Here is a 230,151-nt window from a genome sequence, read left to right on the forward strand (position 1 = left end):
AAGGACGTCGCCGCGTCCGGCGCGCAGGTCATCGCGCTGGAGGAGGTGACGGCGCAGGCGCTGCCGTCGTACCAGGATGCGCTCGCGAAGGCCTACCCCTACCACACGGTCCAGGGCACGGTCGGGCTGTGGAGCAAGTACCCGCTCTCCGGCACCCAGGCCGTCGACATCAAGCTGGGCTGGACGCGGGCGCTGCGCACGACCGTCGCGACGCCGCAGGGCAAGGTCGCGGTGTACGTCGCCCATATGCCGTCGGTGCGCGTGAAGCTCAACTCCGGGTTCACCGCCAGCCAGCGCGACAAGAGCGCGGACGCGCTCGGCGAGGCGATCGCCGACGAGCCGATCGAGAAGGTCGTCCTCCTCGGCGACCTGAACGGCACCATGAACGACCGCGCCCTGAACGGGGTCACCGCGCAGATGCGGTCCACGCAGGGCGCGGCGGGCAGCGGCTTCGGGTTCAGCTGGCCGGCCGCGTTCCCGATGGCGCGCATCGACCAGATCATGGTCAAGGGTGTGGAGCCGGTCACGTCGTGGACGCTGCCGGCGACCGGGAGCGACCATCTGCCGATCGCGGCGCGCGTGGACTTGTGACGTTCAGCGGTTCGCCGCTCGTCACGGCGCCTTAACCTCACGGAATAGTCGATGGGCGAGACTTTGTTCCGTACGTAAACTTACGTACCTACCTCCCCCTCGCTACCCGAAAGTTCCTTCATGCCCCTCGCCCTGCTCGCGCTCGCCGTGGGCGCCTTCGGCATCGGCACGACCGAGTTCGTCATCATGGGCCTGCTGCCCAATGTCGCCGACGACCTGCACATATCGATCCCGGATGCCGGACACCTCGTCTCCGCGTACGCGCTCGGTGTGGTCATCGGCGCGCCGCTGCTCGCCGCGGTCACCGCGCGGATGCCGCGCCGCCGCGTCCTCATCGGCCTGATGGCGCTGTTCGTCGTCGGCAACGCGGTCTCGGCGGCGGCCCCCGACTACCACTCGCTCATGCTCGCCCGCTTCGTGAGCGGGCTGCCGCACGGGGCGTTCTTCGGCGTCGGCGCGGTGGTGGCGACGTCCCTCGTCGCGCCGGAACGCAAGGCCCGCTCGGTCTCGCTCATGTTCCTCGGCCTGACCATCGCCAACGTCGTCGGCGTGCCCGCCGCGACGGCGATGGGGCAGCAGCTGGGCTGGCGCGCCACGTTCCTCGCGGTCAGCGCGATCGGGCTCGTCGCGATCGCGGCGCTGCTTGCGCTGGTCCCGGCGGACCACGGCCACGGCGAGACGGCCGCGGGTCTGCGAGGCGAACTGCGCGCCCTGAAGTCCCTCCCGGTCTGGCTCGCGCTCGGCACGACGGTCGCCGGCTTCGGCGCGCTCTTCGCCGCGTACAGCTACATCACGCCGATGCTCACCGACGCGGCGGGCTTCGCGGACGCGTCCGTGACCCTGCTGCTCGCGCTCTTCGGCCTCGGCGCCACCATCGGCAACCTCATGGGCGGCCGCCTCGCGGACCACTCCCTGCGCCGCACGCTGTTCGGCGGCCTGACCTCACTGGCCGTGGTCCTCGCCCTCTTCCCCCTCCTGATGCGTACGGAGTGGAGCGCGGCGCTCGCGGTCTTCCTCCTCGGCATGGCGGCGTTCACGACGGGCTCCCCGCTCCAGCTGATCGTGATGGAGAAGGCCTCCGCGGCCCCCTCCCTCGCCTCGTCCGCCAACCAGGCAGCCTTCAACCTGGCCAACGCCGGCGGCGCCTGGATCGGCGGCCTCACCCTCGCCGCCGGCTTCGCCGTAACCTCCCCGGCCCTCGCAGGCGCAGCCCTCGCCGTCCTCGGCGTGGCCGTCGCCTCGCTCGCGTACGCGGTGGACCGCGGCCGCGCCACGGCCACACCGGGTCGTTTGGTGGCCTCCCATGTCCCGACGGAGCAGGAGACGGTGCGGCGCTGACAGGCGCCGCCAACGGCGCGGCTGAGGGGCGGGACACAGGCGTGTGTCCCGCCCCTCAGTCATGTGCGGTGGTCAGTGCCGGTAGCCCAGGACCGTCATCATGCCCGCCTCCGAGTGGTACACGTTGTGGCAGTGGAGCATCCACAGGCCGGGGTTGTCCGCGTCGAAGTCGGCCGTCAGGGTGCGGTTCGGGAGGACGATCGCCGTGTCCTTGCGGGGGCCGTTCGGCAGGGAGAACGTGTGGCCGTGCAGGTGGACCGGGTGCCACATCGACGTCGAGTTGGCGAAGACCAGGCGGACCCGCTCGCCCGCGCGCACCGGGTAGCGCTCGTCCGGGTCGTACGGCTTCTTGTTGAACGCCCAGTCGTACTTGGCCATCCCGCCGGTCAGCCGGAGCCTGATCGTGCGGTCCGGCTTGCGGGAGGGGAGGGCCACCGAGTCGGCCGGGCGGAGCTTGTCCGCCGTGAGGAGGCGGCCGTCCAGTTCCTTGGGGCGTACGGACGGGGCCGGTGTCGAACCCGAGCCCGAGTCCGTGCGCAGTACCGCAAGGCCCGACGCCTTCTTGCCTTCCGCGAGCGCCGTCAGCGGGAACACCCCGTCGCCCGCCGTGACCAGCACGTCGTACCGCTCGCCCATCCCGAGCAGCAGCGCCTCCGTCTTCGCGTGCCGCACCGGGAAGCCGTCCGTGTGCGTCACCGTCATCTCGTGGCCGCCGAGCGCGACGCGGAACGCCGTGTCACCGCCCGCGTTGACGAACCGGATCCGGATTCGGTCGCCGGGGCGGGCCTTGAACGATGAAGGGGCCGCGGGCGTACGGCCGTTGACGAGGTAGTGCGGGTACTTCACGTCACCCGCGTCGCCGCCCAGGAGGTCGCTCTTCGCGCCCATCATCATGCGGGACGGCCCCTTCATCGAGGGGCCCTCCATCGAGGGTGCGGGGGACGACTCCCCGGAGTGCATCGACGTGCCCTCCATCCCCGGCATGTCGTGGCCGGAGTGGCCGCCGTCCGAACTGCCGGAGCCGTCCCCGTGGTCCATCCCCGAGCGCAGCTCCTTCAGCACCGCGTCCGGCGTCGAGCCGGCCACCCCGTCGACCCAGTCGTCGAGGACGACCACCCACTCCTTGTCGTAGGAGAGGGGTTCCCTCGGGTCCTCCACGATCAGTGGCGCGTACAGGCCGCGGTCCTGCTGCGTGCCCGAGTGCGGGTGGAACCAGTACGTGCCGGGGTGCGCGACCTTGAAGCGGTACGTGAAGTCGGCGCCGGGTGCCACGGACTTCTGGGTCAGGCCCGGTACGCCGTCCATGTCGTTGCGCAGCGCGATGCCGTGCCAGTGCATCGACGTGGGCTCGGGGAGGTGGTTGGCGAGGGTGAGGGCGAGGGTGTCGCCGGCCGTGACCCTGACCTCCTTGCCGGGCAGATCGCCGCCGTACGACCAGGACTTGACGGTGCGGCCGCCCAGGTCGAGCCGGGTCGCGGCGGCCGTGAGCCGGACCTCGCGGACCCGGCCGCCCCCAGAGCGCTTCCGTTCGGCGGCGGCGACTTCCTCGCCCGCCGGGTCGACGTAGCCGCCGCCGGATGCGGATCCGGACGCGCCGTGGCCGTTGTGGCCGGGCGAAGCGCCGGGGGAGCAGGCGGCCAGGGCTCCTGTGCCGGCGGCGGCGATCGCCGCCCCAAGCAAGGTGCGCCGGGCCGGGGCATGCGGAAGGGACTGCTTGCGCATGGGTGAGTACCTCAACTGTCGGTAACTGTCGGTGTTGATGGGTGTGGTGCGATTCAGGCGCGCGAAACCGTGCGCAGGCCTAAATGCGCAGCACCGACAGCCGGGAGAGGAGTCCTCGGGGAGGTGGCGGGTTGGGTCGCTGGGCGAAGGAGAGTCCGCGGGCGCGCGGTCCCGGAGCCGCCGCCACGAGCAGCGGGCGCAGCACCGCCGCCGTCAGCAACAGCAGCGTGAACGAGCCGAGCACCGCCAGGCATACGTTCAGCGGATCCATGCCGCCGTGGCCGGGGGAGTCGGGGCGCTCGTGAACCGTGGCGGCGGAGCCGTGCGGGGAACCGAGCTCGGCCATCGCGACGTGCGCGCTCCCCATCGGCATCGCCCCGTCGCGCCCCGCCGAATGCCCCGACGGATGCCCCGACGGATGCCCCGACGGATGCCCCAACGTATGCATCACCACGATCCCGAAGAGCAGCGCCGCGAACAGCAGCAACCGCTGCCACCGCCCCGTGCCGCTCCTCGTCCTCGCCATGCCCGCACCCTACCCCCTACCGGTATCCCGCGACGTGCGCCCTCCCCGCCCCGAGCCGATCATGAGCCCATGACGACAACGGACAATTCGGGGCACGGGGAATCGGTGGAATCGGTCGCGCCGGACGACGGCACCCGCCGGCAGTTCATTTCCTGGGTCACCCTCGGCCTGATGACCACGGCCTCCGTCGCCAGCCTGCGGCCCTCGCCCTCCATGGCGCTGTACGGACTCGCCGCGGTCTTCCTCTACCTGCTCCCGGCCGTCGTCTTCCTGCTGCCCACCGCCCTCGTCGGCGCCGAACTGGCCTCCGGCTGGACCGGCGGCATCTACCGCTGGGTCAGCGAGGCGCTCGGCAAGCCGCTCGGGTTCATCGCCGTGTGGTGCCAGTTCGCCATGACCATCGCGTACTACCCGAGCCTGCTCGCCTACGTGGCGTCCACCTTCGCGTACGTCATCCACCCGAGCCTCGCCGAGAACGGCCTGTACGTCGCGATCTGCATCGTCGTCCTGTACTGGGCCGGTGTGTACGTGAGTTCGCGCGGGACGAAGACCATCGCCGGCCTGTCGTCCCTCGGGCTCATCATCGGCACGCTCATCCCCGGCGTCGTGCTCGTCGTGCTCGGGATCGTCTTCCTCGGGCAGGGCAACCCGTCCGCCGCCCCCATGGACTCGAGCCACTGGCTGCCGCCGTGGACGGGCCTCGCCAGCCTCGTGCTCATCGTCAACAACTTCCTGTCCTACGCGGGCATGGAGATGAACGGTGTGCACGTGTCGTCGCTGCGCAGCCCGCGCGCCGAGTACCCGCGCTCGATCTTCCTCGCCACCGGACTCGTACTCCTGATCTTCATCCTGCCCGCCCTCGCGATCAGCTGGGTCATGCCCGCGAAGCAACTCAGCCTGACCGCAGGCCTTATGCAGGCGTTCCAGGCGTTCTTCGACCACTTCGGGGTCGGCTGGATGACGAGGATCGTCGGCGTGATGCTGGTGTGCGCGGCGCTCGGCGGCATGCTGACGTGGCTCGCGGGGCCGGCCAAGGGGCTCGTGCTGCTGTCCCGGCAGGAGGGGTATCTGCCGCCGGTCCTACAGAAGTTCAACAAGTACGGCGTGCCGCAGAACGTGATGATCGCCCAGGGCGTGCTCACGACGCTCATCGGCGTCCTCTACGCGTTCAGCGACAACGTCTCCAGCCAGTACTGGATGTTCTCCGTCATCACGATCCAGATCTATCTGGTCGCGTATCTGCTGATGTTCGTGGCCGTGGTGCGGCTGCGGCGCTCGCAGCCGGACGTGCCGCGCGGCTTCGTCGTCCCGGCCGTCACCGCCGTCGCGGGCATCGGGTTCGTGGCCTCGGTGCTCGCGCTCGTGATCGGCTTCGTACCGCCGGACCAGTACGACACCGGGCCGCTGTGGCGCTATCTGCTGATCGTCGGTGGCGGTCTGCTCGTCCTCGGCGTCGCGGCGCCGGTCGCGTTCCTCAAGTTCCGCAAGCCGAGCTGGATCCACCCGGACCACCGCGACCCGGCGATCGGCTCGGAGTCCTGAGCCCCGGCGGCGAGGTGAGCGCCCACCCGCCGCCGGGACGTCCTTCGGTCAGCGGCGGTACGAGTTCACGTAACCCGGAGCCGGCGAGCCGACCCCCGTCACGTCGTCATAGCCCCTGACTGCCTTCAGCGAGGCGTCCTTGCCGAGGCTGCGCACCGAGGTGAGCAGGCCCTCCGACGCGTCGTAGCTGTTCGCGAAGTCGACGCGCGCCACGGCGAGGTCCTTGCCCTTGGGCTGGTCCACCACGTCGTGGTACTTGGCCGAACCGTACCGGTCGTAGATCGCCGGGTTGGCGAAGCCGAGCGGCTTGCCGCCGCCGGTCTGCTGCGCGAGCGCCTGCACACCGGCGACCACGGGCGCGGCGAGCGAGGTGCCGCCGATGCGGTACTCGTCGTAGCCCTGCGTGCCGTCGGGCAGCGTCTGCGTCTGGCCCACCAGGAAGCCGGTGTTCGGGTCGGCGATGGCGGAGATGTCCGGGACGACGCGGTGCGTGCCGCCGTTCGCCTTCGCCAGCGCGTCCGGCACGACGCCCTTCTGGTAGTCGGGCTGGGCGACCGTCTTGCTGGTGCCGCCGCCCGCGCCCGAGTTGTACGCGCCCGGGAAGTCGGTCCAACTCTTGCCGTCCGCCGCCAAGTTGGACTTCAGCGTGCCCCAGCCGGTCTCCCACTGGTACTTGTCGCCCTTGCCGACGGCGAGCGAGGTGCCGCCGACCGCCGTCACCCACGCCGAGTTGGCGGGCGTGTCGACCTGCTTCGTACCCGTCGACGCGACGTTGTCGCCGTTGTCGCCGGAGGAGAAGTAGAAGCCGATGCCCTCGACGGCGCCCAGCTGGAACACCTGGTCGTACGCGGCGGCCAGCTCGGGGGTCTGGTTGGCCTCGATGTCGCCCCAGGAGTTGGAGACGATGTCGGCGAGGTGGTCGTCGACGACCTTGCCGAGCGAGTCGAGCAGATCGTCGTCGTAGCAGGAGGCCGCGCCCACGTACGTGATGTCGGCGGCCGGGGCCATCGCGTGCACGGCCTCGACGTCGAGGGTCTCCTCGCCGTACCAGCCGGCCGCGTCGCACTCCTCGGTCTTCGTGTACGTCTTCGGCAGCACCTGCTTCAACTGCCGTGTGTTGTACGGCGCGTCACCGTGCTTCTTCGCGTACGTCGCCGCGTCCTTGGCGATGGTCGGCGAGGCGTACGCGTCGGTGATCGCGACCTTCACACCCTTGCCGGTCGCCTTGCCGGCGCCGTACGCGGCGCGCAGCTGCTTGCCGGTGTAGCCCTTCGGGGCGTACGGGACCTTGGTGCCGTACGCGTCCGGGAGCGTGGTCGCGGTCTTGGATCCGTAGTACGTGGAGAACGGGCCCGCGTTGCGGAACACGGCGCTCGGCGGCGGCAGCTCGTCCTGCTTCGTCGCCTTGTGCGGGGCGCTGTCCAGGCCGGTCACCGTGAGCACGGCGCCGTCGAGGGATGCGGGCACGGAGGCGGCGCCGGACGGGGCGCGGTAGGTGTGCCCGCCCTTGGTGTAGTCGTGCAGCTGGGTGCCGAAGGCCTTCTCGATGGCGGCCACGTCGCCCGACACGGAGAGGTAGTGCGTGGTGGAGCCGGTCACGGTCAGGCCTGCGGACTTCAGCCAGGCCGTGACCTCGGATATCTGCTCTTTCGTCGCCCCGAAGCGGCTGCGCGCCTCCTTGGCGCTCAGATACTTCTGGTACTGCGCGGACGACGGGTCGGCCACGGACTTCGCGTACGAGGCGAGGCCCTTCGCGTCCCGGCCGGCGAGGTAGACGCGCGCGCCGACCTTGCCGCTGTCCGTGGTGTCGCCCTTGTCGGCGGCGCCGGTGGCCCACAGCGGCTTGGTGCCGGAGAGGGTGTCGCGGCTCGGCTGGGCGTGGGCGGGCGCGGCGAGGGCGAGGGCGCCGGCGAGCAGCGGAAGGGTGGCCGCGATGCTCAGGCCTGCCCGGGTGCGGCGTGTGCCGCGGTTGGATCTCATGTGGTCCCCCCTGGATAGAGGTGCTGGAGACGCCGAGGTGCATGTGTAATGCACACGAAGAAAAGCCCACTCTTGCCAACAACCGTTCACGCGGGGGAAATGAGACGATCAAGAAGACGTCAAGTCGGCTCAACTACGGTCGCGATAGGCCGATTTGGGCGCATCAGGGGGCGGTCCGCCGCCCGTCGTGCGGTGCCGCGTCGGCCGCCGGGTGGCACGGCCCGGAAGGCGGGCACTATGACCCTGGGGTGTTCGACAGGCACTATGAACACATCACCGGCCGGTCAGTGACGATCAAGGTCGGCAACGCGTCGGAAACGGTCGTGTGGTGGGATGTGACCAGGCCCTCTGGGCGGCGTGGGAGCAGCAGGCCTGACCAGCAAGGATGGGTGGAAGCGAGAGATGGACAAGCAGCAGGAATTCGTGCTCCGTACCCTTGAGGAGCGCGACATCCGGTTCGTACGTCTGTGGTTCACGGACGTGCTGGGCTTCCTCAAGTCGGTGGCCGTGGCTCCGGCCGAGCTGGAACAGGCGTTCGACGAGGGTATCGGCTTCGACGGCTCGGCGATCGAGGGCTTCGCCCGGGTCTACGAGTCCGACATGATCGCCAAGCCGGATCCGGGCACCTTCCAGGTCCTGCCGTGGCGGGCGGAGGCCCCCGGCACGGCGCGCATGTTCTGCGACATCCTGATGCCCGACGGCTCGCCGTCCTTCGCCGACCCGCGCTACGTCCTGAAGCGGGCCCTGGCCAAGACCTCGGACCTCGGCTTCACCTTCTACACCCACCCCGAGATCGAGTTCTTCCTGCTCAAGGACAAGCCGCTGGACGGCACCCGCCCGGTGCCCGCGGACACCTCCGGCTACTTCGACCACACCCCGCAGAACGTGGGCATGGACTTCCGCCGCCAGGCGATCACCATGCTCGAGTCGATGGGCATCTCGGTCGAGTTCAGCCACCACGAGGGTGCGCCGGGCCAGCAGGAGATCGATCTCCGCTACGCGGACGCGCTCTCCACGGCGGACAACATCATGACGTTCCGCCTGGTCATGAAGCAGGTGGCGCTGGAGCAGGGCGTCCAGGCCACCTTCATGCCGAAGCCGTTCTCGGAACACCCGGGCAGCGGCATGCACACGCACTTGTCGTTGTTCGAGGGCGACAGGAACGCCTTCTACGAGTCGGGCTCCGAGTACCAGCTCTCCAAGGTCGGCCGCTCCTTCATCGCGGGCCTGCTGAAGCACGCCGCCGAGATCTCCGCGGTCACCAACCAGTGGGTGAACTCCTACAAGCGCATCTGGGGCGGCTCGGAGCGCACGGCGGGCGCCGGCGGCGAGGCCCCGTCCTACATCTGCTGGGGCCACAACAACCGCTCGGCCCTCATCCGCGTACCGATGTACAAGCCCGGCAAGACGGGCTCGGCCCGCGTCGAGGTCCGCTCCATCGACTCGGGCGCGAACCCCTACCTCACCTACGCGGTCCTCCTCGCGGCCGGCCTCAAGGGCATCGAAGAGGGCTACGAACTCCCTCCGGGCGCCGACGACGACGTCTGGGCCCTCTCCGACGCGGAACGCCGCGCGATGGGCATCGAGCCGCTTCCCCAGAACCTCGGCGAGGCGATCACCCTGATGGAACGCTCAGAACTGGTCGCGGAAACCCTCGGCGAACACGTCTACGACTTCTTCCTCCGGAACAAGAAGCAGGAGTGGGAGGAGTACCGCAGCGAGGTCACGGCGTTCGAGCTGCGGAAGAACTTGCCGGTGCTGTAGGGCGCCGTACTGCACCACGACGAACGGGCCGGGGTTTCCCCCGGCCCGTTCGTTCTGCCTTGTCGGCCCGCTGTGTCAGGAGCGCTTGCAGAGGCGGTAGATGCCGTACGAGATGCCGAGGATGATGTCGACGACCGCCCACAGGGCGAGGACCAGGACCAGGCCGATGGCGGTGCCCACGTCGCCGGCGTCCTTGCAGGTCTGGGCGTCGAGGGTGCCGCAGTCGCCGGAACCGCCGCTGTTCGCGCCCGCGATCATCCACACCAGGAACAGGGCCTGGACCGCCAGGAAGAACCAGAGGAAGACGCGGCGCTTCTTCTTGGGCCGGTCGGCCGGGGCTTCCTGCTGCGGCGGGACCGGGGCCTGCGGCTGGGGGCGTGGTCGAACGTCCTGAGGTCGTGGCGGCTACAGGGTGTCCCGCAGCGGCACAGCGGAGCGTTTGCGGTATTCCTGGATGGCCCAGCCGTTGCCGTCCGGGTCCGTGAAGTGCATGAAGGTGCCGCCGTCGTCGGGGGCGTACTGGATCGGTTCCGAGACGTCGAGGCCGCGGGAGCGGAGCTCTTCGTGGGCCGCCTTGATGTCGGTGACGCACAGTTGCATGCCGTGGTACGTGCCGGGGGTCGCCGTGCCCGTGGGGCTCGGGATGCCGGAGGCGAGGGCGATCGAGCAGCCGGATCCCGGGGGCGTGAGCTGGACGATGCGGGCGCCCGGCATCACTTCGGCGTCGATGTCGCAGTGGAAGCCGACCTTGTCGACGTAGAAGGCCTTGGCGCGGTCGATGTCCGAGACCGGGATGGTGAGCACTTCCAGGGTCATGTCCATGGACGTAACGGTAGGGGTGAATTGTCGGTTCCGGCCCACCGGCGCCGGGTGGTCACTCGAATTGCCAGCGGGTCTGGGTGAACTCCTCGCCCTTGCCGAAGCCGAAGACCGTGCTCGGGGTGACTGAGAAGACGAGCGAGGGGCCTTCTTGGCCTTGGAATGCGCCGTCGGTGCGGACCTCGAAGTGCCAGGCCGGGCCGTATTTCTCCTCCCAGGCCTTGGCGAGGGCGTGCAGGCGTTCCGGCTCCGTGACTCGTGTCGCCGGACCCTCCACCACCACGTCGAAGCCCGCCGCCCAGGTGTTCGTGCCGGTGGTGAGGACGACGTGCGGGTTCTCGGCGAGGTTGAGTGACTTGCGTTCGTGCGCGCCGGTCGTGAAGTGGAGGGCTCCGTCCTGCCAGAGGGCGAGGAGGGGTGTGACGTGGGGGCGGCCGTCGGGGCGCACCGTGGAGATCCAGAAGAGTTCGGCGCCGGTCAGTAGCTTTTCGGCTGCCGCCCACGAGGTGGGTTCGGCGCCGGGGGAGCTGTAGCGCGGGTCGATCGACGTGTGCGGCGTGCCGGTGCGGGCGTCGTGCGGCATCGTGGGCGGTCCTCTCCGTGTACGGGGCCACTCGTACACGAGTGGGGACCTGCCGCGGTCGCACAACTCATCGGCGCAGCCCGGAGCGCAGTAGGCTCAAGGCCACCGTTGATCGAACAGGAGGCCGGGCAATGACGTCGGTGCCGCACGAAGGGGGAGGGTGGACGGGCGGCCGCAGAAGCAGCACCTTCACCCGGCTGCTGCGACTCGGCTTCACCGATCCGTCCACCGCCGAGCGACTGCTCGACGCCCCCGCCCTGTCCGCCGTGCGCTCCGACCCGCTGCTCCTGGACGCGCTCGGCGGCGCCGCCGACCCGGACCTGGCGCTCCTCGGCCTCGTCCGGCTGGTCGAGGCGCAGGAGGACGAGACGGCGCGGCGCGAGCTGCTCGACACGCTCGTCGCGGCGAAGCCGCTGCGCGACCGACTGCTCGGCGTGCTCGGCTCCTCCGAGGCGCTCGCCGACCACCTGGCCCGGCACTCCAAGGACTGGCGGGCCCTCGTCACGTACGAGTCGGGCGATCTGCACCCCGGCGTGGAGGAATTCGAGCAGGGGCTCGCCGAGGCCACCGACGAGGTGTCGCTGCGCGTCGCCTACCGGCGCTGCCTGCTGTCCATCGCCGCCCGCGACGTGTGCGGCACGACCGACATCACCGAGACCGCCGCCGAACTCGCCGACCTGGCGACGGCGACGCTGCGCGCGGCCCTCGCCATCGCCCGCGCGGCGTCTCCCGCCGACGCCACGCTGTGCCGGCTCTCCGTGATCGCGATGGGCAAGTGCGGTGGCCATGAGCTGAATTACGTATCCGATGTCGACGTCATCTTCGTCGGGGAGCCCGCCGACGGGGCCGCCGACGAGGGGAAGGCGATCCAGGCCGCCACCCGGCTCGCCTCGCACATGATGCGGATCTGCTCCGACACGACGGTCGAGGGCACCATCTGGCCCGTCGACGCCAATCTGCGGCCGGAAGGGCGCAACGGCCCGCTCGTACGCACCCTGTCCTCGCACCTCGCCTACTACCAGCGCTGGGCCAAGACCTGGGAGTTCCAGGCGCTGCTCAAGGCCCGCCCGGTCGCCGGCGACCTGGAACTCGGCGAGGAGTACGTCGCAGCCGTGTCGCCGATGGTGTGGCAGGTGTCCGAGCGGGACAACTTCGTGCCCGACGTGCAGAAGATGCGCAAGCGGGTCGTGGCCAACATCCCGCCGGGGGAGAAGGACCGGGAGCTGAAGCTCGGGCCCGGCGGTCTGCGCGACGTCGAATTCGCCGTCCAGCTGCTGCAGTTGGTGCACGGCCGCTCGGACTCCGCGCTGCGCAGCAGTACGACCCTGAAGGCGCTCGCCGCACTCGCCGACGGCGGATACGTGGGCCGGGTCGACGCCGTGCAGCTCGACGACGCCTACCGCTTCCTGCGCACCCTCGAACACCGCATCCAGCTCTACAAGTTGCGGCGCACCCACCTGGTGCCGGAGGACGATGCCGACCTGCGCCGCATCGGCCGCTCGATGGGCATGCGCACCGAACCCATCACGGACCTCAAGCGGGCCTGGCGGCGGCACACATCCGTCGTCCGCCGACTGCACGAGAAGCTGTTCTACCGGCCGCTGCTCGACGCCGTCGCCCAACTCGCCCCCGGCGAGACCAGGTTGCGCGCCGACGCCGCCCGCGAGCGCCTCGTCGCACTCGGCTACGCCGACCCGAGCGCCGCGATGCGCCACCTGGAGGCGCTGGCCTCCGGCGTCAGCCGCAAGGCCGCCATCCAGCGGACGCTGCTCCCGGTGCTGCTCGGCTGGTTCGCGGATTCGGCGGACCCCGACGCGGGGCTCCTCAACTTCCGCAACGTGTCGGACGCGTTGGGCAAGACGCCCTGGTATCTGCGGCTGCTGCGCGACGAGGGCGCGGCCGCCGAGAACCTGGCGCGGATCCTGTCCGCAGGGCGCCTCGCGCCCGACCTCCTCATGCGCGCCCCCGAATCGGTGGCGCTGCTCGGCGACGAGCGGGGCCTGGAGCCGCGCGGGCACGCCCAGTTGGAGCAGGAGGCGCTCGCGGCGGTGCGGCGCGCGGACACCGGTGAGCAGGCGGTCACCTCGGCGCGCGCGGTGCGCCGCCGCGAGCTGCTGCGCACGGCGGCCGCCGACATCATCGCCTCGTACGGCACCGAGGACACGCCCGCGGTCGCCGACCAGGGTGCCCTGGTGGACCAAGTGGGCTCCGCCGTATCGGACTTGACGGCCGCCACGCTCGCCGGGACGCTGCGCGCCGTGGTCCGCGACGGCTGGGGCGACACCCTGCCCACCCGCTTCGCCGTCATCGCCATGGGTCGCTTCGGCGGGCACGAGCTGAGCTACGGCTCCGACGCCGACGTGCTGTTCGTGCACGAACCCCGCGAGGGCGTCGACGACCACGAGGCCGCGCAGGCCGCCAACAAGGTCGTCTCCGAGATGCGCCGGCTCCTCGCCCTGCCGAGCGCCGATCCGCCGCTGCTCATCGACGCGGACCTGCGCCCCGAGGGCAAGTCGGGCCCGCTGGTGCGCACGCTCAAGTCCTACGAGGCGTACTACCGCCGCTGGTCCCTGGTCTGGGAGTCACAGGCGCTGCTGCGGGCCCAATACGTGGCCGGGGACGAGGAGTTGGGTCGGTCGTTCATCGACCTGATCGACCCGCTGCGCTACCCCGCCGAAGGCCTCGGCGACGACGCCGTACTGGAGATCCGCCGCCTCAAGGCCCGCATGGAGTCGGAGCGGATGCCGCGCGGCGCCGACCCCACGCTCCACACAAAACTGGGCCGCGGGGGCCTGTCCGACGTCGAATGGACGGTGCAGCTGCTCCAGCTGAGGCACGGCTGGGTGGAACCGGGTCTGCGGACGACCCGCACCCGCGAGGCCCTCGCCGCCGCGTGCGCCGCCGAACTGATCCCCACCGAGGACGCGGCGATCCTCGACGAGGCGTGGGTCCTTGCCGCGCGCGTGCGCAACGCGGTGATGCTGGTGCGGGGCAGGCCCGGCGACACGTTTCCCTCGGACGGGCGTGAACTCGGCGCGGTCGGGCGGTACTTGGGGTACGACCCCGGGCACGTCGGGGACATGCTCGACGACTATCGGCGTACGACGCGGCGGGCGCGGGCCGTGATGGAGGAGCGGTTCTACGGCGGGTGACGGTGCCGGGTGCCGGGCGCCGCGTGGCGGGGGCGTGGCGGGGCCGTGGTGGGGGCCTCGCGTAGCGCCTGCCCGGCGCCGGGGTGCCGCCTTGCCCACCCTGCCGCCCCTGGCGGCAGATTGCCCAAGGCGGCGGGGCCCAGTGGCGGAGCGGACGGCTCGGTTACGCCACCTTCGCCGACGTCGTCTCCGACAGCCACGGCAGACCCGAAGGCCCCCGGTGGGCGAGCGCCATCGCCGCGGCCGTCCGCTCGTCGTCGGGGGCATGCTTGCGCTGGAGCGCGCCGAAGGGGTGGGCGTCGTCGCCCGGAGCCGCCACCCTCGCGCCTGCCGCGCCCTTGCGTACCGCTGCCGTTGCCGTTGACCGTGCCATGAAACCGGCCCTCCGTCCGTACCGTCGAGGTCTGGACCTCCGACGATCCCCTCGGACGGGCCGCGACGGCAGATGCCATCGGTCGTGAACCCGCGGGACGAAGGTCCCGACGCCCTACGCGACCCCTACACGGGCCCTACGCGTCCAGCAGCACCCGGCACCGCGCCACGAACCCGGTGAGCGCCAGCTCGAACGCCGCGTCCGTGCGCCCCTCGAGTCCGGCGCCCAGGGCTCGTTCGAGCAACGGGGTCAGGCCCTCCTCCGTCGGCTCCCACATCGTGTCGGGCGCCGCCATGTCCAGCGCCGAACCGAGCACCATGTTGTCCAGGGCAATGATCACCGGCATCACGTCCGGCAGCGCGAACCCCGCGTCGAGCAGCAGCGCCACCGCCAGCTCGTACTGCGCGAGGACCCGGGGCGCCCGCACCGGGTGGGTCGTCAGGAGCGGGATCGCCTTGGGGTGCGCGGCGAACGCGGCACGGTAGGAGCGGGCCCACCCGGCGATCGCCTCGTCCCACGGGAGGCCCGAGGTCAGCGGCGTCTCGTCGATCGCGGAGCAGATCCGCTCGCGCAGCAGCTCCACGATGCCGTCGCGGCCCTCCACGTGGTGGTAGAGCGAACCCGCCTGCACGCCGAGCCTGCGCGCCACCTGCGGGACGCTGAACTCGCCGTTCTCGTCGACGATGCCGAGCGCCGCCGTGGTGATCCGCTCCCGGTCGAGGAGGGGTGTGCGCGGCCGCCCCATCCAGGTCCCTCCTCAGTGGCTCCACAAAATCGGGTCTTCCCGTATGCCCAACGGGAGGCTACATTGCGAAAACCGAAAGCCTTTAGATTTACGCCCGTCCGCCGCAGTGCGGGCCGTCCTCCAGAGGGGCTTCCTGCCGCATGCCCGTGACCTCCCCGAAGACGAAGACGCAAACGAAGACGAGGACGAAGACCGCACCGCCGAGCGCGCCGACCGGCCTTCGCACAGGCACCCTCGGCACCTCCGACATCGCGTTCTTCGTGATCTCCGCCGCCGCCCCGCTCACCGTCATGGCGGGCGTCGCGCCCATCGCCATCTCCCTCGGCGGCGTCGGAGCGCCCGCCGGATACCTGCTCGCCGGCATCACCCTCGCCGTCTTCGCCATCGGCTTCACCACGATGAGCCGCCACGTCACCGGCGGCGGCGCCTTCTACTCGTACATCGCGCAGGGCCTCGGCAAACCGGCCGGAATCGGGGCGGCGCTGCTCGCGATGGTCGGCTACAACGGCATGGAGATCGGCGTCTACGGGCTCCTCGGCTCGGCGACCCAGGACACCGTGCACTCCCTGTTCGGCGCGGACGTGCCCTGGCTGCCGGTCTCCCTCGTGGGCCTGGTCCTGATCTGGTACGGCGGCTTCCGCTCGATCGACTTCGGCGCCAAGCTCCTCGGCGTCCTGCTGGTCGCGGAGACGGGCATCCTGATCCTGCTCGCGGGCGGCGTGCTCCTCAAGGGCGGCGCGCACGGCCTGTCCCTGGCCTCCTTCGCGCCCGGCAACGTCCTCGTGCCCGGCACGGCCGCCGTCCTCGCCTTCGCGTTCGCCGCGTTCACCGGGTTCGAGTCGACCGTCATCTATCGGCGCGAGGCCCGCGACCCGGACCGCACCGTGCCCCGCGCCACGTACATCGCGGTCGCGTTCCTCGGCCTCTTCTACGCGTTCACCGTCTGGATCGCCATCCAGTCCTTCGGCGACGCGGCCGTCGTCAAGGCGGCCGGCAGCGACCCGGCGAACCTCTTCTTCACCGCGATCACCACGTTCGTCGGTGGCTGGGCGGCGGACCTGATGCACGTCTTCATCGTCACCAGCGTCATCGCCTCGCTCCTCGCCTTCCACAACGCGATCAACCGGTACGCCCTCGCCCTCGCCGACGAGGGCGTCCTGCCGCGCGCCGTCGCCCGCATCCACCCCAAGCACCGTTCCCCGTACGTCGCCGGGCTCGCGCAGACGGTGCTCGGCGCGGTCGTCGTGCTCGGCTTCTGGGCGGCCGGGGCGGACCCGTACGACCAGCTCCTCCTGTGGGTCAACACCCCTGGAATGCTGGGCCTGATGGCCCTTCAACTCCTCGCGGCGCTCGCGGTCCCGTTCTTCTTCCGACGGATCACGCACCAGGAGGGCGCGCTGCGGACGGTCGTCGCCCCGGTCGTCGCGACGCTGCTCCTGGCGGTGGCGATCGGGCTGGTCGCCACACACATCGACCTGTTCACGGGCGCGTCCCCCTTGGTCAACTGGATCCTCCTGGCAGTGGCCCCGGCAGTCTTCGTCCTGGGCCTGGCCCTGGCATGGCGTCTACGCCGCTCCCGCCCGGAGGTCTACGCCCGTTTCGGCAATTAGGGGCGCGGGGCTGTGTCGATTTGCGGCTCCGCCGCGGGGCGCAAACCCGGCCACAGCAAGAACCGCACTCGCCGACGCGACAGTAGTCGGCACCCGCAACAGCGCGACCAGAAACGGAGTCACCCGCACCATGCCATCCGCCGACCTCCTCCTCACCAACACCCACATCCGCACCCTCGACCCCACCCGGCCGGAGGCAACCGCCCTGGCCGTGGCCGGAGGCCGTATCGCGGCGGTCGGTGACACGGACGAACTCGTACGGGACTGGCAGGGCCCCGGCACCGAACGGCTCGACCTCGCCGGCGCCCACGTGATGCCCGGCCTCGTCGACTCCCACAGTCACCCCGTCTGGGGCCTGGAGATGGCGACCGGCGTCGATCTCAGCGGCGTACAGGACCTCGACGCACTCCGGGCCGCCCTGCGCACAGCAGACCGGCTCGGCGGGTGGGTCGTCGGGTGGGGGCTCGACCACAACGCCTTCGAGGGGCGGCCCATCCACCGCGAGCTGATCGAGGACGTGCTCGGCGGCGCGCCCGCCTTCCTGCGGCTGTACGACGGCCACTCCGCGCTGGTCAGCGGCGCCGCCCTGGACGCCGCCGGGATCACCGGGCCGCGGTCGTTCGACCAGCGGGCCGAGGTCGTCTGCGACGGCGAGGGGCGGCCCACCGGGTACCTCGTCGAGCACGCCGCCATGGACCTGGTGTACGAGGTCGCGCCCCGGGCCTCGGACCAGGACCGCCGCGCCGGACTCGTCGAGCTGCTGAGCACGATGGCCGCCACCGGCCTTACCGGAGCGCACGTCATGGACGGGTCTGGGCTCGACCTGCTCGCCGCCGTGGAGGAGGAGACGGATCTGCCGCTGCGGCTCACCGTCTCGCCCTGGTGCATGCCGGGGGTGGACGAGGCCGGGCTCGACGAGCTCGTCGAGTTGCAGAAGCGGGGTGGGCGGCGCTGGACGGTCGGCGGCGTCAAGTTCTTCATGGACGGCACCGTCGAGGGCGGCACCGCCTGGCTGGAGCACGCCGACTGCCACGGCCAGGGCACCGACGCGTTCTGGCCGGACCCGGCCGCGTACAGCGAGGCCGTACGTCACCTGCACGCGGCCGGTGTGCGCACCGCGACGCACGCCATCGGCGACGCCGCCGTCCGGCACGCCCTCGACACCATCGAGGCGCTCGGGGAGAGCGGCCGGGGCGCGCACCGGATCGAGCACATCGAGTCCGTGCCCGACGACACGATCCCGCGGTTCGCCGCGCTCGGCGTCGCCGCGTCGATGCAGCCGCCGCACACCGCGTACACGAAGGGCGACCACAGCGACGAGTGGTCCAAGCGGCTCGGCGACGCGCGCGCCGCCCGCGCCTGGCGCACCCGTGACCTGCGGGACGCGGGCGCCGTCCTCGCGCTCGGCTCGGACTGGCCGATCGCCCACTACGACGCCCGGAAGGTGCTCGCCATGGCGCGCGTGCCGGAGGGCGCGGCCGGGCCCGCACAGGGGCTCACCGGCCTCGAAGCGCTGGAGGGCGTCACCTCGCACGCGGCGATCGCCGCGGGTCGGGCGGCGGAAGGCGGCCGGATCGCGGTCGGCCTGCGCGCGGACCTCACCGTGCTCGGCCTCGACCCGGTCACCGCCCCCGCGGACGAGGTCGCCGAGGCCCCCGTCGTCCTCACCGTGACGGACGGCCGGATCACGCACCGGGGCGCCTGAGCCCAGAGGAACGGGGGCGCTCGACGCCCCCGTTCCCTACGCCTTGACCGGCACCAGTGGTGGTGCCACAAGACGCGGCAGCGCATACGGCAGCGCCCCGTACCAGGCCCGCGCCACCGCGAACCCGAACGCCAGGCACAGCACGCCGCCCACCGCGTCCAGCCAGAAGTGGTTCGCGGTCGCCACGATGACCACCAGGGTCAGCGCCGGGTACGCGAGCCCGAGGACCCGCACCCACGGCACCGAGGCGAGCGCGAAGATCGTCATGCCGCACCACAGCGACCAGCCGATGTGCATCGACGGCATCGCCGCGTACTGGTTCGACATGTTCTTCAGGTTGCCCGAGGCCATCGAGCCCCAGGTCTGGTGCACCGCGACGGTGTCGACGAAACCGCCGCCGCTCATCAGCCGCGGCGGCGCCAGCGGATAGAAGTAATAACCGACGAGGGCGACCGCCGTCGTCGCGAACAGCGCGAGACGGGTCGCCGCGTAGCGGCCGGGATGGCAGCGGAACAGCCACACCAGGACGCCCAGCGTGATGACGAAGTGCAGTGTCGCGTAGTAGTAGTTCATGCCGACGATGAGCCAACTCACCGAATTCGCGGCATGGTTGACTGCCTGCTCGACGGCGATACCGAGGCTGTGCTCGGCCCGCCAGATCCAGTCGGCATTGCGCAGCGCCTGTGCCTTCTGCTCCGGGACCGCGTTGCGGATCAGGGAGTACGTGTAGTAACTCACCGCGATCAGCAGGATCTCGAACCAGAGTCGCGGACGCCGCGGCGCCCGAAGGCGACGCCCCGCGCGGTCTTCCGCGATGGGTGACGGTGTGGCCCCTTTTCGGCCTTCACGTGTCGTCACGGTCGTTTCACCCATAGGCACAGAGTCTGCCAGATTCCGACCCCCCGACCGATCATCCCTTGGGCGGGTCACGGGCGCACCCGCTACGCCCTACGGACGAGGCCGAACCCCTACGGACACCGCTGCTGACGCGGCCGTGGACCCCCGCACCACCAGCTCCGGCATGAACACGAATTCGCTCGGCGGCGCGGGCGTGCCGCCCACCTCTTCGAGCAGCGTGTGCACCGCCGCCTGACCCATCGCGTGCACCGGCTTGCGGATCGTGGTCAGCGGCGGATCGGTGAACGCGATCAGCGGAGAGTCGTCGAAACCGACCACGGAGACGTCCTTCGGCACGTCCATGCCGCGCTCGCGCACCGCCCTGATCGCGCCGAGCGCCATCATGTCGCTCGCGCAGACCACCGCGGTGCAGCCCCGGTCGAGCAGCGCGGAGGTCGCGGCCTGCCCACCCTCCAGGGTGTAGAGGGAGTGCTGCACGAAGTCGTGCTCGATCTGGTCCTCGGGCAGGTCGAGCCGCTCCGCCATCGTGCGTACGAAGCCCTCGATCTTCCGCTGTACGGGGACGAAGCGGCGCGGACCCACGGCCAGGCCGATGCGGGTGTGGCCGAGCGAGAGCAGATGCGTCACAGCGAGCCGGGACGCGGCCCGGTCGTCCGGCGAGATGAAGGGCGCCGCGACCGCCGGCGCGTACCCGTCGACGAGTACGAAGGGGACACCCTGGCCGCGGAGACGTTCATAGCGCTGCGGGTCGGCGGTGGTGTCGGCGTGCAGCCCGGAGACGTAGATGATGCCGCTGACGTCGCGGTCGACGAGCATCTCCGTGAGCTCGTCCTCGGTGGAGCCGCCGGGGGTCTGGGTGGCCAGGACGGGCGTGTAACCCTGCCTGGTCAGGGCCTGCACCACGACCTGGGCGAGCGCGGGGAAGATCGGGTTCTCGAGTTCCGGGGTGATCAGTCCTACGAGGCCCGCGCTGCGCTGCTTGAGGCGCACGGGGCGCTCGTAGCCGAGCACGTCGAGGGCGGCGAGGACGGACTGGCGGGTGGCCGCGGCGACCCCCGCCTTCCCGTTGAGCACACGGCTGACGGTCGCTTCGCTGACCCCCGCCTGTGCTGCGATGTCGGCAAGGCGTGCGGTCACGGGACGCGACCTTACCCGTCACTCGCCGCATTGCCCACCGAACGGGAAGTACCGGGCGGGTAAGCCGGGTTGGGCCACCGCCACCCGGAACGGTGAACCGGACGAAGGGCAGGTCGCGGAGGGGTTGTCCGGCGGTAGTTTGTTCCGGCGAGCCGAGGGTCCTTCTGACGGGTCGGGCTGGATGCGGGTGGCCGCACACGTTCGGTGTCGGCGAGCGGGGCCCGGTGCGTGCCGGACCCCGCGACTCCGGCAAGATCCGTCGGAAGGGCCCTAGGGGGGCCCGCGCCGCTCCGTTTCCCCCGAGGGGCCTGCTCGTGAACGACAAGGTTCAGAGACCTGGGGCCGACGTCGGATGCACCGTCCTGGTGGTCGACGACAGTGCCGCCAGTCGGTATGCGCTGGGCGCCGTCCTGAGCCGGGCGGGTCATGTCGTCGTCCCGGTCGGCTCCGCTGGCGAGGCCCTCGTCGAGCTCGACGTGCGGCTGCGCGCGGGGGAGTTGCCCGATGTGGCGCTCGTGGACGTGGGCCTTCCCGACCTCAGCGGGTTCGAGCTGTGCCGCAGGGTCAAGGCGCTGCCCTCGCTCGCCGGGATCCCCGTCGTGCACTTCTCCGCCCGCCCCTCCGCGCCCGCGGACCGCTGCCGGGCGCTCGACGCGGGCGGCGAGGCGTATCTGACGGTGCCCGCCGAACCGGAGGAGATCCGCGCCGTGGTGCGTGCCGCGATCCGCGGGGCCCGCGAACTCACCGACACCCAGGCCCAGTTCGACCACCTCACGATGCTCTCCCGGGTCGTCCGCGACGTGCAGGGAGCCCGCGACCTCGCCGAACTCGCCCGGACGGCGGCCGCCGCGACGGCCCGGCTCACCGGGGGCGACGCCGCCGTGTTCGTCCTCGGGGACCGCGGCGCGGTGCACACGGGCCTGTGCCGGAGCGCGGCGGCGCCCGCAGGGCCCGACGCCGCGGCGCGCGAGCGGGCCGTCGAGCTGGTGCGGCGGATCAGCTGCAGGCCCGGCGGCGTGCGCACCACGCTGCGGCCCGGGGCCGCGTGGCCGCAGGCGTACTTCGGGCCCGGCGGCGCCCGGCTCACCCTCTCCCGCACCCGCGACGGCCGGCTCCCCGTGTGTCTGGCCACGCCCGACTTCACCGACCCGGACGGCAGGACGGGGCCGCTCGTCGCCCAGCTCGCCCGCGCCATCGCGCTCGCCGCGGAACCCCTCGTCATGTACGAGCAGGAGCGGCATGTCGCCCACACGCTGCAACACAACTTCCTGCCCGCCGTGTTGCCCGCCTTCGCCGGCCTGGAGGTCGGCTTCCGCTACGAGCCCGCCTCCCAGGAGGCCGAGATGGGCGGCGACTTCTACGCGGCGCTGCCCACCCCCGAGGGCGTGCTCGTCGGCGTCGGCGACGTCGTGGGGCACTCGCTCGACGCGGCCACGGTGATGGTCGAGCTCCGGCACGCGCTGCGCGCCTACTGCCTGGAGGACCCGCACCCCGACCGCTTGGCGACCCGCCTCGACCGGTTGCTCCAGCACTACCACCCGCAGCTCACCGCCACGCTGTGCCTCGCCCTCGTCGACCCCGCGACGGGCCGTACGAGGGTGGCCAACGCGGGGCACATCCCGCCGCTGATCGTGCCGGTCGGCGGCGCGGCCCGGTACGCGGACGCGGCGGGGCCGTTGCTCGGGATCGGCCTGCCGCATCCCGAACCCACCGTGCTCGACCTCGCCCCCGGTGCCCGCCTCCTCATGGTCACCGACGGCCTCATCGAGACCCGCGGCATCGATCTGTCCGTGTCCCTGGAGGAACTGCGCCGCGCCGCCACGGGTGCGCCTGCCGCGCCCGATGACCTGTGCGATGCGCTTCTCGCGCAGTTCGGGCGTGACAGGGCGGACGACATCGCGCTGTTGGCGGTGCGGCGGGTTTCGGGGTGAGCGGGTGGCGGGGTGGCGGGGTGGCCGGGTGTTGGGCGGTGCGGCGCGCTTCGCGGTGACGGGTGGGGCGGGTGCCGGGTGCCGGGTGCCGGGTGTTCGGCGGTGTGGCGTGCTTCGCGGTGAGCGGGTGGCGGATGTCGGGTGGTGCGGTGCGCTCCGGGGCGACCGGCGGTGCGGCGTGCTCCGTGGTGTCCGGCGGTGCGGTGCGGTCCGCGGTGTCCGGGTGTCGGGGTGTTCGGTGGTGCGGCGTGCTTCGTGGTGTTCGGCGGTGCGGTCCGCGGTGTCCGGCGGTGCGTCCGCTGGGCGGGACGTGATTGTGCGGTCGGGCGCTTCCGGGTGAAGGTTGGCGCCGACACGCGTGTGCGCACGCACCACGACACCTCGGAGGGCCCCATGCCGCAGATCACCGTCGACCACTCCGCGGACCTCGACGACCGCCTCGACCGGGCCGGGCTCGCCGCGGCCGTGCACCAGGCGGCCGTCGACATCGTGGCTGCGCGCATCCCCGCGTGCAAGACGCGGTTCCGCGAGGTCGGGACCACGGTGGTCGGGGACGGTCCCGCTTCCCTCGTGCACGTGGAGATCGCGCTGTTGGCGGGGCGTACGGAGGAGGCGAAGACGGCGCTCGCCGAGGCGGTTCTGGCGGCGCTTCCGGCGCACGTCAAGGAGCCGGCGGGCGTGCATCTCTCTGCCGAGGTGCGGGACTTGGACCCGACGTACCGCTCGGCCGTCGCCGACTGACGCGGCAGTTCCCCCTACGCCACGGGGCTCCGCCCCGGCCCCCGCGCCTCAAGCGCCGGCGGGGCTGATGGTGCGGAACCGGCGTTACGGGCCCGGGGTCTTGGCTGGACCCCGCGCCTTGAGCGCCGGCGGGGCTGAATGCGCCGAACCGGCGTTACGGCCTCGGGGCTCCGCCCCGGACCCCGCGGGCTCCCGTCCAAGAGCGGGGCTGGAAATACCCACCCGCCGCGGGGGGTCGCATTGTCCCGCCCGCGGGCAATCGCCCGGCCCCCCCGCCCATCTCCCACCCACCCGCCCCCTCCGGGGGCGTCGGCCCGACGGGGTGCCGCACCACGCCTTGGGCGATCCGGCGCCGGCCACGGCTCCCCACCCGTTGCGGTCGACGCCGCCCCGCCTTGGGTAACGCCAACCCCGACTCCCCACCCGTTGCGGTCGACGCCGCCCGCCTTGGGTAACGCCCACCACGGCTCCCCCCACTGCGGTCGACCGCACGCGCCATGGGTAATCTGCCGCCCGGCACGGCCCCCACCCGTTGCGGTCGGCCGCCACCGCCTTGGGCAATCCGCCGCAAGCACGGCTCCCCACCGATTACGGTCGACGCCCGCCGACTTGGGGTAACGCCAACCCTGGCTCCCCACCCGTGACGGTCGACCGCACCCGCCTTGGGTAATCCGCCGCCCGGCACGGCCCCCACCTGTTGCGGTCGGCCGCCACCGCCTTGGGCAATCCGCCGCAGGCACGGCTCCGCACCCGCTGCGGTCGAGGCCGTCCCGCCCTGGGCAATCCGCCGCAGGCACAGCTCCCCACCCGTCGCGGCCGACACCGCCCCCGCCTTGGGCAATCTGCCGCCTGGGGCGGCAGGGTGGGCAAGGCGGCACCCGGTGCCGCGTACCTCTTACGACGGGCCCCGCCCTGGCAGAGCGACCCGGCCCCGGGCGGCCGAAGCCCCCGGAGGGGGCGGGCGGGTGGGAGATGACCGGGCACCGGCGCAGCCGGACAAGGACCGATGCCGCGCGCCGAGCGCAGGGGCGCCCACCCCGGCAATGCCCCAAGACCCGGTGCCGCGCACCCCTTGCGACGGGCCCCGCCCCGGCACAGCGCCCGGGCCCCGGGCGGCCGAAGCCCCCGGAGGGGGCGGGCGGGTGGGAGATGAGCGGGCACCGGCACAGCCGGAAAGGGACCGGTGCCGCGCGCTGAGCACAAGGGCGCACCCCGGCAAAGCCCCAAGACCCGGTGCCGCGCACCCAGGACGGGAGGCGTCGACTACGGCACGGTGAGACCCCGGTGCCGCGTAATGGTGGGGACGACGTCGACCACGGCACGGTCAGACCCCGGTGCCGCGCACCCAGGACAGGAGGCGTCGACCACGGCACGGTCAGACCCCGGTGCCGCGCACCCAGGACGGACGACGCCGACCACGGCACGGTCAGACCCCGATGCCGCGCCGCGATGAGGTTGGGGCTCAGCCCGCCGCCGCGGGGACCCCGGGGGACGGCGCCAGTGCCGCGAGGCGGGTGATGAGGGCCGCGAAGGGTCCGTCCACCGGCTCGTCCGCGAGGATGTGGCGGAGGAGGCCCGCCATCTCCTCGTCGTACGCCGCGCTCACCGCGGCCAGCGCCGCGAAGTCGTGGACGAGCTGGAGCTGAAGCTCCGCCCGGGGGATACGGCGCCCGTCCAACCAGATCAGCGCCGTCGACTCGGCGAGCGAGATCCAGGAGCGGACGACGAGTTCGAGGCGCGCGGAGGGCGCCGCCACCCGCAGATGCGCGAGGATCTGGACGTACGCCGCCTGCCGGACGGAGTCGATCAGCGCGTTCGTCGCCGACGCGGTGCTCATTGAGCAGGCTCCGCCCGCGGGGACGGCAGGACCACCCCGCATCAGCGCGGAGAACCCCGGCCCGTGCTCGTCCACGAAGTCGAAGTAGCGCCCCATCACGCGCAGCAGCCGCGCCCCGAGCGGCCCCTCCTGCGGCTCCTCGAACCGCTCGGCCAGATCCTGCGCCGCCCGCCTCAACGCGGCCTCGTACAGGCTGAGTTTGCCCGGGAAGTAGTGGTAGACCAGCGGCCGCGAAATGCCCGCGGCGGCCGCTATCTCGTCGATGGAGACCTCGTCGGGGGAGCGGTTGCTGAACAGTTCGAGTGCGACCCCGATCAACTGTTGCCGCCGCTCCTCGACTCCCATCCTGCGCCGCACCCCGGTAGTCATGCCGAACACTCTACCGAGCGATTCCGGCCTGCCAACCGCCCCCCGGTCACCGCCCCCGCCCTCCCGCACTAGAGGTCGAGAACCAGACGCTCGCCCCGGGCCCGCGAAACGCAGATCAGCATCGAGTCCGCGCGCTCGGCATCCGTGAGCAACTCGTCGCGATGCTCGATCTCCCCTTCCAGGACGCGCTGTTGGCACGTTCCGCAGAAGCCCTGCTCGCAGGAGTACGCGATCGCGGGCACCGCCGAGCGGATCGCCGCGAGCACCGTCGTGTCGGCGGAGACGTCCACCACTTTGCCGCTGCGCCGCAGCTCGACCTCGAACGGGCCGTTGCCCTCGGCCGAATTGCGTGGCGTGAACCGTTCGCTGTGCAGCGTGCAGTGCTCGGGGAGGGCGGCTTCCACCGCCGCCATCAGGCCCTCGGGTCCGCAGCAGTACACGGCCGTGCCGGGCGCGGTGTCCGCGAGCGCGGCGGCGAGGTCGGGCCGCCCGTCCTCGTCCTCCGCCACGACCGTGACCCGGCCCGCGACCTCGCCGCCCAGCTTCTCCACGTCCTCCACGAACGGCATCGAGGCCCGCGACCTGCCCCCGTACAGCAGCCTCCAGTCGGCGCCCCGCGCCGCGGCCTCCCGCAGCATCGGCAGGATCGGGGTGATGCCGATGCCGCCCGCGACGAACACGTACGCGGGCGCCTCCGCGTCGAGCGGGAAGCGGTTGCGCGGCCCGCGCACCTCGACCTCCATGCCGTCCCGCACCTGCTCGTGCACCTCGCTCGACCCGCCGCGCCCGCCCTCGTCCGCCGGGACGATCCGCGTGGCGACGGTGTACGACGACGTGTCCTCGGGATCGCCGCACAGCGAGTACTGCCGTACGAGCCCGGAGGGGAGCACGAGGTCGAGGTGTGCGCCCGGTCGCCATACGGGCAAGTCACGTCCCTCCAGGCGGAGTTGTACGACGCCCTCGGCGATCTCTTCGTGTCGCGTGACGAGCAGGTTCAGCGCGCGGGCCCGCGGCCGTCCCGACGTCGGCTCCTCCAGCGCGGGCAGCGGCCACAGGGGCGAGCGCTGCACGCGCCGCCGCATGGCCCGGCGCACGACGTACGCGGCTCCGGCGACGACCACGGCCTTGCGCAGCGTACGGCCGTTCATCGGGCGGCTCCCTGTCGTGCGGCCTCCCGGGCCTCGGCCGCGGTCGCGGCGGGTGACGAGGCGAGATAGGCGACGGCCTGCTCGGTGTCGCCCTCCTGGTCGGGGTGGTAACTCCGGCTCAAATAGCGGGGGATGGACCGCGCCATGGCCCCGGGCGTCGGCAGCACCCCCCGCTTGCCGCTGCGGTAGAAGTCCTTCCAGGTGGCCTTGCCGTCGAGCAGCGTCGGGTCGTTCTCCATGAAGAACCGCGCGCCGCGCTGCCACAGGAAGACGAGCGCGGTGAAGGCGGTGGCCCAGGTGCGCACCCGGCGCCGGTAGCTGCCGTCGAGGTGCTCGAACAGCTCGAAGGCCACCGCCCGGTGCTCGACCTCCTCCGCGCCGTGCCAGCGCAGCAGGTCCAGCATCGTGGGGTCGGCGCCGCGCCGGTCCAGCTCCTCGGCGTTCAGTACCCAGTTGCCGAGGAACGCCGTGTAGTGCTCGATCGCCGCGATCAGCGCGACCCGCTCCATCAGCCACCACTGCCGCGCCTTGCCAGGCGGCAGCGTCCGGTCGCCCAGCAACTTCTCGAAGAACCAGTCGACTTGGGCGGTGTACGGCGTCGGGTCGAGCCCCTGCTCCCGCAGATGCGGCAGCACCTCGTCGTGCGCCTGCGAGTGCATGGCCTCCTGGCCGATGAACCCGATGACGTCCTCACGCAGCCGCTCGTCCGTGATGTACGGCAGCACCTGCTTGTAGACGTGCACGAACCAGCGTTCGCCTGCCGGCAGCAGGAGGTGCAGGACGTTGATGGTGTGCGTGCTGAACGGGTCGTCCGGCAACCAGTGCAACGGGGTCCTGTCCCAGGCGAACGACACCTGGCGTGCCTTCAACGGGACGCGCGTATTAGACATGGCGTCAATGTACTGACGGGTAGGGCGAGTGGACACCCCTCGTGCGCGACTTTCTTTACGTGATCGTCAGCAAGCGACGCTGCCTCCGGGGCAGAGCCCCACGACGTGAGCTACCTCAAGGGCTGAACCTTGGCCCCCCGAGCCGTCCGCCCCGACAACGACACGTCCGCGCCCCGCGCAACCCGCACCGCCAGCATCCGCCCGGAGGCCGACCGCCCGGACGCGGACACCGAGTTCACCCCCGCACTGCCCGCGGCAACCAGGTACCACGCCCCCTCCCGCGACTTCCACCGCACACCCGCAAGCACCTGCGGATCACGCGACCCGCACGCGGGTGACGACTGCGACTTCGCCGCGACGACCGCCGCGTCCGCCCCCGGCGCCCGGAACAGCGCGAGGGTGCGCGGCCCGCCGCCCCGCCACGTGTCGGCCCGCGTGCACCACCACTCGGCCGTCCCGTTCGACTCCGGCAGGGCCTGGCGCGCGTACGCCCAGGAGTTGACCGAGCGCACCCCGTGCGAGCGCGCCGCCGCGAGCGAGCACGCGGTCGTCGCCCAGTCCGCGGGCCGCGCCTCGCGGGGCTCGGCGGGGCTGCCGGACGTGAGGTGCGCGGGGACGAGCTCGCCGAGGTCGGTGGTGAGCCGGGTGCCGGTCGAGTCGGTGAGTGCGAGCGCGTTCCACGACGTGCAGGACGTCGCGAGCGCCGGGCTCGGGAACGGCGCCGTCACGCCGTCCTTCGTACGCGACAGGGCCCGCGCCCCCGCGGACGGCTTCAGGAGGTCGCGGGTGGCGGCCCCGGCCACCCAAGGGGCGGTCAGATAGCGGACGTTGCCGTCGGCCCGGTCCATCACCACGGCGCTCGACTGCGCGTCCGCCGCCCCGTCGACCCGCGCGAAGTCGAGCGCGGCGCCGCTCGTGCCGTTCTTCGGCTCGGCGTAGCGCACGATGCGCAACCCGTCGTAGAACAGCACCACACGGGCCTGGTCGAGCTCGCCCGCGTACAGCAGCTGCGGCGGTCCGGGCGGTGCGCCCGCCGGGGTGCCCGGTGTCGCCGAGACCTTCACGGAGCCGCCGGGCCGCGCCCACACGGCGAGCGCCCGGCGCAGCAGCTCCTTGTCCCCGGTGAGCGAGCCGCGCGCGGGCCACACCGAGAAGTCGGTGCGGGCCGACGTCTTCCACGTGTCCGGCGCGACCTTGTGCAGCTTGGCCGGGTTCAGGGCCGCCTGGCCCGCCGGGTTCTTCGCGTACGGCGGGGCCGCCGCGCCGTCCGGGGCCCAGCCCTCGCCCGGCAGCCCGAGCAGCGCCCCGCACACGAGGGTCGCCGCGACCGCCGCGATCGCCGCCTTCAGGTGCTGGCGGCGCCGCATCAGATCGGTGGGCCGCGCGTGCAGGGAGCACGGGTCGAACTCGGGGGACTCCAGGAGCTCCGTGCAGAACCCGGCGTCGGCCGCGAGGCCGCGCGCCTCGGCGAGGGCCGCGGCAGCGTCCTCCTGCGTGCAACCCGCCTCGGTGAGGACCGCGCGGACGGCGGCGTCGTCGAGACGCTCCAGGCCGCGCAGCACATACGCCGCGCGGGCGGGGCCGCTCAGCGCGGAAAGCTGCTGATCCAGGGCGAGTTCATCGGCGCCGCCCGACTTCGGGAACAGCCTGAGACCCCACACCTGCGGCAGCAGCGGCGGCAGTTGCGCCCGCTTGGGCCAGGCCGTGCGCCGCAGCGGCAGCCCGGCCTCAAGGGCGCTGCGCAGCACCTTCAGGCGTACGTAGGCGAAGCCGGGGTCGCCGGTGCGGCCCGCGGAGTCGCGCTGGGCCGGGATCGGCGCGGGCGCGTCCGCGGTGCGGCCGCGGGGGAGGGCCCGCTGGACGACCGAGTGGGCGGTCAGCACGCGGCGGTTGCGGCCGAGGCCCGGCGGCAGCACGAGGTAGGCGAGCCGTACCAGTCGTGGGTAGTGCTCGACCAGGGCGGCCTCGGCCTGCTCGACGTCGATGACGGCGGCCGGCGCTGCGGACGGGGGCGTTGATTGCTGCTGCACCTTTGACTGCACGTTCAGCTGAACGAGCGAATCGTGGGATGGTCACAGCCGTCACTCCCTGCACGGGCCTATTCGGACACGACCAGCGCCTTCGCGTAGTTCGCCATCGACCGCTGGTATCGGGGCAGATGGGGCGCCAGCGCGCCGAGCACCAGGGCGAGGCCCTCCCTGTCGCGGCCGAGACTCGACAGGCACAGGGCCAGGCACGCCCGCACCGCGTCGTCCAACTCGTCGCCAGGAGCGGTCAATTCCGGTTCGAGCAGCGCGACGCCCTCCTCCGGACGCCCCATGTTCCGCAGTGAGCTGGCCAGTTGAATCCTCGTACGGCGGCCCCGGTAGCCGCTCAGGCCGAGGCGCAGCGCCTCCTGGTACAGCGGGACCGCCTTGTCGGAGTGGCCGGTCGAGTCGAAGGCCGAGGCCCGCTCGAACGGGGCGACGGGACTGTCGGCCGGCAGCTCCGCGACGAGCCCGTCGATGAGCGCGCGGAACTCGCCCGCGCCGGCCTCGTCGTAGGTGTCGATCGTCGCCCACGCGGCCGCGATCCGCTCTTCCCAGTCACTGCTCTCGGTGCTCACCGGGGCACTCTCACACAGCGGCGCCCCGGTGTCACCGGAGTTACGTGGATCGGATCAGCTCAGCTTCCACCCGCTGAACTCCACCGTGCCCCGCGTCCCGTTCCCGCCGTTCGTCGCGCTCATGAACATGCCCACGTCCTGCGTGGCCGCGGGCTTCGGCGCCGGCACGGTCGCGACCGTCCGCCACGTGGCGCCGTCGTCCGTCGAGCACTCCCCGGTGTACGAGTCGCCCGCCCGGGACAGCCGCAGCAGCACCGGCGCCTTGATCCCGGTGATCCGCTTGTACGTGTCGAGGGTGCCGTCCCCGTTGCTGTCGTAGGAGAGGACTACGCCGTTGGCGGGCGTGACCGACAGGTTCGCGAAGCCCAAGGCCCCCGAGCCGCCGATCGAGTTGCTCACCATGATCCCGGCGCGCGCCCACGGGCCCGTCACCTCTTGCGTGTCCACCCGCACCACGGCCGACGAACCGTCCCTGAACGCGTTCGCGCGGTACAGCGCGCCGAACTCCGCGGTGCCCTTCCACAGGTCGGCGCCGCCGCCGTCGATCGCGAACCGCTCGTCGAGCTGCCCGAAGACCGCCGCGTTGTTGCTGTACGTACGCCAGATGTCGGCCGGCGGCCCGGCCTCGAACAGCGTGCCCTTGTGGACGTGGGTGACCCGCTTCTCGCCGGCCGGACCGTACTGGACCTCGATCGTGTACGGGAGCGGGCGCAGCGGCTTGTCGAGCGGGGTGCCGGGCGCGCTCGCCTGCCAGGTCACCGTGCCCTCTCCGGCCGGTGCCACGCCTGGCAGGGATGTGGAGCCCGTGGGTTCGGCGTCGATGCCCTTGAGCTCGAAGTCGACGCGGCCCGTCGCACGCAGCCCGTTGACATTGCGGAACGTGGCCACCACGCGCGCGTGCCCGCCCGGCGGGAAGGCGGACGGCTCGGCGGCGACCGTCACGGAGCCCTGGTACGGGGCGCGCGCGAGGACGTCACGGACCTGCGACGCCGTCCGGTACGGATCTCCGTACGCCCGCAGCGGATAGTCCTTGCGCTCGCGCGTCCACGGCTCCTCGAACGCGAACCAGTCGACCTTCGCGGGCTCCCGGCCCGCGGCCAGCGCGTCGGACAGCTCGTCGAGCCACTTCTGCCAGCGCGGCAGATAGAAGTCGGCGATCAGGCCCTGCCAGTCGCGGTTGGCGTACTCGTGGAGATTGCCCGGATCGGACGTGGCCCGGTCGCCCCACACCGTGATCAGCGCCTTCGCGCAGCGCTCGAACTCGGCGCGCTCGGCGTCGTTCGTGGCGAGGTTGCGGGCGTCCTGGACCCAAGGGCCGAGCAGGAACGCCGAGTTGGTGCCCGTCACGTGGTCCGAGAGCCGCATCAGCTTCAGCCACAGCGTCGACAGCGCCTTGAAGGTGGCGCGGTCCTTGTCCGCGTACGCCGCCTTCAGCTGCGGCAGGAGCTGGCGGCTGCGGTGCGCGAGGGCCTGCCGCGTCACGTCCACCAGGTCGTACTTGTAGGCCGCGCTGCCCCGCAACTTCCCGCCCACACCGAGGAGTCCGGCGAGCGCCGCGTCGAAGCGGCCCGGGTCGTAGGTGAGGGCGCGTGGCGCGAAGTAGGAGGCGCGGTCGGCCGAGAGGTCGGGACGGGCCGCGAAGAGCGATTCGTGCGGGTCCGAGCGCTCGACCGCCTTGTGCTGGTACGCCGTGTCGTGGAGTGCCTGCCAGGCGGCGCGGGCGCTCTTGTCGCGGCGCCCGTAGCGGAAGTCGGCGTACGAGGCGAACCAGTCCGCCCGGTCCAACTTCCCGTCCATCCAGGCGAGTTCGGACCACAGCTCGAACGCCGCCGGGTCCCGGTCGGTGCCCTCCGGCATGTACGCCGTACCGGCCAGCGCGCTGTTCGCCTTGTCGCGCCACGCGAAGAACTTCTGCTCCCAGATGTGCGCGCGGGCCCCGATCGTCGTACGGCCACCGAAGTTGGGGATCGTGCCGAACGTGTACGGGGTGCCGCCCCAGTCCTTCTCGCGGTCCGTGACGGAGGTGAACCGGTCGGACACCCCGTCCACGATCAGCATCTTCTTCTTGTCGATCGCGTCGATCAGCTCGGGCAGCGGGTTCGCCTCCCACCCGAGGATCACCCACGTCGCCCCCGGCCGGTTCTTCTGGAGCGCCGCCTCGACACCGCGCGCCGCGTCCGGGACCGGCACATCACCCGCCGTGCCGCCCTCGTGCAGCAGGTCCATCTTGAAGGCGCCGATCTCACCGAACAGGTCCTTCTGGTGCCCGTAGAACGACTCCGCCACCTGGGCGAAGGACGCGGTGCGCGGGTCGAGCCAGTCGGGGCGCTCGAAGCCGTGCCACACCCCTTGAGGCACGACGTGCGCGTCCCCGCCGTTGCGCGCCACGAACTCCTTCGGCACGTGCCCGTAGTAGCCGGGCATCACCGGTCTCATGCCGAGCGCGCGCAGCCGGTCGACGATTCTTCGCCCCAACTCGGCCCGCCGCTCGATGAGTTCGGGCGAGAGCGGACCACCGTACGAGGAGAGGTTCTGCAGCAGCCACCACGGCTGGTGGGACGGGGCGGGCAGCCAGGACCGCGCCTCCTCGTCGCTGTAGCCGAAGTCCTTCAGGACGCGGTGGTAGACGGCCTCCATGCCCGCGATGACCAGCACCTCGTTGCAGCCGTGCAGCGCGAGGATGTCGATCTCGCGCTCCCAGTACGACCAGTCGGCGAAGGGTGCCGTATAGCCGTCGTTGGTGTCGTTGAGCGCGAAGCGGTGGGGGAGCGGGGTGCTGCGCTCCAGCGTTTTCGAGGGGGCCGGGAGGCGGTCCGGCAGGTCGAGCTGGGAGCCGTTCCAGGCGATGTGCGCCCCGCACTCGTACTTCAGAAAACAGTGGACCCCGGCGAGCAGCGTCGCCGGGGTCGTCGCGTACACCGTGATGCGGCCCTGCGTCCCGGTCACCCGGAAACGGTCCTCCGTGCCGCTCGCGGCCATCAGTCTGAGACGGAACTGGTCCGCGTGGTGCGGCAGTTGACGGTTGAGTGTCGCGCGCGCCTCAGCCGTATCAAGAACGGGCACCTTCCCCGCGGCAGTCGGCCGCGGAGCCGCCTGGGCGGCCGGGGCACCGGCCCCCAGGGCCGTGCCGAGGCCGATGGCGGCCGTCGTGCCGAGAACAGTGCGTCGCGATGGTGCGGACATACGTGTACCCCCCTTGCGTCGCGGTTGGTGCGGCGCACGGTAGCAACGGAACGTACGGGACAGGAGAACGCAATGAGGAAGATGCTGGTGGCGGCGGCCGTACTGCTCGCGGCCGCGACCGGATGCGGCGCGGGCGGCTCCGACGGGGCCCCGAAGGGCGACACGCCGAAGATCCCCCGTACGGCCTCCGGAAGCCTGGAACACCTGGCGAAGGAGGCGGGCTGCCGCCCCGACATCCAGACCGACGCGGCCGACATCCGGCAGGCCAACTGCGGTGCGGGAGGCGGCCGTTACATCCTCGCCACCTTCACCACCGACAAGGGCCAGGCCCAGTGGTTCGACCAGGCCAACGACTACGGCGGCGTCTACCTCGTCGGACCCAAGTGGATCGCGGTCGGCGGCGCCGCACAGCTCACGAAGCTGCGCGGCCGGCTCGGCGGGACCCTGGAGAAGCCCGCCTCGCACCACACGGGGAGTAGTGGTGGTGGGGGTCACGAGGCGGGGTAGCTCTCCGGGTACGAGGGTCGCCGCTGAACCGGCCGCGCAGCGGCCGGGGTGGGGCGATCGCTCAGGTGCAGCGATCGCCCTTGTTGATGCAGTCCACGACCTTCTGCATGGTCGCGTCGTCGAAGACGTTGATGAAGTCGTCATGATCCGTGATCGGCTTGTGCAGCTGCTCGGGGAAGCCGTCCACGGCGAACGGGTTCTTCACCTGTCCGTTCTCGATGGTCGGCGTCTGCACGTCGTACACCAGGCGCATCTTCAGCTGCGGGATGGCCTTGAAATTCTGCGGGCAGTTGCCGGCCTGGTCGGCGAATGCCACGTGAGTGCGATGGTTGGCACTGTCGATGTTCTGCCCGTCCCAGCAGCTCTGGAACGCGAAGCTGCGCACCACCTTGCTGCCGTCGGGGCACAGCGGGTACTTGTCCGTCAGCTGGCGGTCCTCGAAGCCGGTGCAGCTCCAGTGCGCGTTCGCGTTCGCCGTTCCGTTGGTGAACGCCTTGGCGTCACCGGTGATGATGCGCAGGAACTTCGGCATCGCGACGACGTCGCTCTGCGGGCTCCCGGCGAACTTGATGCTCGCCTTCTGGGCCTGGAGGACCTTGCCGACGTTGCCTTCCTTGCCGCCGCCGTCCTTGTCGGCGTCGAAGTCCTCCGTGCCGTCCTGAAGGCGCAGCACCGGCCAGTAGTACGTCGACTTGTCGCCCTGGTTCTGGCAGGTGGTGTCGGCGTTCGCCAGGTCGTCGTTGCTGGAGAAGGCGTCGTTGTCCTGGTTGCCCACGTAGTCGTGCAGGTGGTGTGCGCCGTTGGTCACGCCGGGCGCCACGATGATGTTGTCGGTGTTGAACTTCTTGTTGTCGTTCACGCCGCAGCGGGTCGTGAAGGTGCCGGTGGAGGCGTTGTCGCCGTTCTGGGGCTTCTGGACGTTGGGCTGGACTTTGGTGATGTCGGCGAAGTCGGCGGCCAAGGGGCCGTTGCCGGCCTGTCCGCCGTTGCCCTGCTGTTGGTCGTCGCCTCCCTGGTCACCTCCGGCCTGGTCACCGCCGCCCTGGTCCGAGCCGTCGCCCTGCCCGTCCGGGGGCTGCTGTTCGCCCTCCTGGGGCTGGGCCGTGCACTCGGCCATGTCGTTCATGCCGTCGGGGGCCTGTCCGCCGCGGCGCTCCATCTCCAGGCGGATGCGCTCGAGGATGGCGCCCCGGTTCTTCTTCAGCGGTTCCATGATGCTGTTCTGTACGAACCGCGGGTCCCGCGCGGCCGCGTCCCGCGTCGTGGAGAGCCGCTTGTAGGCCTGCGTGATCTGGGTGTCCAGGGTGGCGAGTTCACCGTCGACCTTGTCGCGGGCGCCGCCCGGTACGTCGGACAGCTGTGCGCCGACGTCCGGACAGTCGATGGTGGCCACTTGTTGCGTCTGCTGTGTCTGTTGCGTCCCGCTGCCCGCGTCCTGCCCGTCGGCCGAGTTCTCGTGGGCCGACGCGTACACGTTGACCGCGACCAGCCCACCTCCGCCCAGGAGCAGTGCGGCCGACGCGATGGTCATGCGCGTCGCCAGCGTTGAGCGCCGTTTCCGTGAGGTGCGTCCCATGGGACTACGTACGCAACGGGGGCCGACCCTGTTCAATCGGCCCCCGGAATTCACCTCAACTGCCGGTGGGTGGCGTGTACTTGTAGCCGACGCGGCGCACCGTACGGATGGTGTCCCGGTGCTCGGCACCCAGCTTCCGGCGCAGCCGGGCGACGTGGACGTCGACGGTGCGGCCGTCGCCCACATGCCCGTATCCCCACACGGTGTGGACGAGGGTGTCGCGGGTGTGCACGCGGTGCGGGTGCCCGACGAGATGGGCGAGCAGCTCGAACTCCAGGTAGGTGAGGTCGAGTTGGCGGCCCGCGACGTGCACCGTGCGGCAGGCGGTGTCGACGGAGATGAGCGGGTCGGTCAGCAGGGCAGAAGCCATGGTCAACTCTTTTCGCGCGAGAGGACGTCGGGGAGCGGGACGTACGTCATGCGCGCGGGCCGAAGGCCGGGGCGGCCGGGGCAACGGCTTTAGAGGGCCCGCGCGTTCCTCACGCGGCGACACACACGGTCGAAGTCGTGGTGCTGGCGGGACGGCCAGAACGGCTCGAGGTCGTGCCGACGACCCCACGAGCTGCTGTTCCGGTAAAGACTGGCCATGCCCTCATTGAAACAGATGCGTCACGCGAACGAGAGGGCGCCCACACAATGTGGACACCCTCCCGAAGCGGATGGCCGGATTCGGACCCGGCCGGCGCCGTCAGACCTGGCCGGCCTTGTCGAGCGCGGTGCAGCAGGTGTCGACGAGCAGCCGCGTCACGACGTACGGGTCGACGTTGGCGTTCGGGCGGCGGTCCTCGATGTAGCCCTTGCGGTCCCGCTCGACCTGCCAGGGGATGCGGACCGAGGCGCCGCGGTCGGAGACGCCGTACTTGTACTCGTCCCACGGGGCGGTCTCGTGCAGACCGGTGAGGCGGTCGTCGATGCCGGCGCCGTAGTTCTTCACGTGGTCGAGTGGCTTGGAGCCCTCGCCGAGCGATTCGCACGCGGTGATGATCGCGTCGTAGCCCTCGCGCATCGCCTTCGTGGAGAAGTTGGTGTGCGCACCCGCGCCGTTCCAGTCGCCCTTGACCGGCTTGGGGTCGAGGGTCGCGGAGACGTTGAAGTCCTCGGCGGTGCGGTAGAGCAGCCAGCGGGCGATCCACAGCTCGTCGGAGACCTGGAGCGGACCCACGGGGCCGACCTGGAACTCCCACTGGCCGGGCATGACCTCGGCGTTGATGCCGGAGATGGCGAGACCGGCGTCCAGGCAGTGCTCGAGGTGCTTCTCGACGATGTCACGGCCGAAGATCTCGTCCGCGCCGACGCCGCAGTAGTAGCCGCCCTGCGCGGCGGGGAAGCCGCCGACCGGGAAGCCGAGCGGGCGGTCGCCCTCGAAGAAGGTGTACTCCTGCTCGATGCCGAAGATCGGCTCCTGCGAGCCGAACTTCTCCTCGACCTCGGCGAGTGCGGCACGCGTGTTGGAGTAGTGCGGCGTCATGTCGATGTTCAGGACCTCGCACATGACGAGGATGTCGTCGCCGCCGCGGATCGGGTCCGGGTACTGGGCGACGGGGCGGAGCACGAGGTCGGAGGCGTGGCCCTCGGCCTGGTTGGTGGAGGAGCCGTCGAAGCCCCAGACCGGAAGCGTGTCCAGGCCCTGCGGCTGACCCCCGATTATCTTGGTCTTCGAACGGAGCTTGGCCGTCGGCTGGGTGCCGTCGATCCAGATGTACTCAGCCTTGAAGGTCACGGGGCCACTTCCTCATTCACGCGGGTCTCGAACTGCCGGGAACTCTGTCACCAGGGGGTTTCTCGGCCGTTGCTCGTTTGTGAACCCCGTGTTACCTGAGCGGTGCGGGGCGGGAAGTGGCCCGGGGCCCTGTATGCGATGTGCCGCCTGCGGTGGGTGGGGCTAGCGCCGCGTCATCGCCTCGCGCACCGACTCCTCGCTGCGGCCCACGACCGCCGTGCCGTCCTCGGCCGTGATGATCGGGCGCTGGATCAGCTTCGGGTGGGCGGCGAGCGCCTCGATCCACTGCTCACGGCTGTCCGCGTCGCGCGCCCAGCCCTTCAGGCCGACCTCCTTCGCGTCGGCCTCCTGGGTGCGGGTGATGTCCCACGGCTCGAGGCCGAGCCGGCCGAGCACGGCGCGGATCTCGTCGGGCGTCGGCACGTCCTCCAGGTAGCGGCGCACCGTGTAGTCGGCGCCCTCCGCGTCGAGCAGGGTGAGCGCGCTGCGGCACTTCGAGCAGGCCGGGTTGATCCAGATCTCCATGGGGTCAACGGTACGCGAGTGAAGCCGTGCGTCGACCCTCAACTGGGCTCTGGCCAGCGGCTTTTGTCAGTGGTCGGCGGTAGAATAGAAGCAGTGTTCGAGGGCTACGGGGGCTCTCGGACGTTCGCGACAGGAGGATGCCTGTGCCCGCTGCCGCCGCTCCGCTGCTGTTCGATCTGCCGTACACACCACTCGCGAAGAGGCCGCTCCCCGCGGGGCGCCCCCGCGACTGGTACATCACCCACAACCGCCGCCTGAAGGCCATGCGCCTGGCGATAGCCCTGCTCGACTCCGGCGTCTACCTCCCCAACCAGGCCCACAACCGCAGGATCCGCGCCACGGCCGAACACGTCGGCATCCACCCGCCATCGGACACGACGTGCCACATGGTGCGGGCGCTGATGCGTTACAGCCGGTGACCCTTTTTAGCCCCGCAGGGGGCACCTCCCAGCGTTAGCTGGGGGAGATTGAGGCGCGGGGTTCGGGGCAGAGCCCCGCGACCTCGGCCTCGTCGCCGCCTGCGCTCACATCGACGCCAACTCCTTCTCCAACGGCGTACGAAACCGCGGCGTGACCCGCGTCCCACCCAGCCACGACGCGAGGCGCGCCGCCTCCGCGGCAACCGCCTGTTCAGCGGCCCGCCCACCCGACGCATCCAACAACCGCCACACCACTTCGCCACCCGCACCCTGCCCCCACCCACCCACGATCCGCCCGCCCCACCACACCGTGGGCCCGATGTTCCCGCTGCCGTCGAAGAGCGCGGGGCGCAGCTCCGGTGGGCAGTACCAGTCGCGCTCCTGCCACCCCATCGACGTAGGGTCGAGGCCCGGCAGCAGCGCCGCCCAAGGCTCCAAGTCACCATCAGGAGCGTCTACTTGGTCCGCCAGCACGTACCCCGTGCCACCGCCGTCCAGGGACACCGTCACCGCCCCCACCGCGGCCAGCGCCTTACGTACATCGGTGACCTTCCACCCCGTCCACCACTTGAGGTCCCCCTCCGTGGCGGGCCCGCACACCCCCAGCCACAGCCGGAGCAGCTCCGCCTGCGCCTCGGCGACCGGCAGCTCCGGATGCGGCGGCGCGACCGCCCACCGGAACTGCGTCGAGGTCCACGAGCCGAGCGGCCGGCCCCGTACGACCCGCCCCTCCACCCCGAGCACCCGCATGAGCCGCGACGACACGGTCTGCTCGGCCTCGTAGCTCTTGCCCCTGCCGTACGTGAACTGCTCCCTCAACCGCGGCTCGTCCGCCGCGAGTTCGGTCACCGTCGCCTCCCCGCGCCGCTCGAGCGCGGCCAGCGCCGACGCCTCCACCTCCGCCAGCCACTCGGGCGTGAGGCGCCCGTCGCTGCCGCCCGCGATGTCCTTGAGCAGTCCGGCCCGCGCCTTCGCCGCCACCGCGAGCCCGGTCGACGCGTGCACCGTCGCCGCCAGCTCCGCCGGGAACGTGAACACCGTGTGCCGCATCCCGTGCATCCGCACCAGGCTGCGGTCCTCGTACAGCGCCCGCTCGACGTCGGCGACCGTCCCGGAAGGCTCCGCGAGCCGCGCCCCCACCGCCAGATACACGGTCGCCGGATCCGTGCCGTGCAGCGCCACGAGCGAGCGCGCGATGTCCTCGGCGCGGTCCGCACGCGCCGAGGGGGCGAGGCGGTGCGCGCGGGCGAGCCGCACGCGCCGCTCGTCGTCACCGATGTGCCGCACGGTCCCTGTGCTCTTCGTGTTCATGCGGCACATCCTGCCTGCCGCGGTGCCGCGAAGGTCACCTGTTTGCCCCCCTTGGCATGCGCCCCGACCCTGCCCCAACGTTGACTGAGGCAACCTGCAGTGGTGGTCGAGCGGAGGAGTCGGCGATGGCGGACGTACGACGAGGCGCACGAGGCTCACGAGGCGTACGGGCGGTGGGCGCGGCCCTGTGCGTGGCGGCCCTGACCGTGGCCGCGGCCGGCTGCTCCGACGACGGCGATGGCCCTTCCAGCGCCGCGTCGAAGGCCGCCTCCGCCGCCTCCTCGGCCGCGTCCAGGGGTGCGGACGTGGTGGCGTCGGCGACCGCGGAGGCGCAGCAGAAGTTCAACGACTTCAAGGACGGCGTCGACGCCAAGGGCGACGTGAAGCTCGGCGACGTGAAATCCGACGGCGACCGCACCACGGTCCCGGTCACCGTCAGCAACGGCGCGTCGGACACCAAGTCGTACGTCGTCCAGGTCGGCTTCAGGAACGGCGACGACAAGCTGGTGGACACCGTCGTGCTCAACGTGAACGATGTGCAGGGCGGCGACTCCAAGGACGCGACCGCCCGCAGCACCCACTCCCTCGACGGTGACATCACCGCCGAGGTCTCCCGCGCCCTGCGTCATTGACCGAAGGGGCGCCCGCCATGAGCAGCCCCGCCGAACGCGCCGACCAGGGCAGACGGGCCCGCAAGCACAGCCCCCGCTCCTCGCACGGCCCGTGGATCCCGTCCGCCGACCGCCCCGACCCCGTCGTCACCCTGGAACGGCAGGGCGCCGACCGGCTCCGCGACCTGCTGCCCATCCGCTACGGGCGGATGGCGGCGAGCCCGTTCGCCTTCCTGCGCGGCGCCGCCGCCGTGATGACCGACGACCTCGCGGCGACACCCCACACGGGCCTCACCGTCCAACTCTGCGGCGACGCCCACCTGTTGAACTTCGGCCTGTTCGCCGCGCCGGACCGCGCCCTGCTCTTCGACCTCAACGACTTCGACGAGACGTACCCGGGCCCCTTCGAATGGGACGTCAAACGCCTCGCCGCCTCCATAGCCGTCGCCGCCCGCGACAACGGCCACTCCGACAAGCACGCCCACCTCGCCGCCCTCGGCTCCGTCACCGCGTACCGCACCAATATGCGCCGCCTGGCCCCGCTCGGTGAGCTCGCCGTCTGGTACGAGCGCATCGACGCCCATGCGCTGCTCCCGCTCATCCGCTCCGGACGCCACCGCCGCCGCGCCGAGCACACCCTCGCCCAGGCCACCCGCCGTACCAGCCTGCACGCCCTCGGCAAGCTCACCGAGACCACCCCCGAAGGCCGCCGCCGCATCGCGTACGACCCGCCGCTCCTCGAGCCGGCCGGGGTCTCCGACGCCGCGGCCGTCCGCAAAATGTTCGGCGACTACCGCTCCACGCTCGCCGAGGAACGCCGCAGGCTGCTCGACCGCTACCGCTTCGTCGACGCGGCCCGCAAGGTCGTCGGCGTCGGCAGCGTCGGCACCCGCTGCTTCATCGTGCTGCTCGCCGGACGCGACGCGGACGACCCGCTGTTCCTCCAGATCAAGGAGGCCACCCGGTCCGTCATCGAGGACCACATCCCGAACCACGGCCCGTACATCCATCCAGGCCACCGCGTCGTGTCGGGACAGCGCCTCCTCCAGGCGGCGGGCGACATCTTCCTCGGCTGGATGACGGGACCGCAGGGCCGCTCCTTCTACTGGCGTCAACTGCGCGACATGAAGGGCTCCGCCGACGTCAACGTCATGCCGCCCGACGAACTCCTCGCCTACGCCCGGCTGTGCGGCGCCGCCCTCGCCCGGGCGCACGCCCGCTCCGGAGACCGCGTCGCCCTCGCGGCCTACCTCGGCGGCAAGGACGTCTTCGACCGTGCGGTCGCCGCGTTCGCGATGCATTACGCCGAGCAGACCGACCGGGACCACGCGGTGCTGCGGTCCGCGATTTCGGCGGGAGTGTTGACGGCGGCGCCCGGCGCCTGACGGCCGCCCGCCCCCCCCCGTATCCGTAGCCGCAGGCCCGTCGGGAGTTTAGGGTCAATACTGTGCCGTCACCGATCAGTGCCGACCGTACCCACGACAGCTTCAACATCGTCGCAGTTGCCGCGTCCGCGGGTGGCATCCATGCCCTTGTCACCGTTCTCGGCGGGCTCGGGGCCGACCTGCCCGTGCCGGTCCTCGTCGTCCAGCACATGGACCCGCACCACCGCACCGTGCTCGCGGAGATCCTCGACCGCCGCACCGGCCTGCACGTCAAACTCGCCGAAGAGGGCGAGCAGGCTCGGCCCGGCACCGTCCACATCGCGCCGCCCAACCGTCACCTCCTCGTGGACCGGGACGGCACCCTCGGCCTCTCCCTGGGGGACCGGGTGCACTTCCTGCGGCCGTCCGCCGACCCGCTCTTCGAATCCGTCGCCGACGCCTACGGGGCCCGTGCCGTCGCCGTCGTCCTGAGCGGCACGGGCAACGACGGCGCCAAGGGCGTGGACGCCGTGAAGGCGCGGGGCGGTACCGTGATCGCGCAGGACCCGGAGACCGCGGAGTTCAGGGGCATGCCGGAGGCGGCGGTGGGTACGGGGGCGGCGGACTTCGTGCTACCTCTGGAGGAAATCTCCGCGGCGATCCGCGGACTCGTCGACATCAAGAGGCAGTAGGTAGGACGGACCATGAGCGAGGCGCCGCGCGACGCGGAGACCGACGAGGAACTGGAGGAACTGCTCCGGTTCCTGCGGGACGCCCGCGGCTTCGACTTCACCGGATACAAGCGCACTTCCCTGGGGCGCCGCATCCGCAAGCGGATGAGCGACGTGGGCATCGACTCGTACGCCGACTACCGCGACCAGTTGGAGACGAACGCCGACGAGTTCAGCGCCCTCTTCAACACCATCCTGATCAACGTCACGTCCATCTTCCGGGACGCGGACGCCTGGACGTATCTGCAGCACGAGGTGGTCCCCGAGCTCCTGGCCCAGCTCGGCCCGGAGGAGGAGATCCGGGTGTGGAGCGCGGGCTGCTCCAGCGGCGAGGAGGCGTACTCCCTCGCGATCATGTTCGCGGAGGCGCTCGGCCTTGAGGAGGCCCTCAACCGCGTCAAGATCTACGGTACGGACGTCGACGACGAGGCGCTGCGCGACGCCCGCTCGGGCCTCTACCCGGCCAAGTCCCTGGAGTCGCTCAGCGCCGAACTGCGCGAGAGGTACTTCGAGCAGAACGGCTCGCAGTTCAGCTTCCGCTCCGATCTGCGCCGCCGTGTCATCTTCGGCCGCCACGACATCACCCGTGACGCCCCCATCTCCCGCCTCGACCTGCTGGTCTGCCGCAACGCCCTGATGTATTTCAACGTCGAGGCGCAGACGCAGATCGTCGACCGGTTCCACTTCGCGCTGCGCGAGGGCGGCTTCCTCTTCCTCGGCAAGGCCGAGATGCTGCTCAACGACGCGGACCGGTTCGACGTCATCAGCATGCGCCAGCGCATCTTCCGCCGCCGCCCGGGCGGAGCGACGACGACCTACCAGCCGGCCCCGGTGAAGCTGCGCGGCAGCCAGCCCGGGGAGACGCAGAGCCTGGCCCGCAACCGCCAGCTGCGCGACCTGGTCCTCGACGCCTCGCCCGGCGCCGCCCTCGCCGTGGACCCCGAGGGCATCGTCGTCCTCATCAACAACCACGCGCGCGTGCAGTTCGCCCTCACCACGAACGACATCGGCCGCCCCTTCCGGGACCTCGAGATCTCCTACCGGCCCGTCGAGCTGCGTTCACTGATCGACCAGGCCACGCACGAGCGCCGCACGCTGCGGGTCAACGGGGCGCAGCGCCGGGTCGGCGAGGACGTCCAGTACTTCGACATCGTCGTCCAGCCGCTGATCGGCGTCGGGGGAGTACCGGCGGCCACCCACATCTCGTTCACCGACGTGACCGTGGCCACCCAGCTCAAGGCCGAGGTCAAGCGCGTACGTGAGGACCTGGAGACGGCCTACGAGGAACTCCAGTCCACGAACGAGGAGTTGGAGACGACCAACGAGGAGCTCCAGTCCTCCATCGAGGAGCTGGAGACGACCAACGAGGAACTCCAGTCCACGAACGAGGAGTTGGAGACCACCAACGAGGAACTCCAGTCCGGCAACGAGGAACTGGAGACGATGAACGAGGAAATGCGGATCCGCAGCGACGAGCTCGACGAGACCCGCGCCTTCCTGGAAGGGGTCCTCACCTCCATCGCGGCCGCCATCGTCGTCCTCGACAAGAGCCTCAGGGTCAAGAGCTGGAACCGGGGCGCGAGCGACCTGTGGGGGCTGCGCCAGGACGAGGCGGTGGAAGAGCCCTTCTTCGACCTCGACTTCGGGCTGCCCACCCGGCCGCTGCGGGAGGCCGTGGAGGAGTGCATCAGGACCAGCAGCCGCGGCGAGCCGGTGATGATCGCCGCCGTGAACCGCCTCGGCCGCAGCATCAACTGCACCGTGAACTGCAGCCCGTTCGGCGGGCACCACGGCGGCGTCGTGCTGCTGATGGAGGAGGACGGCCGGAGCAACGGAGCCTCCTGATCCGTTCCCTGGGCGTACGCTGAGGGCATGACCCTCGGGGGGAGCTCGGCGGAACAGGCGGCAGCCGTTTGGCAGCGAGCGGCCCGCGCTTGTGAACGCGCCGACCGCGAGCTGAGCCTTGCCCGCAGGTATGCGAACTTGGCCGAGGAGAGCGGCGGCGACCTCCATGCCCGCCTGGCGCACATCCACCGGACGAGCGCGAGGCGGCACGAGGTGGCCGCGGAGCTCCTGGAATCCCATGCCCGACGTGCCGCCAGCTGGGCGGCCACGGGAGGGCGGCCCCCGCTGTTCATGACGGGGGTCGCGGAGGCCTGCGGGACCGAGAGTGCCGCGATCACCCTCGTCGACCTCGAGCGGAACCAGATCGCGACCGCCTCGTCGGACGGCCCCTCGCGCGCCGCGCAGGACCTGGAGTACATCCTCGGCGAGGGGCCGGCGCGTGATGCGGTGCAAGGCCGCTGCGCGGTCGTCGCCTCGGGGGACGTGCTGACGGACCGCTGGCCAGGGTACGGTCCCGCGGCCGAGGGGCTCGGAATCGGCCATGTCCTCGCCGTTCCCCTGCGGTCCGCCGACAGCTGCATCGGCGCTCTGGCCGCCTTCGGTGTGCGCGCGGACGCCACGTCCACCGCGACCATCACACAGGTCGCAGATTCTCTGACCCGCAACGTTTTCCTGGGCGCGGATGCGGTACCCGGCCTGTTCGGAGGAATCGACTACCGCGCCGAGGTCCACCAGGCCGCGGGCATGGTGGCCGTCCAGCTCGGCTGTCGCATACCGGACGCGCTGGAACTGGTCAAAGCACGCGCCTTCGGGGACAGTCGTCCCATCGGCGACGTCGCTCAGGATATCGTCCAGGGACGACTCCAACTCGGCTGAGAGGTCTCCACCGTGACACTGCGAGAGCAGGAAGTCGCCGCGGTATTTGCCGAGTTGACGGGCGGAGCTGCTCGCGACCCCCTTGACACACAGACCCTGCTGGCCACCCTCGCCGAAGGGGGCAGGCGACTGTTCCATGCGCGCGGGGCTCTGGTGGCGTACGTGCCCGGCGGCCGCACGCCCCTCCTCACCGACGGCACGGATCCCTCGCTCGGCGCCCTCGCGGCCGATGCCGCCCGCTGGGGGGAGGGCGCGGGCTACGACGCCCGTACGACGGGCTGTGCCCTCGTGGACGTCGATGTGACCACGCACTCCGCGCAGCTGCGCTGGCCGCGCTGGTCCGTCCGGGCCCAGGCTCTCGGCTTCGGCCGGGCGACCGCGCTTCCGCTGCACGGCAGGGACGAGGAGATCGGCGCACTGGTGCTGTTCACCGCGGCGGACAAGCCGCTGGACGAGGAGGCCCTCGCTCTGGTCCGGCTCTTCGCCGAGGTCGCGGGGCACACCCTCACGCTGCAGCGCGAACTGAACGAAACCCAGGTCCTCGCGGGCCAGTTGGAGCACGCGCTGTCCAGCCGGGTCGTCGTGGAGCAGGCCAAGGGCATCCTGGCCGCCCGGCACGGACTGTCACTGGACGAGGCGTTCTCCGGCCTGCGGGGCTACGCGCGCTCCCACCGGCGCAAGCTGGCCGACGTGGCCCGCGAGGTCACCGAGGGCCGACTGCCCGAACTCCTCGCCCAGTGACCGACGCCTAAGCCGACGCCGGCGCCTCTGCCTTCGACTGGCTCTTCTGCAGCATCTCGCGCAGCGCCTCCTCGTCGTCGTTGCTCAGCGAGGTCTGCACCAGCTGACCGCCGTACGTGGCGATCTCGGGCACGACCTTGTCCTTGGCGGCCTGCTTGACGAGGACGAACAGCGCGGCGGCGCCGGGCTTCAGGTTCTGGCTGAGTTCCTTCATGAAGTTGTCGTTGATCCCGGTGTCCGTGACGGCCCCGCCGGCGGCTCCTGCCGCGGCGCCCACGGCGGCCCCCAGGAACGGCACGAGGAAGAGCATGCCGATGACGCTCCCCCACAGCGCGCCGCCCGTGGCGCCCATCGTGGTGTGGTTCACGGCCTGGTGCAGCTTGATCTTCCCGTCGGACTCCCGACGCTCGACGACGACGATGTCCTCGAGTTCGACGAGGTGCTCCTTGGACATCTCCAGAAGCCGGTTGCGGACCTGGTCGGCGGTGGCGAGGTCGTTATAGGCGACGACGAACAGATTGCTCATGACGGCACTCCTCCGAGGCTTGTCAGCGTGTGCGACTTGCCCGAGTTTAAGGCGTTTACCCGTTTCCCGCCCGGCGAGCTTCCCCCCACCCCCGACATGACCCACCCCCCCGAAACGCCCGAGGGCCCGGCCTCCCTGATGGGGAAGACCGGGCCCTCGACGACGAGCGCGTCCGGGGTTACGGGACGGCTTAGATGTCGAAGTACAGCTCGAACTCGTGCGGGTGCGGGCGCAGCTGGATCGGGGCGATCTCGTTCGTGCGCTTGTAGTCGATCCACGTCTCGATCAGGTCGGACGTGAAGACGCCGCCGGCCTGCAGGTACTCGTTGTCCGCCTCCAGGGCGTCGAGGACCGCGGGGAGCGAGGTCGGGACCTGCTGGACGTTGGCGTGCTCCTCGGGAGCCAGCTCGTACAGGTCCTTGTCGATCGGCTCGGCCGGCTCGATCTTGTTCTTGACGCCGTCGAGGCCGGCCATCAGGAGCGCCGAGAAGGCGAGGTACGGGTTCGAGGACGGGTCCGGCGCGCGGAACTCGACGCGCTTGGCCTTCGGGTTCGAGCCCGTGATCGGGATACGCATGGCCGCGGAGCGGTTGCGCTGCGAGTAGACCATGTTGACCGGCGCCTCGAAGCCCGGGACCAGGCGGTGGTACGAGTTCACCGTCGGGTTCGTGAAGGCGAGGAGGGACGGGGCGTGCTTGAGGATGCCGCCGATGTAGTAGCGCGCCATGTCCGAGAGGCCCGCGTAGCCCTGCTCGTCGTAGAAGAGCGGGGAACCGCCCTGCCACAGCGACTGGTGGACGTGCATGCCCGAGCCGTTGTCACCGAAGATCGGCTTCGGCATGAAGGTCGCGGTCTTGTTGTTGCGCCACGCGACGTTCTTCACGATGTACTTGAAGAGCATCAGGTCGTCGGCCGCGGCGAGCAGCGTGTTGAACTTGTAGTTGATCTCGGCCTGGCCGGCGGTGCCGACCTCGTGGTGCTGGCGCTCGACCTGCAGGCCGTTCTTGTCCAGCTCCAGGGAGATCTCGGCGCGCAGGTCGGCGAAGTGGTCGACCGGCGGGGCCGGGAAGTAACCGCCCTTGTAACGGACCTTGTAGCCGCGGTTGTTCTCGACGGCGCCGGTGTTCCAGGCGCCCGCCTCGGAGTCGATCTCGTAGAGCGAGCGGTTCGCGGAGGTCTCGAAGCGGACCGAGTCGAAGACGTAGAACTCGGCCTCGGGGCCGAAGTACGCCGTGTCGGCGATGCCGGTGGAGGCGAGGTACGCCTCGGCCTTCTTCGCCACGTTGCGCGGGTCACGGGAGTACTGCTCGCCCGTGATCGGGTCGTGGATGAAGAAGTTGACGTTCAGCGTCTTGTCGCGGCGGAAGGGGTCCACGCGGGCGGTGGAGAGGTCCGCGCGCAGCGCCATGTCGGACTCGTGGATGGCCTGGAAGCCGCGGATGGAGGAGCCGTCGAAGGCGAGCTCCTCGTCCGGGTCGAACGCCGCAGCCGGCACCGTGAAGTGCTGCATCACACCCGGCAGGTCGCAGAAGCGGACGTCGACGAACTTGACGTCCTCGTCCGCGAGGAACTTCTTGGCGTCATCGGCGTTCTGGAACATCCAACTCCTCCTACTCCCACCCGGGGAGGGGCGGGGTTGCAGCTCTTGGCAGCTCGATCGCGCGACCAGTGCGGTGGCACACGCTGGGACCCGACCATAGGCAGACGTGATTTCTCAAGCATGACCCATTTGTTTCGCCCAAGTTAACCGGAGCAGGGGTCGGGACCGCATCAGGAGAGCGGCGCAGTACCGTTGACGCGTGGACAACAGGGAAGCAATGGGATCGTGGCTGTCCGGGCCTCGTGAGGCCATGGAACAGGCGGGTGCCGACTTCGGCTACCGCGGTGAACAGCTCGGCCTGCCCGAGCACGGACCCGGCTCCATCGCGCGCCCCGGCCGCCGCATCGGAGCCCTCGTCGTCGACTGGGCGCTGTGCATGCTGATCGCATACGGCCTGGTCACGCACGGCTACAACCAGGCGACGGGGAACTGGGCGCTGCTCATCTTCTTCGCACTCAGCGTGCTCACGGTCGGCACCATCGGCTGCACGCCCGGGAAGCGCCTCTTCGGTCTGCGGGTCGTCTCGGAGGCCGGCGGGCGCATCGGAATCGGCCGGGTGCTGGCCCGCTCGGTGCTGCTGTGCGTCGCCATCCCGGCGCTGATCTGGGACCGCGACGGCCGCGGCCTGCACGACCGCGTCGCGAAGGCGGTGCAGGTCCGCAGTTAGGGGCGCGGGGAACTGCGCGAACGGGGCCACAGCGACACGCGAGCCGCACCGCGATCGGCACAGGCACCAGCCCACGCGGAAACGTAGGAGAGGCGGGCCGGAACCATCAGGTTCCGGCCCGCCTCGTTCGCGTAGAAGCAGCGGAGCGTGTCAGCGGGCCCGGCCGCCGCCGCCCTTGGGCATCTTCATCCCCTTGGGCATCGGACCCTTCGGCAGCGGCATGTTCGACATGAGGTCGCCCATCGCCTTCAGCCGGTCGTTGGTCGCGGTCACCTGGGGGCCTGTCAGTACGCGCGGCAGCTTGAGCATCGTCGTACGGAGCTTCTTCAGCGGAACCGTTCCCTCGGGTCCCTGGCTCGTGCCCACCACGAAGTCGTGGACCGGGACGTCGGAGACGATGCGGGCCATCTTCTTCTTCTCGGCCGCGAGGAGCGACTTCACCCGGTTCGGGTTGCCCTCCGCGACGAGCACGATGCCGGCCTTGCCGACCGCGCGGTGCACCACGTCCTGGCTGCGGTTCATGGCGACCGCGGGGGTCGTCGTCCAACCACGTCCGATGTTGTCGAGCACGGCCGCGGCCGCGCCGGGCTGTCCCTCCATCTGCCCGAAGGCGGCCTTCTCGGCTCGGCGCCCGAAGATGATCGCCATCGCGAGGAAAGCGAGCAGGAGGCCGAGAATTCCGAGGTAGATGGGGTGACCGATCAAGAAGCCGATCGCGAGGAGGACACCGAAGGTGACGATTCCCACACCCGCGAGAACGAGACCGATCTTGGTGTCGACCCTGCGGGTCATCTTGTAGGTCTGAGCGATCTGCTTGAGCCGCCCGGTGTTAGCAGCGTCCGCTGCAGTTTCCTTCCTCGCCATGTCTTGAAGTCTACGTGGCCGGTGAAGCGGGTAGAACCCGCGTCGGCCCCCGAGATCTCTCAGCCCCGGGCCGCGACGGCCTCCAGGACGCGCTGCGCCTCGACACGGTCCTTGGCGCGGCGGCGGTCCTCCAGGACCGAGGTCCAGGCATTGCGGCGAGCGGTGCGCTGGCCGCTGCTCATGAGCAGCGACTCGACGGCGCGCAGTGCGTCGGTGACGGTCGGGATGGCGGTGGCGCGGACGGGCGCGGCCTGCATGGTTGAGGTCCCCCCTCGAAGGGTGATCACGGCTGTGGCACGGGATGTACGGGGCGTGATTCCAGAGTCACTGATTGGTGTTACCAGGGCGTGACCGGACGGTCAAACACCAATGAAGCCTTGACGCTCGCGCCGCAAACGCAGACGCGGCCCTGACGGTGCCCCCAGCTGCGGGGATCGTCAGGACCGCGTCATACCGGCCACTACCGATCAGTAGCCTCTTGTGCCTGAATTCACACGGCTTGCGAGGCCGTGTACGAGCCTCCCCGCTGCGGAGCAGCTGATTGACGCTGCTCCTTGGCCATCTGGAACAGCCGGCCCGCGCGGTACGAGGAACGGACCAGCGGGCCCGACATGACGCCGGAGAAACCGATCTGCTCGGCCTCGTCCTTCAGCTCCACGAACTCCTGCGGCTTGACCCAGCGCTCCACGGGGTGGTGCCGCACGGAGGGGCGCAGGTACTGCGTGATGGTGACCAGCTCGCAGCCGGCGTCGTGCAGCTGGCGCAGCGCCTCGCTGATCTCCTCGCGGGTCTCGCCCATGCCGAGGATCAGGTTCGACTTGGTGACCAGGCCGAAGTCGCGGGCCTCGGTGATGACCTTCAGCGAACGGTCGTAGCGGAAGCCCGGACGGATCCGCTTGAAGATCCGCGGGACCGTCTCGACGTTGTGCGCGAAGACCTCGGGGCGGGAGGAGAAGACCTCGGCCAGCTGCTCCGGGTTCGCGTTGAAGTCGGGGGCGAGGAGCTCGACCTTGGTGCGGCCGTCGGCGCGGTTGGTGGTCTGGCGGTGGATCTGCCGGACCGTTTCCGCGTACAGCCAGGCGCCGCCGTCCTCCAGGTCGTCGCGGGCGACGCCGGTGATCGTGGCGTAGTTCAGGTCCATCGTGACGACGGACTCGCCGACGCGGCGCGGCTCGTCACGGTCGAGCGGCTCGGGCTTGCCGGTGTCGATCTGACAGAAGTCGCAGCGCCGGGTGCACTGGTCACCGCCGATGAGGAAGGTGGCCTCGCGGTCCTCCCAGCACTCGTAGATGTTGGGGCAGCCCGCCTCCTGGCAGACCGTGTGCAGGCCCTCGGACTTCACGAGGTTCTGCATCTTCGTGTATTCGGGACCCATTTTCGCCCGGGTCTTGATCCACTCGGGCTTGCGCTCGATGGGGGTCTGAGCGTTACGGACCTCCAGGCGCAGCATCTTGCGTCCGTCGGGTGCGACTGCGGACACGACCGGCTCCCTAAAGCTTTGATTCCTCGGCGTACATCAGGGTACGCCCGTGATGTTCATGGCCCTTACGGGTGGCCAACCGGCGGCCTGCGGGGTGCATTCCCCGTATGGACCAGACCGAGGCCTTGTGCGGGCTAGACCGAGGCCTTCTCGACGGCGCGCGGCTCGAGGTGCGCGTTCCCCAGGACGTCCTGCAGATGCCTCTCGGCGATCGGCAGCACCTCGTCCATCGTGACCTCGCGCCCGAGCTCGTACGAGAGGGAGGTGACGCCCGCGTCGCGGATGCCGCAGGGGATGATCTTGTCGAAGTTCGACGTGTCCGGATTCACGTTCAGCGCGAAGCCGTGCATCGTGACGCCCTTGGCGACGCGGATGCCCATGGCGCAGATCTTGCGGTCCTCGTGCCGCTGGCCCGCATTCGAGGGCGCGTACTCGGGGCCGACGAGGCGGTGGTCGAACTCCTCGTCCTCGCTGCTGAGCCGCGGATTGAAGTCCAGGGACAGGCCGCCGTGCTCGCTGAGGGTCGTGCGCTCCTCGATCGGGTCGCCGAGCACCCAGACGCCCGCGCGGCCCTCGACCCGGGCAGCCTCGATGCCGAACTCGGCGCAGACCGCGATCATCGCGTCCTCCAGGCGGCGCAGATGCGCGACCACGTCCACGGGGCGCGGAAGTTTCTGGATCGGGTAGCCGACGAGCTGACCCGGGCCGTGCCAGGTGATCTTGCCGCCGCGGTCCACGTCGATGACCGGAGTGCCGTCGAGCGGGCGCTCCTCGGGGGCGGTGCGACGGCCGGCCGTGTAGACGGGCGGGTGCTCCAGGAGCAGACAGGTGTCGGGCACCTCGTCGGCGAAGCGAGCGGCGTGCACACGGCGCTGCTCGTCCCAGGCGACCTGGTAATCGACCATGTCCGCACCGAATCCCATGCGGACGAACCGGAACTCACTCACGGCAAGTGCCTCCCTAAGAACCTTCACCGTGCATATAACGCGCCCGGAGCAACTGTACGGCTCCCGGATTACGGCTCAGCCGTCCACCCCTCGCGCGGTTTGTCACACGATCGGATGAAGGAGGGGTTCGGCTCGGCTGATTGGGGGACGCCGTGTGCGCTCCGTGATAATTTCAGCGCCGTCCGTGAGCGGGAGCCGGTCACGGCGCACGCCGTTCCATGAGGGAGCAGCGACTAAAGGGGGGCACTCAATGGCCCCCCTTTACCGCTTCCAAGGGCCCGGAAGGCAAACGCACAGCATGACGGAACGACCTCCGCAGCGCACCCCGAACCGCCAGCTCGCCGCGCTCATCGCGGAGGCCGGTTTCTCCAACGCGGGCCTCGCGCGCCGCGTGGACCAGCTAGGGCTCGAACACGGGCTTGACCTGCGCTACGACAAGACATCCGTGACCCGGTGGCTGCGCGGACAGCAGCCCAGAGGGACGACACCCGCGCTCATCGCCGAGGTGTTCACACGCCGCCTCGGCCGCCGCCTCTCCGCACAGGACCTCGGGCTCGACGCGTGTGCGCCCGTGTACGCGGGTCTGGAGTTCGCGGCATCGCCCGAGGAGGCCGTCGACATCGTCAGCGGTCTGTGGCGCAAGGACTCCGGCAGCCACGCCGAACTCCGCAAGATCGCGTTCACCCCGGCGGGGCTCGTCGTGCCCAGCCGCGACTGGCTGATCGGTCGCGCCGACGACCGGGTGGCCCACGGTGAGCAGTTGCAGCGGGTGCCGGTGCAGGGGCGGCCCGGCGTGGCGCTGGAGGCGGTGGGCGCCGCCGTGCCGAGGCAGCGGGGGCAGACCGATCGCGGGCCCGGGCACCGGGTGACGAGCGGGGACATCGCGGCGCTGCGCTCCGTGGGCGAGCTGTTCCGCGCGCTCGACCACGCGTACGGGGGCGGGCACGCGCGGCAGGCCCTCGTGCGGTACCTGGAGCACGAGGCCGAGCCGATGCTGCGCGGGGCGTACGGGGAGCAGCACGGGCGGCGGCTGTTCTGCGCCGTCGCCGATCTGACCCGGCTCGCGGGCTGGACCTCGTACGACATCGCGGCGCACGGTCTTGCCCAGCGGTACTTCGTGCAGGCGCTGCGGCTCTCGCAGGCCGCGGGGGACCGGATGTACGGGTCGTACGTGCTGGTCACCATGAGCCGGCAGGCCGTCTACCTCGGGCACGGGCGGGAGGCGGTGCAGCTCGCGCGGGTGGCGCAGCAGGGCGTGGGGGCTTCGGCGCCGCCCGCGGTGCAGGCGCTGCTGCACGCCGTGGAGGCGCGCGGGCACGGGGTGCTCGGCGAGGTGCGGGCGTGCACGGCGTCGCTGGTGCGGGCCGAGCGGGCGCTCGGGGCGGTGCGGCCGGGGGACGAGGTGCCGCCGTGGGCGCGGTTCTTCGACGAGGCGCAGTTGGCGGACGAGTTCGGGCACTGTCACAGGGACCTGCAGCAGTACCGGGCCGCGGCGCAGCATGCGGAGCGGTCGCTGCAGTTGCGGGCGCCGGGGTTCGCGCGCAGCCGGCTCTTCTGCCGGGTGGTGCTGGCGTCGGCGCGGCTGGGTCTCGGCGAGCTGGACTCGGCGTGCGCGCTCGGGGCGGAGGCGGCGTCGGCCGCGGCGGACATGCGGTCGGTGCGGGCGCATGAGTATGTGCGGGAGTTCGAGAGGCGGTTGGAGCCGTATCGCGATGCGGGGCCCGTCCGGGGGTATCGGGAGAGGGTTGCGGCGTTGGGGTGAGGTTGGTGGGGGTGGTCCGGGGGTCGGGGTCTGCTGCGCGGCGTCGGGGTCGGGGGCGTGGCCGGGTCACCCCCGGAGGGTGGGGGCGCCCGCCCCCGGAGTTGGGCCACGGAGGCGGGCGCGGTATGAGGGGTCAGGCGGCGTTGGGGATCGGGGGTGCGTTGGGGGCGGGGATGCCCAGGTCCGTCAGGAGCGCGTGGGTCGCTCGGCGGGCCGAGTGGAGGGCGCCCTGCACCGTGCCGGCGTCCCGGTGGTCCCCGCACACGTACAGGCCGTCGAGGAGGCGGACCGGGCGGCGCGGGTCGTGCGGGGGCGGCATCGCCGGTACGGCGTGGGGGTCGTGGTGCACGGCCAGGGTTTCCCAGTCGGCGGTCGACGTGCCGTAGAGGGCGCCGAGTTGGGTGCGGAGTTCGCGGTCCGTGGGAGGTGGGCCGAGGACCGTCGAGGAGACGAGGGCGCGGCCCGCCGGGGCTCTCGTGGGGTCCACCTGGCTGATCACCGACGTATGCGCGACCGGGCCGAGCCGGTCCGCGTCGAGCAGCAGCGCGGGTTCGGCGAGTGGCGGCTCGGGCACGGCGTGGTGCACGACCGTGACCTCGTGGAAGGCGGGGACGCGCAGGCCGGGGAGGAGTTCGGCGGCGTCGTGCGCGCCGGTTGCCAACACCACGGCGCGGCAAGGGAGTTGGCCGAGTTCGGTCGTCGTGACCGAGGTCGTGGCGACCGCCGTGGCCCGTACGCCGGTGTGGACCGTGCCGGGCGGCAGGCCCGCCGCGAGCAGCTCCGGCAGCGCGTCGGCGCCGCCCTCCGGCACGGCGAGCCGGCCCGCCGCGTACGCGTGCAGGGCGAGGTCGGCGCACCGGCTGGAGGTGCGGAGGTCCGGGTCGCAGAGCAGGGCCGAGAGCAGGGGGCGTACGAAACCGTGGAGGGTCGGGGGTGGCAGGCCTCGGGTCAAGAGGGCTTGGGCGGTGGGGAGTTCGGGGCGGGCGAGGAGGCGGGACGGCTCGGTCGCCGCGAGCCGGGACAGGGATGCGCCCAGGCGCGCGTGGTCGAGCGGGCTGCCGATGGTGGGGCGCGTGCCGCGCGGACTCCGGGGGGCGCTCGCCAAGGCGCGTGCCGTGTTGAGTGCGCCCCTTGTGCGCCGGGGGCCGGTGGGTTCGCCCGCCCGGTGGCGCAGCCCGCCGCTGTGTACGAGCGCGCCGGGGGAGAAGCGGCGCAGGGCGAGGGGAGCGAGGGCGGGGTTGCGGCGCAGTTCGGGGTACGAGGTGCACAGCGGCCGGCCGGTCCGGTCGAGGCGGAACCCGTCGACCTTCTCGGTGGACATGCGGCCGCCGATGCCCGTGGCGGCCTCCAGGACCAGCGGGCGCAGGCCCGCCCTGGCCAGGTGCCGTGCCGCCGCGAGTCCCGCGACCCCGGCGCCCACGACGACGATGGCTCCCGAGCTTTCGTCTGCAGGATCGAGCACGGCGTGCCTCCGGCGGGTCGGGTGGCTGGCGTCCGGGGGCTCATGCCCTCAACGCGCCCTCGGGATACCTGAGTTCGGGGACCAGGGAACTCGAGCGTAGGCGCGGCGCACGCGCCGGGCAGTCGCGCGTGGGGGCGGCACGGGGGCACGACGGTCGCACGCCCCTGCGCCCCCGTGCGCGACGCGTCCCGCGGCCGTACGACACGTCTCCCGCGGGCCGGTCACCGGACGGTCCCCGCCGTCAGTCACCCGCCGCCAAATGCCGCAACCCGCGGATCGCCAAAGATGCCGGGGAGTTCGGGCCTGAGGTGGGGGCGTTCGTCGTGGACCAGAGTTCCAGGGCCACTCGGATCGCGTCGGTCGCCGCGGCTGCGGTCAGGCGGGTTTCCAGGGGGTCCGCATCGGGGCCCGCGAGGTGGGTCACCACCGGGAGGAGCTTCTCCTCCGACTCCTGGTTGACCCGGTACCAAACGGCGCGCAGCGCCGGGTCGTCCTGGGCCGCGCGCAGCAGCGTCCGGGTGCCCTGAAGCGCCTCCTCCGCCGCCTCGTCCGGAGGCGAGAGCGTCGCCGCCGCGGCCGATTCGAGGGCCTGCGGCAGCGGCGTGCCCGGCTCCGTCGCGGCCAGCAGCTCGCGCCAGCGGTCGCCGCCGGACGCGAGCAGCGGGCCCACCGCGTCCTGCTTGTTGCGGAAGTAGCGGTAGAAGGTGCGCAGCGCGACTCCGGCGCCGCGCGCGATCTCCTCGGCCGTGGTGCCGTCGGGGCCCTTCTCGGTGAACAGCTCCATCGCCGCGCGGGCGATGTCGAGCTGGGTCGCCGCTTTGCGGCGTTCGGTCAGTGAGGGCTGCGCAGGCGACGGAGAGGGCGTTCTGGGCTCGTTCACCCGACGAAGCGTAACCGCATCGGGAATTAACTGGCACGAAACGCCGTTATGGCAAAACGTGCCACCGAAGCGTACGGTGGCCGGCGTGCGAGGACGCACACAGGAACGCAAGGAGTCGTCATGAACCGCCCCAACCGCCCCAACAACCTGAAGCACCTGACTCGTTACGAAGGGCGTCGTGCGCTGGTCACCGGTGGCGGATCCGGCATCGGTCAGGCCACCGTGCTGCGCATGCTGGCGGAGGGTGGCCGGGTCGTCGCGGCCGATGTCAGCGAGGCCGGTCTCGAGGACACCGTCACCAAGGCCGGCGCCGACGCCGAGCGCCTCACCACCGTCGTCGTGAACATCGCCGACGAGGCGTCCGTGCGCGACGCCGTGGCCGGGGCCGTGCAGGCGCTGGGCGGCCTCGACGTACTCGTCAACGCCGCCGGTATCCTGCGCTCCTCGCACACCGAGAAGACCACGCTCGCCGAGTTCAACCAGGTGCTCGCGGTCAATCTCACCGGCACCTTCCTCATGATCCGCGAGGCGATACCGGCGCTGCTCCGGGGCGAGGGCCCCGCCGTCGTCAACTTCAGCTCCACGTCCGCGATGTTCGCCCACCCGTACATGGCGGCGTACGCGGCGAGCAAGGGCGGCATCCAGTCCATGACGCACGCGCTGGCCGCCGAGTACAGCAAGCAGGGCATCCGGTTCACCGCCGTGCAGCCCGGCTCCATCGCGTCCGGCATGACCGACGGTTCCGGCGAGAGCAGGCAGAGCCAGGGCCCCGGCCTGCCCGAGGACACCGACTGGAGCCTCTTCGCGAAGCTGTCGCCCTCACTGGGTGCGGGCTTCGCCGGGCCCGAGTCCGTGGCCGGCGTCGTCGCGATGCTCGCCTCCGATGACGGGAAGTTCATCACCGGTACGGAGATCCGTATCGATGGCGGCACCCACTACTGAGCCGTCGCACGGATGGGCCGCGATACGGATGAGTCGCGATACGGATGGGCCGCTATACGGAGACGCGGAAGCGGTGCCGGTACGCCGTCGGTGTCGTGTCGAGCTGTCGGCGGAACGCCCGCACCAGCGTGTCCGTCGTGCCGAAACCGCAGGTGGAGGCGATGCGGTCGAGTGTGTCGTCGGACGATTCGAGTCGCTGGCGGGCCCGCTCGACGCGCGCCGACTCGACGTACGCGCTCGGTGTCGTGCCCAGTTCGGACTTGAAGATCCGGGTGAGCTGGCGCTCGCTGACGTGGGCGTGCCCGGCCAGGTCCGCGACGGTGAGCGGCTCTCCGAGATGCCGGGTGATGTGCTGACGCAGGTCCTCCACGCGCCGCGTCGTGGAGGCCTGTGCCAGCGGCACGCTGAACTGGCTCTGGCCGCTCGGCCGCTTCAGATACATCACCAGCTGCCGCGCCACCCGCAGCGCCGTCGGCTCGCCGAGGTCGTCGGCGACCAGGGCGAGGGACAGGTCGAGGCAGGAGCTGATGCCGGCCCCGGTCCAGATGTCCCCCTCGCGGATGAAGATCGGGTCGGGGTCGACGTCGATCTCCGGGTGCTCATCGGCGAGTTGGCGCGCGGTCGACCAGTGGGTGGTGGCGCGCCTGCCGTCGAGCAGCCCGGCCGCCGCGAGCAGATGCGCCCCGACGCAGACGGACGCGACCCGGCGGGCCCGCCCTGCGAGCGTGCGCACCCGGTCGACCACCGCGGGCTCCGCAAGGGCGCGCACCCCGCGCTCGGGGTCGGCCTCGACCGAGCCGGGCACGAGGAGGGTGTCGATGCTCAGGCGGGCCGCGTCGTCGAAGGTGACGTCGGGCAGGACGCGTACGCCCGCGGAGGTGGTGACCGGGTCCAGGGTCTCGGCGGCGAGCAGGACCCGGTAGGTGGCGTCCCCCTCGCGGCGTACCAGCGCGAACACCTCGGGCGGGCCCGTGACGTCGAGTGTGTCGACGCCTTCGAAGAGCACGATGACGACGAGTCGTTCGGTGGCGCTCCCGCCGCTCACGGTGGGCCCCTCTCCCTGGCTGTGTCCGAATCTGCATGTTAGCCGTCATTGCCGACATGGCGGCGCCGCTCGTAGCGTTTCAGGCATGCCAACAACGACTCTGCGCACCCTCAACGGCCTCGACGAGACGCCCGCCTCGCTCGCCGACGCGACGCTGATCCTGGTCGACTACCAGAACACCTACACCCGCGGCGTGATGGAGCTGGAGGGCTGGCGGACCGCCCTCGACAACGCCGTCGAACTCCTCGCCCGGGCCCGCGCGGCGGGCTCGACGATCGTCCACGTCCAGCACGACGGCGGCGAGGGCTCCGCGTACGACATCCGCGCCGAGATCGGGGAGATCCACCCGGACGTGGCGCCCGTCGAGGGCGAGGCCGTGGTGGTCAAGCCGGCCCCGGACTCCTTCGTCGGCACCGACCTGGGCGAGCGCGTCGACGCCGCGGGCCACAAGGACGTCATCGTGATCGGGTTCATGTCGCACATGTGCGTGCAGTTCACCGCGCAGGGCGCGTTCCTGCGCGGCAACCGGCCCACCGTGGTCGCCGACGCCTGCGCCACGCGGCCCCTGACCTCGGTCGGCGGTGTCGAGGTGCCTGCCGAGCAGCTGCACCTCGGGGCGATGGCGACGATCACCGACCTGTACGGAGTCGTCGTCCCGACCGGGAAGTCGCTGAGCTGACCTCCGCACGACCAGGAGACAGGCCCTAGGAAGAGACCAGCGCCCCCGTGTCCACCGCCGTCGTCGCCGACGCCGCCCGCTGCGCGTCGGACGACACCTCGTCCGCCGTCAGCACGTAGCCCGTCCCGTCGTCCGTCGTGGACCGGGCGAACACCACTCCGTACACCTCGCCGTCCGTGTCGAGGAGCGGGCCGCCGGAGTTGCCGGGCAGGACCGTGGAGCGGATCGAGTAGATGTCGCGCGTGACGTTTCCGGAGCCGTAGATGTCCTGGCCCGCCGCCTTGATCGTGTCGTCGACGGTGGCGGCCTGGAGGTCGAGGCCGCCGTCCTGCGGATAGCCCGCGACCACGGCGGCGTCGCCGCGCCCGGCCGAGTCGTCGAAGCGGAGGGACGGGGCGTCGAGCCCGGGAACGTAGAGGACCGCCACGTCCTTGTCGGGGTCGAAGAGGACGACCTTCGCCTCGTACGCGTGGCCCGTGCCGCCCACCCGCACCGTCGGGTCGTCGATGCCCGCGACCACGTGCGCGTTGGTCATGACGTGCTCGGAGCTGTACACGAAGCCGCTGCCCTCGCGGCCCTGGGTGCCGGACGCGCCCTGCACCTTGACGCTGCTGCGCTGGGCCGCGCCGGTCGCCTTCGCCGTCACGTTGTCCCCGGACGGCTTGGCCACCTTGGCGGGCGGCTCGCTCGCGAACGGGTCGAAGACCTGCGGGAAGCCCGCCGAGGTGAGCGCCCCTGTGGCCTGCGAGAACCAGGACGGGGTCGTCGACGGCATGGAGTGCTGCACCGCGCCGAGCACCGAGGAGTTCCGGATCGCCTGGTTGAGGACCGTGGAGGACGAGGCGACGAGGACGCTGCCCGCCACCCACGCCACCACCAGGACGGCCACCGCGGTCGCCGCGCCACCGCCCACCCCGTCGGCCACGCGCAGCGGGCCCGGCGCGTGCGACATCCCGCCGCGCACCCGAGCCGCGAGTAGCCCGGCGAGCCCGTGCCCGGCGACCGCCGGTACGAGCACCGTGAGGACGGCGACGATCGTGGCCGAAGTGGTGCCCGGCGTGACCGTCTCCATCAGGAACGGCAGCAGCCAGACGCCGACGGCCGCACCGCCCACGAACCCGGCCAGCGAGACGCAGCCCGCGAGCAGTCCGCGCCGGTAGCCGGACACGGCGTAGGCGAGGGCCACCACGAGCAGCAGCACGTCGAGTATGTGGAGGTCCATACCGGTAAGAAACGCCCGGGTGCCCCCGATGGTTCCACCACCTGGCCCACTGTGGCTGACCGCACAGGCCGCGCCGGGCCCAGGGTGGGAGGCGTGCACCTCGTACGGAGAAAGTTGCGCTGGCTGCCCGGAGCCCTGGCCCTCGGGCTCCTTCTGCTGTGTGCCGCGGCGGTCGACCGGCCAGGGCCCGAGCGCTTCGCGGCCACGGCCCGCGGCGAGCTGCCGGCCTCCGCCGCGGTGTCGGCGAAGCGGGTCGCGCCCGTGGGCAGCCGCATGGGCGGCCGGGTACCGGCGGAGCGCCCCCGGATCGTGCCGCGCTCGCGCTGGCTCGCGGGAGCCGAGGCGTACCACCGCGACCCGGTCCGCTACGGCGACCGCGTCAAGGCCGTCTTCCTGCACCACACCGACTCGCCGAACGACTACGACTGCGCGGACTCGCCGCGCATCATCCGCTACCTGTACGCGGGCCAGGCGGGCAGCGGCGCCTCGGGCGGCAAGGAGTGGGACGACATCGGCTACAACTTCCTCGTCGACCGCTGCGGCACCGTCTACGAGGGGCGCGCGGGCGGCACAGGCCGGCCCGTTGTCGGCGCCCACACGCAGGGCTTCAACCGGGACACGGCGGGCATCGCCGCGATCGGCACGTTCACCGAGGGCACCCCGGTGCCGAAGGCGATGACCGACGCGATCGCCGCCGTCTCCGCCTGGAAGCTGGGCCTCTCCGGGATCGACCCGCGCTCGCACGTGCGCCTGGTGTCCAGCAACGACCTGGCCCGCTTCAGGACGGGCACGGCCCACAAGTTCTTCGCGGTCTCCGGGCACCGCGACGGCTACGAGACGTTCTGCCCCGGCCTCGCCCTGATGGGGAAGCTGCCCGAGATCAGGGAGCGGGCCGCGGCGCTGCAAAAACGGCGCTAGCGCCCCGGCTCCAGCCCGGCCCGGCCCTACGCGGGCTTGAGCGTGCCGCCGCCCTCCAGCTGGTACTTCTTCCCGTGCAGGTCCGGGCTCGACGCCTTGTCGTACGTCACCGTGTGACCGTTGCCCACGATCACGTCGGAGACCTTCGCCCCGTCGGCCAGCTTCAGGCCCTTCAGCGCCGAGTCCCCGGACACGGACCACTGCGTCCTGGGGCCGAGCGTCAGCGACGCCGCTCCCACGATCTTGCCGTCCAGGTCGGTGGAGCCTGTCAGGTCGAGGGTGGCGGAGGAGCCCTTCGTCACGGCCACGCTGCCCTTCAGCTTTTCGCCGTTCGCACGGAACGTCGCCGTGCCCTTGTCCGTGACCCGCAGCAGCTTGCCGTCCTTCGTCTTCACGTCGGCGCCACCGCTCAACTCGATGTCGGCGTCGGCCTGTTGGACCGCGAAGATGTCACCGTCGGAGGCCTGGACCGCCCCGCCGGTCATCCGGTACGAGGTGTCGCCGTCGCCGCGCAGCACCACACCGCCCGCCGCCGCGGACGCCCGGACGTCCTTCAGGGACAGCGAACCCCCGGCCTCCACGGTGAACGCCTCCGAGTTGGCCAGGTCGAACAGCGTCTGCGACAAGGAGACGTCGCCCGCCGTCTGCACGCCCGGCGACCCGCAGCCCGCCGAGGTCATCGTGCCGCCGGACACCGTGACCTTCCCGCCGCCGGGCCCCACGGCCACCGGCGCCGCCTGCGCGGCCGCCGTGTCGATCTCCACGTACGTCAGGCCGAGGGTGCCACCGTGCGCGGCCGCCACGCCGTGCGCGGAGGCGCCGTGCGTCCTGATGCCGCCCGAGCTGAGCGTGGCCTTCGCGTCCTTGCCCGCGGCGAACACCCCGATCGAGCCCTTGTCCTGGGTGGACATCCGGCCGCCGGACATCGTGAGCGTCCCCCCGTCGCGGGCGAGCGCGGCCGCGTTGAGGCCGTGCCCGTCGGACGCGGTGAGGGACGAGGTGCCGCCATGCTTGATGATCTTCGCGTCGCGCGTCGTCAGCTTCCCGGAACCGGACACGAGCAGCGCGGACTCGTCGCGCTCCGTCGTCTTGAACTCCTTGTGCGACTTCGCCTTCACGGTCTTGTCGTCGACCGTGTACGCGGCCTTCGCGCGCGGCTTCGCGTCCGGGCCCTTGTCGTCGGCCGGCCGGTCCGTCACACAGCGGGCGCCGCTCGCCGTCGCGGCGGGTGAGGCCGTGGGCGGCGGATTGGTCGCCCCGTCGTCGTCGGAACAGGCGGACAACGTGGAGACGGCGAGCGGCAGCAGCAGTACGGAGGCGGTGACCGCGGTTCGGCGGTGTCCCTGGCGGCGCGGGAGTCCCGGGTTCTTCATGCGCCTACGTTCACACCTCACGCCTCGCGAGGCACGTCCGGGGTCCGCGTGGCGCCGGGAGCGGACACGAGAGGGGCGAAGACGAGCAGCGTCAGGTCGTCCCTGACCGATCCCGCGAACCGGATGACGTCCCGCCACACCGCGTCCGTGAGCCCGGCCGGATCCTCGCCCGCGAACTGCGGAAGCCGGTCGGCGAGCGGATAGAAGTCCCCGACCCGGTTCCGCGCCTCCGTCACCCCGTCCGTCGGGGCGATCAGCCGGTCCCCGGGCCGCAGTTCGACCGTGAGGCGCTCGGGCGGCGCGACCTCCGCGAGGCCGAGACCGAGCGGCGCCCCCGACGGCACGTCCAGCTCGGTCACCCGCCCGTCGCGCAGCAGCAGTGGATGCGGGTGGCCGCAGCTGATGACGTGCACGACGGGCGCCTCGCCGGGGGAGGGGTCGGGGAATTCGAGCAGCACCGCCGTCGCGAACAGCTCCGCGTGCTCGTCCTCCGCCGTGTCCACCACGAGCCGCCGGTCGAGACGCGCCGCCACGCCCTCCAGGTCCGGCTGGTCGAGCACCGCCTCCCGGAACGCGCCGAGCAGCCCCGCGACCGTGCCCACTGCCGACAGACCGTGCCCCTGTACGTCGCCGACGACAGCGCGCACGCCGGTCGGGCCCTTGCGCACGTCGAAGAGGTCGCCGCCGACCAGGGCGCCGCGGTGCGCAGCCCGGTACAGGCCCGCGCAGCACACGGCGCCGACCCGCTCGGGCAGTGGCGGCAGCACCGCGAACTGGGCGGCCTCCGCGACCGTGCGCACCGTGACCAGCTGCTCGTCCCTGCGCCTGCGGACCAGGGCGATCGCCGTGCTGAGCACGGCGACGAGACCCACCGTCAGTACGTCACTGTCGCCGGGGCGCCCGAAGCCGGTGCGAGGCAGTTCGAGGAGCAGGAGGACGAAGCCGCCGTACAGGGCCGTGGCCACGGGACCGTACGACAGTGCGGCGAGCGGGGGGATGGCCGCGAGCGGGAACGCGAGCTCGAACCGGTATCCCGTTGGGGCCTGAAGCGCGTACAGGACCACGAGCAGAGCGATCGGCAGCCACCGCAACCAGCGCGGCGGCGGCGCACCGCGCAGCCAGGCGCGCTCCGCCTCGTCCCTGCGGCGCGCCACGGGCCAGGTCATGCCGGCTTCGGCTCCCTTCGCGACGGACGTTCCACCTCACCCTGCTACGAGTCGGGGCCCGTCGCACGCCGTGACCGCGCCGTGACTGCGCCGCGCCGGGCGGGCTACAGGGGCTGTCCCATCAGCACGTCGTCCACGTACGACCCGTCGAGCAGGAACTCCCCGGGCAGCACGCCCTCGATGACGAAGCCCTCCGCCTCGTAGAGCTTCCGGGCCGGGGTGTTGTGGCCGAGGACGCGCAGCGTGATCCGGCGCGCGCCCTGCCGCCGTGCCAGCTCGATCGCGCCCCGCACCAGGGCCCGGCCGGCGCCGCGCCCGCGGGCCGCGTCGGCGACAGCGAGCCCCATGATCTGCCGTACGTGCGCGTTCGCCTCCAGGGGCGTGGGGAGGCCGAGGCGGATGTAGCCGACGAGCACGCCGTCGAGCTCGGCGACGAGGTGGTCGCGTGGGCCGAAACGCTCGTTGAAGAACGGCGAAGGGGCCGGGTCGAGAGCCGTCACCGCGTGCAGATGCGACCAGGTGTCCCGGTCGAGGCGGTCGAGCGCGGGCGCGTCCTCGGGGACGGCGAAACGTATGTGGGCCACGGAGTCCTCGGGGGCTGACATGCGGCCGACTGTACGACGGGCAGGATGGGTCCCATGACACGTTTCGCGGTGGCGGGCGCATCCGGACTGACCGGCTCGGCCCTGGTGCGGTCCCTGACGGACGACGGGCACGACGTGGTGCGCCTGGTGCGGCGCGCCCCACGGGCGGCGGACGAGGCCCGCTGGGATCCGAAGGAGGGTTACGTCGACACGTCCCGGCTCGCCGGCTGCGAGGCGATCGTCAACCTCGCGGGGGCGGGGGTCGGCGACCATCGGTGGACGGCCGCGTACAAGCGGGAGATCCGCGACAGCCGGGTCCTCGGTACGCAGACGCTCGCGCGGGCAGCGGCCGGGCTGGACACGCCGCCGCGGGTCTTCCTCAATGGCAGCGCGGTCGGCTACTACGGCGACACGGGCAGCCGCACGGTCGACGAGACGGCTCCGGCGGGCGACGGTTTCCTGCCCTCGCTGTGCGTCGAGTGGGAGGCGGCGGCCGCGCCCGCGCACCAGGTGGGCATCCGTACGGTGTTCGCCCGCACCGGTCTTGTCGTCGCGCGGGGCGGTGGGGCCTGGGGCAAGCTCTTCCCGCTGTTCAAGGCGGGGCTCGGTGGGCGGATGGGGGACGGTCGGCAGTACTGGTCGTACATCGCGCTCGACGATCATGTGGCGGCGCTGCGGCACCTTTTGGATGCGGGTGACGTGGCCGGTCCGGTGAACCTGACGGCGCCGCAGCCGGCGACGAACCGGGAGGTGACGGAGGCGATGGGGCGGGTTCTGCGGAGGCCTGCGGTGCTGCCGGTTCCGTCCTTCGCGCTCCGGGTGGTCCTCGGGGAGATGGCGGGTGACGTTCTTGGGTCCACCCGGGCCGTGCCCACGCGGTTGCTGGAATCCGGTTTCGAGTTCGCCCACCCCGGAGTGGACCAGGCGATCCACGCGGCGTGAGCCGGACGGGGCCCCTACGCCCCGGGGCTCCGCCCCGGACCCCGCGCCTCAAACGCCGGCGGGGCTGGATTTGCCCCGCCCACCTCCCACCACCCGCCCCCTCCGGGGGCGTCGGCGCCACGGTGCCGCGCAACGGAAACGGGTGGCCCCGGCCCCGGCGCGGATGTCAGCCGAAGCGGGCCGTCAGGCGGGGGTACGTACGGGCCATCACCCCGTCGTCCTCGAAGTCCAGAGGCGTGCCCTCCGGCTCCGGGGGCGCGGGGGCGAGGCCCAGGTCCGGTGCGACCACCCCGGTCAGCTGCTCGTACGCCTCGTCCGCCGCGAAGCCGATCTCCTCGCCGTCCCCGTCGACCTCCTCGTCGAAGTCGTCCAGGAGTTCCGCCAGCGAATCCGGATCGTGCAGCGCCCCCTCGAACATCTCCCGGCCCTGGCCGATCAGCCAGCACCGGAAGTAGTCGAAGGCGTCGTCGCTCGCCCCGTCCAGCAGGACCCACGCCGCGCCCCATAGGTCCCATCGGTACGCCCGGTTGTACCGGGACTCGAAGTGCCGGGCGAAGTCGAGCACGAAATCCGGATCGGACCGCAGCAGCCGTTCGACGAGCAGCTCGGCGTGGTCCTCGGGGTCGCCACCCGCGGCCTCACGCGTACTGTCCACGATCTCCCAGAACTCGGTCTCGTCCATCACGGGACCAGCATCGGCCCTGTACCGATGGGGCGCACGCCGAGCGCGGGAGCTGCTCCACTTCGTTATGCATGCACATGCCCACGGCACGCCCGCGACGCCCCCGCGCGGCGTGGCACCCGTCAGCCGTACCACTCCCGCATCCGCCGCGCGGCCAGCGCGAACCGCTCCCGCAGCGCCGCCGGAGCCACCACCTCCGCCTCCGGCCCGAGCGCCATGAGCTGCGTGTACGCCACGTCCTCCGACTCGACCGGCAGGGTCACCGTCACCCGCCCCTCCGCGTCCGCGTCCCCCGCCGACTCCAGCGCCTCGCGCGCGGACGCCGGATCGGTGGCGTACGGCAGTTGACGTACCCCCGAGGGCGTGAGCCGGACGACGACCTCCGACCGCAGCAGTGCCCGCGCGAACTGCGCCGCCCGCTCCTCCCAGAACGCGGGCAGGTCGAACGCGTCCTCCCCCTCGACCCTCGCGAACCGCTCCTCGCCCGGCTCCACCGCCGTGAACCGGTCGACCCGGTACACCCGGAAGGCGTCCGCCCCGCGCACCGCCGCCGCCAGGTACCAGACGCCCGCCTTGAGCACGAGCCCGTACGGCTCCAACTCCCGCTCCACGTCCTCCGACTGCCCCAGTGAAGTGCGGCGGTAGCGGACTCGCACCACTCGGTCCTCCCACACCGCCTCCGCGATCGCGGGCAGCAGCTCGGGCGTCTGCGGCTCCTGGAACCAGCCAGGCGCGTCCAGATGGAAGCGCTGCGCCGCCGTCCGCGGCGCGTCCCGCAAGGAGGGCAGCAGGGCCGCCGACACCTTCAGGTGCGCCGCTGACGCCGCGTCCTCCAGGCCCATCTCGCGCAGCGCTCCCGGCACCCCCGACAGGAACAGCGCCTCCGCCTCGCCGCGCGCGAGCCCCGTGAGCCGCGTCCGGTACCCGCCGATCAGCCGGTACCCGCCGGCCCGCCCACGGTCCGCGTACACCGGAACCCCGGCCTCCGACAACGCCTGCGCGTCCCGCGTCACCGTCCGCTCGGACACCTCGAGCTCGCGCGCCAGCTCGGCCGCGGTCATGGACGGCCGGGACTGGAGCAACAGCACCATCTTGATCAGGCGGGCAGCACGCATACGGCCATCATGAACCGCCCCACTGACAACGGGACCCGCTCAAGCGGCGAAGCGCATCACCGAGAACGCCGCGCCCTGCGGGTCCGCGAGCATCGCGAACCGGCCGGGCTCGATCGTCGTCGGCTGCACCAGGACCTGCCCCGACAGCTCCACGCAGCGCTCCGCCACGGCGTCCGGATCGTCCACGGCCACGTACAGGTTCCAGTACGAGGGCACCTCGGGAGGGAACTCACCGGTCGACATATCGACCATGCCGCCGAACGCCTCGTCGGCGACGGTCCAGTTCGTGTAGGCGCCGTTCCGCTCGGTGCCCCAGCCGAGCACCGACTGGTAGAAGTCGACGGAGCCCGCGCCGTCCCGGGTGAGCAGCTCGAACCAGCAGAAGCTGCTCGGCACGTTCACCGCCTGGAAACCGGCGTGCTCCTGCGGCTCCCACAGGCCGAACACGGCGCCCGCCCGGTCCTGACAGACCGCGAGCCTGCCCTCTTCGGGGACGCCGATCGGGCCGGAGACGACCCGGCCGCCGTTGCCGCTCACGCGCGCGGTGACCGCGTCGATGCCGCTGGACTGGAAGTACGGCAGCCAGGCGGCGGGCTGTCCGGGGCGCAGCACCGGGCCGACCCCGGCCACCTTCGGTCCGTCCGGGCTGTCGAGCGCGAACGTGCCGTGGCCGCCGACCGTGGGGTCGTCGGACGAGCGCGTACGCCAGCCGAACAGGGCCTCGTAGAAGTACCGGGCCGCCTCCGGGTCGGTGCTCGACAGGTCCGCCCAGCAGGGAGCGGAGGGGGTCTTGGAGATCTTCACGGAACAGCGCCTCCCGCGGACGGCCTTCGCCACGACGCGTCCATTCACGCACGCGTGCCCCGTCCCGGCAATCGGGACGGGGCACGCACAGCCCGTGCTTCGAAGAAGCAGGCGGAGAACTACAGGCCGTAGCGCTCGCGCGCCTCCTTCACGGCCGTCGCCTTGACCTCGCCGCGGCGGGCGAGCTGGGCGAGGGACGCGACGACGATCGACTCGGCGTCGACGCCGAAGTGGCGGCGGGCGTCCTCACGGGTGTCCGAGAGGCCGAAGCCGTCGGCGCCCAGCGAGGTGTAGTCCTGCTCGACCCACTGCGCGATCTGGTCGGGGACCTGGCGCATGTAGTCGGACACGGCCAGGACCGGGCCCTCGGCGCCGGCAAGCGCCTGGCGGACGAACGGCACCCGCTCCTCGCCGTTCAGCAGCGCCTCGTCGGCCTCCAGGGCGTCGCGGCGCAGCTCGGTCCAGGACGTCGCGGACCACACGTCGGCGGCCACGCCCCAGTCCTCGGCGAGCAGCTGCTGCGCCTTGAGCGTCCAGTGGATCGCCGTACCGGAACCGATGAGGTTGATGCGCGGGGCGTTCGCGGCCGCCACGTCCACACCCGCGGTCTCCGCCGTGTTGAAGCGGTAGAGGCCCTTGATGATGGCCTCGTCGAGACCCTCCACGGCCGGCTTCGCGGGCTGCGGCATCGGCTCGTTGTAGACCGTCAGGTAGTAGAAGACGTCCTGGTCCTCACCCGGCTTGGCCTCGCCGTACATGCGGCGCAGGCCCTCCTTCATGATGACCGCGATCTCGTAGGCGAACGCCGGGTCGTAGGAGAGAGCCGCCGGGTTGGTGGCCGCGATCATCGGCGAGTGGCCGTCCGCGTGCTGCAGACCCTCACCGGTGAGCGTGGTGCGGCCGGCCGTGGCGCCGACGACGAAGCCGCGGCCCATCTGGTCGGCGAGCTGCCAGAACTGGTCGCCCGTGCGCTGCCAGCCGAACATCGAGTAGAAGATGTACAGCGGGATCATCTGCTCGCCGTGCGTCGAGTACGACGTGGCGGCGGCGATGAAGTCCGCGAGCGAACCGGCCTCGTTGATCCCCTCGTTGAGGATCTGGCCGGACTCGGACTCCTTGTAGTACATGAGCTGGTCGCGGTCGACCGGGTCGTACGTCTGGCCCTTGGGCGAGTACAGACCGAGCGACGGGAACAGCGACTCCATGCCGAAGGTGCGCGCCTCGTCGGGGATGATCGGCACCCAGCGCTTGCCGGACGTCTTGTCCCGTACGAGGTCCTTGAGGAGCCGTACGAGCGCCATCGTCGAGGCGACGGTCTGCGTGCCGGAGCCCTTGTCGAACGACGCGAACGCCTTGTCCGCGGGCGCGGGCAGCGGCGCGAGCGGCTGCGTACGGCGGGCCGGGGCGGGACCGCCGAGGGCGGCGCGACGCTCGGCGAGGTAGCGCAGCTCGGGGGAGCCCTCCGCGGGACGGGCGTACGGGACGACGCCGTCCTCGAAGAGGCTGTCCGGGATCGGCAGGTCAAGGAGGTCACGCATCCCCTTGAACTCGTCGATCGTCAGCTTCTTCATCTGGTGGTTGGCGTTCTTGGACTCGAAGCCCTTGCCGAGCGTGAAGCCCTTCACCGTCTGGGTGAGGATCACGGTCGGCTTGCCCTTGTGCTCGACGGCCGCCTTGTACGCCGCGTACACCTTGCGGGGCTCGTGGCCGCCGCGGGAGGTGTGGAAGCACTCGGAGATCTTGTCGTCGGACAGGACCTTGGCGAGCTCGATGAGCGCCGGGTCGGTGCCGAAGAAGTTCTCGCGGATGTAGGCGACGTCGCGCGTCTGGTACGTCTGGAACTGGGCGTCCGGGACCTCGCGCAGGCGGCGAAGCAGGGCGCCGGTGGTGTCGAGCTGGAAGAGCTCGTCCCAGGCGTTGCCCCACATGGATTTGATGACGTTCCAGCCGGAGCCGAGGAACTGGGCCTCGAGCTCCTGCACCACGCGGAAGTTCGGGCGGACCGGGCCGTCCAGGCGCTGCAGGTTGCAGTTGATGACGAAGGTCAGGTTGTCCAGACCCTCGCGGGCGGCGAGCGTGAGCGCCGAGGTCGACTCGGGCTCGTCCATCTCGCCGTCGCCGAGGAACGCCCAGACGTGCGAGTTCGAGGTGTCCTTGATGTTGCGCGCCGTCAGGTAGCGGTTGAACCGCGCCTGGTAGACGGCCGACAGCGGGCCGAGGCCCATGGACACCGTCGGGAACTCCCACAGCCAGGGAAGACGACGGGGGTGCGGGTACGACGGCAGGCCGTTGCCGCCGGCCTCGCGGCGGAAGTTGTCGAGCTGCTGCTCGGACAGACGGCCGTCGAGGAACGCGCGGGCGTAGATGCCGGGGGAGGCGTGGCCCTGGATGTAGAGCTGGTCGCCCGAGCCGTCGCCCTCCTTGCCGCGGAAGAAGTGGTTGAAGCCGGTCTCGTACAGCCAGGCGGCCGAGGCGAAGGTGGCGATGTGGCCGCCGACGCCGTGCTTCGAGCCACGGGTCACCATCGCGGCCGCGTTCCAGCGGTTGTACGCGGTGATCTTGGCTTCCATCTCCTCGTCGCCGGGGAACTCCGGCTCGGCGGCGGTGGGGATGGAGTTGACGTAGTCCGTCTCAAGAAGCTTCGGCAGCGCCAGGCCGCCCGCCTCGGCGCCTTCCAGGGTGCGCCGCATCAGGTACGCGGCACGGTGTGGCCCGGCCGCCTTGGTGACGGCGTCCAGGGAGGCCCGCCATTCGGCGGTCTCCTCGGGGTCACGGTCCGGGAGCTGGTCGAGCTCGCTCGGCTGGATGCGCATGGGGTCGGTCATAGTCGCCGCACGCCTTCCTGAGTCGAAGGGGGTGGGGTGGGGGTGCCCTTTGTCTTTGGCAGGACAGGGCGAGGTCCCGGTACGGAGTCGTTATGCGACGCCGTCGCGTGGCCCGTCGGCGACTGTAACTCCCTGATCGATGATCGATCAAAGGATTCACCCGCAAAATCTCTTCAGATCGAGAAAGTCGGCACAGAGTGTCGGCGGTTTTTCTTGATCAGGGCACGGAGTGCCTGGTCAGAGAAGCGGACGGTGACCCCTCATGCGCGGGGCGCACATCCCAGTACGTGGGCCTTGACCAAGGCCGCGATCTCCGGGTCCCGCCGCCGGAACGCGGCTACCAGATCGGCGTGCTCCTCCGCGTACGACTGCTGCACCGTGCCCAGCCAGCGGATGGACAGCGCGGTGAAGACCTCGATGCCGAGCCCCTCCCAGGTGTGGAACAGCACGGAGTTGTCCGCGGCCCGCACCAGCTCCCGGTGGAAGGCGACCGTGTGCCGCACCTGGGCGGTCCCGTCCGCCTCCTGGTCGGCCCTGTAGAGCGCCTCTACGTGGGGTTCAAGGGCCGAGCAGTCGTCGGCGAGCCGCTCGGCCGCCAGCTCGGCCGCGATGGCCTCCAGGCCCGCCCTGACGGGGTAGGACTCCTCCAGGTCGGCCGCGGAGAGGTTCCGTACGCGCACGCCCTTGTTCGGCGCCGACTCGATGAGCCGCAGCGACTCCAGCTCCCGCAGCGCCTCCCGCACCGGGGTCTGGGAGACCTCAAGCTCGGTCGCGATCCGGCGCTCCACGATGCGCTCGCCCGGCTTCCAGCGGCCGCTGACGATCCCCTCGACGATGTGCTCGCGGATCTGATCGCGAAGCGAGTGGACGACGGGCGCGGTCATGGGGGCTCCTTGGCAGGGTGGACCCGGTGGGTCGGCGGGGATCCTTAGACAATACGGCCGCTGCCCTGGCCGGACGTGGTACGGCCGCGCATGCGACGGGTGATGCCGGTTACAGAGAGCGTTTGTCGGGGGCGGGCTACAGAAGGGGGTGCCCGCCCGGGCGTGCGGCTACGCACGCGCGCGTACGACGGCGCCCCCGACCGGAAGGTTCCGGTCGGGGGCGCCGTCGTGCACCTGCTGTCTTTACAGACCGCGTGCTGTCTTTACAGACCGAGCTCGGCGGTGAACTCGCCGGCCTCGAGGATCTGCTTGACCGTCGTCAGGTAGCGGGCGGCGTCCGCGCCGTCCACCAGACGGTGGTCGTAGGAGAGCGTCACGTACGTCATGTCACGGACGGCGATCGTGTCACCGAGCTCCGGGTCGGAGATGACGACCGGGCGCTTGACCGTGGCGCCGATGCCCAGGATGGCGACCTGGTTCGGCGGGACGATGACGGTGTCGAAGAGGGCGCCGCGCGATCCCGTGTTGGAGATCGTGAAGGTCGCGCCGGACAGGTCGTCCGGGGCGATCTTGTTCGTGCGGACCTTGTCGGCCAGCTCGGCGGTCTTCTTGGCGATGCCCGCGATGTTGAGGTCACCCGCGCCCTTGATGACCGGGGTCATCAGGCCCTTCTCCGAGTCGACGGCGATGCCGACGTTCTCGGAGTCGAAGTAGGTGATGGTGCCCTCGTCGTAGTTCAGGCGCGCGTTGATGACCGGGTGGGCCTTCAGCGCCTGGACGGCGGCCTTGACGAAGAACGGCATCGGGGAGAGCTTGACGCCCTCGCGAGCGGCAAAGCCGTTCTTGGCCTTGTTGCGCAGCTTCATCAGCTTGGTGATGTCGACCTCGATGACCGAGGACAGCTGAGCCTGCTCCTGCAGCGCCTTGTGCATGTTGTCCGCGATGGCCTTGCGGATGCGCGGCAGCTTGACCGTCTGACCACGGAGCGGCGAAGCCTCCAGGGTCGGGGCGGCCTTGGCGGCGGCCGGGGCGGCAGCGGCCGGAGCCTGGGCCTTGGCGGCCTCGGCAGCGGCGGTGACGTCCTGCTTGCGGATGCGGCCACCGACGCCGGTGCCCTTGACCGTGGACAGGTCGACGCCGTGCTCGGAGGCGAGCTTGCGCACCAGCGGGGTCACGTACGCGCCCTCGTCGGCCGGGGTGGCCGGCGCGGCGGGGGTGGCCGGGGCGGACGGGGCGACCGGGGCCGGAGCGGCCGGCGCGGGGGCCGGAGCAGCGGGGGCGGCGGGCGCGGCCGGGGCGGCGGGAGCCGCGGGGGCGGCCGGAGCCGGAGCCGGCTCGGGGGCCGGGGCCGGAGCGGCGGCCGGAGCGGCCGGAGCCGGGGTCTCGGCGGCGGCCGGGGCGGCACCCGGGGCACCGATGACGGCGAGCTTGGCGCCGACCTCGGCGGTCTCGTCCTCGGCGACGGTGATCTCCAGGAGAACGCCGGCGACGGGGGAGGGGATCTCGGTGTCGACCTTGTCGGTCGAGACCTCGAGCAGCGGCTCGTCCTCCGCGACCTCCTCGCCGACCTCCTTCAGCCAGCGGGTGACGGTGCCCTCGGTGACCGACTCGCCCAGCGCGGGCAGCACGACGTCGGTACCGGAGGCGCCACCGGCCGGGGCGGCGGGGGCGGCAGCGGGGGCCGGCTCGGCGGCGGGGGCCGGAGCCTCCTGGGCCGGGGCGGGCTCGGCGGCCGGGGCCTCGGCGGCGGCCGGGGCGGGCGCGGCGGCCTCGGCACCGGAACCGTCGTCGATGACGGCCAGCTCGGCGCCGACCTCGACGGTCTCGTCCTCGGCGACCTTGATGGAGGCAAGCACGCCGGCGGCGGGCGAGGGGATCTCGGTGTCGACCTTGTCGGTCGAGACCTCCAGCAGCGGCTCGTCGACCTCGACGCGCTCGCCCTCGGCCTTCAGCCAGCGGGTGACAGTGCCCTCGGTGACGCTCTCACCGAGCGCCGGAAGGGATACGGAAACCGGCATGGTTTCGGTTGCTCCTTAACGATGTGCAATGCGCGGCAACGCAGTGCGGAAGTCTGTGGTGGTCGGTCGTCGCGCCCCAGGTGCGACAGGGGCGTGGCTCAGTCGTGCGAGTGCAGCGGCTTGCCCGCGAGGGCCAGGTGGGCCTCGCCGAGCGCCTCGTTCTGCGTCGGGTGCGCGTGCACGAGCTGGGCGACCTCGGCGGGCAGCGCTTCCCAGTTGTAGATCAGCTGGGCTTCGCCGACCTGCTCGCCCATGCGGTCGCCGACCATGTGGACGCCGACCACGGCACCGTCCTTGACCTGCACGAGCTTGATCTCGCCCGTGGTCTTCAGGATCTTGGACTTACCGTTGCCCGCAAGGTTGTACTTCAGAGCGACGACCTTGTCCGCACCGTAGATCTCCTTGGCCTTGGCCTCGGTGATACCGACGGAGGCGACCTCCGGGTGGCAGTAGGTCACGCGCGGCACGCCGTCGTAGTCGACCGGAACCGGGTTCAGGCCGGCCAGACGCTCCGCCACCAGCATGCCCTCGGCGAAGCCGACGTGCGCGAGCTGGAGGGTCGGGACCAGGTCACCGACGGCCGAGACGGTCGGCACGTTGGTCTGCATGTACTCGTCGACGAGGACGTAGCCACGGTCCATGGCGACGCCCTGCTCCTCGTAGCCGAGGCCCTGGGAGACCGGGCCGCGACCGATGGCGACGAGGAGGACCTCGGCGTCGAAGGTCTTGCCGTCGGCGAGGGTCACGCGGACGCCGTCCTGCGTGTACTCGGCCTTCTCGAAGAAGGTGCCGAGGTTGAACTTGATGCCGCGCTTGCGGAAGGCGCGCTCCAGGATCTTGGAGCTGTTCTCGTCCTCGACCGGGACGAGGTGCTTGAGGCCCTCGACGACCGTGACGTCGGTGCCGAAGGACTTCCACGCCGAGGCGAACTCGACGCCGATGACGCCGCCGCCCAGGACGATCGCGGACTCCGGGACGCGGTCCAGCTTCAGCGCGTGGTCCGAGGAGATGATGCGGTTGCCGTCGATCTCCAGGCCCGGCAGCGACTTCGGCACGGAGCCGGTCGCGAGGAGGACATGGCGGCCCTGGACACGCTGGCCGTTGACGTCGACGGACGTCGGGGAGGAGAGCTTGCCCTCGCCCTCGATGTACGTCACCTTGCGCGAGGCCACGAGGCCCTGCAGGCCCTTGTACAGGCCGGAGATCACGTCGTCCTTGTACTTGTGGACGGCGTTGATGTCGATGCCCTCGAAGGTGGCCTTGACACCGAACTGCTCGCTCTCGCGCGCCTGGTCCGCGATCTCACCGGCGTGCAGCAGAGCCTTCGTGGGGATGCAGCCGTTGTGCAGGCACGTGCCGCCGAGCTTGTTCTTCTCGATCAGGGCGACGTCCAGGCCCAGCTGCGCTCCGCGCAGGGCCGCGGCGTAACCGCCACTGCCACCGCCGAGGATCACTAGGTCGAAAACGGTGCTGGCGTCGTTCGCCACGTCACGTCCTCCATGCATGTGCGCCGTACGCCGGTCTCCGACGACCGGGCGGCGGGGTGTTCGGCCGCTCGTTCTTCGGCCCTGGGTGAGGGCCCTGTCCTGCCGTACCCCATCCTCGCACTTGTCGGCGGGAGTCGGGACGTCGGGCTGGGGGGTGAGACGGCTGTTACACCGGAAACAGCTGTGACGAGCGGGGACAAACACGCAGATTTCGTTCAAAGCGAACAGCCCCCGGGGTCGTGCACCCGGGGGCTGTTCAGCGCTTATGCAGCGATTGCGCGGTGTGTGCGGGGCCTCAGCCGAGGTCGCCCGCCGCCGTCCGCTCCGCGAGACGGACCAGCGTGCGGACCGCGGAACCGGTGCCGCCCTTCGGCGTGTAGCCGAACGGGGCCGACTCGTTGAAGGCCGGGCCCGCGATGTCGAGGTGGGCCCACGTGATGCCCTCGCCGACGAACTCCTGGAGGAACAGGCCGGCGACCAGGCCGCCGCCCATCCGCTCGCCCATGTTGGCGATGTCGGCGGTGGACGAGTCCATGCCCTTGCGCAGGTCGGCCGGGAGCGGCATCGGCCAGGCCGGCTCGCCGACCTCCTCGGCGGCCTCGTGGATCGAGCCGCGGAAGGCGTCGTCGTTGGCCATGATGCCGAAGGTGCGGGCGCCGAGCGCCAGCATCATCGCGCCGGTCAGCGTCGCGACGTCGACGATCGCGTCCGGAGTCTCCTCGGAGGCCTTGGCGATGGCGTCGGCGAGGACGAGGCGGCCCTCGGCGTCGGTGTTCAGCACCTCGACCGTCTTGCCCGAGTACATGCGCAGCACGTCGCCGGGGCGGGTGGCCGAGCCCGACGGCATGTTCTCGGCGAGCGCCAGCCAGCCGGTGACGTTCACCTCGAGGCCGAGCCGCGCGGCGGCGACGACGGCGGCGAACACGGCGGCGGCGCCGGCCATGTCGCACTTCATCGTCTCGTTGTGACCGGCGGGCTTCAGCGAGATGCCGCCCGAGTCGTACGTGATGCCCTTGCCGACGAAGGCGAGGTGCTTCTTCGCCTTGGAGCTCTTGTACGAGAGCTTCACCAGGCGCGGGGCCGAGGCGGAACCGGCGCCGACGCCGAGGATGCCGCCGTAGCCGCCCTTCTCCAGGGCCTTCTCGTCGAGCACCTGCACCTTGATGCCGTGCTCCTTGGCCGCGGCCTGGGCGACGGCGGCGAAGGACTCCGGGTTCAGGTCGTTCGGCGGGGTGTTGATCAGGTCGCGGGCGCGGTTGAGCTCCTCGGCCAGGGCGAGGGCGCGCTCGACGGCCGCCTTGTACGCCTTGTCGCGGGGCTTGCCGCCGAGGATCGCGACCTCGGCGAGCGGGGCCCGGCCGTTCTTCTTCGCGTCCTTCGGGGCCTTGGCGTCCTTGGCTTCCCGGGCGGACTCCTTGTACGCGTCGAAGGAGTACGCGCCGAGCAGCGCGCCCTCCGCGATCGCGCCGACGTCCTCGGCGTCGTCGACCGGCAGCGCGAACGCGGCCTTCTTCGAACCGGCCAGGGCGCGGGCCGCGACACCGGCGGCGCGGCGCAGCGCCTCGCTGTCGTACGCGCCGTCCTTCTCGGGCTCGCCGCCGAGACCGACCGCCAGCACGAGCGGCGCCTTGAGGCCGGACGGCGCCGGGAGCTTGGTCACCTCGCCCTCGCCGCCACTGGCGCCGAGGGTCTCCAGGACGGAACCGAGCTTTCCGTCGTACGCCTTGTCCACGGCTTCCGCGCCGTGCGCGACGACCGGGCCCTTGTCGCCCTTCACGACGCCGACGACGATCGCGTCGGCGCGCAGGCCGGTCGCCGCGGCGGTGCTGAGAGTCAGAGCAGTCACGGTGGTGAGGTCCCTCTTTCATCGGGTGAACCCCGGCTTCTTCGCCGGGGCCGGGGGTAGTTGGCCCGCCCGGGGCCGAGCCTACGCCCGTCGTTCTTGGGGTGCTTCGTCCAGGTGCGCCCCGCCGCTGGGGCGCTGCCCCCTGCGGGGCTTGAACGGCTCAGCCCAGTGCCAGGATCACCAGTGTCGCCGTGGCCGCTGTTTCGGCGAGTGCGCCGAAGACGTCGCCGGTTACGCCTCCGAATCGGGAGACGCAGCGGCGTGACAGGAGTTCGGCGGCGGCGCAGCCCAGGACGACGGCCAGGGCGGCCTGGACCGAGAGGGCGGCGGTCACCGCGACCACCACGGCCCCCGTGATCAGCGCCGCCCGCCGCGACACCGTCTCCGCGACCGCCGCGCCGAGGCCCTCGGGGCGGGCGGCCGGTACGCCGGTGCGGGAGGCGAAGGTCAGGGCGAGGCGCGCGGTCACCGCGGAGACGGTCGCGGCGAGGGCGCCGCGCCACCACGACTGCCCGAACTGGTCGGCCAGGACGGCGACTTGGGCGAGCAGTGCCAGGACGAGCGTGACCACGCCGAAGGGGCCGATGTCCGACTGCTTCATGATCCGCAGCGCGTCGTCGGCGGGCTTCCCGCTGCCCAGGCCGTCGGCGACGTCCGCGAGCCCGTCGAGGTGCAGTCCCCGGGTCAGCGCGGCCGGCACCGCGACGGCGGCGACGGCGGCGAGGAGCGCGTCCGCCCCGAGGAACGTCAACGCCACGCCGACCGCGGCCGCGGCGAGGCCGACGACCAGACCGGCGAGCGGCGCGCAGAGCATCCCGATCCGGGCGGCCGCACGGTCCCAGCGGGTGACCTTCACCCGAAGAACGGTGAGCGTCCCAAACGCAAAACGCATGCCGTCGGGAAGGGAGGCGGGGGAGGTTGTCGCAGACACCGCTGGAGCGTACCCGGCGCTGTGACCAGGCCTTTGGGTGGGCAATTCCAGCTCCTGCGGCGGGTGGGCATTTCCAGCCCTGCGGCGTTTGAGCAGCGGGGTCCGGGGCGGAGCCCCGATCTTTTCAGCCCCGCCGGCGGCTGGACCAATCAAGCCCCTGCGACGGCTGGACCAATCAAGCCCCTGCGACAGGTAGGTCAATCCAGCCCTGCGGCGGGTGGGCCAATCCAGCCCCGCCGGCGATTGAGGCGCGGGGTCCGGGGCAGAGCCCCGTGGCGTGGGGCCGGGGGGCCGCCCCTTACGCCTCCTGGTCGGCCGGCTCCGCCGCACCCGCCCCCTCCGGCAGCTCCGCCGCACCCGCACCCTCCGGCAGCTCCGCCGCCAAGGCGGCCGCCGCCTGGACCAGCGGAAGCGCAAGAAGCGCCCCCGCGCCGCCGCCCACCCGGACGTCCTGGTCGAGGAGTACGTCCATGGCCATGCGGTCGAGCGCCTTCGCCTGGGCCGGTTCGCCGCTGGCGTGGGCGGCCAGCCACCAGTCGGGGGCGCGGAACGCGACGCGCTGGCCGACGAGCGCGCAGGCCGCGGAGACCACGCCGTCCAGGAGCACGGGCGTACGCCGCACCGCGCACTGGAGCAGGAAGCCGGTCGCCGCCGCGAGGTCGGCGCCGCCCACCGTGGCGAGGAGCTGGAGCTGGTCGCCGAGGACGGGGCGGGCCCGGCGCAGCGCGTCACGGACCGCCGCGCACTTGCGCATCCAGGCGAGGTCGTCGATGGGGTCGCCGCCGCGGCCCGTCACCACGGACGCGTCCGTGCCGCACAGCGCGGCGATCAGCGTGGCCGCCGCCGTCGTGCCACCGACGCTGATGTCGCCGAGGACGACGAGGTCCGTACCGGAGTCGGCCTCCTCGTCGGCGACCGCCATGCCCGCGCGGAACGCGGCCTCCGCCTCTTCGAGGGTGAGCGCGTCCTCGGTGTCGATGCACCCCGAGCCGCGCCGCACGCGCCGGTCGTCGACGGTCTTGGGCAGCTCGTCGGGCTCGCAGTCGAGGGAGACGTCGACGACGCGCACGCCGACGCCGAGCCGGCGCGCGAGCACCGCGCCCGCGGAGGCGCCCTCGACGACCTCCCGTACGAGGCCGGCCGCGCTGCCCGCGGGCCGCTTCGACACATCGAGTCCGGCCACGCCGTGGTCACCCGCGAAGAGGACCACGCGCGGCCGCGCGACCGGTCGTACGGGCACCGCGCCCTGGGCGGCGCTCAGCCACTCGCCCAGTTCGTCGAGGCGGCCGAGGGCGCCCGGCGGCACGGCGAAGCGGGCCCTGCGCTCCTCGGCGTCGCGGCGGGTGCCGCCGTCGGGGCGCTCGATCAGATCGGTGAAGTCGTCGAGGTTCAGCGAGCTCATTCGCCGAACAGTACCGGCCGTCGCGAGGGTCTGGCCCCAGCTGCACCCTCCGTCACAGGACACCGATGGGTGCGTCCGTCCGGCGGACGCCGACGACGGGCGGTGAGTCGCCTCCGGGGTGTCATGAACTGCTCGGAGATGATCGGTTGCGTTCATGTTCGCGTCGAATTGTCATATCTCGCGCGCTCGTTGCGGCAACGCAGACCATGACTGCCATGACTGGAGGCCTCACCTTGACCGCCCCCGCCACCCCCCAGGCCGTCGCCGAGCGCCGCCCCGCCTACCTCACCGAACTCGCCCAGGGCACCGAACGCTTCCACGAGCCACGCCGCCCCGACTGCCCCTGGTGCGGCAGCACCCGGCTGCGCACCCGCCTGCGCACCACCGACCTCCTCCAGCACAAGCCCGGCAGCTTCACCCTCGTCCAGTGCGGTTCCTGCGCCCACTCGTTCCAGAACCCCCGCCTCACCTCCGAGGGCCTGGACTTCTACTACCGGGACTTCTGCGAGGGCCGCTACGCCGACCAGGCCGAATGGATCTTCCGCGCGCGCACCTCAACGCATCGCGACCGGTCCCGCGCCCGCGCCCTCGCCGCGTTCATCGAACCGGAGAGCTGGCTCGACATCGGCACCGGCCAGGGCCACTTCCCCGCGGTGGCCCAAGAGGTCCTGCCGTACACGGCCTTCGACGGCCTCGACAGCGGCGAAGGCGTCGAGGAGGGCCGCAGGGCGGGCCGCGTCGAGCGGGCCCACCAGGGCCTGTTCACCGATCTCGCCCCCGGCCTCGAGGGCGGCTACGACGCGCTGAGCATGTTCCATTACCTGGGCCGCTCCCGCGATCCGCGCGAGGAACTGAAGGCCGCGCACCGTGTGCTGCGCCCCGGCGGGCATCTGATGATCGAGCTCCCCGACCCCGAGAGCCGCTTCGCGAAGCTGCTCGGGAAGTGGTGGATCTCGTACTTCCAGCCGCAGCACCTGCATCTGATCCCGCTCGCCAACCTCCGCGCCGAACTGCGCGCCCTCGGCTACACGGTCGTCGCCGTCGACCGCAGCGAGCCCCACGTCCCGCTGGATCTCGCGGCAGGACTCGCCCTGTTCGCGGGCCGGCACCTGCCCGACGCCGACGACCCGTGGCGCACCAAGGCCCCCGGCGGGGCCCAGCGCATCCTGCGCAAGGTCCTCATGTACGCCGTCGCACCCGCGTTCCTCGCCGCCTGCGCGGCCGACCGGGTCCTCGCGCCGCTGGCCCGCCGCACCCGCTTCTCCAACGCCTACCGGGTGATCGCGCGCCGCGACCCGGACGCGTAGGAGAAACGGGTCCGGGTCAGCCGCGCAGCGCGAGCGGCTGACCCGCGACGACGAGCAGCACGTGCTCGCACTCGGACGCGAACGCCGCGTTCAGACGGCCGAGTTCGTCCCGGTAGCGGCGCCCCGACGCAGTCGCGGGCACGATCCCCGACCCCACCTCGTTCGAGACGGCGACGACGGTGCGCCGGGAGCGCCGCACCGCGTCGACCAGCTCGGCCACCCGCTCCCGCAGCGCCTTCTCGCCGCCGCCCGCCCACTCGGCGTCGTCCCAGGCCCCGACCTCGTCCATCGCGTACGTCAGCCACAGCGACAGACAGTCGACGAGCAGCGGAGCGGCATCCTCGGGATCGTCGAGCAGCGGCACGAGATCGCAAGTCTCGGCCGTCCGCCAGGACCCCGGGCGCCGCTCCCGGTGCGCGGCCACCCGCTGCGCCCACTCCGTGTCCCCGCCGCGCGTCCCGCCGGTCGCCACGTACAGCACATCGGGGAACGCCTCCAGGCGCCGCTCCGCCTCCACCGACTTCCCGGAGCGCGCCCCGCCGAGCACCAGCGTCCTGCGCGGCACATCGGGCACGTCCTCGTACGTGCCGACGTCCAGGGTCGTGCCGTCCGGCACGGCCCGCGCGCCCGCGGCCGCGAGCCGCCGCGCGAGCTCGGAGCCCGGGAAGACGTCGTGGTCCAGATGGACGGCGAGGACATCGGTGGTCGGGCCGATCGCACCCGCTGAGCGCAGCCGGGCGAGCGCGTCGGGGCGGCCGACGACATCGGCGAGGACCATCTCGTACGGCGCCCGCGCCTCTTCGAAGCCCGCGGGCGCGGTGCCCGGCGGGAGATAGAGCAGCCGCTCGCCCTCGGGCCCCGTCACCTCGTAGCCGGTGCCCGGAGCGTCCAGGGCAAGCGCCCGCACCCGGTGCCCGGTGAGCAGCGCGAGCTCCCGGCCGTCCGGCACCCGGCCGGGCTGCGGGAGCCCCGCGGGCACCTCGACCGCGGGCCCGTCGTGCGGATGCGAGAGCAGCACCTGCCGTACGCCGCCGAGGCTGTGCCCCGAACGGGCCGCGGCGAACGCGGCCCCGGGCGTCAGGTCGAGCAGCAGCGTTCCGTCGATCAGGACCGCCGTCGCGGCACGGGCGTCGCGGCCGAGCGCGGTCGCGCAGGCGGCGCAAGGGCAGTCGGGGCGGGGCAGCCCGTCGGGGCCGCCGGTGCCGAGCAGTGTCAGTTCCACAGGAAGATCCTCCCGCGCCCCCTTGATCGACGCTCGCCCGGATAGGCTTCCGGGGACATCGGATATCCGTAACCGGGAGGCTGACATGGCGGCGTGGACGTGGCGGTTCGAGAAGTCCGACGGGACGGAGGTGGCTCCCGCGGTACAGCCCGAGGAGTTCACCACGCAGGGGGACGCCGAGTCCTGGATCGGCGAGTACTGGAAGCAACTCGCGGACGGCGGCGCCGACCAGGTCACGCTCAGCGAGGACGACAAGGTCATCTACGGCCCGATGAGCCTCCACGCGGAGGACACGTCGGCTACTGCGGCCCCTGCCGACGACTGACCCTTCAAGCCCCGCCGGCGGCTGAGCTTTTCAAGCCCCGCCGGCGATTGAGGCGCGGGGTATGGGGCAGAGCCCCAAATCAAGCCCCTGCGGCGATTGAGCAGCGGGGTCCGGGGCGGAGCCCCGCGACCTCAACCACATCCGCCGAACTGAGGTCGGCCGAGGCAGAACCCTCGGTCGACCTCAGCCACGCACCCCGCACAAATGCAGAAGCGCCGCCACCCGACGGTACGGGTCGGACCGACCGGCCTTCTCCTCCGCGGCGAGCAACGTCTGCAACTCCCCGTGCTCCGGCGCCCCCGCGCCATCCGCGGCCTGATCCGTGAAGACCCGCACCCCGTACCACGCATGCAGCGGCGCCCCGATCCCGGCAAGCGTCTCCGTGAGCGCATCGAGCCGGTCGGCCCTGACATCGAGCCCGAGCCGGTTCGTGTACTTCACCGACTCGAACGCGGCGAGGGCACCGATCCAGTCACCGGCGAGCCCCGGCCGCATCGCGAGCGCGTCCCCGTTGCGCACCACGAGCGAGAGCAGGCCGCCCGGCGCCAACATCCGGGCGAGGCCCGCGAGCAGCGCGTCGGGATCGTCGACGTACATCAGGACGCCGTGACAGAGCACGACGTCGAAACTGCCCGGCAGGAAGTGCACACCGGTGTCCATGCCGTTGCCCTGCACGAGGCGGACCCGGTCACGGACCCCCGCGGGCTCCGCGGCGAGCGCCCGGCCCGCCACGGCGACCATCTCCGGATCCTGCTCCACGCCGGTCACCTTGTGCCCGGCGCGGGCGAGGCGCAGGGCCTGCGTGCCCTGGCCCATCCCCACGTCGAGCACCCGCAGCCGCTGGCCGACGGGGAACCGCGCGGCCAGCTGCTCGTCGAGCTGCCTGGCCACGAGCTCCTGCCGCACGATGTTGCGAAGTCCGCCGAGCTTGTCCAGCCAGGAGTGCACAGCATCGCCGGCGAAAGCCTCTGTGCTGTCCGTGCTCAGGGCCGCTCTCCGCGCTTGACCTGCGGCTTCGGCAGGCGCAGTCGCTTCATCTGCAGCGTGCGCATCAGCGCGTACGCGACGGCGCCCTTGCGGCGCTCGTTCGGGAACTTCTGCGCGAGGATCTTCTTCAGGCGGAAACCGGTCACGGCCGAGTCGACGACGATCGCGACGATCACGAACAGCCACAGCAGCAGCGCGATGTTCTGCAGCGAACCGACGCGGATCATGCTCAGGACGAGGATGACCACCGCCATCGGCAGGAAGTACTCGGCGATCGCGAAGCGCGAGTCGACGAAGTCGCGCGCGAACTTGCGCACCGGGCCCTTGTCACGGGCCGGCAGGTAACGCTCGTCGCCGTTGGCCAGCGCCTCGCGCTGGCGCTGCATCGCGGTGCGGCGCTCGTCGCGCGAGCGGGTGCGGGCCTCCTTCGGCGACATCTTGGTGTTGGCCACGCTGCGGCGCTGCGTCTGGGCCGCGCTGCGCTTCGGCGTGGGGCGGCCCTTGGGCGCCTGGGGGTCTCTGGGCTGCTGGGACTGGGTCACCTTGGCCTGCGCGGCCTGGGCCTTGTCGTCCTTGGATCGGCTACGGAACACAATCGCCAGGGTACGTGGTGGTCATGCATCGACCACAGGGCAGTGGGGAACGATCCGGCAACGTCCCGCGTCCTGTCGTCAGGGGTCATCTACTCCTTGCGCCGGAGCGGGGCCGGAAGCAGTCGTCCTCGGGGATGAGCGCATCCGTACCTGAACAGTGCGGTAATAGAGGCAGGACCCGTACTGTGGTTTCTGTCGCAGTGCTGGAGCTGGACCAACGCTGGATCTGTCAGAAGGGGGCGCGCGAAGCCCATGAGCGGTGTCATGAAGCGTATGGGGATGATCTTCCGCGCGAAGGCGAACAAGGCCCTTGATCGGGCCGAGGACCCGCGCGAGACCCTCGATTACTCGTACCAGAAGCAGCTTGAGCTGCTCCAGAAGGTACGCAGGGGGGTCGCGGACGTGGCGACGTCCCGCAAGCGCCTGGAACTGCAGCTCGGTCAGCTCCAGTCCCAGTCGTCCAAGCTCGAGGACCAGGGCCGCAAGGCGCTCGCGCTCGGCCGGGAGGATCTGGCCCGTGAGGCCCTGTCCCGCCGTGCCGCGCTCCAGCAGCAGGTCACGGACCTGGAGACGCAGCACCAGACGTTGCAGGGCGAGGAGGAGAAGCTCACTCTCGCGGCGCAGCGGCTGCAGGCGAAGGTCGACGCCTTCCGTACGAAGAAGGAGACGATCAAGGCCACGTACACCGCGGCGCAGGCGCAGACCCGGATCGGGGAGGCGTTCTCCGGCATCTCCGAGGAGATGGGCGACGTCGGCATGGCGATCCAGCGTGCCGAGGACAAGACGGCCCAGCTGCAGGCGCGGGCCGGCGCCATCGACGAACTGCTCGCCTCCGGCGCGCTCGACGACTCGTCCGGTCTCGCCAAGGACGACATCCAGAGCGAGCTGGACCGGCTCTCCGGTGGTACGGATGTAGAGCTGGAGCTGCAGCGCATGAAGGCGGAGCTGTCCGGTGGCTCGTCCTCGTCGCAGCAGGCGCTCGAGGGCGGACAGGAGCAGGCTCAGCCTTCGCAAGCGCAGCCCCAGGACACCCCGCGCTTCGACAAGCAGTAGTGCCTGTACTGCCTGTAGAGCGGTAGAGCTGTAGTGCCTTGAGGAGGCCGACATGATCGTCCGGATCATGGGGGAGGGCCAGGTGGAGTTGGCGGACGACCACTTCACCGAACTCAACAAGCTCGACGACGAACTCCTCGCGGAGATGGAGAGCGGTGACGAGGCGGGCTTCCGCCGTACGCTCGCCGCTCTCCTGGACGCGGTCCGCCGCTTGGGCGCTCCGCTGCCGGACGACGCCCTGGAGCCGTCGGAGCTGATCCTGCCGGCGGCGGACGCCACGTTGGCGGAGGTCCGCGACATGCTCAGCGACGACGGCCTGATCCCGGGGTAGTTACGACGCCGCGGGAGCCTGCGGCGCCGCGGAGCGCCGGAACCTCACGGGTCCGGTGTGCCTCATCGGAACCTCACTGGCCCCGGTTCGCCTCGCCGCCCCTTGGCGCGGGGTCCCTCGCTCATGGCCTGGACGTTCCGCCGTCGGCTTGGCGGCCACCGACGCTGCGGCCCCTACGCTGCGGGCCCCTCGCCGATGGCGCTGCGATTTCCTTCACCCGTTTTCCGGCCCGTTTCCCCGTCAATCTCCCACCCACCCGCCCCCTCCGGCTGCCCGCGGCCCGGCCCGGCTTTCCGCCTGTGAGGGCGAGGCGCGGGCACCACTTCGGCCGCCCGCCGCCCGTGCCCGGATCCCCACCCGTGACGCCACCCGTGACGGCCAGGCTCGGGCGCCAGTTCGGTTGCTCGGCCGCCCGGCCCGGCCCCCTCCCGTGAGAACGAGGCGCGGGCGGGGCTTCGGCCGCTCGCTGCCCGGCCAGGTTTCCCTCCCGTGAGGGCGAGCCGCGGGCGCCGCTTCGGCCGCTCTGCCGCCGGGCACGACCTTCCTGCCGAGGCGGTGAGGCCTGCCCCGACTTGGGTAATCCGCCGGCTTGGGCGGCAGGGTGGGCGAGCCGGCTCACGGTGCCGCGTGCCCGATACGGCAGGCGCCCGCCCCTGGGACCGGAGGGTGGGCTGTGGGCGGGTAATCGGCGCGGCGGACAAGGACCGTCACGGCGCACTGCACACCGAAGCCATCACCCCGTTGGCGCCGCAACGAAACCGACCGGCGAGCCCCAACGCCCCGGCTCAGCGCAGCACTTGCGGCAGGCGCCGGCCACGGCGTACGCAGGGATCCGGGGCCGGAGCCCCCGGAGGGGGCGGGTGGGTGGGAGATGAGCGAGGGCGCCGCGGGGGCAGGACAAGGCCGACGTACCCGTGGGGTTCGCGCCGGGTGGCCGCCGAACGTCGACGCCGCGTGGCCAGGGCTGCGTCGAGCACGGCGACGTTCGGCGCGGCGATGGTCTGAGGCCTGGCCTCGGTCGAGGCGCCACCCCGGTGCCGCGTAAGGCTGACTGGGGCCGTCGGCCCGGTGCGGGGCAGGTCGCACGGTGCCGGGGTGGCAGGGTCGGGGCGTACCCGTGGGGTTCGCGCCGGGTGGTGGCCGAACCCCGGCGTCGCGTGATCAGGGTGGCTGCGTCGAGCTCGGTGACGTTCGGTGTGGCGATGGCCTGAGAGCGACCGGCGAGCCCCAACGCCCCGGCTCAGCGCAGCACTTGCGGTAGGCGCCGGCCGCGATGTACCCGGGGATCCGGTGGGCCGAAGCCCCTGGGAGATGGGCGAGGGCGCCGCGGGGGCAGGGTCGGGGCGTGCCTGTGGGGTTCGCGCCGGGTGGTGCCGACCCCCGATGCCGCGTGATCAGGGCGGCCGCCCCGAGCCCGGCGACGTTCGGCGTGGCGATGGCCTGAGGCCTGGCCCCGGTCGAGGCGCCACCCCGGTGTCGCGCAAGGCTGACCGCGGCCACCGGACCGGTGCGGGCAGGTCGCACGGCCCCGCGCAGCGATCGCGGGAGGCGTCGACCCCGGCACGGCTCAGGCCCCCCGGCTGCCGCACCCCCGACACCCGGTTCCGCCGGCAGGCGAGCGCGCTACCGTGAACCCGGTGAACCGCTTCGTACGGTGGGCCAGGACGCATCCGCTGGCCCTGGACGCCACCCTCGCGCTCGGCGTCCTCCTCTGCATGGTCGCCGGCTCCTTCGTCGACCCGCACGGCCCGGAGGGAACGTACGCCTGGGGCGCCAGAACCCCGAACGTGCTCAGCCTCGTCCTGATGCTGCTCGGCGCCGCCGCCCTCGTGTTCCGCCGCCGCGCCCCCCTCTGCGTACTCGCGGCGACCTCCGCCGTCTCCGTCGTCGAACTGGTCACAGGCGACCCCCGCGCCCCCGTCGTGATGTCCGCGGTCGTCGCCCTCTTCACGGTCGCCGCCACCATGGACCGCCCCACCACCTGGCGCGTCGGCCTCGCCTCGATGGCGCTGCTGACCGGCGTCGCCATGTTCGCGGGACCGCTGCCCTGGTACTCCCAGGAGAATCTGGGGATCTTCGCGTGGACCGGCATGGCCGCGGCCGCGGGTGACGCGGTCCGCTCCCGCCGCGCCTTCGTCACCGCGATCAGGGAGCGCGCCGAACGCGCCGAACGCACCCGCGAGGAGGAGGCCCGGCGCCGCGTCGCCGAGGAGCGGCTGCGCATCGCCCGCGATCTGCACGACGTCGTCGCCCACCACATCGCGCTGGTCAATGTGCAGGCCGGCGTCGCCGCACACGTCATGGACCGGCGGCCCGACCAGGCCAAGGAGGCCCTCGGTCACGTCCGCGAGGCCAGCCGCTCCGCGCTCAATGAACTCCGCGCCACCGTCGGCCTGTTGAGGCAGACCGGGGACCCGGAGGCGCCCACCGAGCCCGCCCCGGGACTCGACCGGCTCGACGACCTCGTCGACACCTTCCGGCACGCGGGCCTGCCCGTGGAGGTGGCCCGCGCGAAGGAGGCCCCCGCCCTGCCCGCCGCCGTCGACCTCGCCGCCTTCCGCGTCGTGCAGGAAGCGCTGACGAACGTACAGAAGCACGCGGGCCCCGACGCCAAGGCCGAGGTCAGCGTCGTGCGCGTGGGACCGAACGTGGAGGTCACCATCCTCGACAACGGCCCCGGCGCCACGGCCGCTTACGGCGACTACCCGAGCGACCCCGACGCGGCGGCAGAGCGCGACAGGCACGGCGGCCACGGCCTCCTCGGCATGCGCGAACGCGTCACCGCGCTCGGCGGCACCCTCACCGCGGGACCGCGCTACGGCGGCGGTTTCCGCGTCCATGCGATCCTTCCGACCAAGGCCCGCACCAGCGGCGCCGCCCCCGCCGAAGGCACCGACACCTCCGAGGACGCCACCACATGACCAGCGCAACGATCAGGGTCCTGCTGGCCGACGACCAGGCCCTGCTGCGCAGCGCCTTCCGTGTGCTCGTCGACTCCGAACCCGACATGGAGGTGGTGGGGGAGGCGTCCGACGGCGCCGAGGCCGTCCGGCTCGCCCGCTCCGAGCGCCCCGACGTCGTGCTCATGGACATCCGGATGCCCGGCACCGACGGCCTCGCCGCCACCCGCGAGATCAGCGCCGACCCGGAGCTCGGCCACGTACACGTCGTGATGCTGACGACGTTCGAGGTCGACGAGTACGTGGTGCAGTCGCTGCGGGCCGGCGCCTCCGGCTTCCTCGGCAAGGGCGCCGAGCCCGACGAACTACTGGGCGCCGTGCGGATCGCGGCCGCGGGCGACGCCCTGCTCTCGCCCCTCGCGACCAAGGGTCTGATCGCCAAGTTCCTCGCGCAGGGGGACGGTTACGAGGAGGGGGCCCGCCCCACGGACGGCAGCGCCGAGCGGCTCGGCGCGCTCACCGGGCGCGAGCGCGAGGTCCTCGTCCAGGTCGCGGGCGGCCACTCCAACGACGAGATCGCCGAGCGCCTCGAGGTCAGCCCGCTCACCGTGAAGACCCACGTCAACCGTGCCATGGCCAAGCTGGGCGCCCGCGATCGCGCCCAACTCGTCGTCATCGCGTACGAATCGGGCCTGGTACGTCCAAGGGTGGAGTGACCCTGACGGGCGCGTACTACGGGCGCAGTAGGTGACGGACAAGAACGGGACCTGGGAGCGACGAATCGGGTCGCACGCATGACCGAGGGTGGACCGTGGGCCCCACGCGTGACACCGCACCGGTTGTCATGGCCCGGCCCTCATCTTCCGCTCACGTCCCACGGAGACCCGATCCATGTCCTGGCTGTCGAGATTCAGCCTCGCCCAACGCGCCCTCATCGGGCTGATTTCGATCATCGCGATCGTCTTCGGCGCGATCGCGATCCCTCAACTCAAGCAGCAGCTGCTGCCCTCGATCGAACTGCCCATGGTCTCCGTCATCGCCCCCTACCAGGGCGCGTCCCCGGACGTGGTGGAGAAGCAGGTCGTCGAGCCTCTTGAGAACTCCATCGACGCGGTCGACGGAATCACCGGCGTCACGTCGACGGCCAGCGAGGGCAACGCCCTGGTGATGGCCCAGTTCGACTACGGCTCGGACGGCAGCAAGCAGCTCGTCGCCGACGTCCAGCAGGCGGTCAACCGGGCCCGCGCCCAGCTGCCCGAGGACGTCGACCCGCAGGTCGTGGCCGGCTCGACCGACGACATCCCGACCGTCGTCCTCGCCGTCACCTCCGACAAGGACCAGCAGGCGCTCGCCGACCAGCTCGACAAGTCCGTCGTGCCGACGCTGAAGGACATCGACGGCGTCTCCCAGGTGACGGTGGACGGCGTCCGCGACCTTCAGGTCGACATCACGCCCAGCGACCGGAAGATGGCCGCGGCCGGGGTGAACCCCCAGACCCTCGCCGAGTCCCTGAAGGCCGGCGGCGCCACCATGCCCGCGGGCTCGCTCGACGAGGCGGGCAAGAACCGCACGGTCCAGGTCGGCGGCGGCTTCACGTCCCTGAAGCAGCTCCAGGACCTGATGATCACGGGTGAGGGCGTCAAGAAGCCCGTACGCCTCGGTGCCATCGCCACGGTGAAGCAGCAGCCGTCCACGGCCGATTCGATCACCCGCACCGACGGCGAGCCCAGCCTGTCGCTCGCGGTCACCATGGACCAGGACGGCTCCGCGGTCGCCATCTCCAAGGCCGTCAAGGACAAACTGCCGCAGCTCCGTGACGACCTCGGCTCCGGCGCCGACGTCACCGTCGTCAGCGACCAGGGCCCGGCGGTCTCGAAGTCCATCTCGGGCCTGACCACGGAGGGCGCGCTCGGCCTGCTCTTCGCGGTCATCGTGATCCTGATCTTCCTGGCCTCGCTGCGCTCGACGCTCGTGACGGCGGTCTCCATCCCGCTGTCCGTGGTCCTCGCGCTGATCGTCCTGTGGACCGGCGACCTGTCGCTCAACATGCTCACGCTCGGCGCGCTGACCATCGCGATCGGCCGCGTCGTCGACGACTCGATCGTCGTCCTGGAGAACATCAAGCGCCATCTCGGCTACGGCGAGGAACGCAGGGAGGCGATCCTCAAGGCGGTCCGCGAGGTCGCGGGCGCGGTGACGTCCTCGACCCTCACGACCGTGGCGGTCTTCCTGCCGATCGGCCTGGTCGGCGGCATGGTGGGCGAGCTGTTCGGCTCGTTCTCCATCACGGTGACGGCGGCGCTGCTTGCTTCTCTGCTGGTGTCGTTGACGGTCGTCCCGGTCCTCTCCTTCTGGTTCCTGCGTCCGCCCAAGGCGGCCCGCGGCGTCGACCCGGAGGAGGCCCGGCGCAAGGCCGAGGAGAAGGAGGCGCGCTCCTGGCTGCAGCGGATCTACGTTCCCGTGCTGCGGTTCGCGACGCGTCGCCGGTTCACCTCGCTGCTGATCGCGGTGGTCGTGCTCGTCGGCACGTTCGGCATGGCGCCGATGCTCAAGACGAACTTCTTCGACCAGGGCGACCAGGAAGTCCTCTCCATCAAGCAGGAGTTGCAGCCCGGCACCAGCCTGTCGGCGACCGACGCCTCCGCGAAGAAGATCGAGAAGATGCTCTCGGGCATCGACGAGATCGAGGACTACCAGGTCACCATCGGCTCCTCCGGCTTCATGGCGGCCTTCGGCGGCGGCACCGACACCAACCAGGCGTCGTACCAGGTGAAGCTGAAGGACAGCTCGACGTACGAGGCCACGCAGAAGCGCATCGAGCGCGAGCTCGGACAGCTCTCCGGCGTGGGTACGACGACGATCGCGGCCGGTGACGGCTTCGGCAGCCAGGACCTGTCCGTGGTCGTGAAGGCCTCCGACGGCACCGTCCTTGACAAGGCCTCCGAGCAGGTCCGCGACGCGGTCGCCGGGCTCGACGACGTCACCGACGTCTCCAGCGACCTGTCGCAGTCGGTGCCGCGGATCTCGGTGAAGGCCAACTCCAAGGCGGCCGCCGCCGGTTTCAACGACACCACGCTCGGCGCCGCCGTCACCCAGGCGGTGCGCGGCACCACCAGCGGCAAGGCGACGATCGACGACACCGAGCGCGACATCGTCGTGAAGTCGGCGAAGCCGGCCACCACCATGGCCGAGCTGAAGAAGCTGCCGATGGGCCCCGGCGGTGTCACCCTCGGGGACATCGCCACCGTGAAGACGGTCGACGGTCCTGTCTCGATGACCCGGATCGACGGCGCCCGCGCGGCGACGATCACGGCGAAGCCGGACGGCGACAACACGGGCGCGGTCAGCGCCGACCTTCAGACGAAGCTCTCTTCGCTGGACCTGCCGAAGGGCGCCACGGCGACCATCGGCGGCGTCAGCGAGGACCAGGACGACGCGTTCAAGAACCTGGGCCTGGCGATGCTCGCGGCGATCGCGATCGTCTTCATGCTCCTGGTGGCGACGTTCCGTTCGCTGGCCCAGCCGCTGATCCTGCTGGTCTCCATCCCGTTCGCGGCCACGGGCGCGATCGGTCTGCTGGTCGCCACCGGCACGGCGATGGGCGTCCCGGCGATGATCGGCATGCTGATGCTCATCGGCATCGTGGTCACCAACGCGATCGTCCTGATCGACCTGATCAACCAGTACCGGGCCCAGGGCCTGGGCGTGGTGGAGGCGGTCGTCGAGGGCGGCAGGCACCGGCTGCGGCCGATCCTGATGACGGCCCTGGCGACGATCTTCGCCCTGCTCCCGATGGCGCTCGGCGTCACCGGCGAGGGCGGGTTCATCGCGCAGCCGCTGGCCGTGGTCGTGATCGGCGGTCTGATCTCGTCGACGCTGCTGACGCTGCTTCTCGTGCCGACGCTTTACGCGATGCTGGAGCTCCGCAAGGAGCGGCGGGCGGCGAAGCGGGCGGCGAAGAAGGGTGACGGGGGCGGGGTCCCGCCCCAGTCGCCGTCGCAGGACGCCGAACCGGAGCCGGCCGGCGTGTGACCGAATCAAGGCCGGAAGCGGGGCGGGCGCCTGATGAAGCGCTCGCCCCGCGCCGGGGTGCCGCCTTGCCCACCCTGCCGCCCCAGGCGGCAGATTGCCCAAGGCGGCAGGGCTTGACCGCGGCAGATCGCCCAAGGCGGCGGATTACGCCTACGGCAGCGCCAGCATCCGCTCGAGGGCGAGCTTGGCGAATTGTTCCGTTTCGCGGTCGACCTCGATGCGGTTGACCAGCTGGCCGTCCGCCAAGGACTCCAGCGTCCAGACCAGGTGCGGCAGGTCGATCCGGTTCATGGTCGAGCAGAAGCAGACCGTCTTGTCGAGGAAGACGACCTCCTTGTCCTCGGAGGCGAACCGGTTCGCGAGGCGGCGTACGAGGTTCAGCTCCGTGCCGATGGCCCACTTCGACCCGGCCGGCGCCGCCTCCAGCGCCTTGATGATGTACTCGGTCGACCCGACGTAGTCCGCCGCGGCCACGACCTCGTTCTTGCACTCGGGGTGCACGAGGACGTTCACCCCGGGGATGCGCGCCCGCACGTCCTCCACCGACTCCAGCGAGAAGCGCCCGTGCACGGAGCAGTGCCCGCGCCACAGGATCATCTTCGCGGCCCGCAGCTCCTCGACGCTCAGACCGCCGTTCGGCTTGTGCGGGTTGTAGACGACACAGTCGTCGAGCGACATGCCGAGGTCACGCACCGCGGTGTTCCGACCGAGGTGCTGGTCGGGCAGGAAGAGGACCTTCTCACCCTGCTCGAACGCCCAGTTCAGCGCGCGCTCGGCATTGCTGGACGTACAGATCGTGCCGCCGTGCTTGCCCGTGAACGCCTTGATGTCCGCGGAGGAGTTCATGTACGAGACGGGGACCACGGACTCGGCGATGCCGGCCTCGGTCAGCACGTCCCAGCACTCGGCGACCTGCTCGGCCGTCGCCATGTCCGCCATGGAGCAGCCGGCGGCGAGGTCGGGCAGGACCACCTTCTGGTCGTCGCCGGTGAGGATGTCGGCCGACTCGGCCATGAAGTGCACACCGCAGAACACGATGTACTCGGCCTCGGGCCGGGCCGCCGCGTCCCGCGCCAGCTTGAAGGAGTCCCCGGTCACGTCGGCGAACTGGATGACCTCGTCGCGCTGGTAGTGGTGTCCGAGCACGAACACCTTGTCTCCGAGCTTTTCCTTGGCCGCGCGCGCCCGCTCCACCAGGTCCGGGTCGGACGGTGAGGGCAGGTCGCCGGGGCACTCCACGCCGCGCTCGCTCTTGGGGTCGGCCTCGCGGCCGAGCAGCAGGAGCGCCAGAGGCGTGGGGGAAACATCCAGGTCAACGGGGGCCTGGGGGGACTGGGCCGTGGTCACGTCACGCACCCTTTCTTCGCTCTGCTCGACTTTTCGTCGATTTGACGTTATCTATCATACGTGCTTCACGTCAGTTTGACGATGGCAATGTCGTCGATGTGACGCAATCCGCCGGGCCCGGGCCGTGCCCCGTCGGCGCACGGTGTGCGAGCATGAAGAGAAGAAGTGCGAAACCCGGAATGGATCCGGGCCTTTGCCGGTTGCAATGGTCGGCAAGCAGTCTCCGAACAACCCGGGAGAGATGTAGATGTCCGTATCGGACGAGACCACCACCGTCAGCGACGGCATCATCCTCAGCGACGAAGCCGCCTCCAAGGTCAAGGCTCTGCTCGACCAGGAAGGCCGTGACGACCTGGCCCTGCGTGTGGCTGTTCAGCCCGGCGGCTGCTCCGGCCTGCGCTACCAGCTCTTCTTCGACGAGCGCTCGCTCGACGGCGATGTCGTGAAGGACTTCGGTGGCGTGAAGGTCGTCACCGACCGCATGTCGGCCCCGTACCTGGGCGGCGCCTCCATCGACTTCGTCGACACCATCGAGAAGCAGGGCTTCACGATCGACAACCCGAACGCCACGGGCTCCTGCGCCTGCGGCGACTCGTTCAGCTAAGCCGTACAGCTGTAACGCGCGAAGGGGCGGCCCCCGCGGGGGCCGCCCCTTCGGCATTGCTCCGGGCGCTCAGCCGCGGGGCGCGGGCTCGACCCCGCCGGGCGCGTTCTTCTGTGCGGGCCGCACGGTGGCCCCGTCGGCCGCCATCACCTTCCGCTCGCCCAGCGGCTCGTCCAGCGTCACCGGCAACGTATAGAACTTCGCCAGCTCGATGCAGACGGTGCCCTTCTTCTGCGTCTCGGTGACCTTCACGCTCACGCGGCCCCCGGACTCGCTCGCCGACGCCGTGTACTTCGCGCACACCCCGCCCGTGAAGTGCAGGGTCAGGGTCCTGCCCTTGGCGCTGTAGCCCTGGACGTGCACGGTGCGGGTGTCACCGCCCGCCTTGTCGGAGGGCTCGGAGGGCTCGGAGGGCTTCGAGGGATCCGATGGCGTGGGCTTCGTGCTCGGCTGTGAACTCTTCGGCGACGCAAGGTACTTGGGCTCCACCGCCGGATACGTCACCGTGAACGCGGCGTCCGACCCGCTCGGCCGCACCTCGAACAGCCATGACGGCACCAGCGCCTGCCGCCCCGCGACGGTGTGCGCGGCGAGCCCGAACGTCGCCTCGGTGACGGCGACCGTGGACGGCTTGGGCGGCGCCGAAGCGCAGTCCGCGTCCTTGTCCTCGCCCAGCGGCACCGGACTCGCGCACCCACCGACGGACACCCGGCCCCCGGCCGCCGCCCCGTTCATCCGCTCAAGGGCCTCGCGCGCCCCCACCGTCGGATACGTGTCACCCTTGGTCGGCGCCTTCAACTGGCCGCTTCCGCCCACCACTTGACCGTCCGAACCGACCTGGATCCCGGTCGACCAGCCGTACGTCGGCAGCCCGCCGACCGCCGGGTCGGCGTTCACCACACGGCTGGCGCCCATGAGTTGCCCTGCATCCAGCTTGGCGTCGTCCTGGCCGAGGGCCTTCAGGAGTGGAGCGGCGGCCTTCTTCGCGGCGGCCTCGCTGACCGCGTCCTTGGAACTGCCCCCGCCCGTCGGGTCCGAACACTTCGCCACGCCACCGCACTTGCTGCCGGCGGACGGCGCGTACCTGGAGTACGTCCAGGTCCCCGGCGCCTTCCGGCTCACCTGCAACGAGGGCCCCGAACCGTCCTTCGCCGGACCCACCTTCCAGGCGTCACCCGACCGTTGCATCTTCCCCGGTACGTCGAGGGCCTCGGCGAGCGTGCCGGCCTCGGCGGCGGTCACCTCGCCGCGGGCCCGGTACACGGGCGCCTTTCCGGGGCCCGCCGGGAGATCACCGGTCGCCTTGTAGCGGGTGCCGTTCGGGTCGGGCTCGCCGGGCGCGATGCCGGGCGGCGCCGTGCCGGAGGAGGGGGCGGCGTCGGAGTAGCCGTCCAGGGCGAGCGGCGGGGGAGTGCCCGGGCCGGTGTCGCCGGGTCGGCCCGACCCCTCGTCCTCGGACCCGCCCATCGCGTTCGCCGCCAGATACGCGCCGCCGCCACCGGCCAGCAGGGCGGCCGCCGCGACCGACACGACAGCCGCCGTGCGCCGTCGCGGGAGCCGGTCCCGCGTCCGCTCTTCGCTGCTCACCGCATCGCTCCTTCTCACCGGGGACACCGATGGGACGGGGCGGGCGGACGCGCGGTTCCCTTCCGGAAGCCGTCAGTCGCCTGTCAGTCGCCGAAACCGGCCATGGAGTCGATCAGCCGCGCGGACGACTCGGGCACGACGACCCCGTGAATTCCGGAGGGGCCGGGCGCGGCGCCGGGCCGCTCGACCTCCCACGGCGCCGGCGGTGTCACCCAGTGCGGGAGCATCCGGACGCAGTCACCGCGCAGCGCCGCGAGATCGTCCTGGACCATGCCTGACGCGTCGTAGGTCATGACGGCACGGTAGCCCTGAGGTGACATCCGAAGAAAGACCCGCTATCGGGCATTTTCCATACTTCAGCCCGCGCACCCCGAGCGGGTAGCGTGAAGCGTCAACTCCTCCCCTTATTCAGGAAGCGTGCTCACGCCGTGCGAATCGCAGTCACCGGCTCCATCGCCACTGACCACCTGATGACCTTCCCCGGCCGTTTCGCCGACCAGCTCGTCGCGGACCAGCTGCACACGGTCTCCCTCTCCTTCCTCGTCGACGCCCTCGACGTACGACGTGGAGGCGTCGGCCCCAACATCGCCTTCGGTATGGGGCAGCTCGGCACGAACCCGATCCTGGTCGGCGCCGCCGGCTCGGACTTCGACGAGTACCGCGCCTGGCTGGACCGCCACGGCGTGGACACGGAGTCCGTCCGGATCTCCGAGACCCTGCAGACGGCCCGTTTCGTGTGCACCACGGACGCGGACCACAACCAGATCGGCTCCTTCTACACGGGGGCCATGAGCGAGGCCCGGCTCATCGAGCTGAAGACCGTCGCGGACCGCGTCGACGGTCTCGACCTGGTCCTCATCGGCGCGGACGACCCGGAGGCGATGCTCCGACACACGGAGGAGTGCCGAAGCCGGTCGATCCCGTTCGCCGCCGACTTCTCGCAGCAGATCGCGCGCATGGAGGGCGAGGAGATCCGGACGCTCCTCGACGGCGCCACGTACCTCTTCTCCAACGAGTACGAGAAGGGACTCATCGAGTCCAAGACCGGCTGGACCGAAGCCGAGATCCTCGGCAAGGTCGGCCACCGCGTCACCACGCTCGGCGCGCGCGGTGTCCGCATCGAGAAGGCCGGCGAGGACCCGCTCGAGGTCGGCGTCCCGCAGGAGGAGGCCAAGGTCGACCCGACGGGCGTCGGCGACGCGTTCCGCGCGGGCTTCCTGTCCGGCCTCGCCTGGGGCGTCTCGCACGAGTGCGCGGCGCAGGTCGGATGCATGCTCGCGACGCTGGTCATCGAGACGCTCGGCACCCAGGAGTACGAGTTGCGGCGGGCGCCGTTCATGGACCGGTTCCGGAAGCAGTACGGGGACGTGGCCGCGGGGGAGGTCGAGGCTCACCTGGGCTGACGCCTCGGTCGGGACCGCGGCCGTTGCTGCTCTCGTGCCGAGTAGCGCGGCTGCGGTCTGTTCGTGGCCGGGTTTGCGCCCACGCGGCGGAGCCGCATATCGACACAGCCCCGCGCCCCTGGGCTACACGGTCCTGCGCACCACGTATGTCGCGCCCCCAGCAGTCCGGGGTTCTGCTCGTACGTACTCGTGGCCTTGGGTGTAGCACCATGCGGGGATGTCGATCGCGGCCACCTCGTCGTCCGCGAGGACGGTCACCGTGCCGCCCACCCGCACCCCGCCGATCGCCCTGCCGAGTTCGATGACCGGCTGGGGGCAGGTCAGGCCCAGCGCGTCGACGGTCACCGCATCGGCCGTGCCCTCCGCACCGGCGACCGGCGCGCCCAGCTTCTCCCGTACGTCGCCCACCACACCTGGCAGCACGTCGAGGAACCGCTCGACCTCGGCGGCCTCCGTGCCCAACGGCAGCGACACCCGTGCGTTCCCCTCGCTCACCACGCCCATCGCACGCAGCACATGGCTGGGCGTCAGCGTGCTGCTCGTACAGGACGACCCGGACGAAACGGAGAAACCGGCACGGTCGAGCCCGTGCAGCAGGCTCTCCCCGTCGACGTACAGACAGGAGAACGTCACCAGGTGCGGCAGCCGTCGCACCGGATCCCCGACGACCTCCACGTCCGACAGCAGCTCCGGCACCCGGGTCCGGATCCGCTCCGTCAACTCCCTGAGCCGCGCCGCCTCCTCGGCGGCCTCCGCCCGGACGGCCCGGAGCGACGCGGCCGCGGCCACGATGCCCGGAATGTTCTCGAAACCGGCGGCGCGCCCCGACTCCCGCTCGTCGGCGGGCCCTTGAGGGGCGAACCGCGTCCCCTTCCGTACGACGAGCAGACCGACCCCGGCCGGCCCACCCCACTTGTGCGCACTCCCGGCGAGCACCGACCAGTCACCCGCCACCGGCCCCCAGGTCAGGGACTGCGCGGCATCCACGAACAACGGAACTCCAGCAGCCCGGCACGCCTCGGCCACCTCCGCGACCGGCTGCTCGGTCCCCACCTCATGGTTGGCGGACTGCAGGCAGGCGAGCGCGGTGTCCTCGCGCAGCGCATCCCGGAACGCCTCGACGGTGACGCGCCCTTCGCGCCCCACCCCGACCTGAGTCACCGACCCGCCGAGGTTTTCGTGTGCTGCCGCCGAATGGAGCACGGCCGAATGTTCGACAGCTGACACGACCAGGTGCTTTCCGGCGCGCCGCCGCCCGGCGAGTGCCCCCGCGATCCCGTCGTGCACGGCTCGCGTCCCCGACGACGTGAACACGAGCTCATCAACACGACACCCCACGGCCTCGGCGGCCGCCTCCCGCGCGGCGTCAAGCAACAGCCGCGCCCGTCGTCCTTCCCGGTACAAACGGGACGGATCAGCCCAGCCCTCATCAAGCGAGGCCTGCAACGCCTGCCGCGCGACGGAATGAAGAGGAGCAGCCGAAGCAACATCGAAGTACGCCACGCCGCAACGCTAAGGGGCGCCGGGGCGAAGTCGCCCCTCAGGGCCGCGGACCCGTGACACCACCGGCTCCACCGCGGGGCACACCTAGACAGGCCGGACCGGCCAGCCCCACCTCCCTCCAGGGGCGCGGGGAACTGCGCACGCCAACCACGCCTGACCCCCACCCGCCGGAGGGGCCGGCCCCCGCCTCCCTCCAGGGGCGCGGGGAACTGCGCACCCCAGCCACGCCGGACCGCCACTGGCCGGAGCGGCCAAGCCCCACCTCCCTCCAGGGGCGCGGGGAACTGCGCAACCCCAGCCACGACTGACCCCCACCCACCGGAGCAGCCAAGCCCCACCTCCGAAGGCCACCCCCCCCCGACCCCCCGTCAGAAACCCTCAAACGCGGCCCGATCCCACCCTTCGGAGTGACCCGCGGCGCGTTAGGCACCCTCCCCGCGCAACCCCAAATAGCGTCCAGTAGGGTTTGGTCCGCATAAACATCCAAACCCCTGCCCGTGTGCCAGGGCGGCGAGCGACCAGCGAGATGGCGGCCGTAGCCAACCAAAGAGCGCGGGCGAGACTCTCGGGAAGGCGCTACGTGAGTCCCAACGGCTCCGACCGCTCGTCGCGGCGCCCGATGCGGCGGAAGCTGCCGCAGGTGCTGACTGCGGGCCTGATCCTGGTAACCGCTACCGGTTGCACATACAAGGACTTCCCTCGTCTTGGTATGCCCACCCCGGTGACGGAGGAGGCCCCTAGGATCCTCTCCCTCTGGCAGGGCTCGTGGGCGGCAGCGCTCGCCACGGGCGTGCTGGTGTGGGGGCTGATCCTGTGGAGTGTCATCTTCCACCGGCGCAGCCGCACCAAGATCGAGGTTCCAACTCAGACGCGGTACAACATGCCGCTCGAGGCGCTGTACACGGTTGTTCCGCTGATCATCGTGTCGGTCCTCTTCTACTTCACCGCGCGCGACGAGTCGAAGCTTCTGAAGCTCGACGACAAGCCCGCGCACACCGTCAACGTGGTCGGCTACCAGTGGAGCTGGGGCTTCAACTACGTCGAGAACGTGCCGGGTGTCGACGGTGACGCCAAGACCTCCAAGGAGCTCTCGGCGATTCCGAAGCGCTTCAAGGAGGACTTCCCGGCGAACGCCGGTGGTGTCTACGAGGTCGGTACTCCTGGCGAGCGGAACCCGCAGACCAACAACCCCGGCCCGACCCTCTGGCTCCCCAAGGGCGAGAAGGTCCGCTTCGTTCTGACTTCGCGTGACGTCATCCACTCCTTCTGGGTGGTGCCGTTCCTCATGAAGCAGGACGTCATCCCGGGCCACACCAACTCCTTCGAGGTGACCCCCAACAAGGAGGGGACCTTCCTGGGCAAGTGCGCCGAGCTTTGCGGCGTCGACCACTCCAGGATGCTGTTCAACGTGAAGGTCGTCTCTCCTGAGCGTTACCAGCAGCACCTCAAGGACCTCGCCAAGAAGGGGCAGACCGGTTACGTCCCGGCTGGCATCGCCCAGACGGACCACGAGAAGGACCGGGAGACGAAGAACCTGTGAGCATCCTCAACGAACCCCAGGGTGCCGCGGCAGCAAGCGACTCGTACGAGAACGAGCTGCCGGCCCGGCCCAAGAGCCCCGGCGCGACGGTGATCAAGTGGCTCACCACCACTGACCACAAGACCATCGGCACGCTGTATCTGGTCACGTCGTTCGCGTTCTTCTGCATCGGCGGCGTCCTGGCGCTCTTCATGCGCGCCGAACTGGCTCGTCCCGGCACGCAGATCATGTCGAACGAGCAGTTCAACCAGGCGTTCACGATGCACGGCACGATCATGCTGCTGATGTTCGCGACGCCACTGTTCTCCGGCTTCGCGAACTGGATCATGCCGCTCCAGATCGGCGCCCCCGACGTCGCGTTCCCGCGGCTGAACATGTTCGCCTACTGGCTGTACCTGTTCGGCTCGCTGATCGCGGTGGGTGGCTTCATCACCCCGCAGGGCGCCGCCGACTTCGGCTGGTTCGCCTACAGCCCGCTGTCGGACGCGGTCCGTTCGCCGGGCATCGGCGCCGACATGTGGATCATGGGTCTGGCCTTCTCCGGCTTCGGCACGATCCTCGGCTCGGTCAACTTCATCACCACGATCATCTGCATGCGCGCTCCTGGCATGACGATGTTCCGCATGCCGATCTTCGTGTGGAACGTGCTGCTGACCGGTGTGCTGGTCCTGCTGGCCTTCCCGGTGCTGGCCGCCGCGCTGTTCGCCCTGGAGGCGGACCGTAAGTTCGGTGCCCATGTATTCGACGCCAGTAATGGCGGGGCATTGCTATGGCAACACCTCTTCTGGTTCTTCGGACACCCAGAGGTGTACATCATCGCCCTACCATTCTTCGGAATTATTTCCGAAGTGATCCCGGTCTTCTCGCGCAAGCCGATGTTCGGCTACTCCGGCCTCATCGGTGCGACGATCGCGATCGCCGGCCTCTCCGTGACGGTGTGGGCGCACCACATGTACGTCACCGGCGGTGTGTTGCTTCCGTTCTTCTCCTTCATGACGTTCCTCATCGCCGTCCCAACAGGCGTGAAGTTCTTCAACTGGATCGGAACGATGTGGAAGGGCTCGCTGTCCTTCGAGACACCGATGCTCTGGACGATCGGCTTCCTGATCACCTTCACCTTCGGTGGTCTGACCGGCGTCATCCTGGCGGCCCCGCCGCTGGACTTCCACGTCTCGGACTCGTACTTCGTGGTGGCGCACTTCCACTACGTGGTGTTCGGCACCGTCGTGTTCGCGATGTTCGCCGGCTTCCACTTCTGGTGGCCGAAGATGACCGGCAAGATGCTCGACGAGCGTCTCGGCAAGATCACCTTCTGGACGCTGTTCATCGGCTTCCACGGCACGTTCCTGGTGCAGCACTGGCTGGGCGTCGAGGGCATGCCGCGTCGTTACGCGGACTACCTCGCGGCCGACGGCTTCACCGCGCTGAACACGATCTCGACGATCTCCTCGTTCCTGCTCGGCCTGTCGATCCTGCCGTTCCTCTACAACGTCTGGAAGACCGCCAAGTACGGCAAGAAGGTCGAGGTCGACGACCCGTGGGGTTACGGCCGTTCGCTGGAGTGGGCGACGTCCTGCCCGCCGCCGCGGCACAACTTCCTCACGCTGCCGCGCATCCGTTCGGAATCCCCGGCGTTCGATCTGCACCACCCGGAGATCGCCGCCCTGGACCAGCTTGAGAACGCCGGTCACGGCGACAAGGCCCTTGCTAAGGAGGCCGGCAAGTGAAGGTCCAAGGCAAGATGTTCATCTGGCTGAGCCTCTTCGTCCTGATCATGGCCGGTGTCTACGGCGTGTGGTCGAAGGAGCCGGCCGGTACGACGGCGCTCTTCCTGGCGTTCGGCCTGTGCATCATGGTCGGCTACTACCTGGCCTTCACGGCCCGGCGTGTCGACACCGGTGCCCAGGACAACAAGGAGGCCGACGTCGCGGACGACGCCGGCGAGGTGGGCTTCTTCAGCCCGCACTCCTGGCAGCCGCTCGCGCTCGGGGTCGGTGGCGCGCTCGCGTTCCTGGCCGTGGCCATCGGCTGGTGGCTGCTGTACTTCTCGGCCCCGATCATCATGTTCGGCCTGTGGGGCTGGGTCTTCGAGTACTACCGCGGCGAGAACCAGAACCAGTGAGCTGCGGCTGACCGGTACTGAACTTCCGTAACCGACGGGCCCGGACACTCCTGATGGAGTGTCCGGGCCCGTCGGTGTGTTGTCTGTTGCCCCGTGCGGCTCACTCGCCGCGCTGGACCGGGAGTTCCTTCTTACGGTGAGGTCATGAACCACTCACCGCGTATCCGTACGGTTCTGGGCTGCACCGTGCTGGTGGCCGCACTCGGTGCGAGCACAGCGGCATGCGGCAACTCCTCCCACCCGCTCTCCGCCAAGCCGTACGACGCGGCGAGCCAGATCTCCTTCAGCGGTCCCGCGGGCAGCGCCAAGAAGGCGGACCCGGACAAGCCGCTGGAGGTCACCGCCCAGGGCGACGAGTCCCGCATCACCGACGTCACCGCCCAGGACGCCATGGGCCGCTATGTCGCGGGCGAACTCTCCGCCGACGGCACGAGATGGCACACCACCGCCCCGCTGACCGCGGACACCCGCTACACGGTCCGGGTGAGCACCGAGGACGAGGACGGCGGACCCGGCCGCAAGGTCCTGGGCTTCGACACCGGCCACCCGGGCAAGGAGAAGGCCCTCAAGGTCACGTTCGGCCCGCAGAAGGGCACCTACGGCGTCGGACAGCCGATCACCGCCGAACTCAACAAGCCCGTCCGGGACGAGAAGTCCCGCGCGCTGGTGGAGCGCTCCCTGCAGGTCGACTCCAAGCCCGCCGTGGACGGCTCCTGGTACTGGGTGGACAGCACCGAACTGCACTACCGCCCCAAGGGGTACTGGCCCACACAGGCGAAAATCACCGCCTCCAGCAGGCTGGAGGGCGTGAAGATCCGGGACGGTCTGTGGGGCGGCAGTTCCAAGCCGCTGACCATCAGCACGGGCGACCGCATCGTGGCCGTCACCGACGCCGGCTCGCACTCCATGACGGTCTACCGCAACGGCAAGGAGATCAACTCCATCCCGGTCACCACCGGCAAGGCCGGCTACGAGACCCGAAACGGCGTCAAGGTGGTGCTCGGCAAGGAGTACTACGTACGGATGCGGGGCGAGACGATCGGCATCTCCGAGGGCTCCTCGGACTCGTACGACCTGCCCGTGTACTACGCGACCCGCGTCACCTGGAGCGGCGAGTACGTGCACGCCGCGCCCTGGTCGGTCGGCGCGCAGGGCTCAGCGAACGTCAGCCACGGCTGCACCGGCATGAGCACCAACAACGCCGCCTGGTTCTTCGACACCGTGCGCCAGGGCGACATCGTGAAGGTCGTCAACAGCTACGGCTCGGAAATGGACCCGTTCGGGAACGGGTTCGGCGACTGGAACGTCAGCTGGAAGAAGTGGAAGGCGGGCAGCGCCCTCACGAAGAAGGCCGACAAGCCCGACCCGGCCCTCCAGGCACGGCTCAGCCCTCAGGTCTGAGACCGCCCGGCAGGATCAGCGGTGTGACTTCCGACTCCCGTACGCCATCGGTGTACGGGAGTCGGCGCGTGCGGGAGCCGACGGCAGCCGGTCCGTGCGGGCGCCTCAGGCGCCGACAGCGAGCCGGGAGCGCAGCAGGGAGGCCAGCGCCTCGGCGAACTCCACGGGCTCCACAGGGAGCGTCACAGCCGCCTCCGCGCGGCTCCACGTCGCCAGCCACGCGTCCTGCGGGCGGCCGATCAGGAGCAGCACCGGCGGGCAGTGGAAGATCTCGTCCTTGATCTGCCGGCACACGCCCATGCCGCCCGCGGGAGCGGCCTCGCCGTCGAGCACGCAGACGTCGATCCCGCCGCGGTCCAGCTCCTTCATGACGGCCGGAAGCGTCGCGCATTCGATGAACTGCACCTCGGGGGTGTCGGACGCGGGCCGTCGGCCTGTCGCGAGGCGCACCTGCTCGCGCGTGTTGGCGTCGTCGCTGTAGACCAGAACCGTCGCGGTCGACTGCATCGTTCCTCCGAGGCGTTGTCGGTCGGTGGAGCCCAAGAACGTAACTGCGCGGAGCCTACTCCTCCCGACACCCCGTCAACACCGGTTCGCACGCGGCTCCGATGGGCCATTTGGGCTGGACACACCACCCAGACACTCCGAACGGCACCCCCCGGAGTGAGGGCGAGATAAGCGACCGACATAATGTCGGTCGTGGCGACAGCAACGACAGTAGAAACCGGGCACGCGCACCCGTCGGTCAATCGACCGAACCTCACCAGCGTCGGAACCATCATCTGGCTGAGTTCCGAGCTGATGTTCTTCGCGGCCCTCTTCGCGATGTACTTCACCCTGCGATCGGTGACCGGGCCGGATCACTGGAAGGAAATGGCGCATGCGCTGAATCTTCCGTTCTCCGCGACGAACACCACGATCCTGGTGCTCTCCTCACTCACGTGCCAGATGGGCGTGTTCGCCGCTGAGCGCGGCGACGTGAAGAAGCTCCGTTCGTGGTTCATCGTCACCTTCATCATGGGTGCGATCTTCATCGGCGGTCAGGTCTACGAGTACACCGAGCTGGTCAAGAAGGATGGGCTCTCGCTCTCCTCCGACCCGTACGGCTCGGTGTTCTACCTGACCACCGGCTTCCACGGCATGCACGTGACAGGTGGCCTCATCGCCTTCCTGTTCGTCCTCGGCAGGACGTACGCGGCCCGGAAGTTCACCCATCATCAGGCGACAGCCGCCATCGTCGTGTCCTATTACTGGCACTTCGTGGACGTCGTCTGGATCGGCCTCTTCGCCACGATCTACCTGATCAAGTAGTTCGACGATCACAGCATCGGGCGAAGTACCCGACACATTTCCGCAGCACCGACGCAGAAGATCCTGACACCGGGGTAATCCGTGAAAAAGCTCTCCGCACGACGACGCCATCCGCTGGCGGCGGTCGTCGTCCTACTCCTCGCGCTGGCGGCCACCGGGGGGCTGTACGCCGCGTTCGCACCCGCGGACAAGGCGCAGGCCGATGAAACCGCCCAGTCCCTCGCCATCGACGAGGGCAAGAAGCTCTTCTCCGTAGGCTGCGCCAGCTGCCACGGAACCGGCGGTCAGGGCACCTCCGACGGGCCGAGCCTCGTGGGTGTCGGCTCCGCCGCCGTCGACTTCCAGGTCGGTACCGGCCGTATGCCGGCCCAGCAGCCGGGCGCGCAGGTCCCGAAGAAGAAGGTCATCTACTCGCAGGCCGAGATCGACCAGCTCGCGGCGTACATCGCGTCGCTGGGTGCCGGTCCGGTCACGCCGACCGCCAAGGACTACAGCGCCAACGGCGCGGACATCGCCAAGGGTGGCGAGCTGTTCCGCACCAACTGCGCGCAGTGCCACAACTTCACTGGTGAGGGTGGCGCGCTGACACACGGCAAGTTCGCACCGAGCCTCGAGGGTGTCGCCCCGAAGCACATCTACGAGGCCATGCAGACCGGCCCGCAGAACATGCCGTCGTTCCCGGACACGACGATGACCAAGCAGAACAAGAAGGACATCATCGCGTACCTCGACGCGGTCAACGGTGACAAGACCGAGAGCCCTGGCGGACTCAAGCTGGGCGGGCTCGGCCCGGTCAGTGAGGGCCTGTTCGCCTGGATCTTCGGTCTTGGCGGTCTGATCGCCGTCGCCATCTGGGTTGCCGCTCGGACCGCAAAGGCCAAGAAGTCATGAGTAGCCAAGACATTCCAGAAGAGAACCTGCCCACTGAGCAGGACGCCGAGGAGCACGGCTCGGTCGCGGTGAAGGACGAGCCCTTCACCGACCCGGGTCTGCCGCCCCACGAGCACCGGATCCAGGACCTCGACGAGCGGGCCGCCAAGCGGTCCGAGCGCGTCGTTGCCTTCCTGTTCATGGTGTCGATGCTGGCCACGGTCGGCTTCATCGCCTCGTACGTCACCATCGACGTCGACACGAGCATCTACGTCTTCCCGATCGGGCACATCAGCGCGCTCAACTTCGCGCTCGGCCTGACCCTGGGCGTGGCCCTGTTCTGCATCGGCGCGGGCGCGGTCCACTGGGCCCGCACCCTGATGTCCGACGAAGAGGTCATCCAGGAGCGGCACCCGATCGAGGCGGAGCCCGAGGTCAAGGCGAAGGTCCTGCAGGACTTCGCCGACGGTGCCCGCGAGTCGCAGTTCGGCCGGCGCAAGCTGATCCGCAACACCCTGTTCGGTGCGCTCGCGCTGGTGCCCCTTTCCGGTGTGGTCCTGCTTCGTGACCTCGGGCCGCTGCCCGAGAAGAAGCTGCGCACCACGTCGTGGAAGAAGGGCCTGACCCTCGTCAACATGAACACGAACGAGCCGCTGCGTCCTTCGGACATCGCGGTCGGCTCGCTCACCTTCGCCAAGCCCGAGGGCCTGGAGGAGCACGACGAGGAATTCCAGACGAAGATCGCCAAGGACGCCCTGATGCTCGTCCGGATCCAGCCGGAGAACATCAAGGACAAGCAGGAACTCGAGTGGTCCCACGAGGGCATCGTGGCCTACTCGAAGATCTGCACCCACGTCGGTTGCCCGATCTCGCTGTACGAGCAGCAGACGCACCACGCGCTGTGCCCGTGCCACCAGTCCACCTTCGACCTCTCCGACGGCGCCCGGGTGATCTTCGGTCCTGCCGGTCACGCGCTGCCGCAGCTGCGCATCGGCGTCAACGAAGAGGGTCACCTCGAGGCGCTGAGCGAATTCGCTGAGCCCGTCGGTCCTGCCTTCTGGGAGCGCGGATGAGTACTACGACCACGAACGACGCGCCTGCGCGCGAGAAGGCACCGGCCGGCGAGCGCGTTGCCGACTGGGCCGACGGACGTCTGGGGATCTACTCCCTGGCCAAGTCCAACATGCGCAAGATCTTTCCGGACCACTGGTCCTTCATGCTCGGCGAGATCTGCATGTACAGCTTCATCATCATCATCCTCACGGGTGTGTATCTGACGCTGTTCTTCCACCCGTCGATGAACGAGGTCACCTACGACGGCAGCTACGTCCCGCTCCAGGGGCAGCTGATGTCGGAGGCCTTCAACTCGACCATGCACATCTCCTTCGATGTGCGCGGTGGCCTGCTGATCCGTCAGATCCACCACTGGGCCGCGCTGATCTTCCTCGCGGGCATGTTCGTGCACATGATGCGCGTGTTCTTCACGGGTGCGTTCCGCAAGCCGCGTGAGGTCAACTGGGTCTTCGGCTTCCTGCTGTTCGTCCTGGGCATGTTCACCGGTTTCACCGGTTACTCGCTCCCGGACGACCTGCTCTCCGGCACCGGTGTCCGCTTCATGGAGGGCGCGATCCTGTCCGTGCCGATCGTCGGCACGTACATGTCGTTCTTCCTGTTCGGCGGAGAGTTCCCCGGCGGCGACTTCGTCGCGCGGTTCTACTCGATCCACATCCTGCTGTTGCCGGGCATCATGCTCGGCCTGATGGCGGCGCACCTGATCCTGGTCTTCTACCACAAGCACACGCAGTTCGCGGGTGCCGGAAAGACCAACAAGAACGTCGTGGGCATGCCGCTGCTGCCGGTCTACATGGCCAAGGCGGGTGGCTTCTTCTTCCTGGTCTTCGGCGTCATCGCGGTGATCGCCGCGATCGCGACGATCAACCCGATCTGGGCCATCGGACCGTACCGGCCCGACCAGGTGTCCACCGGTGCACAGCCCGACTGGTACATGGGCTTCTCCGAAGGCCTGATTCGAGTGATGCCGGGCTGGGAGATCGACTTCTGGGGTCATACGCTCGTCCTGGGCGTGGCCATCCCGCTGGTCGTGGTCTTCCCGCTGGTCCTGGTCGCGATCGCGGTCTACCCGTTCATCGAGTCCTGGGTCACCGGCGACAAGCGCGAGCACCACATCCTGGACCGCCCGCGCAACGCTCCGACGCGTACGGCCTTCGGTGTCGCGTGGATCACCTGGTACATGGTGCTGCTCATCGGTGGTGGTAACGACCTCTGGGCCACGCACTTCCACCTGTCGATCAATGCGATCACCTGGTTCGTCCGGATCGCGTTCTTCGTCGGACCGGTCATCGCCTTCATCGTCACCAAGCGGATCTGCCTCGGCCTCCAGCGCCGCGACAAGGACAAGGTGCTGCACGGACGCGAGTCCGGCATCATCAAGCGCCTGCCGCACGGTGAGTTCGTCGAGGTGCACGAGCCGCTCGACCAGGAGGCCCTGCACACGCTCACGGCGCACGAGCAGTACGCGCCGGTCGAGCTCGGCCCGTCGGTCGACGAGAACGGTGTCGAGCGCAAGGTCACGCGGCTGCAGAAGCTGCGTGGCAAGCTCTCGCGCGGTTACTACGGGGAGAACAACCAGATCCCGAAGCCGACCGCCGAGGAGTACAAGGAGATCACCAGCGGCCACGGCCACCACTGATCTCTGAATCGTCGCTGTAAGCCACCGCGGGAGCCCTCGTCCAGTGCCTGGACGGGGGCTCTTTGCGGTCCCGGGACCTGGATAGGGTGGGGTCGGCACCACCCTCAACTCACAGATGCACACAGGAGCGGCCATGAGCGCTTTGAACCCCGCTGGAGGCAACACCGCGGCGGGCCGTTCCTGGCCCGCCGTCCTGAACGGCCTGCTCGAAGGCCGTGACCAGAGCGCCGACGACACCGCGTGGGCGATGGACCGGATCATGCGGGGCGAGGCGACCGACGCGCAGATCGCCGGGTTCGCGGTGGCGCTGCGCGCCAAGGGCGAGACCGTGCAGGAGATCACCGGTCTCGTACGCGGCATGTACGAGCACGCCAACGTGATCGAGGTGCCCGGCGAGACCGTCGACATCGTCGGCACCGGCGGCGACGGCGCGAAGACCGTCAACATCTCCACGATGTCGGCGATCGTCATCGCGGGCACCGGCGCCAAGGTCGTCAAGCACGGCAACCGTGCCGCCTCCTCCGCCTCGGGCTCCTCCGACGTACTGGAGAAGCTCGGCGTCAATCTCGACCTGTCGCCGAAGCGGGTGCCCGAGGTCGCCGAGGAAGCCGGCATCACGTTCTGCTTCGCCATAAAGTTCCACCCCGCGCTGCGCTACGCGGGCGCCGCGCGCGGCCAGCTCGGCATCCGCACGGTCTTCAACCTGCTGGGCCCGCTGACCAACCCGGCCAAGGTGAAGGCGCAGGCCGTCGGCGTCGCCGATGCCCGGATGGCGCCGATCGTGGCCGGGGTCTTCGCCGAGCGCGGCAACTCCTCCCTGGTGTTCCGCGGCGACGACGGGCTCGACGAGCTGACCACCACGGGAACGTCGCGCGTGTGGGTGGTGCGGGACGGCGCCGTGCGCGAGGAGTCCTTCGACCCGCGCGACGTCGGCATCGACATCGTGCCCATCGAGGCGCTGCGCGGCGGCGACCCCTCGTACAACGCGGAGGTCGCCCTGCGCCTCCTCGACGGCGAGCAGGGGCCGGTGCGCGACGCGGTGCTGCTGAACTCGGCGGCGGCGCTGGTGGCCGTGCGGCCCGGTGAGGGCACGCTCGTCGAGCAGATCCGGGCCGGCATGGACCGGGCGGCCGAGTCGATCGACTCCGGCGCCGCGAAGGCCGCCCTTGAGCGGTGGGTGGCGGCCAGCAACCGCTGAGCACGCGTCAGATGTGACGCAGGGCGCAGTCCGGATTTTGGACTGCGCCCTTGCCGTATCCGAGACGTGTGGCAGGATGCTTTTCAAGGTCATGAGTGACAGCGCGGTGATATTTCACTGTAGAAGGCCCCAGCCCGCTGTCCGGCAACCCTCCGTCCGTGGCGGGGTGCCCTGGGTGAAGACCAGGCCGTGCGCAGCAAGGCGTGTGGCAAGCGCGGGCCCCTCGACATCGGTGAATGTCACAGCCCTGGGGTCCTGGTCCTCAAGGGAGCAGTCTCGTGAGCAAGCGAATGCGATAGGGCGTTTCGGCCCCGCCTCCGCGTACCCGTTTCATCTTTCTTTCCATGCTGTCGAGCCACATGGTTCTGGTTCCGGCATGGTCAATTCGCTTATCGCGCCAGGGAGTTCACCCATGTCTGTTTCCGTCGACGCCGCCGCTTGTACCGAGACCATCGCCCCGCTTCAGGTCCTCGGCCGGGACGTCACCGTGCCGCTCGTCCACGGCGGCGAGGTCACGTACGCCGCCCTCGACTACGCCGCCAGCGCGCCCGCCCTCCAGCGGGTCTGGGACGACGTCGCCGCCTACGCGCCGTACTACGGGAGCGTGCACCGCGGCGCCGGGTACCTGTCGCAGCTGTCGACGGACCTGTTCGAGAACTCCCGGGTTGCCGTCGCCGAGTTCCTCGGCTGCCGCGAGGACGACCAGGTCGTCTTCACCCGGTCCACCACCGACTCGCTCAACCTGCTCGCCGCCGCGCTGCCCGCCGGCTGCGAGGTGTTCGTCTTCGAGACCGAGCACCACGCGTCGCTGCTGCCGTGGCGCGACGCCCGCGTGACGTACCTGAACGCGCCGCGCACCCCCGGCGAGGCCGTCGCCACCCTGGAGCGCGCCCTCGCCGACCGGGACCCCTACGGTCCGGCCCTCGTCTGCGTCACCGGTGCCTCCAACGTCACCGGTGAGCTCTGGCCGGTGCGCGAGCTCGCGGCGGCCGCTCACGCGCACGGTGCCCGCATCGTGCTCGACGCCGCGCAGCTCGCGCCCCACCACCCGGTCTCCGTCCAGGACCTGGACGTCGACTGGGTCGCCTTCTCCGGGCACAAGCTGTACGCCCCGTTCGGCTCGGGTGTCCTCGCCGGCCGCTCCGACTGGCTGAAGGAGGCCGAGCCGTACCTCGCCGGTGGTGGCGCGTCCAAGAAGGTCGCGCGCCGCACGGACGGTGGTGTGGACGTCGAGTGGCACGCCACCGCCGCCCGCCACGAGGCCGGTTCGCCGAACGTCATCGGCGTCTACTCCATCGCCTCCGCCTGCAAGGCGCTCACCGAGGCCGGGTTCGACAACCTCGTCGCCCGCGAGCAGTACCTGATCCGCAAGGTCCAGGACGGTCTCGCCGAGGTGCCCGAGGTGAAGGTGCTGTCCCTGTTCGGGGACGACGCTCCGCGTGTGGGCGTGCTGTCCTTCGTCGTCGACGGCTGGAACTCCTCGCACTTCGCCGCCGCGCTCTCCGCCGAGTACGGGATCGGGGTCCGTGACGGCCTGTTCTGCGCCCACCCGCTGGTGCGCACGCTGCTCGGTTCCGACCCGCAGCAGCAGGGCGAGTGCGGCGCCCCGGAGGCCGCGCCGGGCGAGAAGTCGCTCAACGCCATCCGCGTCAGCTTCGGCGCCGGCACGCCGGACGAGCACGTGGAGCGTTTCGTGGCCGCCGTGAAGGAGCTCGTGCAGGACGGCGCGCGGTGGAACTACCGCACCGAGGACGGGCGTTGCGTGCCGGACACGGCGAGCGCCTGATCCGGCTCGGGGGTCGCCCGGTCCGGCTGAGGGGCCGTACGGAGTCGGCTGCCGAGGACGACCATCCGTAGGGCCCGCTCGGTGGCGTCCGTGAGGAACTCGCCGCCGCGGCCCAGGCCGGCCGCCGGCTGTTCGGCCTGCGTGGGCGTCGCGCCCTTCTGCGGGGCGAAGACGCGGGTGACGCCGCGCTCCCCGCACAGGACGTTGAACGGATTGCACGCCACCCGGATCTCGGTCTCCTTCAGACGGGGCTCTTCTCGTGCGGAGGCGCTACGCGTCGAGGCCGATCGCGAACGCCGCCTCCAGGTCGTGCTGCGAGTACGTACGGAACGCGACGTGCGTGTCCGTGCCCTCGACGCCCTGGATCTTGCTGATCTTCCCGGGGATGACGTCCGCCAGATCGTCGTGGCGGGCGACCCGGACCATGGCGATCAGGTCGTAGGTACCGGTGACGGAGAAGACCTCGCTCACGTTGTCCAGAGCCGCGATCGACTCGGCGATCTCGGGGATCCGGTCCACGCTGGTCTTGATGAGCACGATCGCGGTGATCACGGCTGGCTGTCTCCCTCGGTGGCCGTGGCATGGGTCGCCTCAACTCTAGCCCGCCCCCTGTACCTCACCCACGCGTAGAGGAACCCGACGGAGAACCCCACGAGGTGCGCCAGATACGCCACCCCCGGCCCCTGGCTGTCCTGCCCCGCCGCCACCCACTGCAGCGACACCCAGAACGGCAGCACCACCCACGCCGGAAACCGCAGCGGCAGAAACAGGAGGAAGGGGAACAGGCTCGTCACGCGGGCTTCGGGGAACAAGAAGAGGAACGCGCCGAGGACCGCCGAGATCGCCCCCGACGCGCCGACCAGGCTCTGGTCGGAATCGGTGTGCGCGAGCGTGTACCCGAGCAGCGCCACATAGCCGCTGACCCCATAGAACAGGGCGTACGAGAGGCGGCCCATGTGTTCCTCGACCATTGCCCCGAAGACGTAGAGGAAGAGCATGTTGCCCAGCAGGTGCAGCCAACTGCCGTGCACGAACAAGGCCGTGAGAGGGGTGAGCAGGGCCGCTGGTGAACCGTCGAACAATTCGTCGGGGACCACTCCCCAGCGCTCGAAGTAGGCGCTCTGCGCGGCGAGCAGCTGGTCCCCGGTGCCGTATCCGGGGTTGAGACCCGAGGCCGGGGACAGTACGAAGACCACGCAGCAGACCGCGATGATGCTGTACGTGACCGGAGCCGGGTGACCTCTGAGGAATGCGGTCAGCCTGTCGATCGCGGAGCGCCCATTGCCGATCATGGACAGAGCATGACGCAAGGCGGGGAGCGGGCGGCGTACGGCAGGCCGTAGGGTTACGGGCAATAAAGCAGCACCACGCAATCCGTATGCATCCGGAAGAAGGCACCACTCGATGACGGTTCCCCTGCCGACCGCCACCACCCGCTGGCGCTGCACCCTGTGCGGCAATCTGACGCGTTTCGACGTCACGCGGTCCTCAAAGGTCGTCGAGTACGTCCACCTGGACCTGGCCGGTGAGCCGAAGGTGGAGGAGCGCGAGGTGGTCAGTGAGACCATCGAGTCGGTGCGCTGTCGTTGGTGCAACGCGGTGGATCAGGTGGAACTGGTGGACAGGCCGGGCGCCGACTCCTGAGGAGCGGCTCCACAGCGACATTGGGGTGACGGATGGTGGAGAGCACAGGCGGGGAGGCCGGGGAGGGCGGCGCCGCCGAGGTGCTCGACCGACCGCTGCCCGAAGGGGTACGACGACGGGTCGTGCAGATCGCGTCGGACGGCTTCGGCGGTCTGACGGTGGGTGAACTTCCGGCGCAATTGCGGCAGTATGCCCGGTTCACCCCGACCCGGCGGATGAAGTTCGCCGGCAACGCGATGGCCGCGGCTCTGGAGAGCGACCCGCTGTTCCGGCAGCGGATCGGGGAGCGCCTGCGGGACGCGCAGCCCGAGCTCGCGGCCGCCCTGGAGGCGGGCTCCCCGCCGCCCGCGGCCGATCCGCTCGACGTGGCGGCGGCCGCCTATGTGCTGCGGCCCGTCGGCTGGGTGAAGCTCGTCGCCGCCGCGGGCGAGGACGCGGAGCGGGCCGACGCCGAGCGCGCCGACGACGAGACCCGCGCCGAACTGGAGCGGCTGCGCGCCGAGCTGGCCGAGGCCAGGGCCCACACCAGGACCGAGGCGGAGCGGCTCCGCTCGGAGCTCGACGCCGCCAAGCGCGAGGTCGCCTCCGTGGAGCGCAAGCTGCGGGCCGCTCTCAGTGACGTGAAGCGCGGCGAGGCCGCCGTGCGCAAGGCGAAGGCCGAGACCGACGCGGTGCGCGCCGAGGGGCAGGCCCAGGTGTCCGCCGCGGAGAGCGAGTCGCGCCGGCTCAAATCGCGGCTCGGCGAGGCGGAGTCGGCCCTCGAGTCCTCCCGCAGGGCGGCCCGCGAGGGCCGCAGCATCGAGGACATGCGGGTGCGGCTGCTGCTCGACACGGTCCTGGACGCGGCCCAGGGGCTGCGCAGGGAGCTCGCGTTGCCGCCGGTGTCCTCGCGGCCCGCCGACTCCGTGGACGCCGTCGAGCCGGGCAGGATGACGCCGAAGGACATCGCGGCGCGCGCCCTGCACGAGCACGACCCGGCGATCCTCGACCAGTTGCTGGCGCTTCCGCAGGCCCACCTCGTGGTCGACGGCTACAACGTCACGAAGACCGGGTATCCGACGATGCCCCTGGAGAAGCAGCGGCTGCGCCTGCTCGGTTCGCTCTCGCAGCTCGCGGCGCAGACCGGGGCCGAGGTGACCTGTGTCTTCGACGGGGCCGAACTCGCCGCGCCCGTACTGCTCGCGCCGCCGCGCGGAGTGCGGGTGCTGTTCTCCAAACCGGGGGTCACGGCGGACGAGCTGATCCGTCAGCTCGTGCGCGCCGAGCCGTCGGGCCGCCCCGTCATCGTCGTGTCGACCGACCGGGAGGTCGCGGACGGCATCGCGAAGGCGGGGGCACGCCCGGTCGCCTCCGTGGTGCTCCTGAAACGACTCTCGCACGGCTGACGTTCGACCAAAAGGGGCCCCGAGTTACCTATGTCACACGCGCAACATCCGTGTCGAATGCCCGAATTGGCGAAACCTTCACGCAACGTAGCGTCAAGCGGACATCACTGCATGTGAGTTGAGTGCAAAGAATGCAGCGAGTGACGGAGTTTTTTCTCTGAGGGATTTGAACTGATCACGAAGAGGTCACTAGGGTCGGCTCGAACCTCCGCTCGGGTGATCACCTAAAAGGGGTGACGGTGGAGGGACACCGCCCGCCGGCGCATCGGTAGGCGGCTGGAGGAAGAAGGAGCTCGCCTTCGTGGCGTCCCACCGTCGACCCAAGCAGCCGAGCCGCACCCGCGTGACCGTGCTCACCGCGACCGCCGCCGCTGCCGTGGCCCTTACTTCTCAGGCCGCCAACGCCGCACCGAAGCCCAGCAAGAGCGAAGTCAAGGCCAAGGTCGACAAGCTCTACGAAGAGGCCGGTCTCGCGACCGACCACTACAACGGGGCCAAGGAGAAGCAGAAGAAGCTCGAGTCGGAGATCGGCGATCTCCAGGACAAGGTCGCCCGCGGCCAGGACGACCTCAACGAGCTGCGCTCCGGCCTCGGCACGCTCGCCGGGCAGCAGTACCGCTCCGGTGGCATCGACCCCTCGGTCCAGCTCTTCCTCTCCTCGGACCCGGACAGCTACCTCGACAAGGCCTCCACGCTCGACTCGCTCAGCGCCCAGCAGCTCGAGTCGCTCAAGAAGGTCCAGGAGAAGCAGCGCACGCTCGCCCAGGAGCGCGCAGAGGCCTCCCAGAAGCTCAAGGACCTCGCCGACACGCGCACCGAGCTCGGCAAGAAGAAGGATCAGGTCCAGGGCAAGCTCGCGGAGGCCCGCAAGCTGCTCAACACGCTGACCGCCGAGCAGCGGGCCAAGATGGCCGCCGAGCAGGAGCGCGCCAGCCGCGACTCCGCCAGCCGTGTCGACCTCGGCGACGCGCTGCCCGCCTCGGGCCGCGCCTCCGCCGCCCTGTCCGCGGCCGCCAGCCAGATCGGCAAGCCGTACGTCTCCGGCGGCTCGGGCCCCAACTCCTACGACTGCTCGGGCCTGACCCAGTGGGCGTACAACCAGGCCGGTGTCTCCATAACCCGGACCACGTACACGCAGATCGGTGAGGGCACCGAGGTGGCCAGGAGCCAGCTCAAGCCCGGTGACCTGGTCTTCTTCAACAACACCGAGCACGTGGGCCTGTACGCGGGCAACGGTCAGGTCCTGCACGCCCCGCACCCCGGTGCCAGCGTGCGCTACGAGTCGATGGACACGGTCGGTCCCTACCAGACCGCCCGCCGCATCTGACCGTCGCGGCCGAAGCGGGCCCTTCCGGCGGACTCGCTGGAGGGCCCGCTTTCCACTTCCCAACGTGCCCTGGAAACGCGCCCGTTCGGGCGAATTCCACGGACCCGCGCTGACCCCTGCGCCCCGCCCATGACCTGCGTCAGAGGCGGGGCGCCGCGCTGCGTGTCCCCTGAACGGTCTTTGGTCAGGCGGTAGTCGCCCGACTACTGTCGGCGCGCATTCCCCCGATCACGGGGGTCCGTCAGCGGAAGGGGAGCGGCAACCCGTGGGTTCTCATCGCCGTATCTCGCACTCTCGGCACTCGGGCCTCGACCGGAGTACGCGAGCGACTGTTCTGGGCGTGGCCGCGGCCTCCGCGGCAGCGGCCCTCGGCGCAGCACCCGCGGGCGCGGCGCCGCAGGACAGGCCCGCCGCCGGCAAGGCCGCGGTGGACCGCCTGTACGAGCAGGCCGAGGAGGCCACCGAGGCGTTCAACCGGGCCGACGAGCGCACGGACAAGCTCCGCAAGGAACTCGCCGACACTCAGGACCAGGTGGCCCGCGGGCAGGAGCGGATCAACGCGATGCGGCGCGCGCTCGGCGTGGTGGCCGGCGCCCAGTACCGGTCCGGCGGCATGGACCCCTCGCTCGCCCTGATGCTCTCCTCCGACCCGGACGGCTACCTCGACAAGGCCGGCACGCTCGACCGGATCGGCGCGCGGCACGCGGGCGAGCTGGTCGAACTGCGGGGCGCCCAGCGCAATCTGGACCAGCGCAGGGCCGAGGCGCGGTCCGAGCTCGCCGAGCTGGAGGCCGCCCGCAAGGCCGTCAGGCAGCACAAGCAGACCGTGGAGAAGAAGCTGGCCAAGGCGCGGCAGCTGCTCAACGCGATGCCGAGCGGGGAGCGGGCCGCGTACGACCGGGCCTCGCGTGGCGGCGCCCGCCCCGATCTGGCCGGTGCGGGGCCCGCCTCCTCCGACCGCGCTGCCGCCGCGCTCGCCGCCGCCAAGTCGGCGCTCGGCAAGCCGTACGTCTGGGGCTCCACGGGGCCCTCCGGCTTCGACTGCTCGGGCCTGATGCAGTGGTCGTACGGGCAGGCGGGCGTCGGTCTGCCGCGCACCTCGCAGGCGCAGCGGTACGCGGGCCGCCAGGTCCCGCTCTCCCAGGCGCAGCCCGGCGACCTCGTGGCGTACGGCTCCGACGCCCACCACATCGGCATCTACGCGGGCAACGGCCAGGTGATCCACGCGCCGCACCCGGGCGCCCCGGTGCGCTACGACCCGGTCGGCATGATGCCCGTCTCATCCGTGACCCGCGTCTGACGCCTCCCGCGGGACTTAGGGCCCTTCTGACGGATCTTGCCGGTGAGCGGGCCCTGGCACGCACATCTGCTGCGTTGTCGTCGGTTGCCAACGCTCCGCGTTGACGCCCTCCTCCGCCTTGCAGCTGCACGCACCAGCCCCCGCTCACCGGCACCGAACATGACAGCCGACCACGTCCAGCCTGATCCGTCAGAAGGACCCTAGCCGTACGATCGACAAGATGGCTGGTCGAGGGCGTGCGGTGGGCAGGGCGGGGAGTGCGGTGGCACTGGGCGCCCTGCTCGTAGGGCTTTCCGCGCTCTCTGGGTGCGGCAAGGACGCGGGGCCGAAGGGTGCCGACGCGTCCGCCGTGCAGCGGGTGCTCGACCAGCGGGCGCACGCCGTCGTCACCCGGGACGGGCCCGCCTACCGGTCGACGGGCAGCGCGGAGCCCGGCCTGCTCGACGACCTCTCCGAGGTCCCGCTCGACTCCTGGCAGTACAAGCTCACCCACCTGAAGCGCTCCGGATCCCGCGCCACCGCCACCGCCGAACTGCGCTACCGCATCGACGGCTACGACAAGGCGCCCGTCGTCGCCGAGCGCAGGCTGACGCTCGGCCACGGCGACGACGGCTGGTACGTCACCGGGGACCGGCCCGGGAAGAAGGCGGGCGAACAGCTGTGGGAGCAGGGGGAGGTGGCCGCGGTGAAGGGCTCGCACAGCCTGGTGCTCGGGGTCGGCAAACCGCGCTCCGAACTGCGCTCGTACGCGAAGCTCGCCGACGAGGCGGTGCCCTCGGTGCAGCGTGCATGGGGCGGCGACTGGGCGCGCCGGGTCGTCGTTCTGGTGCCCGAGTCCCTCGACGAGATGGGCGAGTTGCTGGGCTCGCCCGCCGCCGGCTACCAGGGGATCGCGGCCGTCACGACGGGTGAGGCGGGCGGTCCCAGCACGGCGCCCGCGGACCGGGTGATCCTCAACCCCGAGGCGTACGGCGTGCTCGGCGAGGTCGGCAAGCAGGTCGTCCTCACCCACGAGACCGCCCACGTCGCCACCCGCCGCGCGACGTCCGCCGCGACCCCGCTGTGGCTCTCCGAGGGGTACGCGGACTGGGCGGGCTACCGCGAGAGCGACCGCACACCGGGCCAGGCGGCGCCCGAACTGCGCCGCGCGGTCGAGCAGAGCGCGGCGCCGGCACGGCTCCCCGACGACAAGGACTTCGGCTTCTCCGGCGACTCCGCCAAGCTCGCCCGCGCGTACGAGAGCGGCTGGTTGGCCTGCCGGATGATCGCGGACCGCTGGGGCGAGGCGAAGCTCAACGCGTTCTACAAGGCGGTCGGCGGCCACAAGCAGCGGGAAGGGGCCGTCGACGGCGCGCTGCGGCAGGCCCTCGGCATCGACGAGCAGGAGTTCGTGGCGCAGTGGCGGGAGTACGTGCGGTCCGAGCTGGGCTGATTTTTGGGCCCTAGGGCGTCGGTACCGCGTTGTCGCGCGAGGTCGGGGTGGGCGCGGGGGCGTGCTCGGCGCGCCGGGGTTCGGTCACCGTGGCGCGCCACAGCCGGCGGCAGGCGCTGAGGGAGGCCACGACCAGCAGGCCGTTGCGTACGAGGAGGAGGGTGACGCCGATCGGGTCGCTGGCGACCACGTTGCCGAAGTAGAGCGGGAACTCCAGGAACGTCACGAAGGTCGCCGCGAGCACCAGCCACACCGGCAGCGTCATCCGGCTGTCGCGGAAGAGGAGACAGACCGCGGCGACGCCCACCAGCCACACCATGTACTGCGGGCTGATCACGCGGCTCGTCGTCGTGAACAGCAGCACCGCCGTCAGGCCCGCGTCGGCGAGCGTCGCGGGCTGCCAGGCGCGCGCCTTGAACCGCCACAGCAGCAGCCAGCCGAACGCGAGCGCCGTGAGCACCTGCGCCAGGGTGCTCACCACGTCCACGTACGGGCCGAGGAACTCCACCGAGCCGTAGTTCAGCTGCACCGTGCCGTTCCAGCCGAACTGGCGCGCCACGTGGAAGACGAGTGAGCCGAGGGACTCCACCTCGGTGCCGCGGTTCTTCTGGAACGTGAGGAAGGCGAGCGCGCCCGGCATCGCGAGCGTGAAGGCGACGAGCAGCCCGGCCGCCGTCAGGACCGCCGTGCCCCACGTCTGCCGGGTGGCCCGGCCGCGCCGCGTGCCGAGCAGCAGCAGCGCGGGCCACACCTTGATCATCGCGCCGATCGCCGCGAAGACGCCCGCGGCCCGCGGATGCCGGGCCGCCGCGAGCAGTGACGCGATCGCGACGGCCGTCACCATCACGTCGTAGCGCGCGTAGACGGTCTGTCCGAGCAGCGGCAGCCCGATGACCCACACCCAGGTGCCGCGCCGCGATCCGCCCCGCCGTTCGGAGACGTAGAGGAGCATCAGCAGGACGACGGCGTCCGCCAGGAACGCGAGCAGGAAGAAGGCGGAGGCGTACTCCAGGAAGGGCAGCAGCGCGGGGGAGAGGATCGCCATCGCGGCGGCCGGCGGGTACTGCCACGTGACGTCGTCCAGAGGGAACGTTCCGGTGCGCAGCACGTCGAACCAGCCCTGGTAAATCACGTGGACGTCGCTGGTGACGTCGGGACCTGGAACAACGATCACCTTGAAGACGCACAGCAGAAGCAGCGCGCGGGTCAGTACCCAGGTGACCAGGAGCCCGGCGGGCGTTCGCGTCTTCATTCGATACATGATGCCGGGAAGTCCTGTGGCCTGGCCATGGACCCCCGCGGCGCGGCGGCCACCGCCGGGCGCGTTCGGTACTGTCGGCGGTGATGCGCCAGACACCGAAGACACTGCTCGTGACCAACGACTTCCCGCCGCGCCCCGGTGGGATCCAGGCGTTCCTGCACAACATGGCGCTGCGCCTGGATCCGGAGCGGCTCGTCGTCTACGCCTCGACGTGGAAGCGCACCCGCGAGGGCATCGAGGCCACGGCGGCCTTCGACGCCGAGCAGCCGTTCACCGTGGTGCGCGACAACACGACGATGCTGCTGCCGACCCCGCGCGTGACCAAGCGCGCGGCGGGGCTGCTGCGGGCGCACGGCTGTACGTCGGTGTGGTTCGGGGCGGCGGCGCCGCTCGGCCTGATGGCGCCCGCGCTGCGCAGGGCGGGCGCCTCACGCATCGTCGCGACGACGCACGGGCACGAGGCGGGCTGGGCCCAACTCCCCGCTTCCCGGCAGCTGTTGCGGCGGATCGGGGAGGGCACGGACACGATCACGTATCTCGGTGAGTACACGCGCTCGCGCATCGCGGCGGCGCTCACGCCCGCGGCGGCGGAGCGGATGGAGCAGCTTCCGCCGGGGGTCGACGAGAAGACGTTCCACCCGGGGTCGGGTGGGGATGTCGTACGGGCGCGGCTCGGGCTCACGGACCGGCCGGTGGTGGTGTGCGTCTCGCGCTTGGTGCCCCGCAAGGGCCAGGACACCTTGATCCTCGCCATGCCGAAGATCCTGGCGGCCGTGCCGGACGCGGTGCTGCTGATCGTGGGCGGCGGGCCGTACGAGAAGGACCTGCGCAAGCTGGCTGCCGAGACCGGGGTCGCGGACTCGGTGCGCTTCACGGGGTCCGTGCCGTGGGAGGAGCTGCCCGCGCACTACGGGGCGGGGGACGTGTTCGCGATGCCGTGCCGTACGCGGCGGGGCGGGCTCGACGTGGAAGGCCTCGGCATCGTCTACCTGGAGGCCTCCGCGACCGGGCTCCCGGTCGTCTCCGGCGACTCGGGCGGCGCGCCGGACGCGGTGCTCGACGGTGAGACGGGGTGGGTCGTCCGTGGCGGCTCGGAAGCGGAGTCCGCGGACCGCATCGTGACGCTCCTCCAGGACCCGGAACTCCGCCGCCGGATGGGCGAGCGGGGCCGCGAATGGGTCGAGGAGAAGTGGCGCTGGGATTTGCTGGCGGAGCGGTTGCGGGGGTTGTTGTAACCGGTTCGTGGCGGGGCCGTGGTTCCTGTTGCGCGGTACCGGGGGTTGGGTGGCGCGGTCCCGTTGTGCGGCAGCGGAGGTGCAGGGCTGTGCCGTGCCGTGACCGACGCTCGTCGTGAGGGGTTCGCGGTACCGGGGGTGCGGGGCTGTGGCGTGGCCGACGTCTGAGGTGACTGGCGCGCGGCGCCGGTCCTTGTCCGGCTGCGCCGTTGCGTGGTCATCTCCCGCCCGCCCGCCCCCTCCGGGGGCTTCGGCCTCCCGGGGCCCGGAGCCTCGCCGGGGCGGTGCCTGTCCTGATGGCTCTGCAGCACCGGGGGTTCGGGAACCCACTGTGGTTGGCGCCTGCCGTTTCTATTGCGCGGCACCGGGGGGCCGCCTTGCCCACCCTGCCGCCCCAGGCGGCAGATTGCCCAAGGCGGTTGCGGCCGGGTGCCGCGACGGGGAGCCGTGCTTGCGGCCACTCACCCGAGGCGGGGCGGCACGCTCAGGCGTGGCACCTCAAGGACCGTGGCGGGTGGGCACCTCAAGCCCCGGCGGCGGGTGCGGTACCCGTGAGGCCGACGCCCCCGGAGGGGGCGGGTGGGTGGGAGATGGGCGGGGGCAGGGCCATCGCCTGCGGGGAGGCGGGCAAAATCAAGCGCGCCGTGGGGTGAGACCCGCGGGGTTCAGGGCGGAGCCCCATGGCTGCAACGCCGGTTCTGCGGATCAAACTCGCCCTGGGACGGGAGCCTGCGGGGTTCGGGGCGAAGTCCCGTGGCCGCAATGCCGGTTCCGGGAAATCGAGCTCGCCCTGGGACGGGGACCAGAGAGGTCCGGGGCGGAGCCTCGTTTTTCCAGCCCCGCCGGCGATCGAGGCGCGGGGGCCGGGGCGGAGCCCCGAGGCGTGGGGAGCGGTCGGCCGAAACGCAACATCCGCCGCAACGCACAACCGGGCCGAGACGCAATCCGCCGCGACGCACAACTCGACCCAAACGCAACATCCGCCGCACCGCACACCAACGCGCCGCGACGGATGCCACCCGGTACCGCTAGCCGCGGTAGATCGCCTCGACCTCGTCCGCGTAATCCTTCGCCACGACATTCCGCTTCAGCTTCAGCGAAGGCGTCAGGTGTCCCGACTCCTCGGTGAACTGGGCGCCCAGGATGCGGAACTTGCGTACCGACTCCGCCTTGGACACCGCCGCGTTGCCGTCGTCCACGGCCGCCTGGATCGTGGCCAGCAGGTCGGGGTCGTTCTGCAGCGACGCCACCGTCGAGCCCACCGGCTTGTCGTGGTCCGCGGCCCACTTGCCGAGGAACTCCTCGTCGATGGTGACGAGCGCGCCGACGAACGGGCGGCCGTCGCCGACGACCATGCACTCGGCGACGAGCGCGTGCGCCCGGATCCGGTCCTCGATGACGGCTGGGGCGACGTTCTTGCCGCCCGCCGTCACGATGATTTCCTTCTTGCGGCCGGTGATGCGGAGGTAGCCGTCCTCGTCCAGCGTGCCGATGTCGCCGGTGTGGAACCAGCCGTCGGCCAGGGCCTCTTCGGTGGCGCCCTGGTTGTTCCAGTAGCCGGTGAAGAGGTGCTCGCCGTGCAGCAGCACCTCGCCGTCGTCGGCGATCCGGACCACGGACCCCGGCAGCGGCTGGCCGACCGTGCCGATCTTCTGGCGGTCCCACGGGTTGAACGCCGTGGCCGCGCAGGACTCGGTGAGGCCGTAGCCCTCCAGGACCGTGAAGCCGATGCCGCGGAAGAAGTGGCCGAGCCGCTCGCCGAGCGGCGCGCCGCCCGAGATCGCGTACTCGCCGCGCCCGCCGAGGACGGCGCGCAGCTTGCCGTAGACGAGCTTGTCGAACGTCTTGTACTTGAGCTTCAGGGCCAGCGACGGGCCGTTCGGCGTGTCCAGCGCGCGGCTGTACTCGATCGCCGTGTCGGCGGCCTTGTCGAAGATCCTGCCCTTGCCGTCGGCCTGCGCCTTGGCCCGCGCCGAGTTGTAGACCTTCTCGAAGACGCGCGGCACGCCCAGGATCAACGTAGGCCTGAACGCGGCCAGTTCATCGGTGAGGTGCTTGATGTCGGGGGCGTGGCCCAGCTTGATCGGGGCCATCAGCGAGGCGACCTCGACAAGGCGGCCGAAGACGTGCGCCACCGGAAGGAAGAGCAGCACGGAGCACTCGCCCGTACGGAACAGGGGGCCGAGGCGCGCCACGATGTTGCCGCACTCCGCGAAGAAGCTGCGGTGCGTGAGGACACAGCCCTTGGGGCGGCCGGTGGTGCCCGAGGTGTAGACGATGGTCGCCGGGTCGTCGGCCTTCGCGATGGCGCTGCGGTCGTCGACCATGCCGTCGGAGAGCTCGGCACCGGCGCGGTACAGCTCGTCGAGGCCCCCGCCGTCGATCTGCCAGACGTGCCGCAGCTCGGGCAGCCGGTCGTGCACGGAGGCGACGGCCGCGGCGTGCGCGTCCAGCTCGACGAGGATGCCGACCGCGCCCGAGTCGCCGAGGATCCACTGGATCTGCTCGGGCGAGCTCGTCTCGTAGACCGGGACGGTGATCGCGCCCGCGCTCCAGATCGCGAAGTCGAGCAGCGTCCACTCGTAGCGGGTGCGCGACATGAGCGCGATGCGGTCGCCGGCCTGCACGCCGGACGCGATCAGGCCCTTGGCGGCCGCGCGCACCTCGGCGAGGAACTGGACGGACGTGACGTCCTGCCACGTGCCGCCGACCTTTCGGCCGATCACGGCGACGTCCGGGTGCTGCGCGGCGTTTCTGCGAACGATGTCGGTCAGATTGCCGTCCGCGGGGACCTCGTACAAAGCGGGAAGGCTGAACTCGCGCAAGACTGCTGCTCCTCGTAGGGCGCCGGCGCCACTCTTCTGTGATGCGTCGGTGCGGTCCAAGATCGGGCAGGTGCACAGTGCATCAATGAATTGTCCGCTCCAACTCGGCGGCGCTCATTGTTTGAACTGAACACGACTGGACTGCCCGGACGTTACCCATCGGTACTGCTTCTTCGATAGGGGGGTCGGACCAGATGTTCGCTGCGTCACACGCCGCCGCGACTGTTCTCGCACCCTAGTCCAGAAGCCGACCGACTTGGAAGTAACCGCAGGTCCGGCCGCCTCTACCCATTCTGGGACCCATCGTCCTAGGGTGATCGGCATGCGCGTACATGTGGTCAGCGATGTGCACGGAAACTCCACCGACCTCGCACGAGCGGGAGACGGCGCCGATGCCGTCATCTGCCTTGGTGACCTGGTGTTGTTCCTTGATTACGCAAATCATGCGCGCGGCATTTTCCCCGAATTGTTCGGAGTCGAGAACGCGGACCGCATCGTTGAACTGCGCACCGCCCGTCGCTTCGAGGAGGCGCGTGCCTTCGGAGCGGAGCTCTGGGCGGGCATAGACCGTGTGCCGGCCATCGAAAAAGCGGTGAGGAAGCAGTACGCGGAGATGTTCGCGGCGTTCCCCACACCGACGTATGCGACCTACGGCAATGTCGATATGCCGAAACTCTGGAGTGAGTACGCCGCCCCCGGCACGACCGTGCTCGACGGGGAGCGCGTCGAGATCGGCGGCTGGGTCTTCGGCTTCGTCGGGGGCGGGCTCCGCACGCCGATGCGCACGCCGTACGAGATCGACGACGAGGAGTACGCCGCGAAGATCGAGGCCGTGGGCGAGGTCGACGTGCTGTGCACGCACATCCCGCCGGAGGTTCCCGACCTCGTCTACGACACCGTGGCGCGGCGGTTCGAGCGCGGCAGCCGCGCCCTCCTCGAGGCGATTCGCCGGACCCGGCCCCGGTACTCGCTCTTCGGCCACGTCCACCAGCCGCTCGCGCGACGGATGCGGATCGGGTCCACGGAATGCGTGAATGTCGGCCACTTCGCGGGGTCGGGCAGGCCCTGGGCACTGGAGTGGTGACAGCGACAGCGCATGCGCGCGATAGCCTTCACGGGACACACACGCAGGCAGGCACGGCGCACCCAGACCGGTATCCGGAGGAGCCACGGCGATGGCGGAACACACCAGCTCGAGCATCACGATCGAGGCGGCCCCTGCCGATGTCATGGGGGTGATCGCCGACTTCGCCCGCTACCCGGACTGGACGGGTGAGGTGAAAGAGGCGGAGGTCATCGCCGAGGACGGGGCCGGCCGCGCCGAACAGGTCCGGCTCGTCATGGACGCCGGGGCGATCAAGGACGACCAGACGCTCAAGTACACCTGGGCCGGCGAGAACGAGGTCTCCTGGACCCTCGTGAAGTCCCAGATGCTGCGCTCCCTCGACGGCTCGTACGTGCTGAAGCCGGCGGGCGAGGGGACCGAGGTCACGTACTCCCTCACGGTCGACGTGAAGATCCCCATGCTCGGCATGATCAAGCGCAAGGCCGAGAAGGTCATCATCGACCGCGCGCTGGCGGGCCTGAAGAAGCGGGTGGAGTCGGGCAGTTAGAGCCCCGCAGGGGGCACCTCCCAGCGTGAGCCGGGGGAGATTGAGGCGCGGGGTCCGGGGCAGAGCCCCGAGACCTCGCCCCCGGTTCCGGGCAGCAGACAACGGTGGCCGGAACCACAGGTAGCCTCACACTCCATGCGCACCCTCCTCGTCACCGGCCCCGGCGGCGCCGGCCGCACCACTGTCGCCGCCGCCACCGCCCAACGGGCCGCCCGGCAAGGGGTGCGTACGAGGCTGATCACCGCGGACCCGGTCGCCGAGCTGACGGACGTCGACGTCGTCCGTCTCACCCCGGCCGACGACTTCCGCCGCGACCTCCTCGCCCTCCAGGACCGCGCCGCCTCCGGCCTCGAGTTCCTCGGCGCCGCCCGGCTCGACGCGGACGAGGTCACACCCCTCCCCGGCAGCGAGGAGCTCGCGCTGCTCCGCGCCCTGCGGGACAGCGCCGAAGGGCCGTACGACCTGCTCGTCGTCGACCTGCCGCCCGCGCCCCGCGCCATCGACACGCTCGCCCTGCCCGAGCAGCTCCGCCGCTATCTGCGCCGCCTGCTCCCCGCGGAGCGGCAGGCCGCGCGCGCCCTGCGCCCCGTGCTCGGCCGGCTCGCCGGGGTGCCGATGCCCGGGCAGTGGCTGTACGAGTCCGCCGCCCGCTGGGACGCCGAACTCGCCGCCGCGCAGGCCGTGATCGAGGCCGCCACCACCCGCGTACGACTCGTCGCCGAGCCCACCCGGGCCGCCGCCGAGACCCTGCGCACCACCCGCACCGGCCTTGCCCTGTACGGGCTCGACGTCGAGTCGGTCGTCGCCAACCGCGTGCTGCCCGACGGCTCCACCGACCCGTGGCTCGCCGACGCAGCCGCCCGCCAGCGCAAGGTCGTCGCCGAGTGGCCCGGCGCGCACGAGCTGCCCCACCTGGGCCGCGACCCGCGCCCCGGGGACCTGGACGTACCGGTGCCCGCGACCCTGCCGGGCCCCCGTACCCCGTGGCCCGTGGAGGACCGGCTCGGAGAGGACGGCGTCCTGGTGTGGCGGATACCGCTGCCCGGGGCCGTCCGCGAGGAGCTGAGCCTGATGCGGCGCGGCGACGAACTGGTCGTCGGCGCGGGCCCGTTCCGGCGTATCGTCCCGCTGCCCTCCGCGCCCCGCCGCTGCACCGTGGCGGGTGCGGGGCTCGTCGACGGCGAGCTCCGGGTCCGCTTTGCCCCCGATCCGGATCTGTGGCCGCAGACCCGGTGAACGGGGCGCACCCGTTCGGGTAACGTCGAAGGGGTAACCGGTCCAGCTCTCCGCAGGAGTCAGCCGTCATGAGCGACGCCACCGAGCAACCCGCCCAGCAGGTCGACGCCGACGCCTGGGAGAAGGCGTGCGCCGAGGATCTCGAGGAGGAGCGGGCCCGCCGCAGGGCCGAGTACGGGCCGCCGCCCGGATCCGCGGCCGAGGAGCTGAAGAAGCTCGTCGACGCCGTCACCGACAAGCTCTCGTCCGTGCAGGCCCCGTTCCTCGGCCCGGTCGCCCAGGGCACCGCGGAGCAGGTCGCCAAGCAGGCCGTACGGCAGGCCCGCTCCGTCATCGAGCCGGTCATCGACCGGAACGCGGACGTGTTCGACCACCTGGCCGCCGCGGGCAACGAACTGCTCGCCGCGTACCGCTCCGCGGTCGAGGGCCAGGAGCGCCGCTGGACCCAGCGCACCCAGGAGCCGGCCCCACCGAAGGACGCCGAGGATCCCAAGGGCCCCGAGGACGAAGGCCCCGGTGGAGAGCACATCGACCTGGACTGAGCCGGGGGCCGGGCCCCTGCTCGGTTAGGGTGGGCCCTAGCGGGGCTCGACCGAACTGAGGGATTCATGGGACTCACCATCGGCGTCGATATCGGCGGCACGAAGATTGCGGCCGGCGTGGTCGACGAGGAGGGCAACATCCTCTCCACGTTCAAGGTGCCGACGCCTTCCACGCCTGACGGGATCGTCGACGCGATCGCCTCGGCCGTGGAAGGTGCCAGGGCCGGGCACGAGATCGTGGGCGTGGGCATCGGTGCGGCCGGCTACGTCAACCGTCAGCGCTCCACCGTGTACTTCGCGCCGAACATCGACTGGCGTCAGGAACCGCTGAAGGAGAAGGTCGAAGCGCGCGTCAAGCTGCCCGTGATCGTCGAGAACGACGCGAACGCGGCCGCCTGGGGCGAGTACAAGTTCGGCGCGGGCAAGGGCCACCGCAACGTCATCTGCATCACCCTCGGCACCGGCCTCGGCGGCGGCGTCATCATCGGCAACAAGCTGCGCCGCGGCCACTTCGGCGTAGCTGCCGAGTTCGGCCACATCCGCATGGTGCCGGACGGCCTGCTGTGCGGCTGCGGCTCGCAGGGCTGCTGGGAGCAGTACGCGTCGGGCCGCGCGCTCGTCCGCTACGCGAAGCAGCGGGCGAACGCGACGCCGGAGAACGCCTCGTACCTGCTCTCGCTCGGCGACGGCAGCCCCGAGGGCATCGAGGGCAAGCACATCTCCTCGGCCGCCCGCGAGGGCGACCCGGTGGCCGTCGACTCGTACCGCGAGCTGGCCCGCTGGGCCGGCGCGGGCCTGGCCGACCTGGCCTCGCTGTTCGACCCGTCGGCGTTCATCGTCGGCGGCGGCCTCTCGGACGAGGGCGAGCTGGTCCTCGACCCGATCCGCAAGTCGTACAAGCGGTGGCTGGTCGGCGGCAACTGGCGGCCTGTGGCCGACGTGATCGCGGCCGAGCTGGGCAACAAGGCGGGCATGGTCGGCGCCGCCGACCTGGCGCGGGAGCCCGACCCCGTCATGTGACGTACATACGCACCTGGTGCCCGTCGTTCCCCGTGGGGGCGGCGGGCACCGGCGTATCTTGATCTTCATGGACTCCGGCTCGCTCCCCGAAGAACGCACCGAACTTCCCAAGTCCCTTACGGAAGCGGACGGTTCGGCCGTCATTCGCGTCCTCAGCTACAACATCCGCTCGATGCGCGACAGCCCCGTCGCCCTCGCCCGCGTGATGAAGGCCTGCGCCCCGGACCTCGTACTGATCCAGGAGGCGCCCCGTTTCTTCCGCTGGCGCAAGCAGCTCGCCCGGCTCGCCCGCGCGGCCGACCTGGTGATCCTCTCCGGGGGCGGCAGCGCCGCCGGGCCCGCGCTGCTCTGCTCGCTGCGCGCCACCGTCGAGCGCACCGAGGACGTACTGCTGCCGCTCACGCCGGGACTGCACCGGCGCGGCTTCGCGACCGCCGTCGTGCGGTTCGGGGACGCGCGGCTCGGTGTCGTCAGCTGCCATCTGAGTCTGCAGAAGGACGAGCGGTACGCGCAGGGCGGGATGCTCCTCGACCGGGTCGCCGGTATGGGGGTGGAGCACGCCGTCGTGGGCGGCGATCTCAACGAGCGGCCCGGCGGGCGCACCTTCCGGCGCCTCGCGCGCACCCTGAACGACGCCTGGGCGACCCGGCCCTGGGGCGGCGAGTACACCTCGACGCCGGCCGATCCCCATCAGCGTATCGACGCGATCCTCGCCACGAAGGGCATCGAGGTGCTGGGGTGCGGGGTGCCGGACTTCCTGGACCGGGACGAGCTGAGGGCGGCCACCGACCATCTGCCGGTGCTCGCCGCCCTCCGCGTTCCTGCCACGTAGGTGTCTCAACGGTGCGTTCTAGACCACGGCGCCGCGGCCCGGGTCGTCGCCGTCCTCGTCGTCGCCCGGAGACATCCGAGCGACGAGCGTGCCGAAGCCGCCGAGGAAGCCGCCGATGCACAGCGTCGCCAGCCACCACGTCATGTCCCAGCCCAGCAGCACCGCGAGGAGCAGCAGGATCGGGCCGCCGACCACCGCGAGCCAGGCGAACCTGGCCGTGACGTCGCCCTCCGGCAGCGGGGGCGGCTCGGGCGGGACGAAGTGGCCCTCGTCGGCGCCGCCGAAGTCGTCGTCCGAGGGCGCGGGCGGCGCGTGGTCGCGTGGTCCTGGAGTGGAAGCGATGCCCGGGGCGAAGGAGACCGAGGAGCCGAGCGGACCCTGCTTGCCCCGGTCCTGGTCCCGGTCCTGACCCTGGTCCTGGTCCTGGTCCTGGTCCTGGGCGTCCTTCTCCGTGGTGCTCCGCTGCGCGTCCGACGGCGGCTTCGGCGCATCGTTGGTCTCCGGTTCGAGCAGCGCCAGGTCCTCCACCGACTTGAACGGCTTGGCGCCCGGCGGGTCCGGCGGCTCCTCCCCGTAACCGGCGACGATCGCCGCCCACGCCGCGTCCTCGTCGCTCGGCAGCAGGGGATCGCGCGACTGCCCGCCGGTCTCCTCCTGGTCGTGCGGCTCCGAGCTGTCCGGCCGCTCGGACCCGCCCCGCTCCTGCTCAGTCACCGGTGCTCGTCCCTTCCACGCCCTCGCTGGGGATCTTGCCGACTTCGGGAGCGAGCCGGTCGAAGAACGCGTAGCTCTCCTCGAAGATCCGGTCCGCGTCATGGTCCAACGTCGCCACGTGGTAGCTCTGTTCCAGCAGGATCTCCGTGACGTCCGTGGACGAGACGCGGCCGAGCACCCGCGCCGAGTCGGCGGGCGGCACCACATGGTCGTGCACGCTGTGCAGCACCACCAGGGGCTGCGTCACCTGCGGCAGTTCACGGTCCACGATCCGGAAGAAGATGCGCAGCTGGTGCGCCGCGTGCAGCGGAACCCGGGGGTAGCCGACCTCGTCCGCGCCCTCCTTGGCGATGTCGCTGGTGATGCCCTTGACCGTGCTCACGAAGTGCCGGGCGACCGGGAGCGCGTACGCGGACAGGCCGTGCACCTTGTTGCCCGGGTTCACCAGGACGAGGCCCGCGATCCGGTCCCCGTGCTTGGCCGCGAGGCGCAGGGCGAGCGCGCCGCCCATCGACAGGCCGCACACGAAGACGTGGGAGCAGCGGTCGGTGAGCTCGCGCAGGGCGCGGTCCACCTCCGCGTACCAGTCCTGCCAGGCGGTGACGGACAGGTCCTCCCAGCGCGTGCCGTGGCCCGGCAGCAGCGGGAGCGAGACGGTCAGCCCGCGCTCGGCGAGGTACTCGGCCCAGGGCCGCAGCGACTGGGGCGATCCGGTGAATCCGTGACAGAGGAGGACGCCGACCTCGCCACCGTCGTGGCGGTACGGCTCGGCTCCAGGAAGGACCGGCACCTTCGGTCTCCTGTTCATGGCAGAGAAACGGTGGACGGACGTGCAGGGGAACGAGCTGACGAGCAACAGCGACGTGAACCTCACGGTACGCGACCGGACTGACACCGACCAGGGTCGTCGGGCCCCGGGGCGGCCCCGCGGGTTAAGGTCGGATCCTCGGACTGGTCCCGGTACGAGGTCCGGGCACGAGGGAAGGCAGTGGGTTGATCTACGGCGCAATGAAGGTGGCCATCGGAGGGCCGCTGAAGCTCGGTTTCCGGCCGTGGGTGGAGGGCCTCGAGAACATCCCCGCCGAGGGCCCCGCGATTCTCGCCAGCAATCACCTCTCGTTCTCCGACTCGTTCTTCCTTCCCGCCGTCCTCGACCGCAAGGTCACCTTCATCGCGAAGGCCGAGTACTTCACCACCCCCGGGGTCAAGGGAAAGATGACGGCCGCCTTCTTCAAGGGCGTCGGCCAGCTGCCCGTGGACCGCTCCGGTTCGCGGGGCGCCGGCGAGGCCGCCATCAAGAGCGGCATCGAGGTCCTGGAGCGCGGCGAGCTGTTCGGCATCTACCCGGAGGGGACGCGTTCCCCCGACGGCCGCCTCTACAGGGGCAAGCCGGGCGGCCTCGCGCGCGTGGCGCTGTCCACCGGCGCCCCCGTCATCCCCGTCGCCATGATCGACACGGAGAAGATCCAGCCTCCTGGCAAGGTGATGCCCAAGCTGATGCGCCCGGGCATCCGCATCGGCAAGCCCCTCGACTTCAGCCGCTATCACGGCATGGAGAGCGACCGCTTCGTCCTGAGGGCTGTCACCGACGAGGTCATGTACGAGATCATGAAGCTTTCCGGCCAGGAGTACGTCGACGTGTACGCGACGGCCGCCAAGCGGCAGATCGCGGACGCGGAGAAGGCGGCCAAGGCCGAGAGGGAAGCGGCGAAGAAGGCGTTGGAGAAGGAACGGGACGGCTCCTAGCCGCGTCGTCCCAAGGAGGGCGCAGGAGCAGAAGTACCCGGAAGTGCCAACGGGGGGACAGGGGACATGGGGAACGCGGTCGGGCGCGAGCGGGTCGTGCGGATGTCGGTCGAGCAGCCGCTGTGGCGCGCGCTCACCGGGTACCGCCTGCTGACCCTCGTCTACGCGATCGGGCTGTTCGCCTCCTCGTACGAGGTGTACGAGCGCCCGTGGGTCGGCGCCGGCTACTTCGCGGTCCTCGCGGTGTGGACGCTGGCGACGCTGCCGCAGGTGTCGGGCGCCCGGCGCTGCACCAAGCGGTTCCTCACCGCCGACCTGACGATCGCGGTCGCCGGCATCCTGCTCTCGCCGGTCGCCGGGCACGAGCGGGCCGTCACCGGGGGCTCCACGCTGCCGTCGATCTGGACGGCGGGCGCCGTCCTCGCCTGGGCGCTCAAGGGCGGCTGGCGGTGGGCGGCCGGAGCGTCCCTGCTCATCGGCGTCGCCAATGTGCTGCAGCGCGGCGACATCACCCGCGGCCTCATCCACAGCGTCCTTCTGGTCTGCATCGCCTCCATCGCGATCGGCTACGTCGTGGAGGTGGCCCGCGCGTCCGAGCGCACCCTCGCCCGCGCCCTGGAGATCGAGGCGACGACGCGCGAGCGGGAGCGCCTCGCCCGCGACATCCACGACAGCGTGCTGCAGGTCCTCGCGATGGTGCAGCGCCGCGGCACCGCCCTGGGCGGTGAGGCGGCGGAGCTCGGCCGGATGGCGGGCGAGCAGGAGGTCGCGCTGCGCACGCTGGTCGCCGGGGGCCTCGTACCCGCCTCGCGTGCGTCCGAGGACGCGGAGGACGGCGCCGTCGTACGCACCGTGCTGGAGCCGGCGGAACCGGCCGAGGACGAGGGCGCGGGCCCGCGCGATCTGCGCCCCCTCCTTGCCGGGCACGCCGGTGGACACATCACTTTCTCGGAGCCGGGCGCCCCGGTGCCGATGCGGCCCGCCGCGGCCCGCGAACTGGCCGCCGCTGTCAGTGCCGCCCTGGACAATGTCCGTCTGCACGCGGGCGCGGACGCCAGCGCGTGGATCCTCGTCGAGGACGAGTCGGACGCGGTGATCGTGACGGTGCGGGACGACGGCCCCGGCATCCCGGAGGGCCGCCTCGCGCAAGCCGAGGGCGAGGGCCGGCTCGGTGTCGCCCTGTCGATCCGGGGCCGGCTGCGCGACATCGGCGGCACCGCCGAGCTGATCTCGGTCCCCGGCCAGGGCACCGAGGTCGAACTGCGCGTACCGAAGAAGTAGCGAAAGCGGCCCGTACGGGCCACGGGGGAAGGCAGGACCGGAGAGATGAGCGAACCGAACGGATCCATCAAGGTCATGGTGGTCGACGACCACCCGATGTGGCGCGACGCCGTCGCCCGCGACCTGGGCGCGGCCGGCTTCGAGGTCGTCGCCACGGCGGGCGACGGCGAGCAGGCGGTGCGCCGCGCGCAGGCCGCGGGGCCCGACGTCCTCGTCCTCGACCTGAACCTGCCGGCCAAGCCCGGCGTCCAGGTCTGCAAGGAACTCGTCGGCGCCGACCCCCGCCTGCGCGTCCTCGTGCTGTCCGCGAGCGGTGAGCACGCCGACGTACTGGAGGCGGTGAAGTCCGGTGCCACCGGCTATCTGCTCAAGTCGGCCTCCACGGACGAGCTGATCGACGCGGTGGGGCGCACCGCCGTCGGCGACCCCGTGTTCACGCCGGGCCTCGCGGGCCTCGTCCTCGGTGAGTACCGGCGGCTCGCATCGGACCCGTCCCCGGCCGGTGACGCCGACGAGTCGGGCGCCGCCCCGCAGCTCACGGACCGGGAGACCGAGGTGCTGCGCCTCGTCGCGAAGGGCCTGAGCTACAAGCAGATCGCCGAGCGCCTGGTCATCTCGCACCGCACGGTCCAGAACCACGTACAGAACACCCTCGGCAAACTCCAGCTGCACAACCGCGTGGAACTCGTCCGGTACGCGATCGAGCGAGGTCTGGACGACGACTGACCCCGCGCGGGAGAGTGGCCCCCAACCACTCGCCGTGACAAGGGAGTTACGCCATGAGGGTCGGAGTGCTGACCGGAGGCGGTGACTGCCCCGGACTGAACGCTGTCATCCGGGGCATCGTGCGCAAGGGCGTGCAGGAGTACGACTACGACTTCGTAGGGTTCCGGGACGGCTGGCGCGGCCCCCTGGAGAACGACACCGTCCCTCTCGACATCCCCGCGGTGCGCGGCATCCTGCCCCGCGGCGGCACCGTGCTCGGCTCCTCGCGGACCAACCCCCTCCAGGCGGAGGACGGCATCCGCCGCGTCAAGGAGAACCTCGCCAAGCAGGAGGTCGGGGCCCTCATCGTGATCGGCGGCGAGGACACCCTCGGCGTCGCGGCCCGGCTCGCGGACGAGTACGGCATCAAGGTCGTCGGCGTACCGAAGACCATCGACAACGACCTCTCCGGCACGGACTACACCTTCGGTTTCAACACGGCCGTCGGCATCGCCACGGAGGCCATCGACCGGCTGCACACCACCGCCGAGTCCCATATGCGGGTCCTCGTTGTCGAGGTCATGGGCCGGCACGCGGGCTGGATCGCGCTGCACTCCGGCCTCGCCGGCGGGGCCAACGTCATCCTCATCCCCGAGCAGCGCTTCGACGTCGAGCAGGTCTGCTCCTGGGTCACCTCCCGCTTCCGCTCCTCGTACGCCCCGATCGTGGTCGTCGCCGAGGGGGCGATGCCGCGCGACGGCGACATGGTGCTGAAGGACGAGTCCCTGGACTCCTTCGGGCACGTGCGCCTCTCCGGCGTGGGGGAGTGGCTGGCGAAACAGATCGAGAAGCGGACGGGCAAGGAGGCGCGGACGACGGTTCTCGGCCATGTGCAGCGGGGCGGCACGCCGTCCGCGTTCGACCGCTGGCTGGCCACGCGCTTCGGTCTGCACGCGATCGAGGCGGTGCGGGACGGGGACTTCGGGAAGATGGTGGCGCTGCGGGGGACGGACATCGTGCGGGTGCCCATCGCCGATGCCACGGCCCGCCTGAAAACGGTGGACCCGGCCCTGTACGAAGAGGTCGGCGTGTTCTTCGGGTAGGCGTCTTCAGGGGCGCGGGGAACTGCGCAACCGATCCACGGCTCCGTGTGCCGTACGGAAAGGCCGTACATACACTCCCTCTATGGAGATCCTCGCATTCGGCGTGCAATCCGACGAAAAGCCTCTGATCGAGAAGGCCTTCGAAGGGCACCACGACGTCCGCTGCCTCGACGTCTTCCTCAACGAGGACACCGCACCGATCGCGGCCGGCTACGAGATCGTCTCCACCAGCGTCAACGCCACCCTCAACCACCGCGTGCTGCAGACCCTCGCGGCCGGCGGCACGCAGCTGATCGCCCAGCGCTCCACGGGCTTCAACAACATCGACCTACAGGTCGCCGAGCGGCTCGGCCTGACCGTGTCCCGCGTCTCGTACTACTCGCCGTACTCGGTCGCCGAGTTCGCCTGGACCCTCGCGATGGCCGTCAACCGCCGCATCGTCCGCGCCAGCACCCGCACCCGCGACTTCGACTTCCGCCTCGACGGGCTGATGGGCCGCGATCTGCGGGGCCGCACCGTCGGCGTGCTCGGCACCGGAAAGATCGGCGAGGCCTTCACCAGGATCGCGCACGGCTTCGGCATGAACCTGCTCGGCTGGGACGTCGCCGAGAACCCGAACTGCACGGCCCTCGGCATGAAGTACGTCGACAAGGAGCAGCTGTTCGCCGAGGCCGACGTCGTCAGCCTGCACGTACCGCTGCTGCCCGCCACCGAGCACATCGTGGACGCCGCCGCGCTGCGCGCCATGAAGGACGACGCGATCCTGATCAACTCCAGCCGCGGCGGCCTCATCGACACGAAGGCCCTGGTCACGGAGCTCCGCGAGGGCCGCTTCGCGGGCGTCGGCCTCGACGTGTACGAGGCCGAGGCGGGCCTGTTCTTCCTCGACAAGTCCCTCGACGTCGTCGAGGACGACACCCTGGCCCGCCTCGTCACGTTCCCGAACGTCCTGGTCACGTCCCACCAGGCGTACTACACCGTGGACGCGGTCGGACAGATCATCGAGACCACGGTGCAGAACGTCCTCGACTATCAGGCCGGGCGCCGCTCCGAGAACGTGCTGGTCCCCGCAGAGGCGCCGTCGACCAGCTGAGCCAGCAGCTCCCGTACGATCCCTGCGCCGCGCAGCGAAAGCACCGACTCCGGGTGGAACTGGACGCCCCCGAAGGAGGGCCCGCGCAGCGCGTGCACCTCACCCGTCGCCCGGTCCCGGCTGATCTCCACGCCGTGCGCCGCCAGTTCGGTCGCCGCCGCGTCGTCGCAGGACGCCACGAAGCTGTTGTAGAACCCGACCTTCTCGGTCCGCCCGAACACCTCGACGTCGGTCTGCGCGCCCTGGTACGGCACCTCCTTGCGGACGATCTCCAGGCCCAGCTCCGCCGCGATCAGCTCGTGCCCGAGGCAGACGCCGAGCACGCCGTGCTCGTGCGTGCGGATCACGTCGGCGGTCAGTGAGCGCAGGAAGCGCATCTTCGGGTCGGTCAGGTCGGAGGGGTTGCCGGGGCCGGGGCCCAGCACGACCGGGCCCTCGTGTGCGAGCACCGCCTCCCGCAGGCCCTTCTCGTCGTAGCGCCGCACCGTCACGTCGAGCCCCGTCGAGCGCAGCACGTGCGCCAGCATCGCGGTGAAGGTGTCCTCGCCGTCGACGACGAGCGCGTGCCCGGAAAGCTCGTTCTCGCGCTTCTGCATCCGCAGCCAGAACGGCGCGAGCGCCGACCTGCGCCCGTCGAGCGCCGCCCGCACCCGCGGGTCGTCGGCGAGCGCGGGCCGCGTGCTCTCGGCACGCGGGCGTGCGGGGCGCACGCCCAGCGCGGCCAGCACGCCCGCCGCCTTCGCGTGCGTCTCCGCGACCTCGCTCGCCGGGTCGGAGCCGCGCACGAGGGTCGCGCCGACCGGGACGCGGAGCTGCCCGGAGGCGTCGATGTCGGCGGTGCGGATCAGAATGGGGGAGTCGAGCGTCTGCGCCCCGCCCGCGTCCCTGCCGACGAGCGCGAGCGCGCCCGCGTAGTAGCCGCGGCCGCCGACCTCGTGCCGCTCGATGACGCGGCACGCGTTCTGCACGGGCGAGCCGGTGACGGTGGCCGCGAACATCGTCTCCTTGAGTACGTCCCGCACATCGAGGGTCGACTTCCCCCGCAGCTCGTACTCGGTGTGCGCGAGGTGCGCCATCTCCTTGAGCCGCGGACCGACGACGACACCGCCCATGTCGCCGACGGTGCACATCATCTTGAGCTCCTCGTCGACGACCATCGACAGCTCCTCGATCTCCTTGCCGTCGGCGAGGAAGTCCAGCAGGTGCTCGGGCGTCGGGCCCTCGGCCGGGTAGCGGTACGTGCCGCTGATCGGGTTCATGACGACGGTGCCGCCGGACATCCGGACGTGCACCTCGGGGCTCGCGCCCACCAGCGTCCGGTCCCCGGTGTGCACGACGAACGTCCAGTACGCGCCCCGCTCCCCGTCGAGCAGCCGCCGGAACAGCGCGAGGGCGTCGGCCCGCGAGAATCCCGCGATCTCACCCTCGTACGTCCTGCGGATCACGAAGTTCGCGCCCTCGCCCTGCCCGATCTCCTCGCGCAGCACCCGGCCCACGATGTCGGCGTATGCGTCGTCGTCGACGTCGAAGCCGCCGTCGCTGACCTGGACGTCGTGCCGCGGAAGCTGTTCGAGGGCCTCGGCGAGCGGGATTTCGTACGACTCCTCGGGGGTGAGGACCGTGAGCGGGGTGCCGTCGTCGCGGACGTCGAAGCCGCGTTCCCTGATCTGCCGGAAGGGGACGAGGGCGAGCCCTTCGGGGATGTCGGCGAGGCGTTCGTACTCGGCGACCGGGCCGGTCAGGACCTCGACCGTGTCGTGCTCGCGGCCAGGGGTGCGGCGGCGCAGAAGCGCGAAGGGGCGGTCGCCCGTGAGCAGTGAGTCGAGCATGAGGGTGTTCCTTCCAGAGACTGTCGGGAGTCGTTCGGGAGGAACAGCCGGTGTCGTAAAACACTGAAGGCCGCCCCTCGGGCGGCCTTCGCGGTTTCAGGTACGCGCAGTCAGTGGGCCGCCGGATGTGCGGTCCACCACCAGGTGCGGTGCAGAAGTTGCGCGAACATGAGCGTCACCGTACCCGATGCCCGCGCGTGGGGCTCAGACGTGTCGCGTCCGTCTCAAAAGATGAGCGGGGGGATGGACGGGCGGCATGACCCCGTAATGTTTACGAGGTGACCGTGAACGCTAAGACCAGCGCAAGCGCTGGCAACACCTGGCGAGACCTGCCCGCGGCGCAGCAGCCCGAGTACCCCGATGCCGAGGCTCTGCGCGATGTGATCGCGGACCTCGAGTCGTATCCGCCGCTCGTCTTTGCCGGCGAGTGCGACCAGCTGCGCAACCGCCTGGCGGCCGTCGCCAAGGGAGAGGCGTTCCTGCTCCAGGGTGGCGACTGCGCCGAGGCCTTCGACGCCGTCTCCGCCGACCACATCCGGAACAAGCTGAAGACCCTGCTCCAGATGGGCGCCGTGCTGACGTACGCCGCCTCGGTGCCGGTGGTGAAGGTCGGCCGGATCGCCGGTCAGTACTCCAAGCCGCGCTCCAAGGGCACCGAGACCCGCGACGGCGTCACGCTGCCGACCTACCGCGGCGACTCCGTCAACGGCTTCGAGTTCAACGAGGCGGCCCGGATCCCGGACCCCGAGCGCCTGAAGCAGATGTACCACGCGTCCGCTTCGACGCTGAACCTCGTGCGCGCCTTCACCACGGGCGGCTACGCGGACCTGCGCCAGGTGCACGCCTGGAACCAGGACTTCGTGAAGTCGTCCCCGTCGGGCCAGCGCTACGAGAAGCTCGCCCGCGAGATCGACAACGCGCTGAACTTCATGCGCGCCTGCGGCACCGACCCGGCCGAGTTCCAGACGGTCGAGTTCTACGCCTCCCACGAGGCGCTGCTGCTCGACTACGAGTCGGCGCTGACCCGCGTGGACTCGCGTACGGGCAATCTGTACGACGTCTCGGGCCACATGGTCTGGATCGGCGAGCGCACGCGTCAGCTCGACCACGCGCACGTCGAGTTCGCCTCGAAGATCCGCAACCCGATCGGGATCAAGCTCGGCCCGACGACGACGGCCGAGGACGCGCTGCAGTACATCGAGCGCCTCGACCCCGACCGCGAGCCCGGCCGGCTGACCTTCATCGTCCGCATGGGCGCCGACAAGGTCCGCGACAAGCTGCCCGAGCTGGTGGAGAAGGTCACGGCGTCCGGCGCGCAGGTCGCCTGGATCACCGACCCGATGCACGGCAACACGTACGAGGCGGCCTCCGGTCACAAGACCCGGCGCTTCGACGACGTGCTCGACGAGGTCAAGGGCTTCTTCGAGGTCCACAAGGCGCTCGGCACGCACCCGGGCGGCATCCACGTCGAGCTCACCGGTGACGACGTCACCGAGTGCGTGGGCGGCGGCGACGAGATCTTCGTCGACGATCTGCACCAGCGCTACGAGACGGCCTGCGACCCGCGCCTCAACCGCAGCCAGTCGCTCGACCTGGCGTTCCTGGTGGCGGAGATGTACCGCGACCAGTGACGGCCATTGACCGTGGGTAACGCCGTGGGGCGCGGATCACAAGGATCCGCGCCCCACGGCACTTTTGTGCTTCCGGTCGGCCGGGTAAGGTTAGGTTAGCCTCACCGATCAATCGGGACGGCGCTGCCTATGAGTCCCGACGACGGTCCGACCGGGAGGTGAACCGCGTGTTCGTCTGCAACTGCTTCGGTGTCACCGAGGCGCAGGTCAAGAAGCACGCGGAGGACGGTGCCTGCACCCCCCGCCAGATAGCGTCGGCCTGCAAGGCCGGCACCGACTGCGGTTCCTGCGTCCGCCGGATCCAGGCACTGCTCGGCCGGAGCGCGTGCCCCCGCAGGGAGCTTGTCGAGCAGGGCGACTCGGCCGTTGCCCTCGCGCCGCAGGCCGAGTCGGCGGAACTGCCGGAAGCGGCCTAGCTCTAGCTCTCCGGCTGCTCGATGAGCTGCGCGATGTACAGCGCCTCACCCAGCTTCTCCACCAGCTCCAGCTGCGTGTCCAGGTAGTCGATGTGGTGCTCCTCGTCCTCGAGGATCGACTCAAAAAGGTTCGCAGACGTGATGTCGCCCTTGCCGCGCATCACCTCGATGCCCCGCTTCAGACGGTCGATCGCCTCGACCTCGACCTGCCGGTCCGCCTGGAACATCTCGGTGACCGTCTGGCCGACCCGGACGTGGAAGAGCCGCTGGTAGTTCGGCAGGCCGTCCAGGAACAGGATCCGGTCGGTCAGCACCTCCGCGTGCTTCATCTCGTCGAACGACTCGGAGCGTGTGTACTTCGCGAGCTTCGTCCAGCCGAAGTTGTCCTGCATCTTCGCGTGCAGGAAGTACTGATTGATGGCCGTGAGTTCGGCCGTCAGCTGCTCGTTGAGAAACTCGATGACCTCGGGGTCGCCCTGCATCGCAGAGGCTCCTTCCAAGCGGTTACTGGGCAGGTTTCGCGCATCCTTGCACCGGCACACGAGTGCGTCCAGTAAGTGCACGCTTAGTAGGAGTTGCCCGAATCAACGGTCGTGGCAGGTCCGGGCGGAGTGGGCGTGGTCACGTCCACTGCTCCAGGTCTGTCAGGATGGAGGCATGGGTCATCCGGTGGGTCGCGAGTCTGGGGGAGCAGTGCAGCCGGAGCTTCCACCGGGGCAGCGTCTGCAGCGCGGCTGGCCCGTCACGCACTACGGCCCGGTGCCCAAGTTCCGGCCCGAGCGCTGGGAGTTCAGGGTCTTCGGCGCGACCGCCGACGGTGACAAGCACTGCTGGAACCACGAAGAGTTCGCGGCGCTGCCGTACGGGACCGTGGTCGGCGATCTGCACTGCGTCACGAAGTTCAGCATGCTGGCCGCCGAATGGGGCGGCGTACGCGCCTCCACGATCCTGGAGCTCGCCCCTCCCGGGCCCGATGTCACCCATGTGATGGTGTGGGCCGAATACGGATTCTCGTCCAACCTGCGGCTGTCCGACTTCGCGTCCGAGCGGGCCATTTTCGCCACGCACAAGGACGGCGAACTGCTCACCGCGGAGCACGGTTTCCCGCTGCGCCTCGTGGTGCCCCACCTGTACGCCTGGAAGGGCCCGAAGTGGGTGCGCGGCGTCGAGTACATGACGGCGGACCGGCGCGGATTCTGGGAGGAGCGCGGGTACCACAACGTGGGCGACCCGTGGCGTGAGCAGCGGTACTCGTACCAGGAGGGGCCCGGGGAAGGGCCCGAGTTCTAGGCCTCTCGCCAGGCTTCCGGTACCCCCTGGGGGTCAGTGGTACTGGTGCACCACCGCGTGGCCCTTGCCGCGGCCGATCATCCAGCGGTTGACCGGGGTCGTCACCACGAAGGCGATCGCCGGCGAAGCGGCGAGCGCGACCCGGAACGCCGACATGAAGTCGGCGCCGGGCCGTGCGTGCTCCGCGCAGCGTGAGCGATTGACGTCCTCGTTGACGTCAGGCGCTGCGCAACCCCTGCAGTCGGGCCACGTCGGCCGCGTGCCCCTCCTTGCCGCCGGGTGTCTCGATGACCAGGGGAACGTTCTCGGTCGCGGGGTGGGCCAGCAGCTCGCGGAACGGGTCCTCGCCGATGTGACCGGAGCCGATGTTCTCGTGCCGGTCCTTGTGGGCACCCACGACGTCCTTGGAGTCGTTGGCGTGGATCAGCTTGAGGCGGCCCTCGCCGACCGTGTCCACGAGCAGGTCGAGGGTCTGCTTCATGCCGGCCGGGCCCGTGAGGTCGTGGCCCGCCGCGAAGATGTGGCAGGTGTCGAGGCAGACGCCCAGCTTGGGGTGGCGGTCGAGGACGTCGAAGTACGGGCCGAAGTCCCAGGTGCGCGAGCACAGCGAGGCGCCCTGGCCCGCGGTCGACTCCAGGAGCAGGAACGGGTCGTCGTCGTGGGTCAGCTCGTCGAGCAGCGGCAGCATGCGCTCGCGGACCTGCGCGAGGGCGACCTCACGCTCCCGGCCGCCGGTCGCGGAGCCGGTGTGCACGACGACGCCGAGGGCGCCGATCGCGCGGGCCCGGCGCAGCGAGTGGCGCAGGGAGTCCACGGACTTGTCCACGGTCGCCTCGGTGTGCGAGCCGAAGTTGATCAGGTACGGGGCGTGGACGTACGCCGGGATGTTCTCGGCGGCGCACTGGGCGCGGAAGTCCTCGTCCTGCTTGGGATTGCCGGGCGGAGTGGCCCAGCCGCGGGGGTTGGCCACGAAGACCTGGACGGTTTCGGCCTTGAGGTCACGGGCGTAGGAGAGGCCTACGGACGCGAGGCCGCCGGCCACGGGAACGTGACCGCCGATCGGGTTGCGGATGCTGCTGTTCACCCGGCCCAGGGTGTCATGCGTGTTCGAACGCCCGGGGCCGGGCCGCCGCTACCGGATGGTGATCGTGATGCTGGAGCCCTTCGGGGCCTCGTCGCCGCCCTCCACCGACTGGCTCTTGACGGTGTCACCGAACAGGCCGAGCAGCCCGCGGTTCTCCTCCGCCTCGAAGCCCGCCGCGCTGAGCTGAGTCTTCGCCTCGTCGACCTTCAGACCTGTGACATCGGGGACCTCGACCATGACGGGACCCTTGGAGATCGTCAGGGTCACCGTGTCGCCCTCGGCGAGCTGCTTGCCCTCCGCGGGCGACTGCCGGGCGATACTGCCCTTGTCCTCTTCGGAGTTGACCCGTTTCGTGGAGATCTCGGCCTTCAGGCCCGCGTCCTCCAGGTCGGCGATGGCGTCCTGCTCGGACTCGCCCGTGACGTCGGGGACGTCGATGGGGGAGCCCTTGGAGACGACCAGGGCGACGGCGGAACCGGCCTTGCGCGTCTTGCCCGCGCCGGGGTCCGTGCTGATCACCGAGCCCTTGGCGATCTGGTCGCTGAACTTCCTGGTGGTCATGCCCGGTTCGAGATCGCGCTTCTTGAGATCGCTCTTCGCCTTGTCCAGCGGGGTGCCGCTGAGGTTGGGGACCTTCACGGTCTTCGCGCCCCTGGACACGGTCAGGTCCACCGTCCCGCCGTTGCGGATGCGGTCGCCGGAACCCGGGTCGCTGTCCATGACGGTGCCGCGCTTGTACGTGTCGCTGTACGCGCGGTTGACCGTGCCCCTCTCCAGGCCCGCGTCGGAAAGGCGCTTCTCGGCCTGCGTCTGCGTCTGGTTGAGGACGGACGGGACCTTCGTGAACTGGCCGGAGTTGATGTACCAGACGCCGGTGCCGAGGCCGAGGACCAGCAGGACCGCCGCGAGGATCGCGAGGGTGCGGCGCTGCGGGCCGCGACCGCGACCGCTGCCGTGCGCCGGCCCGGGGGCCGTGGGAGGCAGGGGCGGCGGCATCTCCAGGCGGCTCGTCCGGTTGAGCCGCGCCTGGTCCGCGGAGTCCGTGGGCAGCGGCAGCTGTACGGACGTGCCCAGCGCGCGCGGGATCACGCTCGTACGGTCGTCGGCCCCCACGTACTCCGTGTCGAGCGCCTGCGGCGGCACCGCGTCCAGCTGGACGTCGGTGAGCGTCGACCGGGCGCCCCTGGCCTGCCCGAGGAGCGCCACGGCGTCGTACGGGCGCACCTCGGGGGTGCGCGCCGTCGCCGACGCGACCAGTTCGTCGAGCTCGAAGGGGAGGCCGGGGACCGCCGCCGAGGGCGGGGGCACGTCCTCGTGGAGGTGCTTGTAGAGGATCTGGGCGGGGGACTCGCCCGCGTGCGGCTTACTGCCCGTGAGCATTTCGTAGAGCACGACACCGCACGCGTAGACGTCGACGCTCGGTGTCGCCGTGCCGTTCTCGATCTGCTCGGGCGCCAGGTACGAGACCGTGCCGAGGACCGCGCCCGTCGTGTTCGTGACCGTGTCCACCGCGCGGACCAGGCCGAAGTCCGCCACCTTGACCCGGCCGTCGTCCCCTATCAGGACGTTCTCCGGCTTCATGTCGCGGTGCACGAAGCCGGCGCGGTGGGCCGCTCCCAGCGCGGCGAGGACCGGCTCCAGGATGTCGAGGGCGGCGCGCGGCCGCAGTGCGCCCCGGTCGCGCAGCACGTCGCGCAGGGTGCAGCCGGCGACGTACTCCATCGCCAGATACACGTACGGGCCGTCGGTGCCCTGGTCGTACACCCCCACGACGTTGGGGTGCGAGAGGCGGGCCACCGACTTGGCCTCGCGGATGAAACGGTCGACGAACGAGACGTCGGCGGCCAGCGAGGGGTGCATCACCTTGAGCGCGAGCACGCGGTCGAGGCGGGTGTCCACGGCCCGGTAGACCGTGGCCATCCCGCCGACCGCGATGCGTGCGTCGACGCGGTACCGGCCGTCGAGCACGTGCCCGAGCAACGGGTCCTGAAGGGTCGTGTCCACGCAGGCGAGTGTACGAGGAGTGACCGACAGGCAGGCCGCGTGCTGCCGGACTGGGCCCGTCCTGCAGCACAGCTGTGACCGGTGTCGCCGTGCGCCCGCGTCAGAAGGCGGGGCGCTCCGGGTCGAGCCGCGCCCGCCCCTCCATGGGCGAGGACGCCTCCGCGAAATGGCGCTTGGGGATGCGCCCCGCGCGGTACGCGAGCCGACCCGCCTCCACCGCGTGCCGCATGCCCTCGGCCATCAGGACCGGCTCCTGCGCGCGGGTCACCGCCGAGGCGAGCATCACACCGGCGCAGCCGAGTTCCATGGCGAGTGTCACATCGGAGGCCGTGCCCGCGCCCGCGTCCAGGATCACCGGCACGCGCGCGTGCTCGGTGATCAGCTGGAAGTTGTGCGGGTTGCGGATGCCGAGCCCGGAGCCGATGGGGGAGCCGAGCGGCATGATCGCCGCGCAACCCACGTCCTCCAGCTTGCGGGCCAGGACCGGGTCGTCGTTCGTGTAAGGCAGGACCGTGAAGCCGTCGTCCACCAGCGTCTCCGCGGCGTCGAGCAGCTCGATCGGATCGGGCAGCAGGGTGCGCTCGTCGGCGATGACCTCGAGCTTCACCAGGTCCGTGCCGAGCGCCTCGCGCGCGAGGCGGGCCGTCAGGACGGCCTCTCCCGCGGTGAAGCAGCCGGCCGTGTTCGGCAGCACCCGGATGCTCAGCTTCTCCAGGACGGAGAGCACCGAGCCGTGCACGCCCGCGTCCACGCGGCGCATCGCCACGGTGGTGAGTTCGGTTCCGGAGGCCATCAGGGCGCGCTCCAGGACGTCGAGGCTGGGCGCCCCGCCCGTGCCCATGATCAGACGCGAGGAGTACGCGTCGCCCCCGAGGGCGAAAGTGTCGTCGGCCACGGACGGTTCAGCCTCCTTGTACGGCCGTGAGGACCTCGACGCGGTCTCCGTCGGAGAGCGCCGTGGCGGGCCATTGCGTGCGGGGGACGACGATTTCGTTGAGGGCGGCGGCGACGCCCTTGGGGGCGGTGGTGAGCGTGGTGACCAGGAGGTCGAGCGTGGTGCCCGCGACCACCGTGCGTGGCTCGCCGTTGATGTGGACCTTCATGCGGGCTGCTCCAAGAGGGCGGTGCCGAAGCGTTGCGGTGTGAACGGGCGGGCCTCTTCCGGGAGTTCACCCGTGGTCAGGGCGTGCGCCATGGTGTCGCCGGTGATCGGCGTCAGGAGCACGCCGTTGCGGTAGTGGCCGGTGGCGAGGAGGAGGCCGGGCAGGACGGTCGGCCCCAGCAGCGGGGCGTTGTCGGGGGAGCCGGGGCGCAGACCCGCGCGGGTCTCGGTGAGCGGGAGTTCGGTGATGCCGGGGACGAGTTCGTGGGCGTCCCGCAGGAGTTCGTAGACGCCTCCCGCGGTGACCGTGGTGTCCCAGCCGAGCTCGTTGCTGGTCGCGCCCACGACGAGTTCGCCGTTGACGCGCGGCACCAGGTAGATGTGGCTGCCGCGCACGACCGCGCGGACCGTGCGGCTGAGGAAGGGCGCGTACCGCTTCGGCACCGTCAGGCGCAGCACCTCGCCCTTCACGGGGCGGACCGGCGGCAGCACCGCGTCGGGCACCCCCGCGAGCTGCCCGCTGCGGCTGCCCGCCGCCAGCACGACCTGGTCCGCGGCGAGTTCGGTGCCGTCGGCGAGGACCGCGCCGCGCGCCCGGTCGCGGACGACACAGAGCCTTTCGGTCCACGACCGGTGGAAGGTCACGCCGGAGCGCTCACAGGCCGCCACGAGGGCGCTCGCGAGCCTTCTCGGGTCGATCTGGTGGTCCCCGTCGACGCGCAGTCCGCCGCGCACTCCCGGGGCGAGCATCGGTTCGAGGCGGCGGCAGTCGCGGCCCGAGAGCCACTCGGATTCGAGCCCCGACTTCGTTTGCAGCGCGTGCAGTTCGCGCAGGTGGGCGCGGTCGTCGGCGTCGAGCGCGACCGCGAGCGTGCCGCACGCGCGGTAGCCGAGGTCCTGCCCGGTGGCCTCGGACAGCTCGGCCGCGAAGTCCGGGTAGCGGCGCGCGGAGGCGAGGTTCAGGCCGAGCAACGTCTGCTCGCCGTGGTGGAGTTCGGTGACGGCGGCCAGCATTCCGGCCGCCACCTGGGCGGCCCCGCCGCCGGGTTCGGGGTCCGCGACCGCGACGGAGAGACCGCGCTGCGCGGCCCGCCAAGCGGTGACGAGACCGATGATGCCGCCACCGACGACGAGGACGTCGCAGGTGTGCGAATGAACGGATGGCGTCGACGACATGGGCGTCAAGCCCCTCCCTTCGCCGGTATGACCCGGATCAGGTTCGTACGGTCGAAGGCCGCTCCAGCCTCCCTCTCAGCCCGCTGCGTACGGGCTCCCGCGAGTGCTCTACGTTGGCCACCCTAGCCGTTCACCATGGCCTCCAGTAAGGGAGTCTCAGCCCGTGGCCCGTTCTCTCGACGGTCTTGTTCTGTCCCCCGTTGTCGACCAGGCACCGGGGCAGGTGGGTACGCGGACCCGCTTCACGTACCGGGAGAGGGACGGCCGGATTTCGGCCGCCTACGTAGGCGGCGATGTCGTGGAGGGGCACCTTGTGGGCACGCGCTCAGGGGACGGGATCGACTTCCGCTACGTACAGCTGAAGACCGACGGAACGACCTCCTCCGGGCACTGCGTCTCGACCGTGTCCGAGCTCCCGGACGGCCGGGTGCGCCTCGACGAGACCTGGGAGTGGGAGTCGCAGCCGGGCAGCGGCACCAGCGTGGTCGAGGAGCTCCCCGGCCGGGCGTGAGCGCCGCGGCGCCGCCCTTCTCTTGATCGCTAAACCGCCGGCACATGTGCAGGACGTCACGGCGCGGGAGTGGCCCGCACCGCTGACTGACGAAAGATCAGGTGCCTAAGGTTGATCCCGTGAGTGAGCAGCGGAGCGGGAGCGGAGCGCCTTCGGGGCAGCGGAACGTCGTCATCGTGGGCGCGGGCATGGCCGGTGTGCAGACGGCGGTGGCGCTGCGCGAACAGGGCTTCGCCGGCGCGGTCACGCTGCTGGGCGCCGAACCCCATCAGCCGTACGACCGGCCTCCGCTGTCCAAGGCGGTGCTGCTCGGCAAGGCCGAGGGCTCGGCCTTCGACGTGGACTTCGAGGCGCTCGGCGTCTCCCTGGAGCTGGGCCGCGAGGTGACCGGGCTGCGGCCCGGCGACCACGAGCTCGACACGGCCGAGGGCCCGGTCCCGTACGACGTACTGGTCGTGGCGACCGGCGCCGAGCCCGTCCAGCTGCCGGGCACGCGATCCGCCCCCGGAGTGCACCTGCTGCGCACGCTCGACGACGCCGAGCGGCTGCGGCCCGTCCTCGCGGAGCAGCACGACGTGGTGGTCGTGGGCGCCGGCTGGATCGGCGCCGAGTTCGCCACCGCGGCCCGTGAGGCCGGCTGCCGGGTCACGGTGGTGGAGGCCGCGGAACGGCCGCTGACCGGGGCGCTGCCCGCCGAGATCGCCGCCCCCATGGCGGCCTGGTACGCCGACGCCGGAGCCCAGCTGCGCACCAACGCGCGCGTGGAGAGCGTCGAGCCGGGCGTCGTGGTCCTCGACGACGGCACGCGGCTGCCCGCGGGAGCCGTCGTCGTCGGCATCGGCGCCCGCCCCGCCACCCGCTGGCTGGCCGGCTCCGGCATCGAGCTCGGCGCCCACCGCGAGGTCCTCGCGGACGACGGGCTGCGCACGTCCGTGCCCGACGTGTACGCGGTGGGGGACTGCTCCTCGTTCCCCTCGGGGCGCTACGGGGAGCGCCTCATGGTCCACCACTGGGACAACGCGCTGCAGGGGCCGCGCACGGTGGCGGCGAACATCGTCGGCGAGACCCCGGCGGTGTACGACCCGGTGCCCTATTTCTGGTCCGAGCAGTTCGGCCGGTTCGTGCAGTACGCCGGGCACCACGCGGGCGCCGACACGACGGTGTGGCGCGGCGACCCCGCCGGCGCCGCCTGGTCGGTGTGCTGGCTGCGTGGCGGCGCCCTGGTGGCGGTCCTCGCCGTCGGCAAGCCGCGTGACCTGGCCCAAGGGCGCAAGCTCATCCAGGCGGAGACCGCGCTCGACCCGGAGCTCCTCGCGGATCCGGCCCGCCCGCTGAAGTCCGCGGTGACGTCCAAGGCGTGACAGAACGTGACGGAAGGGGCGAAACGGGAGTAGCCGTGGCCCATCCGCACCGGCCCGGCTTCCGAGTGTCAGTCCGGGATGGCAGGCTTGTCCTGTGACCGAGATTGACGCAAAGATCGATGCTCTTGTCCCTGCCTGGCTCACCCTCCCCGACATCGCGGAACAGCTCGATGTCGAGGTGACGCGTGTGCGACAGCTGGTCAAGGAAGGCCAGCTGATCGCCGTGCGCCGCGGTGAGAACAGGGCGCTGCACGTGCCCGACGCCTTCATCGACGGCGACAAGATCGTCAAGGGGCTCGTCGGCCTCCTGACGGTTCTGAGGGACGACGGCTTCAGCGACGAAGAGATGCTGGAGTGGCTCTTCACCCCCGACCCGAGCCTGCCGGGCACGCCCGCGCAGGCCTTGAGCGAGAATCGCGGCACGGAGGTGAAGCGCCGCGCCCAGGCGCTCGCCGTCTGACCTGACAACTGTCCGGCGTGCGCACCGCGAGCCTCGTGGTGCGCACGCCACCGACATCGCACGACCCACGGGGGGACTTCATGGCGGAATCGTCCAAGCGCGCGCTGCTCGCCGATGCGCGGCTCTACCTGTGCACCGACGCGCGCAGGCGCCAGGGTGATCTGCCGGAGTTCCTCGACGCCGTGCTGGCCGGCGGCGTCGACATCGTGCAGCTGCGCGACAAGGGCATGGAGGCCGGCGAGGAGCTGGAGCACCTCCAGGTGTTCGCCGATGCGGCCCGCCGCCACGGCAAGCTGCTCGCGGTCAACGACCGCGCGGACGTCGCCCACGCGATCCGCTCGGACGTGCTGCACCTGGGCCAGGGCGACCTGCCGGTCCCCGCGGCCCGCGCCGTCCTCGGCGAGGACGTGCTCATCGGCCGCTCCACGCACGCCGAGGACGAGGCCGCCGCGGCCGCCGTCCAGGAGGGCGTGGACTACTTCTGCACGGGCCCCTGCTGGCCGACCCCGACCAAGCCCGGGCGGTACGCCCCCGGCCTGGACCTGGTGCGTTACACGGCGGGTCTGGACACGGACCGCCCCTGGTTCGCGATCGGCGGCATCGACCTCACGAACCTGGACGAGGTGCTGGAGGCCGGCGCCCGCAGAGCCGTCGTCGTCCGGGCCATCACGGAGGCCGACGATCCGGCGGCCGCGGCAGCCGAGTTCGCGAAGCGCCTGCGTGCCGTCTGACCCGCGCGGTCCCGAAGGAATCCGCCAGTAACGGCCGTCCTGGTGGCCTGTCCGCAAGGTGGACGGGGATTAGGGGCTTTGGATATCCGTCAGTAACCTGCCCGTATGGCCCTAGGTACCGCTTCCACCAGGACTGATCGTGCCCGCACCGTGCGCGACATGCTCGCGCCCGGCAAGACGGCTTTCTCGTTCGAGTTCTCCGCGCCGAAGACCCCGAAGGGCGAGCGCAACCTGTGGAACGCCCTGCGCAGGGTAGAGGCGGTCTCGCCCGACTTCGTCTCCGTGACGTACGGCGCGGGCGGCTCCACGCGCGCGGGCACCGTCAAGGAGACCCAGCAGATCGTCGCCGACACGACGCTGACGCCGGTGGCCCACATCACCGCCGTCGAGCATTCGGTCGCCGAACTGCGCAACATCATCGGCCAGTACGCCGACGCCGGTATCCGGAACATGCTCGCGGTCCGTGGCGACCCGCCCGGCGACCCCATGGGTGACTGGATCTCGCACCCCGAAGGCCTCACGTACGCGGCCGAACTCGTTGAATTGATCAAGGAGTCCGGGGACTTCTGCGTCGGTGTCGCCGCATTCCCCGCGATGCACCCGCGCTCGGCGGACTGGGACTCCGACGTGCGGCACTTCGTCGACAAGTGCCGCGCGGGCGCCGATTACGCGATCACGCAGATGTTCTTCTACCCGGAGGAGTACCTGCGGCTGCGCGACAAGGTCGCCGCGGCCGGCTGCGAGACGCCGATCATCCCGGAATGCATGCCGGTGACGAGCGTGCGCATGCTCGAACGCCTGCCCAAGTTGAGCAACGCGGACTTCCCTCCGGAGTTGAAAGAGCGAATCCTCACAGCAAAAGACGATCCAGCCGCTGTACGCTCCATTGGCATCGAGTTCGCTACGGAGTTTTGCGCCAAGCTGCTTGACGAGGGAGTGCCGGGTCTGCACTTCATTACGCTCAACAACTCCACGGCGACGTTGGAGATCTACGAGAACCTGGGCCTGCACCAAGAGCGGGGCTGACTTCGCCGTACCCACCAGGGCTACGGCCGTACGAGAGGGGCGTACATGGGCTGGGCGGTCCTCTATGTCGCGTTCGGACTGGTGGCACTGTGGCTCCTCGGTGAGGTCCTGCTGCAGTACAAGGCGCGGCTGCGCTGGCGGCTGCTGGCCTTCGGCGGCTTCCTCGGAGTCGTGATCGGTGTCCTTATTCCTTCGGTGTACGTCATCGGGGTCGGGGCCATCGCGTTCGCGATCGGGCAGACGTACGTCACGCTGTCGTTCCGCCGCGGGTTCGCCGCGGGCTGGTCCCTCAAGGGCGTGCCGGGTGTTCCCGGCATCGACCGGGGGCGGCGCTCCGAGAAGGAGCTGCACCAGGACCCGACGCTCCAGGTCTCGGACCTGGAGTACGAGCAGGCGCCGCAGGAGTACGCGCCGGTCCCCGAATACGCGCCGGTCCCGGAGTCGGCGGCCGAGAGCACGGCCGTGTACGCCCCGGAGCCGATGCCCGACGACACCAGCCAGTACGGCGTCTATCAGGACTCGCCGTACGCCCAGACCGCCCAGGCGGCGCACGGGATGCAGGACTACGGCTACGACGCCGGGGCCTACGGCTACGACCAGCAGAGCTACGGCTACGACCCGGCTCAGCAGCCGTACGCCGCCCCGTACTCGGACCCGTACATCGGGACGCAGACCTACCCGGCGCAGCCCCAGTACGGCGACCCGTACGCCGCCGGGCAGGGCTACGCCGACCCGTACGCGCCGGCCGCGGGCTACGGCGGGGAGACACCTCCCGGCGGCGTCTGGGTGCCGCAGCAGCGCAACAACGACGGGCAGCAGACCTACGGCGGTGAACTGCCGCCCGAGCAGCAGTACCCGACGTACCCGCAGCACGACCCGAACACCGGGTACGACAACAACGGGTACAACGAGCAGCAGTACAGGTACTGAGCCAAGTACCGGACCTGGTACCGGACCTGGTACTGAACGCGGAGCCCCGAGCAGCCTGAGGCGCTCGGGGCTCTTTGCGGGCTACCGCAGTTCACGCAGGCGCCCATGGAGCGGAACGCAGGCGCCCATGGCTCACTGCGAGCCCTGGAAGTCCGGCCCCTCCACGATCAGGCCCGCCACCAGCGCGCCGGACATGCCCGCGTGCGGCAGGCCGCCGCCCGGGTGGGACCAGCCGCCCACGGTCGTCAGACCGGGCAGGGCCGTGGTGTTCGGCGCGTGCAGCAGCTCGCCGCCCGCCGCCGCGAGCGCGGGGGCGGGCACGGCGCCGCCCTCGGCCCCGGTGGCCTCTGCGATGTCCTGCGGGGTGCGCACCTCGTGCCACAGCAGCCGCTCGCGCAGGTCGGGCACCGCACGCTCGGCCGCCGCGAGGACCCGCTCCACGTCGGCCTCGCCCACGCGCGCGTGCGACGGAACCGTCACCGTGAGCGTCACCGCCTCGTGCTCGGCGTCCGGCACCGCCGTCGCCTCATCGGTGCGCAGCACCGCCACCGTCGGTCTCGAAGGCGCCGCGCCGCCTTCGAAGAGCCAGGCCAACTCGGCGTCCCGGTCCGCCCCGTGCACGACCGTGCGGTGCGGGGTGGCCGTCGGCCGGGCCCCGCGCAGCGCGAGGTGCACGGTCAGCCGGCTCGGCCACGCCGACTCGCGCTGGGCCGGCCCCTCGGCGCGCACGGGCCGACCCGGAAGCAGCCCGCCGAGCACGCCCGGGGCGACGCCCGCCACCACGAACTCGGCTTCCTCCACCGTGCCGTCGGCCAGTTCCACACCGGCCGCGCGCCCGTCCTTCTCCACGATCCGGGTGACGGCCGAGCCGAATCTGAACTCGACCTTCCGCTTCAGGCAGCGCGCGTGCACGGCGTCCGCGAGGGCCCGCATTCCGCCGGTCACCGCCCATGTCCCGAACGTCTGCTCCATGTAGGGCAGCACGGCCGCGCTCGCAGGGGCCGTACGGGGATCGAGACCGCTCGCCAGCGCGTACTGCTCAAGGAGCGCCACGAGGCGCGGCTCCCCGCCCAGCTCGAGCGCACCGATCTCGGCGAGCGTCGCCGCCGCGCGGTCCTTGCGAAGGACCCGCTTGTGCACTACCGCGGGGTACGGCTCGCGGTCGGCCAGCACCTGCCAGTTCGGCCACAGCGGCTCTTCGAGCAGCGGGCGCCGCGAGCGGTCCCAGGCCTCCCGCGCGCGGTTCATGAACGCCGACCAGCGCCCGCCCGCGCCCTGACCGATCGCCGCGTCCAGCGCCTCGGCGACGCCAGCCCGCCGCGCGTTCGGCAGGTCCGTCGTCGTGCCGTCCGCGAAGACATGCCGCACTGCGGGCTCGATCTGGGTGAGGCCGACGAGATCCTCCAGCGGCTCCTTGCCGGTCTTGATGAACAAGTCCCGGTGGACCGCGGGCAGATGGAGCAGCCCCGGGCCCGTGTCGAACGCGAAGCCGTCGCGCTCGATGCGGCCCAGTGACCCGCCGTACGTCGACGCGCGCTCGAAGACCACCGGTCGGTGGCCCGCGACGGCCAGCCGAGCGGCGGCCGCCATGGCGCCCATCCCCGCGCCGATCACCGCAATTCGTGCCATGCCAGGGACCTTATCCGCCACCACTGACAACACCGCCGCCAGGTCGCGGCGGCCGGTGGACCGCTGAGTGCGGGCACGCAGTGCGCCTGGGCCTGAGCGCGGACGTCTGAGTATCCGTACCTAGTCGGGGAGATGAGTAGATACGCGGATGGGTCCGGACCTGCGCAGACGGAAGAGTGGAGACCACGGAGAGGGGCACGGATGCGGCACCGCCGACACGGGGCGGCGGAACGGATCGAGTGCCTCTTGCCGCTCCTCTCGCCCGCAAGGGCGGGAGTGAGCACGGGGGACCCTGGAGGGAGACCTAACGGGGGTCCAACGGGGGAAACGGGGGATCCACGGGGGAACAACGGGGATCCACGGGGGATGCGCCGGTCCGGTGAGGCCTGAGAACGACCACAGGCCCTGCCGGACCGGCGCTTCATTTGTGCCGGCGGCCCCGGCCCGGCAGCTGTGCCTCAGGCCTTGCCCGTCAGCGGCTGCCCGCCGCCCACCCGCCCCTGGAGCAGCAGCGAGAGCGCGCCGTGGACATCGTCCAGCGAGCGCTCGGGCTGGAACGCCTGCCAGTCCAGGGCGGCCACGAGGACCATGCCCACGAGGGCCGCCGCCGTGAGCGGCACATCGATCTCCTCGCTCAGCTCACCGCTCTCCACCGCGGCCCGCAGAACGTCCTCGACCACGGCCACCGTCTCGTTGCGGACCACGGCGAGCGTGGACTGCCAGGCACGGTTGGTGCGCCACAGCTCGGCGACGTAGAGCTGGGTGAAGGCCGGGTACTGGTCGATGAACTCGAGACCCGCACGGATCATCGCGTCCAGGGCGTCGACCTTGCTGCCGCCGTTCTCGTCCGACTTCTGCGCCGCCTCCCGGAGGGAGGCGGAGAGGAGCCCGACGCCGTGCCGCAGCAGCTCCTCGAAGAGGACCGACTTGCTGGCGAAGTTGTAGTAGACCGTGCCCTTCGCGACCCCGGCCCGCTCGGCGATCTCGTCGACCGTGGTGGCGGAGAAGCCCTGTTCCGCGATGAGCGTGACCGCGGCCTCGTAGAGCTTCTGCCGGGTGGCCTGGCGCCGTGTGCTGCTTTCCATGCCCCTGATTCTCACAGGAGCCGATGTGGGTGCGCTCACAGGCTCAGCTCCGGGTGCAGTCGGTCCAGCGTCCACACCTGCTTGCGCCGGGCCGTCCACGCCGTGAGGGCGAGCGCGCCCACCGTGAACGCCGTGAGCACCACGCAGGCCTGCCACACGGGCCCGAGCCCGCCGCCGGAGATCAGTCGCCGCAGGGCCTCGACGACGTAACTCATCGGCAGGAACGGGTGCAGCGCGTTGAAGAAGCCGGGGCTCGTCTGCACCGGATAGGTGCCGCCCGCCGACGTCAGCTGCAGCATCAGGAAGGCGAGCACAAGGATGCGGCCCGCCGCCCCGAAGCGCGCGTTCAGCCACTGCACGATCGCCGCGAAGCACGCCGTGACCAGGAACAGGAAGCCGACGGTTCCCGCCGCGTGCAGCATCTGCAGCCCAAGTGCCCAGTGCAGTACGGACATCAGGGCCGCCACCTGTAGGAACCCGAGCGCGGCCACGGGCAGCCAGCCCGCGAACGCCACCCTCCAGGACGAGGAGCCGGCTGCGAGGGCGCGCCGGTTCATCGGCTGGATCAACATGTAGGCGACCATCGCGCCCACCCACAGGGAGAGCGGGATGAAGTAGGGCGCGAAGCCCGTCCCGTAGTTGGGCGCCTTGTGCAGCGACTGGGAGGCCAGCTGGACGGGGTCGGCCATCACCCCGGTGCGCTGGTCGCGGTCCTTCTTGTCGTAGTCGGGGATCTTCTGCACGCCGTCGTGCAGTCCGCCGGCGAGCTTGCCCGAGCCGTCGGCCAGCTGGAACATTCCGCCGTTCAGGTCGTTCGCGCCGGTCTTCAACTCGCCGACCCCGGAGTTGAGTTCGGCCGATCCGGACTGCGCCGTGCCGAGCCCCGTGTGCAGCTTCTGGGCGCCCGCGGCGACCTGGCCCGCCCCGTCGTTGAGCTTGTTGATCTGGGCGACCGCGTTGTCGAGGTCCTTGTCGAGCGTCGGGGCGTTCTTGGCCAGGGCCTCGGACTGCTCCTGGAGCGTCGCCAGGTGGCTGTCCATCTGGCCGAGGTTCCCGTGCTCGTCCTGGATGAGCGTGTTCAGGTCGTCGGAGATCGTGGCGACGTCGTTCGCGGCCGTCTTGGCCTTCTTCAGGTCCGGGCAGGCGGGATCGTCGATCACCGCCTTCTCGCAGCGCCTTTCGTAGACGGCGTCCAGGGCGTCGGAGCCCGCGTGCGCGCCCGTACGTGCGGTGGGGGCGATCCTCACCAGGTCGTCCAGGTTGTGCCGGACGCCCGCCGCGGAGTCGGCGACGAGCCGCGCCGTGTCGGCGATCGCCTTCTTGTTGCCCTTCAGGAAGGGGCGTACCTGATCGGCGGCGCCGTTCACCTTGTCGGCGAGCTGTTGCGTGCCGTCGGAGACCTGTCGGGAGCCCGATTCCAGGTCACCGGCTCCGGTGGTGAGCTTGGTCAGGCCGCTCTCCAGGTCGCCGCTGCCCTTCTTGGCGTCCTTCAGGCCGTCGGCCAGGTCCTTCGAGCCCTTCTTGGCCTTGCCGATGCCACCCTCGAGCTGGTCCGCGCCCTTGGCCGCCTTCTGCGTCGCGTCATGGATGTCCGAGAAGGACACGAAGATCTTGTCGAGGAACGAGCGCGACGCGTTGCTCGACGCCGCGGAGCGCACCTCGGAGAAGACCGTCCGGGAGATCTGCCCGACGATGTAGTTGTTCGCGTCGTTCGTGCGCACCTGGAGGGCGCCGGTCTCGGGCGACTCACCCGAACTCGACGCGATGCGCTTGCTGAAGTCCTTCGGCATGGTCAGCGACAGGTAGTACGTGCCGTCCTCCAGGCCCTTCTTGGCCTGCGCGGAGTCGACCTCGTGCCACTGGAAGGTGTCGCTGTCGTACAGCCCCTTGGTGATGTCGTCGCCCGCGGTGACCTTCTTGCCGGCGGCCGTCGCCCCCTGGTCGTCGTTGACGAGCGCCACGGGGATCTTGTCGAGCTTGCCGTACGGGTCCCAGAAGGACCACAGGTACAGCGCCCCGTAGAGCAGCGGCAGCAGCAGAAGCGCGACGAGTGCGGCACGCGGCAGCTTTCCCCTGCCGAAGCGCCTGAGTTCAAGCGCGGCGAGCTTCGGCGAGCGCATCGGCCGTCTCCTTCGCGGTGTCGTTCGTGGTGTTCACCGGAGCGGTCGATACGACGACCGCCCCTTCGGGGGCCTCGCTGCACACGGCGACAACCGTCGTGCCCGCGTCGGCCACGGTCCGCAACTGGGCCCAGATCTCGGCCCGCTCGGCGTCCGCGAGCTTCAGGTCGGTGTCGTCGACGCCGATCAGGCGGGGCCGGGAGATGAGCGCGAGTGCCAGGGACAGGCGCAGCGCTTCGAGGCGCTCCAGGTCGCGCACGGAGGTGCGGGAGCCCTTCGGCAGCGTCTCGGTGTCGAGCCCCGCGGCGGCGAGCGCGGCGTCGATGCGCAGGCTCGCCTCGGCCCGCCGCTCGGCGGGCGTGCGCAGCAGCCCGCGGAGCGTTCCGTCGAACCTCCGCTGCAGCAGCGCCTGTTCGCGCAGGTGCTCGGCCACGGTCAGGGCGGGGTCGAGCTCCGTCACGCCGGGGACGTGCGCGAGCGCGCTCATCCTGCGTACGGCGGTCAGCTGCTTCGGCAGCCGCATCCCGCCGACCCGCGCCGTGCCCTCGCTCGGCTTCATCCGCCCGGTCAGCGCGAGCAGCAGGCAGGTGCGCCCGCTGCCGGAGGGGCCCTCGATCGCGACGAGCGAGCCCGCCGCCGCGTCGACGTCGATGCCCCGGAAGGCCCAGCCCCGCGGCCCCTTCAGGCCGAACTCCGTGGCGGCCACCGAGGCTCCGGCCGTCGCCCCGTGCTCGTCCGCGCTCGTCGCCCCGCTTGCCGGGCCGTCCATGGTTCCCCCTGGGCACCTCTTTGAACTGACTGGTCAGTGCAAAAGTTAGCCCGAACTTCCGATCGAAGCAAAATGCCTGGTCAGGGCCGATTGTCAGTGGCGTACCCCACGATGGACACATACGGCCACAGCGCCGTCACACAGACGACAGGAGGTTCGTCATGGCTGGACACGAGGCACCCACCGCAGCTGCCACCCGCCGCCGCGGCGCCACCGGCCCTGCCCCCTCACCCACCGGACCGGCGAGCGACATCCACCCGGTGCTCCGCCGGGCCGGTGCTCCGCCCGCCGCCCTCGATCTGCTCGCCCAGGCCCGCGCCGGACTCGACGAGGCGTCCGTGCTCGAGACTTCGAACGAGCGGTACGCCACGGCCCATCTCGCCGCGCTGCGCACCGCCGCCGCCGTGCTCGCGGCGCGCGGCAGGCCCGAGTCCACGCCAAGGCGCCGCGCCAAGATCCGCAGCGCGTGGGAAGTGCTCCCCGAGATAGCCCCCGAGCTGGCGGAGTGGAGCATCCTGTTCGCCTCGGGCGCCACCAAGCGGGCCCGCGCGGAGGCGGGCATCCGCGACGCGGCCACCGCACGCGACGCCGACGACCTGCTGCGTGACGTGGCGATGTTCCTGCGCCTGGTCGAGCGCGCGCTCGTGCTGCAGCCGGTGCTGCCCCAGCCCCGGCGGGAGGGGGACGAGCGCGCGAGCCCGGGAAAGGTGCAGGACGCGGGGTAGCGGGCCGGCGGCGCACGGATGGCATGGGTGCAGGGCCGCGCCCATTAGGGTGGAGGCGCCCGAACCAGTACTTGCTCCGCCGCCGGTCGGAGCCGCCCCGAGGAGTCACCTGCCGTGTCGGATCACCACCCTCGAACCACGTCACCGCGCTCCGACTCCTCGCGGCCCCGCGCCTCCCTCCGTACCGCCGTGGTCTGGGACGTCCTCCAGGACGCCCTCGACCGGCGCGCCAAGTCGGCGGGGAGCGAGGCCCACGGCGTTCTCGATGTACTCGACACCGGGGGCGGCAGCGGCAACTTCGCGGTGCCGGTCGCCCAGCTGGGCCACCGCGTCACCGTCGTCGACCCGAGCCCGAACGCGCTGTTCGCCCTGGAGCGCAGGGCGGCGGAGGCCGGTGTCGCCGACCGGGTGCGCGGCGTCCAGGGCGATGTCTCGGGCCTGTTCGACGTCGTCGAGCGCGACGGATACGACGCGGTCCTGTGCCACGGCGTCCTCGAGTACGTGGAGGAGCCCGCGGAGGGCGTGCGCAACGCCGTGGGCGCCCTGCGCTCCGGCGGCGTGCTCAGCCTGCTCGCCGCGGGCCTCGGCGGCGCCGTCATCGCGCGGGCCCTCGCGGGGCACTTCAAGGAGGCCAGGCATGCGCTCGACGACCCGGCCGGCCGCTGGGGCGAGGGCGACCCGGTGCCGCGCCGCTTCACGGCCGAGCAGCTCACGGAGCTCCTCGTCGGGGCCGGAGTGGACGTCGGCGCGGTGCACGGTGTGCGGGTCTTCGCGGACCTCGTCCCGGGCGTCCTCGTGGACACCGAGCCGAGCGCGCAGCGGGAGCTGCTGAAGCTCGAGGCGGCCGCCGCGGAGCTGCCCGCCTTCCATGCCGTGGCCACGCAACTGCACGTGCTCGGTGAGAAGCGAGTGGCCGAAGAGGGCTGACCGGGCCGACCGGTGGCCGGGCGCTGCCGCTGATCAGCGGCGCAGCGTTTGATGGAGTACGCCACAGGCCCCCCGATCGGGCGCTCGGCGCCGTATGATCTGAGGTGACGGTCCGGCATGACGGGTCGGCCTCCGGGGCATGTCGCCCTGTGAGCCGGGACGCCGTGTCGTGGTCGGCAATGGCGAAGTTGGCGTAGAGGGGCGGGTTTCACGGGGGCGATTCCCTGCCTATCCTGAAGGGGACCCCCGGTCGCCCCGGCGACTGCACGATGAGGAGGACTCCGTGCCGCTCTCGGAGCACGAGCAGCGCATGCTCGAGCAGATGGAGCGAGCGCTGTACGCCGAAGATCCCAAGTTCGCGACAGCGCTTGAGGGAAGCGGGCTGCGTACATACACCCGACGTCGGGTCTACCAGGCAGTCGTGGGCTTCCTGGTGGGTATCGCGCTCCTCATGGCAGGAATGGTCGCGCAGCAGATCTGGATCAGCGTGGTGGGGTTCCTCGTCATGCTGGGGTGTGCCGTGCTCGCCGTCACCGGCTGGCGCAAGGCCCCCAAACCAGGCGAGCAGCCGGCGGCCGGATCCGCGGGAACCGCGCCGGGCGCGCCGGCGACGCGACGGCAGGGCAAACAGAAGCGCTCCATGATGGACCGCATCGAGCAGCGCTGGCAGCGCCGCCGGGACGAGCAGGGTGGCGGCGGCCGCTAGGAGCAGGCCGTCGGCATACGAGTGTGAAGGGTGACCGCGTCGTGCGGTCACCCTTTCTGCGTAACAAGCCTCTCTGGTTGTAACAAGCCTTCTGGCCGTGGGGGACCGGCCCGGCTGTCGTGGGCCGGCCCCGCCGTGGGGGCCGGCCCCGCTCAGCCTTCCTGGCGGGTCGGTCGCGTCGGCCGGGTGAACCGGCCGCGCACGCTCAGGGTGAACGACTCCCAGCGCCGCGCCGCCGCCCACACCACCCGGACGGTCGAGCGGGGCGCGAACGTCGCCCGGAGCCGGGTCGACCGGCTCGATTTCGCGTGCAGATCGTCGTGCAGGCGGCGCACGTCCTCGCCCAGACCCGACGCGGGCCGGGGCCGGGGCGCGTACAGGACCTGCTCCACCGCCGCGGCCACCCGGTGCACGCTGTCGGCCGCATCGGGCTCTAGCTCACCGATCCGGACGATGCGGGCCGCCGCCGTCCGCGGGGTCTGCGAGTCGTCCGGCGCGATGCCGTGGTCCCACGCCGTGTCCGTGACCTCGCGCCAGGCGGCCAGGGTGCGCCCGGCGGCATCGGCGTCCGTGCGGCCCGCCGAACCGAGCCGCAGTGCCCGGACCCGCCTGCGCCACAGCATCGGCAGCAGCGGCACCGCGACGACCAGCAGCGCGATCAGGGCCACCACGGCGATCGTGCCGAACGGCGGCCCGTCGTCCGGCGAGCCGCCCACGACCGCAGGCGCGGTGCTGGCGCAGCTGCCCTCCTTGCGCTGGGCCACCGAGCAGCTCTCGGACGTCGAGGGCTCCGGGGCCGAGGGCGTGGCGGAGGCGGACTCGCTGGGCGCCGCCGGATTGCTGGGGCTGCCCGCCGGGTTGTTCTCGACCGTGTAGTCCGGGGCCGTGCCGCGGTTGGGCGTGGGCTCGAAGCGGGTCCAGCCGACGCCCTCGAAGTACAGCTCGGGCCAGGCGTGCGCGTCGCGCAGGCCCACCGAGTACTTCCCCTCACCCGCGGGTACGCCCGGCGTGAAGCCGACCGCGACACGGGCCGGGATGCCCAGCGTGCGCGCCATGGCGGCCATCGAGAAGGAGAAGTGGACGCAGAAGCCCTCCTTCTGCCTCAGGAACCGGGCGATCGCGGCGGAACCGCTGCCGGCCCGCACCTCCGTGTTGTACGTGAACCCGCCGCTGACCGCGAAGTAGTCCTGCAGCTTCACCGCACGCTCGTAGTTGTTCGACGCGCCCTCGGTGATCTTGAGCGCGGTCGTGCGGACCACGTCCGGAAGCGAGGCGGGCACCTTGGTGAACTCGCGGACCATGTCGCCGGGCGGCTCGCCCGCGGCGGCGAGCTGCTGCGGTGTCGGCCGCACGATCAGGCTGTCGACGGTGTACGTCTTCCCGCGCGTGGTCTGCCCGTGGTCGCCCACCAGCGTCCGGCCGACCCGCTCGAACCGCCAGCGCCCGTCGATCCCCACCTGCGTCGCCGGATAGGGCATCGGCAGCCAGTCCTGCGCGTACCAGTCGGCCGCCGAGATCGACGTCCGCACCTGGGTCCTGCGCACGTCGGCGCCCAGACCCGGCGGATCCGGCAGGGGGGACGGCACGTCGTCGATGCTGCGCACCGAGGGGCGCCAGGTCGTGCCGTCGAACTCGTCGAGCGCCACGATCCGCAGATACATGTCGGACGTCTCGTCCGTGTTCGTCCGGTACGTCATCACCTCCCGGTCCTCCGGCTGGTTCAGGCTGTTCTGCAGCGAGACCAGCGGGTTGACCGCGGAGATCGTGCCGCCACCCCCGGCCCCGCCGCGCACACCCTTGCCGGACGGGCCGAGGAGCCCGCCGTCCAGGGCGGGCAGGGCGAGCGGCACCACCAGGGCGATCCCCAGGGCGACGGCGCCGATCCGGCGGCCGGTGCGGACCGGGGCCAGGGCGCCGCCCCCGCCGCCCTCCTGCACGGGCGTGGACCCGCCGGGCGTCCGCCCGGCGCCGCCGAACACGCGGCCCCACTGGGAGAGCCGGTCGCGCCCCTCCGCGAGCAGCAGCAGGAGGTAGCCGGCGGCCGCGAGCAGGAACCACAGCCAGCCGGCGCCGCCTTCGGAGAGCCCGGCGGCGACCGAGTACAGGGCGAGCAGCGGCAGCCCGGCCGGGGCCGCGCTGCGGAACGTCACTGCGAGGGCGTCCACGAAAAGACCGATCACCAGCGCGCCGCCCACCAGCATCAGCCGGATGCCGTCGGTCAGCGGCGCCGGTATGGCGTACTGCCCCACGTCCTCGCCGCCCGCCTGGAGCAGCACGCCGAAGTGCCGGAAGGCCTCGGGGCCCGGCAGGACCGTGGCGATCGCCTGGTCGCGGGCGAAGAGGACGGTGAGCAGCAGCAGCGACACGAGGGCCTGCGCCGCCACGGTCAGCGGGCGGGCGAGCGGCACCCGGCGGGCGAGCGCGCCCACCGCGGCCTGGATCACCAGCAGGATCGCGGTCTGCAACAGCCAGGTGGACCGGTCGACCAGCGGGAGCAGCGCGCACGAGGCCAGGAACGTGGCCAGCGTGGCGCAGATCGACAGGCGGGCGCCGCCGCTCATGACCAACCCCCTGAAGTGTTCGGGGAACGCGGGGGACCGGCCGGCGCGGACAGTCCGGTACGCTCCCGGTCCGCCTGCCGCCAGAGCTCCTCGAGGGAGGCGCCGTGCGGCACGGCCACCGCGGTCCAGCCCGCTTCCTGCAGCATCCGCAGCCGCTCGGTGCAGCGCTCCGAGACCGGCGCACCGGGCCCCTGGGTCCAGGAGTCGCTGTCCAGGACGAAGGCGAGCGCGCCACCGCTGCGGCGGCGCATCTTGGCGACGACGGAGGCCTGTTCCTCGTCCAGATCGCCGAGGAAGGCCACCAGAAGTCCTTCGTTGCCGCCGCGCAGCACGTCGTACGCGGCGGAGAGCGTGCCGCTGTCGGAGTGGTCGACGACGGCGAGCGTGTCCATCATCAGGCCTGCCGCGTCGGCCGACTCCTGGCTCGCGCCCGCGAAGCCGTCGGTGCCCTCGCCCGGCACCGCGTTGCCCGTGTCCGTCAACAGGCGGACGGAGAAGCCGCGTTCGAGCATGTGCACCAGGGCGGAGGCCGTGGCGGACACCGCCCACTCGAAGGCCGAGTCGGGTCCGGCGCCCTGGAAGGCGGGCGCGCGGGTGTCGAGCAGCACGGTGCAGCGGGCCCGCTGCGGCTGCTCCTCGCGGCGCACCATCAGCTCGCCGTAGCGCGCGGTCAAGCGCCAGTGGACGCGGCGCAGATCGTCCCCGTACCGGTAGCCGCGCGGGATCACGTCGTCCTCGCCGGCCAGCGCGAGCGAGCGCTGCCGCCCGTCCCCGTACCCCTTGGCCTCACCGGTGAGCCGCACCGGAGGCAGCGCCGTCACGCGCGGGATCACCGTCAGGCTGTCGTACGTCGAGAAGGACCGGGTCAGTTCGCACATGCCGAAGGGGTCGCTCAGGCGCAGCTGCAGCGGGCCGAGCGGATAGCGGCCGCGCAGGTCGGAGCGGACCCGGTAGGACACCTCGCGGCGGCCCCCCGCCTCGACCCGGTCGAGGACGAACCGGGGCCGCGGCCCGAGCACGTACGGCACCCGGTCCTGGAGCATCAGCAGGCCTGTCGGCAGCCGGGAGATGTTGTCCATGCGCAGGTGCACGCGTGCCTCGGAACCCGCCGGTAGGCGCGCGGGGGAGAGCTTGCGGCTGCCCGCGACCCGGTAGCGGGTGCGGTACAGGACGCCCGCGCACACCAGCGGCAGCGCCGCGAGCAGCAGACCGACCCGGAGCAGATCGCTCTGCCCGAGGACGTACGCGCAGATCCCCGCCGCGATGCCGGCGGCAAGGAACGAACGGCCGCGCGTGGTGAGTCCGGCGAGGGCGGTGCGCAGACCGCTCTTGTCGCCGACGTTCTTGCCCGCGCCACCGTCCGTGAATCCGCCCCCCGGATCCGGCGCGTAGCTCCCGACCTGTCCCCCCGGTGTCATCACAGCCTCCGCGGACCGGGCGGCTGCTGGCCGTACAGCGGGGGCGTCGTCGAGTCGTAGGTCTGCGCGGCGCGGGGCTCCGCGGCCGGGACCGGGGTGCGCTGCAGGATGTCGAGGACGACCTGCTCGGCGGTGCGCCGGTTCAACTGGGCCTGGGCGGTGGGCAGCAGACGGTGCGCCAGGACCGCCACGGCCAGCGTCTGCACGTCGTCGGGCAGCGCGTACTCGCGGCCCGCGAGGGCCGCGGCGGCCTTGGCCGCGCGCACCAGGTGCAGCGTCGCGCGCGGGGATGCGCCGAGTCTGAGGTCGGGATGCGTGCGCGTGGCGGTGACCAGGTCCACCGCGTAGCGCCGTACGGCGTCGGCGACATGGACCGTGCGCACGGCGTCGATGAGCTTCACGATCTCGTGCGCGTGCGCCACCGGCTGCAGGTCGTCCAGCGGGTTCACGCCGCCGTGCACGTCCAGCATCTGCAGCTCGGCCTCCGGGCTCGGATAGCCGATGGAGACGCGGGCCATGAAGCGGTCGCGCTGGGCCTCGGGCAGTGGGTAGGTGCCCTCCATCTCGACCGGGTTCTGGGTGGCCACCACCATGAAGGGGCTGGGCAGTTCGTAGGTCGTCCCGTCGATGGTGACCTGGCGCTCCTCCAGGGACTCCAGGAGCGCGGACTGCGTCTTCGGGGACGCGCGGTTGATCTCGTCCCCGATCACGATCTGCGCGAAGATCGCGCCCGGCTTGAACTCGAAGTCCCGCCGCTGCTGGTCCCAGATGGACACCCCGGTGATGTCCGAGGGCAGCAGGTCGGGCGTGAACTGGATGCGGCGCACCGAGCAGTCGATGGACCGCGCGAGCGCCTTCGCCAGCATCGTCTTGCCGACGCCCGGAACATCCTCGATGAGCAGATGCCCCTCGGCGAGCAGCACGGTCAGCGAGAGTCGTACGACCTCTGGCTTGCCCTCGATCACAGCCTCCACCGACCCGCGCACACGCTCCGCGGTGGTGGTCAGATCAGTGAGGCTCGCTCGATCGTCATAGGTCGTCACCCAGCCCTCCTCGGCCCGTACTTTCCGGGCCGACGCGCAACGACGCGAACCGGCCCACCCCGATACACGGACAGCGCGCACGAGATGTTCGCCGCTCGTGCGGATGTCACACACGCATTCTTGTTGGCGTTACCGGTTCGTGTCACTCGCCTGTGGACAACTGGCCGCGATATGTCAGGCCTTGGAGTCATTTGAGAGGAAGGTCGACCGCGATCGGGCGGGGTGTCAGGCCGGTTCGATCTCCCGCAGCAGGCCCGTCTTCACGTCGAAGACAAAGCCGCGCACGTCGTCGGTGTGCAGCAGGAACGGGGAGGTGCGCACCTTCTGGATGGACTGGCGCACGTCCTGGTCGACATTGCGGAAGCCCTCGACGGCCCAGGTGGGGCGCTGGCCGACCTCCATCTCCAGGTCGGTCCTGAAGTCCTCGGTCAGGCCTTCGAGGCCGCAGTTGCTGTGGTGGATGAGGACCACGCTGCGGGTGCCGAGCGCGCGCTGGCTGACGGTCAGGGAGCGGATCACGTCGTCGGTGACGACGCCGCCCGCGTTGCGGATCGTGTGGCAGTCGCCGAGTTCGAGGCCGAGGGCGGCGTGCAGGTCGAGGCGGGCGTCCATGCACGCGACGATCGCGACCTGCAGCACCGGGCGCGCGTCCATGCCCGGGTCGGAGAACGCCGCGGCGTACTGCCCGTTCGCTTCGACGAGGCGGTCGGTCACGCTGCCGTCGGCGGGTATGGCGCCTTCGGAGGGGGCTCCAGAGGGGAGGTGAGCAGAAGTCGTCATGACTATGACGGTAGCCGTCACGCCTGGTCCGGGCCCGCTGTGAGAGCGGACAAAGAACGTCATTGAGCCTTGTTGTGAGCGAGCCCACAGCAGGGCCGCGACCTCGGCCGCTCGGGTGAATTCACCCGATTCGCGCGTCCGGGTCGTCGTGGCCGCGACGCGCAGTCCGCTTCATCGACCGGTTGATTGACCGGGGGGCACCGTGGACTAAAGTGACGCCGACCCCAGATAACCACGCAACGATGCAACACGGAGATCCCGGCACTGCCGCCCTGGCACCTGTCGGAACGCTCCCCGCGTGCGCGGCGCGTACGTACGGCTCGGCCTCCTCCCGCTCCGGTCGGCCGGCGTCACTTCCCCGGCGCCGACGGACCACTTCCCCTTCACGAGCGGGCGGGGACCCGGCAGTGCGTACGCCCCCACGCCGGACCTGAGAGGGACCCTTGAGCCAGCGACACGTTCCGGTCATGCTCCAACGCTGCTTGGACGTGTTGGCTCCGGCACTCGCCCAGCCGGGAGCGGCCGTCGTCGACTGCACGCTCGGCCTCGGCGGGCACAGCGAAGCGCTGCTCTCCACGTTCCCCTCCTGCCGCCTCGTCGCGCTCGACCGCGACAAGGAAGCGCTGCGGCTGTCCGGCGAGCGGCTCGCGCCCTTCGGCGACCGGGCCACCCTTGTGCACGCCGTCTACGACGAACTGCCCGAAGTCCTCGACCGGTTGGACATCCCGAAGGTGCAGGGCGTCCTGTTCGACCTCGGCGTCTCCTCCATGCAGCTCGACGAGGCCGACCGCGGTTTCGCGTACGCGCAGGACGCGCCGCTCGACATGCGCATGGACCAGTCGGCCGGGATGAGCGCCGCCGAGGTGCTCAACACGTACCCGCCGGGTGAACTGGTGCGGATTCTCCGCCAGTACGGCGAGGAGAAGCAGGCCAAGCGCATTGTTTCGGCCATTGTGCGCGAGCGCGAGAAGGAGCCGTTCAGCAACAGCGCCCGGCTCGTCGAGCTGATCCGCGACTCCCTGCCGCAGGCCGCCAAGCGCACCGGCGGCAACCCGGCCAAGCGCACCTTCCAGGCCCTGCGCATCGAGGTCAACGGCGAACTGAGCGTGCTCGAGCGGGCGATCCCGGGGGCCGTGAAGTCGCTCGCGGTCGGCGGCCGGATCGCCGTCCTGTCGTACCACTCGCTCGAGGACCGCCTGGTCAAGCAGGTGTTCGCGGCCGGAGCCGGCAATACGGCGCCGCCCGGACTGCCCATCGTCCCCGAGCAGTACCAGCCCCGGCTCACGCTGCTCACGCGTGGCGCCGAACTCCCCACGGAGGAAGAGGTCGCGGAGAACCGCCGCGCCGCTCCGGCACGGCTGCGGGGTGCGCAGCGCATCCGCGAGGATGTCGAGGGGTGACGGCCGAGTGACGTACGCGCGCGTGGAGGGGTGGTCATGAGCGCCAGCAGTGGCTCGAAAGGTTCGCTGCGCGGCAGGGCCGCCCGCCTTGCGCGGCTGCTCCCGCTCGGCCCGTCCGGCGGCACGCAAGCCGCACGCACCCCGTTCGTCCTCCTCGTCGTGCTGCTCCTCGGCGGCGGGCTGATCACGCTCCTGATGCTGAACTCCTCGCTCAACGAGGGCTCGTTCCAGCTCACCAAGCTCAAGAAGCAGACCACCGAGCTCACCGACGACGAGCAGGAACTCCAGCGCGACGTCGACTCCTACTCGGCGCCCGACGCCCTGCTGCGGCGCGCCCGCGGGCTCGGCATGGTGCCTGGCGGGGACCCCGTGTTCCTTGAGCCGAACGGCACCGTCAAGGGCAGGCCGAGCCCTGCGGCCGGGCCGCCCGCCCCGCCCCGCGTCGAGCCGACGAAGGCGCCGGTGGCCGCAAGCGCGAGTGCCTCGCCCTCCACGAGCCCGTCCCCATCGGCCAGCACCTCTCCTTCCGCCAGTCCGTCCGAGTCGGCGAGTCCGAACTCCTCGGTCGAGCCTTCCCCTTCGAGCACCGGCAGGTGACGCCATGACCGACAGGGAGCCCCCGCGCCGCCGCGTGCCAGGACCCGCGCGCCCGCCGCGCACCGGACGGCCCGCGCCCAAGCCCGCGCCGAAGGGGGCGGCCAAGCGCACCGCCAGGCCCGCGCCGAAGGCCGGGTCCAAGGCCGCGCAGCAGGGCCGCCCGGCCGCGCGCCGCCCGCGCCCCGCCCCGCCGAAGCCGAAGGCGCCCTCCAGGCTCCGTCTGGGCAGCCCCAGGCCGCGCCTGCGCATGGTGAGCCTGGGTCTCACGCTGGTCCTGATGGTCTTCGTCGTCCGCCTCTTCCAGGTGCAGGGCGTGGACGCCAGCGCGTACGCGGCGAAGGCCTCGCTGAACCGGTACGTCAGCCACTCCATCGCCGCCGAGCGCGGCGGCATCACGGACCGCAGCGGCGTCGAGCTCGCCGCGAGCGTGGACGCGTACGACATCACCGCCGACCCGACGCTCTTCACGAAGAAGGCCACCAAGGTCGACGACGCGCCGGAGCAGGCGGCGGCGCTCCTGTCGCCGATCATCGGGGTCGACGCGGCCGAGCTGACCAAGAAGCTGAAGACGAAGAACACGCGGTACGTGCGGCTCGCCCCGCGGCAGACGCCGCAGGTCTGGAAGCAGATCAAGGACCTCAGGACCACGCTGAACGAGAAGGCGAACGCCGCGGGCCGCGAGGCGAGCGTGCTCTCCGGCGTGGTCGCCGATCCCAGCAGCAAGCGCGTCTACCCGAACGGCGACCTCGCCGCGGGCGTCCTCGGCTGGGTCAACGCCGACGGCAAGGGCGGCGGCGGCGTGGAGCAGCAGCTCGACAAGGAGCTCGCGGGCAAGGCCGGAAAGATCCGCTACGCCCAGTCCGGCGGCCAGCAGGTGCCGACCGCGGGCAGCACCGAAAAGCCCGCGGTCCCCGGCTCGAACGTCGAGCTGACCATCGACCGAGACATCCAGTGGGCCGCGCAGAACGCGATCGACGAGCAGGTCAAGGAGTCGAAGGCGGACCGCGGCTACGTGATAGTGCAGGACACCAAGACCGGTGAGGTCCTGGCCATGGCGAACGCGCCGGGCTTCGACCCGAACGACCTGGCGGACGCGAAGGCCTCGGCCCTCGGCAACGCCGCGCTCCAGGACGCGTACGAGCCGGGCTCCACCGCCAAGGTCATGTCGATGGCGGCCGTCCTCGAGGAGAACGCGGCCACGCCGGGGACCCATGTCACCGTGCCCAACCGGCTGCACCGCGGCGACCGGCTCTTCCAGGACGACGTCGACCACCCGACCTGGCACCTCACGCTCAACGGCGTGCTCGCCAAGTCCAGCAACATCGGCACCATCCTGGCGACGGGCCAGCTCGGCAAGACGCAGCCGGCGGCCAACAAGACGCTCTACTCGTACCTGCGGAAGTTCGGCATCGGCAGGGAGAGCGGCCTCGGCACCCCCGGTGAGACGTCCGGCATCCTCGCGCCCGCCGACAAGTGGTCGACCTCGCAGCAGTACACGATCCCGTTCGGCCAGGGCTTCTCGATCAACGCGATGCAGGCCGCCTCCGTGTACTCGACCATCGCCAACGACGGCGTACGGGTCGAGCCGAGCCTCGTCCGCGGCACCAAGGGCCCCGACGGGCGGTTCACGCCCGCGGCGAAGCCCAAGGAGACCCGCGTCGTCAGCAAGAAGACGGCGAAGACCGTCGCGCAGATGCTGGAGTCCGTGGTCGACGACGAAGAGGGCACGGGTGCGAAGGCGCGCATCCCGGGCTACCGCGTCGCGGGCAAGACGGGCACGGCCAACCGCGTGGATCCGGCCACCGGCCGCTACAAGGGCTACACGTCGTCGTTCGCCGGCTTCGCGCCCGCCGACAAGCCGCGCGTCACGGTCTACTGCGCGATCCAGAACGCCACCAAGGGCGGCTACTTCGGCGGCCAGATCTGTGGCCCGATCTACAAGAAGGTCATGGAGTTCGCCCTGAAGTCGCTTCAGGCCCCGCCCACGGGCAACAAGCCGGCCCGGCTGCCCGTGACGTTCGAGCCCTGACGCATTCCAGCCAGGACGGGCCGTGACCATGATCACTTACTAGCCGTGAGGGCGCCGTGACTGCCATCACCTCCGATCCGGGGAACCGCCCCGCGCCACGCCCCTCGCTTCGCCCGGCGGGGGGTGGGCCCGGTACGCTCACGCCGTGCCACACGCTGATCAGTCCCAAACCACCCAGAAGGGCGCACCCGTGACATACCCCGGGCCGCCGCGACCGGCTGAGGTCTCCGCCACATCCCTCGCGGAACTCGCCGATCAACTGGGTGTCTCCACGCCCAGGGCCGTAGCAGAGATCACCGGCATCACCCATGACTCCCGTGCGGTGCGCCCCGGCGATCTGTACGCCGCGCTGCCCGGAGCCCGCGCGCACGGCGCCGACTTCGCCGCGCAGGCCGCCTCGCTCGGCGCCGTCGCGGCGCTGACCGACCCGGCCGGCTGGGAGCGCGTCTCCGAGGCCGGCCTGGTGCCGCTCGTCGTGGACAACCCGCGCAGCCGGATGGGCGAGCTGGCCGCCACGATCTACGGCCACCCCGGCAAGGACCTGCTCCAGATCGGCATCACCGGTACTTCGGGCAAGACCACCACCGCGTATCTCATCGAGGGCGGTCTCAAGACGGTCCGCAGCACCGGCCTCATCGGCACGGTCGAGATGCGGATCGGCGACGAGCGGATCAAGTCCGAGCGCACCACTCCGGAAGCCACCGATCTCCAGGCGCTGTTCGCGGTCATGCGTGAGCGCGGCACCGACGCCGTCGCCATGGAGGTCTCCAGCCACGCCCTCGTGCTGGGCCGGGTGGACGGCTGCGTCTTCGACGTGGCGGTCTTCAACAACCTGAGCCCGGAGCACATGGAGTTCCACTCCGACATGGAGGACTACTTCCAGGCGAAGGCGAAGCTGTTCACGCGGGCCCGCAGCAAACAGGGCGTCGTGAACTTCGACGACGAGTACGGGCGCCGGCTCATCGACGAGTCCGAGGTCCCGGTCGTCTCCTTCTCCGCCGAGGGCCACCCGGACGCCGACTGGCGCGCCGAGGACGTCGAAGTCGGCCCCTTCGACTCGACGTTGACCGTCGTCGGCCCCAAGGGCGAGCGGATCACCGCCAAGGCGCCGCTGGCGGGCCCCTTCAACGTCGCGAACACCCTCGCCGCGATCGTCACCCTCGCCGTCGCCGGGATCGACCCGCAGACCGCGGCCGACGGCGTCGCCGCCGTACCCGGCGTGCCCGGCCGCCTGGAGCGCGTGGAGGCCGGCCAGAAGTACCTCGCCGTCGTCGACTACGCGCACAAGACCGACGCCGTGGAGTCCGTCCTTCGGGCGCTGCGCAAGGTCACAGAGAACAAGCTGCACATCGTGCTCGGCTGCGGCGGCGACCGCGACAAGACCAAGCGGATGCCGATGGGCGCGGCCGCGGCGCGATTCGCCGACACGGCCATCCTCACCGCCGACAACCCGCGCTCCGAGGACCCCCTCGCGATCCTCGCCACGATGCTCGCGGGCGCCGCCGACGTGCCGGCCCACGAGCGGGGCGACGTCGCCGTGTTCGAGGACCGGGCCGCCGCCATCGCCGCCGCCGTGGCGCGCGCCGAGCCCGGCGACACGGTGCTCATCGCGGGCAAGGGCCACGAGCAGGGCCAGGACATCGCCGGTGTGGTCCGCCCGTTCGACGACCGCAAGGTGCTCCGCGCGTCCATCGAGGCGGCCGCAGCCACCGTCGACCACCAGAAAACCCAGGGATGAAGTTGTGATCGCCCTCTCCCTCGCCGAGATCGCCTCAGCCGTCGGCGGGCAGACGTACGACATACCGGACCCGCAGGTCCGGGTCACCGGGCCGGTCGTCATCGACTCGCGCAAGGTCGAGCCGGGAAGCCTGTTCGCCGCCTTCGTGGGCGAGCGGGTCGACGGCCACGACTACGCGCGCGAGGTCGTCGACAAGGGAGCCGTCGCCGTGCTGGCGTCGCGCCCGGTCGGTGCCCCCGCCATCGTCGTCGACGACGTCCAGGCGGCGCTCGGTGCGCTCGCCCGGCACGTGGTCGCCCGCCTCGGCGCCACCCTTGTGGGCCTCACCGGCTCGGCCGGCAAGACCAGCACCAAGGACCTGATCGCCCAGGTACTGCGCCGCAAGGCCGACACGGTCTTCACGCCCGGCTCGTTCAACAACGAGATCGGACTGCCGCTGACCGCACTCACCGCCACCGACGAGACGCAGTTCCTCGTCCTGGAGATGGGCGCCCGCGGCATCGGCCACATCACGTACCTGACGGGCCTTACGCCCCCGAAGGTCGGAGTCGTCCTGAACGTCGGGACCGCGCACATCGGCGAGTTCGGCGGCCGCGAGCAGATCGCGGTGGCGAAGGGCGAGCTGGTGGAGTCCCTTCCCGCCGACGGCACCGCGATCCTCAACGCGGACGACCCGCTGGTGCGCGCCATGGCCTCGCGCACGAAGGCGAAGGTGCTGTTCTTCGGAGAGGCCGCCGGCGCCGACGTACGCGCCGAGAATGTCCGGCTCACGGAGACCGGACAGCCCGCCTTTAGCCTGCACACACCCTCCGGGTGCAGCGACGTGACCTTGCGCCTGTACGGTGAGCACCACGTGTCGAACGCGCTCGCCGCGGCCGCCGTCGCCCATGACCTTGGCATGTCCGTGGAGGAGATCGCCCTCGCGCTCTCCGAGGCGGGCAACCTGTCCCGCTGGCGGATGGAGGTCACCGAGCGCTCGGACGGCGTCACGATCGTCAACGACGCCTACAACGCGAACCCCGAGTCCATGCGAGCGGCGCTGCGCGCGCTGGTGGCCATGGGCAGGGGGCGCCGGACGTGGGCGGTGCTCGGGCAGATGGCCGAGCTCGGCGACGAGTCGCTGACCGAGCACGACGCCGTCGGACGGCTCGCCGTCCGGCTCAACGTCAGCAAGCTCGTTGCAGTCGGGGGCAGGGAAGCGTCCTGGATGCAACTGGGCGCCTATAACGAGGGTTCGTGGGGTGAGGAGTCGGTGCACGTGTCCGACGCACAGGCGGCGATCGACCTGCTGCGCAGCGAGCTGCGCCCGGGAGATGTCGTGCTCGTGAAGGCATCCAGGTCGGTGGGTCTGGAGAGCGTGGCACAGGCGCTGCTCGCGGACGTGCAGGGTGGGGTTGATGCCTGATGATGAAGCAGATCCTGTTCGCGGGCGTCATCGGTCTCTTCCTGACGCTTGCCGGAACGCCGCTGCTGATCAAGCTCCTTGCGCGCAAGGGCTACGGCCAGTTCATCCGTGACGACGGCCCGCGCGAGCACCACAGCAAGCGCGGCACGCCGACCATGGGTGGTATCGCCTTCATTCTGGCGACCCTCATCGCGTACTTCCTCAGCAAGCTGATCACCGGTGCCGCGCCGACCCTGTCGGGTCTGCTCGTGCTCGGCCTGATGGCGGGCATGGGTCTCGTCGGCTTCCTCGACGACTACATCAAGATCGTCAAGCGGCGTTCGCTCGGCCTCAGAGCCAAGGCCAAGATGGCCGGACAGCTGATCGTCGGTATCGCCTTCGCGGTGATCTCACTCCAGTTCGCGGATGTGCGCGGCAATACGCCCGCATCCACCAAGCTCTCCTTCGTGGAGGACTTCGGCTGGTCGATCGGCCCGGTCCTGTTCGTGGTCTGGGCGCTGTTCATGATCCTCGCGATGTCGAACGGCGTGAACCTGACGGACGGCCTCGACGGCCTCGCCACCGGCGCCTCCGTGATGGTCTTCGGTGCGTACACCTTCATCGGTGTCTGGCAGTTCCAGGAGTCCTGCGCCAACGCGCAGACCCTCACCAACCCAGGTGCGTGTTTCGAGGTCAGAGACCCACTCGACCTGGCGGTGGTCGCATCGGCCTTGATGGGCGCCTGTTTCGGCTTCCTGTGGTGGAACACCTCGCCCGCCAAGATCTTCATGGGTGACACGGGCTCGCTGGCCCTCGGCGGCGCCCTCGCGGGCCTCGCCATCTGCTCCCGCACGGAGCTCCTGATCGCGCTCCTGGGTGGCCTGTTCGTCCTGATCACCATGTCCGTCGTGATCCAGGTCGGCTCCTTCAAGATGACCGGCAAGCGCGTCTTCAAGATGGCGCCACTCCAGCACCACTTCGAACTCAAGGGGTGGTCCGAAGTCCTTGTGGTGGTCCGGTTCTGGATCATCCAGGGCATGTGCGTGATCGTCGGACTCGGCCTCTTCTACGCAGGATGGGCAGCCAAGAAGTGACCTCCCCCTGGGACGGCAAGAACATCACCGTTGCCGGTCTCGGTGTGAGCGGCATCAGTGCCGCCCGCGCCCTGGCCGGCTTCGGCGCGTCGGTGACCGTCGTGGACGGTGGCGACAGCGAGGCGCACCGCGAAAAGGCCGCTCTTCTTAAAGAAGCGGGGATTTCCGTACAGCTCGGGGACTCGACCACGCTGCCCGAGGGCACCGAACTCGTCGTCACCTCGCCCGGCTGGAAGCCCTCCTCGCCGCTGTTCGCGGAGGCCGCGGCGGCCGGCGTCGACGTCGTCGGCGACGTCGAGATCGCCTGGCGGCTGCGCGGCCCGGACGCCGCGCCCTGGCTCGCGATCACCGGCACCAACGGCAAGACCACGACGACGCAGATGCTCGCGTCGATCCTGGACGCGGCGGGCCTGCGCACGGCCGCCGTCGGCAACATCGGTACGCCGATCATCGACGTCGTCCTCGAAGGCGACGACGCCTACGACGTGTTCGCCGTCGAGCTCTCCTCGTACCAGCTGCACTGGGCGCCCTCCCTGCGCGCCCACTCCGGCGCCGTCCTGAACCTCGCACCCGACCACCTCGACTGGCACGGCTCCATGGAGGCGTACGCCGCCGACAAGGGCCGCATCTTCGAGGGCAACCAGGTCGCCTGCGTCTACAACGTCGCGGACAAGGCGACCGAGGACCTGGTCGTCGAGGCCGACGTCGACGAGGGCTGCCGCGCCATCGGCTTCACCCTCGGCACCCCCGGCCCCTCCGAACTCGGCGTCGTGGACGGCATCCTGGTCGACCGCGCCTTCGTCGAGAACCGGCAGAAGAACGCCCAGGAACTCGCCGAGGTCACCGACGTCAACCCGCCGGCCCCGCACAACATCGCCAACGCGCTCGCCGCGGCGGCCCTCGCCCGCGCCTTCGGCGTCGAGCCCCAGGCCGTACGCGAGGGACTGCGGAACTTCCGCCCCGACGCCCACCGCATCGAGCACGTCGCCGACGTGGACGGCGTCGCGTACGTGGACGACTCCAAGGCGACCAACACCCATGCCACCCAGGCGTCGTTGGCCTCGTACGAGTCCATCGTGTGGATCGCGGGCGGGCTCGCCAAGGGCGCGACCTTCGACGAGCTGGTGACGGGCGCGGCGAAGCGGCTGCGCGGTGTCGTCCTGATCGGCGCGGACCGGGCCCTGATCCGGGAAGCCCTGCAGCGACACGCCCCGGAAGTACCGGTCGTCGACCTCGACCGGACCGACACTGGGGCGATGTCGGCGGCGGTCCAGGAGGCCGCGCGGCTCGCCCGCACGGGGGATACCGTGCTGATGGCCCCGGCCTGCGCGTCGATGGACATGTTCACGAACTACAACAAGCGTGGCGAGGCGTTCGCGGAAGCGGTCCGCGAACTGGGCGCCACCAGCGTCTGACGGGGCTCGAGAGGGCGCCCGGTGACGCCGGGCACCCTTCGGGAGGGGAACGTGGCAGCGCAGACGTACGGCTCATCGGTGGGGGACGGTCATGGCCGGTAGCAGTCCTCCCCGCACGACCGGGCGCCCCGCCGCACCGCCGCGGAGGACCAGCAAGGTCTACCGGGCCCGGGTCAACCCCGTGCACCGCCTGTACGCCCAGGCCAAGCGCGCCTGGGACCGGCCGCTCACGGCGTACTACCTGATCATCGGTGCCGCGCTGCTGCTCACGGTCCTCGGCCTGGTCATGGTCTACTCGGCCTCGATGATCACGGCCCTGCAGATGGGCCTGTCCAGCTCGTACTTCTTCCGCAAGCAGTTCGTCGCGGCCGTCATCGGCGGCGTCCTGCTGCTGGTCGCGATGCGGATGCCGGTGAAGCTGCACCGGGCGCTCGCCTACCCGATCCTCGCCGTCAGCGTCTTCCTCATGGTCCTCGTGCAGGTGCCGGGGATAGGGGTGTCGATCAACGGCAACCAGAACTGGATCTCGCTCGGCGGCCCCTTCATGCTGCAGCCCAGCGAGTTCGGGAAGCTGGCGCTGATCCTGTGGGGCGCCGATCTGCTGGCGCGCAAGCACGACAAGCGGCTGCTGACCCAGTGGAAGCACATGCTGGTGCCGCTCGTTCCGGTGGCCTTCATGCTGCTCGGGCTGATCATGCTCGGCGGCGACATGGGCACCGCGATCCTGCTGACCGCGATCCTTTTCGGCCTGCTGTGGACGGCCGGGGCGCCGACGCGGCTCTTCGTGGGCGTGCTCTCGGTGGCCGCCATGATCGGCCTGCTCCTCATCAAGACCAGCCCGAACCGCATGGCCCGCCTCGCCTGCCTGGGCAGCGCCGATGCAGGGCCCGGCGACATGTGCTGGCAGGGACTGCACGGGATCTACGCCCTGGCCTCCGGCGGACTCTTCGGTTCCGGCCTCGGGGCGAGTGTGGAAAAATGGGGACAACTTCCCGAAGCGCACACCGACTTCATCTTCGCCATCACCGGTGAGGAACTGGGCCTGGCGGGGACGCTGTCGGTGCTCGCCCTGTTCGCGGCTCTAGGCTATGCGGGTATCCGCGTGGCCGGACGCACGGAGGACCCCTTCGTTCGCTATGCCGCGGGAGGCGTGACGACGTGGATCACGGCACAGGCCGTGGTCAACATCGGTGCGGTGCTCGGCCTGCTGCCGATCGCCGGAGTCCCGCTCCCGCTGTTCTCGTACGGGGGGTCCGCGCTGCTTCCGACCATGTTCGCCGTGGGGCTGCTGATCGCGTTCGCGCGGGACGAGCCGGCGGCGCGGGCTGCCCTCGCCATGCGGCGGAGCCCGGGAGTCCGGGGGATGAGATGGAACACGATGCGACGGCGCGCCTCGGCGCGTCCGTCCAGAGAGCGGTGAATTTCGGTGCATGTCGTACTCGCCGGTGGGGGGACCGCCGGCCACATCGAGCCGGCGCTCGCCCTCGCGGACGCCCTGCGCAGGCAGGACCCGACCGTGGGCATCACGGCCCTGGGCACGGAACGCGGCCTTGAGACCCGTCTCGTACCGGAGCGCGGCTACGACCTGGCGCTGATCCCCGCCGTACCGCTGCCGCGCAAGCCCACGCCCGAACTGATCACGGTTCCCGGCCGGCTGCGCGGCACCATCAAGGCGGCCGAGCAGGTCATGGAGCGCACCAAGGCGGACGCGGTCGTCGGCTTCGGTGGCTACGTGGCGCTGCCCGGCTATCTCGCGGCCAAGCGGCTCGGCGTGCCGATCGTGGTGCACGAGGCCAACGCGCGGCCCGGCCTGGCCAACAAGATCGGTTCGCGGTACGCGGCGCAGGTCGCGGTCTCCTCGCCCGACAGCAAGCTGCGCAACTCGCGCTACATCGGCATCCCGCTGCGCCGCACCATCGCCCTGCTCGACCGGGCGCAGAAGCGGCCCGAGGCGCGCGCCGCGTTCGGCCTCGACCCGAACCTGCCGACGCTGCTCGTCTCCGGCGGCTCCCAGGGTGCCCGCCACCTGAACGAGGTCGTCACGCGCGTCGCGCCGCTCCTCCAGCGGTCCGGCATCCAGGTGCTGCACGTGGTCGGCCCCAAGAACGAACTGCCGCAGGTCCAGCAGATGCCGGGGATGCCCCCTTACATCCCGGTACCGTACGTGGACCGGATGGACCTCGCGTACGCCGCGGCCGACATGATGCTCTGCCGCGCGGGCGCGATGACCGTCGCCGAGCTCTCCGCCGTCGGACTCCCGGCCGCCTACGTCCCGCTGCCCATCGGCAACGGCGAACAGCGGCTGAACGCCCAGCCGGTGGTCAAGGCCGGCGGCGGCCTGCTGGTCGACGACGCGGAACTGACCCCCGAGTGGGTCCAGGCCAATGTCCTGCCCGTGCTCGCCGACCCGCACCGGCTGTACGAGATGTCCCGCGCGGCCGCCGAGTTCGGCCGCAGGGACGCCGACGACCTGCTCGTCGGGATGGTGTACGAGGCGATCAACTCGCGTCGTTAGCGAGTGGACGAATGTAAGGCAGGGGACAGTGGCCGGACCCACCACGACCGATCGCGAACAAGAGTCGTCCGAGGCGTCCGAGCCGCCCCCCGCCGCGGGATGGGTGCGCATGCCGAGCGTGCGCACCCTTGTCGTGGCCGGAGTGCTGCTCGTGCTGCTCGGCGCGGGCGGCACCTGGCTGCTGTACGGCTCGCCGTGGCTGCGCGTGGAGCGCGTCAAGCCCTCCGGCACCCGGGTCCTGACGCCGTCTCAGGTCCGGGACGCGGCCGCCGTACCGGTCGGCGCCCCGCTGGTCTCCGTCGACACGGACGCCATTGAGGACCGGCTGCGCCGGAAATTGCCCCGAATTGACTCGGTTGATGTGGTCCGTTCATGGCCGCACGGAATCGGGTTGAAAGTGACGGAGCGCAAGCCGGTCCTGATTGTCGAAGACGGCAGAAATTCAGACAAGTTCGTCGAAGTAGACCGTGAAGGCGTTCGGTTCGCGACGGTCGACAAGCCCCTGAAGCACGTTCCCCGCCTGGAATTGACGCCGGATCAGGGGCGCGCCGAAGCGAGTCTGCGGCGCTTCGGCCCCAACCGGCTGGTACGGGAAGCGGTGCGGGTCGCCGGGCAGCTTCCGAAGTCGGTCGCGCGTGACACGCGGACCGTCAAGGTCCGTTCGTACGACGCCATCTCGCTGGAGCTGACCGGAGAGCGGACCGTCGACTGGGGGAGTGCCGAGCAGGGTGACACGAAGGCACGCACTCTCACCGCACTCATGAAAGCCGAGCCGAAGGGCAGGCACTTGGACGTGAGTGTTCCCACGGCCCCTGCCGCGTCCGGGAGTTGACGCACATTGATGCAGGCCAGCACCCTGGTTGGGCATCGACATGGCTGATCACATAGGGTGAAAAGAAAAACGGGAGGTTCGGCGTGTTCGTTGAACGGGCGCCACTTGTCGACTTAGTGTCAGGTTCGGAAGAGTCCAGGAAACAGACACACTGGTAACCCTAAACTTCAGCGTTAGGGTTCGGGTCGGCAGTCGACTAGTAGTCAACTAGTAGTCCGGACCGCCCCAATTCGGCATCAGTCGTCGCACCGTAGAACGCGAGGCGGCGACACGTAACTCGAGGCGAGAGGCCTTCGACGTGGCAGCACCGCAGAACTACCTCGCAGTCATCAAAGTCATCGGTGTCGGCGGCGGTGGTGTCAATGCCATCAACCGGATGATCGAGGTCGGTCTCAAGGGCGTCGAGTTCATCGCCATCAACACCGATGCGCAAGCCCTGTTGATGAGCGACGCGGACGTCAAGCTCGACGTCGGCCGTGAACTCACCCGCGGACTCGGCGCCGGAGCCAATCCGGGCGTCGGACGCAAGGCGGCCGAGGACCACCGCGAGGAGATCGAGGAGGTCCTCAAGGGGGCCGACATGGTCTTCGTCACCGCCGGTGAAGGTGGCGGCACCGGCACCGGCGGCGCACCCGTCGTGGCCAACATCGCGCGCTCGCTGGGCGCCCTCACGATCGGTGTGGTCACACGGCCGTTCACCTTCGAGGGTCGGCGCCGGGCGAACCAGGCGGAGGACGGCATCGCCGAGCTCCGCGAAGAGGTCGACACCCTCATCGTCATTCCGAACGACCGGCTCCTGTCCATCTCGGACCGGCAGGTCTCCGTCCTCGACGCCTTCAAGTCGGCGGACCAGGTCCTGCTCTCCGGTGTCCAGGGCATCACCGACCTCATCACCACCCCGGGGCTCATCAACCTCGACTTCGCGGACGTGAAGTCCGTGATGTCCGAGGCGGGTTCGGCCCTGATGGGCATCGGCTCCGCCCGCGGCGACGATCGCGCGGTGGCGGCGGCCGAGATGGCGATCTCCTCGCCACTCCTCGAGGCGTCCATCGACGGCGCCCGCGGCGTACTGCTCTCCATCTCCGGCGGCTCGGACCTCGGTCTCTTCGAGATCAACGAGGCCGCGCAGCTGGTCAGCGAGGCGGCCCACCCCGAGGCGAACATCATCTTCGGCGCCGTCATCGACGACGCGCTCGGCGACGAGGTGCGGGTCACCGTCATCGCCGCCGGCTTCGACGGCGGGCAGCCGCCGAACAAGCGGGACAATGTGGTCGGTTCGTCGACCGCGAAGCGTGAGGAGTCGGCGGCGCCGCCGCGGCCTTCGACGCCGGCCCCCGAGCCCGCGCGTCCGGCCTTCGGCAACCTCGGCAGCGTCACCCAGCGCGAGGAGTCCCAGCCGCAGACGCCGACCCCGCCGGCCGAGGCGCCCGCCCCGGTGAACGAGGCCCCGGCGGCCCCGGCCACCGCCCCGCAGGTTCCGCGGCCGTCCTACCCGGACAGCCAGGCCGAGGAGCTCGACGTGCCGGACTTCCTCAAGTGATCACGTGTTTCTGAACGTGATCGTGGAGCAGGTCGGATCACCGCAGTGACAGGACAACATCACACAGTGTCTTCCGAGAGTGGCGCGCACTTCGCCTTCACCGACCGGTGGGGCGGGGTGAGCGCCGCTCCGTACGAGGAGCTCAATCTCGGCGGCGCGGTCGGCGACGACTCCGAAGCCGTGCTGCGCAACCGGGAGCTGGCCGCGGAGACGCTCGGTCTCGAGGCCTCCCGTGTCGTGTGGATGAACCAGGTGCACGGCCCCGACGTGACGGTGGTGGACGGGCCCTGGCCCACCGAAGCCGACATTCCGTGCGTCGACGGCCTCGTCACCACGCGGCGCGGACTCGCGCTCGCCGTGCTGACGGCGGACTGCACCCCCGTTCTTCTCGCCGACCCGGTCGCCGGGGTCGTAGCCGCCGCGCACGCGGGACGCCCCGGCATGGTCGCCGGGGTGGTGCCGGCTGCGGTCCGGGCGATGGTGGAGCGGGGCGCCGAGCCGGCCCGGATCATCGCCCGTACGGGACCCGCGGTCTGCGGGCGCTGTTACGAGGTGCCGGCCGAGATGCGGGCCGAGGTCGCGGCGGTGGAACCGGCGGCGTACGCCGAGACCAGCTGGGGCACCCCGGCCGTCGACGTGACCGCGGGTGTGCATGCCCAGCTGGAGCGGCTCGGGGTGCGTGACCGGGAGCGGTCGCCGGTGTGCACACTTGAGTCGCACGATCACTTCTCGTACCGCCGCGACAAGGCCACCGGCCGACTCGCCGGCTATGTCTGGCTGGACTGAGACGACATGACGAACCTTCAGGAACGTACGGCAGAGCTCGCCGCGAACCTGGCCACGGTGGAGGAACGTATCACCACGGCCTGTGCGGCGGCCGGGCGCAAGCGGGACGACGTGACCCTCATCGTGGTCACCAAGACCTACCCCGCGAGCGATGTACGGATCCTGTCCGGGCTCGGGGTGCGGCACGTGGCGGAGAACCGGGACCAGGACGCGGCGCCCAAGGCCGCGGAATGCTCGGATCTGCCGCTTACTTGGCACTTTGTCGGTCAGCTTCAGACCAACAAGGTCCGTTCCGTGGCGAGTTACGCCGGTCTGGTGCAGTCCGTCGACCGGGGCAAGCTCGTCACGGCGCTCTCCAAGGAGGCCGTGCGGGCCGAGCGTGAACTGGGTTGTCTGATCCAGGTCGCGCTCGACGCCGGCGCGGACGGCCGGGGGGAGCGCGGGGGTATCGGCCCCGGCGGAGTGGAGGAGTTGGCCGCGCGCGTGGCCGAGGCTCCGGGGTTGCGGCTCGACGGACTGATGACCGTCGCGCCGCTCACCGGGGACTACGCGGGGCGGCAACAGGCGGCGTTCGAGCGGCTCATGGATTTGTCGACTGCCGTGCGCGCGGCCCATCCGGCTGCGAACATGGTCTCGGCAGGGATGAGTTCGGACCTCGAGCAGGCTGTGGCGGCCGGAGCGACACATGTGCGCGTCGGTACGGCGGTCCTCGGTGTCCGACCCCGGCTCGGGTAACGTCGCGAAGAAGTCGGACCACAGCAGAAAATATGGTCATTCTCGCTGATGGGCGGGGAGGCCACGTGGATCGCGGGCACTTTGGTTGACGTCAGCCGATCCACCACAGAGCGGAGGACTCAGAGAATGGCCGGCGCGATGCGCAAGATGGCGGTCTACCTCGGCCTCGTGGAGGACGATGGGTACGACGGCCGGGGATTCGACCCCGATGACGACTTCGAGCCCGAACTCGACCCGGAGCCCGAGCGTGACCGTCGACGGCACGAGCCGTCGCATCAGTCACACAACTCCCATGCCGCGACGGATGTGGAGGAATCGGTCAGAGTGGTGCAGCCCCCGGCGCAGCGTGAACCGGTGCGCCAACCTGCTTCGCTTGCCGCTGAATCCGGACGTCCCGCACGAATCGCCCCCGTGGCATCCATCACACCTGAACGTCAGAGCCTGGAGAAGAACGCACCGGTGATCATGCCCAAGGTCGTGTCCGAGCGGGAGCCCTACCGCATCACCACATTGCACCCCCGGACCTACAACGAGGCCCGTACCATCGGGGAACACTTCCGTGAGGGCACTCCGGTGATCATGAATCTGACGGAGATGGACGACACCGATGCGAAGCGACTTGTCGACTTTGCCGCCGGTCTTGTGTTCGGTCTTCACGGGAGCATCGAGCGAGTGACACAGAAGGTGTTCCTGTTGTCGCCTGCTAACGTCGATGTCACGGCGGAGGACAAGGCCCGTATCGCAGAGGGCGGGTTCTTCAACCAGAGCTGAGACGCAGCAAAGTACGACGGCTAGCTACCAACTAGTCACAAGGCACGAGTAACAGGGGAGAGGGAACCGCCGACATGGGCGTGGTTTTTGATGTGGTCTACATCGCGCTGATGTGTTTCCTCATCGTGCTGATCTTCCGGCTGGTCATGGACTACGTCTTCCAGTTCGCCCGCTCGTGGCAACCCGGCAAGGCGATGGTGGTCGTTCTGGAGGCCACCTACACTGTCACTGATCCGCCGCTCAAGCTTCTGCGGCGGGTCATTCCGCCGCTGCGTCTCGGGGGCGTGGCGCTCGACCTGTCCTTCTTCGTACTGATGATCATCGTCTACATCCTGATCTCCGTCGTGAGCCGGCTGTGAGCACGATGTCAACTACGGTCTTGCCGAATGCCGACGACAACGTTGAGGTGAAGAGATGCCGTTGACCCCCGAGGACGTGCGGAACAAGCAGTTCACGACCGTCCGCCTCCGAGAAGGCTATGACGAGGACGAGGTCGATGCCTTCCTCGATGAGGTCGAAGCCGAACTGACCCGTCTTCTCCGAGAAAACGAAGACCTGCGGGCGAAACTAGCCGCAGCCACCCGCGCCGCTGCGCAGAACCAGCAGCAGGGCGGGATGCGCAAGGGTCCCGGCGGTCCTGGTGGCCCCGGTGGACCTGGCGGTCCCGGTGGACCCGAGGGTGGTCCGCAGGACCAGCAGCAGGGTCCCCCGCAGGGCATGCGAGGCCCGGGCGCCCCGGTGCCCGCTGGTATATCGGGCCCGCCGCAGCAGCAGATGGGCGGCCCCATGGGCGGCCCGCCCCAGCTGCCGAGCGGTGCCCCGCAGCTGCCGGCCGGTCCTGGTGGACACGGTCCGCAGGGTGGCCCGCAGGGTCCCGGCCCGATGGGCCAGGGGCCGATGGGCCAGCAGCCGCAGCTGGGCGGCCCGATGGGCGGTCCCATGGGCGGCCACGGTGGCCCGCAGCTGCCGCAGCCCGGTCAGGGCCCCGGTGGCGACAGCGCCGCCCGTGTCCTCTCGCTGGCCCAGCAGACCGCCGACCAGGCGATCGCCGAGGCCCGCTCCGAGGCGAACAAGATCGTCGGCGAGGCGCGCAGCCGTGCCGAGGGTCTTGAGCGTGACGCCCGTGCCAAGGCCGATGCCCTGGAGCGGGACGCGCAGGAGAAGCACCGCGTAGCGATGGGCTCCCTGGAGTCCGCCCGCGCCACGCTGGAGCGCAAGGTCGAGGACCTGCGCGGCTTCGAGCGCGAGTACCGCACGCGTCTGAAGTCGTACCTGGAGTCGCAGCTGCGCCAGCTGGAGACCCAGGCCGACGACTCGCTGGCTCCGCCGCGTACGCCGGCGACCGCGAGCCTGCCGCCGTCCCCGGCGCCTTCCATGGCTCCGGCCGGTGCGGGTGCGCCGTCCTACGGTGGTGGCAACCAGTCGATGGGCGGTGGCAACCAGCAGAACGGCGGTCCGTCGTACGGCGGCGGCCAGCAGCAGATGTCGCCCGCGATGACGCAGCCGATGGCTCCGGTGCGGCCCCAGGGCCCGTCGCCGATGGGGCAGGCGCCCTCGCCGATGCGTGGGTTCCTCATCGACGAGGACGACAACTGAGCGGCGCGTTTGCTTGTAGCGCCAGGTAGTAGCTAGGCGTCGGCATTCATTCAGGCCTTGGCCCGGATCGTTTCTGCGATCCGGGCCAAGGCCTTTTTGCTGGCCGCTGGGGGTGGGCGTTCCGGTCGGCGTTCTGGTGTACGTAGGGGGTACGAAACGCCGAAGGGCCGTCTCGACAGAAACGTTTCTGGCGAGGCGGCCCTTGGGTCGTGGATCGTGACGGTCGGCCGTTCCTCCGGCCTCGGGGCTCTGCCCCGGACCCCGCTGCTCAATCGCCGCAGGGGCTTGAAAAAGCGATCGCCGGGCGGGCTTGATTTATCAAGCCCGCCCGGCGATTGAGGGCAAGGGGGTCCGGGGGCGGAGCCCCCGGGGTGCAACCCCGGTGCGGCTAGACCTTGCGGAGGTGGAACGTCAGGCTCAGGCCCTCGTCCGTGAAGGCGGAGCCGTACGTGTCGTCCGCCTCGGACTGGGCGAAGTCCGTGGCGAGGACCTCGTCGGCGATCAGGCCCGCGTGCTCGGTCAGGGCCGAGATCACCGCCGGGTCCGTGGACGTCCAGCGCAGGGCGATCCGGTCCGCCACGTCCAGGCCGCTGTTCTTGCGGGCCTCCTGGATCAGGCGGATCGCGTCACGGGCCAGGCCCGCCTGCCGCAGCTCCTCCGTGAGTTCGAGGTCGAGCGCCACCGTGGCGCCGGAGTCCGAGGCCACGGACCAGCCCTCGCGCGGCGTCTCCGTGATGATGACCTCATCCGGGGCGAGGTCGATCTTCTCGCCGTCGACCTCAACCGAGGCGTTGCCCTCGCGCAGGGCCAGGGACAGCGCCGCCGCGTCCGCGTTCGCGACCGCCTTCGCCACGTCCTGGACGCGCTTGCCGAACCGCTTGCCGAGTGCACGGAAGTTCGCCTTGGCGGTGGTGTCCACCAGGCTGCCGCCGACCTCCGAGAGCGAGGCCAGGGAGGAGACGTTCAGCTCCTCCGTGATCTGGTCCTGGAGCTCGGGGGAGAGGCCGGCGAAGCCCGTCGCCGCGACCAGCGCGCGCGAGAGCGGCTGGCGGGTCTTGACGCCCGACTCCGCGCGCGTGGCGCGACCGAGCTCCACGAGCCGGCGGACCAGCGCCATCTGCGTCGACAGCTCGGGGTCGATCGCCGCGCGGTCGGCCTCGGGCCACGAGGACAGGTGCACCGACTCCGGGGCGTCCGGGGTGACCGGCACGACCAGGTCCTGCCACACGCGCTCCGCGATGAACGGCGTGAGCGGCGCCATCAGCTGAGTGATCGTCACCACCACGTCGTGCAGGGTGCGAAGGGCAGCCTTGTCGCCCTGCCAGAAGCGGCGGCGCGAGCGACGCACGTACCAGTTGGAGAGGTCGTCGACGAACGCCGAGAGCAACTTGCCGGCGCGCTGGGTGTCGTACGCCTCGAGGGCCGTGGTGACCTCGTCCGTGAGCTGGTGCAGCTCGGACAGCAGCCAGCGGTCGAGCACCGTGCGGTCGGCCGGGGCCGGGTCCGCCTCGCTGGGCGCCCACTGCGACGTACGCGCGTACAGGGCCTGGAAGGCGACCGTGTTCCAGTACGTGAGGAGCGTCTTGCGGACGACCTCCTGGATGGTGCCGTGGCCGACGCGGCGGGCCGCCCACGGGGAGCCGCCGGCCGCCATGAACCAGCGCACCGCGTCGGCGCCGTGACGGTCCATCAGCGGGATCGGGTCCAGCGTGTTGCCCAGGTGCTTGGACATCTTGCGGCCGTCCTCGGCGAGGATGTGGCCGAGGCAGACCACGTTCTCGTACGAGGACTTGTCGAAGACCAGCGTGCCGATCGCCATCAGCGTGTAGAACCAGCCGCGCGTCTGGTCGATGGCCTCGGAGATGAACTGCGCCGGGTAGCGGGACTCGAAGAGTTCCTTGTTCTTGTACGGGTAGCCCCACTGCGCGAACGGCATGGAACCCGAGTCGTACCAGGCGTCGATGACCTCGGGCACGCGCACCGCCGTCTGCGTACAGCCCTCATGGGTGCACGTGAACGTGACGTCGTCGATGTACGGGCGGTGCGGGTCGAGGGACGACTGGTCCGTGCCGGTCAGCCGCGAGAGCTCCTCGCGCGAGCCGACGCAGGTGAGGTGGTTCTCCTCGCAGCGCCAGATCGGCAGCGGGGTGCCCCAGTAGCGGTTGCGGGACAGCGCCCAGTCGATGTTGTTCTGCAGCCAGTCGCCGAAGCGGCCGTTCTTGACGGTCTCCGGGAACCAGTTGGTCTTCTCGTTCTCCTGAAGGAGACGGTCCTTGATGGCCGTGGTGCGGATGTACCAGGACGGCTGCGCGTAGTAGAGCAGCGCCGTGTGGCAGCGCCAGCAGTGCGGGTAGCTGTGCTCGTACGGGATGTGCTTGAAGAGCAGGCCGCGGTTCTGAAGATCCTCGGTCAGCTGTTCGTCGGCCTTCTTGAAGAAGACGCCGCCCACGAGGGGGACCTCGGGGGAGAAGGTGCCGTCGGGCAGCACCGGGTTCACGACCGGCATGCCGTACGAGCGGCAGACCTTGAGGTCGTCGTCACCGAAGGCCGGGGCCTGGTGGACGAGGCCGGTGCCGTCCTCGGTCGTCACGTAGTCGGCGTTGACGACGTAGTGCGCCTCCGCACCGTCGGCCGGGAACTCTACGAGTTCGAAAGGACGTTGGTACTTCCAGCGCTCCATCTCGGCGCCGGTGAAGGACTCGCCGGTCGTCTCCCAGCCCTCGCCGAGCGCCTTCTCGACGAGCGGCTCGGCGACGACGAGCTTCTCCTCGCCGTTCGTGGCGACGACGTACGTCACGTCGGGGTGCGCGGCGACGGCCGTGTTGGACACCAGGGTCCACGGGGTCGTCGTCCAGATCAGGAGAGCGGCCTGGCCCGCCAGCGGACCGGAGGTGAGCGGCAAACGGACATAGACCGAGGGGTCCACGACCGTCTCGTAGCCCTGGGCCAGCTCGTGGTCCGACAGACCGGTGCCGCAGCGCGGGCACCAGGGAGCGACACGGTGGTCCTGGACCAGCAGGCCCTTGTTGAAGATCTCCTTCAGCGACCACCAGACCGAGTCGACGTACTCCGGGTTCATCGTCCGGTACGCGTCTTCGAGGTCGACCCAGTAACCCATGCGGGTCGTCAGGTCGGAGAAGGCGTCGGTGTGCCGGGTCACGGACTCGCGGCACTTGGCGTTGAACTCGGCGATGCCGTACGCCTCGATGTCCTTCTTGCCGCTGAAGCCGAGCTCCTTCTCGACCGCCAGCTCCACCGGGAGGCCGTGACAGTCCCAGCCCGCCTTACGGGCCACGTGGTAGCCGCGCATCGTACGGAACCGGGGGAACACGTCCTTGAAGACGCGGGCCTCGATGTGGTGGGCGCCCGGCATGCCGTTGGCCGTGGGCGGGCCCTCGTAGAACACCCACTCGGGGCGCCCCTCGGACTGCTCCAGGGTCTTGGCGAAGATCTTCTGCTCGTCCCAGAAGTCGAGCACCGCGTGCTCGAGGGCGGGCAGGTCGACCTGGGCGGGCACCTGGCGGTACTGCGTCATCAGTCTTCCTCCGGCGGATCTGCCTTCTTCCGTCGGAGGGACGAGAGGCTGCTGCGCCGTGTGCGGCGCGCTCCCGCGGTACCACCCTCCTTGGCCCGCCGGGGCGTGGTGCGCTCCGGTGAGCCCCCTCATTGGGGTCGCGATACCGGGTCTACTGGCCGCGCCTTGCGGGCTGCGGTGTTCTTCCGGCGGCTCCGGGGTGATCTTCGCGTCGCGCTCGCCGCCGGGCTTCCACCGTCCCCGGTTCGCTCTTGGCTGCGTACGCCGCTACTCGGCCCCATCCACGCTTTTCGCTCCGCCCAGTGTACGGCGCCCGGGAGGGGGCGGCAGACCGGTTTTCGCGGGGGCCCGGGAGGGCGGGGTGCGGGTGCGTCCGGTGACCCGAATGGCCATACGCCGGCTGTCCGATCCTGGGTGGTCACCCGGCGGGCCGGGGGCGGCCGTGAGAGCGGCGGATTACCAAGCGGGGAGCTGGGCACAACGCTTGCAGGTTCCTCGCGGGTCGGTCACGAGGCCGTCACGCGGGGGCGGGTCCCGTGGTGCGCCCCGTTGCCGCGGGCCTGGAGTCGATTTATCGTCCCAGCACGATTCGCGAGCAAGATCACAAATTGTGAAGGGGCCGCGACCATGGTGGCGAAGAAGACCGCCGATCAGCAGTCGGAGTCCGGCAGAACCACGGGCGCGGCGGCCTCCGGCGGTGCCGGGAAGGACGCGGCCGGGGCGAAGGCGTCGACGACGCCTGAGCCGAAGGAGACGCCCACCGGCAAGAAGAAGTCGTCCGCCGCATCGCACACGACGACCCGCAAGCAGACGACTGCGAAGACCACGCCTACGAAGGCGGCACCGGAGAAGGCCACGACCAAGAAGGCGGCGCCGACGAAGAGCGCGACCAAGAGCGTGACCAAGAAGACGGCCGCGACCAAGAAGGCGGCTGCGGGCAAGGCAGAGGCCGAGGTCGAGGCCGGGGCCGAGGAGAGCGCGGCTCCGGCGGCGGCCGGGGCCGAAGCCGAGGCCGCGGACGCCAAGAAGGCCGCAGCCAAGAAGAAGACCGCGGCCAAGGCCACCGCAGCCGCGAAAGCGGAGGGCAAGGACCCGGGGGCCGGGAAGACGGGTGCGCACGCCGAGGAGACGGGGGAGAAGGCGGACGGCGTCGGCCCGGCGGGCGGACGCAAGGGCGCGAAGAAGACGGTCGCCTCCGCGACCGAGGACGCGGCCGAGGCCGCGAAGCAGACGGGAGCCACGACAGTGGTTGCGAAGAAGACTCAGGGCACGGCCACGGCGACCAAGAAGCCTGGCGCGGTTCCCAAGGCGCGCGGCACCGCCGAACCCGGCGAGCTGGCCGTCCGTCCGGGCGAGGACCCCTGGACCCCGGAGGAGGCCGAGGAGGCGCGCGCCGAGCTGCAGACCGAGGTGCTGCGGCTCGGGCACGAGATCGCCGCCGCAGAGGAGGGCCTCGCTGGGCTGATGCGCGACTCCGGGGACGGGGCCGGCGACGACGACGCCGACACCGGCACCAAGAACATCACCCGCGAGCACGAGATGTCCCTCGCGGCCAACGCGCGGGAGATGCTGCTCCAGACCGAGCGGGCCCTGGAGCGCCTGGACGCGGGCACGTACGGGCTCTGCGAGAACTGCGGGAACCCGATCGGGAAGGCGCGCATGCAGGCGTTCCCGCGCGCGACCCTGTGCGTCGAGTGCAAGCAGAAGCAGGAGCGCCGCAACTGAGCGACCGCCGCGCCCGCACAAGCGACCGCCGCGCCCGCGCCCGCACTTGGGCCACCGGCCCATGGGGGCGCGGCTCCGCGTGCCGTACTCTCGTCCTCAGTCAGGTACTAGGTTGAGGGACTCACGTGGCAGAGGCGGAGCGCATCATCGGTACGCCGGATTCCCCGGACGCGGGGGCAGCCGAGCCGGAGCGGCCCGATGAGGTCGACGAGCAGGTCCAGGACCGGCCCAAGGGCAGGCGGCGGATCGCCGTGCTGTTCGTCGTGGCCGCGCTCGCGTACGTCCTGGACCTGGGCAGCAAGCTGATCGTGGTGGCGAAGCTCGAGCACCGCGACGCCATCCACATCATCGGTGACTGGCTGCAGCTCGAGGTGATCAGGAACCCGGGCGCCGCCTGGGGCATCGGCGAGGCCTTCACGATCATCTTCACCCTGATCGCGGCCGCCGTGATCGTCGTGATCGCACGGCTCGCCCGGAAGCTCTACAGCACACCTTGGGCGATCGCCCTCGGCCTGCTGCTCGGCGGGGCGCTCGGCAACCTCACGGACCGCATCTTCCGGGCGCCGGGCGTCTTCGAGGGCGCCGTGGTGGACTTCATCGCGCCGAAGCACTACCCGGTGTTCAACCTCGCCGACTCGGCGATCGTGTGCGGCGGCATCCTGATCGTCCTGCTGTCCTTCCGCGGCATCGACCCCGACGGGTCCGTCCACAAGGACTGAGGCAAGGACTGGGGCGCGGGGCCCGAGGCGCACAAAGACCGAGGTCACGGGGCTCGTGTGCGGGAGTGTCGGTGCGCTCCTGCATACTCGATGCGTGAGCACGATTCCCGAGGTCCGCACCCTGCCCGTACCCGACGGCCTGGAGGGCGAGCGCGTAGACGCCGCCATCTCGCGCATGTTCGGCTTCTCCCGCACCAAGGCCGCCGAGCTCGCCGCCGCCGGAAAGGTCGCGGTGGACGGCTCGGTCGTGGGCAAGTCAGAGCGGGTGCACGGCGGCGCCTGGATGGAAGTGGAGATGCCGCAGGCGCCCGCTCCCGTACAGATCGTCGCCGAGCCCGTCGAGGGCATGGAGATCGTGCACGACGACGACGACATCGTCGTGATCATGAAGCCCGTGGGGGTCGCCGCCCACCCCAGCCCCGGCTGGACCGGGACGACGGTGATTGGTGGCCTCGCCGCCGCCGGGTACCGGATCTCGACGTCCGGCGCCGCGGAGCGCCAGGGCATCGTCCACCGGCTCGACGTGGGCACGTCGGGTCTGATGGTCGTCGCCAAGTCGGAGCGGGCGTACACGTCGCTGAAGCGCCAGTTCAAGGAGCGCGTCCCGGACAAGCGCTACAACGCGCTGGTGCAGGGCCACCCCGACCCCATGAGCGGCACCATCGACGCCCCCATCGGGCGCCACCCGAACCACGACTACAAGTGGGCCGTGATCGCCGAGGGCAAGCCGTCGGTCACGCACTACGACCTCATCGAGGCCTTCCGCGCCGCCTCGCTCCTCGACATCAAGCTGGAGACGGGGCGTACCCACCAGATCCGCGTGCACATGTCGGCGCACCGGCACCCGTGCGTGGGCGACCTGACGTACGGCGCGGACCCCACGATCGCGAAGCGGCTCGGTCTCACGCGGCAGTGGCTGCACGCGGTGCGGCTCGGCTTCGAGCACCCGTCGGACGGTCGGTGGGTCGAGTTCGAGAGCGACTACCCGGAGGATCTGCAGACGGCTCTGGACAGGGTCAGGGCGGAGAGCGAGTGAGCACCCCCCTTCCCGTGTATGTGACCCGTGTCGCGGAGGACGAAGTGGACCGGCAGGCCTGCTTCGCCGTCCGCAAGGAGGTCTTCGTCGTCGAACAGGGCGTGCCCGAGGACATCGAGTACGACGCGTACGACGCCGGGGCGGTGCACGTCCTGGCCGTCCGGCAGGACGGGGAGCCGCTCGGTACTGGCCGCCTGCTGACGGGCGAGGCCGCCGCCGTGAAGAACGGCGGGGCGGCGGACGTCGGCGCTCTCGGGCGGCTCGCCGTGACGAAGGCGGCGCGCGGCCTCGGTGTCGGTGCCGCGCTGGTGCGGGCCATCGAGGACGCGGCCCGCGCGCGCGGGCTCGCCGCCGTGGACCTGCACGCGCAGACGCACGCGCTGGGGTTCTACGAGCGCCTGGGATACGTCGCGTACGGGCCGGAGTTCCTCGACGCCGGCATCGACCACCGTGCGATGCGGAAGACGCTCGGCTAGACAGCGGCGGTATCCCGGCGGCCCGGCACCGTGGTCACCGGGCCCCGATAAGACCGGTTTGATCCGATGCGCGTGGCACCCTTGAGGCCGGAACGCACATGATCGTCGAGTCTGGTCGGAGCCCCCGGTGGATCAATTGGCCCTGCTGTTCGTGCTGTTGCTCGGGGCCGTGCTGACCGTCCCCCTCGGCGACCGGCTCGGCCTGCCCTCCCCGGTCCTGATGACCCTGCTCGGCATCGCCCTGGCGCTGATCCAGGCGGTGCCGAATGTCGACATCAACCCGGATCTGATCCTCCCGCTCGTGCTGCCACCGCTGCTCTACGCGGCCGTGCACCGCACGTCCTGGCGCCAGTTCGCGGCCAATAAACGGCCGATCTTCCTGCTCGCCGTCGCCCTGGTATTCGTCACCACGGCCGCGGTCGCCTTCACCGCCGACGCCATCGTGCCGGGCCTGCCGGTCGCCGCGGCCGTCGCGCTCGGCGCCCTTGTGGCGCCGCCCGACCCGGTCGCCGCGACCGCCGTCGCGGGCCAACTCGGCCTGCCCCGGCGCATGGTGTCGATCCTGGAGGGCGAGGGCCTGTTCAACGACGTGACCGCGATCGTGCTCTACCACGTCGCGATCGCCGCCGCCGTCAGCGGCACCTTCTCGCTGCCGCGCGCCGCGCTCGACCTGGTCCTGTCCGCGGTCGTCGCCATCGCCGTCGGCTGGGGGCTCGGCTGGGTCGCCAACAAGCTCATCAGCTACCTCGGCGACGCCACGCTCCAGATCGGGCTCACGCTCCTGATCCCGTACGCCTCGTACGTACTCGCCGAAGAGCTCAAGGGCTCGGGCGTGCTCGCGGTTCTGACCACGGCCATGTTCCTGGCCGAGCACGCCTTCGACGCCGACGACGTGCTGACGCGGCTCACCGGGCGGGCCTTCTGGGACGTCGTGGACACCCTCGTCACGGGCGTCGCGTTCGGCCTCATCGGCCTGGAGGTGCACAACGTCGTCAGGACCGCGGAGGGCCGCTGGGGCGAGATGTTCGGCTGGGCGGGCGCGGTCGTCGGGGTCGTCATCGTCGTACGGCTGCTGTGGCTGTTGCCGATGACGTGGGTGACACGGCGGATGCACATGCGGCGCGACGTCGACGAGGACATTCCGGTCAGCTGGCGCGAGACGGTCGTCATGTGGTGGGCCGGAATGCGCGGTGTGGCCTCGGTGGCGCTGGCCCTCGCCATCCCGCTGACCATGGACAACGGTTCGCCCTTCCCGGAGCGGGACGAGATCGTCTTCCTCGCGTTCGGGGTGATCATGGCGACCCTGGTGCTGCAGGGCCTGAGCCTGCCGTGGCTGGTGCGCAAGCTCGGGGTGCGCAGCGACGACACCGCCGAGCGGGAGTTCGAGCGGCAGCTCGCGCTGCGGGCCGCGAAGGCGGCGAAGCGGCGGCTCAAGGAGATCGAGGAGGTCGAGGAGCTGCCGGAGGAGGTGCAGGAGCAGATGGTGCGCCGCGCCTACGACATCGGCCTGCGCATCAACCCGGAGATCGGCGCGGACGAGCGGCGCGAGAAGCAGACCAAGCGGGTCGCCCGGATCAAGCGGATCCGCCGGATCCAGGCGGAGATGATGTCGGCGGCCCGGCACGAGGTCCTCGCGGCCCGCAGCGAACCGGGCTCCGACCCGGAGGTGGTCGACCGGGTGCTCAGGAAACTGGATGTGCGCAGTCTGCGTTAGAGATTGTCCTGTGGCCGGTGTGGCGTTCTAGGCTCGTGCGTATGGCACGCAACGTGATAATCACCGGAGGCGGTACGGGAATCGGGCTCGCGGCGGCGAAGGCCTTCGCCGCGGAGGGGGACCGGGTACTGCTGGTCGGGCGGCGGATCGAGGTCCTGGAGAAGGCCGATGTGCCCGGTGCGATGAGGTATCCGGCCGACCTCGGCACGGTCGAAGGGGCGCGCGGCGCCGCCGACTTCGCGCTCGAGGCGTTCGAGGGCACGGTCGACGTGATGGTGCACAGCGCCGGCGGGATCGGCGGCCGGTCGCTCCCGGCGCCGGAGGGGACCGATCCGCTCGACGCCGTCGCCCACGACTGGAACGCCAACTTCCGTATCAATACGCTCACTTCGGTCCTGCTGACCGAGGCGCTGCGTGAGCACCTCGCCTCGCCGGGCGGCCGGGTCGTGTTCCTGTCCTCCATCGCCGCGCTGCGCGGCTCGGGTTCGGGCTCGTACGGCGGCTCCAAGGCGGCCCTGCACCCGTACACGTACGACCTCGCCAAGGCCCTCGGCCCGCGCGGCATCACCGTGAACACCATCGCGCCCGGCTACATCGAGGACACCGAGTTCTTCGGGCCCTCGATGCCCGAGGCGGACTACCGGCGCCGGGTCGACGCCATCCCGACCGGCCGCGCCGGGACGCCCGAGGACATCGCGGCCACCGTGCTGTGGCTGGCGTCGCCGGGCGGCGGCCATGTCACCGGGCAGATCGTCCAGGTCAACGGCGGGGAGTGCCTGGGGCGTTAGCCTCTGCCGGTGCGGGGCGCCCGGCCGTTGCGGCTGAGCACGTGCTCCGGCAGGGAGTCCGCCTCGTCCGGGGCGACCAGGGCCGTCGCCGTGTTGATCCGCGGCAGCGCGTACGGGTGCTGATCGGTCAGCCAGCGCACGAGCTGCTCGCGGACCGTGACCCGCACCGTCCAGATGTCGTCCGCGTCCTTGGCGGTGACCAGGGCGCGGACCTGGAGCGTGCTGGGCGTCGTGTCGGTGACGGCGAGGCCCCAGTCGCGGCCGTCCCAGGCGGCGCACTCGCGCAGGATGTCGTGCAGCTTCTCGCGCATCTCGGGCACGGGCGCGCTGTGGTCGAGGTGGAAGAAGACGGTGCCGGTCATCTGGGCACCGCCGCGCGACCAGTTCTCGAACGGCTTCGACGTGAAGTACGAGACCGGCATGGTGATGCGCCGCTCGTCCCAGGTGCGTACGGCGAGGAAGGTGAGGGTGATCTCCTCGACCGTGCCCCACTCGCCGTCCACGACCACGGTGTCGCCTATCCGCACCATGTCGCCGAACGCGATCTGGAGCCCCGCGAAGAGGTTGCCGAGCGTGGACTGCGCGGCGACACCGGCGACGATGCCGAGGAGTCCCGCCGAGGCCAGCAGCGAGGCGCCGGCCGCCCGGAAGGACGGGAACGTCAGGAGCATCGCGGCCACCGCGACCACGCCGACGACCGCGATGACGACGCGCTGGATCAGGGTGACCTGGGTGCGTACACGGCGGACCCGGGCCGGATCGCGCTGGGCGTTGGCGTAGCGGGCGTACGACGACTCGACGACGGCGGAGGAGATCCGGACGGCGAGCCAGGCGGTGGCGCCGATCAGGACCAGGTTGAGCGTTTCTCCAACTGTGCCGCCGTGTTCCTTCGCGACGCCCGTCTGGTCGTACGAGCCCCGCAGCAGCGCCGCGCAGAGCACGAGCTGGAGCGGCAGCCGGCAGCGGCGCAGCAGTCCCCACAGCGGCGTCTCGTGGTGGCGCTGGTCGGTGCGGAGCAGCAACCGGTCGACCGCCCACCCCACCAACAGCGTGAGCACGACCGAGCCACCAATGACGATCAGTGGACGCAGTACGTTCTCCATGCCACGACGGTAACCGGGATCGGGCGCGCCCAACCTGCGGGGGCCCTGGCACCATGGAGCCCATGAACATCATGCTTTTCCATTCGGCGTTCGGCCTGCGGCCCGCCGTCGAGGCCGCTGCCGACCGGCTGCGGGCCGCCGGGCACGAGGTGTGGACCCCTGATCTCTTCGAGGGCCGCACCTTCGACAGCGTCGAGGAGGGCATGGCCTTCAAGGACGAGATCGGCAAGGACGAGCTGCTCAAGCGCGCCGTCCTGGCGGCCGCGCCCTACTCCGACCGCGGTCTCGTCTACGCCGGGTTCTCGTTCGGCGCCGCGACCGCGCAGACCCTCGCCCTCGGCGACGACAAGGCGAAGGGGCTGCTGCTCCTGCACGGCACGTCCGACATCGCGGAGGGCGTCACCGTGGACGAGCTCCCGGTCCAGCTGCACGTCGCCGAGCCCGACCCCTTCGAGACGGACGACTGGCTGACCGCCTGGTACCTGCAGATGGGGCGCGCGGGGGCCGACGTGGAGGTCTACCGGTACGCCGGGGCGGGCCACCTCTACACCGACCCCGACCTGCCGGACTTCGACGAGGAGGCCGCCGAGGCCACCTGGCGGGTGGCGCTCGGCTTCCTCGAAACGCTGTAGGCGGCGCTTTTACGCGACGGGGGAGAGTCCGCTTTACGCGACGGGGGAGTCCGCCCGCTCGACCTTCTGGGTGCCGGTGAGGGTGCGGTACGAGCGCTGCCAGGCCGACGTCGCGCTCTGGTCCGCGCGGTCGGAGATCACGTAGAAGTCCATCTGTGTGCGCTCGGCCGTGACGTCCAGGACGCCGTACCCGTGGCGGTCCATGTCCAGCCAGCGCACGTGCCGGTTGGCCGCCTTGATGGCGCCCTCGGCGACCGTGGAGAGCGTGTCCGGGGCGACGTGCAGGATGTCGTCCAGGTTGTCGGAGGTCACGGACGTGACCACGAACTCCGTCGCGGCGGAGGGGGACAGCGGATACGTCGCCGCCTTGACCGGCACGTCGTTGGCCCACGCCATGTGGATGTCGCCGGTCAGGAAGACGGTGTCGCGGACGGCGTGCTCGCGCAGGTGGGAGATGAGCTCGGCGCGGTCGTGGGTATAGCCGTCCCACTGGTCGACATTGATCGCCAGGCCCTCCTTCGGAAGGCCGAGCAGCTCGGCCAGCGGGCCCGCGATGTGGGCGGGCAGCGAACCGAAGGCGACCGGCGAGATCATCACTGAGGTGCCGACCAGCTTCCAGCGCGCGTCCGAGGCGGTGAGGCCGGACTTCAGCCAGTCGAGCTGGGCGCGGCCGGTGATCGTACGCTCCGGGGAGTCCACCGCTCCGTTGCCGACGCTCGACTGCTCCGAGCGGAACGAGCGCAGGTCGAGCAGGTGGAGGTCGGCCAGGTTGCCGAAGCGCAGGCGGCGGAAGACCGTGCCCGCGGTGGACGGGCGGACCGGCATCCACTCGAAGTAGGCCTGCTTCGCGGCCTGTTGGCGGGCCTGCCAGGAGCCCTCGGTGTCCGGCGTGTGGTTCTCCGCGCCGCCCGACCAGGCGTCGTTGGCGAACTCGTGGTCGTCCCAGATCGCGATCAGCGGGTGCACGGCCTGCATCGCCTGTACGTCGGGGTCGGTCTTGGTCTGGCCGTGCCGGGTGCGGTAGTCGGCGAGCGAGACGATCTCGTGGGTCGGCCGGTGCTCGCGGACGGTGTAATCGGCGGTCGGGTACTCGCCCGTCTTGTACTCGTAGAGGTAGTCGCCGAGGTGCAGGACCGCGTCCAGGTCGCTGCGGGCGGCCAGGTGCCGGTACGAGGAGTAGTAGCCGGCCTCCCAGTTGGCGCAGGAGACGACGCCGAAGCGCAGGCCGTCGGGGGACGCGTCGGCGGCGGGGGTGGTGCGGGTGCGGCCCACGGGTGAGTGGGCGGTGTCCACGGAGAAGCGGAAGTAATAGGCGGTCGCCGGGCGCAGGCCCCTTACATCGGCCTTGACCGTGTGGTCGGAGGCGGCGCTCGCGATCACGGTTCCCCGGCCGACGATCTGACGGAAGGCCTTGTCCTCTGCTATCTCCCACGCCACCCGCACATCGGGGCCCTTGCCGGAGCCGGGCACCGCGTCGGCGGCCGGCGTCATGCGCGTCCACAGCAGGACCCCGTCGGGCAGCGGGTCGCCGGACGCGACGCCGTGCAGGAAGGCGGGGGCTTCGGCGGCGTGGGCGGGGGCAGCGGCGGCGAGCGGTCCGGCGAGCGCGGCACCCGCGGCCGCGGCCTTGACGACCGTACGGCGGCTCGGGGCGCTCGCCGTGCTCGGCGTGGGTCTGGGAACGGATTGATGAAGTCGACTGGTCACAGCCGGTCAGACTACTGACTGGTAGATACAGAGAACGGGCGAACCCGAAAGGTTCGCCCGCTCTTCGTCTGTGCTTGGACCCGACGTCAGCTCTTGAGGACGTCAGCCCTTGAGAACGTCAGCCCTTGAGGGCCTTCTCCGTCGCGGTCTTGTACTCGGCCACGGTCATCGGAGCGTTCTGGCCGTCCGAACCGGTCAGCTTCTTGCCGTCCACGACCAGGCTCGGGGTGCCGGTGACGTCGTCCTTGTTGGTGTCGAACGACTTGGACATCTTCATGGCCCAGTCGTCGTACGTACCGTCCGTGACGGCCTTCTGGAACGCCTTGTTGCCCTTGAGCGAGTCCACGGTGTCGGCGATCTTGATCAGGTAGTCGTCGTCCTTGAACTTGTCGTCGCTCTCCTCGGGGTGGAACTTCGCCGAGTAGAGCGCCGTCTTGTAGTCGAGGAAGGCGTCCTGGCTCACGTTGAGGGCCGCGCCGAGCGCGCTCAGCGCGTTCTTCGAGCCCTCGCCGTTGGTGCCGACGTCGCCCTTGGCCGCGCTGTCGCCGTCGAGGAACGTGCCGCCGATGTATTGGATCTTGAACTTGCCGGCCTCGACGTCCTTGTGGAGCTGCGGGCCGACCGTCTGCTCGAAGGAGGCGCAGACCGGGCAGCGCGAGTCCTCGTAGATCTTCATGGTCTTCTTGGCACTGGACTTGCCGATGACGACGGTCGTGCCGTCCTTGCCCGAGGTGTTCGCGGGCGCCTTCACGGCGGAGGACTTGGCGTCCATCGCCGTCTCCCAGTGGGAGGGCTTGTTGGCCTGCATCACCGCGTAGCCGACGCCGCCGGCTATCGCGAGGACCGCGACGATGGAGACGCCGACGATCGCCTGCCGCTTCGTCTTCTCCCGCTTGGCCTGGCGCTCGCGTTCGACGCGCAGCCGCTCACGGGCCGCGGTCTTCGCTTCCTGGGTGTTGCGCTTGCTCATGGTTGTGCTCCGTAGGTGAGTGACATGCGTATGGGGGACTGCCGTGCCGGAGCCCGAGCCGGACGGTGGCTCAGGCGGCGGGGCACGGCGGCCCGCGCCGTCCTACGGAGTGCACCCAGAGCCGGGTGCGGGAGGCCGGTACGCGCGTGGCGGGGCGCGGAAGGCGGACGGTGGGCTCGCGCCGGACGGTGACCGCGGCGAACGCGATGAGCAGCGGCCGGAACGCGAAGGCGGCCACCGCGCGCAGCAGTTGGGCCAGGGCCTGCTCACCGCGGCGCAGCCAGGCGGCCGCGAGCAGGCCGACGGCGACGTGCGCGCCGAGGAGCAGCCAGGAGGCCGCCGGGTCGGTGTGCGCGAAGAGGGCCGCGGCCCGCTCCGTGCTGCCGCCTGTCATCCGGGCCAGCGGTGTGCCCACGTTCCCCGCGCACAGCACGTCGAAGCCGAACTGGCGCAGTGGGCCCGCGACGGGGCCGCCCGCCCGGCCGTAACAGACGTGCTGGCCGGTCGTGAAGACCGTGTCGGCGGCCAGTTCCAGCGGGACGAGCAGGGCCGCGATCCGGCCGAAGCCGCGCTCGCGTCCTGCCAGCGCGTACGCGATCACGAAGACGGCCGCGGTGATCGCGGCGACCGTCGTGAGGGGTAGCGGGGCCCGGGACAGCAGCACGTGCGACGCGGCGGACAGCGTCACGGCGCAGGCCGTGAACAGCGCCGCGCGCATCACTCGTAGCTGGGTCCCGGATATGTCGTCCATCGCGGCAGAGTGTGCCATGGCTTCCTGTAAGCGATGCCTAAAGGGGGCCGATTCACAGCACCTTTCACAGCCCCGGGATCCGGCCGTTGCGGAACAGGTCCACGAAGATCTGGTGGTCCGCACGCGCGCGTGCCCCGTAGGAGTGCGCGAAGTCGACCAGCAGGGGCGCGAAGCCTTCCTCGTCGGCGGCGATCGCCGCGTCGATGGCGCGCTCCGTGGAGAACGGGACGAGCGACTCGCCGGACTGGTCGTCCGCCGCCGCGTGCATCGTCGCCGTGGCCCGGCCGAGGTCGGCGACGACCGCCGCGATCTCCTCGTACTCGTCGATGTCGCCCCAGTCCAGGTCCACCGCGTACGGCGAGATCTCGGCGACCAGCTGCCCGGCCCCGTCGAGCTCCGTCCAGCCCAGCCACGGGTCGGCGTGCGCCTGCAGGGCGCGCTGCGAGATGACCGTGCGGTGGCCCTCGTGCTGGAAGTACTCGCGGACCGCCGGGTCGGTGATGTGCCGCGAGACGGCCGGGGTCTGGGCCTGCTTCATATAGATCACGACATCGTTCTCGAGGGCGTCGCTGTTGCCCTCCAGGAGGATGTTGTACGAGGGGAGGCCCGCGGAGCCGATACCGATGCCGCGGCGCCCGACCACGTCCTTCACCCGGTACGAGTCGGGGCGGGACAGGGAGGCCTCCGGCAGCGTCTCCAGGTACCCGTCGAACGCCGCGAGCACCTTGTAGCGCGTCGCCGCGTCCAGCTCGATGCTGCCGCCGCCCTCGGCGAAGCGGCGCTCGAACTCGCGGATCTCCGTCATGGACTCGAGCAGGCCGAAACGGGTCAGCGAGCGGGCGTCGCGCAGCGCCTCCAGGAGGGGGCCCTCGGCCGTGTCCAGCGTGAAGGGCGGCACCTCGTCGCTCTTGGCGCCGGTCGCCAGCGCGTGGATGCGCTCGCGGTAGGCCGCCGCGTACGTGCGCACGAGGTCCGTGATCTGCTCGTCGCTCAGCGCCTTCGAGTAGCCGACCAGCGCCATGGAGGCGGCGAAGCGCTTGAGGTCCCAGGTGAAGGGGCCCACGTACGCCTCGTCGAAGTCGTTCACGTTGAAGATCAGCCGGCCCGTGGAGTCCATGTACGTGCCGAAGTTCTCCGCGTGCAGGTCGCCGTGGATCCACACCCGGCTGGTGCGCTCGTCCAGGTACGGCCCGCCGTGCTGCTCGCGCTCCACGTCCCCGTAGAACAGGCAGGCCGTGCCCCGGTAGAACGCGAAGGCCGAGGCCGCCATCTTGCGGAATTTGACCCGGAAGGCCGCGGGGTCGGCGGCGAGGAGCTCGCCGAACGCGGTGTCGAAGACGGAGAGAATCTGCTCGCCGCGCTGCTCAGCGGTGGGCTGCGGTTCCGACATCGCTGGGTGCCTCCTGGTGCGGGGTGGGGCGGGATCTGCGGTACGCGGTGCTGATGCGTGGGACAGATGTTCTGTTCGGTCCAACGCACGACCGTACTCCGGAGTGCCCGCCGGTTGTCAGTGACCGGTCGTAGACTTCCAAGCTGTCCCCCAGGCCCGCCCGTCACCCGACCGCCACCCCTCAACGAGGCGCTGCGCGCCGCCCCTTTTGAATCGTGTTTTCCTTTGGAGGCCCCCACCGTGTCCAAGCCGCCCTTCACGCACCTGCATGTGCACACCCAGTACTCGCTTCTGGACGGTGCGGCGCGGCTCAATGACATGTTCAAGGCCGCCGGCGACATGGGCATGACGCACATCGCGATGTCCGACCACGGCAACCTGCACGGGGCGTACGACTTCTTCCACACCGCGGAGAAGGCGGGCATCACGCCGATCATCGGCATCGAGGCCTACGTCGCCCCGGAGTCCCGGCGCAACAAGCGGAAGGTCCAGTGGGGGCAGCCGCACCAGAAGCGCGACGACGTCTCCGGTTCCGGTGGTTACACCCACAAGACGATGTGGGCGGCGAACAGCACGGGGCTGCACAACCTGTTCAAGCTGTCGTCGGACGCGTACGCCGAGGGCTGGCTGCAGAAGTGGCCGCGCATGGACAAGGAGACGCTCTCCCAGTGGAGCGAGGGCATCATCGCCTCCACCGGCTGCCCCTCCGGTGAGCTGCAGACCCGCCTGCGCCTCGGCCAGTTCGACGAGGCGGTCAAGGCGGCGGCCGAGTACCAGGACATCTTCGGCAAGGACCGGTACTTCCTGGAGCTGATGGACCACGGCATCGACATCGAGCACCGGGTCCGCGAGGACCTCCTGCGGGTCGGCAAGAAGGTCGGCATCCCGCCCCTGGTGACGAACGACTCGCACTACACGTACGCGAACGAGGCGACGGCGCACGACGCGCTGCTGTGCATCCAGACCGGCAAGAACCTCTCCGACCCGGACCGCTTCCGGTTCAACGGCACGGGCTACTACCTGAAGTCGACGGACGAGATGTACGCCATCGACTCCTCGGACGCCTGGCAGGAGGGCTGCCGCAACACGCTGCTCGTGGCCGAGCAGATCGACACGACCGGCATGTTCGAGAAGCGCGACCTCATGCCGAAGTTCGACATCCCGGAAGGCTTCACGGAGATCACCTGGTTCCAGGAGGAGGTCCGGGTCGGCATGAACCGCCGCTACCCGGGCGGCGTCCCCGAGGACCGCCAGAAGCAGGTCGAGTACGAGATGGACATCATCATCCAGATGGGGTTCCCGGGGTACTTCCTGGTCGTCGCCGACTTCATCATGTGGGCCAAGAACAACGGCATCGCGGTGGGTCCGGGCCGTGGTTCCGCGGCCGGTTCGATCGTCGCGTACGCCATGGGCATCACCGACCTCGACCCGATCACGCACGGGCTGATCTTCGAGCGGTTCCTCAACCCCGAGCGCGTCTCCATGCCCGATGTCGACATCGACTTCGACGAGCGCAGGCGCGTCGAAGTGATCAGGTACGTGACCGAGAAGTACGGCGCCGACAAGGTCGCCATGATCGGCACCTACGGCAAGATCAAGGCCAAGAACGCGATCAAGGACTCCGCGCGCGTGCTCGGCTACCCGTACGCGATGGGCGACCGCCTCACCAAGGCGATGCCCGCTGACGTCCTCGGCAAGGGCATCGACCTCTCCGGCATCACCGACTCCCAGCACCCGCGCTACAGCGAGGCCGGCGAGATCCGGGGGATGTACGAGAACGAGCCGGACGTCAAGAAGGTCATCGACACCGCCAAGGGCGTCGAGGGTCTGGTCCGGCAGATGGGTGTGCACGCGGCCGGCGTGATCATGTCCAGCGAGCCGATCGTCGACCACGCCCCGCTGTGGACCCGGCACACCGACGGCGTGACGATCACGCAGTGGGACTACCCGCAGTGCGAGTCGCTCGGCCTCCTGAAGATGGACTTCCTGGGGCTGCGCAACCTGACGATCATGGACGACGCCGTCAAGATGGTGCGTTCCAACAAGGGCATCGACCTGGAGATGCTCGATCTCCCGCTGGACGACCCGAAGACCTTCGAACTGCTCTGCCGCGGTGACACGCTCGGTGTGTTCCAGTTCGACGGCGGCCCGATGCGTTCGCTGCTGCGCCAGATGCAGCCCGACAACTTCGAGGACATTTCCGCCGTCTCGGCCCTGTACCGGCCGGGCCCGATGGGCATGAACTCGCACATCAACTACGCGGAGCGCAAGAACGGCCGGCAGGAGATCACGCCGATCCACAAGGAGCTCGAAGAGCCCCTGAAGGAGACGCTCGGCCTGACCTACGGCCTGATCGTGTACCAGGAGCAGGTGCAGAAGGCCGCGCAGATCGTCGCCGGCTACTCGCTCGGCGAGGCCGACGTGCTGCGCCGCGTGATGGGCAAGAAGAAGCCCGAGGAACTGGCGAAGAACTTCGTCCTCTTCCAGGAGGGCGCGAAGAAGAAGGGCTTCTCCGACGCGGCGATCCAGGCCCTGTGGGACGTCCTGGTCCCGTTCGCGGGCTACGCGTTCAACAAGGCGCACTCCTCCGCGTACGGCCTGGTCACCTACTGGACCGCGTACCTGAAGGCGAACTACCCCGCCGAGTACATGGCCGCGCTGCTCACCTCGGTCAAGGACGACAAGGACAAGTCGGCCGTCTACCTCAACGAGTGCCGGCGCATGAAGATCAAGGTCCTCCCGCCGGACGTGAACGAGTCGGTGCACAACTTCGCCGCCCAGGGCGACGACGTGATCCTCTTCGGCCTGGAGGCGGTCCGCAACGTCGGGTCGAACGTGGTGGAGTCGATCGTCCGGGCCCGCAAGGCGAAGGGGAAGTTCACCTCGTTCCCCGACTACCTGGACAAGATCGAGGCCGCCGCCTGCAACAAGCGGACGACGGAATCGCTGATCAAGGCCGGCGCCTTCGACGCGATGAACCACACCCGCAAGGGCCTCACCGCCCAGTACGAGCCGATGATCGACAACGTCGTGGCGGTGAAGCGCAAGGAGGCCGAGGGACAGTTCGACCTCTTCGGCGGCATGGGCGAGGGGGAGAGCGACGAGCCGGGCTTCGGCCTCGACGTCGAGTTCTCCACCGACGAGTGGGACAAGACGTACCTGCTCGCCCAGGAGCGCGAGATGCTCGGCCTGTACGTCTCCGACCACCCGCTCTTCGGCCTGGAGCATGTGCTCTCCGACAAGGCGGACGCGGGCATCGGCCAGCTCACCGGCGGTGACTTCGGGGACGGTGCGGTCGTCACGGTCGGCGGCATCATCTCGGGCCTCCAGCGCAAGATGACCAAGCAGGGCAACGCCTGGGCGATCGCGACCGTCGAGGACCTCGCCGGTTCCATCGAGTGCATGTTCTTCCCGGCGACGTACCAGCTGGTGTCCACGCAGCTCGTCGAGGACGCCGTGGTGTTCGTGAAGGGCCGCCTCGACAAGCGGGAGGACGTGCCGCGCCTGGTCGCCATGGAGATGCAGGTCCCCGACCTGTCGAACGCGGGGACCAACGCGCCGGTGACCCTCACGATCCCGGCCCTGAAGGTGACCCCGCCGATGATCAGCCGACTCGGCGAGATCCTCACCAACCACCGCGGCGACAGCGAGGTGCGGATCAAGCTCCAGGGGCCGCGCAAGACCACGGTGCTGCGGCTCGACCGGCACCGGGTGAAGCCCGACCCGGCGCTGTACGGCGACCTGAAGGTGCTGCTCGGTCCTTCCTGCCTGGCAGGTTGACCCCGCCGAGACACGCGCGAGGGGCGCACCCGGACTTCCGGGTGCGCCCCTCGCTTTGTGCCAACTGCCTTACGAGGCGCCTCAGTTGTGACCGAAGCGGCGCTCGCGGTGCTTGCGGGCCACGTCGCCCGGAGTCGCCTCCACGGCCGACTTGGCCTGGGCCTCCATGGCCGAGGACCGGGCCTGCTCGTCCGGCTGAGCGGCCTGGGCCGCCTTCTGCTGATGGCGGTTCTGCTTACGGTTCTTGGCCATGGTGATCTGCCTCCTGCGGGGGATCTAGGGGCCAGGGCCGGCTTCAGATTCACACAGTCGGAGGAAGAACGCATTTCGGGGTATTACCGTTCGTAACGGGTGATCTTCGCGGGGTGGACACCCCGAGTTCACGGCTTCCGCCACGCCGAAGATCCAGTTCGGGCCGTTAACCCCACCGCGGTCGGGCAGACTCGAAGGAAACCCGAAGCGAAGCCGCGGGAGCCGTCCCGTGGAGCGTGTCCGGACTGCTGGCAGGTCGGCTGAAAGAGGGTGGATCGCGTGGATCGTTGCATCGTTCTGGTGGATGCCGGATATCTGCTGGGGGCCGCGGCGAGCCTGCTCGCGGGCGAGCCGTCCCGCTCCCGGATTCATGTCGACCATGCCGCCCTCATCCAGGGACTGCGCGAGCGCGCCGAGGCCGAGACCGGGCGGGATCTGCTGCGCATCTACTGGTTCGACGGGGCGCCGGACCGGGTGCCGCAGCCCGAGCACCGGCGGCTGCGGGTGATGCCGCGGGTCACCGTCCGGCTCGGCGCGCTGACCCGGTCCGACGGGCGGTGGGCACAGAAGGGCGTCGACGCGGCGATGCACGCCGAGCTGACCGAGCTGGCCCGCAATCGTGCCTGCTCGGACATTGTGCTCGTGACCGGGGACGGGGATCTGCTGCCCGGCATGATGGCCGCCAAGGAGCACGGCGTCGCCGTCCACCTGTGGGCGGTGCAGGCCGCCGACGGCGACTACAACCAGTCCGAGGACCTGGTCGCGGAGGCCGACGAGCGGCGGGTGCTCGACCGGTCCTGGATCACCAAGGCCGTACGCGCCAAGGAGCTCGGCGGGATCTGCGCCCCGCCGCCCGTGCCGCGCCCGGAGATCGCCGCGATCCTGTCCGCGCCGCTGCCCGAGTCGGCGCTCTCCTCCGCGGGGCGTTCCGTGGAGGAGCCCGGGGGCGCGGCGCCCGTGCAGCATGCGCCTGCCGGGCACGGGGAGAACGGTGCGGGGGCTTCGCAGGCGTCGGAGGAGGACCGGGCCGGCGGTGGCAAGGGTGTGCCCACGCCCAAGGACCTCGCCGCGCTGCGCGGGCCGGGGGCGCAGGTCGCGCAGCATCCCGCGAACGCGACGCTGCGGTGGTCGTCCGACAAGGGGTGGGTCGAGCGGCCCGGGGGCGGTGGGGAGCCGGCCGATGTGGCGTCCTTGCCGACGCTGGCGCAGCTCACCACGGCGGAGCAGCGGTGGGCAGACCGCGAGGAGGACATCACCGCGGTCGGCGGGGATCCGTACGAGGTCGGGCAGGTGTTCGCGCGGCGGTGGCGGGAGCGGTTGGGGGAGCAGGCGGAGTTGCAGAAGCTGTCGACCATGTATCCGCGGGTGCCGCACCGGATCGACGGTGAGTTGTTGCGGTACGCGGCGCGGTTCGGGTTGCTTGCGCACAAGGACGACCAGATCGACGAGCACGACCGGTATGCGATCCGGGCGGGGTTCTGGCGGGAGATCGACGTCCGGACGGCGGAACACGCGGCTGCGGCCGAGTAGGCGGGCGGGTTGGCGGGGCGGAGCCCCGTGGCGTAGGTGCGGGGGAGCCGGGTGTACGGCAGGCGTGGGAAATGTCCCGCCCCGCGTGCAATCGTGAACGCCGGACCCCGTAGGCTCCTTCCTCGTGAGTATGCGCACCGATGCCGTCGCCCCTCAGCGTCACGGGGGCGCTGTGGTGTGCGCGGTGCGGGGGCTCCGTAAGACGTATCCCGCCTCGCGCGGGCGCCGTGGTGTGCCCGGTACGCCGGAGTTGCGGGCCACGGACGACGTACACCTCGACATCCGGCGCGGGGAGATCTTCGGGCTCCTCGGGCCGAACGGGGCCGGCAAATCCACCCTCGTACGGCAGCTGACCGGGCTGATGCGCCCCGACGCGGGAAGCGTCGAGATCCTCGGCCACGACATCGTGCGGCACCCCGAGCGCGCCTCCCGGATCCTCGCCTACCTCGGGCAGGAGTCGACCGCGCTGGACGAGTTGACCGTCGCGCTGGCCGCCGAGACCACCGGGCGCCTGCGGGGGCTCCCGCTCAAGGACGCCCGGGCCGCGCGCGACGACGTACTCGACGAGCTGGGGCTCACCCCGCTCGCCTCGCGACCGATCAAGAAGCTGTCCGGCGGGCAGCGGCGGCTCGCCTGTTTCGCGTCCGCGCTCGTCGGCGAGCGGCCGCTGCTCGTGCTCGACGAGCCGACCACCGGCATGGACCCCGTCGCCCGGCGCGCCGTCTGGGGCGCCGTCGACCGGCGGCGGGCCGAGCGCGGCACGACCGTACTGCTCGTCACCCACAATGTGATCGAGGCCGAGACCGTGCTCGACCGGGTGGCCGTGCTCGACCAGGGCCGCGTCATCGCCTGCGACACCCCCGCGGGCCTCAAGGAACGTGTCGCCGGCGAGGTGCGCGTGGAACTCGTGTGGCGGGAGAAAGCTCCGATGGAGCTCGACGAGGTGGCGCGGCTGCGCCCACACGCCGTGGAATCGGGGCGGCGCTGGTCGCTGCGGCTCGAACCGGACGCGGCCCGCTCCGCCGTCGCCGCCGTCACCGGCGGCCCGGCCTTCGACTTCCTGGACGACTTCACGCTCGCGACGCCGAGCCTGGAGGACGTGTACCTGGCGCTCGGCGGGAGCCGCAGCGGTGTGAAGGGCCTGGTGAAGGCATGAGCGTCGTTCCCACCGCTCCCGCGGTCGCCTCCGCGCCCGCGCGCCCCGCGCCCGCGCCGGGCCCCGCCGAGGAGGCGCTCGCGCCCCGCGCCCGCTTCCTGCCCGCGCTCGCCGCCGTCTACCGGGCGCAGCTCAGCCGGGCCCGCGTGGCCCGGATCCCGCTGCTGTTCGTGGCGACGTTCCAGAGCATCGGCATCATGATCCTGATGCGCGGCGTCGTCGAGCAGGGCGGCCGTGAGGCGCAGGCCGTGGTGGCCGGGTCCGCGGTGCTCGTCGTCGCGTTCGTCGCGCTGAACCTGCTCGCCCAGTACTTCGGGCAGCTGCGGGCGGCCGGCGGGCTCGACCACTACGCGACGCTGCCGGTGCCGCCCGCTTCCGTGGTGCTCGGCGCCGCGGGGGCGTACGCCTCGTTCACCGTGCCGGGGACCGTGGTCACCGCAGTCGTCGGCTGTCTGATGTTCCAGCTGCCGCTCGCCCACCTGTGGGTGCTCGCCGCGGTGATCCCGCTGGCGGGCGCCGCCCTCGCGGGCCTCGGTGCCGCGCTCGGCCTGCTCGCGCCCCGGCCCGAACTGGCCACGCTGCTCGGTCAGTTGGGCATGTCCGCGGCGCTGCTGCTCGGCGTGCTTCCGGCCGACCGGATGCCGGAGTTCGTGCAGTGGGCGCGGGACCTGCTCCCGTCGACGTACGGGGTCGAGGCGTTCGCGCGTACCTTCGCCGCGCACCCCGACTGGGGCGTGGTCCTGCTCGACCTGGGCGTCTGCGCGGTCGTCGGCGTCGCCTCGCTGGCCGTGGCCACGTGGGCCTACCGTCGGGCCGCCGTCCGCTAGGGCCTGTCCGGAGTTCCCCCGCGGCGTCACAACGCTGGGCACGTACGCTCGCCGCGTTGCCGAAACGCCCGAATAGCTCCGCTATGAGGGCGTTCCGGCGCCTTGCGATCGCACGCACCCAGCGCCGCTCCTTGCTCCACGGGGGAACTCCGGACAGGCCCTGACGCGCCGCACAGCGACGCCTGGCACGATGGCAGGGTGACCGCACCGCTGACACCGCCACCCCATCAGCCCCCGCACAACAACGGGCACAGCAACCCCTGGCAGGCCCCCGACCCCATGACAGGACATCTGCCGCCCGCGCCCCAGGCCCCCCAGGAGGACGGTCCCGGGCTCCGGGCCGAACTGCGCGAGGCCGCCGTCGTGACGGTCGGCGTCGCGGTGGTGGGGCTCGCGCTCGGCGCGCTGTGGCTGTGGCTCGCGCCCAGGGTCCCACTGGTCTCGGACGCGTCGGCGGTCTACCTCAAGGACACCGAGGGCGAGCAGGCCATCGGCATCGACGGAACGTTCACCCTGCTCGGGCTCGCGTTCGGCGTCGTCACCGGTGCGGCTGTCTTCCTGTGGCGCAGGCGCGGGGGCGTTCCCCTGGTTGTGGGGTTGGCCCTGGGCAGTCTGCTCGGTGGCGTGCTCGCCTGGCGGTTCGGCGTCTGGCTCGGGCCTGCGCAGAACGTTGCGGCGCATGCGAAGGCCGTTGGCAAGGGGGTGGTGTTCGATGCGCCCCTGGAGTTGAACGCCAAGGGCGCGTTGCTTGCGTGGCCGCTGGCCGCGTTGGTCGTGCATCTCGGACTGACCGGGTTGTTCGGGCCGCGGGACCCGGATCCGTATTTCGCGACGCCGTACGGGACGCAGGGTGACGGCTCCGCCGCGCCCACGGCCCCGTAACCCACGGAGTCAGTCGTGCCGCGCGGGAGGCACGGTGACGTGCTCCGCCGCTGATCCCTCCTCGGCCAGATAATCGCTCGGCCCCTCCTTGTCCACCAGGCGGCTGAGCCGGGTCGGGATGTTGAAGCCGATCAGGACGATCACCAGCAGCGTGAGGGCGGACGTCAGGATCGCCAGGGACTGGCCGAGTGACATGCCCGAGGCCAGCCGTGCGCCGAGCACTGGGGCGACCGCGCCGCCGAGGGCTCCCACGTTGTACGTGAAGCCGAGGGACGCCGCGCGGGTCTCGGTCGGGAAGTGGCCCGCGATGTACTTGGGGAGCAGGCCCGAGATGCCCTGCATGCACGCGAGCATGCAGAACAGCAGGATGCCGAGCCCCACCGGGCTGTCGTGGACCGCGAACACCGGGAAGACGAAGGCGAGGCCGACGATCAGCGTCACCGCGTACGCGCGCCGCGTGCCGAACCGGTCGCCGATGAAGCCCGCCACGACGCAGCCGACCGCCGTGCCGAAGCCCGCCCAGAAGAGGGCGTCGGTGACCTCGGAGGGGGAGTAGCCCAGCTCGGTCTTCAGGTACGTCGGCAGCAGCGCCTGCACCGGCCAGCTGTACAGGAACGCGCAGAACACGGTCACCGTCAGCGCCACGTACAGCAGCCAGCGCTTGCGGCCGCCCAGCTGGACCGTGAAGGCCAGCAGGCAGGCCGCCGCCACCACGGACAGTAGCGGCACCGCGCCCCCGCCGAGCGGCGTGAACACCGCGAACAGGGCGCCCGTCGCCACCACCACGAGCACCGTGTTGATCGTCGCGAGGCGGCGCGTGGCGAACAGCGGGCGGAACGGGTTGGGCCGTTCACCGGCGTCCGCCACCTGCTCCTGCCACTCCTCCGCCTCGGGCAGCGCCCGCCGCACCCACAGCGCGATCGCCACGGGGAAGAGCCCGATGTAGAACAGCCAGCGCCACCCGTGGCCCGGGACCACGAGCTCGTACACCTCGGCCGCGAGGACGCCGCCGAGCGAGAAGCCGGAGATCAGGAAGCCGGACGCGCGGTTGCGCAGCTTCGCGGGCCAGCTCTCCAGGACGTACGTGGCGCTCGCGCTGTACTCACCGGCCATGCCCATGCCGATCAGCAGGCGCGCGGTGAACAGGCTCGTGTAGTCCCACGCGAAACCGCAGGCGAACGTGCCGAACGAATAGAGCACGATCGAGACGACCATCGCCACCTTGCGGCCGAAGCGGTCGCCGAGCGCGCCGAGGACCGCGCCGCCCAGCCAGCGCGTGATGAACGCGCCGGAGACCAGGCTCGCCTGCTCGACCGACGACAGGCCGAAGTCGTCGCCGATCTCGGTCAGTACGAGGGTGATCAGGACGAAGTCGAAACCGTCGAGGAAGTAGCCGATCCAGGCGGCGAAGAAGGACTTCCACCGGGCGGGGCCGATGTCGGAGTACCAGCGGCCGGAGGCGGCCGCGGGGGTGGTGCCAGGAGTCATCGTCGAATCCAGGGTGCGACAGGTGAGGCGGGGAGGTGGAGGGTCAGGCGGGCAGCAGGCCGGCCTCGACCAGGTGGCGGCGGACGTACGCGAACTCGGCCTCGCCGAGCGGGATCTGCGGCGCGGCCGTGGCGGGGCAGTCGATGACGCCCTGGAGGTGGACGGCGGCCTTGAACGCGCCGAGCGCGGAGGACGAGCCGCCCATGACGGCCGGGTCGCCGGCGTCCGTGATCGCGAACAGTGCGGCGAGCCGGTTCTGCTCGGTGCGGGCCGCGTCCCAGTCGCCGGCGCGGGCGGCTTCGTAGAGCCGGACATAGCCATGTGCGTCTACGTTGCCGAGGCCCGGGACGACGCCGTCGACGCCCGCGAGGAGGGCGCCGTCCACGGTCAGTTCGGCGCCCGTGAACACCGAGAACGTGGGGGCCGCGGCGCGCAGCGGGGCGAGCAGGCGGCGCAGGGAGCCCTCGTCGCCGCTGGAGTCCTTGAGGCCCGCGAGGGTGCCGTCGGCGGCCAGTTCGAGGATCGTGTCGTGGCCGAGCTTGCTGTGCACGGCGACCGGGATGTCGTACGCGAACAGGGGCAGGTCCGCGCCGGAGCGCAGCCGCCGGAAGTGGTTCGCGATCTCGGCCGGGTGGGTGCGCGTGTAGAACGGCGCGGTCGCCACGAGCGCGTCGGCGCCCGCCTTCACGGCGTCCTGGGCCCGCTCCAGGACCCGGGCCGTCGTCGTCTCGATGACGCCGGCGAGGACCGGGACCCGGCCCCCTGCCGCGTCGACGGCGGCCTCCAGGGCGGTGCGGCGCTGGGCGTCCGTGAGGTAGGCCGTCTCGCCGCTGGAGCCCAGCATGAAGAGGCCGTGCACCCCGGCGCCGATGAGGTGCTCGGCGAGCCGCCGCACCGACGCGACGTCCACCTCGCCCTCTGCGGTGAGCGGGGTGATCAGCGGCGGAACGACGCCCCGGAAGGGAGCGGGGAGCGGGGCTCGGAGAGTCATGGCGGTGGACTCCAGGGTTAACTGATGGTGTACGGAGATGGGACGTAGGATGTCCTACGTCCTGGAGGTGACAGTGCTCCACCGTCGAGCACACTGTCAAGGGTTCGAAGAATCCGGCAGAGCACGGGAAAGATCACAGGAGGGGCCTGAATGCGAGCGCTGGTCGCGGACGACGCGCAGCAGAAGATCAAGGAATTCATCGTCGAGGGCGGTCTCGGCCCCGGCGATCCGCTGCCGACCGAGACCGAGCTGATGGAGCGGTTCTCGGTCAGCCGCAACTCGCTGCGCGAGGCCCTGAAGTCGCTGCAGGCCAAGCACATCGTGGAGATCCGGCGCGGCTTCGGGACGTACGTCGGGTCGATGTCGCTGGAGCCGCTGATCGACGGGCTCGCGTTCCGCACCGTCGTCGGGCACCGCAGGGGCGAGGACAGCCTGCTCGAACTGCTGCAGATGCGGGAGGCGTTGGAGGCGGGCCTGATGAGCAGCCTCGTGGGCCGGCTCGGCAAGGCGGAGCTCGATGTGCTCGACGGGCTCGTACGGCGGATGCACGAGGAGGTCGCCGGGGGCGGGGCGATCGACGCCGCGACCGACCGGGAGTTCCATCTCGCGCTGTACGGGCCGCTGGCGAACCGGCTGCTCAGCGAGTTGCTCGACGCGTTCTGGAGCGCCTTTCACCAGTCGCGGGCGCAGGACATCGGGCGCGCCCCCGAGGACGCGGACGGCGCGGAGCTGGCCCGGATGCACGGCCGGATCGTCGACGCCGTGCGGGCCGGGGACGCGGAGGCCGCGGAGGCCGCCGTGCATTCGCACTTCGACGACATCCGCGGCCGGTTGAGCGCGCGCTGACCGTGAGAGCCCCTGGCTCCTAGGCGGGCCGGTGCCCGTGGTTGGCCTTGCCCTTTTTGATCCGCCACTTCCGCTTGCGCGTCTTCTTCGACATGTTCAGGTGCTTAGTCGAAGAAGCGGGGCGCGTCGAGGGGTCACGCACGTCCGACGGGAGCGAGCACGGCATCCGTGAGCGCCGCCAAGTCCCTTGGCGCCAGCTCGACTTCGAGCCCGCGACGCCCCGCCGAGACACAGATCGTGTCGTGCTTCTCGGCGGAGGAGTCGATGACCGTGCGCAGCTTCTTGCGCTGCCCGAGCGGCGAGATGCCACCGCGTACGTACCCGGTCGTGCGCTCCGCGAGCGCCGGGTCGGCCATGGTGGCGCGCTTGCCGCCGACCGCCGCCGCGAGCGCCTTCAGGTCGAGCTGGCCCGCCACCGGCACGACGCCGACGACGAGCGCGCCGTCCACGTCCGCGACGAGCGTCTTGAACACCCGGTCCGGGGACACGCCCATCGCCTCCGCGGCCTCCTCGCCGTACGAGGCGTGCGCGGGGTCGTGCTCGTAGGAATGCACCGTGAAGGAGGCGCCCGCCGTGGTCAGGGCGACGGTCGCGGGAGTGCCTCCGGCGTGGTTCTGCTTCTTGGCCTTCTTCGCCAACGTGCCGCTTCCCTAAATGAGTTGAGTGACGTCAGTTGAGGCTGGTCGACTGCCGGGTGAGCTCCGTCGCCGGCAGCGACGGCAGATGGCGGATGATCGCCGTCTCCGCGCGCAGCAGCGTCAGCTCCTCGCGCAGCCGGGACGCCACGTCCTCGGCCTCCAGCAGATGCTGCTTCGTCGGTACGTCGAGGACCGCGGCCGCCGCGACCAGATACGACACCACCGACGGCTCGTCCGGCAGCTCCGCGCCCGTCGTCAGCGAGCGCTCACGGGCACCCGCGAGGCGCTTCTGGTACGAGCGGAACGCGCGCAGCACGCCCTCCGCGAGGGCGCCCGCCTCCTCGCCGTCCTCCTCGGGCAGCTCCTCCACCTCGACCGTCAGATACGGGCCCGAGGCGTCGACCGAGTGCAGCTTCACCCGGCGCGTGCCCGTGGCCAGCACCTCGTAGCTGCCGTCCGCGCGCTCCCTGATCGTCGCGGCGTCCGCGATGCAGCCGACGGCGTGGAAGGACGTGATGGGGTCGTCGCCGAAGCCCGCGGCCGGGCCCGTGCCCGCCTCCTTCGTGGTCACCTCGTCGGGCATACCGGACGAGGTGGGCGCGACCTCGTGGCCGTCGCGGATCGCGACGACCACGAACTGGCGGGGCTCGTCAGAGGTGGACGGTTCGGTGTCGGGCTCCGACGAATCGTCGGGCGACGCCTTCAACAGATCGCGCATCATGGCGCGATAGCGCTCCTCGAACACGTTCAGCGGGAGCACGAGTCCCGGGAACAGCACCGAGTTGAGCGGGAACAGCGGAAGTCGGACGGTGGTCACGTCGGTCAAGCGTAATGGTCGTCGGAGCGGAGCGGTCCGCCGCGCAGCGGCATCGTCGCCGCGACTTCGAGCCGGACCTGTCCGCGCAGCTCCATGAAATGGCCCAGCGGGTCGTCCGTGAGCCGGTCCCAGGGGAACGACGTCGCGTACGGGCCGATGAGCCGCAGCTGCTCGAGGGCGTCCTCCCAGCGTTCGAGTTCGACCAGTACGCAGGTCAGCAGATTGCGCACCTCGGCGGGCCACGGGTCCGCGGGCTCGTACGAGCGGGAGAGCTCCACGGCGAGGTCGACGGCGGCGTCCAGGCGGGCGCGGGGGATGCCGCTGCGCGGGGCGCCGGACGTCAGATACGCGAGGGCCGCGCGGGCCGGGAGCGCCTGGAGGAGCGAGCCCGGCAGGGCGTCCTGCGCGGCGCGCTCCGCGAAGTCGAAGCACTCGCGGTGCGAGCCGTACCAGGCGGCCGACAGATAGCGCAGGGCCGCGACGTGGCAGCCGTAGTGGTGCGGGGAGCGGCGCACCGCCCGCGCCCACAGCTGCTCGAACTCGGTGTGCGGGGCGTTGGTGCCGCGGGCGTGGTCCAGGGCGATGCGCCAGGGGACCGGGTCGCGGGGGTCGGACTCGGCCGCGGCCAGGATCAGCGGGGTGACCTCGCGCAGGAGCTCGGCGTGGGCGGGCGCGGCGAGGGCGCGGGTGACGGCGAGTTCGGCCTTGACCAGGAGCAGGTCGGGGTCGTGCGGCGAGGCCTCCTGCCAGTTCTCGAACCACTCGGGGCGGGCGGCGGCGAACGCGGCGAGGCGTTGCACGCCGCGGTCCCGGTTCTCCCACTCGGCGGCTTCGCGGGTGAGGGCGAGGGCCTTCGCGGCGGGGCCGTGGTCGCCGCGGCCGGCCGCGACGAGGGCCGGGGCGAGGCGGTCGTCCGGGGCGTCGAGGAGGAGGTCCTCGTCCGGGGGGAGGCCGATGCCCAGGGAGGTGGTGTGGCGGAGCATGCGGGTGGTGCGGATGAGGGCGCGCAGGAATGGCACGGGGCCTCCTTCTGCGCGGGACGTGGGGCATGGGTGCGGGTCGCGGTGGGTTGACGGTTGGGGCGGGTGGAAGGTTGCACGGGGTGGGGTGGTTCTTTGCCGCGTCTTGGCCGGGGGCCGGGCGGGGTGCTGTGTGCGCGGCAACGGAGATGACGTCGCGGGCTCTGCCCCGGACCCCGCGCCTCAATCGCCGGCGGGGCTTGATATGCCAGCGCCGCTTGATCAGCTTCTGCGGAGCAGTCGCGTTGCGCCCGCTGCCACCGTCGTCGCCAGGATCCAGCCCAGGAGGACCAGGATCGCCGAGGCCCACTGCCAGGGGCCGCGGAGTTGCCAGCTGCCGGCCTGGCCGAGGTCGATGACGGGGAGGAGGAGGTCGAGGGTGAAGAGGGCCGGGTCCCAGACCGGGCCCTCGCCGGGCTTGATGCGGGGGTGCGGGGCCTGGGAGAAGGCGACCGTGCTGAGCGCCCAGACGATCGCCATCCACAGCGCGGCCCGGCCGGGGCGGTACCCGTACGCCACCGTCCAGTCCTGGACGTAGCCCCACACCTTCGCCGCGATCGGCAGCGTCTCGCGGCGCCTGCGCTGCTTGGCGAGCAGCACCGCACGCGCGTCGGAGTCCTCGCCGCTGTTGCGCAGCACGGTGGCCAGCTGCTCGTACGGCTCCGGGCTGTACTCGGGTGTCGCGTCGGCGAGCCAGTCGAGGCGGCGGGCGAGGGGGAAGGGGCCGGACGCGATGAGGTTCTCGTACTGGAACCCGCCGAGGCGGAGCTGGCCGGGGCCCGGCCAGCTGGTCGATCTGTCGACCAGGTTCGTCGCCCGCGCGCCGGACAGCACGATCCGGCCGCGCTTCGGCTTGTCGCAGAGGAAGCGCAGTTCCGGGGTCTGGACGCGGCGCATGGAGACCTCCTGCTCGTTCTCCATCGTGAAGCGCGCCGAGTCCAGGTCGAGCGCGTCGCCGAACCGGCCGTCGTCGAGCCGCACCCCGCCCACGCACTCGAAGCGCTGCACGCGGGTGCCGCGGGCGGGCGTCATGCCGCCGTTGAGGAGCGGGCCGCCGAGCGCGGCGGGGCCGAGGTACAGGGTCCGCTCGACCGACATCTGCGGAGCGTTCAGGGCCCAGCGGCCCCGGCTGCTGTTCAGCCTGGCGCCGCGCAGCGACAGCGAGACGCCGACCGTCGCGCTGCGCAGTCTCAGCTCGCCGTGCGTCTCGAGCAGTTCGGCCTGGAGATCCTGGCCGATCGTGAGCCCGTCCGCCATGATCGACTTCCCGCGCCGGTCGCTGAACACGACGGCCTGGTTGAGCAGCAGGTCCGTCCCTATGTGCGCGTCCGTGAGCCGGATCCCCTTGTGGAAACGGCAGCGGGCGAGGTGCAGATCGCCCTCCGTGTGCACCCGGGCGCCCTCCAGGCGGGGCACCGAGCAGCCGATGAGCCGCACCGTCGTGAAGTGCGCCTCCGGGAGGAGCACCTCCTTCTCGAAGCGGCAGCCCTTCATCTCCAGGTACGGGACGACGTTGCCGCCCGCGAGGTCGAAGACGTCCGTGATCTGTACGCCCTGGAGCTTGAGCGAGGAGACCCGCCCGTCGAGCGCCGGCGGGCCGTCGAGCAGCAGCCACGCCACGATGCGCGCCCGCACGCTGCGCTCCGGGCCCCAGGGGTGGCCGCCGTGCGGATCGTCCCGCCCGCTGTCCCCGGTGCGCAGGTCGTAGACGCTTCCGTTGCGGAACGCCTGCCACATCCCCACCTCGGTGGCGGTCAGCCCGTCCGGCACGTCCCCGTTGCCGTTGCCGGTCGTCCCCTCGACCACGTCTGTTCTGCCTCCCCCGTGACACCCGCTGGTTCGTACAACTGTTCATGCCCGCTGTGTGACCGTCTGAACACTTGCGGTGACGCCGCCCTGCGGGTATCAGCCACTGATACAGGGCGCCGAGCGTAAACCCGCGTCTGAGAGAATTGTTCTGTGATCTCTCGAATCGATCTGCGCGGCGCCGCCCTCCCCGAGGGTCAGGCCCTGCGCTCGCTGCTGCCCCGAGCCGACTTCGATGTCTCGGCCGCCCTGGAGAAGGTGCGTCCGATCTGCGAGGCCGTGCATCATCGTGGCGACGCGGCGCTGATCGAGTACGGAGAGAAATTCGACGGAGTGAAGCTGGAAGCCGTACGGGTTCCGGCCGAGGCCATCGACAAGGCGCTCGCCGATCTCGACCCCGCCGTGCGCGCCGCCCTGGAGGAGTCCATCCGCCGGGCCCGCATCGTCCACCGCGAGCAGCGCCGCAGCAGCCACACGACGCAGGTCGTGCCGGGCGGCTCCGTCACCGAGAAGTGGGTGCCGGTCGAGCGCGTCGGCCTGTACGCGCCAGGCGGCCGGTCCGTCTACCCGTCGTCCGTGATCATGAACGCCGTACCGGCGCAGGAGGCGGGCGTCGAGTCGATCGCGCTCGCGTCCCCGCCGCAGAAGGAATTCGGCGGCCTTCCGCACCCGACGATCCTCGCTGCCTGCGCGCTGCTCGGCGTCGACGAGGTGTACGCGGTCGGCGGCGCCCAGGCCGTCGCCATGTACGCGTACGGCACGGAGTCCTGCGCCCCGGCGAACATGGTGACCGGCCCCGGCAACATCTGGGTGGCCGCCGCCAAGCGCTACTTCACGGGACGCATCGGCATCGACGCCGAGGCGGGCCCGACCGAGATCGCGGTCCTCGCGGACTCCACCGCCGACCCGGTGCACGTCGCCTCCGACCTGATCAGCCAGGCCGAGCACGACCCGCTGGCGGCCGCCGTCCTCGTCACGGACAGCGAGGAACTCGCCGCTGCCGTGGAGCAGGAGCTGGAGCCGCAGGTCGCCGCCACCAAGCACGTCGAGGACCGGATCGTGCCCGCCCTCAAGGGGCGGCAGTCCGCGGTCGTGCTCGTCGACTCGCTCGACGACGGCCTCAAGGTCGTCGACGCGTACGGGGCCGAGCACCTGGAGATCCAGACCGCCGACGCCTCCGCCGTGGCCCAGCGGGTCAAGAACGCGGGCGCGATCTTCGTCGGCCCGTGGGCGCCCGTCTCCCTCGGGGACTACGCCGCCGGGTCCAACCACGTGCTGCCGACGGGCGGCTGCGCCTGCCACTCGTCCGGCCTCTCCGTCCAGTCCTTCCTGCGCGGCATCCACATCGTCGACTACACGAAGGACGCCCTCGCCGAGGTCGCGGCCACCGTGGTGACGCTCGCCGACGCAGAGGACCTGCCCGCGCACGGCGCGGCGATCAAGGCCCGTTTCGGGTGGAAGGTGCCGCAGAGCAAGTGACCAGGATCGACGATCTTCCCGTACGCGAGGAACTGCGCGGCAAGTCCCCTTACGGTGCACCGCAGTTGGACGTCGCCGTCCGGCTGAACACGAACGAGAACCCGTACCCGCTGCCCGAGCCCCTCGTGCAGCGGATCGCCGAGCGCGTCGCCGACGCGGCCCGCGAGCTCAACCGCTACCCGGACCGGGACGCGGTCGAGCTGCGCACGGAACTCGCCAGGTACCTGACCCGTACGACCGGCTACGAGGTCGGCTACGAGCAGGTGTGGGCGGCCAACGGGTCGAACGAGGTGCTCCAGCAGCTCCTCCAGGCCTTCGGCGGCCCCGGCCGGCTGGCGCTCGGCTTCGAGCCCTCGTACTCGATGCACCCGCTGCTCGCCCGCGGCACCAACACCGGCTGGGTGAGCGCCCCGCGCCGCGACGACTTCTCGCTCGACGTACCGGCCGCAGTCGAGGCAATCCGGACGCACAAGCCGCACGTCGTCTTCATCACCAGCCCCAACAACCCCACCGGCAACGCGGTCGCGGCCGAGGACGTCCTCGCGCTGTACGAGGCCGCCGGGCGGGACGCGATGGTGATCGTCGACGAGGCGTACACCGAGTTCAGCCACGGCACCTCGCTGCTGTCGCTCCTCGAGGGCCGCCCGAACCTCGTCATCTCGCGGACGATGTCCAAGGCCTTCGGCGCGGCCGGCCTTCGGCTCGGCTACCTCGCCGCCGACCCGGCCGTGGTCGACGCCGTCCAACTGGTGCGTCTGCCCTACCACTTGTCGGCCGTGAACCAGGCGACGGCGCTCGCCGCCCTGGAGTACACCGACACGCTGCTCCAGTACGTGCAGCAGCTGAAGACCGAACGCGACCGTGTCGTCCGGGAGTTGGAGGGGCTCGGCTTCGATGTCACCGTCGCCGACGCCAACTTCATCCAGTTCGGCGTCTTCGAGGACCCGCACGCCGTGTGGCAGTTCATCCTCGACCGCGGCGTCCTGATCCGTGACAACGGAGTCCCGGGACGCCTGCGGGTGACCGTCGGCACCCCCGAAGAGAACGACGCGTTCCTGGACGCGGCTCGCGAAGTGAAGAAGGACCGAATGAACAGTCAGGAGCGGGGCGCATGAGCCGCGTAGGACGTGTTGAACGTACGACCAAGGAGACCTCGGTCCTCGTCGAGATCGACCTCGACGGCACCGGCAAGGTCAATGTCGCGACCGGGGTCGGCTTCTACGACCACATGCTCGACCAGCTCGGCAAGCACGGCCTGTTCGACCTCACGGTGAAGACCGAGGGCGACCTGCACATCGACTCGCACCACACCATCGAGGACACCGCCCTCGCCCTCGGCGCCGCCTTCAAGCAGGCGCTCGGCGACAAGGTCGGCATCTACCGGTTCGGCAACTGCACCGTCCCGCTCGACGAGTCGCTCGCCCAGGTGACGGTCGACCTGTCAGGACGCCCGTACCTCGTGCACACCGAGCCCGAGAAGCTGGCGCCGATGATCGGCGAGTACGACACGACGATGACCCGGCACATCCTGGAGTCCTTCGTCGCGCAGGCCCAGATCGCGCTGCACGTCCACGTCCCGTACGGGCGCAACGCGCACCACATCGTGGAGTGCCAGTTCAAGGCCCTCGCGCGCGCCCTGCGCTACGCCAGCGAGATCGACCCGCGCGCGGCCGCCGCCGGGATCCTGCCCTCCACGAAGGGCGCGCTGTGAGCGGCCTGTCCGCAGTACTGATCTTCGTCGGCCTCTTCCTCGCCGGCGGCGCCTGGTCCTTCCACAAGCAAGGACTGCCCAAGAGCGTCGTGGTGCTGATGGGCATCGGTTCCGCGATGTGCCTCGTCGCCGGAATCCTGCGGATGGAGTGGCTCTACTGATGTCGGCCGACAACACCAAGAGCGTCGTCGTCTTCGACTACGGCTTCGGCAACGTGCGCTCCGCCGAGCGCGCCCTCGCCCGCGCGGGCGCCGACGTCGAGATCACCCGCGACTTCGACAGGGCCATGAACGCCGACGGGCTGCTCGTGCCCGGCGTCGGCGCGTTCGCCGCCTGCATGAACGGTCTGAAGGAGGCGCGCGGCGACTGGATCGTCGGCCGCCGCCTCGCCGGCGGCCGCCCCGTGATGGGCATCTGCGTCGGCATGCAGATCCTGTTCGCGCGCGGCATCGAGCACGGCGTGGAGGCCGAGGGCCTCGACGAGTGGCCCGGCGTCGTCGAACCGCTGAAGGCCGACGTCGTCCCGCACATGGGCTGGAACACCGTGGACGCGCCGGGGGACTCCCAGCTGTTCGCGGGCGTCGACACCGACGAGCGCTACTACTTCGTGCACTCGTACGCCGTGCAGAACTGGGAGCTCGAAGTCCACAACCCCTCCATGCGTGCGCCCAAGGTCACCTGGTCCACGCACGGTGGCCCGTTCGTCGCCGCCGTCGAGAACGGCGCGCTGTGGGCGACGCAGTTCCACCCCGAGAAGTCCGGCGACGCCGGAGCGCAGCTGCTGAAGAACTGGATCTCCGTACTGTGACCGTGAACCCCCTGGGCAACAAGCTCGAACTCCTCCCCGCCGTCGACGTCCGCGACGGCCAGGCCGTTCGCCTCGTGCACGGCGAGTCCGGCACCGAGACCTCCTACGGCTCCCCGCTGGAGGCGGCCCTCGCCTGGCAGCGCTCCGGCGCCGAGTGGCTGCACCTGGTCGACCTCGACGCCGCGTTCGGCACCGGCGACAACCGCGCCCTGATCTCCGAGGTCGCCAAGGCCATGGACATCAAGGTGGAGCTGTCCGGCGGCATCCGCGACGACGACTCGCTCGCCGCCGCCCTCGCCACCGGCGCCACCCGCGTCAACATCGGCACCGCCGCCCTGGAGGACCCCGAGTGGGTCGCCAAGATCATCGCCGAGCACGGCGACAAGATCGCGGTCGGCCTGGACGTCCGCGGCACGACGCTGCGCGGCCGCGGCTGGACCCGCGACGGCGGCGACCTGTACGAGACGCTGGAGCGCCTCAACAACGAGGGTTGCGCCCGGTACGTCGTCACGGACATCGCCAAGGACGGCACGCTGCAGGGCCCGAACCTGGAGCTGCTCCGCAACGTCTGCGCGGCCACCGACCGCCCGGTCGTCGCCTCCGGCGGCGTCTCGTCCCTCGACGACCTGCGCGAGATCGCGTCCCTTGTCCCGCTCGGCGTCGAGGGCTCCATCGTCGGCAAGGCGCTCTACGCCAAGGCGTTCACGCTGGAGGAGGCGCTGGAGGCGGTCTCCGTATGACGCTCGCCGTCCGAGTCATCCCCTGCCTCGACGTGGACAACGGCCGCGTCGTCAAGGGAGTCAACTTCCAGAACCTGCGCGACGCGGGCGACCCCGTCGAGATGGCGAAGGTCTACGACGCCGAGGGCGCCGACGAGTTGACCTTCCTGGACATCACCGCGTCCTCCGGCAACCGCGAGACCACGTACGACGTGGTGCGCCGCACCGCGGAGCAGGTCTTCATCCCGCTCACCGTCGGCGGCGGCGTGCGCACCGCCGAGGACGTGGACAAGCTGCTCCGCGCCGGCGCGGACAAGGTGGGGGTCAACACCGCCGCCATCGCCCGCCCGGACCTCATCCGGGAGATCGCCGAGCGCTTCGGCCGCCAGGTGCTCGTCCTGTCCGTGGACGCGCGCCGCACGGAATCCGGCTCCTTCGAGGTGACGACGCACGGCGGGCGCAAGTCGGCCGGCATCGACGCCGTCGAATGGGCGCACCAGGCCGCCGAGTTGGGCGCGGGCGAGATCCTGCTCAACTCGATGGACGCCGACGGCACCAAGGACGGCTACGACATCGAGATGATCGAGGCCGTCCGGAAGCACGTGTCGGTGCCGGTCATCGCGTCGGGCGGTGCGGGCAGGCTGGAGCACTTCCCGCCGGCCGTCGCCGCGGGTGCGGACGCGGTGCTCGCCGCGTCCGTCTTCCACTTCGGCGACCTCCGCATCGGTGAGGTCAAGGGCGCGCTGCGCGAGGCGGGTCACCCCGTCCGCTGACGGAGGGGGCGACTGCCCGACTGCCGTACGAGACCGGTGACTTCTCCGCGAGACCGGTGATTTCGCCGATGCGGGTGAGGCGGAACCGGCGCCACCGTGGTCGCTGTCAGTGACCACGGCGGCGCCCTCGGGACGGGCTCCGCCCTTCCGAGAGGAACCCGTCATCGTGCAGCAGCACAGAAGTGCGGCGCCCCCCGTGCACGCCGGGCGAGCCGTGAACAAGTTCCGGACCCGCCTGATCCGTACGGGACTTGCCACCCTGCTGGCCCTCGGCGGCCTCGCCACCCAGCAGGCCCTGACCGCCGAGGCGGCCGAGAACCCCTACGAGCGCGGCCCCGCCCCGACCGTCTCCAGCATCGAGGCCTCGCGCGGCTCCTACTCCGTCTCGCAGGCCAACGTGTCCTCGCTGAGTGTGAGCGGCTTCGGCGGCGGCACCATCTACTATCCGTCGTCGACGGCGGACGGCACGTTCGGCGCCGTCGTGATCTCGCCGGGCTACACGGCGTACCAGTCGTCCATCGCCTGGCTGGGCCCGCGCCTCGCCTCGCAGGGCTTCGTCGTCTTCACGATCGACACCAACACCACGCTCGACCAGCCGGACAGCCGGGGCCGCCAACTCCTGTCCGCCCTCGACTACTTGACCCAGCAGAGCTCGGTGCGCACCCGCATCGACACGAGCCGGCTCGGCGTCATGGGCCACTCCATGGGCGGCGGCGGCACCCTCGAAGCGGCCAAGAGCCGTCCTTCGCTCCAGGCCGCGATACCCCTCACCGGCTGGAACACCGACAAGAGCTGGCCCGAGATCAAGACCCCGACGCTCGTGGTGGGCGCGGACGGTGACACCATCGCGCCGGTCGCCACGCACTCCGAACCGTTCTACGGAAGCCTGCCGAGCTCGCTCGACAAGGCGTACCTGGAGCTGCGCGGGGCCACGCACTTCACGCCCAACTCGTCCAACACCACGATCGCGAAGTACAGCATCTCGTGGCTCAAGCGCTTCATCGACAACGACACCCGGTACGAGCAGTTCCTCTGCCCGCTGCCGGCCTCCAGCCTCACGATCGCGGAGTACCGGGGCAACTGCCCGCACACGTCGTGACGTTGTGATGTCGTGACGTTGTGATGTCGTGGCGTCGCGAGGTTCTGACGTCATGAGGTTCCGACGTTCTGTGCGGTGGCACAGGACGCCAATGCGCCGGTTGGGTTTCCTCCCAACCGGCGCTGTGCGTGCGGTGGTTCGCCACTAGCGTGCGGCAAGTGAGCGGAAGAACCGTGCTGTTGCTTGCGGCCGCCGCGTACGAGAGCGACCCCGAGGGGGCCGGCGTCGACGCGGGGCTCGTGCTGCGGGCCGCCGCGGCGGCCGGGCTCGGCGCGGACGCCCTGGACGCGGCCGAGCGGGCGGGCCTGAGGCGCGATCCGGACGGCCGGCTGCGGCTGCCGGGGCGGCGCAGGCTCTACGAGGCCGTGCAGCCGGAGCGGCGCAGGGCAGCGCACCGGTTGCTCGCCGCCGCGGCGACGGGGGAGCGGCAGCGGTCGGCGGGGCTGCTGCACCGGTCGCTCGGTGCGGCCTACCCGGACCCGGGGCTCGGCGCGGAACTGGCAGCGGCGGAGGGCGCGCCCCACGGGGAACGCTGCACGGCGCTCGCCCACGCGGCAGGACTCGCCGAGGACCCCGCGGTCCGCGCCGAGTGGCTGGTCGCGGCGGCGGACCACGCGAGGCTGGCGGGCCGCCCGCACCGTGTGCGTGAACTCCTGCACCAGGTGGGCGAGTTCGGCGACTTGGCGGGCCTTGAGGCCGTACGGGGCCGCGCCGCTCTGATCCGGGGCCTGCTGGCGCTGCGCGACGGTCCCGTGGCGGACGCCCGTGAATCCCTGTTGCTGGCGGCCCGCCTCTGTGCACAGCCGGCCGCCCTCGAAGCGCGCCTCGGTGCGGCGGAGGCGTCCTGGGCGCTGGGGGACTCGGCGGGGTACCGGGAGGCGGTCGAGCACGGCGGTCGTGCGCGACCGGCGGACTCCGCTCTCGACTACCGGGTCGGCATGGCAGCGTCCCTCGGGGAGCGGGCCGGGGTGGGGCGGGTCGCGTTGCGGCGGGTCGTGGCGCGGTCCGCCGGGGAGCGGGAACCGGGGGTGCTGCTGCGGGCCGGGGCCGCCGCGCTCGTCGCCGGGGACGTGGACGCGGCCTGCCGTCTCGGCAGCCGTGCGCTCGCGGCCGCGCGGGACCGGGACGCGGGGGCCGAACTGCCGCGCGCCCTGGAGCTGCTCGCCTACGGTGAGCTGCGCTCCGGGCGGCACGTACGGGCTCGCGCCCATGCCGAGGAGGGGGTGCGGACCGCGCTCGCGGCGGGGCAGCGCAACGTGCTCGCGCATCAGCACGCCGTCCTCGCCCTTGTCGCCTCGCTCGACCGTGACGTCGACACCGTCGCCCGGCATGCCGCTGCCGCGCAGCACGTTGCCGATCGGCACGGGCTGGTGCAGGCCGCGACGCTCGCCCAATGGGCTTTGGCCCGCGCGGACTTGGCGCGAGGCGACGCTGCGCGTGCGGCCGCCCGGCTCGGGCCGCTCATCGGCGCCGGCCCGCGGCGGGGGCACTTCGGCATCCGGATGCTGGCCGTGCCCTGCCTGGTGGAGGCGGCGGTGCTCGCGGGGGAGCCGGGTGGGGCGCAGGCCGCGGTCGGTGAGTTCACGGTGTGGGTCGAACGCGGCCACGACCCGCTTGCTCCGGCACAACTAGCGCGCTGTCAAGCCCTGTTGGCGATCGGTGATCCGGTAACAGCCGAGTCCCGCTTCGAGGAGTCCCTGGCTCGGTACGAGCGGACGGGCGGCGACTTCGAGCGGGCCCGGACCCTTGCCCTGTACGGCAAGTGGTTGCGCCGCACGCGCCGTCCTGCGCGGGCCCGTGCGTTGCTGCGTGACGCCCTGGTCGCCTTCGAACGGTGCGGGGCGACGGTCTGGGCGGTGCAGGTGGCGGCTGAGTTGCGTGCCACGGGCGAGTCCCCCGACGACAGTGAACCACCGGGCAGACTTGCCGAGTTGACGCCTCAGCAGTTGCGCATCGCGCGCCGCGTCGCGAAGGGCGACACCAACCGTGAGGTCGCCCGCCGACTCTCGGTGAGTCCCCGCACGGTGGACCACCACCTCCGCAACGTCTTCGACCGCCTCGGAGTCCGCTCCCGCGTGGAACTGGCCCGCCTGGTGGATCGCACGGAGTCGTCGGCGCGCCCCTGAGCGTGCCGCGACTGGGTCCGGTGGCCGGCCCCCGAGTAACTGTTGCGCGGCGCCGGGGTCTTACCGTGCCGTGGTCGGCGCCTCCCGTCCTGGTTGCGGGGCACCGGGTCTTGGGGCTGTGCCGGGGTGGGCGCCCTTGTGTTCGGCGTGCGGCACCGGTCCTTGTCCGGCTGTGCCGGGGTGGGTGCCCTTGCGCTCGGCGCGCGGCATCGGTGCCTTTCCGGCTGTGCCGGTGCCCGGTCATCTCCCGCCCTCCCGCCCCCTCCGGGGGCTTTGGCCCGTCCGGGGCCCGGCTGCTGTGCTGGGGGCGGGGCCTGTCGTAGCTGTTGCGCGGCACCGGGTCTTGGGGCTTTGCCGGGGTGGGCGCCCTTGCGCTCAGCGCGCGGCATCGGTCCTTGTCCGGCTGTGCCGGTGCCTGCTCATCTCCCGCCCGCCCGCCCCCTCCGGGGGCTTCGGCCTGCCCGGGGCCCGGTTGCTGTGCCGGGGTCGGGGCCTGTCGTGACAGGTGCGCTGCACCGGGGTGCCGCCTTGCCCACCCTGCCGCCCCAGGCGGCAGATTGCCCAAGGCGGGGCGGCGTCGGCCGCTTCGGGTGGGAGCCGTGCCGGGCGGCAGATTGCCCAAGGCGGGTGCGGTCGACCGAAGGGGGTGGGGAGCCGTGGTGGGCGTTGCCCAACGCGGGGCGGCGCCGGCCGACAGGGGTGGGGAGCCGGAGCTGGCGGCATTTGTCCAGGCGGGGGCAGTGCCGGATGACAGGGGTGGGGAGCCGTGGTTGGAGGGGGTTGCCCAAGGTGGTGGCGGTCGACCGTCACGGGTAGGGAGCCGGGGTTGGCGGCGGATCGCCCAAGTCGGCGACGGCGGACCGCAATGGGTGGGTGCCGTGCCGATGGCGCTTGCCGTGACGGGGTCGGGCCGACGCCCCCGGAGGGGGCGGGTGGGTGGGAGATGGGCGGGGAGGTCGGTATTTTTGATCCCAGCGCCGCTTGAGCATCGGGTATTTGAAGCCCCTGCGGCGATTGAGCTGCGGGGTGTGGGGCGGAGCCCCAGTCTTTGAGCCCGGCTGGCGTTTGAGGCGCGGGGCGCGCGGGGCGGGGCCCGGACTTTCAGCCCCTGCGCCGCTTGAGCAGCGGGGTCCGGGGCGGAGCCCCGATCTTTGGGCCCCGCTGGCGCTTGAGGCGCGGGGGTCAGGCGGAACCCTGACCTTCCCAGCCCTACCGGTGCTTGAGGCGCAGGGGTTGGCCGGAGCCCCGATCTTTGAGCCCCGCCGGCGTTTGAGGCGCGGGGTCCGGGGTGGAGCCCCGTGGCGTGAGGGCGGTCGACCGCCTCCGTGGAGGTTCCCGCAACCCCGGTACCCGCCCCCACCCACCTGCACGTTTGCCGAGAGGGCTGGAGACCGACCAGACGGTATGTCATTCTGCGGACTCGTGAGCCGAGCCGTGGAGGACCACCATGCCCGCGCATCTCGTACGTCCCCGACCACACCCACGGACCGGCGCCGGATCGGACGCGGTCGCCGTGCTGCGCCGCGCCGCACGCCCGCTCCTCGGTCAACTCCCCGCGCTCACCGACCGGTTGACGGCGGAGCTGTACGAGCAGGAGCCGGCCTACCGCGCCGCACTGGAGGCCGACCCCGGCGACGTACGCGCGGAGATCCACCGCTCGCTCGGGCACAGCGTCGCCTCCCTGCTCGACCCTCCGCGCAACCGGGACGCCGCCCGCGCCTGCACCGCCCGGATCGGCGCCGCCCGCGCTGCCCGCGGGTTTCCGCTCGACGCCGTGTCGCACGCCTTCCGGCTCGGCGGCGCCCTGGTCTGGCAGGCGCTCGTCGACGAGGTGACCCTGCGGCATCCCGAGGATGCGCATCTGCTGGTGCATCTTGCCGTCGATGTGTGGAACTTCGTCGATGAACATTGCACGCACGTCGCCGAGTCGTATCGGCGTGCCGAGCGCGAGCTCACCTGGCGGCGTGAGAACCGGCGCCGCCTGATGGCCGCCGCCCTCCTCGACGGCGCCACCCGCATCGCCGACCTGCCCGACGCCGCAGCCGCACTCGACCTGCCCGAACGCGGCCGGTACGCGGTGCTGATCGCCGTCGGCGGCAGCCGGGGCGCGCCCCGGCCCACCCTGCCGCACGGCGTACGGGCCGTGTGGCACACGGCCGACGGGACCGAACGCGCCATCGTCGATCTGGGTGGACTGGGCGCGGCTCAACTCGCCGTCGCGCTAAGGGAGTTTTGCCACCGCAAGCCCGGCCTGCGCGTCGGCATCAGTCCCGCCGTCGAAGGGCTCGCCGCGGTGGGCGGCGCCCGGCGGCTCGCCGAGACCGCGCTGCGCATCTGCCCGGAGGGCGGCGGCACCGTACTCCTGGACGAGCAGCTGCCCGCCGCGCTCGTCGCCGCCGCGCCCGAACTCGGCCGGATCCTCGCCGACCGGGTGCTCGGCCCCCTGCTCGCCCTGCCCCCGACCGACCGGACCCTGCTGCTCGACACACTGACGGCCTGGCTGGACTGCGACGGCTCCGCGCAGCGCGCCGCCACCCGCCTCTACTGCCACCGCAACACGGTCCTGAACCGGCTGCGCCGCTGCGAACAGCTCACGGGCCGGAGCCTCGCCCGCCCCGCCGACCTCGTCGAACTGGGGCTGGCGCTGCACGCCCTGCCCCACACCGGCACACCCGCTATAGACCGAGCGCCTTCGTCTCCGTGAGCCGGTCGATGGCCGACTTCTCGCCGTCCATCTCCACGTCCGCCGCCTCCTGCCGGCCGAACGCGAACATCACCAGCTCCGCGGGCGCGCCCGTGACCGTGACCACGGGGGCGCCGCGGTGCGCCACCGCCGTCTGGCCGTCGGGGCGGCGCAGCACCAGGCCGACGGGCGCCTTGCGGCCCATCACCCGCGCCATCCGCTCCAGGCGCGACCACAGGACGTCGGCGAAGACCGGGTCGAGCTCGCGCGGCGTCCAGTCGGGCTGCGCACGGCGCACGTCCTCGGTGTGGATGTAGAACTCGATCGCGTTCGACGCCTCGTCGATCTGCTTGAGGGAGAAGGGCGAGAAGCGCGGCGGACCGGTGCGGATCAGCTGGATCAGCTCTTCGTACGGCTTCTCCGCGAACTCGGCCTGCACCCGCTCCAGGCGGGACGCGAGCTGTTTGACGAGGATCCCGCCCGCGGCGTCCGGGCGGCGCTCGCGCACCACCACGTGCGCCGCGAGGTCCCGGGTGTTCCAGCCCTCACAGAGGGTGGGGGCGTCCGGGCCCGACGCCTCCAACAGGTCGGCGAGCAGAAGTCGTTCACGCTTGGCATGGGTCGACATGTCGCCAGCCTACGACCGCCCGCGCCGCACCGGACAGTGGACGTTCGACTCGGCGCGGCACAATGGTCCGTATGACCAGCTCGCCCGTACCCAGCAGCAGCCTCGACCCCGCCATCGCCGCCCGCCTCAAGCGCAGCGCCGACGGCCTGGTCCCCGCCATCGCCCAGCAGTACGACACCGGCGAGGTGCTCATGCTCGGCTGGATGGACGACGAGGCGCTGCACCGCACCCTGACCACCGGCCGCTGCACGTACTGGTCGCGCAGCCGCCAGGAGTACTGGGTCAAGGGCGACACCTCGGGCCACTTCCAGCACGTGAAGTCGGTCGCCCTCGACTGCGACGCCGACACCGTGCTCGTCAAGGTCGACCAGGTGGGCGCCGCCTGTCACACCGGCGCCCGCACCTGCTTCGACCGCGACGAGCTGCCGGTCAGCGACAGCGCAGCGTGATCTCCTGACGGTCCCGGAAGACGATCCGGGCCGGGTCCCCCGCCACCGGGGACCCGTCGACCTCGGCCGTGCACTGGGGGCGCACGCCCCACTCCGTGAGGAGCTGTCCGAGCGTGAAGTCCTGCCACTGGGCCGACTCCACGTGCACGGTGCCGGTCGTGTCGTGCGTGTGCAGCGGGCTGAAGCGGGGCTTCTTGCCGGAGCGGTCGATGCCGATGTCGGCGGGGACGGTCACCTGGCGGCCGCCCGCGTACACGGTGAGGTGGGGGTGGATGTGCATGGTCAGCTTCTCGGAGTCGAGCATCTCCAGGCCCGCGGCCTCGACCCGCGCCTCGACCTCGCCGGGCGGGGGCGCGGCCCAGTCGCCGGGGGCGGGAGCGGCGCCGGTCAGCGCGGTCACGGCGACGGCGGCGAGGGCGACACCGGACAGGGCGCTCGCCATGCGTGCGTTTTTGTAGCTCTTGGTCTTCGTCACCGCTCCCTTCTAGCGGGGCGCCGTCCACCCCTCGACCAGGCGCGCGGGGCGTCCCCCCGACGGAAGTAGGCTCCTGCCATGGACCTCGAGACCTTCCGCAAGCTCGCGACCGACCGCCGAGTGATCCCCGTCAGCCGCAAGCTCCTCGCGGACGGCGACACGCCCGTCGGCCTGTACCGCAAGCTCGCCGCCGAGCGGCCCGGCACGTTCCTCCTGGAGTCCGCGGAGAACGGCCGCTCCTGGTCCCGCTATTCGTTCGTCGGCGTGCGCTCCGCCGGCACGCTGACCGAGCGCGACGGGCAGGCCCACTGGCTGGGCACGCCGCCCGTCGGCGTCCCGGTCGACGGCGACCCGCTCGCCGCCCTGCGCGCCACCGTCCAGACGCTGCACACCCCGCGCTACGAGGGTCTGCCCCCGTTCACCGGCGGCATGGTCGGCTACCTCGGGTACGACATCGTGCGCCGCCTGGAGAAGGTCGGCCCGGGGGAGCGGGACGACCTCAAGCTGCCCGAGCTGACGATGCTGCTCACCAGCGATCTCGCCGTGCTCGACCACTGGGACGGCTCGGTGCTGCTGATCGCCAACGCGATCAACCACAACGACCTGGAGACCGGCGTCGACGAGGCCTACGCCGACGCCGTCGCCCGCCTCGACGCCATGGAGGCCGACCTCTCCAAGCCGGTCGAGTCCGCCCCCGCCGCGCTCCCGCCGTCCGAGCTCCCGGAGTTCACGGCGCTGTGGGGCGGCAAGCAGTACCAGGACGCCGTCGAGGACATCAAGGAGCGCATCCGCGCGGGCGAGGCCTTCCAGGTCGTCCCGTCCCAGCGCTTCGAAACCCCTTGCACCGCAAGCGCGTTGGACGTCTACCGGGTGCTGCGGGCCACGAACCCGTCCCCGTACATGTACCTCTTCCGCTTCGACGGATTCGACGTCGTCGGCTCCTCGCCGGAGGCCCTCGTCAAGGTCGAGGAGGGGCGCGCCATGGTGCACCCGATCGCCGGGACCCGGCCGCGCGGCGCGACCCCGCAGGAGGACCACGACCTCGCGGAGGAGCTGCTCGGCGACCCCAAGGAGCGCGCCGAGCACCTGATGCTCGTCGACCTCGGGCGCAACGACCTGGGGCGGGTCTGCGAGCCCGGCTCCGTCGAGGTCGTCGACTTCATGTCCATCGAGAAGTACTCGCACGTCATGCACATCGTCTCGACCGTGACGGGAACCGTCGCCGAGGGGCACACCGCCTTCGACGTACTGACCTCCTGCTTCCCGGCCGGCACCCTGTCCGGCGCCCCCAAGCCGCGCGCGCTGCAGATCATCGACGAGCTGGAGCCGTCACGCCGCGGCGTCTACGGCGGCTGTGTCGGCTATCTCGACTTCGCGGGCGACTCCGACACCGCCATCGCCATCCGCACCGCGCTGCTGCGCGAGGGGACCGCGTATGTGCAGGCGGGCGCGGGTGTCGTCGCCGACTCCGACCCGGTCGCCGAGGACACCGAGTGCCGCAACAAGGCGGCGGCGGTGCTGCGCGCCGTGCACACGGCGAACCGACTGTGAGGCATCGGACGCTGTGAAGTGACGCACGACTCCGGCCCCCGGGTCACGTAAACCCGTACAGACAGGCGATAGTGGAGTACGTGACTGCTGTACCGCACCCCCGTAACGATGCCGCCGAGCCGGCCGAGCCGGCTGCTTCCTCGCCGAATGGCCGGCGCAGCCTCGCCGTCGCCCTGCTCTGCGGGGCCGCGGGAGCCGCGATCGCCCTGCTCGCCTCCCGGCAGGAGTGGTGCTCGGGCGTCGCCGCCGTCGCCGGCGGCAAGCTGCCGCTGACCGCCGAGGGCAGCGACGTCACGGGCGTGCCCGCGGCCCTCGCCATAGTGGGCCTCGCCGCGCTCGTCGCCGTCTTCGCGGTCCGCAAGGTCGGCCGCGTCCTGGTCGCCCTCCTGCTCGCGCTCAGCGGCGCGGGCGCCGTCGCCGCCGCCGTGCTCGGCGCGCGTGACAGCGCCGCGCTCGACGAGAAGGCGGCGCA

General features: G+C 71.1%; 203 protein-coding genes, 2 pseudogenes and 2 riboswitches (2 of these 207 running past the window's edge). Of the genes and pseudogenes, 113 read left to right on the forward strand and 92 right to left on the reverse strand.

Annotation, left to right across the window (positions count from 1 at the left end; genetic code table 11):
* Both OG746_RS29835 and OG746_RS29840 read left to right on the forward strand, forming a co-directional pair.
* Positions 1–591: the 3' portion of an endonuclease/exonuclease/phosphatase family protein gene (locus tag OG746_RS29835; RefSeq protein ID WP_266720290.1), read on the forward strand. 429 nt of this gene lie to the left of the window's left edge; 591 of the gene's 1,020 nt are visible here — the last part of the coding sequence; its start codon lies off the left edge, out of view; its stop codon occupies positions 589–591.
* Positions 592–711: 120 nt separating this feature from the next.
* Positions 712–1,929 (forward strand): MFS transporter, encoded by a 1,218-nt coding sequence (locus OG746_RS29840; RefSeq protein WP_266720292.1) that lies wholly within the window; start codon positions 712–714, stop codon positions 1,927–1,929.
* Positions 1,930–2,001: 72 nt separating this feature from the next.
* On the opposite strand, the gene OG746_RS29845 is transcribed toward OG746_RS29840, so the two are convergent.
* Together OG746_RS29845 and OG746_RS29850 are read right to left on the reverse strand one after the other, a co-directional pair.
* Positions 2,002–3,651 carry a multicopper oxidase family protein gene (locus tag OG746_RS29845; RefSeq protein ID WP_266720294.1) on the reverse strand — a complete coding sequence of 550 codons (1,650 nt, stop codon included), beginning with the start codon at positions 3,649–3,651 and terminating at the stop codon, positions 2,002–2,004.
* Positions 3,652–3,730: 79 nt separating this feature from the next.
* Entirely contained in the window at positions 3,731–4,177 is a 447-nt protein-coding gene (locus tag OG746_RS29850) for a DUF6153 family protein (RefSeq protein WP_266720296.1), read from the reverse strand.
* 69 nt (positions 4,178–4,246) lie between these two features.
* Here OG746_RS29850 and gadC point away from each other — a divergent pair, with 69 nt between their 5' ends.
* Entirely contained in the window at positions 4,247–5,719 is a 1,473-nt protein-coding gene (gadC, locus tag OG746_RS29855; RefSeq protein WP_266720298.1) for a glutamate/gamma-aminobutyrate antiporter GadC, read from the forward strand.
* Positions 5,720–5,767: 48 nt separating this feature from the next.
* Here the strand turns inward: gadC and OG746_RS29860 are convergent, their stop codons facing one another.
* Complete coding sequence (locus OG746_RS29860; protein ID WP_266720300.1) at positions 5,768–7,699, reverse strand: S53 family peptidase; 1,932 nt, start codon at positions 7,697–7,699, stop codon at positions 5,768–5,770.
* A 402-nt stretch (positions 7,700–8,101) separates the two neighbouring features.
* Between OG746_RS29860 and glnA2 the strand changes: the two genes are divergently transcribed.
* Entirely contained in the window at positions 8,102–9,463 is a 1,362-nt protein-coding gene (glnA2, locus tag OG746_RS29865) for a gamma-glutamylpolyamine synthetase GlnA2 (protein WP_266720302.1), read from the forward strand.
* Positions 9,464–9,538: 75 nt separating this feature from the next.
* Here the strand turns inward: glnA2 and OG746_RS29870 are convergent, their stop codons facing one another.
* The 3 genes from OG746_RS29870 to OG746_RS29880 form a co-directional block, all read right to left on the reverse strand.
* A complete protein-coding gene (locus OG746_RS29870; RefSeq protein ID WP_266720304.1) occupies positions 9,539–9,721 on the reverse strand; it encodes a hypothetical protein in 183 nt (60 codons plus the stop codon).
* Between the two features lie 147 nt (positions 9,722–9,868).
* The gene (locus OG746_RS29875; RefSeq protein ID WP_266720306.1) at positions 9,869–10,285 is read right to left on the reverse strand and encodes a VOC family protein; all 417 of its coding nucleotides are present in this window, start codon (positions 10,283–10,285) and stop codon (positions 9,869–9,871) included.
* Between the two features lie 52 nt (positions 10,286–10,337).
* Positions 10,338–10,865, reverse strand: coding sequence for a pyridoxamine 5'-phosphate oxidase family protein (locus OG746_RS29880; RefSeq protein WP_266720308.1), 528 nt, complete (start codon positions 10,863–10,865; stop codon positions 10,338–10,340).
* 131 nt (positions 10,866–10,996) lie between these two features.
* On the opposite strand from OG746_RS29880, the gene OG746_RS29885 reads away from it, so the two are divergent.
* A complete protein-coding gene (locus OG746_RS29885; RefSeq protein WP_266720310.1) occupies positions 10,997–14,017 on the forward strand; it encodes a bifunctional [glutamine synthetase] adenylyltransferase/[glutamine synthetase]-adenylyl-L-tyrosine phosphorylase in 3,021 nt (1,006 codons plus the stop codon).
* A 163-nt stretch (positions 14,018–14,180) separates the two neighbouring features.
* Here the strand turns inward: OG746_RS29885 and OG746_RS29890 are convergent, their stop codons facing one another.
* Positions 14,181–14,390, reverse strand: a complete 210-nt coding sequence (locus tag OG746_RS29890; protein ID WP_266720312.1) for a hypothetical protein — start codon at positions 14,388–14,390, stop codon at positions 14,181–14,183.
* Positions 14,391–14,526: 136 nt separating this feature from the next.
* Positions 14,527–15,135, reverse strand: a complete 609-nt coding sequence (locus tag OG746_RS29895) for a TetR/AcrR family transcriptional regulator (RefSeq protein ID WP_266720314.1) — start codon at positions 15,133–15,135, stop codon at positions 14,527–14,529.
* A 140-nt stretch (positions 15,136–15,275) separates the two neighbouring features.
* Here OG746_RS29895 and OG746_RS29900 point away from each other — a divergent pair, with 140 nt between their 5' ends.
* Together OG746_RS29900 and OG746_RS29905 are read left to right on the forward strand one after the other, a co-directional pair.
* A complete protein-coding gene (locus OG746_RS29900; RefSeq protein WP_266720316.1) occupies positions 15,276–16,745 on the forward strand; it encodes an APC family permease in 1,470 nt (489 codons plus the stop codon).
* A gap of 130 nt (positions 16,746–16,875) precedes the next feature.
* A complete protein-coding gene (locus tag OG746_RS29905) occupies positions 16,876–18,450 on the forward strand; it encodes an amidohydrolase (protein WP_266720318.1) in 1,575 nt (524 codons plus the stop codon).
* 36 nt (positions 18,451–18,486) lie between these two features.
* On the opposite strand, the gene OG746_RS29910 is transcribed toward OG746_RS29905, so the two are convergent.
* Together OG746_RS29910 and OG746_RS29915 are read right to left on the reverse strand one after the other, a co-directional pair.
* Positions 18,487–19,323, reverse strand: coding sequence for a phosphatase PAP2 family protein (locus OG746_RS29910; RefSeq protein ID WP_266720320.1), 837 nt, complete (start codon positions 19,321–19,323; stop codon positions 18,487–18,489).
* 75 nt (positions 19,324–19,398) lie between these two features.
* Positions 19,399–20,445 (reverse strand): LacI family DNA-binding transcriptional regulator, encoded by a 1,047-nt coding sequence (locus tag OG746_RS29915; protein WP_266720322.1) that lies wholly within the window; start codon positions 20,443–20,445, stop codon positions 19,399–19,401.
* Positions 20,446–20,759: 314 nt separating this feature from the next.
* Between OG746_RS29915 and OG746_RS29920 the strand changes: the two genes are divergently transcribed.
* Complete coding sequence (locus OG746_RS29920; RefSeq protein WP_266720324.1) at positions 20,760–22,376, forward strand: fused response regulator/phosphatase; 1,617 nt, start codon at positions 20,760–20,762, stop codon at positions 22,374–22,376.
* A gap of 393 nt (positions 22,377–22,769) precedes the next feature.
* Positions 22,770–23,117, forward strand: coding sequence for a 5-carboxymethyl-2-hydroxymuconate Delta-isomerase (locus OG746_RS29925; protein ID WP_266720326.1), 348 nt, complete (start codon positions 22,770–22,772; stop codon positions 23,115–23,117).
* A gap of 1,462 nt (positions 23,118–24,579) precedes the next feature.
* Here the strand turns inward: OG746_RS29925 and OG746_RS29930 are convergent.
* From OG746_RS29930 to OG746_RS29955, 6 genes are all read right to left on the reverse strand, one after another.
* Positions 24,580–25,323 (reverse strand): TetR/AcrR family transcriptional regulator, encoded by a 744-nt coding sequence (locus OG746_RS29930; RefSeq protein WP_266720328.1) that lies wholly within the window; start codon positions 25,321–25,323, stop codon positions 24,580–24,582.
* A 68-nt stretch (positions 25,324–25,391) separates the two neighbouring features.
* Positions 25,392–26,471: a PDR/VanB family oxidoreductase gene (locus OG746_RS29935; RefSeq protein WP_266720330.1), complete on the reverse strand. Its 1,080-nt coding sequence runs from the start codon at positions 26,469–26,471 to the stop codon at positions 25,392–25,394.
* A complete protein-coding gene (locus tag OG746_RS29940) occupies positions 26,468–27,361 on the reverse strand; it encodes a metal-dependent hydrolase (protein ID WP_266720332.1) in 894 nt (297 codons plus the stop codon). Before OG746_RS29940 ends, OG746_RS29935 begins: the two co-directional genes overlap by 4 nt.
* 110 nt (positions 27,362–27,471) lie before the next feature.
* Positions 27,472–29,391 carry a hypothetical protein gene (locus OG746_RS29945; protein WP_266720334.1) on the reverse strand — a complete coding sequence of 640 codons (1,920 nt, stop codon included), beginning with the start codon at positions 29,389–29,391 and terminating at the stop codon, positions 27,472–27,474.
* Between the two features lie 68 nt (positions 29,392–29,459).
* Complete coding sequence (locus OG746_RS29950; RefSeq protein WP_266720336.1) at positions 29,460–29,966, reverse strand: tetratricopeptide repeat protein; 507 nt, start codon at positions 29,964–29,966, stop codon at positions 29,460–29,462.
* A 54-nt stretch (positions 29,967–30,020) separates the two neighbouring features.
* Entirely contained in the window at positions 30,021–33,149 is a 3,129-nt protein-coding gene (locus OG746_RS29955; RefSeq protein WP_266720338.1) for an alpha-N-acetylglucosaminidase, read from the reverse strand.
* Positions 33,150–33,221: 72 nt separating this feature from the next.
* Here OG746_RS29955 and OG746_RS29960 point away from each other — a divergent pair, with 72 nt between their 5' ends.
* On the forward strand, positions 33,222–33,656 hold the full coding sequence (locus tag OG746_RS29960; RefSeq protein WP_266720340.1) for a hypothetical protein: 435 nt from the start codon (positions 33,222–33,224) through the stop codon (positions 33,654–33,656).
* A gap of 61 nt (positions 33,657–33,717) precedes the next feature.
* Here OG746_RS29960 and OG746_RS29965 read toward each other — a convergent pair whose 3' ends face one another.
* The 4 genes from OG746_RS29965 to OG746_RS29980 all read right to left on the reverse strand — a co-directional run bounded on the left by OG746_RS29965 (position 33,718) and on the right by OG746_RS29980 (position 37,477).
* Positions 33,718–35,232 (reverse strand): DUF1996 domain-containing protein, encoded by a 1,515-nt coding sequence (locus OG746_RS29965; protein WP_266720342.1) that lies wholly within the window; start codon positions 35,230–35,232, stop codon positions 33,718–33,720.
* Positions 35,233–35,287: 55 nt separating this feature from the next.
* A complete protein-coding gene (locus tag OG746_RS45665) occupies positions 35,288–35,791 on the reverse strand; it encodes a winged helix-turn-helix domain-containing protein (protein WP_443063072.1) in 504 nt (167 codons plus the stop codon).
* 129 nt (positions 35,792–35,920) lie between these two features.
* Complete coding sequence (glnII, locus tag OG746_RS29975; protein WP_266720344.1) at positions 35,921–36,952, reverse strand: glutamine synthetase; 1,032 nt, start codon at positions 36,950–36,952, stop codon at positions 35,921–35,923.
* 162 nt (positions 36,953–37,114) lie between these two features.
* Complete coding sequence (locus tag OG746_RS29980; RefSeq protein ID WP_266720346.1) at positions 37,115–37,477, reverse strand: arsenate reductase family protein; 363 nt, start codon at positions 37,475–37,477, stop codon at positions 37,115–37,117.
* A gap of 137 nt (positions 37,478–37,614) precedes the next feature.
* Here OG746_RS29980 and OG746_RS29985 point away from each other — a divergent pair, with 137 nt between their 5' ends.
* Positions 37,615–37,896, forward strand: coding sequence for a hypothetical protein (locus OG746_RS29985; protein ID WP_524540495.1), 282 nt, complete (start codon positions 37,615–37,617; stop codon positions 37,894–37,896).
* A 105-nt stretch (positions 37,897–38,001) separates the two neighbouring features.
* Here OG746_RS29985 and OG746_RS29990 read toward each other — a convergent pair whose 3' ends face one another.
* Positions 38,002–39,216, reverse strand: a complete 1,215-nt coding sequence (locus tag OG746_RS29990) for a DNA glycosylase AlkZ-like family protein (protein ID WP_524540496.1) — start codon at positions 39,214–39,216, stop codon at positions 38,002–38,004.
* Positions 39,217–39,332: 116 nt separating this feature from the next.
* Between OG746_RS29990 and OG746_RS29995 the strand changes: the two genes are divergently transcribed.
* The 6 genes from OG746_RS29995 (at position 39,333) to OG746_RS30020 (ending at position 45,375) form a co-directional block, all read left to right on the forward strand.
* Complete coding sequence (locus OG746_RS29995) at positions 39,333–39,839, forward strand: hypothetical protein (protein WP_266720352.1); 507 nt, start codon at positions 39,333–39,335, stop codon at positions 39,837–39,839.
* 17 nt (positions 39,840–39,856) lie between these two features.
* Positions 39,857–41,203, forward strand: a complete 1,347-nt coding sequence (locus OG746_RS30000; RefSeq protein WP_266720354.1) for a DUF2252 domain-containing protein — start codon at positions 39,857–39,859, stop codon at positions 41,201–41,203.
* A 62-nt stretch (positions 41,204–41,265) separates the two neighbouring features.
* The gene (locus OG746_RS30005) at positions 41,266–41,874 is read left to right on the forward strand and encodes a chemotaxis protein CheB (protein WP_266720356.1); all 609 of its coding nucleotides are present in this window, start codon (positions 41,266–41,268) and stop codon (positions 41,872–41,874) included.
* Positions 41,875–41,886: 12 nt separating this feature from the next.
* Positions 41,887–43,758, forward strand: coding sequence for a CheR family methyltransferase (locus OG746_RS30010; RefSeq protein WP_266720358.1), 1,872 nt, complete (start codon positions 41,887–41,889; stop codon positions 43,756–43,758).
* Between the two features lie 27 nt (positions 43,759–43,785).
* Positions 43,786–44,634 (forward strand): GAF and ANTAR domain-containing protein, encoded by an 849-nt coding sequence (locus OG746_RS30015; protein WP_266720360.1) that lies wholly within the window; start codon positions 43,786–43,788, stop codon positions 44,632–44,634.
* A 12-nt stretch (positions 44,635–44,646) separates the two neighbouring features.
* Positions 44,647–45,375: a GAF and ANTAR domain-containing protein gene (locus OG746_RS30020; protein ID WP_266720362.1), complete on the forward strand. Its 729-nt coding sequence runs from the start codon at positions 44,647–44,649 to the stop codon at positions 45,373–45,375.
* Between the two features lie 7 nt (positions 45,376–45,382).
* Here OG746_RS30020 and OG746_RS30025 read toward each other — a convergent pair whose 3' ends face one another.
* Together OG746_RS30025 and glnA are read right to left on the reverse strand one after the other, a co-directional pair.
* Positions 45,383–45,901: a DUF1269 domain-containing protein gene (locus tag OG746_RS30025; protein WP_266720364.1), complete on the reverse strand. Its 519-nt coding sequence runs from the start codon at positions 45,899–45,901 to the stop codon at positions 45,383–45,385.
* 190 nt (positions 45,902–46,091) lie between these two features.
* Entirely contained in the window at positions 46,092–47,501 is a 1,410-nt protein-coding gene (gene glnA / locus OG746_RS30030; protein WP_266720366.1) for a type I glutamate--ammonia ligase, read from the reverse strand.
* 199 nt (positions 47,502–47,700) lie between these two features.
* On the opposite strand from glnA, the gene OG746_RS30035 reads away from it, so the two are divergent.
* A complete protein-coding gene (locus OG746_RS30035; protein WP_266720368.1) occupies positions 47,701–48,168 on the forward strand; it encodes an RDD family protein in 468 nt (155 codons plus the stop codon).
* A 150-nt stretch (positions 48,169–48,318) separates the two neighbouring features.
* On the opposite strand, the gene OG746_RS30040 is transcribed toward OG746_RS30035, so the two are convergent.
* The 4 genes from OG746_RS30040 to lipB all read right to left on the reverse strand — a co-directional run bounded on the left by OG746_RS30040 (position 48,319) and on the right by lipB (position 51,459).
* Complete coding sequence (locus OG746_RS30040; RefSeq protein WP_266720370.1) at positions 48,319–49,032, reverse strand: DUF4191 domain-containing protein; 714 nt, start codon at positions 49,030–49,032, stop codon at positions 48,319–48,321.
* A gap of 59 nt (positions 49,033–49,091) precedes the next feature.
* Complete coding sequence (locus tag OG746_RS30045; protein WP_266720372.1) at positions 49,092–49,289, reverse strand: SCO2195 family GlnR-regulated protein; 198 nt, start codon at positions 49,287–49,289, stop codon at positions 49,092–49,094.
* 233 nt (positions 49,290–49,522) lie between these two features.
* Positions 49,523–50,512 carry a lipoyl synthase gene (gene lipA, locus OG746_RS30050; protein WP_266720374.1) on the reverse strand — a complete coding sequence of 330 codons (990 nt, stop codon included), beginning with the start codon at positions 50,510–50,512 and terminating at the stop codon, positions 49,523–49,525.
* Between the two features lie 134 nt (positions 50,513–50,646).
* A complete protein-coding gene (gene lipB, locus OG746_RS30055) occupies positions 50,647–51,459 on the reverse strand; it encodes a lipoyl(octanoyl) transferase LipB (RefSeq protein WP_266720376.1) in 813 nt (270 codons plus the stop codon).
* 298 nt (positions 51,460–51,757) lie between these two features.
* Here lipB and OG746_RS30060 point away from each other — a divergent pair, with 298 nt between their 5' ends.
* Entirely contained in the window at positions 51,758–53,221 is a 1,464-nt protein-coding gene (locus OG746_RS30060) for an NsdA family TPR-like regulatory protein (protein WP_266720378.1), read from the forward strand.
* A 133-nt stretch (positions 53,222–53,354) separates the two neighbouring features.
* Here OG746_RS30060 and OG746_RS30065 read toward each other — a convergent pair whose 3' ends face one another.
* Both OG746_RS30065 and OG746_RS30070 read right to left on the reverse strand, forming a co-directional pair.
* A complete protein-coding gene (locus OG746_RS30065) occupies positions 53,355–54,683 on the reverse strand; it encodes an FAD-dependent oxidoreductase (protein WP_266720380.1) in 1,329 nt (442 codons plus the stop codon).
* A 241-nt stretch (positions 54,684–54,924) separates the two neighbouring features.
* A complete protein-coding gene (locus OG746_RS30070) occupies positions 54,925–55,563 on the reverse strand; it encodes a TetR/AcrR family transcriptional regulator (RefSeq protein WP_266720382.1) in 639 nt (212 codons plus the stop codon).
* Positions 55,564–55,683: 120 nt separating this feature from the next.
* Here OG746_RS30070 and OG746_RS30075 point away from each other — a divergent pair, with 120 nt between their 5' ends.
* Positions 55,684–56,505 (forward strand): SDR family NAD(P)-dependent oxidoreductase, encoded by an 822-nt coding sequence (locus OG746_RS30075; RefSeq protein ID WP_266720384.1) that lies wholly within the window; start codon positions 55,684–55,686, stop codon positions 56,503–56,505.
* A 52-nt stretch (positions 56,506–56,557) separates the two neighbouring features.
* Here the strand turns inward: OG746_RS30075 and OG746_RS30080 are convergent, their stop codons facing one another.
* On the reverse strand, positions 56,558–57,550 hold the full coding sequence (locus tag OG746_RS30080) for a GlxA family transcriptional regulator (protein ID WP_266720386.1): 993 nt from the start codon (positions 57,548–57,550) through the stop codon (positions 56,558–56,560).
* Between the two features lie 85 nt (positions 57,551–57,635).
* Between OG746_RS30080 and OG746_RS30085 the strand changes: the two genes are divergently transcribed.
* Positions 57,636–58,229: a cysteine hydrolase family protein gene (locus OG746_RS30085; RefSeq protein WP_266720388.1), complete on the forward strand. Its 594-nt coding sequence runs from the start codon at positions 57,636–57,638 to the stop codon at positions 58,227–58,229.
* 25 nt (positions 58,230–58,254) lie between these two features.
* On the opposite strand, the gene OG746_RS30090 is transcribed toward OG746_RS30085, so the two are convergent.
* The gene (locus OG746_RS30090; RefSeq protein WP_266720390.1) at positions 58,255–59,451 is read right to left on the reverse strand and encodes a MarP family serine protease; all 1,197 of its coding nucleotides are present in this window, start codon (positions 59,449–59,451) and stop codon (positions 58,255–58,257) included.
* Positions 59,452–59,544: 93 nt separating this feature from the next.
* Here OG746_RS30090 and OG746_RS30095 point away from each other — a divergent pair, with 93 nt between their 5' ends.
* Complete coding sequence (locus OG746_RS30095) at positions 59,545–60,369, forward strand: peptidoglycan recognition protein family protein (RefSeq protein ID WP_266720392.1); 825 nt, start codon at positions 59,545–59,547, stop codon at positions 60,367–60,369.
* A gap of 26 nt (positions 60,370–60,395) precedes the next feature.
* Here the strand turns inward: OG746_RS30095 and OG746_RS30100 are convergent, their stop codons facing one another.
* The 3 genes from OG746_RS30100 to OG746_RS30110 form a co-directional block, all read right to left on the reverse strand.
* Complete coding sequence (locus tag OG746_RS30100) at positions 60,396–61,742, reverse strand: hypothetical protein (protein ID WP_266720394.1); 1,347 nt, start codon at positions 61,740–61,742, stop codon at positions 60,396–60,398.
* Positions 61,743–61,759: 17 nt separating this feature from the next.
* Positions 61,760–62,908, reverse strand: a complete 1,149-nt coding sequence (locus OG746_RS30105) for a PP2C family protein-serine/threonine phosphatase (RefSeq protein WP_266720396.1) — start codon at positions 62,906–62,908, stop codon at positions 61,760–61,762.
* 104 nt (positions 62,909–63,012) lie between these two features.
* Entirely contained in the window at positions 63,013–63,513 is a 501-nt protein-coding gene (locus OG746_RS30110) for a GNAT family N-acetyltransferase (protein ID WP_266720398.1), read from the reverse strand.
* Positions 63,514–63,546: 33 nt separating this feature from the next.
* On the opposite strand from OG746_RS30110, the gene OG746_RS30115 reads away from it, so the two are divergent.
* Positions 63,547–64,434 (forward strand): TIGR01777 family oxidoreductase, encoded by an 888-nt coding sequence (locus OG746_RS30115; protein ID WP_524540497.1) that lies wholly within the window; start codon positions 63,547–63,549, stop codon positions 64,432–64,434.
* Between the two features lie 166 nt (positions 64,435–64,600).
* On the opposite strand, the gene OG746_RS30120 is transcribed toward OG746_RS30115, so the two are convergent.
* From OG746_RS30120 to cobT, 10 genes are all read right to left on the reverse strand, one after another.
* Positions 64,601–65,116, reverse strand: a complete 516-nt coding sequence (locus OG746_RS30120; protein WP_266725525.1) for a DUF4240 domain-containing protein — start codon at positions 65,114–65,116, stop codon at positions 64,601–64,603.
* A gap of 122 nt (positions 65,117–65,238) precedes the next feature.
* A complete protein-coding gene (locus OG746_RS30125) occupies positions 65,239–66,231 on the reverse strand; it encodes a helix-turn-helix transcriptional regulator (protein ID WP_266720402.1) in 993 nt (330 codons plus the stop codon).
* A gap of 39 nt (positions 66,232–66,270) precedes the next feature.
* Positions 66,271–67,035, reverse strand: coding sequence for a VOC family protein (locus OG746_RS30130; RefSeq protein ID WP_266720404.1), 765 nt, complete (start codon positions 67,033–67,035; stop codon positions 66,271–66,273).
* A 119-nt stretch (positions 67,036–67,154) separates the two neighbouring features.
* Positions 67,155–69,860: a pyruvate dehydrogenase (acetyl-transferring), homodimeric type gene (gene aceE / locus OG746_RS30135; protein WP_266720406.1), complete on the reverse strand. Its 2,706-nt coding sequence runs from the start codon at positions 69,858–69,860 to the stop codon at positions 67,155–67,157.
* Positions 69,861–70,120: 260 nt separating this feature from the next.
* Complete coding sequence (locus OG746_RS30140) at positions 70,121–70,744, reverse strand: GntR family transcriptional regulator (protein ID WP_266720408.1); 624 nt, start codon at positions 70,742–70,744, stop codon at positions 70,121–70,123.
* A 263-nt stretch (positions 70,745–71,007) separates the two neighbouring features.
* A complete protein-coding gene (gene sucB, locus OG746_RS30145; RefSeq protein WP_266720410.1) occupies positions 71,008–72,762 on the reverse strand; it encodes a 2-oxoglutarate dehydrogenase, E2 component, dihydrolipoamide succinyltransferase in 1,755 nt (584 codons plus the stop codon).
* A gap of 98 nt (positions 72,763–72,860) precedes the next feature.
* Entirely contained in the window at positions 72,861–74,249 is a 1,389-nt protein-coding gene (gene lpdA, locus OG746_RS30150; protein WP_266720412.1) for a dihydrolipoyl dehydrogenase, read from the reverse strand.
* A 295-nt stretch (positions 74,250–74,544) separates the two neighbouring features.
* A complete protein-coding gene (locus tag OG746_RS30155) occupies positions 74,545–76,095 on the reverse strand; it encodes a leucyl aminopeptidase (protein ID WP_266720414.1) in 1,551 nt (516 codons plus the stop codon).
* 160 nt (positions 76,096–76,255) lie between these two features.
* Positions 76,256–76,987 carry an adenosylcobinamide-GDP ribazoletransferase gene (locus OG746_RS30160; RefSeq protein ID WP_266725526.1) on the reverse strand — a complete coding sequence of 244 codons (732 nt, stop codon included), beginning with the start codon at positions 76,985–76,987 and terminating at the stop codon, positions 76,256–76,258.
* A gap of 337 nt (positions 76,988–77,324) precedes the next feature.
* Complete coding sequence (gene cobT / locus OG746_RS30165; RefSeq protein ID WP_266720416.1) at positions 77,325–78,428, reverse strand: nicotinate-nucleotide--dimethylbenzimidazole phosphoribosyltransferase; 1,104 nt, start codon at positions 78,426–78,428, stop codon at positions 77,325–77,327.
* A 215-nt stretch (positions 78,429–78,643) separates the two neighbouring features.
* Between cobT and OG746_RS30170 the strand changes: the two genes are divergently transcribed.
* A complete protein-coding gene (locus OG746_RS30170) occupies positions 78,644–79,735 on the forward strand; it encodes a class I SAM-dependent methyltransferase (RefSeq protein ID WP_266720418.1) in 1,092 nt (363 codons plus the stop codon).
* A 16-nt stretch (positions 79,736–79,751) separates the two neighbouring features.
* Here OG746_RS30170 and OG746_RS30175 read toward each other — a convergent pair whose 3' ends face one another.
* Positions 79,752–80,957, reverse strand: a complete 1,206-nt coding sequence (locus tag OG746_RS30175) for a bifunctional adenosylcobinamide kinase/adenosylcobinamide-phosphate guanylyltransferase (RefSeq protein ID WP_266720420.1) — start codon at positions 80,955–80,957, stop codon at positions 79,752–79,754.
* Between the two features lie 85 nt (positions 80,958–81,042).
* Here OG746_RS30175 and OG746_RS30180 point away from each other — a divergent pair, with 85 nt between their 5' ends.
* A complete protein-coding gene (locus tag OG746_RS30180) occupies positions 81,043–81,282 on the forward strand; it encodes a hypothetical protein (RefSeq protein ID WP_266720422.1) in 240 nt (79 codons plus the stop codon).
* A gap of 183 nt (positions 81,283–81,465) precedes the next feature.
* Here OG746_RS30180 and OG746_RS30185 read toward each other — a convergent pair whose 3' ends face one another.
* The gene (locus OG746_RS30185) at positions 81,466–82,230 is read right to left on the reverse strand and encodes a class I SAM-dependent methyltransferase (protein WP_443063068.1); all 765 of its coding nucleotides are present in this window, start codon (positions 82,228–82,230) and stop codon (positions 81,466–81,468) included.
* Between the two features lie 35 nt (positions 82,231–82,265).
* Positions 82,266–82,862 (reverse strand): DUF3043 domain-containing protein, encoded by a 597-nt coding sequence (locus OG746_RS30190; RefSeq protein WP_266720424.1) that lies wholly within the window; start codon positions 82,860–82,862, stop codon positions 82,266–82,268.
* A gap of 252 nt (positions 82,863–83,114) precedes the next feature.
* On the opposite strand from OG746_RS30190, the gene OG746_RS30195 reads away from it, so the two are divergent.
* The 5 genes from OG746_RS30195 (at position 83,115) to OG746_RS30215 (ending at position 91,178) form a co-directional block, all read left to right on the forward strand.
* A complete protein-coding gene (locus OG746_RS30195; protein WP_266720426.1) occupies positions 83,115–83,915 on the forward strand; it encodes a PspA/IM30 family protein in 801 nt (266 codons plus the stop codon).
* Positions 83,916–83,967: 52 nt separating this feature from the next.
* A complete protein-coding gene (gene pspAA / locus OG746_RS30200) occupies positions 83,968–84,246 on the forward strand; it encodes a PspA-associated protein PspAA (protein WP_266720428.1) in 279 nt (92 codons plus the stop codon).
* Between the two features lie 1,637 nt (positions 84,247–85,883).
* Positions 85,884–87,167, forward strand: coding sequence for a sensor histidine kinase (locus tag OG746_RS30205; RefSeq protein WP_266720430.1), 1,284 nt, complete (start codon positions 85,884–85,886; stop codon positions 87,165–87,167).
* Positions 87,164–87,862: a response regulator transcription factor gene (locus OG746_RS30210; protein WP_266720432.1), complete on the forward strand. Its 699-nt coding sequence runs from the start codon at positions 87,164–87,166 to the stop codon at positions 87,860–87,862. The genes OG746_RS30205 and OG746_RS30210 overlap by 4 nt, the downstream gene beginning before the upstream one ends.
* 175 nt (positions 87,863–88,037) lie before the next feature.
* Positions 88,038–91,178, forward strand: coding sequence for an efflux RND transporter permease subunit (locus OG746_RS30215; protein WP_266720434.1), 3,141 nt, complete (start codon positions 88,038–88,040; stop codon positions 91,176–91,178).
* A gap of 150 nt (positions 91,179–91,328) precedes the next feature.
* On the opposite strand, the gene nadA is transcribed toward OG746_RS30215, so the two are convergent.
* The gene (gene nadA / locus OG746_RS30220) at positions 91,329–92,534 is read right to left on the reverse strand and encodes a quinolinate synthase NadA (RefSeq protein WP_524540498.1); all 1,206 of its coding nucleotides are present in this window, start codon (positions 92,532–92,534) and stop codon (positions 91,329–91,331) included.
* Positions 92,535–92,772: 238 nt separating this feature from the next.
* Here nadA and OG746_RS30225 point away from each other — a divergent pair, with 238 nt between their 5' ends.
* Positions 92,773–93,129 (forward strand): HesB/IscA family protein, encoded by a 357-nt coding sequence (locus OG746_RS30225; protein ID WP_266720438.1) that lies wholly within the window; start codon positions 92,773–92,775, stop codon positions 93,127–93,129.
* A gap of 69 nt (positions 93,130–93,198) precedes the next feature.
* On the opposite strand, the gene OG746_RS30230 is transcribed toward OG746_RS30225, so the two are convergent.
* Both OG746_RS30230 and OG746_RS30235 read right to left on the reverse strand, forming a co-directional pair.
* The gene (locus OG746_RS30230; RefSeq protein ID WP_266720440.1) at positions 93,199–94,716 is read right to left on the reverse strand and encodes a hypothetical protein; all 1,518 of its coding nucleotides are present in this window, start codon (positions 94,714–94,716) and stop codon (positions 93,199–93,201) included.
* Positions 94,717–94,799: 83 nt separating this feature from the next.
* Positions 94,800–95,009, reverse strand: a complete 210-nt coding sequence (locus OG746_RS30235; protein ID WP_266720442.1) for a hypothetical protein — start codon at positions 95,007–95,009, stop codon at positions 94,800–94,802.
* A gap of 135 nt (positions 95,010–95,144) precedes the next feature.
* Here OG746_RS30235 and OG746_RS30240 point away from each other — a divergent pair, with 135 nt between their 5' ends.
* Positions 95,145–96,119 carry a carbohydrate kinase family protein gene (locus OG746_RS30240; protein WP_266720444.1) on the forward strand — a complete coding sequence of 325 codons (975 nt, stop codon included), beginning with the start codon at positions 95,145–95,147 and terminating at the stop codon, positions 96,117–96,119.
* A gap of 123 nt (positions 96,120–96,242) precedes the next feature.
* Here the strand turns inward: OG746_RS30240 and OG746_RS30245 are convergent, their stop codons facing one another.
* Positions 96,243–97,622, reverse strand: a complete 1,380-nt coding sequence (locus OG746_RS30245) for a cysteine desulfurase/sulfurtransferase TusA family protein (RefSeq protein ID WP_266720446.1) — start codon at positions 97,620–97,622, stop codon at positions 96,243–96,245.
* 580 nt (positions 97,623–98,202) lie between these two features.
* Between OG746_RS30245 and ctaC the strand changes: the two genes are divergently transcribed.
* The 4 genes from ctaC to OG746_RS30265 all read left to right on the forward strand — a co-directional run bounded on the left by ctaC (position 98,203) and on the right by OG746_RS30265 (position 102,685).
* Positions 98,203–99,162 carry an aa3-type cytochrome oxidase subunit II gene (ctaC, locus tag OG746_RS30250; protein WP_266720448.1) on the forward strand — a complete coding sequence of 320 codons (960 nt, stop codon included), beginning with the start codon at positions 98,203–98,205 and terminating at the stop codon, positions 99,160–99,162.
* Positions 99,159–100,889 (forward strand): aa3-type cytochrome oxidase subunit I, encoded by a 1,731-nt coding sequence (gene ctaD / locus OG746_RS30255; protein WP_266720450.1) that lies wholly within the window; start codon positions 99,159–99,161, stop codon positions 100,887–100,889. Before ctaC ends, ctaD begins: the two co-directional genes overlap by 4 nt.
* The gene (gene ctaF / locus OG746_RS30260; protein ID WP_266720452.1) at positions 100,886–101,284 is read left to right on the forward strand and encodes a cytochrome c oxidase subunit 4; all 399 of its coding nucleotides are present in this window, start codon (positions 100,886–100,888) and stop codon (positions 101,282–101,284) included. The genes ctaD and ctaF overlap by 4 nt, the downstream gene beginning before the upstream one ends.
* Positions 101,285–101,428: 144 nt before the next feature.
* Positions 101,429–102,685, forward strand: a complete 1,257-nt coding sequence (locus tag OG746_RS30265) for a L,D-transpeptidase (protein WP_266720454.1) — start codon at positions 101,429–101,431, stop codon at positions 102,683–102,685.
* Positions 102,686–102,790: 105 nt separating this feature from the next.
* Here OG746_RS30265 and OG746_RS30270 read toward each other — a convergent pair whose 3' ends face one another.
* Positions 102,791–103,192: a DNA-binding transcriptional response regulator gene (locus OG746_RS30270; protein WP_266720456.1), complete on the reverse strand. Its 402-nt coding sequence runs from the start codon at positions 103,190–103,192 to the stop codon at positions 102,791–102,793.
* Between the two features lie 183 nt (positions 103,193–103,375).
* Here OG746_RS30270 and ctaE point away from each other — a divergent pair, with 183 nt between their 5' ends.
* From ctaE to OG746_RS30300, 6 genes are all read left to right on the forward strand, one after another.
* Positions 103,376–103,996 (forward strand): aa3-type cytochrome oxidase subunit III, encoded by a 621-nt coding sequence (gene ctaE, locus OG746_RS30275; protein ID WP_266720458.1) that lies wholly within the window; start codon positions 103,376–103,378, stop codon positions 103,994–103,996.
* 81 nt (positions 103,997–104,077) lie between these two features.
* On the forward strand, positions 104,078–104,887 hold the full coding sequence (gene qcrC / locus OG746_RS30280; RefSeq protein WP_266720460.1) for a cytochrome bc1 complex diheme cytochrome c subunit: 810 nt from the start codon (positions 104,078–104,080) through the stop codon (positions 104,885–104,887).
* Positions 104,884–105,939, forward strand: coding sequence for a cytochrome bc1 complex Rieske iron-sulfur subunit (gene qcrA, locus OG746_RS30285; protein ID WP_266720462.1), 1,056 nt, complete (start codon positions 104,884–104,886; stop codon positions 105,937–105,939). The genes qcrC and qcrA overlap by 4 nt, the downstream gene beginning before the upstream one ends.
* Positions 105,936–107,576, forward strand: a complete 1,641-nt coding sequence (qcrB, locus tag OG746_RS30290) for a cytochrome bc1 complex cytochrome b subunit (RefSeq protein WP_266720464.1) — start codon at positions 105,936–105,938, stop codon at positions 107,574–107,576. Before qcrA ends, qcrB begins: the two co-directional genes overlap by 4 nt.
* A 133-nt stretch (positions 107,577–107,709) precedes the next feature.
* Positions 107,710–108,774, forward strand: coding sequence for an anthranilate phosphoribosyltransferase (gene trpD / locus OG746_RS30295; protein ID WP_266720466.1), 1,065 nt, complete (start codon positions 107,710–107,712; stop codon positions 108,772–108,774).
* Between the two features lie 87 nt (positions 108,775–108,861).
* Positions 108,862–108,995: riboswitch (SAM riboswitch) on the forward strand.
* A 191-nt stretch (positions 108,996–109,186) separates the two neighbouring features.
* Complete coding sequence (locus tag OG746_RS30300; RefSeq protein ID WP_266720468.1) at positions 109,187–110,560, forward strand: aminotransferase class V-fold PLP-dependent enzyme; 1,374 nt, start codon at positions 109,187–109,189, stop codon at positions 110,558–110,560.
* A 35-nt stretch (positions 110,561–110,595) separates the two neighbouring features.
* On the opposite strand, the pseudogene OG746_RS45460 reads toward OG746_RS30300, so the two are convergent.
* From OG746_RS45460 to OG746_RS30315, 3 genes and pseudogenes are all read right to left on the reverse strand, one after another.
* A pseudogene (locus OG746_RS45460) lies at positions 110,596–110,814 on the reverse strand (glycerate kinase); the annotation flags it as partial.
* A gap of 16 nt (positions 110,815–110,830) precedes the next feature.
* Positions 110,831–111,112 carry an Lrp/AsnC family transcriptional regulator gene (locus tag OG746_RS30310; RefSeq protein WP_266720470.1) on the reverse strand — a complete coding sequence of 94 codons (282 nt, stop codon included), beginning with the start codon at positions 111,110–111,112 and terminating at the stop codon, positions 110,831–110,833.
* On the reverse strand, positions 111,109–111,852 hold the full coding sequence (locus OG746_RS30315) for a rhomboid family intramembrane serine protease (protein ID WP_266720472.1): 744 nt from the start codon (positions 111,850–111,852) through the stop codon (positions 111,109–111,111). Before OG746_RS30315 ends, OG746_RS30310 begins: the two co-directional genes overlap by 4 nt.
* A gap of 112 nt (positions 111,853–111,964) precedes the next feature.
* Here OG746_RS30315 and OG746_RS30320 point away from each other — a divergent pair, with 112 nt between their 5' ends.
* From OG746_RS30320 to OG746_RS30340, 5 genes are all read left to right on the forward strand, one after another.
* Complete coding sequence (locus OG746_RS30320; RefSeq protein ID WP_009309707.1) at positions 111,965–112,204, forward strand: hypothetical protein; 240 nt, start codon at positions 111,965–111,967, stop codon at positions 112,202–112,204.
* 32 nt (positions 112,205–112,236) lie between these two features.
* Positions 112,237–113,589 carry an NYN domain-containing protein gene (locus OG746_RS30325; RefSeq protein ID WP_266720480.1) on the forward strand — a complete coding sequence of 451 codons (1,353 nt, stop codon included), beginning with the start codon at positions 112,237–112,239 and terminating at the stop codon, positions 113,587–113,589.
* A 301-nt stretch (positions 113,590–113,890) separates the two neighbouring features.
* Positions 113,891–114,916 carry a C40 family peptidase gene (locus OG746_RS30330; RefSeq protein ID WP_266720482.1) on the forward strand — a complete coding sequence of 342 codons (1,026 nt, stop codon included), beginning with the start codon at positions 113,891–113,893 and terminating at the stop codon, positions 114,914–114,916.
* A gap of 265 nt (positions 114,917–115,181) precedes the next feature.
* Positions 115,182–116,216, forward strand: coding sequence for a C40 family peptidase (locus tag OG746_RS30335; protein ID WP_266720484.1), 1,035 nt, complete (start codon positions 115,182–115,184; stop codon positions 116,214–116,216).
* A 220-nt stretch (positions 116,217–116,436) separates the two neighbouring features.
* Positions 116,437–117,648, forward strand: a complete 1,212-nt coding sequence (locus tag OG746_RS30340; RefSeq protein WP_266720486.1) for a hypothetical protein — start codon at positions 116,437–116,439, stop codon at positions 117,646–117,648.
* 10 nt (positions 117,649–117,658) lie between these two features.
* Here the strand turns inward: OG746_RS30340 and OG746_RS30345 are convergent, their stop codons facing one another.
* Complete coding sequence (locus OG746_RS30345) at positions 117,659–118,900, reverse strand: glycosyltransferase 87 family protein (RefSeq protein WP_266720488.1); 1,242 nt, start codon at positions 118,898–118,900, stop codon at positions 117,659–117,661.
* A gap of 92 nt (positions 118,901–118,992) precedes the next feature.
* Here OG746_RS30345 and OG746_RS30350 point away from each other — a divergent pair, with 92 nt between their 5' ends.
* Positions 118,993–120,144 (forward strand): glycosyltransferase family 4 protein, encoded by a 1,152-nt coding sequence (locus OG746_RS30350; RefSeq protein ID WP_266720490.1) that lies wholly within the window; start codon positions 118,993–118,995, stop codon positions 120,142–120,144.
* A 1,028-nt stretch (positions 120,145–121,172) separates the two neighbouring features.
* Here the strand turns inward: OG746_RS30350 and OG746_RS30355 are convergent.
* Complete coding sequence (locus OG746_RS30355; protein WP_266720492.1) at positions 121,173–122,969, reverse strand: AMP-dependent synthetase/ligase; 1,797 nt, start codon at positions 122,967–122,969, stop codon at positions 121,173–121,175.
* 322 nt (positions 122,970–123,291) lie between these two features.
* On the opposite strand from OG746_RS30355, the gene OG746_RS30360 reads away from it, so the two are divergent.
* The 6 genes from OG746_RS30360 to OG746_RS30385 all read left to right on the forward strand — a co-directional run bounded on the left by OG746_RS30360 (position 123,292) and on the right by OG746_RS30385 (position 128,212).
* The gene (locus tag OG746_RS30360) at positions 123,292–124,053 is read left to right on the forward strand and encodes a metallophosphoesterase family protein (RefSeq protein WP_266725529.1); all 762 of its coding nucleotides are present in this window, start codon (positions 123,292–123,294) and stop codon (positions 124,051–124,053) included.
* A gap of 91 nt (positions 124,054–124,144) precedes the next feature.
* Entirely contained in the window at positions 124,145–124,582 is a 438-nt protein-coding gene (locus OG746_RS30365) for an SRPBCC family protein (RefSeq protein WP_266720494.1), read from the forward strand.
* A gap of 135 nt (positions 124,583–124,717) precedes the next feature.
* Positions 124,718–125,818, forward strand: coding sequence for an ArsA family ATPase (locus tag OG746_RS30370; RefSeq protein ID WP_266720496.1), 1,101 nt, complete (start codon positions 124,718–124,720; stop codon positions 125,816–125,818).
* 68 nt (positions 125,819–125,886) lie between these two features.
* A complete protein-coding gene (locus tag OG746_RS30375; protein WP_266720498.1) occupies positions 125,887–126,360 on the forward strand; it encodes a DUF5304 domain-containing protein in 474 nt (157 codons plus the stop codon).
* A 66-nt stretch (positions 126,361–126,426) separates the two neighbouring features.
* A complete protein-coding gene (locus OG746_RS30380; protein ID WP_266720500.1) occupies positions 126,427–127,380 on the forward strand; it encodes an ROK family glucokinase in 954 nt (317 codons plus the stop codon).
* Positions 127,381–127,447: 67 nt separating this feature from the next.
* On the forward strand, positions 127,448–128,212 hold the full coding sequence (locus OG746_RS30385; RefSeq protein ID WP_266720502.1) for an endonuclease/exonuclease/phosphatase family protein: 765 nt from the start codon (positions 127,448–127,450) through the stop codon (positions 128,210–128,212).
* Positions 128,213–128,230: 18 nt separating this feature from the next.
* Here the strand turns inward: OG746_RS30385 and OG746_RS30390 are convergent, their stop codons facing one another.
* A complete protein-coding gene (locus OG746_RS30390) occupies positions 128,231–128,926 on the reverse strand; it encodes a hypothetical protein (RefSeq protein ID WP_266720504.1) in 696 nt (231 codons plus the stop codon).
* Positions 128,919–129,716, reverse strand: coding sequence for an alpha/beta hydrolase (locus OG746_RS30395; RefSeq protein WP_266725531.1), 798 nt, complete (start codon positions 129,714–129,716; stop codon positions 128,919–128,921). Before OG746_RS30395 ends, OG746_RS30390 begins: the two co-directional genes overlap by 8 nt.
* Positions 129,717–129,919: 203 nt before the next feature.
* Between OG746_RS30395 and OG746_RS30400 the strand changes: the two genes are divergently transcribed.
* The 5 genes from OG746_RS30400 (at position 129,920) to OG746_RS30420 (ending at position 134,854) form a co-directional block, all read left to right on the forward strand.
* A complete protein-coding gene (locus tag OG746_RS30400) occupies positions 129,920–130,672 on the forward strand; it encodes a lysophospholipid acyltransferase family protein (protein ID WP_266720506.1) in 753 nt (250 codons plus the stop codon).
* 66 nt (positions 130,673–130,738) lie between these two features.
* A complete protein-coding gene (macS, locus tag OG746_RS30405) occupies positions 130,739–131,953 on the forward strand; it encodes a MacS family sensor histidine kinase (protein ID WP_266720508.1) in 1,215 nt (404 codons plus the stop codon).
* 45 nt (positions 131,954–131,998) lie between these two features.
* On the forward strand, positions 131,999–132,679 hold the full coding sequence (locus OG746_RS30410; protein ID WP_266720510.1) for a response regulator: 681 nt from the start codon (positions 131,999–132,001) through the stop codon (positions 132,677–132,679).
* A 53-nt stretch (positions 132,680–132,732) separates the two neighbouring features.
* On the forward strand, positions 132,733–133,761 hold the full coding sequence (locus tag OG746_RS30415; protein ID WP_266720512.1) for a 6-phosphofructokinase: 1,029 nt from the start codon (positions 132,733–132,735) through the stop codon (positions 133,759–133,761).
* An 82-nt stretch (positions 133,762–133,843) separates the two neighbouring features.
* Positions 133,844–134,854: a 2-hydroxyacid dehydrogenase gene (locus OG746_RS30420; protein ID WP_266720514.1), complete on the forward strand. Its 1,011-nt coding sequence runs from the start codon at positions 133,844–133,846 to the stop codon at positions 134,852–134,854.
* Here the strand turns inward: OG746_RS30420 and OG746_RS30425 are convergent.
* Both OG746_RS30425 and OG746_RS45670 read right to left on the reverse strand, forming a co-directional pair.
* Positions 134,794–136,683 (reverse strand): anthranilate synthase family protein, encoded by a 1,890-nt coding sequence (locus OG746_RS30425; protein WP_266720516.1) that lies wholly within the window; start codon positions 136,681–136,683, stop codon positions 134,794–134,796. The two genes, OG746_RS30420 and OG746_RS30425, sit on opposite strands and share 61 nt — an antisense overlap.
* A gap of 110 nt (positions 136,684–136,793) precedes the next feature.
* Positions 136,794–136,853 carry a trp operon leader peptide gene (locus OG746_RS45670; RefSeq protein WP_524540543.1) on the reverse strand — a complete coding sequence of 20 codons (60 nt, stop codon included), beginning with the start codon at positions 136,851–136,853 and terminating at the stop codon, positions 136,794–136,796.
* Between the two features lie 108 nt (positions 136,854–136,961).
* Between OG746_RS45670 and OG746_RS30430 the strand changes: the two genes are divergently transcribed.
* The gene (locus tag OG746_RS30430; RefSeq protein ID WP_266720518.1) at positions 136,962–138,314 is read left to right on the forward strand and encodes a class II 3-deoxy-7-phosphoheptulonate synthase; all 1,353 of its coding nucleotides are present in this window, start codon (positions 136,962–136,964) and stop codon (positions 138,312–138,314) included.
* A gap of 158 nt (positions 138,315–138,472) precedes the next feature.
* Positions 138,473–138,730 (forward strand): (2Fe-2S)-binding protein, encoded by a 258-nt coding sequence (locus OG746_RS30435; protein WP_266720520.1) that lies wholly within the window; start codon positions 138,473–138,475, stop codon positions 138,728–138,730.
* A gap of 2 nt (positions 138,731–138,732) precedes the next feature.
* On the opposite strand, the gene bfr is transcribed toward OG746_RS30435, so the two are convergent.
* Positions 138,733–139,212, reverse strand: coding sequence for a bacterioferritin (bfr, locus tag OG746_RS30440; RefSeq protein ID WP_266720522.1), 480 nt, complete (start codon positions 139,210–139,212; stop codon positions 138,733–138,735).
* Positions 139,213–139,387: 175 nt separating this feature from the next.
* On the opposite strand from bfr, the gene OG746_RS30445 reads away from it, so the two are divergent.
* Positions 139,388–140,020, forward strand: a complete 633-nt coding sequence (locus tag OG746_RS30445) for a sulfite oxidase-like oxidoreductase (RefSeq protein ID WP_266720524.1) — start codon at positions 139,388–139,390, stop codon at positions 140,018–140,020.
* Positions 140,021–140,053: 33 nt separating this feature from the next.
* Here the strand turns inward: OG746_RS30445 and OG746_RS30450 are convergent.
* The 6 genes and pseudogenes from OG746_RS30450 to thiO all read right to left on the reverse strand — a co-directional run.
* Positions 140,054–140,167 (reverse strand): annotated as a pseudogene (locus tag OG746_RS30450) (DUF4396 domain-containing protein); the annotation flags it as partial.
* Positions 140,168–140,237: 70 nt separating this feature from the next.
* Positions 140,238–141,104, reverse strand: coding sequence for a deoxyribonuclease IV (locus tag OG746_RS30455; RefSeq protein ID WP_266720526.1), 867 nt, complete (start codon positions 141,102–141,104; stop codon positions 140,238–140,240).
* A gap of 48 nt (positions 141,105–141,152) precedes the next feature.
* Complete coding sequence (gene pknB / locus OG746_RS30460) at positions 141,153–143,108, reverse strand: Stk1 family PASTA domain-containing Ser/Thr kinase (protein WP_266720528.1); 1,956 nt, start codon at positions 143,106–143,108, stop codon at positions 141,153–141,155.
* Between the two features lie 100 nt (positions 143,109–143,208).
* Positions 143,209–144,003, reverse strand: a complete 795-nt coding sequence (locus OG746_RS30465) for a thiazole synthase (RefSeq protein ID WP_266720530.1) — start codon at positions 144,001–144,003, stop codon at positions 143,209–143,211.
* A gap of 7 nt (positions 144,004–144,010) precedes the next feature.
* Positions 144,011–144,211 (reverse strand): sulfur carrier protein ThiS, encoded by a 201-nt coding sequence (thiS, locus tag OG746_RS30470; RefSeq protein WP_266720532.1) that lies wholly within the window; start codon positions 144,209–144,211, stop codon positions 144,011–144,013.
* Positions 144,208–145,386, reverse strand: coding sequence for a glycine oxidase ThiO (gene thiO / locus OG746_RS30475; protein ID WP_266720534.1), 1,179 nt, complete (start codon positions 145,384–145,386; stop codon positions 144,208–144,210). The genes thiS and thiO overlap by 4 nt, the downstream gene beginning before the upstream one ends.
* A riboswitch (TPP riboswitch) is annotated at positions 145,384–145,497 on the reverse strand. It overlaps the preceding gene by 3 nt.
* 52 nt (positions 145,498–145,549) lie before the next feature.
* Here thiO and OG746_RS30480 point away from each other — a divergent pair.
* The 6 genes from OG746_RS30480 to OG746_RS30505 all read left to right on the forward strand — a co-directional run bounded on the left by OG746_RS30480 (position 145,550) and on the right by OG746_RS30505 (position 150,405).
* On the forward strand, positions 145,550–145,897 hold the full coding sequence (locus OG746_RS30480) for an avidin-fold protein (protein ID WP_266720536.1): 348 nt from the start codon (positions 145,550–145,552) through the stop codon (positions 145,895–145,897).
* Between the two features lie 119 nt (positions 145,898–146,016).
* Positions 146,017–147,258, forward strand: a complete 1,242-nt coding sequence (locus OG746_RS30485) for an NAD(P)/FAD-dependent oxidoreductase (protein ID WP_524540499.1) — start codon at positions 146,017–146,019, stop codon at positions 147,256–147,258.
* A 94-nt stretch (positions 147,259–147,352) separates the two neighbouring features.
* A complete protein-coding gene (locus OG746_RS30490) occupies positions 147,353–147,718 on the forward strand; it encodes an Rv2175c family DNA-binding protein (protein WP_266720538.1) in 366 nt (121 codons plus the stop codon).
* Between the two features lie 80 nt (positions 147,719–147,798).
* The gene (thiE, locus tag OG746_RS30495) at positions 147,799–148,449 is read left to right on the forward strand and encodes a thiamine phosphate synthase (RefSeq protein WP_266720540.1); all 651 of its coding nucleotides are present in this window, start codon (positions 147,799–147,801) and stop codon (positions 148,447–148,449) included.
* Between the two features lie 105 nt (positions 148,450–148,554).
* Positions 148,555–149,475 (forward strand): methylenetetrahydrofolate reductase [NAD(P)H], encoded by a 921-nt coding sequence (gene metF / locus OG746_RS30500; RefSeq protein WP_266720542.1) that lies wholly within the window; start codon positions 148,555–148,557, stop codon positions 149,473–149,475.
* Positions 149,476–149,520: 45 nt separating this feature from the next.
* Positions 149,521–150,405 carry a hypothetical protein gene (locus OG746_RS30505; RefSeq protein WP_266720544.1) on the forward strand — a complete coding sequence of 295 codons (885 nt, stop codon included), beginning with the start codon at positions 149,521–149,523 and terminating at the stop codon, positions 150,403–150,405.
* 132 nt (positions 150,406–150,537) lie between these two features.
* On the opposite strand, the gene OG746_RS30510 is transcribed toward OG746_RS30505, so the two are convergent.
* From OG746_RS30510 to OG746_RS30525, 4 genes are all read right to left on the reverse strand, one after another.
* Positions 150,538–152,034: a phytoene desaturase family protein gene (locus OG746_RS30510; RefSeq protein WP_266720546.1), complete on the reverse strand. Its 1,497-nt coding sequence runs from the start codon at positions 152,032–152,034 to the stop codon at positions 150,538–150,540.
* Between the two features lie 458 nt (positions 152,035–152,492).
* Positions 152,493–153,119: a TetR/AcrR family transcriptional regulator gene (locus OG746_RS30515; protein WP_266720548.1), complete on the reverse strand. Its 627-nt coding sequence runs from the start codon at positions 153,117–153,119 to the stop codon at positions 152,493–152,495.
* Between the two features lie 35 nt (positions 153,120–153,154).
* Positions 153,155–155,239 (reverse strand): YhgE/Pip domain-containing protein, encoded by a 2,085-nt coding sequence (locus OG746_RS30520; RefSeq protein WP_266720550.1) that lies wholly within the window; start codon positions 155,237–155,239, stop codon positions 153,155–153,157.
* Positions 155,211–156,008, reverse strand: coding sequence for an ATP-binding cassette domain-containing protein (locus OG746_RS30525; protein ID WP_266720552.1), 798 nt, complete (start codon positions 156,006–156,008; stop codon positions 155,211–155,213). Before OG746_RS30525 ends, OG746_RS30520 begins: the two co-directional genes overlap by 29 nt.
* 161 nt (positions 156,009–156,169) lie before the next feature.
* Between OG746_RS30525 and OG746_RS30530 the strand changes: the two genes are divergently transcribed.
* The 3 genes from OG746_RS30530 to OG746_RS30540 all read left to right on the forward strand — a co-directional run bounded on the left by OG746_RS30530 (position 156,170) and on the right by OG746_RS30540 (position 158,366).
* On the forward strand, positions 156,170–156,733 hold the full coding sequence (locus tag OG746_RS30530; protein ID WP_266720554.1) for an SAV_6107 family HEPN domain-containing protein: 564 nt from the start codon (positions 156,170–156,172) through the stop codon (positions 156,731–156,733).
* 114 nt (positions 156,734–156,847) lie between these two features.
* Positions 156,848–157,660, forward strand: a complete 813-nt coding sequence (locus tag OG746_RS30535; RefSeq protein ID WP_266720556.1) for a methyltransferase — start codon at positions 156,848–156,850, stop codon at positions 157,658–157,660.
* 283 nt (positions 157,661–157,943) lie between these two features.
* Positions 157,944–158,366 carry an SCO2097 family morphological protein gene (locus OG746_RS30540; protein ID WP_266720558.1) on the forward strand — a complete coding sequence of 141 codons (423 nt, stop codon included), beginning with the start codon at positions 157,944–157,946 and terminating at the stop codon, positions 158,364–158,366.
* 152 nt (positions 158,367–158,518) lie between these two features.
* Here OG746_RS30540 and OG746_RS30545 read toward each other — a convergent pair whose 3' ends face one another.
* From OG746_RS30545 to OG746_RS30560, 4 genes are all read right to left on the reverse strand, one after another.
* Entirely contained in the window at positions 158,519–160,927 is a 2,409-nt protein-coding gene (locus OG746_RS30545) for a transglutaminaseTgpA domain-containing protein (RefSeq protein ID WP_266720560.1), read from the reverse strand.
* The gene (locus OG746_RS30550) at positions 160,924–162,345 is read right to left on the reverse strand and encodes a DUF58 domain-containing protein (RefSeq protein ID WP_266720561.1); all 1,422 of its coding nucleotides are present in this window, start codon (positions 162,343–162,345) and stop codon (positions 160,924–160,926) included. The genes OG746_RS30545 and OG746_RS30550 overlap by 4 nt, the downstream gene beginning before the upstream one ends.
* Positions 162,345–163,388 (reverse strand): AAA family ATPase, encoded by a 1,044-nt coding sequence (locus OG746_RS30555; protein WP_266720562.1) that lies wholly within the window; start codon positions 163,386–163,388, stop codon positions 162,345–162,347. The genes OG746_RS30550 and OG746_RS30555 overlap by 1 nt, the downstream gene beginning before the upstream one ends.
* A gap of 225 nt (positions 163,389–163,613) precedes the next feature.
* Positions 163,614–164,231, reverse strand: a complete 618-nt coding sequence (locus OG746_RS30560) for a beta-class carbonic anhydrase (protein WP_266720563.1) — start codon at positions 164,229–164,231, stop codon at positions 163,614–163,616.
* 380 nt (positions 164,232–164,611) lie between these two features.
* Between OG746_RS30560 and rsmH the strand changes: the two genes are divergently transcribed.
* The 16 genes from rsmH (at position 164,612) to OG746_RS30640 (ending at position 182,600) form a co-directional block, all read left to right on the forward strand.
* Complete coding sequence (gene rsmH, locus OG746_RS30565) at positions 164,612–165,568, forward strand: 16S rRNA (cytosine(1402)-N(4))-methyltransferase RsmH (RefSeq protein ID WP_266720564.1); 957 nt, start codon at positions 164,612–164,614, stop codon at positions 165,566–165,568.
* 36 nt (positions 165,569–165,604) lie between these two features.
* Positions 165,605–166,165 carry a cell division protein FtsL gene (ftsL, locus tag OG746_RS30570; protein WP_266720565.1) on the forward strand — a complete coding sequence of 187 codons (561 nt, stop codon included), beginning with the start codon at positions 165,605–165,607 and terminating at the stop codon, positions 166,163–166,165.
* Between the two features lie 4 nt (positions 166,166–166,169).
* Positions 166,170–168,194, forward strand: a complete 2,025-nt coding sequence (locus tag OG746_RS30575; protein ID WP_266720566.1) for a peptidoglycan D,D-transpeptidase FtsI family protein — start codon at positions 166,170–166,172, stop codon at positions 168,192–168,194.
* Between the two features lie 190 nt (positions 168,195–168,384).
* Positions 168,385–169,932 (forward strand): UDP-N-acetylmuramoyl-L-alanyl-D-glutamate--2,6-diaminopimelate ligase, encoded by a 1,548-nt coding sequence (locus OG746_RS30580; protein WP_266720567.1) that lies wholly within the window; start codon positions 168,385–168,387, stop codon positions 169,930–169,932.
* A gap of 4 nt (positions 169,933–169,936) precedes the next feature.
* Entirely contained in the window at positions 169,937–171,337 is a 1,401-nt protein-coding gene (locus OG746_RS30585) for a UDP-N-acetylmuramoyl-tripeptide--D-alanyl-D-alanine ligase (protein WP_266720568.1), read from the forward strand.
* Positions 171,337–172,410, forward strand: coding sequence for a phospho-N-acetylmuramoyl-pentapeptide-transferase (gene mraY, locus OG746_RS30590; RefSeq protein WP_266720569.1), 1,074 nt, complete (start codon positions 171,337–171,339; stop codon positions 172,408–172,410). Before OG746_RS30585 ends, mraY begins: the two co-directional genes overlap by 1 nt.
* Positions 172,392–173,825 carry a UDP-N-acetylmuramoyl-L-alanine--D-glutamate ligase gene (gene murD / locus OG746_RS30595; RefSeq protein ID WP_266720570.1) on the forward strand — a complete coding sequence of 478 codons (1,434 nt, stop codon included), beginning with the start codon at positions 172,392–172,394 and terminating at the stop codon, positions 173,823–173,825. Before mraY ends, murD begins: the two co-directional genes overlap by 19 nt.
* A 91-nt stretch (positions 173,826–173,916) precedes the next feature.
* On the forward strand, positions 173,917–175,245 hold the full coding sequence (gene ftsW, locus OG746_RS30600; RefSeq protein ID WP_266720572.1) for a putative lipid II flippase FtsW: 1,329 nt from the start codon (positions 173,917–173,919) through the stop codon (positions 175,243–175,245).
* 6 nt (positions 175,246–175,251) lie between these two features.
* On the forward strand, positions 175,252–176,340 hold the full coding sequence (gene murG, locus OG746_RS30605) for an undecaprenyldiphospho-muramoylpentapeptide beta-N-acetylglucosaminyltransferase (protein ID WP_266720574.1): 1,089 nt from the start codon (positions 175,252–175,254) through the stop codon (positions 176,338–176,340).
* Between the two features lie 28 nt (positions 176,341–176,368).
* Positions 176,369–177,172 carry a cell division protein FtsQ/DivIB gene (locus tag OG746_RS30610; protein WP_266720576.1) on the forward strand — a complete coding sequence of 268 codons (804 nt, stop codon included), beginning with the start codon at positions 176,369–176,371 and terminating at the stop codon, positions 177,170–177,172.
* Between the two features lie 298 nt (positions 177,173–177,470).
* Positions 177,471–178,712, forward strand: a complete 1,242-nt coding sequence (ftsZ, locus tag OG746_RS30615; RefSeq protein ID WP_266720578.1) for a cell division protein FtsZ — start codon at positions 177,471–177,473, stop codon at positions 178,710–178,712.
* A 45-nt stretch (positions 178,713–178,757) separates the two neighbouring features.
* Positions 178,758–179,498, forward strand: coding sequence for a peptidoglycan editing factor PgeF (gene pgeF, locus OG746_RS30620; protein WP_524540500.1), 741 nt, complete (start codon positions 178,758–178,760; stop codon positions 179,496–179,498).
* Positions 179,499–179,504: 6 nt separating this feature from the next.
* Positions 179,505–180,233, forward strand: a complete 729-nt coding sequence (locus OG746_RS30625; protein WP_266720582.1) for a YggS family pyridoxal phosphate-dependent enzyme — start codon at positions 179,505–179,507, stop codon at positions 180,231–180,233.
* Between the two features lie 126 nt (positions 180,234–180,359).
* Positions 180,360–181,004, forward strand: coding sequence for a cell division protein SepF (locus OG746_RS30630; protein WP_266720584.1), 645 nt, complete (start codon positions 180,360–180,362; stop codon positions 181,002–181,004).
* Positions 181,005–181,078: 74 nt separating this feature from the next.
* Complete coding sequence (locus OG746_RS30635; RefSeq protein WP_266720586.1) at positions 181,079–181,363, forward strand: YggT family protein; 285 nt, start codon at positions 181,079–181,081, stop codon at positions 181,361–181,363.
* Between the two features lie 55 nt (positions 181,364–181,418).
* Positions 181,419–182,600, forward strand: a complete 1,182-nt coding sequence (locus OG746_RS30640) for a DivIVA domain-containing protein (protein WP_266720588.1) — start codon at positions 181,419–181,421, stop codon at positions 182,598–182,600.
* 388 nt (positions 182,601–182,988) lie between these two features.
* Here the strand turns inward: OG746_RS30640 and ileS are convergent, their stop codons facing one another.
* Positions 182,989–186,135: an isoleucine--tRNA ligase gene (ileS, locus tag OG746_RS30645; protein WP_266720590.1), complete on the reverse strand. Its 3,147-nt coding sequence runs from the start codon at positions 186,133–186,135 to the stop codon at positions 182,989–182,991.
* A gap of 627 nt (positions 186,136–186,762) precedes the next feature.
* Here ileS and OG746_RS30650 point away from each other — a divergent pair.
* The 6 genes from OG746_RS30650 to OG746_RS30675 all read left to right on the forward strand — a co-directional run bounded on the left by OG746_RS30650 (position 186,763) and on the right by OG746_RS30675 (position 192,593).
* The gene (locus tag OG746_RS30650) at positions 186,763–187,860 is read left to right on the forward strand and encodes a TraR/DksA family transcriptional regulator (RefSeq protein WP_266720592.1); all 1,098 of its coding nucleotides are present in this window, start codon (positions 186,763–186,765) and stop codon (positions 187,858–187,860) included.
* Positions 187,861–187,985: 125 nt separating this feature from the next.
* On the forward strand, positions 187,986–188,579 hold the full coding sequence (gene lspA / locus OG746_RS30655; protein ID WP_266720594.1) for a signal peptidase II: 594 nt from the start codon (positions 187,986–187,988) through the stop codon (positions 188,577–188,579).
* 94 nt (positions 188,580–188,673) lie between these two features.
* The gene (locus OG746_RS30660; protein WP_266720596.1) at positions 188,674–189,615 is read left to right on the forward strand and encodes an RluA family pseudouridine synthase; all 942 of its coding nucleotides are present in this window, start codon (positions 188,674–188,676) and stop codon (positions 189,613–189,615) included.
* Positions 189,612–190,091 (forward strand): GNAT family N-acetyltransferase, encoded by a 480-nt coding sequence (locus OG746_RS30665; protein WP_266720598.1) that lies wholly within the window; start codon positions 189,612–189,614, stop codon positions 190,089–190,091. Before OG746_RS30660 ends, OG746_RS30665 begins: the two co-directional genes overlap by 4 nt.
* Before the next feature lie 127 nt (positions 190,092–190,218).
* A complete protein-coding gene (locus OG746_RS30670; RefSeq protein ID WP_266720600.1) occupies positions 190,219–191,805 on the forward strand; it encodes a Na+/H+ antiporter in 1,587 nt (528 codons plus the stop codon).
* 41 nt (positions 191,806–191,846) lie between these two features.
* Positions 191,847–192,593 (forward strand): SDR family NAD(P)-dependent oxidoreductase, encoded by a 747-nt coding sequence (locus tag OG746_RS30675; RefSeq protein ID WP_266720602.1) that lies wholly within the window; start codon positions 191,847–191,849, stop codon positions 192,591–192,593.
* Here the strand turns inward: OG746_RS30675 and OG746_RS30680 are convergent.
* Positions 192,590–193,696 carry a mechanosensitive ion channel family protein gene (locus OG746_RS30680; RefSeq protein ID WP_266720604.1) on the reverse strand — a complete coding sequence of 369 codons (1,107 nt, stop codon included), beginning with the start codon at positions 193,694–193,696 and terminating at the stop codon, positions 192,590–192,592. The genes OG746_RS30675 and OG746_RS30680 overlap by 4 nt on opposite strands.
* Before the next feature lie 62 nt (positions 193,697–193,758).
* Here OG746_RS30680 and OG746_RS30685 point away from each other — a divergent pair, with 62 nt between their 5' ends.
* A complete protein-coding gene (locus OG746_RS30685; RefSeq protein ID WP_266720605.1) occupies positions 193,759–194,328 on the forward strand; it encodes a dienelactone hydrolase family protein in 570 nt (189 codons plus the stop codon).
* A gap of 33 nt (positions 194,329–194,361) precedes the next feature.
* On the opposite strand, the gene OG746_RS30690 is transcribed toward OG746_RS30685, so the two are convergent.
* The 4 genes from OG746_RS30690 to OG746_RS30705 form a co-directional block, all read right to left on the reverse strand.
* Positions 194,362–196,035, reverse strand: coding sequence for an alkaline phosphatase D family protein (locus OG746_RS30690; RefSeq protein WP_266720606.1), 1,674 nt, complete (start codon positions 196,033–196,035; stop codon positions 194,362–194,364).
* 118 nt (positions 196,036–196,153) lie between these two features.
* Complete coding sequence (locus tag OG746_RS30695) at positions 196,154–197,005, reverse strand: thioredoxin domain-containing protein (protein ID WP_266720607.1); 852 nt, start codon at positions 197,003–197,005, stop codon at positions 196,154–196,156.
* Between the two features lie 70 nt (positions 197,006–197,075).
* A complete protein-coding gene (locus OG746_RS30700; protein ID WP_266720608.1) occupies positions 197,076–197,756 on the reverse strand; it encodes a hypothetical protein in 681 nt (226 codons plus the stop codon).
* Positions 197,757–197,820: 64 nt separating this feature from the next.
* The gene (locus OG746_RS30705; RefSeq protein WP_266720610.1) at positions 197,821–199,146 is read right to left on the reverse strand and encodes a DUF2252 domain-containing protein; all 1,326 of its coding nucleotides are present in this window, start codon (positions 199,144–199,146) and stop codon (positions 197,821–197,823) included.
* Between the two features lie 240 nt (positions 199,147–199,386).
* Between OG746_RS30705 and dnaE the strand changes: the two genes are divergently transcribed.
* On the forward strand, positions 199,387–202,926 hold the full coding sequence (gene dnaE / locus OG746_RS30710) for a DNA polymerase III subunit alpha (protein ID WP_266720612.1): 3,540 nt from the start codon (positions 199,387–199,389) through the stop codon (positions 202,924–202,926).
* 81 nt (positions 202,927–203,007) lie between these two features.
* Here dnaE and OG746_RS30715 read toward each other — a convergent pair whose 3' ends face one another.
* Positions 203,008–203,178 carry a hypothetical protein gene (locus OG746_RS30715; protein ID WP_266720614.1) on the reverse strand — a complete coding sequence of 57 codons (171 nt, stop codon included), beginning with the start codon at positions 203,176–203,178 and terminating at the stop codon, positions 203,008–203,010.
* A gap of 279 nt (positions 203,179–203,457) precedes the next feature.
* On the opposite strand from OG746_RS30715, the gene OG746_RS30720 reads away from it, so the two are divergent.
* From OG746_RS30720 to OG746_RS30735, 4 genes are all read left to right on the forward strand, one after another.
* Positions 203,458–204,708, forward strand: a complete 1,251-nt coding sequence (locus OG746_RS30720) for an NYN domain-containing protein (RefSeq protein WP_266720616.1) — start codon at positions 203,458–203,460, stop codon at positions 204,706–204,708.
* A 130-nt stretch (positions 204,709–204,838) separates the two neighbouring features.
* On the forward strand, positions 204,839–205,864 hold the full coding sequence (locus OG746_RS30725; RefSeq protein WP_443063212.1) for an ABC transporter ATP-binding protein: 1,026 nt from the start codon (positions 204,839–204,841) through the stop codon (positions 205,862–205,864).
* On the forward strand, positions 205,861–206,691 hold the full coding sequence (locus OG746_RS30730; RefSeq protein WP_266720618.1) for an ABC transporter permease: 831 nt from the start codon (positions 205,861–205,863) through the stop codon (positions 206,689–206,691). The genes OG746_RS30725 and OG746_RS30730 overlap by 4 nt, the downstream gene beginning before the upstream one ends.
* Before the next feature lie 198 nt (positions 206,692–206,889).
* On the forward strand, positions 206,890–207,573 hold the full coding sequence (locus tag OG746_RS30735; RefSeq protein WP_266720620.1) for a DUF2567 domain-containing protein: 684 nt from the start codon (positions 206,890–206,892) through the stop codon (positions 207,571–207,573).
* 9 nt (positions 207,574–207,582) lie between these two features.
* Here the strand turns inward: OG746_RS30735 and OG746_RS30740 are convergent, their stop codons facing one another.
* Positions 207,583–209,061: a sialate:H+ symport family MFS transporter gene (locus tag OG746_RS30740; RefSeq protein ID WP_266720622.1), complete on the reverse strand. Its 1,479-nt coding sequence runs from the start codon at positions 209,059–209,061 to the stop codon at positions 207,583–207,585.
* Positions 209,062–209,104: 43 nt separating this feature from the next.
* The gene (locus tag OG746_RS30745; protein ID WP_266720623.1) at positions 209,105–210,052 is read right to left on the reverse strand and encodes a dihydrodipicolinate synthase family protein; all 948 of its coding nucleotides are present in this window, start codon (positions 210,050–210,052) and stop codon (positions 209,105–209,107) included.
* A 150-nt stretch (positions 210,053–210,202) separates the two neighbouring features.
* Here OG746_RS30745 and OG746_RS30750 point away from each other — a divergent pair, with 150 nt between their 5' ends.
* Complete coding sequence (locus OG746_RS30750) at positions 210,203–210,898, forward strand: FadR/GntR family transcriptional regulator (RefSeq protein WP_266720624.1); 696 nt, start codon at positions 210,203–210,205, stop codon at positions 210,896–210,898.
* Between the two features lie 19 nt (positions 210,899–210,917).
* On the opposite strand, the gene OG746_RS45675 is transcribed toward OG746_RS30750, so the two are convergent.
* The 5 genes from OG746_RS45675 to OG746_RS30770 all read right to left on the reverse strand — a co-directional run bounded on the left by OG746_RS45675 (position 210,918) and on the right by OG746_RS30770 (position 215,109).
* Positions 210,918–211,064, reverse strand: coding sequence for a hypothetical protein (locus OG746_RS45675; protein ID WP_524540501.1), 147 nt, complete (start codon positions 211,062–211,064; stop codon positions 210,918–210,920).
* Positions 211,033–211,536 (reverse strand): Cys-tRNA(Pro) deacylase, encoded by a 504-nt coding sequence (gene ybaK / locus OG746_RS30755; protein WP_266720626.1) that lies wholly within the window; start codon positions 211,534–211,536, stop codon positions 211,033–211,035. The genes OG746_RS45675 and ybaK overlap by 32 nt, the downstream gene beginning before the upstream one ends.
* 31 nt (positions 211,537–211,567) lie before the next feature.
* A complete protein-coding gene (locus OG746_RS30760; RefSeq protein WP_266720628.1) occupies positions 211,568–212,353 on the reverse strand; it encodes an LON peptidase substrate-binding domain-containing protein in 786 nt (261 codons plus the stop codon).
* A gap of 5 nt (positions 212,354–212,358) precedes the next feature.
* A complete protein-coding gene (locus tag OG746_RS30765) occupies positions 212,359–213,336 on the reverse strand; it encodes a hypothetical protein (protein WP_266725537.1) in 978 nt (325 codons plus the stop codon).
* A 258-nt stretch (positions 213,337–213,594) separates the two neighbouring features.
* Positions 213,595–215,109, reverse strand: coding sequence for an oxidoreductase (locus tag OG746_RS30770; RefSeq protein WP_443063211.1), 1,515 nt, complete (start codon positions 215,107–215,109; stop codon positions 213,595–213,597).
* Positions 215,110–215,331: 222 nt separating this feature from the next.
* Between OG746_RS30770 and hisD the strand changes: the two genes are divergently transcribed.
* The 10 genes from hisD to OG746_RS30820 all read left to right on the forward strand — a co-directional run bounded on the left by hisD (position 215,332) and on the right by OG746_RS30820 (position 226,597).
* The gene (gene hisD / locus OG746_RS30775; RefSeq protein WP_266720631.1) at positions 215,332–216,657 is read left to right on the forward strand and encodes a histidinol dehydrogenase; all 1,326 of its coding nucleotides are present in this window, start codon (positions 215,332–215,334) and stop codon (positions 216,655–216,657) included.
* The gene (locus OG746_RS30780) at positions 216,654–217,772 is read left to right on the forward strand and encodes a histidinol-phosphate transaminase (protein WP_266720632.1); all 1,119 of its coding nucleotides are present in this window, start codon (positions 216,654–216,656) and stop codon (positions 217,770–217,772) included. The genes hisD and OG746_RS30780 overlap by 4 nt, the downstream gene beginning before the upstream one ends.
* Entirely contained in the window at positions 217,769–218,368 is a 600-nt protein-coding gene (gene hisB / locus OG746_RS30785) for an imidazoleglycerol-phosphate dehydratase HisB (RefSeq protein ID WP_266720633.1), read from the forward strand. The genes OG746_RS30780 and hisB overlap by 4 nt, the downstream gene beginning before the upstream one ends.
* Complete coding sequence (locus OG746_RS30790) at positions 218,365–218,529, forward strand: CG2302 family histidine operon protein (protein WP_266720635.1); 165 nt, start codon at positions 218,365–218,367, stop codon at positions 218,527–218,529. Before hisB ends, OG746_RS30790 begins: the two co-directional genes overlap by 4 nt.
* A complete protein-coding gene (gene hisH / locus OG746_RS30795) occupies positions 218,529–219,176 on the forward strand; it encodes an imidazole glycerol phosphate synthase subunit HisH (RefSeq protein WP_266720637.1) in 648 nt (215 codons plus the stop codon). Before OG746_RS30790 ends, hisH begins: the two co-directional genes overlap by 1 nt.
* 11 nt (positions 219,177–219,187) lie before the next feature.
* Positions 219,188–219,916, forward strand: coding sequence for a bifunctional 1-(5-phosphoribosyl)-5-((5-phosphoribosylamino)methylideneamino)imidazole-4-carboxamide isomerase/phosphoribosylanthranilate isomerase PriA (priA, locus tag OG746_RS30800; protein WP_266725539.1), 729 nt, complete (start codon positions 219,188–219,190; stop codon positions 219,914–219,916).
* A complete protein-coding gene (hisF, locus tag OG746_RS30805) occupies positions 219,913–220,668 on the forward strand; it encodes an imidazole glycerol phosphate synthase subunit HisF (RefSeq protein WP_266720639.1) in 756 nt (251 codons plus the stop codon). Before priA ends, hisF begins: the two co-directional genes overlap by 4 nt.
* Positions 220,669–220,834: 166 nt before the next feature.
* Complete coding sequence (gene bdeA / locus OG746_RS30810; RefSeq protein ID WP_524540502.1) at positions 220,835–221,767, forward strand: bis(hydroxyethyl) terephthalate hydrolase; 933 nt, start codon at positions 220,835–220,837, stop codon at positions 221,765–221,767.
* A gap of 158 nt (positions 221,768–221,925) precedes the next feature.
* Positions 221,926–223,893: a helix-turn-helix domain-containing protein gene (locus tag OG746_RS30815; RefSeq protein WP_266720641.1), complete on the forward strand. Its 1,968-nt coding sequence runs from the start codon at positions 221,926–221,928 to the stop codon at positions 223,891–223,893.
* Between the two features lie 1,447 nt (positions 223,894–225,340).
* On the forward strand, positions 225,341–226,597 hold the full coding sequence (locus OG746_RS30820) for a PucR family transcriptional regulator (RefSeq protein ID WP_266720643.1): 1,257 nt from the start codon (positions 225,341–225,343) through the stop codon (positions 226,595–226,597).
* Here OG746_RS30820 and OG746_RS30825 read toward each other — a convergent pair.
* Positions 226,569–227,204, reverse strand: a complete 636-nt coding sequence (locus OG746_RS30825; RefSeq protein ID WP_266720645.1) for a TIGR03085 family metal-binding protein — start codon at positions 227,202–227,204, stop codon at positions 226,569–226,571. The two genes, OG746_RS30820 and OG746_RS30825, sit on opposite strands and share 29 nt — an antisense overlap.
* A 71-nt stretch (positions 227,205–227,275) precedes the next feature.
* Here OG746_RS30825 and hisI point away from each other — a divergent pair, with 71 nt between their 5' ends.
* Positions 227,276–227,653, forward strand: coding sequence for a phosphoribosyl-AMP cyclohydrolase (gene hisI / locus OG746_RS30830; RefSeq protein ID WP_266720647.1), 378 nt, complete (start codon positions 227,276–227,278; stop codon positions 227,651–227,653).
* Here hisI and OG746_RS30835 read toward each other — a convergent pair.
* Positions 227,634–228,128 (reverse strand): hypothetical protein, encoded by a 495-nt coding sequence (locus tag OG746_RS30835; RefSeq protein ID WP_266720649.1) that lies wholly within the window; start codon positions 228,126–228,128, stop codon positions 227,634–227,636. The two genes, hisI and OG746_RS30835, sit on opposite strands and share 20 nt — an antisense overlap.
* Positions 228,129–228,206: 78 nt before the next feature.
* Between OG746_RS30835 and OG746_RS30840 the strand changes: the two genes are divergently transcribed.
* Together OG746_RS30840 and OG746_RS30845 are read left to right on the forward strand one after the other, a co-directional pair.
* Positions 228,207–229,679 carry an anthranilate synthase component I gene (locus tag OG746_RS30840; RefSeq protein ID WP_266720651.1) on the forward strand — a complete coding sequence of 491 codons (1,473 nt, stop codon included), beginning with the start codon at positions 228,207–228,209 and terminating at the stop codon, positions 229,677–229,679.
* Positions 229,680–229,750: 71 nt separating this feature from the next.
* Positions 229,751–230,151: the 5' portion of a TIGR02234 family membrane protein gene (locus OG746_RS30845; protein WP_266720652.1), read on the forward strand. Its footprint extends 256 nt past the window's final position; 401 of the gene's 657 nt are visible here — the first part of the coding sequence; it begins with the start codon at positions 229,751–229,753; its stop codon lies beyond the right edge, outside the window.

The sequence above is a fragment of the Streptomyces sp. NBC_01016 genome (assembly GCF_026341035.1).
GTDB lineage: Bacteria > Actinomycetota > Actinomycetes > Streptomycetales > Streptomycetaceae > Streptomyces.

Excerpts from the sequence above, each read along its gene's own strand:
- OG746_RS29840 (WP_266720292.1), top strand. The coding sequence starts at position 712 with ATGCCCCTCGCCCTGCTCGCGCTCGCCGTGGGCGCCTTCGGCATCGGC.
- OG746_RS29845 (WP_266720294.1), bottom strand. The coding sequence starts at position 3,651 with ATGCGCAAGCAGTCCCTTCCGCATGCCCCGGCCCGGCGCACCTTGCTT.
- OG746_RS29850 (WP_266720296.1), bottom strand. The coding sequence starts at position 4,177 with ATGGCGAGGACGAGGAGCGGCACGGGGCGGTGGCAGCGGTTGCTGCTG.
- gadC (WP_266720298.1), top strand. The coding sequence starts at position 4,247 with ATGACGACAACGGACAATTCGGGGCACGGGGAATCGGTGGAATCGGTC.
- OG746_RS29860 (WP_266720300.1), bottom strand. The coding sequence starts at position 7,699 with ATGAGATCCAACCGCGGCACACGCCGCACCCGGGCAGGCCTGAGCATC.
- glnA2 (WP_266720302.1), top strand. The coding sequence starts at position 8,102 with ATGGACAAGCAGCAGGAATTCGTGCTCCGTACCCTTGAGGAGCGCGAC.
- OG746_RS29870 (WP_266720304.1), bottom strand. The coding sequence starts at position 9,721 with ATGATCGCGGGCGCGAACAGCGGCGGTTCCGGCGACTGCGGCACCCTC.
- OG746_RS29875 (WP_266720306.1), bottom strand. The coding sequence starts at position 10,285 with ATGGACATGACCCTGGAAGTGCTCACCATCCCGGTCTCGGACATCGAC.
- OG746_RS29880 (WP_266720308.1), bottom strand. The coding sequence starts at position 10,865 with ATGCCGCACGACGCCCGCACCGGCACGCCGCACACGTCGATCGACCCG.
- OG746_RS29885 (WP_266720310.1), top strand. The coding sequence starts at position 10,997 with ATGACGTCGGTGCCGCACGAAGGGGGAGGGTGGACGGGCGGCCGCAGA.
- OG746_RS29890 (WP_266720312.1), bottom strand. The coding sequence starts at position 14,390 with ATGGCACGGTCAACGGCAACGGCAGCGGTACGCAAGGGCGCGGCAGGC.
- OG746_RS29895 (WP_266720314.1), bottom strand. The coding sequence starts at position 15,135 with ATGGGGCGGCCGCGCACACCCCTCCTCGACCGGGAGCGGATCACCACG.
- OG746_RS29900 (WP_266720316.1), top strand. The coding sequence starts at position 15,276 with ATGCCCGTGACCTCCCCGAAGACGAAGACGCAAACGAAGACGAGGACG.
- OG746_RS29905 (WP_266720318.1), top strand. The coding sequence starts at position 16,876 with ATGCCATCCGCCGACCTCCTCCTCACCAACACCCACATCCGCACCCTC.
- OG746_RS29910 (WP_266720320.1), bottom strand. The coding sequence starts at position 19,323 with ATGGGTGAAACGACCGTGACGACACGTGAAGGCCGAAAAGGGGCCACA.
- OG746_RS29925 (WP_266720326.1), top strand. The coding sequence starts at position 22,770 with ATGCCGCAGATCACCGTCGACCACTCCGCGGACCTCGACGACCGCCTC.
- OG746_RS29930 (WP_266720328.1), bottom strand. The coding sequence starts at position 25,323 with ATGACTACCGGGGTGCGGCGCAGGATGGGAGTCGAGGAGCGGCGGCAA.
- OG746_RS29935 (WP_266720330.1), bottom strand. The coding sequence starts at position 26,471 with ATGAACGGCCGTACGCTGCGCAAGGCCGTGGTCGTCGCCGGAGCCGCG.
- OG746_RS29940 (WP_266720332.1), bottom strand. The coding sequence starts at position 27,361 with ATGTCTAATACGCGCGTCCCGTTGAAGGCACGCCAGGTGTCGTTCGCC.
- OG746_RS29955 (WP_266720338.1), bottom strand. The coding sequence starts at position 33,149 with ATGTCCGCACCATCGCGACGCACTGTTCTCGGCACGACGGCCGCCATC.
- OG746_RS29960 (WP_266720340.1), top strand. The coding sequence starts at position 33,222 with ATGAGGAAGATGCTGGTGGCGGCGGCCGTACTGCTCGCGGCCGCGACC.
- OG746_RS29965 (WP_266720342.1), bottom strand. The coding sequence starts at position 35,232 with ATGGGACGCACCTCACGGAAACGGCGCTCAACGCTGGCGACGCGCATG.
- OG746_RS29980 (WP_266720346.1), bottom strand. The coding sequence starts at position 37,477 with ATGGAGATCTGGATCAACCCGGCCTGCTCGAAGTGCCGCAGCGCGCTC.
- OG746_RS29985 (WP_524540495.1), top strand. The coding sequence starts at position 37,615 with ATGCCTGTGCCCGCTGCCGCCGCTCCGCTGCTGTTCGATCTGCCGTAC.
- OG746_RS29990 (WP_524540496.1), bottom strand. The coding sequence starts at position 39,216 with ATGTGCCGCATGAACACGAAGAGCACAGGGACCGTGCGGCACATCGGT.
- OG746_RS29995 (WP_266720352.1), top strand. The coding sequence starts at position 39,333 with ATGGCGGACGTACGACGAGGCGCACGAGGCTCACGAGGCGTACGGGCG.
- OG746_RS30000 (WP_266720354.1), top strand. The coding sequence starts at position 39,857 with ATGAGCAGCCCCGCCGAACGCGCCGACCAGGGCAGACGGGCCCGCAAG.
- OG746_RS30010 (WP_266720358.1), top strand. The coding sequence starts at position 41,887 with ATGAGCGAGGCGCCGCGCGACGCGGAGACCGACGAGGAACTGGAGGAA.
- OG746_RS30015 (WP_266720360.1), top strand. The coding sequence starts at position 43,786 with ATGACCCTCGGGGGGAGCTCGGCGGAACAGGCGGCAGCCGTTTGGCAG.
- OG746_RS30025 (WP_266720364.1), bottom strand. The coding sequence starts at position 45,901 with ATGAGCAATCTGTTCGTCGTCGCCTATAACGACCTCGCCACCGCCGAC.
- glnA (WP_266720366.1), bottom strand. The coding sequence starts at position 47,501 with ATGTTCCAGAACGCCGATGACGCCAAGAAGTTCCTCGCGGACGAGGAC.
- OG746_RS30040 (WP_266720370.1), bottom strand. The coding sequence starts at position 49,032 with ATGGCGAGGAAGGAAACTGCAGCGGACGCTGCTAACACCGGGCGGCTC.
- OG746_RS30045 (WP_266720372.1), bottom strand. The coding sequence starts at position 49,289 with ATGCAGGCCGCGCCCGTCCGCGCCACCGCCATCCCGACCGTCACCGAC.
- OG746_RS30060 (WP_266720378.1), top strand. The coding sequence starts at position 51,758 with ATGACGGAACGACCTCCGCAGCGCACCCCGAACCGCCAGCTCGCCGCG.
- OG746_RS30075 (WP_266720384.1), top strand. The coding sequence starts at position 55,684 with ATGAACCGCCCCAACCGCCCCAACAACCTGAAGCACCTGACTCGTTAC.
- OG746_RS30085 (WP_266720388.1), top strand. The coding sequence starts at position 57,636 with ATGCCAACAACGACTCTGCGCACCCTCAACGGCCTCGACGAGACGCCC.
- OG746_RS30090 (WP_266720390.1), bottom strand. The coding sequence starts at position 59,451 with ATGGACCTCCACATACTCGACGTGCTGCTGCTCGTGGTGGCCCTCGCC.
- OG746_RS30100 (WP_266720394.1), bottom strand. The coding sequence starts at position 61,742 with ATGAAGAACCCGGGACTCCCGCGCCGCCAGGGACACCGCCGAACCGCG.
- OG746_RS30105 (WP_266720396.1), bottom strand. The coding sequence starts at position 62,908 with ATGACCTGGCCCGTGGCGCGCCGCAGGGACGAGGCGGAGCGCGCCTGG.
- OG746_RS30110 (WP_266720398.1), bottom strand. The coding sequence starts at position 63,513 with ATGTCAGCCCCCGAGGACTCCGTGGCCCACATACGTTTCGCCGTCCCC.
- OG746_RS30115 (WP_524540497.1), top strand. The coding sequence starts at position 63,547 with ATGACACGTTTCGCGGTGGCGGGCGCATCCGGACTGACCGGCTCGGCC.
- OG746_RS30120 (WP_266725525.1), bottom strand. The coding sequence starts at position 65,116 with ATGGACGAGACCGAGTTCTGGGAGATCGTGGACAGTACGCGTGAGGCC.
- OG746_RS30125 (WP_266720402.1), bottom strand. The coding sequence starts at position 66,231 with ATGCGTGCTGCCCGCCTGATCAAGATGGTGCTGTTGCTCCAGTCCCGG.
- aceE (WP_266720406.1), bottom strand. The coding sequence starts at position 69,860 with ATGACCGACCCCATGCGCATCCAGCCGAGCGAGCTCGACCAGCTCCCG.
- OG746_RS30140 (WP_266720408.1), bottom strand. The coding sequence starts at position 70,744 with ATGACCGCGCCCGTCGTCCACTCGCTTCGCGATCAGATCCGCGAGCAC.
- sucB (WP_266720410.1), bottom strand. The coding sequence starts at position 72,762 with ATGCCGGTTTCCGTATCCCTTCCGGCGCTCGGTGAGAGCGTCACCGAG.
- OG746_RS30160 (WP_266725526.1), bottom strand. The coding sequence starts at position 76,987 with ATGCGTTTTGCGTTTGGGACGCTCACCGTTCTTCGGGTGAAGGTCACC.
- cobT (WP_266720416.1), bottom strand. The coding sequence starts at position 78,428 with ATGAGCTCGCTGAACCTCGACGACTTCACCGATCTGATCGAGCGCCCC.
- OG746_RS30170 (WP_266720418.1), top strand. The coding sequence starts at position 78,644 with ATGACTGGAGGCCTCACCTTGACCGCCCCCGCCACCCCCCAGGCCGTC.
- OG746_RS30180 (WP_266720422.1), top strand. The coding sequence starts at position 81,043 with ATGGCGGCGTGGACGTGGCGGTTCGAGAAGTCCGACGGGACGGAGGTG.
- OG746_RS30195 (WP_266720426.1), top strand. The coding sequence starts at position 83,115 with ATGAGCGGTGTCATGAAGCGTATGGGGATGATCTTCCGCGCGAAGGCG.
- pspAA (WP_266720428.1), top strand. The coding sequence starts at position 83,968 with ATGATCGTCCGGATCATGGGGGAGGGCCAGGTGGAGTTGGCGGACGAC.
- OG746_RS30210 (WP_266720432.1), top strand. The coding sequence starts at position 87,164 with ATGACCAGCGCAACGATCAGGGTCCTGCTGGCCGACGACCAGGCCCTG.
- OG746_RS30215 (WP_266720434.1), top strand. The coding sequence starts at position 88,038 with ATGTCCTGGCTGTCGAGATTCAGCCTCGCCCAACGCGCCCTCATCGGG.
- OG746_RS30225 (WP_266720438.1), top strand. The coding sequence starts at position 92,773 with ATGTCCGTATCGGACGAGACCACCACCGTCAGCGACGGCATCATCCTC.
- OG746_RS30235 (WP_266720442.1), bottom strand. The coding sequence starts at position 95,009 with ATGACCTACGACGCGTCAGGCATGGTCCAGGACGATCTCGCGGCGCTG.
- OG746_RS30265 (WP_266720454.1), top strand. The coding sequence starts at position 101,429 with ATGAACCACTCACCGCGTATCCGTACGGTTCTGGGCTGCACCGTGCTG.
- OG746_RS30270 (WP_266720456.1), bottom strand. The coding sequence starts at position 103,192 with ATGCAGTCGACCGCGACGGTTCTGGTCTACAGCGACGACGCCAACACG.
- ctaE (WP_266720458.1), top strand. The coding sequence starts at position 103,376 with ATGTCGGTCGTGGCGACAGCAACGACAGTAGAAACCGGGCACGCGCAC.
- qcrA (WP_266720462.1), top strand. The coding sequence starts at position 104,884 with ATGAGTAGCCAAGACATTCCAGAAGAGAACCTGCCCACTGAGCAGGAC.
- qcrB (WP_266720464.1), top strand. The coding sequence starts at position 105,936 with ATGAGTACTACGACCACGAACGACGCGCCTGCGCGCGAGAAGGCACCG.
- trpD (WP_266720466.1), top strand. The coding sequence starts at position 107,710 with ATGAGCGCTTTGAACCCCGCTGGAGGCAACACCGCGGCGGGCCGTTCC.
- OG746_RS30300 (WP_266720468.1), top strand. The coding sequence starts at position 109,187 with ATGTCTGTTTCCGTCGACGCCGCCGCTTGTACCGAGACCATCGCCCCG.
- OG746_RS30315 (WP_266720472.1), bottom strand. The coding sequence starts at position 111,852 with ATGATCGGCAATGGGCGCTCCGCGATCGACAGGCTGACCGCATTCCTC.
- OG746_RS30320 (WP_009309707.1), top strand. The coding sequence starts at position 111,965 with ATGACGGTTCCCCTGCCGACCGCCACCACCCGCTGGCGCTGCACCCTG.
- OG746_RS30325 (WP_266720480.1), top strand. The coding sequence starts at position 112,237 with ATGGTGGAGAGCACAGGCGGGGAGGCCGGGGAGGGCGGCGCCGCCGAG.
- OG746_RS30340 (WP_266720486.1), top strand. The coding sequence starts at position 116,437 with ATGGCTGGTCGAGGGCGTGCGGTGGGCAGGGCGGGGAGTGCGGTGGCA.
- OG746_RS30345 (WP_266720488.1), bottom strand. The coding sequence starts at position 118,900 with ATGAAGACGCGAACGCCCGCCGGGCTCCTGGTCACCTGGGTACTGACC.
- OG746_RS30350 (WP_266720490.1), top strand. The coding sequence starts at position 118,993 with ATGCGCCAGACACCGAAGACACTGCTCGTGACCAACGACTTCCCGCCG.
- OG746_RS30360 (WP_266725529.1), top strand. The coding sequence starts at position 123,292 with ATGCGCGTACATGTGGTCAGCGATGTGCACGGAAACTCCACCGACCTC.
- OG746_RS30365 (WP_266720494.1), top strand. The coding sequence starts at position 124,145 with ATGGCGGAACACACCAGCTCGAGCATCACGATCGAGGCGGCCCCTGCC.
- OG746_RS30370 (WP_266720496.1), top strand. The coding sequence starts at position 124,718 with ATGCGCACCCTCCTCGTCACCGGCCCCGGCGGCGCCGGCCGCACCACT.
- OG746_RS30375 (WP_266720498.1), top strand. The coding sequence starts at position 125,887 with ATGAGCGACGCCACCGAGCAACCCGCCCAGCAGGTCGACGCCGACGCC.
- OG746_RS30380 (WP_266720500.1), top strand. The coding sequence starts at position 126,427 with ATGGGACTCACCATCGGCGTCGATATCGGCGGCACGAAGATTGCGGCC.
- OG746_RS30385 (WP_266720502.1), top strand. The coding sequence starts at position 127,448 with ATGGACTCCGGCTCGCTCCCCGAAGAACGCACCGAACTTCCCAAGTCC.
- macS (WP_266720508.1), top strand. The coding sequence starts at position 130,739 with ATGGGGAACGCGGTCGGGCGCGAGCGGGTCGTGCGGATGTCGGTCGAG.
- OG746_RS30410 (WP_266720510.1), top strand. The coding sequence starts at position 131,999 with ATGAGCGAACCGAACGGATCCATCAAGGTCATGGTGGTCGACGACCAC.
- OG746_RS30415 (WP_266720512.1), top strand. The coding sequence starts at position 132,733 with ATGAGGGTCGGAGTGCTGACCGGAGGCGGTGACTGCCCCGGACTGAAC.
- OG746_RS30420 (WP_266720514.1), top strand. The coding sequence starts at position 133,844 with ATGGAGATCCTCGCATTCGGCGTGCAATCCGACGAAAAGCCTCTGATC.
- OG746_RS30425 (WP_266720516.1), bottom strand. The coding sequence starts at position 136,683 with ATGCTCGACTCACTGCTCACGGGCGACCGCCCCTTCGCGCTTCTGCGC.
- bfr (WP_266720522.1), bottom strand. The coding sequence starts at position 139,212 with ATGCAGGGCGACCCCGAGGTCATCGAGTTTCTCAACGAGCAGCTGACG.
- OG746_RS30445 (WP_266720524.1), top strand. The coding sequence starts at position 139,388 with ATGGGTCATCCGGTGGGTCGCGAGTCTGGGGGAGCAGTGCAGCCGGAG.
- thiS (WP_266720532.1), bottom strand. The coding sequence starts at position 144,211 with ATGAAGGTCCACATCAACGGCGAGCCACGCACGGTGGTCGCGGGCACC.
- thiO (WP_266720534.1), bottom strand. The coding sequence starts at position 145,386 with ATGTCGTCGACGCCATCCGTTCATTCGCACACCTGCGACGTCCTCGTC.
- thiE (WP_266720540.1), top strand. The coding sequence starts at position 147,799 with ATGGCGGAATCGTCCAAGCGCGCGCTGCTCGCCGATGCGCGGCTCTAC.
- metF (WP_266720542.1), top strand. The coding sequence starts at position 148,555 with ATGGCCCTAGGTACCGCTTCCACCAGGACTGATCGTGCCCGCACCGTG.
- OG746_RS30505 (WP_266720544.1), top strand. The coding sequence starts at position 149,521 with ATGGGCTGGGCGGTCCTCTATGTCGCGTTCGGACTGGTGGCACTGTGG.
- OG746_RS30510 (WP_266720546.1), bottom strand. The coding sequence starts at position 152,034 with ATGGCACGAATTGCGGTGATCGGCGCGGGGATGGGCGCCATGGCGGCC.
- OG746_RS30515 (WP_266720548.1), bottom strand. The coding sequence starts at position 153,119 with ATGGAAAGCAGCACACGGCGCCAGGCCACCCGGCAGAAGCTCTACGAG.
- OG746_RS30520 (WP_266720550.1), bottom strand. The coding sequence starts at position 155,239 with ATGCGCTCGCCGAAGCTCGCCGCGCTTGAACTCAGGCGCTTCGGCAGG.
- OG746_RS30525 (WP_266720552.1), bottom strand. The coding sequence starts at position 156,008 with ATGGACGGCCCGGCAAGCGGGGCGACGAGCGCGGACGAGCACGGGGCG.
- OG746_RS30530 (WP_266720554.1), top strand. The coding sequence starts at position 156,170 with ATGGCTGGACACGAGGCACCCACCGCAGCTGCCACCCGCCGCCGCGGC.
- OG746_RS30545 (WP_266720560.1), bottom strand. The coding sequence starts at position 160,927 with ATGAGCGGCGGCGCCCGCCTGTCGATCTGCGCCACGCTGGCCACGTTC.
- OG746_RS30550 (WP_266720561.1), bottom strand. The coding sequence starts at position 162,345 with ATGACACCGGGGGGACAGGTCGGGAGCTACGCGCCGGATCCGGGGGGC.
- OG746_RS30560 (WP_266720563.1), bottom strand. The coding sequence starts at position 164,231 with ATGACGTTCTTTGTCCGCTCTCACAGCGGGCCCGGACCAGGCGTGACG.
- ftsL (WP_266720565.1), top strand. The coding sequence starts at position 165,605 with ATGAGCGCCAGCAGTGGCTCGAAAGGTTCGCTGCGCGGCAGGGCCGCC.
- OG746_RS30575 (WP_266720566.1), top strand. The coding sequence starts at position 166,170 with ATGACCGACAGGGAGCCCCCGCGCCGCCGCGTGCCAGGACCCGCGCGC.
- mraY (WP_266720569.1), top strand. The coding sequence starts at position 171,337 with ATGATGAAGCAGATCCTGTTCGCGGGCGTCATCGGTCTCTTCCTGACG.
- murD (WP_266720570.1), top strand. The coding sequence starts at position 172,392 with ATGGGCAGCCAAGAAGTGACCTCCCCCTGGGACGGCAAGAACATCACC.
- ftsW (WP_266720572.1), top strand. The coding sequence starts at position 173,917 with ATGGCCGGTAGCAGTCCTCCCCGCACGACCGGGCGCCCCGCCGCACCG.
- OG746_RS30625 (WP_266720582.1), top strand. The coding sequence starts at position 179,505 with ATGACGAACCTTCAGGAACGTACGGCAGAGCTCGCCGCGAACCTGGCC.
- OG746_RS30630 (WP_266720584.1), top strand. The coding sequence starts at position 180,360 with ATGGCCGGCGCGATGCGCAAGATGGCGGTCTACCTCGGCCTCGTGGAG.
- OG746_RS30635 (WP_266720586.1), top strand. The coding sequence starts at position 181,079 with ATGGGCGTGGTTTTTGATGTGGTCTACATCGCGCTGATGTGTTTCCTC.
- OG746_RS30640 (WP_266720588.1), top strand. The coding sequence starts at position 181,419 with ATGCCGTTGACCCCCGAGGACGTGCGGAACAAGCAGTTCACGACCGTC.
- ileS (WP_266720590.1), bottom strand. The coding sequence starts at position 186,135 with ATGACGCAGTACCGCCAGGTGCCCGCCCAGGTCGACCTGCCCGCCCTC.
- OG746_RS30650 (WP_266720592.1), top strand. The coding sequence starts at position 186,763 with ATGGTGGCGAAGAAGACCGCCGATCAGCAGTCGGAGTCCGGCAGAACC.
- OG746_RS30675 (WP_266720602.1), top strand. The coding sequence starts at position 191,847 with ATGGCACGCAACGTGATAATCACCGGAGGCGGTACGGGAATCGGGCTC.
- OG746_RS30680 (WP_266720604.1), bottom strand. The coding sequence starts at position 193,696 with ATGGAGAACGTACTGCGTCCACTGATCGTCATTGGTGGCTCGGTCGTG.
- OG746_RS30685 (WP_266720605.1), top strand. The coding sequence starts at position 193,759 with ATGAACATCATGCTTTTCCATTCGGCGTTCGGCCTGCGGCCCGCCGTC.
- OG746_RS30695 (WP_266720607.1), bottom strand. The coding sequence starts at position 197,005 with ATGAGCAAGCGCAACACCCAGGAAGCGAAGACCGCGGCCCGTGAGCGG.
- OG746_RS30700 (WP_266720608.1), bottom strand. The coding sequence starts at position 197,756 with ATGGACGACATATCCGGGACCCAGCTACGAGTGATGCGCGCGGCGCTG.
- OG746_RS30705 (WP_266720610.1), bottom strand. The coding sequence starts at position 199,146 with ATGTCGGAACCGCAGCCCACCGCTGAGCAGCGCGGCGAGCAGATTCTC.
- OG746_RS30715 (WP_266720614.1), bottom strand. The coding sequence starts at position 203,178 with ATGGCCAAGAACCGTAAGCAGAACCGCCATCAGCAGAAGGCGGCCCAG.
- OG746_RS30725 (WP_443063212.1), top strand. The coding sequence starts at position 204,839 with ATGCGCACCGATGCCGTCGCCCCTCAGCGTCACGGGGGCGCTGTGGTG.
- OG746_RS30730 (WP_266720618.1), top strand. The coding sequence starts at position 205,861 with ATGAGCGTCGTTCCCACCGCTCCCGCGGTCGCCTCCGCGCCCGCGCGC.
- OG746_RS30740 (WP_266720622.1), bottom strand. The coding sequence starts at position 209,061 with ATGACTCCTGGCACCACCCCCGCGGCCGCCTCCGGCCGCTGGTACTCC.
- OG746_RS30745 (WP_266720623.1), bottom strand. The coding sequence starts at position 210,052 with ATGACTCTCCGAGCCCCGCTCCCCGCTCCCTTCCGGGGCGTCGTTCCG.
- OG746_RS30750 (WP_266720624.1), top strand. The coding sequence starts at position 210,203 with ATGCGAGCGCTGGTCGCGGACGACGCGCAGCAGAAGATCAAGGAATTC.
- OG746_RS45675 (WP_524540501.1), bottom strand. The coding sequence starts at position 211,064 with ATGCCGTGCTCGCTCCCGTCGGACGTGCGTGACCCCTCGACGCGCCCC.
- OG746_RS30765 (WP_266725537.1), bottom strand. The coding sequence starts at position 213,336 with ATGCTCCGCCACACCACCTCCCTGGGCATCGGCCTCCCCCCGGACGAG.
- OG746_RS30770 (WP_443063211.1), bottom strand. The coding sequence starts at position 215,109 with ATGTGGCAGGCGTTCCGCAACGGAAGCGTCTACGACCTGCGCACCGGG.
- hisB (WP_266720633.1), top strand. The coding sequence starts at position 217,769 with ATGAGCCGCGTAGGACGTGTTGAACGTACGACCAAGGAGACCTCGGTC.
- hisH (WP_266720637.1), top strand. The coding sequence starts at position 218,529 with ATGTCGGCCGACAACACCAAGAGCGTCGTCGTCTTCGACTACGGCTTC.
- hisF (WP_266720639.1), top strand. The coding sequence starts at position 219,913 with ATGACGCTCGCCGTCCGAGTCATCCCCTGCCTCGACGTGGACAACGGC.
- OG746_RS30820 (WP_266720643.1), top strand. The coding sequence starts at position 225,341 with ATGCCCGCGCATCTCGTACGTCCCCGACCACACCCACGGACCGGCGCC.
- OG746_RS30825 (WP_266720645.1), bottom strand. The coding sequence starts at position 227,204 with ATGTCGACCCATGCCAAGCGTGAACGACTTCTGCTCGCCGACCTGTTG.
- hisI (WP_266720647.1), top strand. The coding sequence starts at position 227,276 with ATGACCAGCTCGCCCGTACCCAGCAGCAGCCTCGACCCCGCCATCGCC.
- OG746_RS30840 (WP_266720651.1), top strand. The coding sequence starts at position 228,207 with ATGGACCTCGAGACCTTCCGCAAGCTCGCGACCGACCGCCGAGTGATC.